Genomic DNA, 230686 nt, shown 5'->3' on the forward strand with positions numbered 1-230686 from the left:
AGCGTTTTGCTGCGATCTTCCACGAAAATAAGCAATTCTTAATTGAAAAGGCGAATGAAGAAGTTGCCTTTAACATGGTTCGACGGGGTGGTGGCGTTGTTGATTTAGAGTTGCGGCAGTTGCAACGCGAAGACGGTCATAAAATGGCGGTTATTCATTTAATGATGAATAGCTGTGATGCGATGGGTGCAAACATTATTAATCAGGTGTTGGAATACTTAAAAGGCCCCTTGGAAAATTTAACGGGTGAACAAGTCACCATGTGTATTTTATCTAACTTGAATGATCAGAAATTAACGACGGCTACAGTAACCATTCGCGATGTTGAGACGGAGTTAGGAGAGCGTTTACAAGAGGCTTCACTCTTTGCTGAAATGGATCCTTATCGTGCAGCAACTCATAACAAAGGTGTGATGAATGGAATTGATCCTGTTTTGATTGCAACAGGCAATGATTGGCGGGCAGTGGAAGCTGGTATTCATGCTTATGCAGCTCGTACAGGTCATTATCAAGCCATAACCCGTTGGCGCTACGCGGATGGGGTTCTAACCGGTCAATTAACCGCTCCAATTATTGTGGGCACAGTAGGAGGGGTCACGGCTCTTCACCCCACCGCAAAACTTTGTTTGCGTATGATGGGAATTGAGTCAGCAAACCATTTATCACGGATTATTGCCGCAGTAGGCCTGGTACAAAATCTGGGGGCTATCAAGGCATTGTGCACTGAGGGTATTATTCAGGGGCATATGAAGTTACATATTGATAATTTACTGATGGTGGCCGGCGCGACTGATAGTGAGATGCCGATATTAAAAGAGCGCTTACAAAGCTGGTTAGTCACTAACAAGCGAGTCAGTTTAAACAATGCGTGTGAGTTGTTGACCGAGATCAGGCAGGCGCAGACTGCAACATGAAATGGCGTATTCCTGCAAAAACTTTTTTACTTGGTGAGTATGCCGCTGTGGCTGGTGAATCAGCCATTGTGTTAACGACATCACCTTGTTTTGAATTGTCACTTGCCAACGAGGCAACTATACAAGGTATTCATCCTGAATCACCTGCAGGGCAATGGTGGGCTCATCATCGCATGCCCGAACAGGGACTCCTCTGGCATGATCCTTACCAAGGCAGGGGCGGACTCGGTGCTTCCAGTGCTCAGTTTCTTGCTGTCTATCTTGCCTGCTCTTATTTACTGCATGTAACGCCCAACCGTAAGGCAATGCTGGATGCTTACTATCAATCAGCCTGGCGAGGGGATGGGTTAAAACCCAGCGGTTATGATGTATTGGCTCAATCACAACATCGCTGTGTATCTATTAATCGTCAGCGAAATGTTATTAAGACCTATGATTGGGTTTTTAAAGATATTTCTTTTTTACTGTTGCATAGCGGGCAGAAATTAGCTACGCATTATCATTTGCAAAGGACAACCTTACCGAGCTCTATTAACCAATTGGCAGTGACAGTCAATTTGGCAGAGGCTGCTTTTGAAGAGATAAATAGTGAATGGTTGATACAGGCAGTGAATACCTATCAGCAGCAGCTGGCTGATCTTCACCTGGTAGCCCCGCATAGTTTGCATCATCTGAATGCCTTTCGGGCGCAGCCAGATGTCTTGGCTGCCAAAGGCTGTGGCGCCTTGGGAGCGGACGTACTCTTGCTGGTAGTGCCTAGTAATTGCTTGAAAACGAAGGTAAAAGAGTTGCGTTTGGAAGGGTGGACAATCCTGGCAACCAGCGATGATTTATATACTGGGCGCGCCTTAATGAAAAATAAACCCCATAAAACACTTGAAATTTTACCCTGATCCGGTATGATTCCAGCCTCTTTGGGGCCGTTAGCTCAGTCGGTAGAGCAGGAGGCTTTTAACCTCTGTGTCATAGGTTCGAATCCTATACGGCCCACCATTTTAGGAGTGTATTTCGCACTTCACTAAAATGAGTAGCTGAAAAATTGTTTACCCTGTAAGGGCCGTTAGCTCAGTCGGTAGAGCAGGAGGCTTTTAACCTCTGTGTCATAGGTTCGAATCCTATACGGCCCACCAATTCTGGCTTAGCTGCTGTTTAAAGCTAAAACACAGCGTAACAATCCTGATATTTACGTTTACTTCGAACAATGCGCTCGTAGCTCAGCTGGATAGAGTACTTGGCTTCGAACCAAGGTGTCGGGGGTTCGAGTCCCTCCGAGCGCGCCATTTAGAGGTTTTTCCCCAATCTGGGGCATTAATCAAGAACATAAAACCTCAGCCCTTACTCTATAATTTTCAAAGTTTCTAAAGCCATAAGCTCTTCATTCATCTTTCGATGAAACCCTTCTGTTATCCATTATGTTCTAAGGTATTTAAAGGCGCTTTGTTTGAGTGCTTTAACTATTTCTAAAAACCGGGTAATAAGCGCTTATATTTTTTCGCAGTGCAATGCTTTTTGGGGTAGGCCTTGAGGATGCTGATTTGAAAAGACCTAAAGAGGTAGACTGGGAAGTAAAAATTCTGTAGTGCCCTGCAATTAAAATTCAATTGCAAGACACTCAAGAATCAAATAGTATAAATCTGCGTTTGACATGTTTAAATGCAATAAGCGCTGACAGAGGGAACGACGAATTCCCGCCGCCAGCTAACCACAATCTATCGATGAGGATAAATTATGGCTAAACGAATCTTAGTCTATTTCAGTTTTGTATTTCAATGGCATGTCCGTAAGAAGCCGCCAAAATTTCCCATTATTTACACCGGTTGAACATTAGGAGCATGGTTTATAGCCTGCTTTGAATTCGCTATTAACCAAAAATCTTAATCATTTCAGCGACTAGAGACACAGGAATTATTTTTTTCAATAATTCCTGTGCTATGTCACACCTTTAAAAAATAAAGGAAGAATAATGGCGACAACAAAGCGAGAAACTTTAACGGAAACGAATTTAATCGATAGTCCCTTCTTTCAAGTCTTTGCAAAAAATTACCTGGACTATTTAGGGAATAGGAATCCTACCCACAAACAGCTAGCCGAAATCCAGGCCTTGCTTTCCAGTACCTGGATAAGACTGCCGATTTGTTTCGACCTGCGTTTAAGTGAGCAGGAAAAACAATGTCTTTACTTATCCGCCCAAGGCAAAGGGCTGAAAGAAATTGCAGCGTTTCTAAATGTCTCCATGCGACGAGTGACTCAATATCGGCAAGCTATCTTTAAAAAACTAGGATGCAGAAATATAACCAGTGCAATTATTGTAGGCATTCGCTATGGGGTGATTAAGAAGTGGGATGTACTGGACGATTAAATTGGTTTGGTAAGTTGCAAATTTCACTTCCTGTGTCAGCACATCCTTGTGCTGGCTCCCTTTTCACGGACATCATGTCCTGCTGATATTTGCAACTTCCAATGATGCCAGTATGACTTAATTGCTGATGCGCGTCATTAAGACAACCCAGGTAAATAATGTGAGAAATATCTTACAAACTCTCATTATGGTCTTTTGTGCAGATAGTTCGTGAAGAAGATAAAGCAATTGAGCTAGTCTATATCGGAGTGAAATTCTCATTATAATGAGAATTGGGTGATCCAAAATGGATAAGTTTGATATCAAGAGCTTGGAAGAATTAGCAGACGTGCTCAAAAATCGACGTCGGGAATTGAATATAACTCAAAAATCCTTAGCGGATTTTTGCAATCTTTCTCATAATGGCATTAGTCGTATTGAACTCGCGCAATCTGATGCTCAACTATCAACAATTTTAAAAATGTCTAAAGTTCTAGGTTTTAAAATTATACTCGAGATGGAACAATGAAAGCACTGTATGTGTTCTATAAAAATCAGAGGGTTGGTATTTTTTCGCGTGATGAAAATTTAGTTTCTTCTTTTTCTTATGATGAACAATGGCAAGTTGATAAAGATAGCTTTCCACTAAGTCTATGGTGTTAGTGTTCGCGGTTACCGGCATTTCCGAAGGGGACCTTGGGCACTAGCGCTGCCTACTACATCTCCGGGGCGCCCTTGGTGAATGTGACTTGCATGGCTGGCGCCTGCTACGGAGCCTTCGGCACCAGTGGGTCGCTCGATACCTATCTGGCACCCTGTGGGTGGGGAGGGACACTTACTAACATTTGTTCATCCCGAAATATTTCAACAAGCCAAGGAAGATATCCAATCACGGTTCTGAGGGAGCAGTATACCAACAACACCCGATGGCGGCACGCTTGCACGCAAAAGGCTATAACCTGGATAGTATTGGGAGCTCACTATCCCTGAGATCAATAAAATCAATTTTATCTAATGATAGTTCACTAACTTCATCAGATTCTTCATCACTAAACGACATCGTTGATTGGCCTGTTTCTAAATTGATTAGTAAAGATAACGTTTCATTATCGTTAGCAACAATGGGTGCATTGATTTCAAGTTTGAGCTGGGAGGTTAATTTTAATAACCTGTCTTTAGCATAGTTTATAAGTAGATCACACATGGCTTCAGAGGAGTCATTAAAAGCCCGCCCTCCTGCAATCAAACAGATTAATTCTGATTTGTTTTCTGTATTCTTTATAAATGATGTAACAAGCTTGTTTAAATCACTCGTTATCTGGGATTGTTTAAAAAAATGAATAAGAAGCGCTGATTTTTCAGTCGGATTAATTAATGCAAATGCAACGCAGGTAAGCAAGCCTGTGGTTAATACATTCTGATAGTCATCATTTGCTTGGAGTATTGCACCTTGACCGGTACCGACTTTATAGGTTTTATCGGAATAATCGAATTGTTGTATTGGAAAATCTTCGCGCGTAAAAAACTGGTACATCTTAAAAGCCTTTCTAAAAGATCGCAACTTTAACAGTGTGATCATTATTTGGCAATTAATGGGTATACGCTCGCGCCCAGCACCAGGGATTTAATGTGTCCTTGGGTTTTCTAATTTTGGTGTGCAGTGATGTAGCCAAACAGGATTGAGCAGCTTAAGTAAGGGGCTAAAAAATTGGTTAATCTTTCAATGTCAGCTCCACTAAATTCTTATAAATCAACAAGTCAAAGTATCTGGGTTCTTTATTTCTAGGCTTCAAAAAAGGCTGCAACAGAGTCTTGTATGGCCATTGTATCGTCAAAGCCCAGCTTGATTAATTCGCGGGTGAATTCTCTTTCGAATAACAGAAAGCTTAGTAAATCACCGGAGTGGCGTTTAGCACCAAGAAAATTAAGCAGTAGGCGTAATAAGAGCGGGATACTGTTGTAATGAGATTGAGCAATAGTAGCTATATCTACACTAGGCCGTAAATGTAAAATCTGAACAGTTCGCCAGGATGCTTGCTGTTTTTTCTCAGGTGGTACCAGACTGGCAATATTGTTCATATGGTTGATTAGCTCAATATCACGATCGAGGTTATCTAAAAACAAGCCATTGATCATCCCCCCTAAAACACGTGAAAAATCTATGTCACCATCCCGTATTTTTTCAGGAGTACCTTTTCTTAATTGCCGATTTCCAATTACTAATATTTTATCTGCTTGGCAATGAATTGCGCCACGTAGAGGAGCCTCTAATCCTAAATGACCATCTCCGTAATGAAAACCATCTATTTTTGAAGGCGGGAAGAACAGAGGCAGTGCTGTCGATGCCAGAAAATATTCCATTTCCAGATTGATCCGTTGACTAATATGCAGGGGATGATCCCAATCTTCAAAATCCTCAGAATGATGTTGATAGAAAGAAATGGTTTTTTGAGTTTCATAACAATTGCTGATGATTTCAAGCGTTTCGATGTGTTTATTTTTAATGGCATTGTTCACGTCCTCGAAGTCGATAACTCTTTTGAGGAAACCGCGCAAAGGTGTTGTATCAAGAATATGTCCTAAAAGGCGTTGTTTAAAAAACATGCTACTCATGTTGCGCATCGCTGTTTTACTGAGTGCATAATTGCTTGTTTTAAAAATTTCCGGACAAGTAATATCACCCCATAATTCACTTAACTTGCTGGCGCTAGCAGAAAAATCCAGCGCATTTTCAGCTAACACAGCAGTATTAATACTGCCGACGCTGGCTCCGGTGAGTATATTAAAAGGAATCTTTTTTGCATTTGTAATGGTACTAATCGCTTTGAGAGCCCCGGCCTGATAGGCTCCTCGAGCTCCACCACCTGCCAGGTAAAGTGCAATTTTAGCCATTTCTTACTGTTTTAGAGGGAGAGGTAAAAAATATAGTCCTGTTGCAAGCTGCTGGCAAGTAATAGCTTAACTTGAGGAAAATTATTTATTCCTACCCCTAATTGCTCCCCCGTTATTAAGTGGGACTAGCGCAGTCCTATTCGTTACGAGGAAATTCTTCTTTGTAAATTAACAATAATTATTTATTGATAAACAATAATTTTGCGCTATAATAGTGCCACCAATTCACTTTAAGGAAACGTTATGAAAAAAATACAACTTACAAGTCACATTCTTGCTCTTTTTTTCAGGATTCTTTGTTGGTTCATCCCTATTGCTACAGTATTCCTGAGTTTGTTCCACATGGAAGACATGCTGCATTGGGGGGCATGGGCTTCAATCATTTCATCAAACCATATCCAGGATCCTTCTAATTATTCTCTAACACACCGATTAGTGATTTTAGCAATTCAATTCTTACCATTATCAATAACAGTCATGATTTGCCACAAGTTGGCTAAACTGTTTGGTCTCTATGAAAAGGGAGATTTATTTGAAGAGGAAAATATTATATTGATTAGAAGTATCAGTATTTTCATGATAGTGGGGGAATTGGTTCAATTAATTTACCAGCCATTAATAACGGTTGCACTAAGTTTCAACAACCCGCCTGGAGAGCGTTTTGCAAGTATTACATTGGGCACAACCAATGTATCTACTTTGATTACAGCCTTTATTATTTTGGTTGCCTCCTGGATTCTCAAAGAAGCCAATCAATTGAAATCCGATTCTCAATTAACTATTTAAGGATATTGCCATGCCGATTATTGTTAATTTGGATGTCATGATGGCAAAACGAAAATGTCGATTAAAAGAGTTGGCGGAAGCCATAGGGATTACTGAGGCCAATTTATCCATTTTAAAGAATGGGAAGGCGAAAGCCGTACGGTTTTCAACGCTTGAGGCTATTTGCGCTTATTTAAACTGCCAACCAGGCGATATTATGGAATATAAAATTGATCCGGATGATTTGCTAAAAAGGGAAATGGATATACCGCTATGAGACGAATGTTTATAGAGTAATGTAGGGTTATACCCATTATTGTCGATCAATTAGGGGTATGTGGTCAGTATGTTGGACTGGTTTCGAGAGTGAGAAAATTAGCTGTTATCAGAAATAAGTACACCTAATGACTATAATAGATAAAAAAGCCCAGCTCAAAGGCAAATAATGATAGGCTCACCAAAGCAAAGTGTTTTTTCCGATTTAACTCAGGATGAGTTACAGGAACTGATTAACGCTGCAGAGTTGATTCATCTTGAAGAAAACAGCCTTTTCATTAAAGAAGGCCTGCAGGAGTCCAGTTTTTATTATCTGGATAAGGGAAAGGTGGCAATAGTAAAAAATTCTGGGATAAAAACGCATATCATCGCTGAATTAGCAGAGGGGGAGAGCATAGGGGAAATGGCTCTTATCGATAGGGAACCCCGTTCTGCTTCAGTGATTACGTTAACCCCCTGTGTCTTATATAAATTTGATTTTGATAAATTAAGCGAAAACCCTCAATTAGCGCCCTTGTTTAATAAAATGGCCAATGCGTTGAATCGTAAAATCGCTCATCGCCTGCGTTATACCAATGAAGTCACTGTAAAGGCACTGCAAAGTAAATACGTCATGAGTATTTTCTTTATTAGGGTACTCATTCTGTTATCTCTCTATGCGTTATCTTTAAATTTAATTGAAAAGAGCGAAGGGTATTTTTCAAGCACTACAATACCGAGCCTGGCAATAATTGTTATTTTTACTCTGGTTGCCTTTTCGGTGGTTAAAAAAAGTGGTAATCCCTATAGTTTTTACGGTATCACTCGAAAGAATGCAGCAAAAAATTTTTTCGAAGGGATATTATTTACTATCCCTATTCTTATGATGATTGTATTCCTTAAGTGGCTCTTGATAACTCATATACCCTCTTTGAGTCAATTTCCTTTATTTGACCATACTGCCCCATTTAAAAATAGAGCAATATTTAACTGGCATTCTTATTTTTTCTTTATGTTTCTATATATAATCTTTTGCCCCGTGCAAGAATTTATTACCAGAGGGTGTATTCAATCGTCATTACAAAATTTACTGGATGGTACGCAAACCTCAATAAAATGGAAGGCTATCATTATTTCTAATCTTCTGTTTGCCAGTGTCCACTCACATACCTCTCTGGGGTTTGCACTCTCTACGTTCATCCCGGGTATTTTTTGGGGATGGCTGTATGCCCGACAGAATTCTTTAATTGGAGTAAGTGTTTCTCACAGTTTAGTGGGTGTATGGGCGGCTTTTATTGTTGGATTTCAAAATCTAATTTAAAGTTTTGTAAATGTGCCTAATAGAACCAAAATTCGAGGGGCTTTAAACAATGCTTTTACAGGGAGTGCATGATGACAAAAGAGCAACTAAATGCTACGGGACGGGGGGATTACCACAGTCTTTATAAGGGACAATCCGTCGACGACTTAATTATCCAATATATGCAGGATAATAATGTACCCGGGATGTCTCTGGCCATTGTCCAGGCACCTTATATCACGCGTGTGGTCGGGTATGGATTGGCTGACCGAGAGACAAAACGACTTGTTGCTTCCAATACTGTGTTTAATGTAGGGCAATTAAGTAACGCCTATACCGCAGTAGCAATACTACAACTTAAAGAAGAAGGTAAGCTTAAACTCGAAGATTCAATGGCGACTTATTTTTCTGATCTGCCTAAAGCGTGGTCCGCGATAACCATTCGTCATTTAATATCGCATAGCTCCGGTTTGCCAAGTTATAGCGACGAATCGTTTGATTTCAGTAAAGACTACTCATGGAAAGATTTTATACAGTTATTAGGTAAGAAGCCTTTGCTATTTTCACCAGGTTCTAAAATGAATCCCAGTGCTACCGACCATTATTTATTAGGGAAGATTATTGAAAAAGCCAGTGGCATTTCTTATCAAGACTATGTGACTAAAAATCAAATCGAGCGCATGGGTCTAAAACATACTTTTTTTGTATCCAATGTGGCTACCCTACAAAATGAAGTTAATAATGGTTCTAAGCCATTTAAGCATCAGCAATTTTTGCAAAATCCTATCCTTGTTAATCCCACTGAACCAGCGAGAGGCTATGTTGACAAGGATGGAGCGCTTGCGCCGAGTGCACAACTAACCTGGTCCGCTACTTACGCAGACAGTGGTATTGTTGCTTCAGCAGAGGATATCAGTCTTTGGGATATAGGACTTGCTGGTGGTATTCTGTTAAAAGACCCAGAAAATAGAAGCTTCATATACAATCCTACCACTTTGGACGATGGCGAACTGATCCCAGGTAACGGCGGCTGGTTTTTCCCAGGCCATAAGGGGTTAATGGAAATTAAAGGCAATATTCCTGGGTATTCTTCTTTTTTAAGCCGATTTACAGATGCTTCTGAGTTAGTTTGTGTAACCCTGTTAGCGAATAAAGGCAATTTGCTGGATTTAGATATCTTAGGGCGAAAAATTGCAGCGGCCTTCGATCCAAAATTGGGTGCTGTACTGCAGGGGGCTGCCTGGTCTGAAACGTTGCAAAGCCCTTATTCAGTGTCTAAAATACTGGAACGGGTAAAGACGATTATTCAGGCTCAAGGCGGTACGATTTTTGCCCACATCTCTCACAGTGCAGAGGCAAAAAAAGTCGGCGAAAAGCTTCCCAACACGGAAGTGTTAATTGTAGGCAATCCTGCGAAAGGTACTTTGCTTATGCAAACGAATCCTGCTTTCGCTTTGGATTTACCGCTTCGCATCATGGCGACAGAAGATAGTTTCGGCCAAGTTTGGTTAAGCTTCACTGAGCCTGTCAGGTTGGCAGAAGAATATAATATCAGTGAAGAAGAGCTACCCAGACTACGCCAACTATCCAGTGCCCTGCGTAAGCTGTGTGAGAAAGCAATTTCGCCATTAACGATGGGATAGCCTACTAGATGCTATTGCAGAGGGAAGAGAGAATGACCGTCGATACGGGGCTCGAATTCTCGTGTACTACTCCGAGTCTCCTTGCGGCCCTCACTCTGCAGGGAGGGCCGAAAACGTCTACTGTCTATTTTAAATTGCTCCACTAAAAAAGCATGAGCGATTTTTTGTGCCCAATAGTCTAACAGCAGCGGGTTGGCGGTGATTCACATTTCATCAGGCCTGTCTCCTCAAAATGATTTTCGCGTGGGAGGCGATTTTTCAGCATAAGGTAGATATGGCGAAGGCCCCAAAAAAAGAGAAACAACACAACAACTGCAAACCCGATAGTCAAGGTAGCATCAACGTAATCATTGAATAGAATTTGGCGCATTTGTGTTAAATTTTTTGCTGGTGCAAGAACGATTTCTCTCTCTATGGCTTGTTGGTATTGGTTAGCGTGAGCCAGGAAACCAAGTTTAGGATTAATTGAAAATGCTTTTTGCCAACTGGCAGTCAGTGTGCAACTGAGTAGCCAAACTGTGGGTGCCAGGGTTACTGCGATAAAGCACTCCTGTTTTCTTTTTACCAGGACTACTGTTGCGAGAATTAATGCGATTGAAGCAAGCATTTGATTGGCTATGCCAAATAAAGGCCATAAGCTATTAATACCTCCCAGGGGATCGATAACGCCTTGATACAGAAAATATCCCCACATACCGACGCAAATTCCTGTAGCCAATACATTTGCTGGCCATGACCCGGTATGTCGCATGTTGGGGAAAAAGGTACCTAACAAATCCTGGAGCATGAAACGGCCTGCTCGTGTTCCTGCATCCACGGCAGTTAAAATAAATAAAGCTTCAAACAAGATGGCAAAATGATACCAAAATGCGAGCATGGCCTTGTTTTCAAAGAGTTGAGAGAAAATTTGTGCAATCCCAATGGCTAAGGTTGGTGCTCCTCCTGTACGAGATAAGATAGTTTGCTCACCAATTGTTTCTGCCGTCGTTGTTAACATGTCGGGAGTTAAAGTAAATCCCCATTGTGAAATGGTTTCTGCGGCTTGTTGGGCTGTTGTTCCAATTAAAGCCGGAGGGCTATTGATTGCAAAATAAACACCGGGCTCTAAACAGCATGCAGTAATCAGTGCCATGATTGCAACGAAGGATTCCATGAGCATACCACCATAGCCAATAAATCGCGCATCAGTTTCATTGGCTATCATTTTGGGCGTAGTGCCCGAGGCAATTAAAGAATGAAAGCCCGATATTGCTCCACAAGCAATAGTGATAAACAAAAAGGGAAATAAGCCTCCTGCCCATACTGGTCCTGTGCCATTGATAAAAGGAGTCCAGGCAGGCATTTTGAGCGTAGGGGCTACGAGCAGAATAGCCAAGGCTAAGGCCAACATCGTACCAATTTTCAAGAAGGTGGATAAATAATCTCTCGGTGCTAGAAGAAGCCATACCGGCAACACGGCAGCTACAAAACCATAGCCTGTTAACAACCATACCAGCTCTTCAGCGCTGGCGGTAAAACAAGGTGCCCACAGAGCACTTTCACTGACCTGGCGTCCCAACATAATTGCCAGAAAAAGTAATAAAAATCCTATGACGGAAACCTCAGTCACACGCCCCGGACGTAAATAGCGCAAATAAATTCCCATAAACAGACCAATGGGTACTGTTGCTGCTACTGTAAACAAACTCCACGGACTATTAGTGAGTGCTTTCACAACAATCAGGGCAAGAACAGCTAAAATGATTACCATGATCATAAACGTCGCACACTGTGCAACAACACCAGGTAACCAGCCCAACTCTGTACGAATTAACGTTCCTAGCGAGCGGCCGTCACGGCGCATGGAAATCACTAAAATAAAGAAGTCTTGTACCGCGCCAGCTAAGACGACACCAACTAAAATCCACAATAGGCCAGGTGCATAGCCCATTTGGGCTGCCAAGACAGGTCCAACTAAAGGGCCCGCTCCAGCAATGGCAGCAAAATGATGACCAAAGAGGACAAAGCGGTTGGTTGGAACATAATCCAGACCATCATTATGGCGTACCGCCGGGGTAGGCGCATTTGCATCAAGTAAAAGCACACTATTGGCGAGAAAGCGACTGTAGTAGCGATAACCGATAAAGAAAATCATACATGCTGCAGCAACAAGCCAGGGGGCCTGTATGGTTTCCCCATGGGATAGGGCCAATGCAGCAAAAGCGCAGGTTGCAAAAACTGTTAAAGTACAGCCAATAATCCACAACAACATGCGTTTCATCCTGATGTCCTTAAATAAATTCAGAGCTCCGCTTTTTTATCATATTTCTTGTACTTAAAAAACTGTCACCAAGCGACTATTACAAGATGCCAATGTATTTGCGAAGGTCGATTAGTAGGGTGTGCTGAAATTCTGTTAATTTCACAGCATGTTTGGAGGCTTAAAACCGCCCGGAAGGAATGAGCCGGGCCTACCAAGAATGGGAGTCACAAAAATTGTAATCTTACTTCAATAAGTGTGCCGATAATTTTATCTATTTTTTCTTTTATTTTAGTCAGTTTCATATTGCCGTCCGCCTGATCTTGTTTGATATACAATTCCGATTTTTCTATAAATAATCTATTAAATATCAAATTGTTATCTTTCTTAATAAGGACAAAATCCCTATCGCGCGGTTTTTTGTCTGGATCAAAGATTAGGATAGAATTCTCTGGGAAAAGAGGCTCCATGGTGTTGCTTTCCATCAGTAAAGCAAATGAATGCTCACCTGCTTCTTTGTCCAGAATTATTTGTTTTGCGGATGTTCTCTCAATGTGTGGCCAATGGCACACCATTGCCCAGCTAATAACTGGAATGGTTGCAATATTCAAACTTTTTTTAATTGAATCAGGTATGCTTTGATCCAAAGGCAATAAGCCAGTTAATTGAGGGATTGAGACAGAGAAAAAATTTGCGAGTCGTTCCAGTACCCCTCGCCTTGGTTTTTTAGTAGTACCATTGAGTAAATGATGTAGGGTTGGTTGTGGAATCTGTGTTTGTCTGGCCAATTCACTTAATGATAATTCCCCATGCAGTGTCAGTAAATGTCTTAAATTGCTACTTATCGTTGTACTGTCGGCCATAAAGCTCTCCATCTTCTGATAAATATATTTATTCATAAAAGATTGACAAAAGCAAAAAAAGATCATTAAATGAATAAATATGAATAATAAATTAATAAAAATATGACCATTGCGAATAAATTATTAATGGGATGAAATTATCCGTAGGTGAAACAATTCGATTGAATCCTAAGTGGTTTATCCCAAACAGGCTGGATGAACTAAGGAAACAGTGTATCAAACAAAAGGAGGAAAAATGACAGATAGCAAAGAACGCGTTTTTGCTTATACGTTGGCAAAAACAATCGATAATGATGAATTGGCAAACGTATCTGGAGGATATGCAGCAACGTTTACTCATTCAGAAACGGTGAAAGGCACAGGAGGAAGCGGGCAAGGGGTAGATGCCTGGTATGATCAAAGCATTGACTGGTAGTTAGGTTAGAGGCCCCATTTAAGGGGGCTCTATGTCAACGAGGCTCTAGGCTGCTGTGAGAAAAATAATGAAATTCCTAATTCCTACAGAACCAGATGACACGCATGCTATTCTAGTAAAACTAGCCTTAGAAAAAATGGGGCATCACGTCAGACTTTTATTTACAGCTGACCACCCAAGCAAACAAAAAAATTCCCTGTTTATTGATAGGGATGGTTATCAATGGAAAAGCACTGATAAATACAGCAGTATTTTAGATAATGATTACGATGTTCTCTGGTGGCGGCGCGCACGAAAACCCTACGTTGCAAAGAATGTAACCCATCCGGAAGATTATAAATTTATTAGTAGAGAAAACCACTTATTCTATGAATCATTAACTTTCTGTATGGCTCCGGGGGCCTGGTGGGTTAATTCAAAAGAAGCAGCGAGTAGAGCCAATTCAAAGCTTCTACAACTAAAGACTGCCAATCAATGCGAGATGATTATTCCTACCACACTTTGTTCAAATGACCCCAAGGATATCCGATATTTTCTATTAAAACATGAAGAGGAAGGGGTAGTTTATAAACCCCTTTGCGCAAATTTTTGGTTTGAAGAAAATAAAATTAAAATTGCTTACACAAGCAAAATTAGTTTTTTGGATCTGCCGCACAATAAATTATTACAACTTGTACCGGGGATATTTCAGAAAGAAGTTAAGAAAGACTATGAGTTAAGGGTTACTTGTTTTGGTGATTATATCGTTGCGGCAAAATTAAACTCTCAACTTCATCCCGAGGGGAAGATCGATTGGCGAGCAATTCCTGAAGGAAAAATGAGCATAGAACCTTATAAATTGCCTGATGAGTTAGAGAATAAAATACGTCAATTTATGCAAAAAATAGGAATAGTGTTTGGTGCATTTGACTTTATTGTTACTCCGAAAGGAGATTATGTATTTCTTGAAGTCAATGAGCAAGGCCAATTTCTATGGCTAGAAGAATATAGCTCGCATTTTCCTATGTTGGATATCTTTACTAATTTCCTTATCAATAAGTCCAGGACATTTAGATGGAATCCAAAAAAATTTAATCATGTAATTAATGATTATAGAAAGGAAATGAAAGACATAGTCACTCAAAATGTGCAGCGCCACGTCGATTTAAATTGCAAAAGTATGCATAACGAATAAGGTAAGAATAATGAAAAGGGTATTCATATTAACATTAACTCTTCTATGTTCATTTACCATTGAAGCAAACAACATAGTCGATATTTATGGACTTGACGAAAAGCAATCAGAGAAAATAATAAAGAAATATGCAAATAGAGTGGCCATTATTGAGGGCTTATTGCTGCATAGAAGGCGTGAAAAAAACAATGACAGTAACTTGGATAACCTGCTTTTCAAAAAGAGAGCATTGTTAAATGAAATCAAGAATGAAGGTCGGTTTTTGTATGTGGATTTTAATACGATTTTTTATCCTGGAAATAAAAATCAATATACTACGATAGAAGTCGTTCAAAAAGATCAACCTGAAAGGCTACGGTATATAAATACAGAGTATGCAAAAAACTATAAATTAAAAGATGATTTAATTAATGAAATGATTACTTTTAGTAATCTTGAGTTTGAATTAATGATTAACAATCAATTAAATCTAAAAGAGAGTTCCTGTCCTGTTTATCATTGTATCAGTGGATTTCACCATCCTAAATTAAAGCCTTATTTAAAAATTTTTAATACAGGCGCTATTAAAGAAAAAACATTCATTATTAAAACATTAAATGATGATCCTGATCCATCGAGACGCGCCGCAGCTGCTTTTTTGCTGGGGCATTTTAAGGATCCCCATGAGATTATTTCCCTTTTAATGCTGCATGTTAATGATAGAGATAGTGGTGTTCGAAATAATGTAATGAGGGTTATTGCAGCGACAATGTTTAGAGCAAAAATAGACCATATTGATGTTCTACCTTTTTTAGATTTATTAGCCTCTCCCGAAACGACAGATAGAAATAAGGCTCTTGGTATACTTGCTAAAGCAGCGGACTCTCAAGATGAAAAAAAAATTATTATTCAAAAGGGAGGTGAAAATCTGTTGGCCATCTTGAAACTTAAGCAGCCCAATAACCATGATATAGCTTACCTTATTCTAAAGAAAATAAGTGGAAAAGATTTTGGTGATACTAATCTAGCTGCTTGGAAAAAATGGTTGGAATCAGCTCAAATTGGATTGGCCTAAATGATTTATTTTAATTGGATTTAAAACAATGATTTTATATAACAATAAGGAATAAAAATGGAAGATATGAAAAAGCGGGTTTTAGCTTATGGATTAGCTGTTGAGATTAGCAATGAAGAGCTTGAAAGCGTATCCGGCGGTTCTAATTTTGGCAGCAGGCAAAATACGTTAGAAATATCTGGTTGTTATCCAGACCCTTGCGATATTAGCACGGATCATATTCCAGATTAGATTAACTATCATTTGTAATCTTTTTACGGAAATAAGCAATATTGAAAAGTCTACTATAGGGAAATTGAATGAATTTATTAATCGCCACAGAACCAGATGATGCGCACGCGATTATAACCAAATTAGCACTTGAGCAAAAAGGTTATGCCTGTACACTTTGGTATACAGCTGATATGCCTTCAAGACAAGCCAACAGTATTTATATTAATAATGGTGGTCTTGAGTGGATCCCAGAATCGGGAATAAGTGATGAATTATGTCATTTGGAAACTAATCCCTTTGATATAGTGTGGTGGCGTAGAGCAAGACTTCCCTATATCCCTGATTCAATCCAGGTAGAAGATCGCAAATGCGCGCGTAAAGAAAACATCGCGTTTTTCGAATCCTTATCGACGATAATTGCACCAGGTGCTTTTTGGATTAATCCTCTTGATACGCAAAGACGAGCAAACTCAAAAGCCAGTCAATTAAAAATAGCTTCACAGTGTGGATTCAAAATTCCAATCACCTTAATGTCAAATTCCCCTTCACATATAAAAGGATTCACCAAGAAATACCAAAATAGGGGAGTGATTTATAAATCTTTTCTACCTAATTACTGGAAAAACGAAAATGGTGTAAGGGCAATGTATACTGCAAGCGTTCATGAAAGCCAATTTCCTGACGATGAGTTATTGCAACTAGTACCTGGCATTTTCCAGGTAGAAATAAAAAAGAAATATGAATTAAGAGTGACTTGTTTTGGTGAAAAAGTAGTTGCAGTAAAAATAGACTCCCAAAAGCATGAAAAGGGGAGAATTGATTGGCGCAGGATTGCTAATCAGGAGTTGAAGATTAAACCCTATATTCTTGATCAAAATACTATGCATAAAATTAAAAGATTTATGAAATGCCTGGGAATAGTTTTTGGATGTTTTGATTTTATAGTATCGACAGATAATGAACTCTATTTTTTAGAAATAAATGAGCAAGGACAATTTCTCTGGATAGAAGAAGTTAATCCGGAAATAAACATGTTAGAAACATGGATTCAATTTTTGACGGAAGAGCCCCCCTTCTGTCTATATAGAAATAGGCCGGAACAACTGTCGACAAAGCAATTTATTAGTCAAGTGAATAAAATTAAAAAGGAAAAAATCCAAAGGCACATTTATTTAAATGAAATTACGTAGAAAGACTAATCCATTTATGAAGTCATATGAACACTAAATTTGATGCGTCAATCACTAATTTATCTTTGAATGATTAGCTAATGAACGATAAAACACTCTTTAGATTAGAAGTCGCCGAGAGTAAAAAAAATCAGAATTATGGGCTTGTATCAATTAACACACCTGTTTCATACCGGTTTATAGCAATTGGCTCTATGGGTATTGTATTGCTCATTGTTTTATTTTTAGTGTTCGCTGAATTTGCTGAGAAAATTATTATTTCTGGTTATCTTGATTCTACCAAGGGGATAGCGCGAGTTTATCCAAAAAGAAATGGTGTAATTATTCAAAGCTATCGGCATCAAGGAGACAAAATAAAAAGAGGGCAGAATTTATTTTTGATTGATACGTCTTATACTGGCATATACAAAAGCCATGATCATGAAATATTTAAAAATCTAAAAAAGAATCAGGAATTTATTAAAAAAGAAATTAACTATAAAAATCAATATTTAGATGCCTTAAAAAAACTATTAGAAAAGCACTATATCTCATGGGCAACATACAATGAAAAACAAGAAGAATTGATAGAAATTAAAAATAAGAAAAATCTTATTGAACTCGATATGATTAAGTATCGGCAGGGGAAATCTTATACTATTCGCTCACCCATAGATGGAGTTGTCTCAAGCATTATTTATAAAGAAGGACAGTATACCAATTTGTCTAAACCGTTGGCCAAAATAATGCCAATTGACACTGATTTGGTAGCGGAACTTTTTATTCCAGCGAAAAAAGCCGGATTCTTGAATAAAGAGAATAAAATTATTATTAGATACGATGCCTATCCCTACGAACGGTTTGGAACTTATCAAGCAACAATAAAGGAAATAAGCCAAAGCATTATCACCGATGATGAAGAAGAAAAACCCATACGAATAGGAGAGCCCTATTATAAAATTACTGCTGAATTGGATAAGCAATTTGTTGTCGTTTATGGGGCGGAAAAAAAACTACAGCAGGGAATGACCTTCTCAGCCGTTATCGTTGGTCAAAAAAGAAAAATATGGCAATGGATCTTAGATCCTTTATATAGCTATTATGGAGTGTTATTTTCATGAAGAAGAAAGTTCCTGTATTAAACAGCAGGTCAAAATTACCCATTATTATTCAAAGTGAAATGAGTGAGTGTGGGCACGCCTGTATTGCCATGATAGCTAATTTTTGGGGGCACCACCTTGATTTGTATACCCTTAGAAAAATAAGTCGACCTTCAAATCGTGGTATTAATTTATTGCAAATAAAAGATTTATTGGAAAATTTGGGATTTATGATACGAGGATTGAAAGTTTCACTGGAGGAGTTAAACAAGGTAAAAACACCGGCAATCTTGCATTGGGATATGAATCATTTTGTTGTCCTGAAAAAAGTTAGAAGAAAATCGATCACAATTCATGACCCTGCATTAGGTATTCGACAGTGTTCAATTGAAGAGGTGTCTAACTCGTTTACAGGCATAGCATTAGAGATTGCGAAAGCAAACGATTTTCAGGCTATTAAGAATAAGAGTAAGCTTTCTTTATATGATTTGGTTAAAACAGTTAAAGGGATTAACAATTATATTTTATTCCTGATTTTAATTTCTTTGGCTATTGAATTTTTTAGTTTATTAAATCCTCTCTTTATACAATACGTTACTGATAGTGTAATTATTTCCAGTAACATCAATAATTTATATGTTATTGTCCTTGCTTTTAGTGTATTGATTTTTATTCAAATTTTCACTGAATATATTCGCGGAAGAATGGTAATTTATTTAACAACGAATTTGACAGAGAATTTATCAGCAAATTTAGTTAAACATTTATTAAAACTGCCTTTGGATTTTTTTGAAAAAAGACATAAAGGAGATATTCAATCTAAATGTCAGTCTATCGATCAGATTCAAAGAAAAATTAGTACAGATTTTATTAATACGGTTTTAGATGGATTAGTCATTATAATCAACCTGTTGGTCATGATAATTTATTGTCAGTTACTTGCCAGTATTGTGATTTTTACCCTATTAGTCTATCTGGCTATACGATGTATAACGTACAATAGGGTTAAAAGGCAAACTGAAACATCCATTTATCAGCATGCAAAATCATCGTCTATCTTTCTAGAAACGTTACAAAGTATCTTTTCTATCAAGTCTTTTTTAAAAGAGTCAGTAAGATTCAATATTTGGCGAAATTCATATATTCATTCTTTAAATGCGGATTTTAAAATTGCCAAGATTAATAGTGTTTATAGTATTGTTAGCCAATTGTTGTTTAGTATGGAGCATATTTTAGTTGTGTCGGTAGGCGCGCAACTCATTTTGGTTAATAGATTTTCTATTGGCATGTTAATGGCTTTTCTCTCTTACCGCCTCCTCCTGGTTAATAAGACTTCCTCATTGATTCAAAATATATTTGATTACAAATTAATTTCCATTCAGTTAGAGAGGTTAAGCGATATCTTATTCCATGAACCAGAGGTCATTGGTACCGGGTCAGGACGTGTAGAGGAAATCAAGGGGGCACTTACTTTAAAAAACATTTCTTTTAGATATAACCAAAGTGATCGATATGTTTTGAAAGATATTAACTTAAATGTGGCAGCTGGTGAGAAAATTGCCGTTATTGGTCCTTCTGGTTGTGGTAAATCGACGCTTTTAAAGGTAATGATGGGTTTGCTCAATAAAACTGAAGGTGAAATTTTTATTGATAATCTACCAATCAAAGAGTTTGGATTAAAAAACTATAGGGATTTAATTGCCAGTGTGATGCAGGAGGATTCATTAATCAGTGGTTCAATATTGGATAACATCTCTTTTTTTGATGAAAATGTCGATCTGGAAAGAGTCTATTATGTAGCAAAAATATCCTATATCCACGAAGATATATGCCAATTGCCAATGGGTTATGAAACACTGGTTGGGGGGATAGGATTGGCTCTATCCAGTGGACAAAAACAGCGGTTACTCTTAGCCAGAGCCTTGTATAAAAAGCCTAAAATATTATTTTTGGACGAAGCAACGAGTCATTTGGACTTGGTGAATGAAAAGAGCATTAATAGCTCTTTAAAATCATTAAAAATTACTCAACTTGTCATTGCTCATCGTATAGAAACAATTCAAATGGCTGATCGGGTTATTAATTTAAAAGATATCAATCATTGTTAAGTACGGGACCATACAGTTTTCATAAGTGTATTGCTTATGTGAGTGACGAAACTTTAATTATAAGCCTTTACTGGTATGGGTTTTACTACCGAGATATAGTTCTTCTCAAAGGCAGCCAGCTTATTTTCCAGTTGCTGTTGTAGTCTTGCCTTTTCATTTTTTTCGACAAACTCGAGGCAGGCAGCGCTATTCAAGTCTTTACAAGCAGGGACTGGTTTTGCTGTTGCTGCATCAGCCCATATACTCTCACCAGGTAAAAAACTATAGGTGAGCGCGTTGCGATTAATCATTTTTAGAGTAGGGTAATCAATCCCATGATTTAATACGGCTTGCACATATTGACGGGTAAGATCCGTACGTAGTATGCCCTCATCATCAGTAGATAAAACCACGGGCACTTGGTGGGCTATATAAAACCGTAAAGGATGCTTTTTTCCAGCGATATTAAGGAGTTTTTTGTTAGAAGTGAGGTTGATTTCAACGGCTATCTGTTTGTTTGCCATTGTCTTAAGCAAGGCTTCAGCATTATTTTCAAAAGCGATATCGACACCATGGCCTATGCGTTCGGCATGACCCAAAGTCACTGCTTCATTGATATGAAAACGCAGATCCTCGGGTAAGACTGCTTCGGGAGCTAATTCACCAGCATGCAGGGCAATATGCACCTTAGGATATAACTGATGCATAAACGCAAAAATCTCCATTTGCTTATGATAATTTTGTAAAGAAATAGGTGCAGATTCAGCCTGTACCAAATTAACCCCTACAATTTCTTTAGACTGCGAAGCAGCGGTAAAAGCATTTAAGGCTTGGGAAAATACTTTTTCTGGGGCTTGCTCACGCAAAACATAGTATTGAAATCGAACAGTTAATTGACAAACATCCTGAAAGGGGGCTTTGTCGCAACCCAACTCTTTGCGTGCTTTTTGTAAAAGCTCTTGAGCCACGTCCATGGTATGTTTGACATTTGCCTGAAAGGCTTTGTCAGCAAGTAATTGTTTGCTCGTTGCAGCAAAATTGGCGGGGCTAATGCTCTGAGGAGCGAAGGTCGTTGACTGGGCATTATCAGGCAGAATCATGATTTCTAAATATTGCTCATGCTGGCTTGCTGCCCGTTGCATGATTTCAGCCAAAAGTTGTGGTCGGTAAGCAAAAACAAGCGGCATAAACTTGTAAAAACTAGCAAAAAAATGATCGTGCCCTGATTCTTCCCCCGGTATGAAATCCTTCAATGACCAGGCACGAATCACTCGATTATAGAGAGCGGGTTGCTGTAATAATTCAGCGCTTTTAACGCCGACACAGCGCTCAGTTGTCTTACTGATTCCCAAAGACATTTTATCCAGGCAATAATCTCCCTGGCTGGCCAGAGCGAGCATGGTCTCTGGATAGGCGCCACCAGCGAGGTGATAATGCAATTCACCCCCTTTGGGCATCGCTCTTAGAAAAGCATAAAGGGCATTAGGATCTGTTTTAATGGTTTCAAAGTATTGATAGATGTTTGCATGCACAAAAGCATGGTAACCAAGCAGAATCCAGAGAAAAAATTGTTTGCACAGTCGCATAAAAAACCGGACTAAATTTAGCGAACAGCGATTATCGCATAAATAAGCAGAGAAAGCTTCTTGCTGCCTTTTGTTTGAAATTTGAACTCTCTTGGGGCGCGCTGATGTCGTGCATAAAGCACAGCAGGTAAGTTCCGTGCTACCGGAGAAAGCATGATGGGTAGCCTTGATGGAGCGAAGCGTAATCAAGGTTTATTGGTTTAATAATCGTATTATTGCACATGCTCTACTCACTTGGGTATGGCTGGTTAAACCGAATTGGGTAGGCTGTTTTGGAGAGTGAATACCTTGATTACGCTCCGCTCCATCAAGGCTACGTTCTGCGTTCCGTGCTACCGGAGAAAGCATGGGTAGCCTTGATGGAGCGAAGCGTAATCAAGGTTTATTGGTTCAAGAATCGTATTATTGCACATGCTCTACTCACTTGGTTAGGGATGGTTAAACCGAATTGAGCAGGTTGTTTTGGAGAGTGAATACCTTGATTACGCTAGGCTCCATCAAGACTACTAGCTTTAACTAACATTAGTTAATTTGATCTAAATTCTGTCTTCCCTGCGTAGGCGGGAAACGAAATTCCAACCAAATCCACAAGCAATTTGGGAAATAGATTTCTGCATTCGCGGAAATGACACCCGTTTCGTTTTGCGAAGCTGTAACCGGGGGTAAACTGTTTTTCTCGGATTACAGCTTCACTTAATTTTGGCTAAGGGTTTTTCCCTGGCGATGCCAGTCCGTTATGATCAAATTTAATGGTACAGGCATAACGGCAGGCTGCCTCGCGGGGAACATTTTTTCCATGTTTCGTGATATCAGCATTCGTGTATCGACAAAGAATGCTCGTCCCTTGTCGATACAAATGACCCGCGGCGCCTTCTTCATGAACTTTGGGACCGGTCAGTGAATTATAAAGATGCTTGGCTTGTTTCCCCTGAATCTCCAGGCTGCTAGCGGCCTGGCTATTGAAAGCAAAACAAGCTCCCAGAATCAAAAAGGGGAGTGGTAGACAGGATTTCATACTTTGCTCCTTGCGTAAGTATTCACATGGAGTTATAGCATATTGATTAAAAATGAGCCAGCCATGGCTCGTTATCCCCTCTCTGGCGCACGACAGTTTGCTTAGTCCTCAGTGCTTTGCTTGTCTTGAGAGGCTTTTGCAGTGTCAGTTTTATTTATTAAAGTTTCTTTTCTGGCTAACTCGGTTTTCAATTCTTTGTAGCGGGCACTTAGATCATTGATCACTTCTTTAGGTTGGGCCTTCTCAATTTTGCTAACCAAATCATCGATTGCCTGTTTAAGATTATTAAGCCTCGTGGCCAAGGTTGGTAAAGGTTTCAGTTGATATTTTTCTGTCAGCTGTTGATAGAGCGCTTTTTTTGCTTCTAAAAAGGCAAAAATTTCATGTAATTTTTTGGTCCTTGCCTCAATGTCATGCTCCAGTTCCTCTAACGCGATGTGTGCTTTAGAAATGCGTGTTTTGCGCTCTTTAATTTTATTTTGCTGCAATAATTTTTCATAAGCATGGCTTTTTTGATTTTGCTGGTTAAAAAAGGACTTAGGCATTTTGGCCCTCCTAAAACATCCTATGCGGTTTAGAATCTTCAATCCTGTATAAAATAGGATGGTTATCTTTCTAGCAATGCATAATAATGCTAATTGGAAATTAACATTTATTCAGTATCTTGATATTACTACAAGCGTAAACAACCTCATAAATTTTTTTTGGAAGCCTGTACTTCACCTTATGAGGATTCTTAGCGGCTTGTTTATTATAGATTATAGGCCATACTGGGGATGATTGACCTAAGTCATTTATATCATTCTTTACAGCTTTGCTAGAGTTGGAAAAGAATCCCCAGCTTCTTCAACAAGCTCATAGGGTTGAGTCGTTTCAGGGTTACTCTTTAAGATTAAAGCTTCTTTTATGGCCAGCGCAGCTTTCAATTCCTCATAATGAGAACTTAAATCTGCAATAACTTTTTCTGGTTGGGATGCCTCAAGCTTGCCAAGTAAATCACTAATCGCTTGTCCTAATTTATTAATTCTTAGAGCCAGGCTTGCAGTGGGCTTTTGCTGATACTGTTCAGTTAATTGCTGATAGAGGGCTTGTTTGCTGTCCAGGAAATTAAAAACGCCTTGCAGCTTTTCGCAGCGCTTATCAATGTCTTCCTTCAGTTGCTGCAAGGCTTGATGTGCCTGACGCAGGCGTGTCATACACGTAGTAATTTCATTTTGCTGTAGCAATTTCCCGTAAACAGGAAACCCGTTGCCATTAAAAAATAAATTAGACATTGTTTAATTGACCTATTTCCATTATTAACCGTAAGTTGGCGTAGCCCCATCGGTAGGAATGACAACTCCATCTTGGGGAATTGTAACACCTAACCCTTTTTGTGGAGAAGTAACAAGTGGTTGGTCAGATAAACTTTCCACAAGGATAGCTGCCTTTGACAAGGAAGAATCACCACGCACTACCTCTGTTATATACCCTCGAACAACGTCAAATTCTTCTTCATCCGTATGATTAAATGCTTTTTCCGATTGTTCTTGGTGTTCACCTAATAGTATTTTCTGTTCTTGCTCTTGTTTTTCGCGTAAGGCTTCTTCTGCTTCTTTTTTATCCAAGGCTATAAAGGCTGCTCTAGCATTGGTTTCAAAAGTTTCTTCACTAATACTCTCTTGGTAAATTGATAATTGATGTTCATTCCGCGACAGGTTTGTTGCGCTTGCAACGCCTACAGCCACACCACCCACACCCAATGCAAGGTAGTCTTTTACACCTTCCAGGATGAAGCCTAAGGGCGCGAAAGCCCCGGTAGCAATTAATACTAAATTGACTAGAGTCATTAACGCGAGGAAACCCAAAAAAAGACTGCCAGCGTTTCTGCGTACAAAAGACTGCTGCGAGGCTCGCTCTAAAGCGGGATTAACGGCAATAACATCTTGTCTCTCTTTTTCAAGTCTCTCCAAAAGCGCCTTTCTTGTTTGAAAAGTTTTAGTTTTGCCAGCATTTATCGGAGCGACTTTGTTAGTCAATTCTTCCAGTTCTTCTAATTTTTCGAGACTGACTAACCCATCGGCCAGAAAAACCCCTTCAAACATGTCTTTAACGGCTGCAGATTTCAAAAACGCTAAAAATTCTGGGGCAGCATCGCTACTCTCGACGAATTCTCCTTTATCATCGTCAACTATTTCTTCTGAAGAGAGGAAGAAAGTCGGTCGATCTTTATCCTTTCCCGGGGTGTTACGTGTACTGCTGGCAATCCATAGGGAAGGATCTTCAGTCGAGTAAGTAATGGAAACGCCGCAAAGTATACCCTCGTCATTATAGTAGCCAAAGTCAATTCTACGCATACTTTGGAAGTACGCTTCATATCTTTGTGCTCTATCGCCTTCAGCACCATCCTTACAAAAAATTTCCTGGTTTACCATCAATAAGCTGAGCAGTAATTGATAAGAGGCCGCTGTTAAGTTGCCTTGAGCAAAATCAGTACTAGGGGCATTGACCCAATCACGAACGAAATCATCAACAGTCTTTCCATTAGAGGGAAAGAAATTTGCTCTATTTAGATCCAGAAGTGTCTGGCTAAGATTAGCGCGATAAGGTGATGATGAAATCATCTCCTTTACCACATCGCGAATTTTACCATTCGCACCCCTTGAGGGAAGCGGTTTATACCGGTTATCAAATGTAATTTTTACTACATCGTGCGAAGTTCCAGCGACTTTTTTAACTTTAGGCATTGTATTGTTCCCCTCGATCAATCTGCTTAATATAGCAAATCAACCTTAAGTCAGTATGAAGTAGGACGCACCTACAATAATGGACAGATTATATACATTTCTTTGTTAATTGTCTATTTCTAGCTCTCAAACATGGAGCTCCCTAATTCAGCTTGTAATCTTCATGTCGAAAGCAGAGCTTTGCAATAACCTCTTGAGGCGTTTTTTGAAGACAGGTTAACAATTATTAAGGGATGGTTTAAGTTCTTTAATTCTTACAGCGAGCTCAGGGTAAAGGGTTGTTGATATTGTTTTTTGAGTTGTTGATAAAGTGCTTTTTGCTATCTGGTAAAGAGAAAAAATCCCTTGTCATTTTCACGGTGCGATTCAATGCCTTTCCGGCGAGCCTTTATGCGTGATTGATATGATTAATGCGCGCATTGCGGCGCGCATTAATTGGCATCTCCACTAGAGTGTGAATGTGCTTTGGTCAGTGTTTGTTGGATTAACAACATCTTTTTTGATACCTGGGTTGATCACTACAGGGGAATCAACCGAAGATTCATCTATACCACCGATCAATCGTCTTGCTTCGTCCACTTCATCCTTAGATTTGACTACCAGGCTCAAGTCCTCTTCTACCCCTTTAAAACCAACTAGATCAAGTTCAGAGCCACTGTCGGAGCTATTGCTTAGTCGGCGTTTATCGACTTCAACGTGTTCTTGAACTACATCGCGTACAACGTGCTCTTGAACTACATCGTGTACAACCTGTTCTTGAACTACTACTGGTTTTTCGACCACTTCAACTGGTGGAAGCTTACTCAAATTCTTTTCATAAAGAGTATGAGGTTTTTCGGGATCCTGCCGCGTACCAAGTCCAAAGACACCTAAACCAACCGCTGCAGCAGTAAGGCCTGCCCCTAGAGTTACTGTTCCGGTGGCAACGCCAAGGCCTAATCCTGCTAACCAGCCACCAACCGCCTGAGATACGACCGGGATTGGAGCAAAAGCCAGCACAATACCGGCGGCAAATAAGAGGAAACCGAAAATTTTTGCAGCCATTGAGGTTTTGTTGCCCTCTTTGGTCGCTTTAGCCCAGGCTTCCATTTTCTCTTTGCGGTTTGGCTCTGCAGGTTGAGCATTATCAGGTTTTGCTTTAACCAACGCGGCATAATCTGCTCCCTGATCAGCAAGCATCATTTGACGCAACTGCTCAGAGGAAATTTTAACCGTTGCCCAGTTATATTTTTCCTTTGTGCTTAAAGGTGTCTTACCTGCTTTTATTTGCTCTTCATGCAGCTCGCGAGAATCAATTTTTTTCTGTAAGAAAGGAGATAACTCACCGGCCGCTCCTGTTTTACTGTGTGATTCACCTGTCCTCGTATTGTGTTTGCCTGGAGCACTTGCTTCAACACCAACCATAACTATGTTGGTATCCTGGTGTAAGTACATGTGGCCCCACTCACCAGATTCATCGGGATTTTTACCCAAACCGCCTGAAGCGCCTTCTCGACTGGCTATATGATTTCCACCAATCGCCAAGTTGATTCCAGCATGTTTAGAAGCGCCTACTAGCGCACGGAACGCATCCGAAATAGCGCCTAACAAACCGGATTTAGCTTCTGCTGGACTGCCATTCGCATCTGTGCCGCCAGCGCGATGGGTAGCGAAAGCACGGGTTTTAGCCTGGCTATTGGTGATGAAAGCGTAGAATTGTTGTTGTTCTTCGGCTGACAGAGCACTGACATCAAAGTTAACTCGACCGCCATGAGTTAGGTATTCACCAATCGGATAGGCATCATCTGGCGCTTGGCCATTTACTGTCAAAGTACCTGATTTGATAGCTAATAAAACTCTGCCTAATGCCTTGGAATTTTCGGTAGGATTGCGTAAGGTATCTTCCAATAAAGTGAGTCCATCGCGTGGCATTATTTCAGCCATTTTGGATTTGCCATAAGCAATCAGCTCTTCATCCTCTGCTTCTGGATGTTCTTTTAAATATTGTAAAATTAAATCACCCATCTTTAAAGTTGCATGTTTGTAACTCGCCTCGACATTTTCAAACGAAGGGCTTCCTAGGAAATAGGTCATTAAGTCAGAGTCTTTAAAATTGTCGCGATAAATTCTCTCCATTGCTTCATAAAGCGTGAGGTCGCCATTTTCTGCTTTCAGGATTTCTAAACGTTCACGCAAACGCGCCCCTCGCATTTCTCCACGGGTAGCGGGACGATTCGAAAAAGCAAGGCTTTCATCACTGTCTTTACGTTTGATGGCAAATTTTGCTCTTACCCGCTCATCTTGTTCATTTTTAGCAGGTAAAACAAACTCCATATCTTTGAGTTGTAGACCCTGCATAAACTGGATATCAGCTTCTTCTACGTTCCTATCTAGGATACTGTCTCCCTGATTTTCTAGTTTGTTGTTGAAGAATTGGCGGCTGATTACTGCCAGCATAGGGAAAAACTGCTCATCATTAAAAGGGTTATTTGTAGGCATTTTGCACCTTCACTAATTTAATTTGTTGTATTTAGTATATCGCAATAACCTTATGGGAAAATTAAGGGCTAATTTTTGCTCCAAAATGTATGCGTTATAGTTTTTATCTCATTTAGTATCATACCATTCTGATACCTGCTCTGCCCTGTTTTGCCTTCCACACGACGACCCTAAATCGCTTTTTAACTGGGTTCGCAAACCCTACTTTAAAGCGCGAAGGGTAGATGTTTTTTCTACTACCACTTTGGCTTTATTGCGTCGTGGACGTCGAGTTCACCAGCCGTTGTCAGCTCTCTTATAGTTAATAAGACTTCTTTTCTAGCCAACTCTAATTTCAATGCTTCATAATTGGCACTTAAATCGGCTATCACTTTGGCTGGTTCAGTTGCTTCCATATTAGCCAGCATATCTGTAATGGCTTTTTGAAGCTTTTCAATGCGGCCTGCCAGTGAAGTTGAAGGTTGATTTTGATATCGCGCTGTTAATTGTTCATAAAGCGCTTGTTTCTCATCCAGGAATTCATAGATACCTTGCAATTTTTGGCAACGGTTATCAATGTCTTGTTTTAGGCGCTTTAAAGCCTGATGGGCTTCATTGATACGCGCTTTGCATAGGGTAATTTCGGTTTGCAGCTGTTTACCTGTATACACCGGTCGTTGTACATTTTTTCCAAAAAAATTTGACATCTTTAATTTACCTCAATCAGAGCATGAAAGGGGTCATTCCAGCGGAATGGACAGATTATATACATTTTTTTGAAGGCTGTCCATCCAGTACTAAATGCAGTAGCCACCACAGGCATTGGCCTGTGGTGGAATTATTTAACGCTTGGCGACTGCCAGGCCTTTTAAGATAGTAAGGGCAGCGTACAATTGATAATCTTCGTGAAGCAGGGTTTGATCATCTTTTGCAGAGGCATTCGTTTTACTTTGTTCGCCTTTTTCATCCTTGTTCAGTAGATGCCCACTCAAATCGGCTTCACTGAAACCGGCAAAACCACCTGCTTTCGGGTCAGCTTTGGGTACAGCGATCTCTTCGACCACGATGTCAGGGGTAATACCTTTTGCTTGAATAGAAGTTCCAGAAGGCGTGTAATACAATGCGGTAGTCAATTTGATTCCTCGTTTGTCATCAAGAGGGAGCACTGTTTGTACCGAGCCTTTACCAAAACTTTGCGTGCCGAGAATAATAGCGCGTTTGTTATCTTTCAGTGCACCGGCAACAATTTCTGAGGCAGATGCAGAGCCATTATTAATGAGTACTACTAATGGCGCATTGTTCAAGATATCACCCGGATTAGCCAAGGCAGTAAATTTTGAGCCAGGGAGGCGGCCTTGGGTGTAAACAATGAGTTCAGGTTTGCCAGCCTTGCTTGTATCAAGGAAAGCATCGGAGACTTGGATTGCTGAGTCCAACAACCCGCCTGGGTTATTACGTAAATCCAGAATAAGGCCTTTAAGTTTACCGCCAGACTGTTGTTTTAACTGGCTAATCGCTTTTTCCATATCTTCGCCAGTCATCGCCTGGAATTGGGTGAGGCGCACATAGCCATAGCCATCGTCCAGTAATTTGCTTTTTACGCTCTTGATCAGGATTTTTTCACGTACCAGTGAAAAATTGAGTGGCTTATTCTCACCTTTACGTAAAATAGTTAAATCCAGGGTAGTACCTTCCTTGCCTCGCATTAATTCAACGGCTTCTTTTAAGCTAATTCCTTGCACCGATTGGTTCCCCAATTTAATGATATAGTCACCGGCCTTAATACCTGCTTTGAATGCGGGGGTGTCAACTAAAGGAGTGACAACCTTGACTACACCATCTTCCATCGTCACTTCAATGCCCAAGCCGCCAAATTCACCACTGGTTGAGGTTTGCAATTCTTTAAAAGCATCCTCATCCAGGTAAGTGGAGTGGGGATCCAGGCCGCTGAGCATACCCCGTATGGCATTATCAAACAGTTCCTTGTCATCGACAGGTTTAACATAATATTTCTTAATTTGACCGATGGCATTGGAAAACCGTTGCACATCTTCCATAGGAATTCGTTTAGTGGAGGTTTCTTCGGCAGTATAAGCTTGTAGTGGAAAAAGAAGGCTTGTGCTGACCCATACTGTGATCGCACCAAAATAAAGGCGTTTGTTGTACATACTGTTCTCCTTTGGTAAGTTTGGCGCTGTATGCGTCATCTTCCGGTATCACTGTACGTTGCAATATAAGTGCCAGAGGATTATCAAGACAACCACTCGAGTGGCGGAATCGCTTTTCCACGCTGCCTTACTTCAAAGTATAGACCGTTTTGTTTTAATCCACCGCTATGGCCTACAGTAGCAATTTGTTCACCTTGTAACACCGTTGCACCCTTGTGTTTAAAGAGAGATTGATTGTGAGCATAAAGGGTCATAAAGCCTTGACCATGGTCCAGAATTAATAAAAGCCCGTAACCATTGAGCCAATCACTAAACACGACTTTGCCTGGATAAACGGCAGTAACCGGGGTCCCTTCTCCGGCAAAAAATGTCACTCCCTGGTTCATTTTTTGCAAAGATTGCCTACCGACTTGAACAGGGCGTGGCAATTTTCGCCTCATCTGGGTGAATGGTCTTTTAGCTTGAGTCACACTTTGCAGAGCCAGGGTTTTAAGTAAACGGGATAAATTTTCTTTATTGTGTTCATACTCTGATAAAGTGTGTTCTTTTGTTTCAATTTCGTTGTCGAGTGATTGTATGACGGCGGTGTGGTATTGCTTATCTCGCTCTAATTGCTGTTGATGGCTATGAAGTTGGTGTTGTAATTGTTGCTGTTCAGTGAGCTCATTTTTAAGTTTGTTATGGTCTTGGGTAATCTCTTTTTTTGTCGTATCAATCTGATCGATAATGTGTTGGCGCGATTGAACCAAATATTGGTAAAAAGTTAACAACCTGCTGATTGCATAAGGATCATCCTGATTTACAAGCCATTTAAGAGGTTGATATTCACCCATTTTATATCTTGTGCGCACATGCTGGGCGAGTAATTGCTGTTGTGCTGCCAGTTGTTGATTGAGTTCATTAACATGTTGTTGCAAAAGACTAATTTTACGTTGCTTGGAATTCATATCTTGCTGGATAAGACGCAATTTGCGTATGCCATCACTGATTTGCTTTTCAGTACCGGCCAGTTCTTGATTAAGTACCCCACGCTTGTCCTGAACGGAGGCCAGAGTCTGTTTCAGGGTATGGATTTGCTGGTCTAACCGTTTTAATTTGGTTTTAGCCTGGGTGAGCGAAGCGTTTTCAGCCCAGCATACCTCTGTCAACAAAGGCAATGAAAGTATTGTTAACCAAAGGATTGAGTTCATGGAAGTCAATAAGCGGTTTTTAATTTGCAAAATCATAATTTTTTACCAAGAGTGCGTGACCAGTCATTTCATGGGGTTGAGTAATACCAAGTAAGGCCAGAATAGTGGGGGCGACATCAATTAAACTGCCTTTGGACTGATTAAACTGCCAATCTCCTCCTACATAAAGTAAAGGAACGGGTTCGCAGGTATGGGCTGTATGTGCCTGTTGTGTGGTTTCATCAAACATTGCTTCCGCATTGCCATGGTCAGCGGTGATCAATAAAGCACCTCCGGTCTCTGTTAGCGCTTGCCACACATCATGCATGCATTGATCGAGGCATTCAACCGCTTTGACAGCAGCATTAAAGTCGCCACTATGGCCTACCATATCAGCATTCGCATAATTACAGATGATGACATCATAGGCCTCACTGCGAATTGCATCTATTAAAGCCCGGGTCAGTTCCGGTGCACTCATTTCCGGCAATAAATCGTAAGTAGCGACTGACGGGGAAGGAATCAGAATTCTATCTTCATTGCGAAACACTTGTTCTGAACCCCCATTAAAAAAGAATGTGACATGGGCATATTTTTCGGTTTCAGCAATGCGTAATTGACTTAAGCCATTATTGGCGATGACTTCTCCCAAGGTGTTATTTAATGTTATTGGAGGGAAGGCTATTTCAGTCGCTAAATTTTTTGCATAGTGAGTCATGCTTACAAAATGAGCAAGTGTAGGGTGAGTTGAGCGAATAAAACCATTAAATTCCTCATCAAGAAACGCTTGGGTTAATTGACGAGCCCGATCGGCGCGAAAATTAAAAAACAGGATTGAATCACCATCTTCAATCACTTTACCTGCACCAATCAGTGTAGGAGGAATAAATTCATCGTATTTTTTTTCCTCGTAAAAGGTCGCTATAGCGGTTTCAGCCCGCTGAAATTGATAGTTACTTTTTGCTTCTGTTAATAAACGATAAACCGGCGCCACTCGTTCCCAGCGCTTATCGCGATCCATGGCAAAATACCGTCCTGAAATGGAACATATGGTAGCGACAGGGTATCGTTCTAAATGCTGGTTGAGCCTGTCCAGGCTTTGCAAGGCACTTTGTGGTGGTGTATCGCGTCCATCGAGAAATAAATGGAGGCATACATTGCTAAACCTTAATTGATGACAGAGAGCCAGAAAAGCAAAAAGGTGATTTTCATGGCTATGCACTCCGCCTGGTGAAAGAAGTCCCATGACATGCACGGTTTTATTCTTTTTTTGCATATCCTCGATAAGATTAGTAAGGACGGGGTTTTTAGCAAATTCACCACGACTGATTGCGTCGTTAATACGAGTAAAATCCTGATAAATAATTCGGCCGGCGCCAATGTGCATATGACCAACCTCAGAGTTTCCCATTTGCTCATCTGGCAGGCCAACCTGGTGACCCGAGGCATCGAGGAGAATATGTGGTCGTGTTTGCCACCATTCATCCCATTGGGGGGTCTTGGCTGCAGCAATCGCATTATGTGCCGTATTTTCTTGGTAACCCCAACCATCCAGGATCATTAAGACGAGTGGCTTAATCTGTTGCATCAAAAAATCTCAATGGAGTAAAACCCGATTATATACTGGTTTTAATTTCTAAGCAGGATGGCACTGCAAAAAGTAAAGGGCTGTTGACATTTCTACTATTATCTTGGCGCTTATGGCTTGATTTTCTGTGCTTCGCTGCGATGCTCGACTATCAAGCCGTAATCACTCAAGCTAGGAAAATATCAACAGACCCTAATTGGAGATACTTGGTTTTTAGATATTACAATACTTAATATTTTGTTATAAAGCGGGTAGACTATCCACCATTTTATGTATTGGATGAATTGGGTTGAACGAGATCTTACCTCAACACGTAGCCATTGTGATGGATGGCAATGGACGTTGGGCACAAAGCCGTGGTTTGTTGCGAGTTGAAGGACATCGTGCTGGTGTTGAGACAGTAAAAACGGTTATCCGTTGTTGTTTACAAACTCAAATTCCAATCTTGAGCCTATTCGCTTTTAGCAGTGAAAACTGGTCAAGGCCTGAAAACGAAGTTGAGTTTTTGATGCAGCTTTTTATTGAAGCGCTAGGACATGAAGTACAAGAACTCCACCAACATGGGGTTTGCCTGCGTTTTACTGGTGATAGGGAAGCCCTGTCACCAACGCTGTGTTCCCAGATGTTAGCGGCTGAAGAGCTGACTGCAAATAATAAGCGTCTGATCTTGAATGTTGTGGTGAACTATGGCGGTAAATGGGATCTTGTCCAGGCTGCCAAGAGTATCGCGAAACGTGTGTGTACAGGTGAGTTGGCTATTGAGGCGGTTAATGAATCTGCTCTGGAACAAGCGCTCAGTACCCATGGATTGCCGGATCCGGACTTGTTTATTCGTACCAGTGGCGAGCAACGGATTAGCAATTTTTTCCTTTGGCAGCTAGCTTATACCGAATTGTATTTTACGGATGTACATTGGCCTGATTTCACAGCGGAAGCATTCCAAAAAGCATTGGCCAGTTTTAGTTCGCGAGAACGGCGCTATGGTAAAACCTCACAACAACTTAATGAGGTTAACCATGTTTAAACAGCGGCTATTAACCACAGTTATACTAGTGCCCCTCGTTTTGTTTGCTATCTATTATGCACCAAACTGGGTTTTTGCCGGGTTTGTACTGCTCTTAATGCTAGCTTGCGGTTTTGAATGGTTAGGATTAATTCCTATCGCTTCCTTGCCATCAAAAATTGCTTTTCTTGTGTTGCTTCTGGCAGCGGCGTGTTTAAGTCATTACATTTTTTATTATTGGTTGGCTCTTGGCCTCTTGCTATGGGTTTTTATTTTAGCAGCGATAGTTCTGTTCCCAAGATCACAGACAGTTTGGGGTTATTCCTGGATAGTTGCCGGTGCTTGCCTGCTGCTGCTGCCTTTATTTGCCCAGAGTATGATGGCAATTTATAAACAGGAGCAAGGTAAAGATCTGATTGTGTATTTGCTTTTTCTGGTTTGGGCTACTGATATCGGCGCTTATTTGGCGGGTAAGCAGTGGGGACGTCATAAGCTTATTCCCTCTGTGAGCCCTGGCAAAACAGTAGAAGGTGCGTCAGGTGGTTTTATATTGTCAATGTTGGTGGCATGCTGCGGTTACTATTATTTTCAGCCCCGTGTAGGCCTTGTTCATTGGTTTAACATCGGAATAGCAACGACCTTAATTTCCATGGTCGGCGATTTATTTATCAGCATGCTTAAAAGAAGAGCTAAAATTAAGGATACTGGTCGGTTAATTCCTGGCCATGGGGGCGTACTCGATCGTTTAGACAGTTTGCTTGCGGCATCGCCTTTATTTTATTGGGGATTATACGTTTTAGCACCAGGAATCTAATTATGGTACTGACTTTAATTTATTTTTTCCTTGCATTGTTATTGTTAATAACAGTACATGAATATGGTCATTTTCTCGTAGCCCGCCTTTGCGGTGTGAAGGTCCTTCGTTTTTCATTCGGTTTTGGTAAGGTACTGGCACGCTGGCATGATAAACAGGGCACGGAGTATGCCTGGTCTCTTTTTCCTCTGGGCGGGTATGTGAAAATGCTGGATGAAACTGAAGGCGAAGTCCCGGAAAAAGAGCGTCATCTTGCTTTTAATAACAAATCGGTTTGGGCTCGTATCGCAATCATTGTAGCCGGTCCTTTATTTAATTTTATTTTTGCTTTCGTCGCGTTATGGATGGTCTTGGTGATTGGTATTCAATCCCTGGCACCTATGATTGAAACAGTGAAGCCTGGAAGTATTGCTGCAGAGGCTGGGTTAGGGCCGAAACAAGAAATTCTGGCTCTGGATAATAAAAAAATTACCAGTTGGCGAGATTTTCAGTTTGCTTTAATGCCTTTGCTTGGCAGTGATGAAAAAGTCTCCATTTCTGTCAAGTCGTTAGCAAATGGCGAGAAAAAAACATTCATTCTACCCTTGGAAAATTGGAATTTGGACGCCAAAAAACCTGATCCCTTAGGAAGCCTTGGGATAACCCCCTTTATACCTACCATACCTCCTATAGTCGGTGAAGTACTTGATGACTCGCCGGCGAAAGCAGCAGGATTGCAATCGGGTGATATTATTAAGACCGTGGAGGGCAAACCTTTAGAGGATTGGCTAAATTTGGTTGAGTATGTCAAGCAACATCCAGGCGCTCCTTTGCATTTGTTGATCGCCAGACAAGGGCAGATAGAGAACGTCAAATTACAAATTGGTACGAAAGTAAATGATGGCCAAAAAGAAGGTTTTCTTGGTGTTCGCTCTCAAAAAGTAGATTGGCCGCCACAATGGTTGCGCGTACAACGCCAAGGTCCCGTTGAAGCAATGGGGACTGCTTTTGCGCAAACAATTGATTTAACAGGAGCAACGTTTTCTTTAATTGGCCGTTTTATTACAGGTAAACTGGCGTTACAAAGTATTAGCGGACCGGTGGGAATAGCCCAGGGAGCAGGCGAATCCGCCCGTACCGGATTTACTTATTATTTATCTTTCTTAGCTTTAGTCAGTATTAGTTTAGGCGTGTTGAATCTATTGCCTATTCCTATGCTGGATGGAGGTCATTTACTTTACTGCCTAATGGAAATTGTTAGAAGGCGGCCACTTTCTGAAGAGGTGAGATCAGCGGGAATTTATGTTGGCTTATTGTTTATGATGGCATTAATGATTTTAGCATTGAGCAATGATATATCGCGGTTGCTGGGATAATAATGATTATTCTATGATTGTTTTCGATTGAAATAATCAATAAATCAATTGAGTATACAAATGCAAGCAGATTTTTAGTCCCAAGATAATAAATAGCTGGTAACAGTGGGGGCTCTCTGTGGTAGACTGTCGCAAAAAATCTAGCTATTGCCCGATTTAGCGCTTTTGGATGTGACCATTCTTGCGTTAGTTATTCAGCTCAAGGCTACATTTTAATCATAGACTTCTTCCAGCCTGGCTGTGGAATGGAAAGAGCGAGCAGACACGGAGCGCGGAGCCGGAGTGTACAGACAAGGACACGAGGGTTCGAGTACCGTCTCGACGAAGCAATTTCCTACCCAAGTAGAGTTTGGAAAGAGGTCATAATTTCTTGACAGGGTTAGTCACTTCCTATAAAAGGGTGCAATTTATATATTCGTGCTGGAATTATTCCAGTGACAAGACCGTGCGTAGTACTGGACGTAAAATAAGAATGAAAAAAATCAGTAAAAAAATTGTTTTGGGTATCCTTTGTTCAACGGCGTTAGCCTGGTCGACTGAAATAAATGCGGCAAATGGTTTCGTTGTGCGTGATATCAAGGTTGTTGGTTTGCAGCGAGTCAGTGTAGGTACTGTGTTAAATTACCTGCCTGTGCAAGTTGGTGAGGAAATAGGACCTGGCTCTTCTGCACAAATCATTCGAGCCCTTTATGAAACCGGTTTTTTCCAGGCAGTATCGCTTGAGCGAGAAGGCAACACACTGGTTGTTCACGTGGTTGAACGAGCCACTATCGGTTCTATTTCGGTAGTGGGGAACCAGGAGATTCCCAGTGATAAAATGAAGGAGTTACTCAAGGAGATGGGCTTGGTCAAGGGGCGTGTTTTTCAACGGTCATCCCTTGAGCGTTTAGAAAAAGAATTAAAACAGGCCTATAATGCACGTGGAAAGTATAATTCTCGCATCGAAACGAAGATTGCGTCATTGACGGAAAACCGTGTTGCTATCACCGTCACCGTTTCCGAAGGGCGTGTTTCTCGAATCAAAGAAATCAAGTTTATTGGCAATCACGATTTTACCAGTAATGAATTATTGCCGGAATTGTCTTTGTCGACTAGCAATATTTTCACCTATTTCAGTAAAAAGGATCAGTATTCCAAAGCAGCTATGGACACGTCCCTAGAGGCTCTACGGTCTTTTTACCTTGATCGGGGCTATTTGAAATTTAATATCGTTTCCTCGCAAGTCTTATTATCCCCTGATAAAAAAGATGTTTATATTAATATTCATATCGATGAGGGACCACAGTACCGTTTCGCTGGTTATGCAATTGCAGGTAAAACCATTTTACCCAAAGAAAAAATAGACTCTCTGATTGAAGTAAAAAAGGGCGATGTTTTTTCACGTAAAAAGGTTACGGAAAGTATTTCTGCGATTGGTTTGGCTTTAGGTGATGTTGGTTATGGTTTTCCTGCCATTAATGCAGAGCCTCGGATCGATGAAACCAATAAAACAGTCTTTATTACTTTTATGATCGAGCCTGGCCGTCATGTTTATGTACGCCGTATCAATTTCCATGGTAATACGAAAACGGCTGATTATGTATTACGTAATGTCATTCGCCAAAATGAAGGCGGTTTGCTGTCTTTACATAATATTAAAGAATCTGAACGGCAGTTGCGTCTTCTTAGCTATTTAAAAAATATCAATGTGAAAACAAATCCTGTACCAGGAACAAATAACCAGGTTGATTTGGACGTTGACGTAGAAGAAGCGCCTTCGGCAGAGGCAACGGCTTCGGTAGGTTATGGTACCAACGGACCGCAATTTAATGCTGCAATTAATCAGCATAACTTCATGGGAACCGGGCGTTCTATGGGGGTTGGCTTTAATGCGAGCTATTGGGGGCAGGATTATAACCTGAATTATTACAATCCTTTTTATACCCAAAATGGGGTTGGACGCGGGATGGGGCTGTATTATCAGCGAGTTGACCCAAAAAAATTGGATGTCAGTTCTTATTCCTCTAACCGTTTTGGTGGTGATGTAAGTTACAACGTATTATTAAGCGAAAATAGTAGTCTGCAATTCGGCTATGGATACCAAGACTTACGTATTAAGTCAGTCGGTACGGTTATGCAAATTCAGAATTTCGTGAATTTATATGGGCGTGACTTTCATGAGATTCGCTTAACAAGCGGTTGGAATCGTAACAGCTACGATCAAATGCCTTATCCTACGAGAGGGATGAATCAGCAAATCTCGGGTTTAGTTGCCCTGCCTGCCTCGTCCAATTCCTTGTCGTATTACAAAGCGGCTTATCAAGCCCACTGGTATCAACCAATTACTCGTGGTTTTATTTTTACCTTGTTAGGCAATGTTGGCTATGGAAACGGCTTTAATGGCAAGAGCTTACCGTTCTTCGAAAACTATTTCGCGGGAGGTATTGCCCAGCCTGGTCAGGTTCGAGGTTATGACAGTTACTCTCTAGGACCTCAGGATAGTAATGGTAATGCAATCGGTGCCAACTTCCTTGTCAATGGAAGTGCTGGTCTTATCCTGCCTTATCCCTTAAGTCGTGATAACGTCAGAACAACGGTTTTTACTGATGCCGGTAACGTTTTTGCAAAAGGCATACCGACTGCTTTAAGAGGAACGCTGGCAGGACCGATGCGTTATTCAGCCGGTTTATCTGTTGAATGGCGTTCTCCTTTTGGACCTTTGGCATTCAGCGTGGCTCAGGCATTGAACAAACAACCTTTAGATAAGGGACAATTGTTCCAATTTACCTTGTCATCCGGTTTTTAATTTCGCAGGGGTTAGTTTAGGGTTGGTTTAATGAGTAAAAGAAGCTAACTGAAGCTAACTGAAGAAATTAATAGGTGGAGACTAGCACAATATCGCAACCTGCAGTGAAGTGTGTTAGCATCAGAGACTTTTAATCAGGAGAGCAACATAATGAAGCGTGTCAGTGGGATTTTAATTGCATTAGTGTTTGGTTTAGGTGCCGCTAATGCTTTTGCAGATTGGGCAAAAATTGGTGTTGTAGATTTGCAAAAAATCATGCAAACCTCTAGCCAAATGAAAGTGATCCAGCAAAAACTAGAGAAAGATTTCAAGCCTCGTCGTGACAAGTTGGTTGCGATGGAAGAAGGGTTGAAAAAGGATATGGAAAAATTTAAGCGTGATAGCGCTATTATGAGCCAGACTCAAAAGAAAGAACTGGAGAAAAAGATCGTTGCTACCCAGCAAACTTTTGAAAGAGAAGGCCAGCAATATCAGCAGGAATTGAGTACCGCCCATAATGAAGCCATGGAAGAGCTTTACGGTAAGATACGCAAAGCGATCAACAAGGTAGCTGAAACCCAAAAATATGATCTTATTCTGCAGAAAGATGCTGCACCTTTCAGTGTTTCCAAGTTGGATATCACTGAGGAAGTGATGAAACAAATTAACTAATTGTTTCATTGCTAATTCGTGAGTAACGTGTATACCCTTGCCGAGCTAGCGGCTCGCCTGGATGGGGTTTTTCATGGTCAAGCTGAATGCCCCATTCAGGGTTTTGCATCATTGAGTCGTGCTACCCAGACCGATCTGGCTTACTTTGATAATCCTGTCTTGCTTGCATCTTTGAGTCAAACAAGGGCTGGTGTTGTCCTGCTAACTGCAGCGTATCTCCAATATTGCCCGACCAGTTCTATTGTAGTTGCCAATCCTCTAGAAAAAATGTCAGTGGTTACAGGACTATTTCAACAGACTCCAAAAACCTTGGAAGGAATTCATGCGACAGCCGTAGTCTCTCCTTCGGCAACAATAGGCCAGGGTGTGAGAGTGGGAGAAAATTCTGTTATTGGCGACGGGGTAGTGCTGGGTAATGGTGTCCAGGTTGATGCAAATTGTGTGATTGAATCGGATGTCAGGATAGGAAATCAAACGACCATTCATAACGGGGTTGTTGTTCTACAAGGTTCCGAAATAGGTCAACATGTTGCTATTGAAAGTGGGGCCATAATTGGTGCCTTACCTTTTAATAGTGTAAAAATGCAGGGTCGCTGGTTACATGGCCCGGCCGTTGGCGGGGTTATTATTGCAGATTACGTTCAGCTAGGTGCTAACACGGTAATTGCCAGAGGCGCTCTAGGCGATACTTATATTGGTGAAGGGGTGCACATCGATAATTTGGTACAGATTGCTCATGATGTTATTATTGGCGCAAATTCAGCCATTGCCGGTTGCGCCGCTATTGGTGCTTATACAAGGATTGGGGCACATTGTATAATCGGCGGTGCCAGTTGTGTTGCCGCGCACGTGCATCTTGTGGACGATATCGTGATCACCGGCATGTCAACGGTGAATAAATCCTTGTCTAAGCCAGGCATTTATTCTTCTGGCATTATGGTGAGTGAACATGGACAATGGCGTCGTAATGCGGCGCGTTTTCGGCGCCTTGATAATTATGTTACCCGCCTTACCAAATTGGAAAAGGAGAGGCAGCACGATTCAAATTGAGTTCTCAGAGATTGAGAACAGATGTGAAGCCCCAATGAATTTAATGAGAGTAAAGTGCATGAGTGAAATGATTGAAATAACTAAAATTCTCGATTTATTACCACATCGTTATCCATTTGTCCTCGTTGATCGGGTTATGGAATACGAAGTAATGAATTATTTAATTGCTACTAAAAATGTAACAATTAACGAACCTTTTTTTACGGGGCATTTCCCGGGAAATCCTATCATGCCTGGTGTGCTAATGCTTGAAGCGTTGGCTCAGGCCAGTGCGATATTATCGAATTTGTCGCGCAAGCCTAAAGAAGGCTATGAATTCCTGTATTTTTTTGCAGGAATTGATAATGCCCGCTTTAAACAAATAGTAATACCAGGTGATCAACTGCGTTTGGAGGTCAAACTAGTTGGTCAAAAACGTGATTTTTGGCGGATGCATGGCGAAGCTTTTGTTGGTGACAAGCTTGCTTGCTCAGCAGATTTAATGAGTGCAGCGAAGGAAATTGTAAAGTGATAGATGAACGCGCAATGATTCATTCCTCTGCCAAATTGGCAAAAGGCGTATCAGTAGGTCCAGGCAGCGTGATTGGTGCTGATGTGGAAATTGGTGAAGGAAGCTGGATTGGCCCCCATGTGGTAATTCAAGGACCCACTGTTATCGGTAAAAATAACAAGATTTTTCAATTTGCTTCCGTAGGTGATGAACCGCAGGATATTACCTATAAAGGCGAACCCACGCGTTTAGAGATAGGCGATAATAACATTATTCGCGAATATTGTACGATTAGCCGTGGTACGGTCAAAGGCGGAGGAGTTACCCGTATTGGCAACGGTAATTACTTTATGGCCTATTCTCATATCGGCCATGATTGTATGATAGGAAACAGCATCACGATGGTAAATCATGCAGCCTTGTCTGGCCATGTCATTGTTAATGATTTTGCTATCATCGGGCCTTATGCCGCCGTACATCAATTTTGCCATATAGGCGCCTATGCATTCATTGCCCGTGCAACTTATGTTTCCAAAGATGTTTTACCTTATGTCATGATTGCCGGCCACACAACCTCTGCATGTGGAATCAATACAGTTGGTTTAAGACGGCGAGGGTTTTCTTCTTCTGCGATTGACCATTTGCGACGTGCCTATAAAATTATTTTCCGCAGAGGACTAACAGTACAGCAAGCTGTTGCAGAATTAGAGCTAATACAAAATGATTGTCCCGAGGTTATCCCTATGATTGATGCCCTGAATCAATCAACCCGAGGCATTGTGAGATAACAGTGTTAGCTTCAGTGCTTGCAGTAGCCTGTGGAGGGACTTTAGGAGCAGTGGCTCGTTTCGCTACAGTAAGCATAATGCACCATGTTTTAGGTTCGCGTTATCCTTATGGCACCTGGGTAGTTAACAGTTTAGGGTCTTTTTTGGCAGGGTTTCTAATAATTCTGCTAACAGAACGATTTGCGGTAGGGGATTATTGGCGCTTAGTATTAGTGGTCGGTTTTCTTGGGGCTTATACCACGTTTTCCAGTTTTGCCTGGGAAACTTGGGTACTTTATCAAAATGGCCAGGTACTCGCTGCTGCATTGAATATATTATTCAATAATATTGGTTCATTAGCGATGGTCTTATTAGGAATTTACTGTGGCCGATTGTTGAGTTGAGTTTGCAGCTCCTAATCAATAGGACCCTATTATTAATCGAATCAAATAGGATAAACTTTGCGTATTGGAGTTAATCCGAATTGTCTGCGACCAGAGTTAAAGGTGAACTATGTTAGATCCTCAATTATTGCGTGATAATCCGCAATATGTTGCTGAGCAACTGAAAAAACGCGGTTTTCATTTTGATGTGCAAGCATTTGTTATTCTTGAAGATCAAAGAAAGCTGCTGCAAGTTACAACTCAAGCATTACAAAATGATCGTAATCAGCGCTCCAAGTTGATTGGACAAGCAAAAGCTCGCGGTGAAGATATTACTGTGATGCGTGAAGAGGTTAATCGCCTCGGTGAAGAATTACAGAGCAAAAAAACGGAGCTTGATGAAGTATTAAAGCACCTGGATGCGCTCCTTTTTAGTTTGCCAAATTTACCCCACCCTTCGGTACCGGAAGGTCGTGATGAACAAGATAATCAGGAAGTCCGTCGCTGGGGCGCCATTCCTACGTTTGACTTTGCGGTGAAATCGCATGATGAGTTGGGTGAAGCATTAGCCAAGATGGATTTTGCCCTAGCGGCTAAAATTACCGGTAGCCGGTTTGTGGTAATGAAAGCGGAGCTTGCCAGATTACATCGTGCTCTTATTCAATTTATGCTTGATATTCATACGCAAGAGCATGGTTACGAAGAAATTTATGTCCCTTACATAGTCAATGCCGATAGTTTAATGGGTACTGGTCAATTACCGAAATTTGAGGAAGACTTATTTAAATTGAAGGGGGATGATGGTTATTACCTTACGTCGACCGCTGAAATTCCAGTAACAAATACCGTTCGCGACACAATTTTAGCTGCAGAATCGTTGCCACTACGCCATGCTTGTCATTCCCCTTGTTTTCGCAGTGAGGCTGGCTCTTATGGTAAAGATACTAAAGGCATGATCCGGCAACATCAATTTGAAAAAGTTGAACTGGTATGGATTACGACCCCTGAAACGTCTTATGAGGCGCTTGAGAAACTAACTCATCACGCCGAAGTTATCTTACAACGTCTGGAATTACCTTATCGTGTTGTCGCTCTTTGTACGGGCGATCTGGGAGCTGGCGCGGCTAAAACCTATGATTTGGAGGTCTGGTTACCCAGCCAGGGTATGTATAGAGAAATTTCATCCTGTTCCAATACGGAAGCTTATCAAGCCCGCCGTATGAAAGCACGCTATCGGCACCCAGAAACCCGGGAGACAGAGTTAGTCCATACTCTAAATGGTTCTGGATTGGCAGTTGGCCGGACGTTAGTAGCGATTATGGAGAACTATCAAGACAAGGATGGCAATATTCGTATACCAAATGCATTGCAGCCTTATTTGGGAGGTCTGAAGCTGATTAAAGCTTAGTTTGCTGAATTTCTTAAAGCGATGGGATTTTTATAGACCATTGTTGTTTAACGAAAGGATGAGTTGATAGCAGAAAAACTATAAAGTTATTATTAAGGACCATTAGGGCAAAAATCCATTTGAAGAAGACCATTATTGGTTGCTTTTCGTAGAGGCAATAACAGAATTTTTAGCTGGCAATGCGGACGGTAGAGATTTTCTCGAGTCAGAACTCTTTAGCTGTTTTACATCCCGCCGCCTCTTTGAAGCGAATGAAAACTCTAATCTTGCTTCTGGTTTTTGTGAGGTAAGTAAAATAGCTGCCAGGGTAGGTGCTGTATTGAAGAACTGCTGGCAACTGACGGAATGGCTATTGGGTGTGGCAAGAGGGCGATTGCCTGTTAACGCCTCATTGATAGGCTAAAAAACAAAAGAATTAAGAACGAGAGCAGCGAAGCACTCCATAATAATAAAGTAAGCTGTTTTCAGCAGGGAAGGCCTTATTGTGATCCAAAAATCAAACCTGTACTTGTTTACTTTCCTCGGTATCTTTTTCAGTTTGTTTTTAGTCGGTACTCTCCTTTCACCCCTTCTCTTAAATATGATTCGCTCAACTTACCTGACTATGAGCATGGATGTGAATCGAAGGCAGGCGCAGGTTGTTGCACAGATGATTTCCCATCTCTTGACAGACGGCGAGCCTAAAAAAAATATTATTTCAGCTTTGCAGGCTTCTTTAGCGAAAACGGAAATGGATCGGGGCTATCTTTGTTTGATTGATGAAAATACAGGCGTTTTTCTAGCACACCCGATTAAAAAACTGGTCGGGCAAAATGTACATCAATTTGATACCAATTTTTTATTACTCGGGCAAGCACACCCACAAAAATGGGGAGCTGCTATCCAGAGTAAAAAGGTAGAAGCGGGTGGTACCCTGATTATGCCAGGAGGAAGAACAGAAATTGTTAATTCATTCCTTGTTCCTGACACAACTGTGAGAGTCTTCTCTCATGAAAATATGAAGAGACTCAATAGCGAAATCGCTAAATTACAGAGATTATCCCTAATTGCTTTTATCTTGCTGGGGTTTATTGTTGCTTTCCCTGCATCTTATGCTGCACTAAAAGTAAGCAGACGTTATGAAAAGAGAATTGAAGCAGAGCAGGAAAAATCGGAACGACTTTTATTGAATATTTTACCAGGCAGTATTGCCCAACGATTAAAATCGGAAGAGACAAATATTGCCAATCGTTATGACGATGTTTCGGTTTTGTTTATAGATATGGTCAATTTTACTTTACTATCTGCTGCGATGAGCCCAGAAAAATTGGTTGAGGTCCTGAATTTTATCTTTTCACGGTTTGATGAAATTTCACTAAAGTATGGTTTGGAAAAAATAAAGACAATGGGGGATTCTTATATGGTTGCTGGTGGAATTCCCGAGTTTAAACCAGACCATTTAAAATGTTGTGTTGAGGCTGGTATGGAAATGATGGCCTTTATTAATAAAGAACATCTGGATGAAAGGAAGTTCGCTATACGCGCCGGGTTACACGTCGGTCCTGTGGTTGCTGGTGTTATTGGGACCCATAAGTTTACCTATGATCTTTGGGGGGAAACGGTGAATATAGCGTCTCGCCTCGAGTCTACCTCAGTACCTGGGCATATCCAATGCTCGCAAGCGGTGTATGAGCGAATAAAAAATGATTATAGACTTTTACCCAGAGGGGATGTTTTATTGAAAGGTATGGGAAGGATTCCCACTTACTTTCTCCTACCAGAAGACGAGCCAAATTAAAATGAATGGATTTGGTTTCTATAATAAAAGTAAGGATGGTGCGATTGAATGGGCGGCATAACCGTTCATTTTATTCGATAGTACAACAGGAAGAATTATGACTTTAAAGATAACATTTCTTGGTTCTGGTTCAGCATTCACGTTGAGAGAGGATAATTATCAATCCAATGTACTTTTACAAAAAGCGAATGATACCTTGCTGATTGATGCAGGAGGCGATCTTCGTTTTTCATTAAATGAGCAACATTTAACCTATGCCGATATCAAGAACGTCTATATTAGCCATTTGCATGCTGATCATATAGGTGGTTTAGAGTGGTTGGCACTGAACACTTTTTTTGATCCTGCCTATAAAATTAAGCCCAATCTCTACTGTTCGGAAAATATTATTAAGGATTTATGGGAACACTCACTATCTGGCGGATTACGTACATTACAAACTGAAAAGGCTACACTGGAAACATTTTTTAACACTCACCCTATAAAAGAACACTTTTGTTGGAATGATATTAATTTTCAATTGGTACGAGCAATTCATATTGTCAGTAATTATGAGTTAATGCCTTGTTATGGTTTATTGATGCACTACAAGGAAAACAAAATATATTTTACGGCTGATACGCAATATGCTCCCAAACAGCTTTTGGATTATTATGAGGAAGCAACTATTATTTTTCATGATTGCGAAACAGCAGAAAAAAAATCAGGCGTTCACGCCCATTATTCCGAATTAGTTACTATCCCTGCAAGATTGAAGAAAAAAATATGGTTGTACCATCATAGCCCCGGAAAACTGCCTGATGCAAAGGCGGATGGTTTTTTGGGTTTTGTTAAAAAAGGGCAATCATTTTTATTTCGTTGAGCATTTAATTCCGCGGGGCTTATTTTAAGAATGCGTTTTAGCAACCAAGCACATTCTTATCACCCGATTTTGCGGAATCGTCCATACTGCCTGGAAGATTGGAACTGGATTTCATCACTTTGTTCGCAATGATGGCAGTATTTTATCTGGTTTCAAGAATAGCATGCTCCGTGAATGCTTACGATTTACCTGCCTTAGGGGCTGTTATTTCTTGTGAGTCAAATAATCTTCAACAACGTCTCCATAAGGGAGCGTTAAATCAGTTATAAAATGAGAAACAGAAACGATTCTCTTAATATAAAAATTTGCAATAGGTGCTAAGGCGTGGGGATGAAGCTCCAAGCTACCTGGTCCAGTCCAGGCTCCTTTTATAGTGATGTCCTGTAGATAGGTCCTGGTTAACTGATTCACTTCAGGAGTGCCATCAACACCAGGAATATTTTTAAGCAAGAATACGGGTTTCTTCATGGCTTCCAAGACTTTTTCTTTATCTGCAGGATGATGTTTATAACCCATTGTTGCTGTAGCAATTCTGATACTACCGTAATTCAGAAGGCCAATTAGCGTATCCTCTTCAATAACTAATTTGGGTTTAGCCAGTTTTTTCGGAAACCCCCATATTTCGCGGCCACCGGCAATGGGAGCATGACAGTCAAGAAACATGGAAATCGTAAATCCGCCCTCCTCACCTTTGTACCTAACCGGGATAACTTGGCCTGATTCAGTGTAATCACCAAATCCAGTTGAATCAGGCATACGAATAAATTCAAATTTAATAACCGGCTCAATTAACTCTAAAGGTGGGGGTAAAACGGCTTGTAAGAGCTCGGGATCTGTTTCGTAGGTGATAATAAAAAATTCGCGGTTTATAAATCGGTAAGGTCCTGCTGGGTAGGTGTTTATCCAACGAGGGGCAGGCATATCAAATTCATTGTTAATAAACGATTTTCCTTTGCCCAAGTGCTTTTTATCCATAATTTTTGACCTCTCTGTGCGCTGCTATACTCTCTCAGTAGAACAATAAGCAATGGCTATGATTTCTTTTTAGCAACCAGTTTAAAATCGACTTTAACATCGTCTTTTATTTCATCAGTACTAGCCCAGTCACCCTGGCCAACGCCAAATGTACTGCGTTTGAATGTAGTCGTGCCTTCGACCAGCGCCATCCCGGGTGAGGTTTCTACTGCAGTAAATGTTAAAGTAACAGGAGCAGATTTATCACGGATAGTCAGTGTCCCCATTGCCTGATAAGTTTTATCTCCAGTCTTATTAAACTCAGTTGCCTTAAATTCCGCTTTGGGAAACATCTGTACATTAAAAAAATCAGGCGTAATCAAGGTATTTTTTACATCTGCGTAATCTGCGGAAACAGAATTCATATCAACTATAATATCTATCTTACTGCTTTTATAATTATTAGGATCAACAAAAATTTTACCAGTAAATTGTTTAAATTGGCCTTTCACAGGCGCATCATTTTGAGTAGCAGTGAAGCTAAGACTGCTTTCACCCGGGATAATTTCCCATTCGGGAAGAGCCGCGTTTACAAAAACAGGCAGGAAGGTCAGTATCATGAAAACTAACCATTTGTATAAGCAATTGATCAAGCTCATGACAGCATTCTCCTCAGGACGTCATCTTTATCAATAAAATGGTGTTTTAAAGCTGCAGCAGTATGAAGCGCAATAAATGCGATTAAAGCATAACCTAGCCATTCATGAATCTCCTGGAATAAATGCCTTAATTCTTCATTAGGAGCTATCAGGTTAGGTAGAGTAAATAGACCAAAGAAGGAAGCGGGTAGCCCCGCAGCAGAGGTTATTAACCAGCCGGTAATTGGCAAAGCAAACATAAATCCGTAAAAAGCCCAATGCACTGCTCGGGCTGCAAACTGTTCCCAGGCTGGAATAGATAACTCAGGGGTGATATTGATAAGACGCCATATTATTCGAATCATGGCAAGTCCTAACACAAGAAATCCATACTCTTTATGCCAGCCATACAACTTAAGTTTTTGCAGGCTGATTGGCAGCTCAACCATATAGATACCGAGGATAAGAAGCCCAATCATTAAAATCGCTAATAGCCAGTGTAAGGAGATGGTAACAATGCCGTATTTATCGGTAGTATTTTTTATTCTCATAGCAGGCCTCATTGAGTGTCTTTATAGGCTTCGGCATTAATTTCTATTTTTACTTCATCTCCTACATCGGGTAGTAGGGCTTTTATACCAAAATCAGAACGTTTAATCGTGGTCGTGGCAGTGAAACCTGCTGTCATTTTCTCGGTAATAGGATTTTTGCCGACTTTATTCAGGGTTACATTCAACGTGACAGGTTGTGAAATGCCATGTAGATCCAGGGTGCCGTGAACTTTGGCTGTTGTTTTATCAAGGACGTCTACCTTGTTACTAACAAACGTTGCGGTGGGATACTTGGCAACATCAAAGAAAAGCTTGCCCTTTAGGTGTTTATCTAACTCGGGGATTCCGGTAACAATATCAGCCAGTTTGATTGTTGCGTTAACTTTACTATTTTCTGGCTTATCTTTATCCAGGGTTACGGTGCCATTAACGTACCATTTACCTGCTTGAGTTGAAAATCCCAAATGTTTAATTTGCCACAGAATATAGCTATGTTCAGGATCAAGCTTTAAAGTTTCTGCCGCAGCATGTAGTGTAGAAAAGGGTATTATCAGCAATCCAGCCAAAAAATAGCCTATTAATTTTTTTGTCATTATAAAACTCCCTTTCATTGACTCTCTACCTAAGTGGGATCCACTCAGGATTTAATTAAGATTTCTTATCAGCCGTTAAATGTCCACCCACCAATTTTTCGCATAGCCCCTGAGGAACGAAAACAAAAGCATCCGGTTGTGCATCTTTAGTCGAAGACCCCGCGCAGGAAGAGGTTGCTGTTGCGCAATCATTGAATCCTGCTCTAACAACACCATAACATTTTTCTGTGGCGGGAGCAGCCGATGGGTCACTTGCATTTGAGTTAGTAGTACCAATAGAGGGTGTTGCTGCCAGCACTAAAAAAGCAGTCATCGCTGATTTAATTAATTTGTTTTTATCGACCATGGCAATCCCTTGTCGTGTAGATAAGTTAGTTTTATTCTAGATGGTAATTCAATTTATATCTAATTCATTTTTATTTTACCAGTGGCAAGAATTGAATCTGCAATTCTCTGGTTTGTCTGGATGCATTAATAGTTTTGAAAGATTCTCTATACTCAGTATTCAATTCAGAATAACATCTTTAATCATTGAGCGCTGATAGATCACAACAGTGAAGGAACACTAAGATAAGGACGAATTATATGTTGTATCAGTTCAAAAAATTATTATTTTTATGTGCATTCTTTTTTTGGGTATCAGAGGTTTTCGCAGCCTTTAATTTTAATGGCTTGATTGGTGTGGATTATCAACCGAATCATTATGCAGGCAACGTCCCGTTAAATAATCATGATGTCTTTATCGTAGGTAATAATAGCCAGGGTACACCGATTACTAACGTCTACGCAGAGCTGGCTCAATTGAAAGAAGCGGGATTTAGTACAGTTCGTTCGTATCAGACGACCATTTATTCATGGGTTGATATTATCAATCAAGCCCATGCTTTAGGAATGAAAGTCATTTATGAGGCGGTTATACCCCAACAACCTGCGGATTCACCCTACAGCGGCGGTTCCTGCCCTGTTCCTCCTGCAAATCAAGACTATATTCCTTGTGCTCAGGCCACTCTCAATGCAGTTATTAGCCAGGTAACCCAACCGATTTTTAATGATACGGTCGTTCTCGTATTGGCTGGGCATGAAAATTATTGTGAGGCTGGCAATACAATTTCACCCTGCAACAACCCTGTTACCTCAAACATAGTTTATTTAACTTCAGCAGTTAATGCGCTGAAAAGTACATTGACTACGGCTGGTCTTGCTACACCAGTTAGCTCAGCGCTCGTTAGTGGCAATTTGGTGACACCCAGCGTTGCCATTTCTAATGACATGATCACCTTAGCCAACAGTTATTCAGCTGATGCGCCATTGGCTTTTGATCCTTATCCTTTTCAGTGGGGAGTGGCCGCAAATCAAGCTGTATGGGTTCCACCTTTAGCGACCACGGTTCAACCCAACAATTCATTAGCCTGGGATTATATTCATGTTGTAGGTTCAGCAAATCCACCGGCTTTACCTGCGGCTGCTCAACAGCCATTTTATACACCCGGCCGTGTTCTTTTGGCAGCAGAAACAGGTTGGGCAACTGCGGGGACGACCACCGAATATGCCTGTAATTCACCGGGCCCCTGTGTTCCCTCTGTTGCCAATGCAGCCGCCTATTATACAGCGCTTTATCAAGCCAACACGTCTAATTTTGTTGCTAACTCAGGGTATTCAATTGGTGTTCTGGCATTTGAGGCTTATGATGAGCCAAACAAGGGTAGCAGCAGTGCCGAAGGGCACTATGGTCTTTTTGATTCCAATTGTACTCAAAAGGGGGCAGGACTTGTCCCTACGAACAAATTAGTTTCAGCGACGGGATGCCAAGGATTTTCAAGAGGATCTTTGCTGACCATCGTAGGTTTTGCGCATCCCTATACGCTTATTATTAAGCAAAAGAACCCAACTACCGGTAGCGAAGTTTCCGTCACACTGAATAGTGATGGCAAACAAAGCAGTTTGCCAGGAGCGCCCTGGCCGCAATATCTTGTATTTCCAGGTGCAACAATCACAATTAGAGGGAACCCCTCTTGCACCAGTACAGTGCAATCAATTGATAGTGCCGGACATATTACCTTTGCTGGAAAATGCAATTGTCCGAATGATAAGCTGAGCAATTGTTACTACTAAGTGTTTGAACTGCAACAGTGTGTTTCACTGCTGCTTTATTAAGTGAATGACATGGAGGTTTGCTTTGAAATATACGGGATGGTGTCTATCAATCTTAAGTTTGTTTCTTTCAGTAACGTTTGCCTCGACTAACAAAATTACTGCCGTTATCCCAGACAATCAAACAGGTTTTTTCGCTGGTTTGGGTGGCAGCTATAATTTTTTCCGCGTTAATTCAGAGATGTCGGGGAGTCTTAATGCGACTAGTGGTTTTGTGCCTATAGGCTTGTTTTCGGGGGCAACGGGTTCTTACTCAAGAACAAAAGAAGTATTCGCTCCAGAAGGCCAGCTAGGTTATTTTCAACCTATTAATGGCGGTCAATGGTTGTGGGGGATTGAATTGTTATATCAATATTCAAGAGCAAAAATAACCAGTTATAACCAGTTCCAGGAGCCAGGGACTTCCATCAATTTTATAAACCCCTCTGTTAACGTTAGCGATGAAATCAGTATTCGCTCTATCCAAACCAGAGTGAATGATAAACTCATGTTACCGCTATTTATTGGTCGTTCATTAACCAATAGTTTTATCTACCTCGGAGCCGGTCCTGCTGTGTTTAGAACAAAACACACGGTCGATGTAAGCGCTGATACAGTTTCTGGGCTTTACGCAGGTAATCTCGATGGTTTTTCCAATACAAAATGGGTATGGGGCGGTGCAGTACAAGCTGGTATAGCGTTTTACGTGAATTCTACCTGGTTCCTGAAGTTCAATTACAGTTATGCGATCACCGACCATTATAAAGCAAATAACCTTCTATCCTTCTCTCCTGAGATTAACGGAGGCCTTAATGGTGGTACAGTTTCTTTCAGCACGTCACATCGCCTTATTGCTCAAGAAGTGGCTGTTTCAATCAACAAATTATTTTCCTTATGAGATGCAACCTAGGTTGAGTTCTTGTTTTCAGATTCAAAGAGTGAATGAACTAGGTTGACTAAAGCAGGAATTTTTGAAAAATTTTGAAGATGATTGGGATTAAGCAGGTCCCGCCCTCATTGGTTGTATTGCCTCTCTATGAGCAGGAGCAACTACTTTAAAGGGGAGCATTGCTTCTATCAATTTTTGTTTTAAGGCCACTGGCATTATTTTGTCTGGAAGTGCATTAATACCTAGAGTTAATTTGTTCGCATGTCCTTTTAGCAGGGGAAGGCTCGTTTCCTGACATGCTTTCTGGATAAGTTCTAAAGTTTCTTTTAATTCTCTAGGTAAATGCAATACTTTGTTATTACCGAGTGGTAACGAAATAGCATTAACATAATCACCAAAGAATCCGTATTTTTGCTTTAGGTTCCATTGCTTATGTTCTTTTAATTGTTCGAAGACGTCTAAAAATTGCTTTTGCGTTTCTTTAATACTTGCCTCATGGGAATCAAATAGTTTTTTTAAGGGTTCACGTCGCTGTCCTTCTGCCATTAAAGTCACACTAAGTCTTTTTTTGTAGGGATCTGCATCATGTGCAAGTAAAAATTGACAGCGCGCGGCATCTTGTTTGTGGATTGCAACCCACAAAGGCAATTGAGGGTTACCATTAATGTTATCAATTTCAGTATTCACCAACTGAGGGAACCTCGTTAAGATGGCAGCGGCTACCTCATAGTTATTTTCATTCATAGACGTCAGAAAGGTTCTTTTGCACCATTCTTCGCTAACGGCCTTAATGGCAAACAGCTCTTTAAATAGAATGCGATTTTTCTTCTGATAACACCAATCTAAATCATCAGTACGAGCAACAAACTGGGGATCTTCTTGTAATTTTTTAATGCATTTACTGTAAATCGCTTGGTTATTATGCAGTAATCCTAGTTTGTATATTTGGTTTAAAGCCTCCGATTTTAAACCATCTATAGGTATCGGTTTTATTATTTGATTAAAAAGATTTTCATCTTTTTCAAAAAAATCATAAGGATCGGTCCCACTCCGTGGACTTTTAAGCAAAAGAGTACTTTTATCCACAATACGGCTACTGACTTCTTTACAAAGGTCGATTTTTTTATGCTGTAAGGCGAGTAAATAATATTCAATTAAACTGTCTTGCGATAACTTGCTGATATCTACCTTTGAGGCAATGAGGTCAAATAACTCAGGTCTCTGAGTGAGTTGAGGCCATGGGTGTAAAGCAACAATAGGGCCTTTTTTAAAGAGTGCATTCTGATCAAAGGTCGGAACTTGTAATACGGAGGAAATCGTTTCCTTATGAGCATGTTTAAGGGCCAAGAGATAAATATCATGCAATGTATCTTGAGTCTGCTCTCTATAATTCATGCCGGCTAATGCTTGAAAAAAAGGAGCTGTTCGTCCAGCCTCAAATTGAGTTCTTTCGCATAGTTCGACAAAACGATTTGTTCCTATTCTTGAATCGCCCCCCTGCTTAAGCATTGTAGAAAAAGGAATATTCTCGCGACATTGTTTGATCAGGTTTTGGTTATTGTGAATTAAAGCGAGAATATAAGCTTCGTACCAATCTCCTTTTTTTATGAGTAGTGCACAAATTTGTTCACTTGCCTCCTTTCCTTCTTTATATAATCGAAAGATGGGAGATTGACCCTTTTTATCTTTAGTAAGTAATAACTCAGGCTTGCGAGTTGCAATATCGACAAAAAGTTTTGTTTGCTGAGGAGAAAGATAATGCAGGCAATTTCTTCCTGATGCATCGGTTAAGGATAAATCAACGTTTGCTTTTAAGAGCATTCTCATTACTTCAATGCTTGAATGTTTCGCAGCGATATTTAATAAGGGCATGCGCTCTTTACCCGCTGTGGCTAATTGAGCAGGATTGATTAAGGCCGCTTGCTCGGTGTGGAATTTATTGTAATACTCCATCAGTAGGTTAAAAGTATAGCCTTGATCTTTACGTGCGGATTCTGCAAGGGCATACTCAAAGGCGTTTTTCTCAAAACGATGTCCTTTTTCAAGAAGAAAATTAATTATCTGCGGGTCACCATTTGAGTAGGCTTCGACCATAACATTTTGGTCCACGTGCTCTTTTTTATAATAACGTTTTACAAACTCAAACTGCCCGTATGATACCGCCGTTGCCAATGCGTGTTTTTTACAAGCCTCTAGCTTCTCATGACCTAGAGCTTGTTCAAGATAAAGCACTAATTTTGAATCTCCATTTTGAATGGCGAAATCTAATGCACTGTCCTTTGAGTGAGCACCCTGTTGTGCAAGTGAATCTTTTCTTTTTTCATAAATTGGGGTTAATAATTCGTTCGCAGGGGGATAAACAGTAGGTAATACCGCTGGAGTTGGATTGTGTAAGCGAGAATATACATGCATACGAACACCGTGGTAAGTCCCTTGAAACTGGGCTTCATCAAAATGCAGAGCGCTACCGAGTAGCTCTACAAACATTTGATTTACTACAGCTTTAAGTGCTGCCGCTTTATCTTCAACGGTTTCCTTTTGTGGTATTTCAATAGACCAGACTTTTCCATAAGCAGGGTCAACTACTTCAATTTGATTACCAACTCGTGTTATCGATATAGCATGTTCATGGCATCCTAGTGTAAAACCAACACCTTGTTGTAAATTGGGGTTAATGGTTAAATAAGTTGACACTAAGGCTTTCAATTCTTCTTCGCTAAGAACACCAGCTAATTGATGATGATAGGTGAGGGGAAAAGCCTCTCCTTTTCGTTTAAATAATGTTTCTAAAGCGCCTTGCATATGAGATTGAGTGGAGCCTGCTTCAATGCCTAGCGTGCGATGCAGCCAAATCGTGTTTTGGATAAAAGTCTCGAACGCTTGATGTACTTCAGGACTGATGTTGTCTGCAAGAGGATCCGCTTCATAAATCAATTTTAATAGATTCTCATATTCCTTGTATTTTCCAGTTAAAGTGCAATACAGACGCCAAACACTTAAACCTAAACAAACTCCTTTATTCGTTACCTCCTCATTGAAATCGGCAGTATTGCCCCGAAAACGGCTTTGCCATTGGCTTGCTTTTGCAATTAAGATTTCTTGAGGAAGTGAAGGCATAGGGACTTGACTCAATAACACCTTGTTTAAATTATAGTCTCATTTAAATGAAACCTGGTGCTTATTGGGTTGGGGTGGGAATAATCCCTTTTAGATAATTTTGGGGCTGGGAAATGTTTTCACTCATTGAGTTATATGGTCGGAGTGACAGGAATTGAACCTGCGACCCCTGCCTCCCGAAGGCGATCCTGATTGTTTCTTAATATGTTTCTGTATATCTCCATGAACAACAACCCCTTGCTATTCATGGGTTATTGGCAATTTCATGATGTACACTGATATATTGTTATGTTACATTCCACAATGAAAATGCACCCTATGTGCACCCTGTCATCAAAAATAGGATTTTTATTACTTCGGTGTGTTATTAACTATGATAAAGTCCAGGGTATTTGAAAAGCAAGGATGAAGCAGGAGGAGAATTTTGTCGGTTCTATAAACCAAAAAACCACCGAAATAAGGTGGTTCTTGGTCAACTGCTAAAAGGGGTGTTTTCGCGGATCCCTAAAAGCTTAGGTGTAATTAAGAACCCTTTCACATGGATATGTTAAATTATTTTCACAACAATTATTTTTGAAGCAACAGGGCAATAGGAACCTAACAAAATGGACGACAATCAATCTGATATAATGGCATTGATATCTCAAGGTGAAAACCTTACTTTAGAATTTAAGAGTGATAAAAAATGTTTGCCTGATCGAGATTTGCTAGCAGCTATTGTCGCCTTAGCTAACACTGATGGTGGTTATTTATTGCTTGGAGTAGAGGATGATGGGACGGTAACTGGCTTGCATCCTTCACATAACAACCTATTAGGTCTTGAGGCTTTTATTGCAAGCCGTACTAATCCGCCTTTATCCGTAAAAATTGTTTCTGAAATTGTAGATGGAAAAAAAATAGCTAAGATTTTTGTTCCAGCGGTGAGTCATTTAACATCAACATCTGAAGGACAGTTGCTTCGCCGCCGATTAATGTTAAACGGCAGACCTGAAGCAGTTCCATTTTATCCTCATGAATTTATCCAACGTCAATCCTCTCTGGGATTAATAGATCCTTCAGCCCGGGTTATCAATGAGCTTTCTGTGGATGATTTAAATCCAATGGAGCGGCATCGCATACGAGAAATCATCCGAAAATATGGTGGGGATCAAATATTACTCTCTCTTAAAGATGCGGAATTAGACGGGGCTTTAGGATTAACGGTTACTCAAAATAATAAATCTTGTCCGACATTAGCCGGATTATTACTGCTTGGTCGTGAGGAAGACCTTCGGCGTTTATTACCCGCTCACGAGGTTGCATTTCAAGTATTGGATCATACAGAAGTAAGAGTAAATGAGTTTTTTCGTAAGCCGTTATTACACATATTTGAAGAAGTAGATCAACTGTTTCGTGCAAGAGTGACTGAACAGGAATTTGAAGTTGATCTTTTCCGTGTTCCCGTCCCAAATTATGATCGACATGCATTTCGTGAGGCATTTGTTAATGCTTTAGTTCATCGTGATTATTCACGATTGGGGGCAGTGCATGTTCGTATGGATGAAAATGGATTAATGATTTCTAGTCCAGGCGGATTTGTTGAAGGTGTTACATTGCAAAATATACTTGTGGTTTCGCCGCGTTCACGGAATCCTTTACTTGCAGATATCATTAAGCGGATTGGACTGGCTGAGCGAACAGGAAGAGGCATTGATCGTATTTACGAAGGCATGTTGCGTTACGGGCGACCTGTTCCTGATTTTAGCATGTCAGATTCAACAGTGGTTACATTATTTCTTTCAAATGCGGCTCCCGATTTTAATTTTTTAGAAATGATTATTCAACTAGAAAAACAGATCGGCTCAGCATTACCAATTGATAGTTTGATTATTTTATCCAGGTTGAGAACGGAGCGACGAGTAGATGTAGTTGATTTAGCTCGTCATACACAGAAATCTACACAGGTCACGAAAGGTGCTCTTGAAAAGCTTGTTGAGCTCGGCTTGGTGGAGGCTCATGGGGTTCGTCAGGGTAGAACTTATACTTTGAGTGCTAGTGTATATCAAAAGACTGGTCAAAAATCAGCTTACGTGCGGCAAGTTGGTTTTAATCCGATTCAACAGGAACAAATGGTTTTGAATTATATTAACCAGCACGGCAGTATTAATCGTTTGGAAGTTATGGAGCTCTGTCGTATTACCAAAGATCAAGCCTACCATTTGTTAAAAAAGCTTAAAAATAACTTATTAATTAAACAACAAGGCATAGGGAAAGCTACGACCTATGTGTCTAAAAATGGATGATAGATCGTTTGCGCGTAAATTTACGCGCATTTACGCGCATTTACGCGCAAGCGATTTTAATTAAGATCTATAAGGGTGATGGTTCGAGAAGAATGAAAGCAAAAATCAATAACACGCTGATTAAAAAATTGCTTCCTAAAGATAAAGAATACGAAGTTCATGATCTTGATCTAAAAGGATTCATGATAAGAGTCTTTCCATCAGGTACCATGCGTTACGTATGCCAGTACAAAAGAGGCAAAAAAATTAATCTTGGAACAGTCGGTGTTATGACAGCAGCCCAAGCTCGTGAAAAGGCTATTGAAGTGCTGAGTAATGCCAATAAAGGGATTGAGCCAACTGCACAAAAAGGGATAAATAAGCCTAAGACACTTCAAGAATTTATTGAGAATGATTATAAGCCATGGGTTTTATCAACGCATAGACGAGGTCAAGAGACGTTAGCGGGGCTTACTAGATGTTATAAAGCATTTTTTTCAAAGCCGTTGGGGGAAATTACGCCTGCTCTTGTAGAACAATGGCGCGTTAAACGTCTCAATGAATGCACTTCCAAGGCAACCTTGAATCGTAATATAACCATGCTGAAATCACTGATGACCAAGGCAGTTGAATGGGGCTTTTTAAAAGAAAATGCACTTGGTAAGTTAAAACCTTATAAAATCGATCGTTCACCTAAAATTCGATACCTGTCATTTGCAGAAGAAGCACGTTTACGCGAAGCATTAATCGAACGAGACAATCAACTCCGGCTGATGCGAAAAAATGGAAACCTCTGGCGAGAAAAGCGAGGTTATGATTTATTACCCGAGCTTTCGGAAGACGATGCTTGTGATTACTTAATGCCGATGGTGTTATTGTCGATTAATACAGGATTAAGACGAGGCGAATTATTTCATTTGACCTGGGATATGGTGAATTTGTCAGAAGGCTCATTGATTTTATCTGGTGAAATTACAAAAAACAAACATTCTCGTTATATTCCGCTCAATGATGAGGCTTATAAAATTTTGGATCATCTGCACAAAAAAGCAGTGAAAAAAGAAGGCTTGGTTTTTCCAAGTAAAAATAATCAACCATTTAACCATGTAAAACGCTCATGGGGATCGCTATTGAAAAAAGCGAATATTACGCAGTTTCGATGGCATGACTTACGGCATCATTTTGCGAGTAAGTTGGTGATGGCTGGTGTGGATCTTAATACGGTTCGTGAGTTATTAGGACACTCTGATATTGCGATGACGCTGAGGTATGCGCATTTGGCGCCAGAGCATAAAGTGAATGCAGTTAGAAAAATAGATTGGTCGATGCAAGAATCAGTATCATAAATGCTTGTATGCCCTAGCTTGATAAGGCATCAAATTTCCATCGATGCCAAATAACTGGGGCAATAGATAAAATTGAATCTGCTGAAATAACGGGATCACTGACTGAAGTTCTATTGTTATTACAAACCAATAAATACTTATCTTCACTTTTTATGAATCGTCGAAAAAAGGTGCCTTCGGTCGTTTCCACTATACAATTATGCCCTACGCATTGATTTTTTTTATTTTGATTTATAAATTTAATCCCGCCAACAATGTCTCCAACCTTATACTCTGGCTCCATCGCATCATCTGAGACCGTTATCACAACAGCATTTGGGTTATTCGTTTTAAAGAAGTCTATTTCTTTTTGTATGGCTTGTTCTGAGGCGAGAAGGTTACCAACTGTATCTGCAAGAAATGGATAATTTTGAAATTCATTTTCGATTACCGATGGGCCTTTTCCTTGGCCTTCTAATAACCAATCAATTGAACAACTCACGTCATATTGATTAAGTATTTCTATTAAAGAAGCAGCTTTGGCTTTATTTAATGGATTTCTACCAAGCTCCCATGATTGGAGCGTATGAATACTGATTCCATGCTTTTCTTCTAAATCTTTTCGAGATAAGCCAGCAAGCATACGCGCTCTTTTGATGCGTTGCCCCATTGCAGAACTATCTTTTTTTACTTTAGTAGCATTTTTCATCAATATGTCTTTACATTCATACGCAATGCATGTATATAATAAATAATTATACGTATTTTATGTATAAATGGTGTGGATTTATACGCTCTGTAGGTGTAAGGATGCCTTTAAAATTAATTATTTTCAACATTTTAAAGAGGATTCAGTTTTTGAAGGTCAATTTCAAATAGGAATGTAAGTAGTAAATGGACATGTTAATCCTACGTTTCGCACCAAGATAAACGATTTTTATAATTATTCTGTTCAATAGCCAGGCAGGAGAAGCCTGTGCCACGCGCAGATTCTGCGGCAAGTCCATAGATTTCAAGAGCATACTGACCAAAATAAGAAATGATTTGTTGATGTACTGGTTTTAGATTAGTTACCACACGATGTTTTTGATCGTTTGTCAGGATGGTTACAACAGCTATCACGTTCATCAGCTCAGCAATCCATTTCATTGTGGGATTTTGTACTGGCTTACCCAGCTGATTGGGAAGTGCTTCATCATGCTCCTTTAAGCATTGCCTGATGTGAGCTTGAGCAAAATTGTACACCATGAGACAAAGCGTCATTACCATCATCAAGGCTGTAATTCGCTCAGGTGTTTTAAGGAAGAAAGAGTCCAGTTCGAAGGCATTGTTTTTCATGAATTTAAAGCTTGATTCGACACAGGATTGCTCTTTATATTGTTGAAGCATGGCATGATTATTCAATAGCGAGCTATCACATTGATTACTGGCCAAAATAAAGCGTCCCAGTGTTTCTTTTTTAGCACCCACCCTCTCCAGACAGGTAGAAAGACAGGCTTGTATTTGATATCCAATCACCATTTTTTGAGCTCCAGGTTTTGGGCGACCTTTCCCTGTATGGCGTTCAACAGGTAGAATCTCATAATGAATTTGGTGGTATTTGAGTGATTTGATGAGCGGTTTTAATGCCTGCTTTGCATCGTCAGGACATTGAAAGACCTGGTGACCAAGATGCCATAAGGATTTAATGAGCTCTTGAGATTTTTTATCCAAATGCCTCTGAAAAGTCTTTAGCTCTCGCAACCTCGCCTGTTGCGACTCAATCAAAACCCAGCGTTGTGGAATACCATAAAGAACCGTTTCATGAACACTTCCACGATAGTTTGCATCAAACGGCTCCCAGGTCAGAGCATCACAAGGCTTGTTCAACAATACTTTGGCTTCATTAAGCTGTGCAGGTACTCGGGTTATCCAAAACACGTTATTGAGGCTTGCCAACTGCTCTGGAACATAAAAGGCGGCATCAACCACAAAACAAAGGCCATCAGGCATCCCATGAATACTTTGTGTAAACGCTTGCACCCTCCTAACCGTCTCTTGGAAACTTGTTTTATCACTACTATTCCCATCTAAGGCCTCCATCCATAAGGGGATATTCGCAGCTCCTCCTTGTACTAGTGACAGCATCACTTGCTTTAGATCAGAGCGATTCGCTTTGGAATATCCGTAGTCTGGTTGCGCAATCCCGGGCGCGGCCTCTTCTGTGTCATAGCGGCCGTAAAGAACAAAGCTTGTACTGTCTAAATGCAGTCTCTGGCTTAGTAAATTTTTTTCTCGGGCAATCTCAAAAGCCAATTCCGAATAAAGCCTGGTCACACCGTATTCTGCGATTTTATCCAGGCAGCGACCAAGACTGTCATCATTCAGGTGTGCCGCGTCTAGTTCTGAACCAAGCAGTTGAGCCACAGGCTTATCTTGGAAAAAATGCGGCGTCATATACAACCGGCTATTCATAAAACCCAACCCATTGATAACCATCGCCGCTACTCGACGACCATAGCTTACCACGCCTCCTTTTTTTTCATTTAACTCAAGGCGTGCATCAATTCTCTCTATTATCCCTAATTCTCTAATCGTTGCTGCAACAAGTCCTAAATGCCCCAATTGCTCTGAACTTACTGTATCTCGATTCAGCATCCTTCTCTCCAATAGGTCTTTGGGAGACAAGGGTACCTGATTCTTCTCTTGTGGGCTGTGATCTTTTTCTTATATCGGCTTGATCTTTTTCTCAATTTAACTAATGCGATAATTCCTTGGGGATAATTCTAATTTTAGCTTTTTCATGCTGCGGAATGTCCGTTAATAAACCAAGATGAACTGGCAGCAATGAGTGGCTTACCTCATATCCAGCAATTGGCTTATCTAAGAGGAATCAGACCGTATATGGATGTTAAAACAGGAATAACAGGTATCAAGCGACGAATCAGTTATCAATCAATATCTGAACAGTTATACATCGAGCCACATCAGGGAATTAAAAGTCAAAGCTTTTCTCGTGATCAAGTACGTCGTGCAGTTTCAGGTTTGGTACGTGAGGGCATGATTGAAGTTCAATCCGATGGCATGCAGCTCATTTTAAAATGTCCCTTAGCTTCAAGGCATTGTTCTGTCCAAAATAAAGCCGCCATAAACCCGCCACAGAAAGCCGCCATAAACTCGCGCGGGGAGCCACTTGTAAGCAATGAGTTTTCCGAAGATGAGGCCATAAAAGCCGACATAGCTGAACCTCAAAAAGCCGCCACACCTCTTAAAGATAATAATTATATTTATTTACTAAGCCGCTTCGAACAATTTTGGAATTTATACCCCGAGAAAAAATCCCGCGAGCGTGCTTTTGAAGCCTTCAGAGAAATCAGCCCTGACGAGCATCTGTTACGAATGATGTTGCAATCACTGGAAAACCAAATCAAAGCACGAAATGCAAAAGTAGTCCACGGTGAATGGGTGTCACCTTGGAAATATCCAAGCAACTGGTTGGTTCAAAAATGCTGGGAAGATGAAGTCAAAATCGAAGTAATGCAGGAGGAAAGAAATGCAAAGCGCCGCTCAAATACTGAATTCACAACCGTGGATCCATTCTGGAGTCCAGAAAAAGAAGACGCAGGAAGCACCAGTGAAGACAAGTACGAACAAATCAACGTCATTAACCTGCGATGTTACCGGCAGCAATAAAAAGCGGCTTGAGAGCTTGTTTACGCGCTTTGCAGTTTTTTACGGGCATTTGTGGCGTAGCCAGTTCAAAAGCGATGGGTTTTTAGAGTTTGCTAAAAAAGAATGGATGGAGGGGTTAAGCAAGTTCAGTGATGATGTTTTGAATCAAGCCATCGTTGAGTGTCGTGATTTTTGTGAAATGCCGCCAAGCTTGCCTCAACTGATTCGCATTTGTCGTGACATAAAAAAGCGAAGCAACGTTTATGTCACTCCTGAAAAAGTTGCTCCTGTGAGTGCCGAAGTAGTGGAAGCGAGTATAAAGCAATGTAAAGCATTTTTATTTTAAAAACTGATAGGAGAGTTGAATGTTGATTTTAACTAGAGGAGTAGGGGAGTCGATTCGCCTAGGAGAGGAGATTGAAATTCAAATCAGAGCGATTGAAGGCAATAAAGTAACGATGGCGATTCTTTCGGATCTTATAGAGTCACTAAAAAATCTGCATCAACCGCATGGCGCGAAAGAAGGACGTCTTTTTCGAGCTGCTAATGAGAGCCGGATTTAACAATAAATAAACAAGGAATTATGATGAAACATGACACCACAAAAGCCTTAATTCAATGGATGTTGCTAGGTTCAACTGCAGTCTTTCTAATGGGTTGTGCTGCCACTCAAACGGTACTTGAGCATGGCAAATTAACGACTGACACAAAACTCAGTAAAACCATTTTTCTAGATCCCGTAGCCCCTAATCAAAAGACGATTTTCATTGCGGTGAAGAATACTTCACAGGAGCGTTTAGACCTTGCCAAACCGCTGGCTGACTCTTTAATGGCGCAGGGTTATCAGGTAGTTAATAATCCAAAGAATGCTCATTACCTTTTACAGGCCAATATTCTTAAAGTCGGGAAGATGAGTGTGGCTGCAAGCCAGACTGCTTTGGGCGGTGGCTTTGGTTCTGCCTTGGCTGGTGCCGGAACCGGTGCCGCTTTAGGTGCTTTATCCAACCATGGTAATACCATCCTTGCCGGTGGCCTTGCAGGAGGGGTGATAGGCCTTGCTGCGGACTCATTGGTTAAAGACGTTAATTACACGCTAATCACTGATGTACAGATTTCAGAACGCGCAGGAAAGGGTGCAAAAGTTCGCGAGCAGTTTCGTTCATCCCTTGATAATGGCACTTCATCCGGTACCTATCAGACGTCTACTAAAGACAGTGACTTTTTACGCTACCGCACCCGTATTGTTTCCAATGCCGATAAAGTGAATTTGACCTTTGCTGAGGCCAAATCTGCTTTGGAGCAGGGTCTTGTAAAAACCTTAACCGGAATTTTCTAAACAGTACTTTAACAGGAGGTTATCCAATGAAACGACTTGTTTTACCCCTTGCAGGATGTTTAGCAGCTGGCAGCGTCCTTGCTTTTCCAGAGCGCCCTATAGTGGAACATGCATTAAGTGAGACAGCTGAAGCCTTGACCTCGCTTTCCCACCAAACCCTGGAATCACCATGCCAGGGTGATATCGAGATTGCAGCCGCTTATTTAAAAGCCGCTGCGATGAAAGTCCATTATCAACGCTTCGCCCTTGCGCTGACCGATTTAGGGTATAGCCAGAATGAGTTGCAAGCCATTGCAGGGAGCCGGGACTGGTGTAAAAGCATTGCGGTTAACACCATCCCCTTTATTGCTCAAGTGCATGATTTGAAAACGCAGGTTGAAATGTTAAGCCGAGTACAGGAGTGAGAATAATGCTGACAATTGGCAAAACGCACATCCATTCACCTTTTTACAAAGTTATGGAGATTAAGATGTACCAACGAGTTAAAAAAATTATCCGACATTTACGCCACCTGGCTGTCACGGCAGGACTTCTGTTTTTATCCCCGCTAGCTCATGCCGAAGGCCGCGACTTATTGGCGAATGCCTTACAGGGCGATATTGCCTCATCCTTTGGCAGTGGGGCGATGTTTTGGAAAGTCTTTGTCTTAGTCGACATTATTTTTGCGACCGCCTTGGCGGTAAAGTCTAAAAACCCGATGGTCTTTATCGGCGTGGCAGCCATTGCCTTTATACCTGCTTTTTTACTGAAAGCGTTTGTATTCTAAAAGGAGTTGTGATGAATACCGCCGCCTATCAGTTTTTAAACCATCTGGATGCACCAAAGCGCTACTTCACCTTAACCATTGATGAAGCGATATTGGCGGCCAGTGGACTTTTGGTTCTTGTGATGGCAAAGCAAACTTATTTGGCTTTGCTTCCTGTCGCCTTGCTGATGGGAGTCGTTAAGCGCCTTAAAAAAGGACAGAGCCCTCGCATTCTTTTGCTCCTGGTCTGGTGGTATCTGCCGCATGCTTTAACCCAATTCTTTGTGCCTAAGCTTCCGGCTTCCCATTATCGCGTATGGACTGCCTGGGTGAAATCATGACGCTAATGCTTAAACCTTCACGCGAGCACCAGCTTAGCACTCGCTTAAATTTAATGGTCAGTCTTGTCGTAGGACTTCTTCTTGCCAATGTCATTTTAAGTGCGTTGGTCTGGGTGGTCTTTCGGGGTCATCGTGTAGAAATTATTCCTTTTGGGGGAACGGTTGCTTATGCCAACAGCCCTCATCAGGTAGATGCCCGTTATTTAAGCTTGATGGCTGAAAATTTTATGAACGAGCGGCTTAACGTAACCCCTGAAACCGTCGATGGCAGCCATCAAAGGCTTTTGGGTTTTGTGGCAAGTAAGCATTATCCCGCTTTCCTGCTCAAACTTAAGCAGGAGGCGTCAGTCATTAAGGCGCAGAAACTCTCCTCCGTCTTTCATATCAGTCGGATTCAAACCGACCCACATGCCTTAACGGCGATGGTGACTGGGGTCTTAAAGCGCTTTGTAGGCTTAAACGCACTCACGGATGAAACCAAGACCTTTCTTCTTCGCTTTCAGTATCGCCACAATCGCTTAACGCTTACACAATTTGACCGTTTAAAGGAAGAATCCCATGTCTAAACGAGTACTATTAGCCAGTCTTAGTTTGACGTTTGTGATGTCTGTGAACGCGGCAAGTGTCACGGTTAAAGACAACACCGATGTGCAGCTCACCATAAGTGGCAGTAATTACAACCGCCTTTTAGTCCATCAAGATAAAATCGTGGATGCGGTCTTTCCTGAACAGGCTATGGCGCTTCAATCTGACGAGCAGGATGGGTCGGTCTATATTTTGCTCAATCGCCAGGAACCATTCACCTTGTTTTTAACCACCGAGGCAGGGCGTCATTTTTCGTTAACCTTAAGTGGTGAAGAATCACTCGGTAAAACCATTGAATTAAAGCCTGAGAGGTCACCAACGCCTGCTGCCTTAAAAAAGGCGGTGGTCGAAGCAAAACCTAATGGAGCATTAGACCTTCTTGAGGCCATGAAGGCGAAGGAACAAAAGCCCGGGGTGAGTGTCGGGCGAGTTTATGGCCAGGCTATCCGCTTAAGTCGCGGCTTAACGCTCTTACCTCGCGAGCAGTGGAAGGCTGGTGTATTCAGTGGCGAAGCCCTTGAAATCTACAATGGTGGGAACGAACCTCTCACACTATCCTCGTCTGATTTTATTACCGAGGATGTGAAGGCGATTTCTCTCTCACAAGCCACCATCCCGCCCAAAGGGCGCGCCATGCTTTATCGCGTCAGCGAGGTGGCTCATGGCTGATTGGCAGTTTAATCGGAAGGTATTAGGGGTTCAGGTGCGACGACTTTTCACCCTGACAGGCCTCCTCGTCGTGGTCATAGCCATCATGACAGCCTTAATGGTAAAAGGGTCGCCACGCGTGGCCAGTAAGCCTCTGAAAGCACCTGATCTAATCGGTGTTGTCGACGATTCCTTTACCGAAAAGGTGACCCAAAACGTCATGACCAATCAACAGATGGAACTGGTCGCTCTTCGTAAAGAACTGGCCAATTTAACGAAGACCTTAGCCACACTAAAAAGCGCACATGAAGAAGCCCTTGCAAGCCAGAATGAAGTCCTTCGCGGTGAGTTTAACGAACAGCTAAAGCAGGTGGCATCGATTGTGAAGGAAGAAAAAGCCAGTGCCCCAACACCTGGGATTAAAAACGCAACCCTTTGGCATGGGGCAGGCACCTCCGATGCTTATGGTTCAATGGCTCTAAGCACACCACGCATTCACATGGTGTCGTTTCGAAAACGAGCTCCTCGCTCGTCCTCACGTTTAAATCCCGCCCTCTATGTGCCGTCTAACACCTCGGTGCGGGCAGTGATTTTAGGCGGTGCTGATGCGGATGCCTCGGTCAATGGCCAGTCGAAAAACAATGGAGTCATGCTCTTTAAATTTTTAGAAGATGGTACCTTGCCCAATGGCTTGCACTCGCATTTGCGAGGCTGTCGGGTGAGTGCGAATGCCTATGGTGATATTTCTTCAGAGCGTGCTTTTGCGACCTTGTATAAGCTATCGTGCGCGCATCGCGGCCAGCCCATCATCGACAAAGAGGTCTCAGGCTGGGTCTTTTTCAATGGCAAGGTGGGCATTAAAGGGCAGCCTTTGATGCGGGATAACAAAGTCATGACCTGGGCAGGCATCAGTGGCGCGCTCTCTGGCGTTGCGCAAGCGGCCCAATACGCCCAAAGCGTGCAGCAGTTTGGCGCTTATGGTGCTTCTTCCACTGTGCCATCAAGCCACATAGCTCCCTTTGCCGCTTATGGAGGTGCTGCCAAGGCGGCTGATACCCTTTCACAATACTATGTCAAACGTGCCGAGCAGTACCACCCAGTCATTCAGGTCGGGGCAGGGAATGTGGTGACGGTGGTGTTTAAGGATGGGTTTTATTTAACGCCTGAAGGGGAGTCTCATGCCTCTCATGAAGCAAGTGTTCAACAAGCCCGTTTCAATGACGAGCCGTCCAACGATGGAAGTATCAATTTCACCGTTCCTAATGAGGTCTTAAGCCAGATTGACCGCGTGAGTACTACTCATGCACAGGGAGGGATGCAATGAGACGTTTTAAAGGTACTACTCCCCTTGTGCTAGTCATCACGTTAAGTAGTTGCGCGACGATGAATTCCGATTTCAGCTGCAACAATACAGCAAAAGACAGTTGTCTTACGATTGAGCAGGTGGATGTCCTAACTCGCTTTGCCGACGAGCCGCCTGTGACGGCTCCTAAGGCGCGCCATCGCACTCTGTATAAAGCAGACATCAATGAGCCGCTCCTATGGGTGGCACCAAGAGAGCTGGGGTAGGCTATGCAAGCGCGCATCAATCAGTTACGCGACAGGATTCGGTTGGGTCTTCACCTATTAAGCACCACCCTTGGTGAAGGCTCTGATTTAAAACCGCCTTCGTTAGTCAGTCAAGCCAATGCCGCAGCCAGTGTCGAGCTTGACCTGCCCTCCATCCAAAGCCTTTTGCCCTATGAGCGGGTTAATGAGGCGGGCTTTTTTGTCAATCGAAGCTCCTTAGGTTTTGGCCTGCAGGTAATGCCTTTGTCGGGTGCCGATGAAACCCTGATGAACACCCTTGCGTCACTCTTTAAAAACAGGCTGACTGAAGGGGTCGATTGCACGGTGCTACTCTATAAGCACCCTTGGCTTTCCGAAACGCTCTCGTCCAATTACGCCCCTTATTTTAAAGCGGGCGGTATCATGGCGGAACTTGCGGGGTTAAGCCTTCGCTATCACGACAAAGCACGCCAGGAAGGCTATCCCAACAACCTTGGCATTCCGGCGACTTTAAGTGATTACTGTTGTTTTCTTTTTGTCAGTGTCAAGTCTGACCAGGAGTCCGCTCTCACCTTATCGCGTCTTCGTGAGGATTTTGAAGCCGAGCTTAAGGTGGCCGGTCTTAATCTCGCACGTTTAAGTGAAGACGATTTTGCGACCCTTCTTCGCGCCTTACTTTCCCCTAATTTCAGTCAGGGGAGATGGCCTGCAACTGACGACGAGGGGGGCTATTTAAGCGACCGCCTCCTTGATGGGACAGCGCTCTACGAAATCGATGAGCAGGGCATTAATTTAACGCTCGCGGATAGTAAAGGGGAGCAGCAAAGCGCACGTCTGATTAATTGCGAGCTTAAGGGATTACCGAAACAGCCTTTTGCACTTTGGCAAAGCCCCGATTTATTCGCGAACCTCTTATCATTGAAGCGAGGCATTGACTGCCCTTTCCTGTTATCCCTGACAGTACGCGGCATCAATCAGGATGCGGCCAAAGCAGAAGCGAAGTCGCGTGCTAAATCACTAACCGCGAACAGCAACGCGATTCAACGCATGATGCACCCAGGAATTATTGAAGAAGCCGCTGAGTGGCGTTTTGTTCATGAACAAGCGGACAAAGGAGAGCTTCATCTCCTTCCTGTGTTTTATAACCTGACGCTTTATACAACCCGAGAGCGGGAACGTGAGCAAGTCGCGAAAGCGATAGGATGCTATGAAAGCTCAGGATTTAAACTTGTCCAAAGCCGCTTATGCCAATGGCCGCGCTTTTTAACAAGCCTTCCTTTTCTAAGCCAGGAAGGACTTTTTAAAAGCCTTGAGCAGCTAGGTCTTACCAAGCGTCTGACGCATTGGAATGTGGCTAACCTTCTGCCGGTGGTCGCTGACTCCAAGGGTTCAGCGGAGGGGCTTTTGCTGCCAACCTGCCGTAACCAGATTTTCTTCTTAAATACCTTTGATGATCGCACTCGCGCCATCTCAAATTACAATCAGCTGACTGTGGCAGGAAGCGGGGCGGGTAAAAGTTTTTTTCAGCAGGCACAGATTTTAGATGGTCTTGCGCGTGGTGAGCAGATTTTTGTGATTGATTTAGGCGACTCTTACAAGCATCTTTGTGAGCTGGTAGGGGGTACTTATCTCGATGCGGCGTCGTTAAGCCTTAACCCTTTTACGCTGTTTGATTTCGAAGGCTCCGTAGAAGTTGACGGCAATATGATAAGTAACTGCATTCAAATCAGAGACTTACTCGCTATCATGGCCTCCCCTGATGCACCGGTGAGTCCGGTACAGAAAAAATGGCTGCTGCAGGCAGTGAGAACCTGCTGGAAAGCCAAAGGTCGTGCCTCGACGATGGACGACATCCTCACGACGTTAAGAGGTATGCTGCCTGATTCAGACCATGATGTTCGTTTAAAAGACCTGTTGCTGTTACTGGACGACTACGGGGCTGAAGGTCTTTATGGAGCGCTTTTTAATGCTGAAACACCGCTTTTAACGGACTCAAGGTTTGTGGTGCTGGAAATGGGTGGTTTAAAAGACAACCCAGAACTATTAAAAATCGTTCTTTATGTGATGATAGTCATCATTCAGGGGCAGTTCTACCAGTCAGACCGCCGAAAACGCAAACGCTGCGTCATTGATGAGGCATGGCAGTTTCTCGCCAAAGGTGCAAATCCAGTCCAGGCGGATTTCATTGCTCACGGTTTTCGAACCGCACGAAAATACAATGCCGGCTTTACCGTTGTTACCCAAATTCAGGAGGATACGGATGATACCCCTCAGGCACGCGCTGTCGCTGCCTGCTCTGATACCAAAATCATTATGCGCCAGGAAAATCTGGCGGGCTTCATTGCCAGTCACCCTAAACTATTAAATCCTTTGCAACAGGAGCTTTTGCAATCTTTTGGCAAAGCGAAGCTTCAAGGTTTTTCCAATCTCATGATTTGCTCAGGCAATCACACCACCTTTCATCGCTTCTTCTGCGACCCCTTCTCACGCGTTCTTTTTTCGACCTCAGGGGATGAATTCGGTGCCATTGAAGCGCTGCTGAAAGAAGGCGTGCCATTGACTGACGCTGTAGCTCGCGTCACGCAACACTATTATCCGGAGCACGTATGACGACTATTAATGCAGTCTTTTCTGTAGCGGCGTTAGCACTGATGGCAGTTCTCTTTTGGATACGAGAGGAAAGGGTTGCTGTCTTTGATAAAAAGGCGTTAACAAAACACTTCATTACCCAGCTTGCAGAACACCGTGTGAAGGATGAAAAAATTAGCGAAACAACACTGAAATTCAAGCGAGCCTTGCGGGAAAGCCTGGATTTTTACCGCGCATCTCATCCTCATCAATTAGTGCTTAGGAAAGAGGCGGTCGCCTTTGGTGGTGCTGATATCACGGACACCATTGCGGGAAGGGTGGCTCAAACCATGAAGCGTGCATCATGAAAGAACTGGCATTAACCATGATGCTTTGCCTTTCGGCAGGCCTTCTTCAGGCGAAATCCTTTGGGATTTATGGCGCTGTCTTCCCCATTGCTGAGGAGAGTTTTTTGCACCTGATTGAATCACGCCTTAAGAAACTCGTGGCCACAGGGGAATGGGATTCCTTTAATCAACAGTGGCGGGCAGAAGTAAGCCGCCAGGTGCTTAAGCCCACCCCTTTAAACCTTCCGCGCGCACAAAAAACACGCATTCATCACTGGCGGCCTGCGCTTCGCTTAACCCAACCCATCAGGGATTTATCAGGCCGGCTTATCTATCCTGCCGGCACCACCGTGAATGCCTTAAAGGAATTACCGGCTTATCAACCCTGCTGGCTTTTTTTCAACAACGAGGATGTTGTACAGCGGCGCTGGGCACTTAAGGTCATGCCCACCTGCACTAACCCCAAACTGATATTAACCGGTGGGGCGATTGATGAGGCGGAGTCCATTTTTAAGACGGCAATTTATTTTGACCAGGCGGGACGGATTACCACAAAACTTAGCATTCAGTCAGTTCCTGCCAAAGTCACGCGAGACGGCAATGACCTTTTGATTGAAGAGTTCGCCATTCAAGGAGGCCTTTGATGCGCGCTAAACTACTCCTCATTCTGCTGTCTTTGCTGCCGCTGGTCAGTCACGGCTTAAACTGCAGCGGCCATTTCGTCAATCCCATCACCGATGTCTGTTGGCGCTGTCTCTTTCCCTTATCCATTGGGGCGGCCAAAGTCGTGCACTCCTCCCTTCCTGATACGGACAATGCTAAAAGTCCTTTAGGCAGTTGCCCGACCAAATTAGGGGTTAAAATCGGGCTTAACATCGGTTTTTGGGAACCAATGGCACTCACTGATGTGACCGACACCCCTTATTGCTTCGTCAATTTAGGCGGCCATCGGCTCAACTTAGGTTTAAAACAAGGGAGGGGAGGTCGCCAGGTTGCCTTAAGTGGTGCGCAAACCCGCGCCTTTTTCCATGTCCACTGGTATAAGTACCCGCTGATTAACTGGCTGAATCTCATCACCTCTGCCGGCTGCATGGAAGCAGGCGATTTTGACATTGCTTATCTTACCGAACTTGACCCCACCTGGCGTGATTCCGAGATGAGTTTTGTCTTAAGCCCTGAATCAGTCCTTTTTGGTAATCCGGTGGCGCAAGGTTCCTGTGCTGCAGACGCGCTATCCTCAACGCTCACCAAAAAACCGCAGGATACCCTCTTTTGGTGTGCTGGTAGCCAGGGCAGTATTTTCCCCTTAACCGGACAAGTGAATGCGCCCTTATCCCCCGTACAAACCGCCCTTTTACTGACGGAGCGGCTCAACTTTAAATTGCATCGGGAAGCACTCATCAGCGACTCAAGTCCTGAAGTAGGCTCAATCTGCACCCCAAAGCATATTCCGGTCACGCCTAAATCACGCTACCGCTACGAGATGGTCAATCAGGTTGCTGATGGCAGGCATTGCTACCCGTCAGGGTTTTCAACGCTCGCCTGGGAAGCCGGAAAAATCAAACCGCAAACGCCTGACCAGTATGGGTTTTTGGTGTGGCGCAAACGAAACTGTGTGTGGTGGTGAACATGAGAAAAGTAATCCTGCTCGCAACACTCCTTTTCACTGGGCAATTGACTTATGCCTTGGAAGTGATGGTATGCGTGAGTTTTTCGATGCCCCAAACCCTGCTTGAAGCGACACTTAAAGAGGCCGCTGATTATCAAATTCCCGTGGTTTTAAATGGGCTCATTGACAATTCTATGGCTAAAACCGCTGAGAGGCTCATGACCTTAAGTCGCGACATCCCCAATTTGACTTTGCAGATTGACCCCACCGCCTTTGAGCGCTTTGGTATCCAACAGGTACCGGCACTGGTGGTGGCCGAAGGACATCGTTTTGATGTGCTCTATGGCAATTTAAGGCTTAAAGAGGGGCTTTATCGATTAGTGGAAGGGGATGCGGGATTAACCAACGCCTTCGTGAGGAGTCTCACTCATGATTAAATCCCTGGTGATGATTGTTAATCTGTTGTGGGCAGCTGGCGTCTTTTGCGCGCCGCAAACGGGAAATGACGTACTTAATGCCATGAGCCGTTTTAATCCCGCCACGGTGATTGAGGGTTACAGCCCTAATCCTAAAGAAACCAATCTAGCCTCGCAAGACAAAGAGGGATTGCAGGCCGAAGCACTTAAGCGGGTAAAAGAGAATGAGACAGCCACCTTCATCCGCAATCAGGCTAAAGCACGCGCCAGAGTTCGCCCCAATCCTAACGCATCGGAGTTGCAATACGCTGAAACCTTGCTCGAAAAGGGAGCGGTGGAGCTTGATGGCCGCTGTTACGAAGTGCCGGCGACTTGTAGGGGAGAACAAGAAAGCAAGACCTGCCAGGAACAACGGCTCTGGCAGACTAAAGCCTGCGGCAAAACCCTTGAAATCCGTTTTAAACCGGTCACCCAAACCATTGAACGCTTGGCAACGGGCAGCAGCAACGAGCCTTATCTCCTGCACTTGACCACGTGTGACCCGTATCACCCCTGCAGCTTGAGCCAACAAATCCAGTTAAGCCTAAATTGCCACCGCTTAAGTCTTGCGGTCAGCGATAATGGCGCGCCTGTTAAAATCGTTCAGGCACCGACTTGTGCGAATCCTGTAGCAACCCTTGCGATGACTGCTAACGGCGCTTATGGCGAGTACATCAAGACCCTCAAAGTAACCCTCACCCAATGGCTGCCCGAAGACCACTGGGTTCCTGAAAACTGCTATAGCTTGCAGCAAAAACTGAGTAGCAACCAATGTATGATGGAGCCAGGGGAAGCTTGTATTGACGCGAATCAAAGCAAGGTCATTGAGGGCTATCCTCTTAAGCGTGCCTGCTGGGGCATTAAAAACACCTACCACTGTCAAGGGGAGCTCAAAAGCGGGTGCAAAACGTTGATGTCAGCAGGCTGCAGCCAGACAAATTCCCTCTGCATGCATGACACGTCAGGGTTTTGCGATGCCTGGCAGCAAACCTTTGCTTGCGCAAAGCCCTGTAGCAAGACGCGCCTCATCTGCCCTGGAAAACCTCATTGCGCCGATGGCGCGTGCGATAACACGGTTTTGGAACAATCCAATGATATTCAGGAAGGCCTTTCAAGCCTTGCAGTCCTTGCGGCAAGTGCGGGCGGTATTGCAGAAACAGCCGCCACAGGAAAGCCCAATGCCTTTGCGGGCAAGTCGTTAACCTGCAAAAAAACCATTGCAGGGGTTCGGGATTGCTGTCGCGATAGCGGCTGGGGGGATTGGGTGGTTCATTGTCCTGCATCCATGCAGGAATTAATCAAGGCACGTCATGAGAATCGCGCAATCTATTTAGGTCATTACAAAGACGGGCTTGAAAAAATCCACGTCTATTGTGTCTTTCCAAGTCTGATTGCTGCCATTGTGCAACGTGAGGGCAGGGGCGGGCAGCTGAAGCTAAGTTTTGGCACGGCCAAAACCCCGGATTGCCGCGGGATTAGTCCGGAGGAGCTAGCCGCAATCCGTTTTGACGCCCTTAACTTCTCCCCATTAACTGATGAGATTCAATCAAGAATGCGATTGCCTGATGAGAGCATCAGTAGTGAACGCTTAAAATCGGCTATTGAAGCGCAATACAGGGAGAAATCCCATGATTAAGCCCTTGATTATGATTCTGCTAGGGCTTCTAACCCTTACGGCATATGCCTCTGAACGTCCGGTCGGTTTCCTCTGGTATAGCCTGCCTAAAGAGGAAAGCCCGCAAATGGAAGCCAAACCACAGGGAAAACCTTTTAACCAACTTAGTTTCAGTGAACGCGATGCCGTGTTGCATTTCTATACCATGGAAGCGCTTCATAAAGCGCGCCAGACGAAAAAAGTGGAGGACATGCGCGCCTTTTTAAGTCTTCAGGATTACTGGCTTGCAGAGTCCTCACGTTTCAAAGCCTTGTTTCAGAAAACCCTGTTAGCCTATCCGCAATACGACTACACCGTGACCCATCCGGTGAGTCAGGCAGGTGTCCGATTAACCGACGCACGTCGTGAACGTCTTCATCTTAAGCGCCTAAAACAGCTTGCCAACACGCAGGGGTTTTTATTTTTCTATCGGGGTCAGAGTGCTTATGACTTAAAGCAAATCCCAATCCTTCTTGATTTCTGCAAGACCCATCAATTTAGCCTCATTCCCGTGAGTGTGGATGGCGTAAAAGCCGCAAGTCTTCCCGACACACGCCTTGATAGAGGGCAGGCCAATCGGCTTGGTGTGCGCTACTTTCCAGCGTTGTTGCTGGCCAATCCTAAAACCGGGAAAACCCAACCAGTAGCCTTTGGCCTTCTAACCCAGGATGTGCTCATTGCCCGGATTAACCAGGTGGCCACCCATTTTAATGGAGACGATGAATGACGCGATTGATTGCATTAATGCTGATTCTGATGAGCTTAACAGTACAAGCAACCGAGCCTTTTTTTAAAACCCATGGCCTTGTTTTTTTCTATGGCAGCGAATGCCCGCATTGTCAGCGCTTTGCACCCATTGTTCGCCGCTATGCGGATGAGAATCAAGTGGCGGTTCTTCCTTTAAGCCTGGATGACAAGGCCTTACCTGACTTTGATGATTTTCTGCCCGCAACCTCCGAGTGGCTGACAGCCGCTTTTAGAGACAAGCCAATTGAGTACCCAGCGCTTTTTGTGGTCAATCCAAAAACGAAAGCCCTTTATCCGGTGAGTATAGGGGCTATGGAGGCTTATGAGCTCAATGCCCGCATGGAGACTTTAATTTCTCGCATAAACGCCTACGAAGCGCAAGGGGAATCCTTATGAGGAGACTTCTTTTAGCAGCACTACTTATAAGCCAAACAAGTGTTTATGCCGGCATTGAAAGTGATTTAAACCATTTTTTTGATGGCGTTGGGATGGCCTCCAACGTGACCTCACCCGCTGCCTTTGAATCCCAGGCGGCCGGTTTTTTTGGGGCAGGTTCCCTCTATGCAAGAGGGGCAGTGCGCCAGTACCAGCTGGTTCAGCTTGATTTACCCTCCTATCGTTCAGGCTGTGGCGGTATTGATTTGCATTTGGGTTCCTTAAGTTTTTTAAGCGAGCAGAAACTGGTTGATTTAGGGAAAGCGGTGATGACCAATACCGGTGCTTATGCCGTTGACGTGATGCTGGCTTCCACCGTGCCTGAATTAAAGCAGGTGCGCGATTATTTACAACAACTGCAACAGATGGCTAATCAGGCGAGTATTAACTCCTGCCAGCTCTCGCAAAACTTAGTTGGCGGTGTGTATCCCAAAACCGCTGAAAGCCAGCAGAAAATCTGTAAAGACCAGGCATCACAAGGAAAAGAGGGGCTTTTCTCCGATTACGTTAAGGCACGTAATGCCTGTGCCGGTTCTGGGTTTCATCAGGTAATGGACAAGGCTGAAAAAGACCCTGAGCGTCAAAAGCAGGTGGTGATTAATAAAAACATCGTCTGGTCGATTCTTAAGGAGAAATCCTTCTTAAGCCTGGATGCGGAACTCGCTGAGATGGTGATGAGTTTAACAGGTACGCTCATTATCGACAGGGAGGGCAAGGTGACTCACGTTCCCTCCCTTGCCACAAGCCCACAGTTCATTCAAACGCTTTTAACCGGCGGGCAAGGGGCTAAGCGCTGGCAATGTGATGAGAAAACGAAGTGCCTTAAGGTCAAACTGGTCGATTTTACCCTGCCTGAAAGTGCCACATTGGTCTTTAAAGTCCGCGCCATGATTGAGCGAGTCAATGCAGCGATTGTCGCAGATACTCTCGATGATAAAGGCATTCAGGGCATTTTGGCGAATTTTACCCTGCCAGTATTGAAGTTTTTAACCGTTCTTCATACGAGTGAATACGCCTCCCTCTCGGTGGATATGGAAGAGTATGCAGGGCTAATTGCCCATGACCTTCTTACTCATTATTTAAACGGTCTTTTAAGTGAGGTGGCGGCAGCGAGTGCAGGGTCAGAAATGAATGAGAGCCTGCTCCATCTCATTGAAAAACGAATCAGGGAGGCCAAAGGGGAGGTCATGGCGTTAAACCCACGCGTAAGCCACCTCTTTGCTGAAAAAATGGCGCTGATTGAAAACATTGCCCGTATTGAAAAACAGGTGGCAGCCACCATGGCCACCAGTTGATTTAAACCCAAACCTTAAGGAGAAAAAATATGAAAAAAATAACAGGCCTTCCCGCCAATCAGCTAAAGGAGCTCGTGCTTGACCACTTGCAGGGGGAAGCGCTTGATGTCACACGCCTGCGTCTGGAATTTATCGTATCAAAGCAGGGTAGGAGTGCTCGCGACCTCTTTGAGTCGGTTGATGTGACGATGGACGACCCCTTTATCATCGCGATTATGGACAGCCAGTGTCTTTCTGAGACTAAAAAGCACTTGCTCTCCAAGGAGGCTTTAACCCTTCATGAGTTGCTGGATTGGATGGCAGACCCCTATATGGATGTGCTCTTGCAATGCATTAACGCAGTCCATCCATCTAAACGAGGCAAGGTCTTGCTCGCAGGATTAAGCTTCACAGCGCTCTTTGGAGCTGGCTTTCAGCAAGGGTTTTTTAAGGGGATGGAGGCTGCCTTAAGGCGCTTCGGGGCGCTTTTGCTTAGAGATACGCTGCCCGTGGTTAGCCGCTTTAAAAACTGGCCGTTAGTCAGTGCATTAATTGAGGGTGTGAGTTTTATCACGGCCTTAGGAAAAACAACGCGCTTAAATCTGGCGCAACGTCTCTTTAAAACGGGGCTATCCGCACTCACTATCACCGGGTTTACCCTCTGGGCAATGGCTGGCAGCTTAACCTTTTTGTCCGCCGGTTGTCTCATGACGGTGGCAGGATTAAAACTTATCCAGGCCTGCCTCTCACTCGCCTTAGAGCAGAAACCGGTTGCCACCCCAGCCAGCTGGCAGGCTAAAGCCGCAAGTTTGCGTCAATCCTGGGTGTTAGCTGATTTAAAAACAGACTTAAAGAGGCAGTTATTTCACACGTTGGTGACTGGTGCCTCCCTTGCCCTGATGCTGACAAACCCTGCCTTCACCCTTCCAGGCCTTATTCTTTTGACCTTAGGACCGCTCACTGATTGGCTGGTAGGCCAATCGCTTAAATCGGCAAGTCTTAGCACGCTGCAGACAAGCCTTCGCGCCATTGACCTTATCCCTGAGGCTCACCTTTGCCCATCGACAAAACCCCAGGCTTTAGCCCTGTTACAGGGCTTAAATGAGTTAGGCCTCAGTAAGGATAAAGTCAGCCACCGTGAGCAGGCGGTCAGTGAGCGTGAAGACATGATAGGCGCTACCCTTCATGCCTTAAGCACAGGTACTAAGCTTCCACGGGTGGCAGTCAATGAAGACATAGAGTCTCAGCTGCCGAAGAATCTTGCAGCCAACGATGAAATGATTGGACAGGACAACCTGCAGGTTATGAAGGTTTGATGATAACGGAGGACGCGCTGCTAATGCCGTCCTCCACACAACAGGAAAATCCATGAGCGAACCCATCACCATCCATGTCCTGGCAGCAGGCGATCTGTTTGAGCATGTACTAACTGCAATGGCCGCTTTTACTAATCAGCAGAGTTTTGCTAGCCTTTTGCGGTTAACGGCTTTAATTGGCATAGTTATGGCCGCCGCAGGCTTTTTAAAAAGTCGCGACCCCTTTGTTTTTGCCCGCTGGTTTTTAGGTTACATGCTGATGGTACATGGCGTGCTGTTACCGAAAACCACAGTCATGATTGATGATGTTACCGCGCAAAATCCAAAGGTTGTTGATCATGTACCGGTGGTCTTTGCCTTATCGGCCAGTCTTTTAACCACGGTGGGGCTCGGATTGGCACAGATCTATGATTCGCTGCTTTATATTCCCCCGCCGAGTGTCCCTGACGAGAAAAGCATGCCCTATCCTGAGGACCTGCTTTATACTCAGACCGGTATGCTCTTTGGCTCACGTCTGGTGCAGGCAGCAAAGGATTTTCGCATCACAGACCCAATGCTTAAAGAAGAGATGAATGCCTATTTCAGGAGCTGTGTAGTGGGTGATATCCGCATCAACCAGAAATACTCGGTGGCTGAATTAACGAACAGCCCTAATATCTGGGCATTGATTTCAGCGAAAGGCTCTCCTCTAAGACGCGTCAAAGTCAATGGCCAGCCTGTTTCCTGTCTTGAGGCTTCCAAAGCAGAAGGTGAATACAGCCTTAAACAGAAGCTTGATGCAGAAATTAAAAAAGCCTATACGTTTTTTGGCATTAATTTCTTTGGAAAACCGGCCAACACGACTTACGAATCCCTCTTTAAAACCCATCTGCAATCCGCCTTTAATTACTATCAGGGGCTAAGTAACGATGCCAGCGATATTTTTCTACAGAGCATGATGATTAATGCCATGCGCGATGGCCATGCCGGCTATCAGACTTTTACCGATTCTACCGCGGGACTTATTAACCAGCAGTACACGAAAGCACAGGTGCAACACCGCTTCAGCTGGGAAGTCTTAGGCCAGAAGGCGCTGTGGATTTTACCCATTACCCATACCTGCTTAACGTTGCTTCTTTTTGGTCTTTTTCCGCTGGTGCTTGTTCTTGCCACATTGCCTCAGGGAATGCGCATTGTTACAGGCTATCTGCAGTTTTTTCTGTCTCTGCAGTTCTGGCCGGTTCTTTTCGCAATTTTAAACGTCGGAATGACCATGTGGGGTGCGCATTCAACCTCGCAATATGGCAGCTTTACCATGGTCAACCTCGACAAAATCGATGAGTTGCATGCCGACATCAGCGGGGTCTGCGGTTATCTTATGATGATGATTCCCTTTTTATCGCATGGCTTGGTGTCTAATTTAGGCGGCGCTTTCTCAAACCTTGCCACCAGCATGATGAGCCACATGCAGGGTTCCAGCATGTCCGTGGCAGGGGAAGCCGCAAGTGCATCTTTTAGTCTTGGGCAAACGAGCTTCTACAATACCTCTGCCAATAATTTCTCGGCCAACAAGCATGATTCCAACTGGACGAATCTGCATGGCATGCGTACTTCACAAACTTCTTCAGGGGTCTTGAAAACCATCACCGGAAGTGGCGAGGCAGTCTTTGATGCGAGTCCTGCGATGTCCAGAGGGGCTTTATCCATCAATACCTCGGATGGTTTAAATGCCTCGCTTAATGAGGCCTATGAGCAATCGACACAGGCCGCACGAAGCCAGGGCGCCCAACTTCATCAGGCGCTTTCCACTGCGAGCCATCGCTTGATGCAGTTATCCAGTCTGTCAGTGCACGATTTTCGTTTAGGAGCGGGGGTTTCTGACAGTGAATCTGGCCAGTATTCCAAAGCGCTATCCACCATCAATCACATTGCCTCGGATGTGGCAGCACGGATGGGGGTTTCCAAAGAAGATGCCGTGACTCACCTCACCAATTTTGGCTTAAGCGCCCAAGCCTCCATGGATACCCGTCATAGCATTGGCGGTAAAATTGCCCACTGGGGCTTAGGCATTAGTGCCAAAGGAGATACCCACCTTAAATTTGACCGCTCAACTTCCGCCAGTGACCGTTATCACAGCGGTAGTGATGGCTCAATCTCTGCGCGCGAATCTCGTGATTTTAATGACGCGTTTAATACCGTGAAGCAGTTTACCCAAAGCCATCATTTTGATGATTCCCATTCCAAGGCGGCCTCGCTATCTAATCAGCTGGGTGCTGATTTGCGACAGGCTGATACTGCAAGCCACAACCTTGATGCAAGTCTTGCTCGCGCCTCGCGCGTCAGTGAAGCGAAAGCTTTCGTAGAGACGCATAGTACCCAAATCAATACTGATTTAAATCAGGCCTTTCCTGCTTTTGTGGCGTCACAAATTGGGGAGCAGGCACGGGATGCCCTGTTCTCTAAACCTGGTGATTTACAGGCATTAAATCGTCTGCAGCATTTAGGAGAGCAGTTTATTGTCGACAGGCGTGATGCACTGATTAATGAATTTGGTACAAAGGGTGCTCAGGAAAAAGTCAATGACTTTTATCAGCGCTCAAGCGCTGACATTGAACAAAAAGGGGCGTTCATTACAAAGGATTTTAATCGTAACAGTGAGGAGATTGCCCGCGGCGGTAAAGAAAAAGGGGTTGGCTTTGATAAGCATGAAGCCGATATACTGCAAGCCGGCATCCATAATCGGATGCACGCGGTAAATCATCAAATAAAAGACGGTGAAGCCTTGATTAAGACCGATCGCCATGATCTAATGGGGGATCATGCTAAAAACGTTGTGGAAGGGAAAGATCTGGCACAACGCAATACCGCTCTGCCCGAAAAGCTGAATCTTCCCAAACGGTTGTTTGAACTTCACAAAGATAAGGGAGAATAAAGTGAACTCTCAAGAACTAAGATCAGCGATCCAGGATGATATCCGCAACATTAAAAATATTTCGCCAGACATTATTCCAGGTCGTGTTTATTATGGTCAATTAGCTAAACTGGGATTTGGCTTTTATTGGAAAATCCTGTTGATTGTCTCATTGGCTTTGACTTACTCCTTTAATTATAATTCCGATTATCTTCGCCCACCGCTTCCAACAATACTTGATTCAGCGTTTAGCGCTCTTATTATTGGCAGTATTGCAAGCCTCATCATGACTTTTCTACTTATCAATCCCCTGAATATGCTGGTTCTCTTTCGCTTTCATTTAGAGAAAAAACTAAAAACGGGAGGATTACTGATCAAAAAATTTAAATTGATTGGAATAGTGTATTTATCGGTATTAACCTTTTTCTGTCTGCTTTTTGGTTTTTTTGCAAAACCTGAAGTCATGATTGGTATGCTCCTTTTCGCCTTTGTTTTAAGCGGACTAGCTACTTCATTCTTTATTAAGCTCGAATTAAATCGCATCGGTTTAAGCACGGTATATGACGTTATCAACGAATTTGTGAATAAAAGTAACCACCTTTGACCAGTGGGGTAATGCGTGTAAACAGTCCTTCTTGATAACGGTAACATTTGTTTACGTATAGTTAATAACGAGCAACAAAAAAGTATTTCGTAATACAGCGGACAGGGACGTTAGCTGGCAGGTTTCGCATTCAAGGAGAACTGTCATGCGCGATGAACCTAATTTCAAACACTATACCCGCGGTGGGCAAATCAGCTTCCACAATCTGCGCATGTGGGATCAAATCACCAAAACACTTACCTGGTTTTGTCTTTTTTCCTGGGTGCTTTTAACCGGCATCATTGGCTGGCTTACCATCCCCTCTGAAAAACTTTCCCAGGCATTGGTGTACTATTACGCCTCGTTTTTAGATCTGATCGGGAACAAGAAGCAGGTATTCACTCTGATGTTTCAGGGCAAGTTATACCGCCAGCCGGTGGAGATGATTGTAAACTACCCCTACTACCGGATGAATGCCGAAGCCATGCTGACCAAGGGCGCTCATGCGGCCTTAATCGGGTTTGCACTGGCCTTGGCAACAGGAGCCGCCCTTGCAGTTTACTTTATTCGCCGTGGCAAAGCCCAACGTGCCAATCAGTTCATTCGCGGATCAAAATTACAAACGGAGGCACAGGTGAAGGAGGCCATTGTCCGCAACAAGGCCAATTCAGACATCACTATTGACGGCTTCCCACTGATTGCAGGTTCAGAAGTCCAACACCTTTTGGTACATGGCACCGTGGGTACAGGTAAAAGCCAGCTCATCATGAAAATTCTTGATGCCTTGCGAGCCCGCGGGGATAGAGTGATTATCTATGATAAGGGCTGCGCTTTCATTCCGCATTACTTTGAAGAAGGTCGGGATGTCATTTTAAATCCCTTTGATTCGCGCTGCCCGAACTGGGATTTATGGCAGGAAGCACCGAAAGATTCTGATTTGGAAAACATGGCTGAGAGTTTAATTCCCATGCACGGTGATGCCGACCCATTCTGGGTATCTGCCGCACGCACGGTCTTTGCAAGTTGTGCATCTCGCATGCGAAAAGATAAAAACCGTTCACTTGAAGCCCTTTTATCACTTCTTTTAACCAGTGAGTTTGGAAAGCTTGAGACCTACCTTCAGGGGACAGCAGCAGCGACTCTTGTCTCTGATAAAATTGAGAAAACGGCCTTTTCCATCCGCGCAGTTATTACCACCTATCTTAAATCATTAAGCTCCCTGGCGGGGCTTGCCAGGGAAGGTAAAGAGGCCTTTTCTATTCGAGATTACATCTTAAACGAAGAAAAATCAGGCTGGCTTTTTATTTCGTCTAATGGCGAGCAGCACAAAACCCTAAAACCATTGATGTCGATGTGGCTTGCCATGGCCTCCTTAACACTCTTGAGTTTGACGCCATCGTCTGCGCGACGCATCTGGTTTGTCTGTGATGAGTTGCCAAGTCTTCATAAACTGCCGTTGTTGGGTGAAACCATAGCTGAGGTGCGCAAGTTTGGCGGCTGCTTTCTATTAGGCATGCAGAGTTTTGCCCAGCTCACGAAAGTCTATGGTCAATCCGGTGGGGCTAAGGAGCTTTTTGATCTTTTAAATACTCGCTTTTTCTTTCGAAGTCCGAGTAGCGAGATGGCGCGCCTTGTGGCCAGCGAATTAGGGGAGGAAGAAATTGAGGAGTCCCGTGAAAATTATTCCTATGGGGCAAACTCGATACGAGATGGGATTTCGTTAAGCACCCAGCGGGTCACAAGAGCGATTGTCTCTTACCCTCAAATCATGGAATTAAAAGATTTGCATTGCTTCCTTCGCCTGCCTGGAGAATATCCCATCACAACCCTCCATCTAACACTTGCTAAACGTGATTCTAAGGCAATGCCATTTATCGAACGGCAATTACAACCCTCCATAGCTATAACAAAAAATTCTCCCCTTAAAGAGATGAACCAAGGCAGTGGTGAAGAGTTGGTCTTTAAAAAAACCGAAACTAAACTCATAGATTACATGGACTAATACCAATGCTAAGCATACAACCACTGAAATCAGCACGAGGGGCGGCAGAATACTACACCAAGGCCTTTGATTATTATGCGAGTGATGCAGAAGCCATGGTTTGGCTTGGAAAAGGGAAAGAATTTCTTAAGTTAGGCGCAGAAGTCGATAAAGAAACGATGTTGTCCTTATTAGAAGGCCGTTTGCCTAGTGGACAAGTGCTTTGCAATCCCAATAATGGCGCTCATCGCCCAGGGTTTGACATGACGTTTTCAGCTCCCAAAAGCCTATCAATATTAGTAGGTCTTGGGATTTCGCCTGAATTAGTTCAATTTCACGATAAGGCCGTTCGTTATGCAGTCAGTCAATTGGAAGCCGAATTTGCTGAAACAAGAGTGAGGCATAAAGACGAAATACGGTTTGAGAAAACGGGTAATCTATTGGTGGCGGCATTTAGACAACCGACTTCCCGTGCGAACGACCCCTCGCTTCATACCCATTGTGTCACGATGAATCTGACGTTTTTTCAGGGTAAGGCTAAATCGTTAGCCAGTGATACAACAAGAAAGCATGGTGTAATCGAGCAAATTCAAAATAATGCTCATTACGGCGGACTTTTGTATCGCCAACATCTTGCTAATCAATTAAAAGAAGCAGGGTTTCATATACGTCTCACAGGGGATGGATTATTTGAAATTGACGGCGTACCAGAAACCGTATTGCATGAATTTTCACGACGACGTGAAGACATTGAACGATTGATGGAAGAAAAAGGGTGGCAGGGGGCTAAAAGCTCATCTACTGCAACGCTTCTTTCTCGCGAAGGAAAGGAGTTGCATGACTCCGAAAGCCTTCATAGTGACTGGCTTAAGCGGGCAGAAAATCATCATTTCAATGCAAAGACATTTTCTCAATCTCAATTGAATTACTCAAAATCGAATTCCATTTTTTCGACCATCAAAGCAAAGTTACAACAATTTTTAAATGGCGGGGAAGAGACCGAAGAGCACAAGGCGAAAGCCTGTGTGTCGGTAGCTATTGAAACACTGAGTCAGCGCCACTGTGTCTTTACGGAGCGTGCACTCCTGGCAGAGAGTATGAAACACAGTTTGGTGATGGCTGGAAGCCTATCTAAAGAGACGTTAAGTCAAATAATTGCCAAGGAAAAGCATACGCAAGGCCTTTATGAGGGCAGATGTCCTGAAACGGGTGCCAGGATGTTAACAACCCCTTGGGCTTTAACATTGGAAACCGAGACCTTAGCGCGTATTGAAGCGAATAAAGAGGTCTTGTCTTCAATGGCAACGCTTAAACAAATACAGGCTTTCCAAAAAGAACGCCAAGCTCATCTGGTTTTTCCAATGACGGAATCCCAAAAAGAAGCTATGGCAATGCTTTTAACATCGAAAGACCGCTATCTGGCTGTTCAAGGTTATGCCGGTGTTGCGAAGACCACCATGCTTTCTGAGACCCGTCTTCTAATGGAGGAGAAAGGGTATCGACTTCGCGGCATCACGGTTGCAAGTTCTGCAGCCCATGAGCTGGCAAAGAAGGGGGGCATTCAAACCGATGTATTTCCGGTTGTCCTTCAAGAATTAAAAGACGCAAAAAGGGGAGGGCGAGAAAAATGGGTCTATATTGTGGATGAAGCCTCAATGCTTTCCTCCCCTCAAGGCCATGAATTAATAAAGCAGATAGAGCGAACCAATGCACGCTTGATATTGGTTGGTGATAGGGCACAACTTCCGAGTGTTAATACAGGCCGCATCTTTAGTTTAACGCAAGATTTTGGTATTGAAACAACCATCATGGATGAGATTGTTCGTCAAAACAACCAAACATTAAAAGAAGCTGTTTACCATGCTACAAAAGGGGAGGTGAGGGATGCACTGGATAAACTTGATGTTCAGGAGCTTGCTACCCATGAAGAGCGAATTCAATGGATTGCGGATAAATGGTTGGGCTTAAGTCAAAAAGAGCGAGAAGAAACGCTTCTTTTTGCGCCAACGCATGCCAATCGAGAAGCAATTACTGAGCTTATTCGAAACGGATTAATCGAGGAAGGGAGTTTAGGCAAAGCGTGTTATCACCAAGACACACTGAAAGCAAAACCCCTGGAACCGATTCAACTTCGTTTTGCCGCTTATTATCAAAAAGGGGACGTCCTTCGATTAAATCAGGATTTTAAGTCATTAAGAATTAGGCAAGGGACTTATTTCACTATTGGCGACATGACAGCAAAACATCGAAAAGATAATGTGCTCCCTTTAGTGAATGATCAAGGAAAGCAAATTATTTTTCCTCTTAAATTACTTCCACGTTACAAAACACACACTGCCTCTTTTGAGCGAATTATTGAGGTGTATCAACCTAAAAAACTAGAGCTTCGAAAAGGTGACAAGGTGATGTGGACGCGAAATTTTAAAGCCGCAGGTCTTCGCAACGGTGAGGTTGTTACTTTACATGATGATAATGAAAAAGCGCTTCAATTTCTCACTAAAGAAGGAGAAATGATAAATCTTGATAAAGCTGAACCTGCTTTAAAACATTTGGATTACAGTTTTGTGCTCACTAACTATAAAGTCCAAGGAAAAGATGCTCCATTTGGTATTGGTCTTATGGAGTCCTATCACCAGTTTGGCGCTACACTAAAAAACTTTTATGTTCAAATTTCACGTGCTATTCAAGGTATGACGTTAGTGACAGATAATCGAGAACAATTGATTGGAGCGCTTCACAATAATAAAGATGAAAAAATAGCCTCAATCGATGTGCTCTCAAGAGAACAACTAAAATATCATGAAAATCGGTTTTTAAATCAAACGAAACTATCTATTAAACCCGTCATCGAGAAAATGAAATCGTTAGAGCAACAGAAAGAATTGAATCAGATTAGCGAGCTTAATTTTAGTAAACAAAAACACCCGAATATAAAGCCTCTACAAATAAAAGAACTCGAATTATAAGGAGAAATTATGCCAAGACTGACTATTTCATTATCAAATGCTCTTTATAGCCGTCTTTCAGCATTATCAATTCATAATAAAGAATCGATGTCGAATATTATTAATCAACTCATTCTTGCTGGAATGCATCATATTGAAGATAGCCCTCCAAAGAGGGAGCAACAAAAACCACTTGTTGATCAGCATTGCCAAAAGTTAATTATTCAGATGAATGCGCTTGTTAAAAACTTGTCAAAGGAGTTGCTTCATTTTAATCAAAATGATTTTAAGCAACTACAACAAGCTAGCGCAAAAAAATACAACGAATTGAATAGTGCTAATTCTGATGTGGCCTAATATATAAACCATCCTGATGCTATCAGATTACTATATAATCTAGAAAGGAAATAAATTTCAACTACTCAAGGAAAGAGAGTGAATATAAAAAAGAGGATAATTCCAGTTATTCTTTCGGTCTTGGCTATTATTGTTTTTATTGTGGGAATTTTTGCAGGTGGTTTTTATCTTGTTATTCTTGCTCTTTTTTTATTTTTCATTGCTTACCTTGAAGAAAAAACTTCATTGGTAATAGTCAGAACAGCCTCTATTACAATTTTATCATTAGCGGTTCTATTATCAATTTTTCTTATTTATTTGTTTTTTAAAAATTCTGTAAATACAGAAGAAAATTATGTTACAAAAAATCCGGACTATTCGTTAGAGGAGATTATTGAGTTGGATAAAAACTCAGATCCATTCGGCCGTTTTGACCGTAATTCACATGTAATTGACTATTCAAACCCTACCAATTCTTCTTCAAGAAAAGCTCAAGAACAAGAAAAGTTAATTGTAAAAACTTCAATAGAAGTTATGAGTAAAATTAACATTCCAACAAGAAGCAATGTTGAAAGCACTCCAGTAATTCTAAGAGACAGATGTTTCGTATATTACTTAAGTCAACAATACAAAGATAGCCTAATGTATTGTCAATCGTCATCCGAAGCAGGAAATCCATATGCTACCTATATATTAGGGATTCAATATTATAATGGTTTAGGAGTTAAAAAAGACAAGGAAATTGGATTAAGTAATTTTATTAAATCGGCAGGACAAGGGTATCCCTATGCTCAGTTCACTTTGGCGATAATCTATTTGGAGATGGGCAAGAATGAATTAGCTAATAAATGGAATTTAAAAGCCAAAGAGCAATTAAAATATTAAGGTTAGATGGAATACTTGGTGAACGCATGGTGAATAGGTAATAAAAAATATTTAAAAACCACTATATTTCAATTAGTTAAGTATTTTACGAGTTCACCACTTTCTTCACCACTAAATTATGGTGTTTTTTCCAAAAAAATAGATATTTTCAATATTAATCAATAAGTTAATAGGAGTGCACATTAGTGCGAAAGGTGTGTGAAAAAGGGGTACAAAACTTAGTGATTACATTCCCTGCCTCATATTCTAATAAAATCTTTATTCTTGCCTGAGCGCATTTCATTTGCGCTTTGGTGAAGGATTGATTTGAACCCATCTAAAAATTAGAAGGCTATACTCATTACTAAATCCCTAACATGATCTAATGGCAGGGGAAACAAATGAAATTACAAAATAAACCTTATATAAAATGTTTTCGTAATGCAAAATCTACATTGCAGTTATTTTTTGATTTAAAAATGAAAAAATCGATAGTTAATCATAATTGGGATAATGAGGATAAAAACAACATATTAAATATTCTTCTTTTTTTAAAGCCTGTTTCATTTAAAAAAAGGTTGGCTATTGTTAGGATTTTCTATCGGGAACCGAGTGTTAAGAGGATTATTTCTCTTGTATACCAAATACAATATATCCGAAATATGGATTTGGAGAAGCAATCAATTACTCCTGGCATGGCTCAAGAATATAATTTAATTGCTAAAAAAATGCTTAGGAAGGCTAAGCTATATCATAATAAAATTGATGAAAAACGACTTAACTATTCTAGTATTAATAGAAAATTGAATGAATATAAAGATATATTACTAGAAGTATTTTTTGAAGGAAAAACTAAAGAGTCTAAAATATTCAGTTACATAGTTAAACACAGCTTAAGTATATCAAGTTTGTTATTATTATTTTTAGTTATATCAGTAGGATTTTATGAGTGGGGTTATTTCTCTTACTTAGGAATCCCATTAAATAATATGCCAATTACTTTAGAGATATTTTTAGTGTCCGCCCTAAGTTGGATTCCAAATATTTTAATTTTTTCATTTATATCATTTATCTATTTTTTAACTTGTTTTTGGGTGCAAGACGGAATGACAATTAATGATTTCCTCGAAAATCCAAGATATGCAAAACTCAACTTTATATTATATTTGAAATACTATCTTTTATTTTGCATAGTTGTCGTAGCTCTATTTATGCAGTTACCCTCAAATAGTGATAGTAAGTATTTTTATTATTATTCTTTTTTAAAATGGTCATTTTATTGGCTGTTATTTACATTTCTTTTTTTTAAAAATCATATCATTAGATCTCTTTTTCCTAAAACTGTGAGGTACATGATTGTAGCAGTTCCTGTTTATATTATCTTTTTACTAAATTATGGTTATGGCTCTGCACAAACTGCTCTTTTAGCCAAGAGTAACACGTTAATTTTTTTAGAAGATAATAGAATTATTTTAAATACAAAAATTCTACGTAATTATTTATCCGGAATTTTAATATATAGGCAAAATAACAAGACAGTCATATTTATAAGAAACCAAGAAATTAAAAAAATTGAATATGAAATATCTTCAAAGGGGAAAGCTTGATCTGCATAATTAAGAATAAGTCTGATTGTACGAGTAATCAGACTTAATGTCACTTCAGGATCGTTGATTGAAGCTATCTTATCTCACCTCTTCTTTCTCCAACCAAAAGCAAGTTATAACTTTAGTAGATAGGAAGCTAGAAGTTATTAGGATATGCTTTTAATAGTGGGTATTTTTAAACTAGCAATTTAAAATATGGACATTGGGAGGGAATATGTCGCTTGAATCTGCGGAGTTATGGTCCGCAATAGCTAATTGGAGCCTTTTATTTTCATTAGTGTTGGGGGTCATTTCTACTGCTGGTATTGTACATTTTGGCAATATCAAAGAGCACTATTTTAAGCAAACCATCGCTATAGCAAATGCAGAAGCATCTAAGGCGAATGCACAAGCGGCCGAAGCTACTCTTAAATTAGAAGAGCTAAGAAAAAAAGTAGCTCCTCGGCACGTTCAGAGGGATTTGTTTTTAAAGGCAATAAATGGACAACCTAAAGCTGATGTAGAGATTATGTTTTTAAGAGACGACCCGGAGTGTTTTAGCGTGGCACAACAGATTTGGCAATTACTAAAAGATGCAAAATGGAATGTGTTAGCGCCTAGGCCTATTCCGCAAAATGAGGCTACCTCTGCTTCAGATCTTCCCATGACTATGACTGTGGACGCACAGCCATCTGGTATAACAGTTATTACACATTCGGTTTCGCGTAAAGAATCCGATGCAACTGTACAAATGCTTTTAGGTGAAAATTGGGAAAAGACCCCAAGAACGGTGATTATATATGCCCTATTACAATCATTAGGAAAAATAAAAACATCAGCGGGAGGTAAAAATAGCCCTCCTTCTGGAATGATTCGGATTGTTGTAGCTCCCCGTGATATAGAATGATGGTGGACACTGAAGTCCGAGATTACAATTAATCAGACTAATGAAGATAGCATAGAGCTCGCCCCATTCACCCATTGCCACCAACGCTCATAATCATGAGATGACTATATTACTCAACTTTATTAAAGGTAGATTATTCGGAGCTTTCCTATAAGAGAAAGAAAAAGTCCTATAATTTAGGTGATGTAAAAAATTTTATGCTGGAAGCTAACTACTTATTTCAAGGACGTTGGATATGGTTATTAATGTAAATCCTTTTTCAGCAGCATCTCTCTTTATTGATCTTTCTTTTGACGGAGCTCATTTAGCTTCTGCTACATCCTTTTTAGTTAAGCGTAATAATACTTTTTTCGTGTTAACTAATAGACATAATGTAACGGGAAGAGATCAAAATACAAGAGAACCACTCGATAAGAAATCCGCAGGGATCCCTAATATGCTGACCATTCATTTTAATAGTGCTGATAAACAGGGAGAGTATATTGGATGCGTTTATCCCTTATTTGAAGATTTTCCGGTTTGGTACGAACATCCTATATTACGTGAAAAAGGAGATTTCGTTGCATTAAAACCACCCATCGATGAAGCAATCTCCTTGTCTCCCTATTATGATTTAGATAAGTGGGATAATGATATATTATTTCAGCCTGGTTGTAGATTAAACATAATTGGCTTTCCCTACGGAAGAGCTTCAACTAATAATTTAGGAATCTGGATAACTGGTTTCTTAGCGAGTGACTTGGATGTCGATATAGATGGGCAACCTAAATTCTATATTGATGCTCGGACAAGGACAGGACAATCTGGTTCCCCAGTCGTTTTTTTTAGGCATAATGAAACTATTAGCCTAAAGAATGGTTCTAGGACGAGTGCCTCTTGCACCTACTTAATGGGTATATATAGTGGGCGTATTGGTAAAGACTCTGATATTGGCATTGTGTGGAAATTAAAAGCGCTGCGTGAACTTATCGATTCTATTCCTATCGACTAATTAACTAATTTCTTAGACTTAAATAAATGATGATTTATTTTGCTCAATAAATAATGCGGTCTTTGTTAGTTGGCATTTATCCCTTAAAGTTACCAAATATTGATCTAGGGTTTTTGGTGGTTTTTTTAACTTTTGATAACATTCTTTGATAGAAAGTATAAAGAGCTCTTTATTTTCTTTAGCGACCCTTAAAAATAAATCATCGGGATGACATGCCTTAATTTTAAATTGGGACAAATATTGCTTGGGAAAATCTTTAAGATTCGCTGTAATAATTAGCTGTGATTTCGAAGCAATTGCAGCAGCTAATACATGTTCATCATTTTTATCAGTCAAAGATAATTCTTCCTCAATCTGACCTTTCCCCTCAATTAGTACCAGGGTCACGATGAGAAAACCCACATTAAGCCACCTGTTGAGTAAAGACAACTGGTGGAAAATAATTTAATGCACTATGTGGCCTCACATGGTTGTAATGATGCCGCCATTTACCGATTTCATAACGCGCCTCTTCCAACGTTCTAAACCAGTTTTGGTTGAGACATTCGTTACGAAATTTTCCATTAAGGCTTTCAACGAAACCGTTTTGCGTCGGTTTACCAGGCTGCATAAAGCATAACCTTACCTTGGTGGATTTAGACCAGAAAAACATAGCCTTAGAGGTAAATTCGGTGCCATTGTCACAGACAATCTGTTCGGGATAACCGTGCTCTTCACCAAGCTGCTCTAAAAATCGTGTAACTTGTTGTCCAGAAATAGAGAGTGCAACAAGTTGCCCCAGCAGTTCACGGTTAAAATTGTCAATGACATTCAATACGCGAAAACGACGACCATTTGCTAGTTGATCAGATACAAAATCCATCGACCAACGCTTATTTTTCTGAGCTGGCACATCCATAACCAGGCGAGGACGTTGGAGTTTCTTTCGTTTTTTGGTACGAACCTGAAGACCCTCCTCAAGGTAAATCCGATAGGTGCGCTTTTTGTTCTGGACTAAACCCTCTCCTCGTAACAAGCCGTGCAGCAATAAATAACCATAACGAGGATATTGAACGGCCAACTCTTTCATACGGTCTTTCAATCCATCATCCAAGCGCCTTTTCTTTAGGTAGCGGTACGCCGTGCGACTTAGCCCAACCAGTTTGCAGGAAACTCGCTCACTGAGTTTAAAATGAGTTACCAAATGCTTTGCAACACTTTTTTTGCTGGCGGGCTTTACCACTTTTTTGAAACAACGTCCTTCAGCGCTTCATTCTCCAGTAGTTTTTCTGCAAGGAGTTTTTTCAGCTTCTGGTTCTCTGACTCAAGCTCGCGCAATCGCTTCGCTTCGTTAACTTCTAAGCCCGCATACTTACTACGCCAGTTATAGAAGCAACCGCTTGTTATCCCCATAGTACGACAAATATCTCCTACCTTTGCTCCAGCCTCGTGCTCTTTGACTGCCTTAATAATCTGCTCTTCACTGTAACGTCTTTTCATTTTGAGTTCTCCATTGTAATAATTTTAATGGATTTCTTATCTTTGTCATGGTCTTATTTTTGGGGGATAGGTCAGGTTTAACAAGCATATGTCCTGAATATGAAGAGAGCTAAAATTTCTGGGAATAATAGAAACAGCAAACAACTTTACTTTTAGAGATAATCGTCAAATTTGAGTGTTCGATTATTTTTAAAGGCACTTTTCCATATAAAACTCTTTAATTTACCCAATTTGAGTATTTCTATTAACTTTTCTGCCCAGGCTATTTTATAAACATAATCTTTATGTAGTGAATCATACAAACAATATTCTGGGTTTGTATTAGATGGATCACTAGACTTCGATCTTGGACGTATAGAAAAACAAATATATAGACATTTATGATCACAATGACTTAAATTAACACCACAACCCTTTTTAACTAATTGTAAAATTGCAGAAGGTTTTACCCCATCATCATTTATAACGTCTCTATGAATAATGCGATCTTTAGTTATTGAAGTGATTTTTGTAATTGAGCTTCTTTCTTCTTCCGTTAAAGAATCCCATTTTATAAACTCAATTGCTATATCATTCCGGTTTGTATTTGAAATTTTAGGAATATTTATTAATTTGATGCTATAACAACTCGAGCTAAAAACATCGTCTGGAAGAGCAGATCTATAACAGTCAATATAGTTTTTTATATCCTGTAAATCCGAAGATAAATTCGATTTGTTAGCTTTTTTTTGCTCTTCTTGTCTTAATTGAGAAAACTGCAAAGAAAAAACAATATTTTCGTTTAAGGCATACTTTGCTCCGAACCATTCTATCAATTGGGTTTCATAATTAAACAAAAATGCCTGGCATTCACCGAATAAAATAACATCAAATTCATGCTTATTGATGTGTCTATGCTCAATTTTATTTCTCAATGGAATGAATAAGTTCAAATTGGCGCGGACGTCTTCCCTTAATTTCCCATATTCCTTCATACAGTCAGATAAACTCCAAGCCCTTCTTTCTCCATCTATTTTTATATATCTTTTATTTTTGGGGTCTTTCAAATAAAATTTATCTCCTATACGAGAGTAAAAATAACAATGAAATAAACGTGTCCAAGCCATTATCATCAAGGCAATATAGGCTTGAGTCCTAAACGTAGCCCTTGGCTTATTGTATATCTCTACAGCCAATAAAGCTGAATCAATAGAAGATTCTAAGATTGCTTTTGCTTTCCCTTTCATAAAGACCTCGCCAAAATCTCCAAAAAGCGAGTACAGATACTAATTATAGTATTTTGTAAAATTATTTGATTATGACCAATGTGAACCTTATAGCATTATCTCAGACCATAATTCTTGTTATATGGTTTTTCCATGTACAAATTTTGCAGGTAATAAATACAACCTTTTTCATTTATAATTTACTTAGATAAGTTAACGATATTAATTAACCTTTTAGTGAAAGGAATTACTTGTCTCTTGGTGTCTAGTCCCTGTGGTAAAGACATCAGTAAATAAAACCCCCCCCATTTCCTTTGAGAAACCTAATTCGAATACAGGTGGATGAATCCGAGTTAATAGGTCGCAAAATCGGATAACATGCTTAAGCCATCTCCTTCTTGAGAAAGCCATTTTTGTTTCTCCTCTACTGGGATAATAGTGCAATAGCCTTCTTCAGCGGAGTAAATAATCACTGCATTGCCCTGCTCAAGCCGGGTAAGAAGCTGTCTTTTTTTATGAGACAAATCTATTTCTCTCTCACCGTAGTCAGTTGCCTCGCGAGTAAGTATCTCCATGATTAAATTCTCTATGGCCAGTTCCGACAACAGATGGTAATCAATTTCAATCATACTGCGAGCTCCACTTAACGATGCTGTTAGGAGTGTTATTGCAAGAAAATAATCAAATCTAAAAGATTCTTCCACGTTAATAAAAGTTGCGTAAATATCGTGAAAATAACAATGCTCATCTTATCCATGAGTACCTTAGAAAGATCTGCAATGAGGTTAAAGCAATCTATATAATCCCATTAAAATCATCAAAGAGAGTAATACAGCCATGCATTAATTTCTTTAATTCATAATTTTTTTCCAATAACAAATACCTTGCTAGATCATGATCTCTGTGTTCAGTCGCCATTACAAATATGTATTTTTTGTCATTAAATTTACTAACAATCGATACACCATTATAAAGCCCAAACGCGGAACGACCAGACATGGTTTGTTTTTCATGCTTATTAATAAAACTGGCTTGATTCCATGGGAGTATTGAAATATTTGATTTTTCTACAATTCTTTTTAATGGATCATTGTCGATTAGTTTTTCTTCATAATAGAAATCTATCCAATCCTCATGGGTACAGAATCGGTAGGATTTGTTGTTTGAAGTTTTATCTGAGACAAGATAATAGAGGTAATCACACCCCAAGGCATTTAGTGGCCGTAATTGTTTGTTGAAAAGAAGCTCGTGTTTTTCATCGAAGGGTAGGAAAATCCTTTTGCGTACATCATGTATCATAACAAATCCTTAAATACAGCATTAAATCTATTTAATGCTAAAATAATGTACGACACAATGAAGTGAATGTAAATGACAAATCTGGCTAGGATATCCGTTTTTATTAGTACCGCTATTGAAGTTTTTGATTTAAGTATCTTTGCTTTTCTTATTCCTGTTTTGTCTTCCGTATTTTTCTCATCCCATTCACAAAGTTCAGCGATTAATTTTGCCATTTTGGCTTATGTAGTAAGCTATGCAGTGAAACCCTTTTCTGGAATGGCTTTTGGGTATCTGTCTGATAGCTATGGTCGTAAGCAAGTGCTGTCGGTTACTACTTTGTTGATGACCGTTTCCACAGCGGTTATTGGTTTATTGCCTACCAGTTTACCTGGTATTTATTTATGGGTAGTGTTATTTAGTTGCCGGATTATTCAGGGGTTATCAATATCAGGGGAGTTTTCTAATGGTTTAATATTTGCTGTTGAACAAGGGAGAGATCGTCCGGCATTTTCTGGCAGTATGGCATTTATGGGCGGGATTCTGGGATTGTTGCTGGCAAATATATCGGTTTTTGTATTATTAAACCTTTTACCTTATGAGCAGATGATTCAATATGGCTGGCGCATACCATTTTTAATCAGTGCTATGATTTGGCTGGCACTGTACCAGATTAGAAGTTTTATTAATGAGCCATTTACGCAGAGGACGAATGATACTAAACATTTTTCATCTTTGGTAAAAAAATATAGAAAGGAGCTGGTTATTTGTTTTGTAGCTGCAAGTTTATCTGCCTCTGCTTTCTATATGACCTTTGTTTATATGCCAACTCTTTTATCTTCGGTTATTCAAAATCAGACTCACCATAGAGCCGTATGGGTGACATTGGTTACTCTGTTAGTTTATTTCCTCTGTTTGCCACTGTTTGGCTCTTTGGCCGATCGGGTAGGTATTACTAAGCAAATTACTGCTGGTTCAGTATTGTACCTTTTATTTTCCTATGTCTGTTTTGAATATATTAGCCATTTTAACTATGTCGTTATATTTTGTAGTTTGATATTACTGGCTTTGATTCAATCATTATATAATTCGGCTTTACCTGCATTTATGGTTTCTTTGTTTCCACCGGCTCATAGAGGTAAGGCTTTAGCAATATCTTATAATACCAGTCTATCAATTTTTGGTGGTTTAATGCCCTATGTTATATTAAGCCATAAAAATTTTATGAATCCGGGAATCGTTATTAGTATTTGTGCGATATTAACATTGATTGTATTACGTTTTGTGAGGGAGAGTGAACATGGTTGTATATGAAGTGAATCTATCTATTGATAAGGATATTTTTAAAGAATATAAGGATTGGTTAGATGAGCACATTCAAGAGATGCTTAAATTTCCCGGATTTATTAATGCTACAGTGATGTATCAATCTATGGATGGTGATAATTCGGATAACCAAAAACATCTCACGGTTCAATATCAGCTTGAAAGTGCTGAAGATTTGCAACACTACTTTAAGGAGCATGCTCCTAAAATGAGAGGGGATGGGGTGAAGCGGTTTTCGGGTCGATTTACAGCGACTCGCCGTACCTTTGAGGTGGAATCTGTTATTGAAGCAAATAAATACGTGAATCGCGTATAAATATATTGATTAATACCTTTTAATGGTATATTATGATGTTACATCAAATATACGGAGGTATTTATTGTGGAGAAGATAGTTTTTAAAGAAGCTGAGGCTGCTAACTATATATGCATGAGCCGTTCTTTTCTTTCTCAGGACAGAGTAAATGGAACTTTAGCTAACAGAACTCCAGGCCCTAAATATATTAAAATTGGGCGCTCCATACGTTATCTAAAGGATGACCTTGATTCATGGTTGGAACAGCACAGAAAGTGTGGTTAGCATCGTTAAATTATCTATTCATCGAGCTAGTGTAATAACGCTTTTGCGCTAACCCATAAAATTTATTCGATTCTTATATTTTTAAATTGCTTAGATAAAAGTCCTTTTAATAGATCTATCTTACGTGCATAAAGCTCATATACTGAAGGGCATCTTTCTATCGTTTACTCAGTGTTGGTGGGTAAGACATATAATGCTGGTAAATTACCTAGAATGTTTTAAGTTCCATATATGCTTATTGATCTGTATAGGCTTTTAATTTCGCTAAAATAGATTGTTCACCGGAAATAATTTTTTTTAAGCCTTCTGGCCGTACATTTTTGGTGTAAATCAGCTTGCTTTAATTATACGTTATCAAAATGATATTTTAATGACTTGGCCATTTTGCTTAATAAAATTACAAACACAACACCTAAATTCAAAACCATAGTTCGATAAATCTGGAGTTCCCAGGAAAGATTCCAACCGCCGACCGGCCTTTGTCCATATGACTATAAAAAAAGTTTGAGGGCTCGTTTTTGCTATGATGGTGTATTTTTATTCTCTATAACACATTCAATTTGCACCCTGCCTGCACCCTATAATTGAATTTTTTTGAGGGGAAAATGTTTACAATCCTTTATTTATATGGTCGGAGTGACAGGAATTGAACCTGCGACCCCTGCCTCCCGAAGGCAGTGCTCTACCAGGCTGAGCTACACTCCGTTTAATGGTCACGTTTAATAGCGAATTGTGCAAGTTCTATCAGTGCCTCCTTATAAACACTATCGGGTAAAACCTGTAGTGCCGACAAAGCCCGATCGACCTCAAGTGCTGCATAATTCCGCGTATATTCAATAGCATCAGTTGCTTCAATGGCTTCCAGGATAGCAGTGAGATTTCGCAAGCTACCTTCCTTTAAACTTTCTTGAATCAATTGTTGCTGTACAACTGTACCATGTTTTAAGGCATGGAGGAGGGGGAGGGTGGCTTTACCATCGGCCAAATCATCACCAATATTTTTGCCAATTGTTTTCGCGTCAGAACAATAATCTAAAGCATCATCAATGAGTTGAAAGGCATTGCCTAAATGCAAGCCATAGGCATACAGGCTTTTTTCAATTTCTTCACCGGCATTACCTAACAAAGGACCAATTGCAGCAGAAGCAGCAAATAACAAGGCTGTTTTGTCTCGAATCACTGCAAAATAATCTTCGACGGAAATCGAAAAATTATGGCGATTAGCTAATTGTCTTACTTCACCACAGCTAATTTGATGGGAAGTATCCGCTAATAGACGTTGAATTTTAGGATGGTTAACATTCACCATTAGCTGGACAGATTGGGTGAACAGGTAGTCTCCTACCAAAATACTGGCTTTGCTGCCCCATATTTCATTGGCTGTTTCACGCCCGCGTCGGAGAGTGGATTCATCAATAACATCGTCATGCAACAGGGTTGCCGTGTGAAAAAATTCTATCATGGCAGCGAGCGCGATATGATCTTGGCCGCTATAGGCACAGGCATGGCTTGCTAGCAATACTAATAAAGGTCGTAAACGTTTGCCGCCACTTTCAACAATGTGATGTGCCAACTCATCAATCAAACCGACTTGCGATTGAATTTTATCAATGATTAGAGCATTTACTGCATCAAAATCTTCACTAACCAGTGCTCTTAAACGGGCAACCGTCATTGTTTATCCTCTAACATAGAATGTATGCATGCTAAGGCTGGCTTGGTCTAATGTCAAGTTTACTTCCTTCCCCAGAACAGGGGAAAGCCATCTTATAGGGGTTATTGGGGACCTGATAGCCCTATGGATACTGTACTTTAGGCATGATAGTTTTTAAATGGAGGTAACAGAGTTTATTTGAATGCTCAGGAATAGATTCGTTTAACTCGTTTGGTGATGTGGTAATTATTACCCCCTGTCTTTTTGGCGCTATACATGGCTTCATCGGCCTTGGCGAGCAATTCATCGGCATTGAATGCGTCGAAAGGATAAACAGCCAAACCAATACTTATCTGACAAATGACGTCATGCGCCCCCAAGGTAAAAGGTTTATTAAATTGTTGCAAAATGCGTTTAGCAATGGTTTGAGGAATTTTATCCCCATTTTGATGCATGATAAGGGCGATAAATTCATCGCCCCCAAGTCTGGCGAGAAAGTCCTTTTCTCTGAAACAGCTTTGCAGGCGCTTGGCAGACTGTGACAGCAAGGAGTCACCGGCCTCGTGCCCGTAAACATCGTTGACATGTTTGAATTTATCTAAATCCATAAAAAAGAAAGTGATGCAATAGTTTTTATTAAGAGCTGCCTCAAGCATATTTTGAATGTACATTTGAAAGTAGGTACGATTTGGTAGATTAGTTAGCGCATCGTAGCGAGCCAGGTAATGGAATTTTTCTTTATCGGTCTGTAATAGGTAATTGTTTTCACTTAATAACTTTTCGTATTGCTCATTTTCACGTAAAACACCATATAAGGTGGTAGCAATTACAAATAAAGAGAAAGAGATATTGATAAAATTCATGAGTAGCACATTGGACGGTGCTAATTGATAAATCGGCGTGAGCTCCTGCATTGAAAAAAAGACTACCATAGCCAGACACAGCGCGGCATAGAGAACCAAGCCATACCAGCTTATAGTGACAGCGGCCAGGATTGGAATGACGTAATACCAGACAAAATAGGAGCTTGATAAACCACCCATCCAGTAATTCCCCAGGGTAGTAATAATCAGTGCTAAAAGAGTGAGGAAATGTCCACACAGGACTGTATTCTTGGTTTTTTTTAAAATAAACAAATTAAGTGCAGCAAATCCACAGGCAGCAATCACCAAATGCACCATCATCCACATATGCCAGACAAAATTGATATAGAGTAAAAATAAACCAAGTATAATAAGTTCAATACTGATGTTATTGATTAACCTGTATTGGCGTCCCCAATCGCTATTGGAAGTTGATAGTTCTCTTGCAAACGCTTTTAATTTACTGACCAGAGACATCTTGGTTCCTCATGGCTAATTTATCTCTTTTAACAAAGGAAATGGATTTCACTTCCAAGTAATAACTTCCTTTCGTTAAAAAAGATCACACTAAACTGCCATAATTATCTATCAATCTATTGTGCCAACCTTCACTGGTTTGCGGATTTTCAATGATTGATCGTTGTTCTCACTAGTATAGGCTATTTTTGTTTCACTTTTGATCAATTAATAACTCCTTGTTAACTTTTTAAGACAGATAATTGTTACAAGCAAGGTGACATGGAGCGTATCTATTTTGCTTGTCTTGGCTTGGATGAAGTAATCATGTCCAAGGAACACGGTATGTACACAAATGCTATTTATTTTTATTAGAAAAATTTTAATTTTATGCACAGGGAATAAAACTCGACTAAATTTAACGTAGTCGTTATGTTTCCAGGTTGAACCTATGGTGCGATTAAAGAATATTCCAACAGTTGAAAACCCACGAGGAAATTATGGCTTTTTTGCTGTAAAACACGCGCCGCAAAAAGAAGTATTTTATCCCAAGGAATTATCAATTACTCATGTTGCACAAGGAGTTCGTAGTGGTGATTGTGATTTCCTATCAGTGATCAATGCGATTCTTGCTCTCCCTGATGGAGAATCCTATATTCGAAACCTGCTTATTGAAAAAAATGGGATAGTTTATGTTCATTTTTTTAAAAATGACAAACCGCAGTGGATTGCTGTTGAAAAATCATTACCAACATCCTGGGGCGTTCTAAGTTCTGGTGCTTTATGGGTTCGCTTTCTGGAAAAGGCTTTCGTTGCTTTTAAAGGCGGTAATTATAATGAAGTACTTAATCAGAGCGATAGTCGTACTGCTTTAAGAACCGTGCTTGGGGGGTTTGAAACAAGCATAACATTGCCTGTACAGACGCGTACTCCTTTGTTTACCTTGTATCAAAAAACAACGCATGGTTGTTCAGGTAAAGATATTCATACCTTGATGTTATTGTTGCGACCGCAGGACAAAATGGCAACTAAAGCCAATTTGGTCAAGCATGTATTTGCTGGCGATGAAGATTTTCTTAATATCTGGTGGGAAATGGTAACTCAAGAGCGCCCAGGTTTGGAAAAATTCCTGGCTTCAAAACCGGTGATTTTTGAGGAGGATATGATTGCTTTTATTGAGCAACGGCAGGAATTTTATAATAAACCAGCGACTGTCACTGCATCCAACGCTGTCATAGAATGGATTAAGAAAAGCAAAATTTTACCCAGTGAAACCCATTATTCCCAAGATGAGTTGGCCCTTTATGAGGATTTAATCCGAGCTTATGATGAACAACGACCTGTGGTTGCGGATGCGAAGCAAATGCCGCCCGCTGGCATTACTGCCGAACACACCTATGCGATCATGGGGTTTCGCGAAAGTGAAATCAGTCATCGAAAATTTGTTATTTTACGCAATCCTCATCATGAAAATATGCCTTGGTTTTTGCGTTACTTTTTCTCTGGTGGAAGACAATCTTATGAAATTAGCGATAAAGAGGGCAGCGTTAAATTAATGGTTAAATCAACGAGCAGTTCAACGTTTGAAATGGAGCTACACGATTTTGCGCAAGCCTTTGCCTATATTGACTGTGGACGTTCACTCAAAGAGATCAAACTGGATAGGTTGGAGGTGGATGAATTGCCGCCAGAGGAAGTATTATCCGAAGCACTGTCGTCGGGAAGTGGTTTATAAACCAAATTTTTTAATCGCAGCCTTGTAGTTTGGGTGCAACGCTGTGATTAAACCTACTATATTAATAATTATAGGAATTTTTAAATTCCCGGGTTTGCAACTCACTGCAGAATAAAATAATATGGTTGGGCAATATCTATTTGCGTTAAAAAAGCGCTGATAGGAGGGACGGCCATCCCCCGCTTCCAGCTGACCACAATCTATCTGGAGATAAATTTGTCTGACGTCATGTTATTTCATTTGTATTCCTTTTTTCAACGTTTTCTTATTAAGAAACGGCGTTTTTTCCCCCTTTCTACCACGTGACCCTTGGTTTTGTTGGCTATTTGCGCAAGTGAATCGCTAAACGAACACTAATGTTTCCAATACTCACTGCACGGGTAGGAACAATCACGTCTCTTGCTCGTGTTCTTTTTAATGTAGGTCGGGTCTTGACCCGACGCGCTGTTGGGTAGGCACCCAACCTACGCTGGAGAGCAACATGGACAGTAACAGAATTAATGAACACGCTTTTATTCATTACCATACCGCGAAGCAGAAACAGTTTTTTAAAGCCTTTGCGCGTGATTACTTAACCTATTTAGGTAATCCTAATCCTAGCAACAAGCAGCTTGCTGAAGTGCAGACCTTGTTGTCACAGGCGTGGGTACAGCGGCCACTTTGTATCGATGGGCGCTTAACCCCGCGTGAGCAGCAGTGAGCACGCTCGGTTGAGCAAAACGCCCAAACATTCGTTGAAGAAATACAAAGAATCAATGAGTTAACTTTGCAAAGGCTTCAAATCGTGCAAAGGTGAGGCTGGTGTTTAACACCTCCTGGATAAGGCGAAATGCCTAATCCAGGAGGTGGACCTTAGACATTAAAGCGAAAATGCATCACATCGCCGTCACAGACGATATATTCTTTTCCTTCGAGACGTAATTTACCGGCTTCTTTCGCACCTTGCTCTCCGCGGTGAGCAATAAAGGCGTCATAGGCAATGACTTCAGCTCGAATGAAGCCTTTTTCAAAATCAGTGTGAATCACTGCGGCTGCCTGTGGTGCTGTAGCGCCTTTGCGTACTGTCCAGGCACGTACTTCTTTCACTCCTGCAGTAAAGTAAGTTTGTAAGCCTAGTAGCTCATAACCCGCACGAATCACACGATTTAACCCCGGTTCTTCAAGACCTAAATCAGCCATAAATTCTTTACGTTCAGCTTCATCCAGATCCATCAGTTCCGCCTCAGTAGCGGCACACAAAGCTACAACACTGGCATGCTCCTGCTCAGCGAGATTTTTTACTTTCTCAAGATGAGGGTTATTTTCATAACCATCATCGGCGACATTAGCGATATAAAGTACGGGTTTGGCGGTCAACAGGAATAGGCGACGGCTGGCTAATTCTTCTTCAGGAGTAAGCGTTAAAGTACGTACTGGGAACCCTGCATCCAAATGCGCTTTGATTTTTTCAAGCATTTGTTTTTCGAACAGAGCTTCTTTGTTACCGCTTTTACTGTTTTTACTTGCTTTATTCAGCGCTTTTTCAACAGTATCCATGTCAGCCAAGGCTAATTCTGTATTAATCACCTCGATGTCGCTTAAGGGATCAACGCGTCCTTCAACATGAATCACATCCGAACTGTCAAAGCAACGCACAACATGGGCTATGGCATCTGTTTCACGGATATTGGCGAGGAATTGGTTACCAAGACCTTCTCCACTTGCTGCCCCTCTTACCAGTCCGGCAATGTCAACAAACTGCATGGTAGTGGGTACGGCTTGTTGGGGTTTAACAATGTCACTTAGTGCATCGAGGCGTGGATCGGGTACAGTAACGATTCCCACATTAGGCTCAATAGTACAAAAGGGATAGTTTGCCGCTTCAATACCCGCTTTGGTTAATGCATTGAACAAAGTTGATTTACCCACATTAGGTAACCCAACTATTCCACATTTGAATCCCATAATATACCCTCAAAAAATTCGTAAATAGTCTATCCACCGTGCTTTATGCACAGTATAAACCTCGCGCTCAATCAGCGCACAAGCTGGATTCTGCACATAAAGCACAGAGCAATATGTTCTATGTGTTTATCCTGTAGTATACCTTATTTGCTATTTATAAAGTTGAACCTTAATTAACCATTTAAGGTATTCATGGCTGCTGCCAATTGACCAGCCAATATAGGCGGTATGACATCAAGGCCTCTTTCCAGTGCATCAACTATTAATTGCCTATCCTGTTGGGACGGTTTTCCCAGTACATAATTTAAAACCATATCCTTATGTCCGGGATGACCAATTCCCACTCGTAACCGGTGGAACTCTGCACTGCCCAGATGTGCAATCAGATCACGCAGGCCGTTATGTCCCCCATGCCCACCGCCAGTTTTAAGTTTTATACGTCCGGCTGGAAGAGCCAAATCGTCATGAACTATCAGAATTTCATCGGGTTTGATACGATAGAACTGTGACGTTTCTTTGGTTGCTAAACCACTATGATTCATAAAAGTCAAAGGCAATAAGGCCTTACAGGAAAGATGGTCAATTTCCAGATTGGCAATGTCCCCATGCAATTTTTTATCCGTTTTGAAAGATGCCTTGTAGCGCTCAGCCAGAGCCTCGACAAACCATGCACCGGCGTTGTGCCGTGTTTGTTCATAGGCAGAACCAGGATTGCGTAAGCCAACAATTAGTTTGATTGCCATAACGAAGATCTAAAAAATAATTAGCATGTTGAACCAGGAGTACCTCAGTGCGCTAGTTCGCCAGTTTGCCTCAGATGCCTTTCGAAACTCTTAGCCTCACGGTGCAGAGTTTCAAAAGACATCTAAAAACAAGGCGGGAAAATCCCGCCTTTAAAAGTGGCTATCATCACGAGTTTATTACTCGTTTTCTTCGCCTTTTTCTTCTTCAGCGGGAGCAGCAGGGGCAGCGGATACTTCCTCTTCCTGTTTTTCTTCCTCTTCAACAGCTGCAACTTTAGGTGCATGAATACTAACAACAGGCAAGTTATGGCTGCCATCAGTGATATCGATTGCTAATTGAACGCCTTTAGGCAGTTTCAAATCAGATAAGTGAATAACGTCATCCATCCCGACGTTTGCCATGTCAACTTCAATAAATTCAGGCAGATCTTTCACCTGGCATTTTACTTCAACGTGAACCATGGTGTGGCTAATAATACCGCCAGCCTTTACTCCTTTCGATGTTTCTTCATTAGTAAAATGAATAGGGATCTGTTTAACCAGAACATCCTTAGGAGAAACGCGTTGTAGATCCATGTGCAAAATTACAGGTTTGTAAGGATGGCGTTGTAAGGCCTTGAGAATAACGTGTTCAACCTTGCCATCGACTTTTAAATCAAAAACACTGGAATAAATGCTTTCGCTTTCCAATGCTTTTACCACTTTGTTATGCAATAAATGAATAGATTGTGGTTTTTTATCGCCACCGTACAGAACGGCAGGGACTTTATTTTCAAGACGACGAAGGCGGCGGCTCGCACCTTTCCCTATGTCTTTTCTTGCTTCAGCTTCTAAAACGATTGTTGACATCAGTAGTCTCCATAATAATAAGTAAAACCCTTTGATTTCGCCCGCGACCAGGACAAAGACCCGAAATAAAATCGAGTCAAGGGTGGCGCAGTATACAATAATTTAAAATCAACTTGAAGTCGTCGCTGTAATTTCATAGAATATGCCACTTTGTTGAATTTGTGAGAGCCGTGCAGGCGCGTTGGAGAATAGCTATGTATGCTGTAATCAAGACAGGCGGTAAGCAATACCGCGTAAAAGAGGGCGATGTCATTAAGTTGGAATTGCTACCCGAGGATGTTGGCAATGAAATCAGCTTCTCTGAAGTTTTAATGCTTGCAGATGGTGATAAATTCACCTGTGGCGCACCACTTGTTAAAAATGCGGTCGTTAAAGCGGAAGTTCTGGAGCACGCTCGCCACAAGAAAGTTAAAATTATCAAGTTTCGTCGTCGTAAGCACCACATGAAACAAATGGGTCATCGACAGTATTATACGCAGGTAAAAATTACTGCGATTAGCAAGTAAGAGGGGAAAGAAATGGCTCATAAAAAAGCAGGCGGTAGTACACGTAACGGCCGCGACTCGAATCCTAAGTACCTTGGTGTAAAGCGTTATGGCGGTCAAATCGTTAACGCTGGTGAAATCCTTGTGCGTCAGCGCGGTACCCGTTTCCACCCGGGCGAAGGTGTTGGTGTTGGTCGTGATCACACCTTGTATGCGTTGGTTACTGGTAAAGTTAGTTTCGTTGTCAAAGGCGCCAAGAATCGTAAATACGTTACGATCGCTGCTGTTGAAAATTAATTTTCATACTTTCCATATTCTGGGCCCCGGTATTCGGGGCTTTTTTTTAGCCTGTGAGTTGATGTAAATCATGAAATTCGTTGATGAAGCACTGATTAAAGTAGATGCCGGTAACGGTGGTCATGGTTGCTTAAGTTTTAGGCGCGAGAAATTTGTGCCCTTCGGTGGTCCAGATGGTGGAGATGGTGGCGATGGCGGAAGTGTAGTTCTTGAGGCGAATGCGAATTTAAATACGTTGGTGGATTTTCGTTACCAACGCCATTACAAAGCCGAAAATGGTCAACCGGGTATGGGAGGCAATTGCACTGGCAAGAAAGGTGATGATTGTGTTATTCAAGTTCCTGTGGGTACCATGGTTTTTGACGTCGATACCGGCGAACTTTTAGGCGATATTAAACAAGCTGGTGAGCGCTTGCTTGTTGCGCAGGGTGGTTTTCACGGCTTAGGAAATACTCGTTACAAGAGTAGTGTTAATCGGGCACCACGACAAACCAGTCCTGGCACCCCAGGCGAATCGCGGCATCTGCGCTTAGAATTACGCGTATTGGCTGATGTAGGCTTACTGGGTTTACCTAATGCAGGGAAGTCGACACTAATTCGCGCTGTTTCAAGTGCAAAGCCTAAAGTTGCCGATTATCCTTTTACGACGTTACATCCAGGATTGGGAGTAGTGAGAGTTTCTTCCCATAAAAGTTTTGTTATGGCTGATATTCCTGGTTTAATTGAAGGGGCAGCCAGTGGCGCAGGCCTTGGTCACCGCTTCCTAAAGCATTTATCCCGTACTTGTGTTTTATTGCACGTTGTGGACGTGGCTCCTGTAGATGAGAGCGATCCCGTGGAATCAGCAAAAGCAATCCTTAATGAATTGAAAGAGTATGATCCGGAGTTACTTGATAAACCACGATGGTTGGTACTCAATAAAATTGATATGTTACCCGATGAGCAAATAAGGCAAAAAACCGTGCAAGCCATTGTTGATGGCTTGCAGTGGCAAGGAAAAATATTTGCTATATCGGCTATGACCGGTGAAGGAACACAGCAACTATGTTATTCATTGATGCAGCTGATTGATGAGATGAAAGAGGCGGAAGCTTAACCATTCAGCGGCAAAATGGACAACCAGATTACTGCGGTAAGGAATCATGTGCTCTTCTTTTCCTTGTTTATTGCCATGTTGATAACGAATTAATAGATCAGTCTTGGCATTTGCCGCAGGTTTTTGCTCCCAATATTCCTTAAGCCCTTGCAAATGAAAATGAAATTTGGCATCCGGGCTGTCATAAAATTTCAACCAGGGGTAACTGCCAGGTTGTTGCAGAATTGTCTGTAAAATGCCTCCCGTTACCTCATCAATAATAGCAATAGGCATTTGCAATTGCTGAATTCGTTCAGAGAAGCACTCAGACGCTTTTTGGGTTGGTGTCGCGATAATATGGGGAGCAACAATAGGATCCATGATTTGTTTGACAGTGGCGACCAGATGTTCTTTACAGCGTACTTTACACTCTACATAAGGTGTTTCTAAGCGGTAACCAGTCTGGCAATCTATGCCTGCCAGGGCGTCATCGATTTGTTGAGCAATTTGACTTTCAGCAACGCCAAACAAGCGCCACTTGAATAAATGCTTATCACTATGTTCTGTCTGTTGTAATAAGGGAAGGATGTAATTGTTAAACATGGGTAGGCATTCGCGCGGAGGCCCAGGAAGAAGAATGAAGAGTTTGTTTTGCCAGCAATAATAACAACCCATGGCTGTACCATTAGGATTGGCCAGAATAGTTGCCTCGGCAGGAAAAAGGGCCTGCTGCCTATTCCCTGGGCTTAATTCAATATGTCCGCTTTTTAAGCGCGACTGGATATGTTCAATAGCGGCTGGAAATTCTATCAAAGGTGTCTTAACAAAATGTCCTAGAGCAAAGCGTGTTCGGTCATCTGAAGTAGGGCCGAGGCCGCCAGTAATAATAATAATGTCATGGTTTGTTGCTAAAAAACCAATACAAGCCTGGATTTCTTCTTCCTTATCACTGCAGGCTAGCTGTAAACCTAGGGAGAGTCCTTCAGAGCTTAAAGCATGAGCAATGTTGTAGCTATTGGTGTTTAGGGTATCGCCATGAATAATTTCATCACCAGTGGCAAGTAGGGCTATGGTCATTGTTTAGCTTCCAGGTAAATATAGTTTAATGCAGCATCATGGGGCTGGCGTACCAGAATCCCTCTATACGCGATGCACTGTCACTTGAGGTAGTGGCGTTTCTATCCCTTCACGATCAAATTGATGCTTAATCGTTTCCTGCAAGGTATTTCTGGTGGCAGATACATCCACAGTATTAACCCAAACCATGAATTTAAGCTCGACTGCAGCGTTAGCGAAATTATCAATGGTAACGTATGGCGCGGGATCTTTTAAAACCAGATCGCAGTTATCCGCAATAGTAAGTAGCATTGCTTTTACCTGAGTAATGTCGCAGTCGTAGGCAACACTAATAATTAAATCAATACGGCGTGTTGAGAAGTAACTTAAATTAGTAATTTCAGATTTAATCAGGGCTTCATTGGGTATCCGTACCAATTTATTGTCTGGTGTTTTCAGCTTGGTGGATAACAAATCAATTGAATCGACAATACCATTGATTCCTTTAACCTCAACGGTATCTCCTACTTTAAAAGGGCGCTCAAAAAGTAAAAAAATACCACTGACTAAGTTGGATGCAGCAGTTTGTGAAGCAAAACTAATTGCAACAGTAAAAACACCGGCAGCCCCTAACAAGACACTTAAGTGAAAACCAAGGTGTTGGAGGCTAGCCACGAAAAAAATAGTAAAAACCACATAAAAAACTGAGCGATTAATGAGCATGGTATGGTGGCGAGAAAAGCGATTCGCAAGAGCGCGTTCAGCAATAATGCCCAGTCGCTTGGCGACTATGTAGCCTACTAAAAACAAACTGATGGCATAACCAATATTTAGCAATTTTTCGGGGTCAAACAGGTTCATTTCTTTCTCCATCACTCGTCAGTAGCCATGATAAGCGCTTGCAAGGGATAGAATACCATAACTCAGTCTAAGCAAGTAGATTGGTTAATAAAGCTGGAAAGGTCATTGTAAGTTTGCATGACTGAAATAGATTACAGGATGCAGGCAAACTCTGAGGTCGAAGCAAAATGTGATTTAACGAAGAGAGGGGGGCGTCGATCCTCTATTACTGACTACGCAGATGGAGGGAATCTGTGAAGAGCAGTAAATCGTTTCCTAGTGTGCCTATAGGCGTCAGGGCGTCTTTTGCCAGTTTGAAATGATGGGCAATCAGATCAAAAAGTTCTGTTTGAGTGTAAAGGCTGGTAAATGTAAGTTTTTGGTTGGCGGCGTCTGAAGCCCGACCTTTACCAAGTAAATCGCTTTTAGCATAGTAATCAAGATAATCGTCTTGCATTTGAAAGACTAAACCCAGATGGGTTGCATAACTGCGTAAAGCATTTGCTGTACTCGCAGAAGGAGCTGAGGCCGCTAATACCATATTGAAACAGGCTAGAATCAACTTTCCAGTTTTCAGAGAATGAATTTGACGTAACTGTGATTCATTAATGGCAGGTTTGCATAATTCGGAGAGATCAAGGCTCTGGCCGCTTACCATGCCGGCTGGGCCGCTGGCATTTACCAATTCTCGCGTTATTTCAATTGATTGTGCGAGAGATAGATGTTTGGGCAAGTAAGTCAGAAGGATGTCAATGGCCAGTGCCTGCATGCCATCGCCAACTAAAATTGCTGTTGCTTCATCGAATGCTTTATGGCAGCTGGGTTTACCTCGTCTCATATCATCATCATCCATAGCAGGCAGATCATCATGGACCAGGGAATAACAATGAGTAAGTTCAACTGCTGCGGCAATAATATCCAGAATGGCTGGTGCGATAGCCATTATTTCACCGCATAAATAGACCAGGGTTGGTCGTAAACGTTTACCACCTGGAAAAAGGGCATAGAGCATCGCATTTTTGATTTGTTCGGCAGGAATTTCAGCGGCCAAGACTAATTGGCGAAGAACCGATTCATGGTTAGTTAAATAAGTGTTGATGTTTTTATTGGCCATCGAACTGTTCGCTATCTTTGATGTTAGACAGAGTGAGCGTCTCGATTTTTTGCTCAGCCTGACTTAAAACGTCCTGGCATCGGCGTGCAAGTGTGATTCCTTTTTCGAATTGTTTTAGAGAATCTTCAAGTGATAATTCCCCTTTTTCTAATTGCATGACAATTTCTTCGAGTTCAAGCATGGTTTTTTCAAAATGAATAGGTTTTGTCATCGCTGCCAGCCTAGTTTGGCAAATGATGGCAGTATACTGCCTGATCATGAAGTTTCAACAGCTTTTGTGTGAAAAAGGTCCGGGAGATGACAAAATAAATACCAAAATAGCAGGCATGAATTGCTTAAGTAGGGTACTTGAACCAGGTTGATATGACTTTGTCCAAGTAAACCATGAATTTCCACAATCCTACTTGCGATTCGATACTACCATAAGGATCCGCTTTCATTTCCGGGTAGGCGATTCCCAAACCAAACAACCCTGGTCCTATGATTCCCACATGTGGATTATGATGAGTATCTTCATAATCACCAATGACAATATTTTTGCGTTTTTCAAACCCAACTGCGTAGATGACTTTGTCACACTCAGGAAGAAAACGTGCAATATTAGGTTCACTGGTGTTGTAACGCACAAGATTGGGAGGTAAAACACCATCTATATTTTGTCTGGCCCAAGTCGCAGTTTGTCCCTTGAGTCCGGTATTATCAAATAAGATCCAATCGCCCATATCAATCGCGTAACGACAAGGAGAGCGGTAAAAATTAATAATTTTTTTCACACCCAACTCAACCAGATAGCGCACGATGATGATTGCTGAGTGGGAAGAACCAAAGACGGCGTAAGTTTCGTTCGTGTTGACTGTCGCAGCCAATCGATCTTTATCAATGGCTACATCGAAAGGGATGACATCAACGCCAGGGTAATTCAGACTTGAAGGAACTGCCCCAGTAGCTAAAATTACATTTTTCGCTCTGAAGGTGTGAGTATCGGTATTTAAGGACCAGGTACGTTCGGATAAGGCCATACTATGCACTGTTGCTTGTTGGGCAACCACTTTTTTTGTTAAGTGTTCTGAAACCCATTCTAATGGTTTAACAACCTCGAGCAGAGTGCAAGTGCTTTCCGGTTCTATGCGATTAAGCTGAAAATCAATGGGTGTGTGGTTATAGTGAAATGAATCAACGGCCTTTAAAAAATCAACAAAGCGTCTTACAGTGGTGTTACTGGAAACATGGCGCCATAATTGGCCAAGATCACCTACCTTGAAATGGGGATCAAGCCATAAAATATGCTGTGGATGAATATTGTTATCCAGTAATTTTCCTACAGCAGCGATTCCGGCTGGCCCAGCTCCAACAACTGCCCAATGAAAAGGCTTTTTGGTAAATTGATTCAAAATAGTTTTCTTCGGTTTAAATAAAATAATTTTACTGGTGGAACCTTTTTTAAACAAGAACATGATCCTGACAAAAAATATTTTTTTGCCTGTAGCAAATTTAATTGCATGATTTTTGGTATTCATGCAGGATTAGCTATTAAAAAATAGCCGCCAAGGCAGTAAGTTAATAGATGAAAACGAAGACCCGATTTGTTTGCAATCAATGTGCAGCGGTTTTTTCTCAATGGGCTGGCCAGTGTACACAATGTTCTGCCTGGAATTCAGTGAGTGAAGAAGGCATTACTGTTGCTGGACGTAATACCCGGATGGGACATTATGCGAATCAGCGTTCGGCAGTGACGTCCGTTGAGGAGGTTGTGCTTGATGCAGAAGTGCGTATGGATTGCGGTTTGTCAGAACTAAATCGGGTGTTAGGCGGTGGTTTGGTGGACGGCTCAGTGGTATTGATTGGTGGCGATCCCGGTATAGGCAAATCTACCTTATTGCTACAAACGTTAGCCAATTTATCCCAAACGCAGAAAGTTCTTTATGTCACCGGCGAAGAATCTTTACAACAAGTCGCAATGCGAGCCAAGCGTCTGCAATTACCTCTGGCGAATTTACGCTTGTTAGCAGAAACACAAGTAGAAATTATCCTCAGTCATGTCCAGCAGGAAAAACCACGCATTGTTGTGATTGATTCTGTACAAACCATTTTTACCGAAACGTTAAGTTCAGCACCGGGCGGAGTAAGTCAGGTCAGGGAATCAGCGGCGCAATTAGTACGTTTTGCTAAAATGACGCAGACTGCTGTGTTTATTGTGGGACATGTCACGAAAGAAGGCGCTTTGGCTGGTCCTAGAGTATTAGAGCATATGGTTGACAGCGTGTTGTATTTTGAAGGCCAAAGTGACAGTCGATTTCGGGTAATTCGGGCTATCAAAAACCGTTTTGGTGCGGTGAATGAATTGGGTGTTTTTGCAATGACTGATCGCGGATTAAAAGAGGTCGCTAACCCGTCAGCTATTTTTTTGTCCCGTCAGCCAGAAGCAACGCCTGGAAGTGCCGTTATGGTAACCTGGGAAGGTTCACGTCCCATGTTGGTTGAGGTACAGGCTTTAGTGGATGAGGCTCATGGTCAGCAAGCCAAGCGGGTTACGGCAGGTCTTGAGCATAATCGCCTGGCTATTTTACTGGCAGTATTGCATCGTCATGGGGGGGTTGCCACGTTCGATCAAGATGTTTTTATCAATGTTGTTGGCGGTGTGAAAGTCACGGAAACGGGCAGCGATTTAGCCTTATTGGCTGCTGTAGTTTCCAGCCTTCGTAATCGAGTTTTTGATCGCGAAACCATTATTTTTGGAGAAGTAGGTTTAGCAGGAGAAATAAGACCCGTACAAAGTGGTCAGGAGCGTTTGCGTGAGGCAGCCAAGCATGGCTTTAAACGGGCTATTGTCCCCTTTGCTAATGCGCCCAAACAAAGCAATTCGTCGTCGATGGAGGTAATTGCTGTTAAGCATTTGCAGGAGGTATTAGGGCAACTCTAGATTTTGCTGATCAACGTCCTTGTTATTCAGCAAGAGATAATTTACGCTGTGAAAAGTGCGCGGTAGTTTTCTTCACTAATTTCCGATTTTTCGATACCCTGAGTTAGCCCCAGAGAGTCACTGGTCTGCAAATATTTTTCTTTATCGTCCACTAACTTCGAGACCATCTCCATAACCGCTTCCTGACAAAACATGTCTTGCACAGACAGAGAGTGTGGGCCAAAGATTGCTTGTTCTGTGGCACTATTACAATTACTTGCTGGGATATATCGGTCGTAGAACGGATGCAGGCTGCTGTGCAAAGTATAATTGGCTTTTTCTGCTAAAAGATATTCTACGTTTTCACGGTAAGTTTTCGCATTAATACTTAAACCTGGTACTAAAGGGATAATATGGAAAAAAAGCGGATAATGAGGTAAGGATTTTGCTCTTTCAAACCATTTCTTTAGATCTTCTTCTACTGAGGTAAATTGTGGAAGAAAAACTCGTAGATCTAGCGGTAGATCTTTAAAGCGGGGATCAGGAATGCGTTTTTGTCTGCTGACTACTTGATTGGTGTCAGGCCGTTTACTCATTGAACAGGTAATGGCTCCATTTTCATTCGTTATAAATGAAAAATTATGGCCTGGGTATACACTCTTTCCGAAAGTACTCGTTAAGCTGGTGGTCGTCGGTGTTGTACCAATAAATAAACTGTTTTTATGGGGTTCTATAATGCTTTTGCTAATGGTAGAAAAAAGATTAGAGTTACCTGAAAAAAGTATTTTTACTATTTTTCCCGTTTGCTTTGGCGTACTCGCCAAACTGAATTCGCCAATACGAGTGGAAAAGTTTCTGTGTGGCAAAGTATACAAGGATGGTATGCCAATTCTTGTAGGGTTTCGAAAAAATTTAGGCATAAGTTTCTCCCGATTTTAATCTAGGCAGGTTAGTCCCTTTACCTTGCGGCTAGTTTATTTTGATGAATTAATAAATTTGCAAGAAAAGCTAAGTTCTATTGCCAGGAAATTGCCTGCTCCACTGCCCCTACTTTTTAGCGGGCCAGCAAAACAGGCGAATCACTTGATAAATCAGCTGAGGAATAGTGAGTAAAATAATAGAGATAAGAGAAAATCTTACTGTATGAGTTGCATTGGTTACTGCTAACAATAGGATAGTTGTAGTTTTCATCTCTTTACTCTTCAATGAAGTAAATTATCTAAAAATTATTTTTCATGGCCTTCTAATATACATGTTGATAATATTGTTGGCAACAAATCGGTGGTAAAAATTTTATTTTTTTGTGAATTAATTTCACATTGATTTTATGAGAGGGTTAATCATGAACGACGATTAATTGGGTTGTGGGTTAGCGGGTTGGGGCTTTAGGTTCCCGCGAGCAAGTCGCGGGAGGTTGAGAAGGGTAAACGTTCTTAGGCCTGTTATCTTTTAGGATTACCAAATCACACAGCGATTCTGGTTAATCATCGGGCTTGGTTCTGAAATGGCAAAAGCGGCCTGGAATTGCGGCATATTGGCTAAAGTTCCATTGACGCGGTAAATCATAGGTGGATGTGGATCGGTAGTCACCATATTGCGGAGTTGTTGAGGGCGTACATTAGAAGCCCAAACATGCGCTGTGCCTAAAAAGAATTGTTGATCGGGCGTAAATCCATTGATGGTTTTAGCATTTTTATAGGCTTTGGAAGCATGGAAGGCGTGATAGGCCAGAGTGAGCCCGCCGAGATCAGCAGTCGCTTCGCCCATTACCAGTTTACCTTTCACTGGTAAATCGCCATCTACCTTATATTGGGAAAATTGCTTCTTAATACAATTGGTTGCATTTTGGAATTTCTTTAAATCCTCCGCTGTCCACCAATTTTTCAAATTACCATGACCATCAAATTGAGCACCTTGATCATCAAAACCGTGGGTTATCTCATGACCAATAACAAAGCCAATTGCACCATAATTGACAGCAGCTGGCGCTTTGGGATCAAAGAAGGGTGGCTGTAAGATACCAGCTGGGATATTGATATTATTCATAGAGGGATCATAGTAAGCATTGATCGTTTGTGGTGTCATATTCCATTCACTTCTATCAATCGGCTTACCAATTTTGTTGAGATCGCGCTTGATCAAAAACTCATTAGCACGACTTACATTGAGCACATAGGGGCCACGGTCAATCTTCAAGGTGGAGTAATCCCACCATTTACTCGGGTAACCAACACGCTCTTCAATCAGGGCTAATTTTTGCAGGGCTGCCTTCCGTGTAGCAGGGGTCATCCAGCTTAGGGTGGTTAGATCGTTATGCAAAGCCTGGCGGATATTATGTAAAATTTCCAATACCTCCTTTTTGGAGTCAGGCGAGAAATATTTTTCTACATACAATTTACCAATAGCGAATCCTAGTGCCTCATTTTCTGTATGAACTACTCGTCGCCAACGCGGCAGTAATTTTTCTGTCCCCGTTAAAGCAGAAACCATACGGAAATTTTGCTCAACGAAGGGTTGCGATAAGTAAGCGGCGAAAGCATCGATTAAATGCCAACGCAAATAGATTTTCCAATCTTCGAGAGAAACACTTGGTAATAGTTCATTCACTTTAGTAAAAAATTCAGGCATTGCTAAATTAATTCGTTTTATTTCTGGTTGACCGATGGCGTTAAAATACCGTGGCCATGAAAAATTAGGGGTAATTTTATCGAGTTGTTTTATATCCATCATATGATAGATAGCATGAGGATCACGTTGTGCCGTTTGGGACATCGATGCTTTGGCCAAGGTTGTTTCAATAGTCATGATGGTCTTGGCTGCGGAAGCGGCTTGTGCGGGAGTATCGCCTAATAATTCAAACATTTTAGCGATGTGCTGCACATAGGCACTGCGAATTTGCTGAAATTTTTTATCGTCTTTTAAATAGTAATCGCGAGTAGGTAAGCCCAAGCCGCCTTGCATGGCAGCACCAATCATTTCGTTACTATTTTTGAAGTCTTGCATACTGCCAAAACCAAACAGGGCATTGACTCCAATCAGTTGCAGATGAGTAATTACCGTTTGCAAATCAGCCAAATTTTTTATGGAATCAATACGCGCAAATTCGGGGTTTAACGGTGTGGCTCCCAGTTTATTAATACGGTCCTCATTCATACCACTGAAGTAAAAATCACCGACTTTTTGTTCGATGCTGCCAGGTTTGGCTTGTTTGTCATTTGCTGCCTGAATCAGCATTTGATGAATCGTTTTTTGATTTTTCTCTTGTAGAATATAAAAAGTACCCCAACTGGCATATTCAGGAGGGATAGGATTTTGTTTTTGCCAGGTGCCGTTTGCATAGCTAAAGAAATCTTGATGAGGCGCAATACTCGTATCAAGCCAGTTTAAATGGAGTGCTTCGGCACCATCATTTGTGGTAGCAACTGGTTCTGCAGCGAAACTGGGTAAGCAGAACATCAGGGTGAAAATTCCATGCATTAATCGCATAAAAGAACTCCTTTAGAGTAGTTTTGTCAAAATCTCTATAATACAGTAATTAGAAGTATATCTATTCATTTTAGTATCATAGTAGTAAGGGGCAACGCCCTACTTGTCAATTCTATCTTTGCTATACTGATAAGGCGAATATCAGATTGTAGGGATACTTAGTTTATTATAAAGAGCGTCAAGGGAAAAACATGGATAAATTCCGCCTCTTTGTTTTCTTATTAGCCTTACCTTTTCTTTTTATCTCTCTTGCGAATGCTGATGATAGTGAGCAACGAGTCTGTACCTGGGCTGAGCAAATACTTATGAAAACCTTGTCAGCCAGTTATGCGGACACTGCCGAGGATATTGCGTCAGTTCAGCAATATTACATGCCTTCAGCCTGGTGGCCGATGAAGGAGTTTTTTTCCGATAAACGGGATTTAATCAATAACCAAAGACTGATTTTGCATCCGCAATTGCAAACAGCTGCTACAGTGATATCGCAGGGGTATTGCGGTGGTGTACTATGCTGGCGAGTCAATCTTGCTTTTTATATCCCTGAGTTACATCAGGATATTAAATTTTCTTTATTGATTTTGCCTACATCTAAAGGTAATGCGCCATTTATTGTTCAAAGTTTGGACATGATTCTGAGTTATTATTAACTGGCTTTATTGGGAAGGTTGACTAAGGGGGCGTTAGCATCTTCGCGATCGAGGGTTAGGATTTCTTCTAAATAGCGCCGTAAGACAATAGCTTCCGTTGTATACCCTAGGAGCTGTTCTTTGTTATCAAGGACAACCAATTCATTCGTAAAATTTTCTTTATTGGATTCAATATGTTGCGCTAGAGAGTCAGTGGCGTGGACACAACTTGGCTTTTCAATCAGTTTATCGAGGGGTAGTTGGGGATTTGTTGCCGCAGAGGCAAGTAAATGTTGGGCACGAATAAAACCAATAAAACGATTATGCTCTACAACCGCGAGGATTTGATTGTTTGTCTCGAGGAGAGGCAACAATTCACTCATTGAATGGTTAGGGGTTACCCGTAGTGGATTAATAAGCGCTAGATCAGCGAATTTTAAACTTCGCAAGCGGCCGATATCACGTGGGCTGGATAAATCATTCCCACGCACATGGAAGCGCCAGGTTGAGAATGAGTAACCAAACCAGTAACGAGTCAGATAATTGGCAATGACAACGGTAATGGCAGTAGTCACTACTCCAACTTGGAGACCAGCTGTTTCCAGCGTTAGCAGGACAATAGCGATAGGAGTACCAATAATCGAAGTGGCCACCCCTGCCATACCGGCAATAACGGTTAGATCAAGGGGGGCCTGAGAACCCAGGAAAGGAACAATAAGAAGACCATGAATTAGACAGCCTAGTGCCGCTCCCATAAATAGAGAGGTAGAAAATAGACCACCACGAAATCCTGAACCAACACAGGCGACTGAAGCAGCTATTTTTGCCAGTAAAAGAGCCAAGGTTGGGCCAATCAAATCGTAGCCATCAAGAATTTGTCCAATACTATGATGACCAGGACCCATCACTTGGGGGATAAGTAGAGAAATGGATGCTAAGATGAGGCCGCCAATGACAGGTTTTAAGGCTGCGGGGATCCCAACCAATTGAAGTAAATTTTCGAACGCAGTAGTTCCCCGCATGACCGCGATACCCACAATAGCAGCAGAAACACCCACCACTAAAGCCAGCGGAAAATGCCAGAGTGCTGGGATACCTAAATGAGAGGCAAGGAAAATAGGCCGGTAGCCAATCAGCGTATAAATGGCATGGCTACTCATCGCACTGGCCAAGAGGGTTGGTAACAAGGCGCGCATGCCATAACCACCAATAACCAACTCTAGAGCGTAGAAAGCGCCTGCCAGGGGGGCGCCAAAAATAGCAGCAATGCCAGCCCCTGTCCCGCAGGAAACGAGTATTCTTAAATCACTGCGTGGGAGTTTCAAGCGTTGGCCAATAGCACTCAATGTACCTGCACCCAGTTGAGTCATCGCTGCCTCAAAACCCACTGAGCCGCCAATCGTAATGGAGACGGCTGATAATCCAACAAGAGTTAAGCTGTCCATGAAGGACATTTTCCCTCCTTCAAGGGCATTAGCTTCTACTGGATCAACAATAGAAAGGCGATTAAAGCGACCTGCAAGAACGAGAAGTAAGCCAAGCAACAAACTACCGGGCAAAATGATGGCCATGAGTCGCCATGGCGCGATGCTTACTGCGTTAAGATTGACATCCGTACCAAACAAAATTGTTTGTATAAAGCCGACGCAAAAGCGGATGCCCGCTACGGTCGTACCAATTGCAGCACCACCCAAGGTAGCAAGTAAAATTATTTTGACATTGGGCACTTCTCGCCCAAGGGCAACTTTGTCAGTTGTAGTCAGTGTTGGTGTTGAAAAAGAAGTCATGGTCGATCAATGGGTGGCTGACAAAAAATATTGTTGAATAATCTGATAGAGAAAATCAATATAAACAAAGAGTAATTTCAAAATTTTCTATCCTTGGCATGGAGCTCTGTTCGTTGAAATTGAAGTGTGCTTATGGAAAAGTACCTCGCCTGATACTTACTCTTCAACCTTAAGAAGCCGTTTGGGTCATTATGATTTTTTTCCCTGTTAAAAATCTTGTTGACAGCATATCTTTTAATCTGATAAGGTAAAAAAATGAACAGGGGTATTTATATGATGTCAAAACACCAACAAAATGCACAAAGGATACAGAAAAGCTCGCTCTCTGTAATGAGTGCTTTTGTACCTGCTCATCGCATTTTAAATCTTCACTCTAACCTTCTACTTAGCCTTAGTCGCCTTTCTTAGCGGCCATGCTTTGTTTTGCAACGCTAAGTTAGGCTCTTCAGTACAGCAAAACACAAAACGTCCTTAAAGAACTCAAGGTTAAAGAGAAGAAGGTTATGACAATTCAACAAACCACTCGTTACTATAAAATTAATGATTTTATGCCTGCCTGCAAAGCTGGCTTACCTACCTCTATTTTATTCTCCGCAGTGTTTCTTCTTAGTCTACTCCTTTGCCTTGATTTGGGGCGACTTAGGTAATGGCCTATCCAAGATTGGCCTAATACCAAGGGCGCCCATAGAGGCGCCTTTTTTTTTATCTTAAGAGGTATAAATAATGGAACAGAAAAAGACTGAGAAAATTATAATTTTTGATACAAGCTTGCGAGATGGTGAACAAGCACCTGGTGCGACCATGACCTTAGCTGAAAAAATCACTATTGCTGAATCATTGGATAATATGGGAGTTGATGTCATCGAAGCGGGGTTTGCTATCGCTTCGCCAGGGGATTTCAATTGCATTGAAACTATTTGTAAACAGGTTAAAAATGCGTCTGTTTGCAGTTTGGCTCGTGCAAAAAAAACGGATATAGAGGCTGCACATGCAGCTCTGAGGACGGCCTTTAACCCTAGAATTCATACCTTTATTTCGACGAGTGCGATTCACATGCAGCATCAGTTAAAGATGACACAAGAAGAGGTGCTGCAAGCAATTTATGAGTCTGTCTATTATGCCAGAAGGCTGTGTGCCAATGTCGAGTGGTCTGCGATGGATGCTACCCGCAGTGAGATTGATTTTCTAGCGCGCGCTGTGGAGACGGCAATTAGTGCTGGAGCCACCACGATTAATATTCCTGATACAGTAGGATATACCATTCCGAGTGAATATGCGGCACTGATCCGAACAATAAGGGAAAAGGTTCCGACTAGCGACAAAGCGATTATTTCGGTTCATTGTCATAACGATCTTGGTTTGGCAGTTGCTAATTCATTGGCAGCAATTTCAGCAGGTGCCAGGCAAATAGAATGTACTGTAAATGGTATCGGTGAACGTGCTGGTAATGCGGCCTTGGAAGAGATTGTGATGGCTATCAAAACTCGTCGCGATCAATTCAATTACATGACCCAAGTTGATCCCAAGCATATTGCTGCAGTATCAAAATTGGTTTCTGCTGCAACGGGTTTTCCAATACAAAAAAATAAAGCAATTGTCGGAGCCAATGCTTTCGCTCATGAGTCTGGAATCCATCAGGATGGGATGTTGAAAGCCCGTGAAACCTATGAAATTATCAGCCCTGAATCAGTTGGTTTTGGCGAATCAGAACTGGTATTAGGCAAACACTCAGGTCGTGCAGCCTTACGGGATAAATTAAAGGCTTTGGGTATTGAATTAGACGAGACTCATTTTTCTCGTGTATTTAACTGCTTTAAGCGTTTGGGTGATGCCAAGAAACAGATCTGTGATGAAGATATTATTGCTTTAGTTAGTGACAAAGAATCCCAGATCATCGCTTTAAATGAAGCTAAACTGCAAGTTATTTGGTTGAACGGAGAGTTTGTGCCTTGGGATGAGGCTAAAACCCATGTTTTAACGCATGGTCTTCACTATGCAAGTTCTGTCTTCGAAGGGGAGCGGGCTTATGAAGGCAACGTGTTTAAATTAACTGAACATAACAAGCGTCTGCATGAGTCAGCTAATATTTTAGGATTCAAAATTCCTTATTCGGTCAGCGAATTGAATACGGTTACCCGTGAATTACTCAAAAGAAATCAATTAAAGAATGCTTACATAAGGCCAGTTGCCTGGTGTGGAACTGAAACTTTAAGTGTTGCCTCACAAACTTGTTCAGTGCAAGTGGCTATTGCTGCCTGGGAGTGGCGTTCTTATTTTGCAGCAGACGATTTATTTAACAAAGGATTAAAGCTGATGTGGGCGGATTGGGTAAGGCCATCACCCTCAATGGCACCAGTCAAAGCAAAGGCTGCTGGATTATATATGATTGGTTCTTTGAGTAAAAACAAGGCTGAGCGCGCAGGTTTTCATGATGCATTGATGTTGGATTATCGTGGCTATGTTGCTGAATGCACTGGGGCTAATTTTTTCATGGTGAAAGATGGGGTTATTTACACGCCGATCGCTGATTGTTTTTTGAATGGTATTACTCGTCAAACCATCATAAAACTGGCTCGAAAACATCATATTCCCGTTATTGAACGTCATATTTATCCGCATGAAATTGCGCAGGCGGATGAAATCTTTATTACAGGTAGTGCTGTTGAAGTAGCGCCTGTGGGGCAAATCGGTAATCACCGCTTTGCCATAGGAAATATTAGTAAAACGATCGCGGCAGCATATAGCCAATTAGTGAGAGGGGATGAGTATGAAAACATTGTACGACAAGATTCTGGCGCAGCATAAGGTCTGTGATATGACAGATGGTACCTCGCTTGTTTATATCGATAAGCATTTAATTCATGAGGTAACAAGTCCACAAGCTTTTGAGGGGATAGAGCTGGCTGGCAGGAAAATTCGTCGTCCTGATAGTATTTTAGCGGTCAGTGATCATAATGTACCTACAAGTAATCGACGTTTAGGTATTGCCGATCCAGAGTCACGAATACAAGTAGCTACCTTGCAAGCGAATTGTTTCAAACACCGTATTCCTTACATTGAACTTTTGGATAAAAGGCAGGGAATTGTTCATATTGTTGGTCCAGAACAGGGATTTACTTTGCCAGGTACAACCCTTGTTTGTGGTGATAGCCATACGGCAACCCATGGTGCTTTTGGTGCCTTGGCGTTTGGTATTGGTACCAGTGAAGTAGAGCATGTTTTTGCTACCCAAACACTTCGACTGAAAAAGGCAAAGAATTTTTGTATTGCCATAGAGGGTAATTTGCCCGCTGGGGTTACTGCAAAAGATCTCATTTTAACGATCATTGCTAAAATTGGTACAGCAGGTGCGACAGGATATGTGATTGAGTACACAGGAAACGTCATTAAATCACTATCCATGGAAGCCAGAATGACACTATGCAATATGTCTATTGAGGCAGGTGCACGGGCGGGTTTAATTGCACCCGATGAAGTCACTTTTGCGTATTTGCAAGGAAAACCTTATGCACCGAAGGGAGAACTGTGGGATAAAGCGGTCAGCTATTGGAAGTCCCTCTATTCCGATCCAGGTGCTCATTACGATAGGCAAATCAAGATACAGGCCGATGAACTTGTTCCCTATGTTACCTGGGGAACAAGTCCTGAAAATGCTTTGCCCATTGATGCTTTAGTACCTGATCCGGCAGCTGAAAATGATCCGGTTCGTCAACAGAGCATGTTACGGTCTTTGCAATATATGGGTTTGCAACCAGGTATGCGGTTGCAAGATATTCCCATCGATAAAGTATTTATTGGTTCTTGTACGAATGGCCGCATTGAAGATTTACGTGAAGCAGCCAAAATCCTGGAAGGACGTCAAATAGCCTCTCGTATTTCGGCAATGGTGGTTCCCGGTTCTGGGTTGGTCAAGGCTCAAGCAGAAGCGGAAGGGTTGGATAAAATTTTTATTGCCAGTGGTTTTGACTGGCGAGAACCGGGTTGTTCAATGTGTCTGGCGATGAATGCAGATAAATTAAATCCGGGCGAGCGCTGTGCTTCGACGTCAAATCGCAATTTTGAAGGGCGGCAGGGGCGCGGAGGGCGTAGCCATTTGATGAGTCCGGCAATGGCTGCAGCTGCAGCCATTACAGGCTATTTAACGGATGTCCGAACACTGAATAATGAGAGGTAAACATGCGGGCTTTTAAAAAAATTACTAGCATTGCGGTTCATCTGCCAATTCCTAATATTGATACCGATATGATCATCCCTAAGCAATATCTTAAAACGATAAAAAGAACCGGATTGGGTAAATGTCTCTTTGCGGAATTACGGTATGATGAAGCGAATCAATTAAAGGCTGATTTTGTTTTAAATAAACCGGCGTATCGAAATGCCGGTATTTTATTGACAGAAGAAAATTTTGGTTGCGGTTCAAGTCGTGAGCATGCTGTGTGGTCGCTGCTAGATTTTGGGATTCAAGTGATTATCGCACCCAGTTTTGCTGATATTTTTTATGATAATTGTTTTAAAAATGGCTTATTGCCAATTCAATTATCGTCGGAAGCGATTCATTCTTTGGCAAATAAAAAGGATGAATTGATGACTGTTGATTTGGAAAGCCAATGGATACAAGTTGGTTCGCTACAAATCTTATTTTCTATCGACGCCTATCGACGCGATCAAATTTTACAAGGTCTCGATGACATTGGTCGAACCTTGGTCTACGAGCAACAAATTACCGCTTTCGAACAAAACCAGAGAAGAGGACAACCTTGGTTATACGCTGGAGAAAGAAATGACTAAAACGATTTTGATTTTACCTGGTGATGGAATTGGACCTGAAGTAACAGCCGAGGCAAGCAAAATTTTCGCTTGGTTTAATCAACATACGGGACATCGCTTTGAGTTAATGCATGATTTAATTGGTGGGGCGGCCATTGAGCGAAGCGGCATCCCTCTGCAAGAAAATACAATTGCTTTGGCAAAGCAGGTCGATTCCGTCTTGTTAGGGGCTGTAGGAGGGCCACAATGGGATGCTGTAGAGGAAGCGAGCAGGCCTGAAAAAGGCTTACTGAAAATTCGCCAAGAATTAGGCTTGTTTGCCAATCTGCGTCCGGCAACTTGTTTCACCGCATTGGCCGATGCTTCCCCGCTAAAGCCTGGGTTAATAACTGATTTGGATTTAATGATTGTGCGCGAATTAACTGGCGATGTTTATTTCGGACAACCGCGCGGTATTACTAGAAAGGGAGAAGAACAGGTTGCTGTCAACACGATGTGTTATTCCACGACAGAAATTGCCCGCATTGCCAGAGTCGCCTTTGATTTGGCAAGGCAGCGCGATAAAAAAGTTTGTTCGGTGGATAAAGCAAATGTTTTGGAAACCTCTGCTTTGTGGCGCACAACGGTTCAGTCGATTCGTGACCAGGAATATCCAGATGTTCTTTTGTCGCATATGTATGTTGATAATGCTGCCATGCAATTGATCCGTAATCCTAATCAATTTGATGTCCTGTTAACTGCTAATTTGTTTGGCGATATTTTATCGGATGAAGCATCTATGTTAACGGGTTCTCTCGGGATGTTGCCATCAGCTTCATTGGGGAATAAGCATTCTCTTTATGAACCTATTCACGGGAGTGCGCCCGATATCGCGGGTCGCAATATTGCCAATCCCTTAGGAACGATGCTGAGTGTTGCCATGATGTTTCACTATTCCTTCCAGTTAAAAAAAGAGGCTGAAATGATTCGAATGGCAATAACAGAAGTACTGGATGAAGGATACCGTACCCATGATATGATGACGCCGGGCGGCAGACTACTATCCACGGGAGAGATGGGTGATAAAGTAATCGCAAAATTGAGAAAAAATGCTCCGGGTTAAAACAATTACCCCACCCTGTTCCGCGTGGGGTAATTTTACTAATGCTGGTCAAAATAATCAGAGGGTACACCATAAATCGAGCAGGCGAGTGTTTTTTGTGATTTTTTTTCCCACTCAGGGTTATCAAGTACCGCGAGCGCATTTTTGTACCCTTTTTCCATACGAAAGTTAATAGCGGAACGTATAAAGTTATAGTCTTTGAAAGAATGAGCATAAGGGGTACCGCTATAAATAATGTGCACGACACTGAACCGTTTCTCATGGCCAAGTGCCAGTATCTTTTGTACTTCAGGATCTTTTTTGGCCTCAGGGGTTAATTTGTCACTTAGAAACTGGATAGCTGCTTGTAAATTTTGGCGACTGGTATAAACATTGGTGAGGCGGCGTGAATGGCTGGCATAGCGAATATCTTTTTGCCGCTCTTCAAGTTGATCCATATTTTGTGGCAACGGTCCCTTTAAAGAGAAACAGTCCACAACAAAGCACAGCGTATCTTGTTCTGGTAGGGCATCAAGTACAGTTACTAAGGGGGTATTGGCATAAATACCTCCGTCCCAATAATAGTCTTCGCCGATTTTAACGGCTGGAAAACCAGGAGGTAAGGCTCCACTTGCCATAACGTGTTCAGGGGTTATGGTCATCATTTCATTATTGAAAAATATCATTTCACCGGAAGTAACGTTGACTGCTCCAAGACATAGAGTCACCTTTTTGTCATTGATGCGATTAAAATCAATAAGATTTTCTAAGGTATTGCGGAGTTCGCTTGTATCATAAAAACTCAATTTATCGGGGGTATCCTGGATAAAGGCCATGGGTGGAATAAGTCGTGGCTTAAAAAAGCCATCCAGACCAAAAAACAAAGAACGCAAGGCACCAAAACGATTATGTAGATGATGGGTTATCTCAAAGGTATCAAAATCCATGAATTGTTCGCCCCAATGTTTCGGGGTAATCAAGTCCCAAAATTCTAGTAGTTTTTCGATTTGTTTTTCCCGTGGATTACCGGCAATAATGGCGCTGTTGATTGCTCCAATAGATACACCGGCCAGAAAATTAGGCGCATAGCCACGTTCATGAATGGCACGGAAGGCTCCCACTTGATAAGCCCCTAAGGCGCCGCCTCCTTGAAATACGCAGGCAATGCGCTCATAAGTCTGCTTTGCCATCATAGTTGTTTTTTCTGGCTTGTTGATTAAGCCAAGTGCGCGTTTGTGAGGTTTCCGAGACGTCTTAGTTTGGGCTTCTTTTGCCGCCATGAGTATACTCCAAAAATCCCTGTATGAAAGAAGTATATACCTGCTAATAATAATTTTGTAATTGCAAGTTGAAAAACTGGCTAAAAAAGGACAATCTGATAAGTTATCATAGCTTGCATAAGCGATTGCAAGGGTAAGCCTCGAATAGTGCTGTCACTACCTTGCACATTCTTAAAGAGCCATTTTCCTCTTCCTTCGTAATGATAGGCACCACAACTTTGATAGGGTTGTTCTAATCTTAAATAAGATTCAATAGTTTTATTGTTGAGTTCCCGCATAGTCAGGGTTGCGGTTTCATAACCTTGCCAAACAATCTCACCTGCCTTAACAAGGCAACAGGCAGAAATTTGTCGATGAGCTTTCCCACTCAGTAAACGAAGGTGCGTGATTGCCGTAGAATGATTTATTGGTTTATCAAGACATTGTTCACCGATTAAGCAGAGTTGATCGGCACCAATAACAAAATAGTCCGGATAACGCTGGCTAATTTCCATTGCTTTACTACGGGCAAGCAGAGCTGCCAACTCAAGCTTGGAGCCTGTAAAGGCTCTTTTGAGGCTCTCTTCATCACAGTTGGCGGGAATGACCTCAAATTGCAAGCCTAGTGCTCTTAGTAGTTGTATCCGACTTTGCGAGGCAGATGCTAATATAATGGGTTGCTGATGGATAAAATCAGACATAAATAGCAACCGAAGCCATCAATAAAAAGCCAATAATGACAAAGCTGAAATCACGCAGATTACAGCAGCGCTCAACCATGACGCAACGCTCCAGGCCATGCAGGGTACCGAGGTAGAGAAAGGTTCCTGCTGAGGCAGCAATGAGGATTGGATCAAAGAGGGAATTTGTTTCTACCCCATGGCCAAAATACCAGCCAAAGAAAATACCGAGAGGAGTCATAAGACTAAAGCTGATGAAAAATGCGAGACTTTGTGCTCTGCTTAATGAGCTTTTAGTCAATTGAACCGCGATTGCAAAACTCTCAGCCCATTTATGAGTGATGATTGCCAGAAACAGCATGATGATCATGGAGTTGCTTTCATTCAACCCCAAGGCTGCACCAAGCATGATAGAGTGAACGGAAAGCATGCCCCAAGCCATGATAGCGAAGGCCGGATGGCTTGCATCATGATGGTGATACAATTCTTTGCCTAAATGCTCAAACCATAAAAAAATCAGGAACACTGCACCCGTGATAATGTAAGCAAAGGGATAATGGTAACCCATCTCATGAAACAAACTGCTTGATTCAGGGAGCATATGTAAGAGGCCTGCACCAAGGAAAACGCCTGTTGCCAGAGTTTCACCAATTGGAAAATCAACGTGATGTTCTTCATCTTTACCTTGTTTTCGCTTTTTAAAGGGGTACCAGCCTGCAAGTAAGATGACTATAAAAATAGCTAAAGCAAAGATTATTTTTAAAGTGGCCACAGCCATAATGTTTTATCCTCTATGAAAGCTGAACGACGTTAATAGGTTTTTGAGCAAGGAAGTGAATAATATTTTCACAAACTATATTTAGCAAGCGTTTTCTTGCAGCCACACTGGCCCAAGCAATATGAGGCGTGATAATACAGTTTTTTATACCGAGTAAAGGATTGTCCGTTGCAGGCGGTTCCTGACTCAGGACATCCAGGTAGGCCGCTGCAATACCTTTTTGTTTTAAGGATTCAGCCAAAGCCGCTTCGTCGATTAATCCTCCACGTCCTGTGTTAATCAGGATACTGTTTTTCTTCATTAGCGGAAGGGTATTGCGATTGATAATGTGTTGAGTCGCTTCTGTTAGAGGGCAGTGTAGGCTTAAGACATCGCTTTGTTCCAGGAGTGTGGTAAAGGAAACTGAGGTTACCAGATTGTCGCTAAAAGGTTTTGGTTTATGAGCAATGACCTTCATTCCCAGGACCTGCGCGATAGCAGCTACTTTTTGTGCCACTTTACCGTAACCCAGCAAACCTAAAGTCATGCCCGCCAATTCCGTAATTGGATTAAGCCAATAGGCAAAAAAAGGTTGTTTTTGCCAATCTCCCTGTTGGATGGAGTGATTGTGGGCTTCAACCTGATTGGTATGTGTTAATAGTAAGGCAATCACATGTTGGGCAACACTATTGGTGCTGTAATCAGGAATATTAGTGACGACAATACCTCGTTTTGTTGCGGCTGCGATATCAATATTGTCTACTCCAGTCGCTGTTTCACCAATATAACGAAGCTTAGGTAATTGTGAAAAGTGGGAATCATTTAATTTAATCTTATTAGTAATAATAATGTCCGCATCTCTTGCACGTTCGAGTACTTGTTCAGCTGTAGTTTGATCATAAAGACTCACTTCACCGAGTTCATATAAATTATCTAAACCTAATCCATCATTAATCAGGGGTTTAGTATCAAGGAAGACAATATTAGGCTTTTTCATGAGTGATAACTCCCTGTTGACTCAATACACGTACTTGTTTGATTTCTTGATAAGCTTGCAGATCAGAACTAATACGTCCTTTGAGTGATTCTAATCGAGTACTGTTATTCTTACAGATCAAGTCGATGGTCATTTTGCCATCGAGATAATGGATCGTCCAATCTTGCAATTCAGGATACTCTAGCTGCCAGGCCCGCAAGAGTTTTTTTTGTAGTACTTTACGGCTTGGCAGATTAAAGGAAGGACAAGTGATTTCATCATCTTCAGGATCAACATGAACGATAACATCTTTGACCCGCATAAATTGTTTAATCAGGGTTCGATGGACGTGTTGAGCAATATAATGACCTTCCGATACTGAAATATGTGGAGTGACCAAAATATGAACGTCAATCAAGATATCCCCACCCATGAAACGGCTGCGTAACTGATGAATTTTTTCTACCCCATCAACAGCTTGAATAATTTGCTCTATTTGAGTTAGCAGTTTGGGATCGACGGCAGTATCGACTAATTCCTTGACACTGTTCCAACCATAACTCCAGCCCATTTTAACGATCATGCATCCAACAATAATTGCCGCGATGGCGTCAAGATAGATAAAGCCAGCCAGAGAACCTATTAAACCCAGGGCAACCACGATGGAAGAGGCAGCATCAGAACGGTGATGCCAAGCATTAGCAAGGACCAGAGCTGATTGAATAGAGGTTCCTACATACCGAGTATAATGAAATAAAATTTCATTGGCGACAATAGATAACAAGGCAATGGGAAGTGCAATCCAACCTGGTTTATCATGATTACCATGGATGATTTCATCTAAAGAATCCCAGGCAATACCGATCCCTGCCAAGATAAGCAGCAAGGCCAGAATAAGGGTAGCTGCCGTTTCTATCCGCTGATGGCCATAGGGGTGCGAATCGTCGGCATCTTGACTGCCATATTTGGAAGCAAAGATCACCATAAAATCGGTGATGAGATCAGCAAAAGAATGCACACCATCAGCGGCCAAGGCATGTGAGTGATAGAGAAAACCACCAATTAGTTTAATAACGCCCAATACAGCGTTAGTAAGTGCACCAATAAGCGTGACTTTTTTCGCCTGCCAGTAACGATCCTGTTGTATCATTCGCTATCCTTCACTAGTTGTAAAGTAATATGGATTTCATCATCCTTGTGTATGCAGTCGATAAGTTGGTGGCCATTAATACGACACCAGCTTGGCAGATCGTGTTGGGCGCCGGGATCGGTTGCAATGATTGTTAATGTATCACCATGGTTCAGTTTTTTCGCCATGTTTTGTGTTTTTATGACTGGCATAGGGCATAACAAGCGACGAGCATCTAGTTCGAAATGGGGCATAACGATCTCACAAATACCATTCTTGGGGAATTTCTTCCGCGCGCATCGGTTTAGCCTGTAATATCTGAGTTTGGCCATCCAGATGGTGTAAATCTACTTCAATCTGCGGCTCATCACGTCCGGAGCAAAAGCGGCCAGCAATGCGGGCACAAGTAAACAAGTCATCCGCTGTGGGTTGTCCCTCAATTAAAATCATCGGACCACGATGTGCACGTATTTGCATATGGATGAATTCTTTGCGATAGCCGGTTAAAAAATTGCTTTCGGCTTCGTCGCGGGCAATGATCATTTTATAATGAGGTTGGGGACGGATATGCCTGCCTGCTTTTAAAAGAATAATATCTTCCATATCATAATCACGACTGTCACGGTGTTCCCACATATCTCGTAAGCGTCGAGTGTAATTTTCATCAGTTAATACACAACAACCGCCAGCAGGCTGGGCGAATTCTTCAATGGCCATTGTTGCTGCCAACCCTAACTGTGGTTTTCGATTACGGCCTTGAAAATCATACAGTTTTTCACGATTAATCCAACCCTCACGTTCTGGCAACGTTGGTGGCAATAACTTCGCACATAAAGGGCGTAATAAACGATCTTCTGCCCTGGATTCTTCTGCAATAAGGGGCATAGTGGCTTTTCGTTGCGATTTTGGACGTTGACCGACGACTTCACCAGTAATAATGAAGTCAAAATGATTCTCTATCATCCATTCATGTGCTTGTTGCACCATGAAAATTTTGCAATCCAGGCAAGGATTAATATTTTTGCCATAACCGTGTTTGGGATTCAATAAAACATCTTTGTAAGGCTCAACGATATCAATAATGTGTAATTTAATGCCGAGTTGCTCTGCAACCCACAGAGCATCATTGCGAAGGGGTTTTGTATTGTTTTTACGATTACGGATTGCCGACGTGTGGCCGGAATGGCAAAAACCCGTATAAAAATTGATTCCCTCAACATGAATGCCTTGTTCTTGAACAATTTTAACGGCTAACATGGAATCTAAACCACCAGAAATCAAGGCGACTGCTTTACGTTGTGACGACATGGGGTGACCTGACAATAAAATGACCAGTATTTTAACCTTTCCCTGCTAAGGGTCAAGCTCAAGTATTTCAGGGCTTACGCAAACTCCGATCTATTCGTTAAAATTTCATTTTAATTCATATAGTTAGTTTTTATTAAGGCCGTCATTAAAAGCGAATTTTGCCTTGATCTCGACGTGTTTCATGAGCCTTGTTAGTAAGCAGGAGCAGGTTGGTAAGTTCTGAGGCAGGTAAATGATACGCTTTATTTTCAAGCTTTTTCCCATCCTGTACACAGGATTATCCACAGATTTTGTGGATAAAAGGAAGCGTTAAATAACTAAAGGAAAAACAATATAAGCCAGTCCCGTCAAAGATCGATGGCAGAGAAGGGCGCATGACGCGTGTTATTGTGTTAGAAGTAATGAATAAGTTATCCACAGGAATGGCTTGAGGAGACAGCGAAGCCATTTCGACTATATTAGCTAAAGAAAAAATGAAAAAACAGTCTTGACTTGGAATATTTTAACTATTTTTACAAAATTTATTGTTGCGAGGAAAAATAGTTTTCCTGGCGTTTTAACCTTGTAAAAATTGTTCAAAATCACCTAACCAGCGCTGAGCAATCGTGCGCGCCAGCTGAGAATTCTCAAGCACTAACTGGTTGGCTATCCTTGCTACGACTGGGAAAAAATGTTGATCGCGTTGTAGATTGGCCACTTTAAATTGATGGTAGCCTGTTTGCCGTGTACCCAATATTTCACCGGATCCACGCAATTGCAGATCTTTTTCTGCAATGATAAAACCATCACAGGTTGCCCGCATGATGCGTAAACGTTCAGCACCCTGTTGTGAAAGGGGGGACTGGTAAAGAAGCAGGCAATGAGATTGCGTACTGCCACGTCCCACTCGGCCACGTAATTGATGCAATTGTGAGAGGCCCAGGCGTTCTGCATTTTCAATAATCATTAAACTGGCTTTAGGGACGTCCACCCCTACTTCAATAACGGTAGTTGCTACCAATAAATCAATTTCTCCCTGTTTAAATGCGGCCATAGTGGCTTCTTTTTCGATATTTTTCATTCGACCATGAACCAAGCCAACTCGTACATTAGGTAATTGGGCCTGGAGATTTTCGGCCGTGGCAGTTGCTGCCATACACTGTAATTTTTCCGATTCTTCTATAAGCGTGCATACCCAATAGGCTTGCCGACCATCGGCAATGGCCGACTGTAAGCGGCTGATAACTGGTTCACGTTTTTCCTGACTTAATACGGCGGTACTGATCGGCGTACGCCCCGGGGGTAACTCATCAATAATCGATAAATCAAGATGAGCAAATTGAGTCATTGCCAAGGTTCTTGGGATAGGGGTAGCAGTCATTAGCAGTTGATGAGGATTAAGTGCCGCTTGCTGTCCCTTTTGCTGTAATAATAAGCGTTGCTCGACTCCAAAGCGATGTTGTTCGTCAATGATTACCAGACCGAGTTTGGCAAAGAGAACATTCTCTTGAAAGAGGGCATGGGTTCCTATAAGTATTTGGCAGTCATTATTTGCCAGCAATGCCAATGTTTCCTTGCGTTCACTGGTTTTCATGTTACCGCTGAGCCTACGGCAGCCTATCCCTAGAGGACTAAACCAGGTTTGTAGATTAGCTGCGTGTTGTTCACTTAACAATTCCGTTGGGGCCATAAACGCCACTTGATAGCCATTCGCAATGGCTTGTAAAGCAGCCATTGCTGCTACCACCGTTTTACCAGAACCCACATCACCTTGAACCAGGCGTAACATGGGTTTTGATTGTGATAAATCTTTCGCTATTTCTTCACTGATGCGTTGTTGTGCCGCTGTTAATACAAAGGGTAACTGCTCAATAAAGCGCGTCTGTAATTCCTGATTTTGGGAAATCAGTGGTGCTGATAACTGGCTTCTATGCTGCCTGGCAAATTGCATGGCCAGGCGCTGCCCCAATAACTCATCAAATACCAGACGCTGCAGAGCAGGGTGTGTGCCTTCTTCTAAGGTTTGTAAGGAAATGTCGGGGGGTGGATTATGCAATGTTGTAAGGGCCTGTGCGAGAGGGTAAAACTGCTGTTGTTGTAGCTCTTCTGTCGTCATCCATTCCAATTCGTCGATGGTTTCTTGGCAGGTTTGCAGGGCTATTTTGACCAGTTGTCGCAGGCGGCTTTGTGTCAAACCTTGTGTTGAAGGATAAATCGGTGTCAGGGTTTCATCCACTATACAATCTTCTTCATTTGCTAATAATTGGTATTCCGGGTGAATCATTTCAAACTTATTAGCAAATTCGCGTACTTCCCCAAAGGCACGTATCAGAGTACATTCTTGCAGTGCTTTGATTTGTTGTTTATTAAAGTGAAAAAAGCGCAGCTGCAAAATACCGGTTTTATCTTCCACATGGCAATAAAGCATCATGCGCTTGCCATATTTCACCTCTGTTTTGCAGACTCTGCCAACAATCACAGCCCAGTCATTGGCGCGCAGGTCACGAATGGCTGTAATGCGAGTTCTATCCTGGTAGCGATAGGGTAGATGAAAGAGCAGATCAGCGACTGTGGTTATACCACATTTGCTAAGTTTGGCACTCAATGTCGGGCCTACCCCTGCTAAAATTTCACAAGATTGATGTAACACAGTATGATTTGTAAGAAAAAAAACTCATAATAGCAGAAAATAAGTTACTGTTGACCTTTATGACTATAAATGCTGGAACAAGGGTTCGTACCGTTACATTTGCAGCCAGTTTGATTTTAGTATCGATCATCGGCTATTTGCTTATTGCTGGTCGCAGTTTATTAATTCCTATCGTTATTGCAGTCTTTATCTGGCACCTGTTAAACACAATCCATAACGCTGTGCAGCGGACGCCTTTTGTTGGTCCCCGGTTACCTAATTGGCTTAGTATGGTATTGGCGTTATTGGTAGTAGCACTTCTGGTAAAGATTCTCATTGATATTATTAGTAATAATGTCAATGACGTGATTGCGGCTTCCTCTCGTTATCAGGAGAATTTGACTAATATTTTTAATAGGGTGGATGAGCGTTTTCATATTAAAACCCTGGCAAATGTGGATGGTTTTATACGTGGTCTTAGTTTGCAGGGTATTTTAGTCAACATTTACGGTGTTTTTACCACTATCACAGGCTCTGCCGTTTTAATCGCTCTCTATGTCATTTTTTTATTTGTAGAACAACATTTTTTCACTCAAAAGCTGGACGCTCTTTTTCCTCAGGCTGGCCATCGCCAATTGGTCAATAACATCATTACCCACATTGTAAAGGATACCCAAACCTATTTGGGTTTAAAAACCCTGTTAAGTATACTTACAGCAACGACGAGTTGGATTATTATGAAATGCGTCGGTTTGGATTTTGCAGAATTCTGGGCCTTACTTATTTTTTTCTTAAATTTTATTCCCAATATTGGTGCTATCCTCGCGACAGCTTTTCCTGCCTTATTGGCGCTAATTCAATTTCAAAGTTGGCTGCCTTTTATAATCATTACTTCAGGCCTTGTCGCCATACAGTTTATTGTTGGTAATCTTGTTGAACCACGCTTTTTAGGAAAATCATTAAATTTAAGTGCTCTGGTCATTTTATTTGCCTTGGCTTTATGGGGGGCTGTCTGGGGTGTTTTAGGCATGTTTCTTTCGGTGCCTATTACCGTCATGATGATGATTATTTTTGCTCATTTTGAGGCAACCCGGCCTTTGGCCATTATGTTGTCGCAGGATGGGCAAATACACAAGGCCTACGAAACCTTATAGCGGCTGGCTTTCTAATAATTTTATTTGGTTTATACTGATAGAAACGGCTTCATTCAAGGCGCCTACTGATGTCAGTTTTTAAGAAGCTAAAAAAATTTTATCAAGCATCTGCAGAGAATAGAACCCAGATTCATGTCTTTTTGGGCTTTCTTGTCATTCCTGTGATTGGTATGAGTCTTCTTTATGCCTATGTTTGTATTTTTTGGTTATGAATGCACAGATCCAGGTTCTGATGTAACCTACTAATGGCTCATTCCTTTTGCGGATTGAAAACCTGCCCTATAAAGAGAATAACTCCTGATTGAGTATCATAGAGAATAAATAAAAAGGGATGGTTTGCATTAAATTCCATCGGTTGCTGTACAGCACTACCAAACATCACGACAGCCGTTGCAGCCGCCGCGACAGTACCTTTTTCATCAACTTCTATAACTGCCTTTTGAATTATATCGGAAATTGCCAACGCAGACGTTGTTATGTTGGAAAAGTCAGCTTTATCACTGAAAGCATCGATAACACCCATTTGTTGTAAAGGCTGTTTTAAGGATTTAAAGGTGGATGCCAGTTTGAATTTCGGCAGACTAACAAGAACCTTGCGGTTAGTGGCGTTTTGAAGAAGCTGGGCAAATGTTACTTGAGTCAATGTTTGTCGTATTTCCTTTACTGAGTGAGTAGGTTTTGGCAATAAGACCGCCATTCTTATGGTGCTTTTTAAATAAGGTAATTGCAGCATTTGTAAACGATCATTTTCACTATAGAAAAAGTTATCCAGCTTGCCCATCATAGCTGTTTGTAGAGGGTTTCCGTCTGATAACAGGAAGGGCTTTTGCTCCGTGGCTTCCGGTTTGAAGGGGGACTCCCATACCCCATTAAAATAAATCGCATTGACCAGAATGAGTTGCGTCGCTCTGTTAATCATGCCTGGAGTAATCAGCTCTTTGATATATTGGTCTGTTTTCTCTTCGACCCAGTTATTAATACGTTGTCTGGCAGCCTCAGGTGCTTTATTAAAATTAACCCGGTAAAAATGATTTATTTGTCCCATAGCGGCCAGGAAGGGCGTCTTATAAATCAAACGTTCTTCTGCCCAAAATGAATTAGCAATTAAAAAAGTGGATGATTGGTTGAAGCCAAACCATTTACCAGCGTGTTTAAATTTGCAACTGAGCCATCCCTGGCAATCCCCATCGGGCATTAACGCGGTATTAATTTGAGCTAATTCAGCGGCATGATTGGTATTTCCTGGAGGAAAGTGAAGCGCTTGATTTAGCTGTTGTTGAGTATTGCCACTAGCACCATTAGCTAAAATAACGAGAAGGGACGATAGGCTATAGGGTGATAAAATAAGATTTTGATCGGTTGTGCCTAATTGTCGATAAAGATCAAAAGCGAACTCATTGAATGGTTGTGCTTCGGGGGCGAAATGGGTTGTTCTACTTGATACTGACAAAGCATAGCCCAGAAATAGAAACAGGAGAATAAAGAGACATCCTTGGGGTCTTATTGCTTTCAAAATAGCCTCCCTCTCTCCCTGTGCGTCCGTTACAAAAAATTCCTTAGGAATAGTTCTTTTGTTTCCATAATAATGATTGTAAACCATTCGGTCTTTTTTTATTCCAAATGTTTAATATTTTCTTAATCATTGATTGTTAAAATAGCGCTCTTTGTGTTAAAAAAACAAGCCATGATTATTCTTTACATTCCTTTTTCCAGAGATGAAGCAGGGGATCTGCCGAGTGGGGCTGCCTTATGGAAAACAAATCATAGAGTAAGCTCACAAGAGCGGTTGAAAGTTATTTATCATCAAGATGACTACTCTCCAGACTTAATAAGCCCGGAGAGTAAAGTTTATATACTTGCTCATGGTTACGAAGAGAAACCAACGGTAGTTGCTAATTGTGCGGAAGCCAGCCAAGCTATTTTCCTGGATATGGAAACTGTAACAAAGCGCTTTGAATATGATCTGCTTGTTATAGCTCCTTTTATCACAACAGTGCACACTTATTTTTGCGGCTCACAGAAAAATAATTATGAACGTGCCTCAACCTTTCAAACTCAATGGTTGCGATCAGAGCAAGCTCCCATTCATTATTATGCGGGTAATCTTGCGACACCGGATAGAAATGGTTTTTTCTGGGCACAATCTAATAGCGAGTATGTTCCTTTAACCCGTTGTTGCCACACCCTGAATCCGACTTCAATTGAGGAAGAAGGCCCTAAACGCCGTAATATTAAGATGGAAAAAATATCAGCAATGTTCGCTCATCACTATGAAAAGAAGCGAGAAAGTTTTTTTACCCAAACTAAGGAAAATAGACAGGATTTAATTGCCCTTTATAGAAATAGTGATGAATCTATACCCGTGCTACCAGAGAATTGTAGCCTGTAGATTTCTTCCGTTTTAGTAAGAGGATAAAAAAGACCGGCTTAAAACCGGTCTTTCTGTAAATAACTCTTATAGCTTGGCCGCGATACTGCTTTTATCATAGAAACGATCTTTATCTTGTGCGGCAAAGCCTTCAATTGCGGTTACCACCGGTCGAGTGACTAGGCTGATCGCTGATTTTAAGAAGCTTGCAACCGCTCCAACAAAGGCCGCAGCAGAAGCCAGTAACATTGTTCCTGCATTTTCCAAATGGGCGGATTTCTCCTTGTCTGTGCCTTCTTTAAAACCAGCGTGAATCGCTAAAGCTTGCGCTCCTTCCCATATTGCCATACCAAGTGCGGCCGTAGAGGCGATCATGCCAAGAGCTGGAATTGCAGTGGCACCTACAACTTCATCGAAATAATCATGGCCATCGCGTAATTTTTCGCAAATAGTAAGATGTTTATTGGCTTCCTTTTTGATAAACGATAACAGATCATAAAAGCTTGCTTCAGTTCCGTCTTTTTCAAGCTTTCCGTATTTTTCTTTTAATGTATCAAATTTCTGTAGTGATTTAATCAGGAGAAAATGGGCATGATCGACATAATTTTCCACAGGATTTTGTTTTGCGTCAGGCTCTTTCTTTCCAAGCGATTTGTTTACAATAGCTTGTTTAGCTCTATCAAAGAAACCAGGCATGATGCTCTCCCTTAAGGTCAAAAAATGCACATGTTTTCTTTAGTATAATATCTGTTCATTGAGAAAATAGTACAATCACCTTGCTTGACGGGCATTGGGAAATAAAAAAATAGAAATATCAAAAGGATAACCTTTCGCCTTTTCAAAAAAAAATTTTATACGTTGTGAATAATTATTGGCTTTGAAAGTGGGTTTTGACTCAGAATTAGCTAATCCAAGTAACTTCTATCCTGAAAATGGACTAATGTAATGCCCGGTAATCTGGAAAAAATGGCTCCCTTTCTTCTAACAAAAGCAGGACGGCTTTCTGAGTGGTTTCATTGTGGGGGAAAAAATCCATTGCTACTGCAAAACCAAGCTCATTTTCTTCATTAGACCAAGAGGCGAAGTGGAATAGGGGTTCTATACGTCTACTCATCAATTTTAGGGCTATTTCATCAATCGCTGTGCGATGTTGTTTGCTGTTGGTTAGCATTTCTTGCAAGGTGGTATGGATAGCATATTGTAAGATATACAAAGCATCTGCCGCGCTGTCATCAGTTGATTGAAGTTGAATGTGACTGAATTCATCATAGAGATGCGTTAAGTGATAATGACGAATAGGAAAATTTTGTTCAAGGAGTTCTACTTGATCGACGCCATCACATTCACAACGAAAAAAGAGCAAGCGTTGCTTGTGTTTATTTTTATCTGTCAGTTTAAAACAGCCTTGAAAGACAAAAGGTTTCTCCCAAACTGCGACGAGTATTAAAGTCTCTATATTAATAGAAGTAAATGGCGACATGGTTGATTTACCTGTTACTGCGCAGCACCCCGTGCATCAATATCCCAGACATCAATAACGATGTCGTTGCTGGTGATATAAAATTTATCGAATAAATTGATGGTGGGATCACAATGCGGAACGATTAATTCAAGGACTTCTTTATTAGCTGGTAGTGGAGCATTGTTTTGGGCCGTTATTTTGCCATGTTCATCACCAAAGCCACCCCAATCGTAATTTAAATGAGGATGACTGATGATTTTAGGTCGATTCACCGGATCAAAATAAAGTGCTTTTGTACCTGCATCAACAGTAACATGCTCCTGACGGTTACTACTAATGACAGTAGTCAGTAAGGTCATGGCATGTTGAAAGGTAGTGAACTGATGGGGATTTTCTTTGGAGCCAATTCTGGCGTAATCAACATCCATAACGGCATAGGATCCTGGTTGTATTTCAGTGATTTCTGCCACTGCGCTATCAATATCGTAGGTGCCTGTGCCAGTACCCGTTAAAATAGGGCAGGGCAGTCCCGCATTTTTAAGCATTTTTACTACTTCACTGGCCTGCTGCATTGCTTTTAAAGAGCTTTCTTGTCGTTGCTCATAAGAAATAATATGTTGCAAATTCCCTGCATAGCACTGGATACCAAGGAAGTTTAGCCATTTGGAATTTATAATAGCGGTTGCCAAGGGCAAAGCGAACTCAGGTTTAACCCCAGTCCTCCCTATACCTGGATCCAAATCAAGTAAAACATTTATTTTCTGGTTAATGGAAGCAGCTGCTGTGGCGAGCTCCGCCATGTTCTCCTCATTATCAACGACTAGTATCGTATCAGGTGATTTTTTTAGGCAGTTCAATAAGCGCCTTATTTTGTAGGCACTAACAAGGGGAGACGTAATTAGAAGACCCGTGATCCCCTGGTTAATGAGTACTTCTGCCTCAGAGATTTTTGCTGCGCTGATCCCAATTGCTCCATATTGGCGTTGAAGTTTTGCCAGTTGCGAGCATTTATGCGTTTTGCAGTGAGGTCTAAGATTAATACGATTTGTATCAACATGTTGCTGCATTAATTTAAGATTGTACTCCAGCTTCTCTTTATCAATCACTAGGCAGGGAGTATCCAAGGCAAATTTATTAATACCCATAAATGCGTTTGACCTGTTCATTTTAGAGCGAAGGTTCGTTAGGGGGTAGGATAGCACAAAAAAGCCAGGCCCAAGTGCTCATAGAGTAGAAATGTAAACAACCCTTTAGTAGGTTTAAACCAATACTGAGAGGAGAAATCCTCTCCAATAGTCCGTGATACAATGAGTTACTCTATCTCAGGATAAATCACTGACCCCTTGTGACTGCCGTGCCAAATTTCTTCTTCACTTAATTCTGTTTCAATGAATTCAATGGGCGCGCCACATTCTGCAATCATAGCGACCTTAAATCCCGGGAAAGGCTCATAAGGTGCAAGAATCACTTCTTTCCCTGCCAGGGCTTCATCAAGGCTAGGTACTTGAAAGGCCACATGGACTTTGGTTTTTATTAAAGGATGTAACGGAGAGTCGGGTTCAAAGCGATGGTATTGAATACGATACTCACTGTTTTGCCCGCCACTAGTGTACATTTTGAAGGTGGAACTGTATTTTTCACCTTCACGGGGACTATCCGTCGGTATACCCATGTGATGGTATTGATAGCCTGTTGTTTTTATAGTCATTTTTTTGCCTCGTTGACAACCTTATAATAAGTATAATTAAGTCAAAAAAGTTGTAAATTTACTTATAATTCATTCATTATGAACAATAAGTTCATAATCAAGGTTCAAAGCAATGTATAACCAGGGGCAGGTATCCTGTTTTTTAAAAGTGGCTGAGTTGGCTAGTTTCTCTCTTGCAGCCCAGACCTTACATTTGACTGTAACAGCTGTCAGTAAACAAATTAAAAATTTAGAGCAGGCAATTGGTGAACAATTGTTCTTACGGACTACTCGTCGTGTCTATCTTACCGAGTTTGGCCACCTATTTTATGAGCGATGTAAGGCAATTGAAGAACAAATCCAGGCTGTTAATCAATTTATCGAATCAAACCGAGAGGAGCCGCAAGGAGAATTAAGGGTCTTGGTTTCAACGATTACTGCCAAAGAATGGGTGTTACAGCATTTGCCAGCGTTTATCAAGGCTTACCCATTGCTTCATCTGGAGTTACTTTTTTCAGAACAGGATGATGAATTGGCTCGGACTGACATCGATATTATGGTAGGGTTTCCGGTTATTCCGCCGGCAACAGAAACACTGAAATACCGTAAAATGTTTAGTGTGAATAATATCCTCTGTGCTTCCAAAGAATTTGCTGCCCGTTATGGCTTGCCAAAGGATGCAGAGGAATTACCGCACTTTAGGATCATCTCACATAGCCTGCGTAAACCGGCTCACTTTTTACCACTTGCTGATGGGGGGCAATTACATTGTGCGAAACCTATTCTTTACATGGATAATTTTGAGGCATTAAATCAAGCCTGTCTGGCCGGGGTCGGTTTGTTTTTGACGGGGGATATCTTGGTGAAATCCTGGTTGGATAGTGGTGATTTAGTCCCGGTGTTAGCGCAATATGTTTTTCGTCATTATGAAATTTTCATGTTTTACCGTGCTTATGATTTTGAATTACCAAAGATTCGTGCTTTTGTCGATTTTTTTACCGCTAAACTCGCCTGATTATTTCTGTTTTAGGGTTAACAGGTTTAATTGCCATGGATTTCCTTTGATATTGCCAATAGACTTTGCAACTGGTACGAAAAAGCGCATAATAGCTGCTTTTTGACGAGTGAAAAAAGTGTTATGAAACAAACCGTCGAACAATTGCTCACCCAGGCGCTTACAACGCTCAAAGAATCAACTGTTATTCCGCAAGATGTTGAAGTAGACATCAAAGTTGAGCGCGCTAAAGAGAGTAGTCATGGTGATTTTGCGACGAATTTAGCTATGATGTTGGCCAAGCCATGTCGCCGGGCGCCCCGTCAATTAGCTGAATTAATCATCAATCATTTACCTTCCCATTCAGCTGTAGAGCGAGTTGAGATAGCGGGTCCCGGATTTATTAATTTTTTCATGCGTAATGAAGCACGCAGCCAAATTATTGCTCATATACTTAGAGAAGGCGAGCGGTTCGGTCGTAGTGATTTTGGGCAAGGAAAGAAAGTTATTCTGGAGTTTGTCTCGGCAAATCCAACTGGTCCTCTGCATGTTGGTCATGGCCGTGGTGCTGCTTTTGGTGCAACATTGGCAAATCTATTAGTGGCTGCAGGTTTTGCGGTGAGTAGTGAATATTATGTGAATGATGCTGGCCGTCAAATGAATATTCTTGCTGCAAGTGTTTGGCTGCGTTATTTGAGTCTGGCTGGTGAGGGAATCGTTTTTCCTGCTAATGGTTATCGTGGTGATTATGTCGTCACTATTGCCCAGGACGCTTTAAACCAATACGGCCATGATTTTGTACATCCCTGGTCTGTGGTGCAAGAGGGCTTGCCTGCTGATGAGCCACAAGGGGGGGATAAAGAAGTCTATATTGATGCCATGATTGTTCGAGCGCGTACTCTGCTCGGTGAAAAGGGCTTTAAATTGTTCCACAAGTTGGCTTTGGATTCGGTACTCGATGATATTAAAGATGATTTGGCAGGTTTTGGTGTTAATTATGATTACTGGTTTTCAGAACAATCATTACTGGATGGCGGAGCAATTGATAAAGGGATCCAGGCATTAAAAGACGCTGGCCATACTTACGAAAAAGAAGGCGCTTTATGGTTCCGTGCAACTGATTTTGGCGATGAGAAAGATCGTGTGTTGGTCCGTGCAAATGGGCATACCACCTATTTTGCTTCGGATGTAGCTTATCACTGGGATAAGTATGCTCGAGGTTTTGAACGCGTTATCGATATTTTTGGTGCTGATCATCACGGCTATGTAACGCGAGTCAGGGCAGCGGTAACGGCTTTGGGTCATGACCAAAATGCCTTGGATGTTTTATTGGTACAATTCGCGATTCTTTATCGTAGTAGTGAACGAGTCCAAATGTCTACTCGAAGTGGTTCTTTCGTGACTCTGCGAGAACTACGTGAAGAAGTTGGCAATGATGCTGCTCGTTTCTTCTATGTTATGCGTAAACCAGAGCAACATATGGATTTTGATTTGGATTTGGCTAAGTCTGAATCAAATGATAATCCTGTTTATTACATTCAATATGCTCATGCACGTATTAGTTCAGTGTTGCGGCAATTACAAGAGCGTGGTTTGCAATGGGATGAGGAAAAGGGGCTTGCCCATATTGAATTGCTCGTGGAACCACAGGAAGCCGCTCTAATTTCTTTAATAAATCGTTACCCGGAAGTAATTGTGGCAGCAGCCAGTGCTTGTGAACCGCATCAGCTTGCCTATTATTTACGGGAGTTAGCGAATGGATTGCATAGCTATTACAATGCCGTACAATTATTGTGCGAGCAAGAGGTCTTAAGGAATGCGCGTTTATGCCTTCTAAAAGCAGTACGTCAAATCTTGAGGAATGGCTTGCATTTAATTGGTGTATCAACTCCTGAGAGCATGTGATGGCAAAGGATTACGGAAGAAGGCCGAGTAGGCAAAGGAGTAGTGCCCCTAAGCAAGTATTTTGGGTGCTAGCTTCTTTTGTAGGTGGTTATTTGGCAGCGACAGTGTTTGATTTTACCAGCTTAACTACATGGATTAATACGCAGGTATTAGGACAGCAAAATGAGCAAAAAAATACGGCACAAGTCGTTGCAAAACCCAATGAAATGCCAAAGCCAAAATTTGAGTTTTATACCTTACTAGCTAAAGATCGCAGCGCACCTGCACAGGTAACCCATCAGGTTAATCCTGCTACGATAGCGGCGCAAACAAAAGTTGTAGTTTCACCTTCATCACCTGCAGCCTCTGTTTCGATTACTCCTACGCCACCCGCTGCAAATCAGCAAGCGCAGACCTCTGCTGTCGTTGCAGAAAGTAAACCTATAACAGTCGCTAATACCAGTAGCAAAGAGTCTTATTTGCTGCAGCTTGCTTCTTTCAAAAATAAGCAGGAGGCTGAACGTTTGAAAGCGGCTCTGACTTTGAAGGGCTTTGATGTTCACGTTGCGATGTCTTCTCAGCAGCAGGGCAATTGGTTTAGGGTAGTTCTCGGACCTTTTCATTCACGAGGAGATGCTGAAAAAGCACGGATAGCCGTAGCACGGAGAGAGCGTATTACAGGGATGATTCGGAAAATGGATGCCTAGGAGAATAAAGAAATTTCTTCAGTGGTTGCTTTAGTGAAGCTGGGGAACGAAACGATACGTCATGATAGTCGAATTTCGGAAGAAGTGAGTTCCAACACACACAGGAAGTCAAGGTAATGCTTACTTGATGCCTTTACCTCTGCCATCGTTGAAAGGAAGTTAGAATATTAGACTCAACGATAATTCTTGCAAAGGCGTGCATCACGACAGGAATTTAACTTATGCCAAAAAATATAATATTTCAGGGTTCTTTTTTAGTGTCTGGGATTATGTGTCACGGAGGGTGTGGTTTTGCAGTGCAAGATGCACTCAGTGATTTGAGTGGCACTGACTTATTACCGTCTGACGCTGCAATCGATTCTATTGATGCCCAACCGCGGTTAGGTACTCAGGAAATATTTGTAACGATTCGAAGTGGAGAAGACGGGTTTAACCAGGATGGTAAACATAATCAAGCTATTCTCGATATCCTCAAAAAAAAAATAACCTCAATTGAATTTCACGACTTTGAAATCATTGATGAAAAAAATCTGGAGTCAGAAAATCAATCAAAGTGGCCTAACCGGATCAATATTTTAATTAATTTAGTCGCCATGTTTGGTATTTTTATTTTATCACTCGCTTATCCCCCCTCATTATTTTTAACAGTTATTTTAACAGCAGTTACTACTTTAACTACCGCTTATACGGGGAGAAATTATCTATCCACCTTTTTACATAACCTGCGTAATAAAAATATTAATGATATGTCTTCGACGGTTAGTCTCGGTTGGCTATTGTCTTTGATTCATACCCTCTATCATTCGATTACCATGCCTCTGGCAAGTAGTTTTTCGATGGTATTCATGAGTTTCATTATGCCGGTAATGCTGATAGCAATGGTCAATGGTATGGATGAAATTAAACGTTTGGTTTTACAAAAATCAAAGACAATGCATTTAAAAGGTGTGAAATCATTATTTCCCCAAATGGCAGAACAATACTCTTGTTATCAACTTTCTGAAGAGGAGCAGGAAAAATTAAAGTTGTTAATGGGAACACGGTCTGCGGATATTGATGTTGAAGAGTTTTTAATTCCCACACAGGGCATGTTGGGTAATGATAGAGTAATGCAGCCCAAACAATCATTAAAAAAAGGCATGCTTATCCAAGTGAACGTTGGTGACTGTTTCCCAGTAGATTGTACCCTGATACAGGGGAGTACTCTGGTTGATGCGTCGTTATTAACAGGCGAGCCACAACAGCCTAAACAACGGATGGAGATGATTCCGGCTGGTGCAGTTAATCTTGGTCAAACAGTGACTGTGTATGTGGAGAATGATTCTTATAATAGTACCGTTAATAAATTATTATTTCGTTCGAATCGAGCGCCCAAAGCGAGTGCTACCATAGCTGACTCTTCTAAATTTACCTCGCTTTATATAAGCCTGATTATTGTAAGTATTGTTGCCTCAGCCGTTACGCCGCTTGCTTTGGGAATATTCACTGTTCCGTTAGTATTAAAAAATATTACAGGTATTTTATTTGCTGTTTGCCCTTGCACTATTGCTATTGCGCATCAGTTGCCGCAGTTGCTGAGTATCTATCAGCGCAATAATAAGAATATCTTATTGCGGAATGAAAATTTGAACACGGAGGAAATTCATACCGTTGTATTTGATAAAACAGGCACGCTTACAACAGGTAAAAGCCAGGTGGAGTCCTATGTAGGGCTTAACGACTCCACCTGGCAACGAATTCATTTATTAGAAAAAAATCATGGTGCGGGACATCCACTTGCTAATGCAATCAACCGTTTTTATGAAGACAAGATTGCTAAGAGTATTGTCTTTCAGGATATAAGTGAAGTAGTTCGCGACCCTAAAAATCGTGGTCTGTCAGCGGTTGTTCAAGGGTTAACAATCCATTTAGGTAATGCGGATTATATGCAGCAATCTGGTGTGGTGTTGTCGGATGAGCATTCGCTTTTGATTGAAAGTAAATCAGCTCAAGGTTATACGCCAGTTTATGTGGCTGAAAATAGGGATTATAAAGGAGTCATTTTCATACAACATGAGCCAAGAAATGATATTTTAGAAGCGCTGAAGCGCCTAAAGAAAGAAGGTAAAACGCTAATCATGCTTACTGGTGATAATCCCGCGTCGGCAAGGGCATTTAACCAACAATTATCGGCAAAGGCCTATCCAGATAGTGAAGAAACCATTTTTGAGCCAAAAAATATTCATGCTGAGCAACAGCCAAATATGAAGGAAGCTTTTTTGCGGGAATTAATGAAAACCTTTGAGCCTGTTCCTGCACCTAAAAAAGAAGGTTGGTCTGCTAGCAAAGACGCATTTTTAAGAAAACTAAGAAGTAGTTGGGCGGGTGTGAAGCCTGTCGAACCTAAAAAAACTCGAGGGGGTGTTTGGTTTGTCGGTGATGGTTTAAATGACGCGCCTTGCGCCCGAATTGTGACAGAGGAAAACGGGGTCAGTTGTGCGATGAACTCCACTGACAAGGCTGCTTTTTTTACCGATATTTGCTTGAATGGTTCATTAGCTTATCTATTTGAACACCATAGATTGGATCGTTTTTTTCAAAAAAATATTCGTCAAAATCAAGGACTATTAGTTTTTAGTGCCATTGCTTTTTTAGCGTTTATTATTAGTTTTTCAATAGCAGGCATGGGTGTTTCTCCTTTGATCCCGATGTTGATTATGATGTCAACGACTGGATTTACTTTGCTCAACTGTTACCGTGTAAAACTCTCAGTTGATGATGCACTTGATAAACGCCGTTCATGGCTGAGAGAATTTCTTGTTGCAGATGCTTCTGTTGGATTAGGGGCTGGTGCAAGTACACTATTAATTGTTGGTCTGCTCATCTCAACTATTATGTCAAAAGGATTGGGATTATCTGCATTGACTGCAGGAAGTTTGGCTGCGATCGGCTTTGCCTCTGCTTTATCAGGAGGTCTAATATTGACTTTGTTCATTTTGACAGCGGTTAGCTACCTAATCGTTGACCAATTTAATCCAACGACTGGAGACGGCGCTATAAGCCAAAGTGAGCCTTCAAGACTCGCAAAACAGGAGATTACTCACCAATCCACAAATCCTCCTGCGAAGAAGGACGAGGTTTTTTATAGAAGGCTTTTTTCGTTTTCTAAGCCATCTGATGAAAGGAGAGTGGCCACACCCTCCACACAACCATTCAACTCTATTTAACGAGTTACAGTCACCCGAATATCGCGAGCATTTTTTATTGCTTGCGGTTTACTAATGCTAATGGTTAGCTGTGGTAGGTTATACTCATTTTTAATTAATCGGGCAATTTGGTCAGCGACTGTTTCGATCAGATGAAAGGAGTTTGTTTCCACATAGTTGGTGACTTGTTGGCATAGTTTGGCGTAATCGATAGTATTCGCTAAATTATCTTCACAATGAGTAAAGTCGGCTGGAATAGTAATATCGATTAATAAAGGTTGGCAAATTCGCTGTTCCCAATCATAGACGCCAATGCGGGCGGCTACCGTGAGACCCTGGATATGAAGACTGTCCATAAGCAAACTTAAGCAGAAAGAAGTTTTGCTAGCATAGCAAGGGAGCGTTTTAGGGGCAATCATTTATGGATATGAATATTTTTATAAAAACAAAGCGTTAATCTGTTTGCTTGAATTAGCAAGACTGAATGAATAGACTAAATGCCATTGAAACGATGGCAATATAACGATGCCAGTAGTTAATTAACAAAAATTGATGACCTCTATTTATAGCCCTGAAATGCAGCAACAACTCAAAGATAGCCTGGAATTATTGAAAATGATTTTAGGAGCTGATCTTTTGGGCGTTTATCTGTATGGTTCCTCCCTGGTGGGCGGACTGCAAAAATATAGCGACATTGACTTATTCGTTGTCACCAAGCGCGCAACAACCTCAGAGGAAAAAGCCAGATTAATTGCTGATCTTCTTCAAATCTCTGGTATTTATATGAAAGGTTCAAAGTTACCTATTGAAATGACCCTTGTTGAGAAGACAGCGATTAACCCTTGGCGGTATCCCCCTCACTTTGATTTTCAATATGGGGATTGGTTACGCCAATCCTTTGAGAAGGGCATCATTGAACCTTGGCTGACTCATGAAATGCCTGATCTTGCGCTAATTGTTACGCAAGTGTTATTAAAGAGCCAAATTTTATTGGGGTTAGAGCCTGAGCGGCTATTGGCACCAGTGCCATACCATGATTTTATAAAAGCGATGCTTCATGATTTAAATAGACTTGCCATGGATCTTGAGCATGATACGCGAAATGTCCTACTTACTTATGCGCGAATCTGGAGTACTTTGGAAACCAATGCGATAAGATCTAAACCTGCGGCGGCGGACTGGGTAATGAATCATTTACCTGAAGTATATCAACCGGTGATGCAGCGGGCCAAATCAATTTGTATTGGTATAGAAACTGAATATTGGGACGATGTAAAAATCCTTATAAAGTCTTGCGCAGATTTTATGGCAAATAAAATCAATGAACAGGCTTCATTGATTAATTTTGATGATTCCAAGTTAATAAAACTTGTTGGGGAACCATTGTCAGGAGAGCCCTTGTAGATGACGTGCAGTTACGATCCTAAAACCATTCCATCAGAAGGTTGTTGGGTATTTAAGGCACTGGTTCCCGGCTGTGGCATAAATCTGCAAGTCTTGATATGACTGGATGAGAGAGGAGGATTCTCACGCCAAGCACCTAAAGAAGTTTGTTCCTCTGTCAGCTTAGTGGATGGGGCAACTGGATTGACTGTTGTAGTGATTAAGTGATCCATCATTGAGCGCGCTGCTTCTTCTTCCAGAGGCGATGTTACCACTGCAGTGCTTTTAGCAGTTGGCTGTTCGAGTTTTGGAGAATAGATAAAACTTAACAATCTTAATTTGGCAACCAGCCAAATGGCAGAGAAATAACCTAATTCCTTATACCCATGATTAGCAGGATCTTGACGTGTTGCTGCATATTGCCCAGCACTTAATAGGTCTACTTGGCTTATATTCGCTCGATAATAAACTTTGCCATCTACTCCGTGTATCAATAGGGGTTGAGGCTGCGATTCCTTGTAATTCACCTCAGGCAGGAACGCAAGGCCACCGTATTGGGATGGTTGCGGTTTTTTGCCGCCTAACAAGCGTCTCGTAATATCACCGAGTGAATTATCCATGCCATTAATGAGTTGGTTGCTATCTTCATCGTTTGAGCGTTCAAAATAGGTCCCATCACCGTATGCTTGATCTTCACTAGGGTTAACACCAAAAACGGTATCAGCTCCATAGTGTTTATAGCCTTTGGGTTGAAACGGATTTAAGACGTTTAATCCAAAGGTATTATCTTCATTGTGCATATTGTTGATGAGAATAGATCCCCAATTACCAAATTGTGCAGGCATAATTTGGCGCAACAAACCTATGCGGCTTAGATGTCCGCCAGCAAAGTGATCAGAATAAAAATGCATGGTAAACAGATCTTGCCCAACAGCCAGTGCATGGTAACGATAATACAATTCGTTGTAGAGCGTCTTATTGTCCAGTGAGGCTTTATAACCATAAGCAGTCGGATTTTGACCTATTGCTTCTGCAACACGTCCTGCTTCGCTAAGTATCCCGGGCTCAATTTCACTGAGATCGCCCTCAGTAGCCAAGAGTTTAAACGCGTAAGCCAGCTCAGTAGAATGGAGTGCTTCTGTGTGGCCAACCATGTAGGCTCGAGTTGACCAGGGAGCAAAATGAGCTTCGTTCAATGTTAGTTTTTTATTGTAACCATTAACGCGAAATGCATAGACCAGTTGTTGAAAAATGCTATTCAACGAGGGGAAAAAAGGAATATAGGTTCTTTCTTCAATAGCATAAATCTGTTGGATATCCGCTTTCCGGAGAGTTGGGGAAGCTAAATCACCATAGGCCTGAAGATAAACATCGTTCTCTTTGGGGCTGACAGGCAAGTTGAATAAGGCTTCATTATCTTTTTTTACATGACCTGTTAAAGGGGGAAGTTGTAAATCCAGACCCCAACCTGCTTTGGTGTAATAATCTCCAGCCAACGCAACAATATCACCGGCTTCTAATGCAAATTCTAACGGAACAGGTATGCCATTAACGAGCCGCATCATGCGGACATGCAAATTATTGTTATCGCTCTCAGATAGGCCTTCACTTCCCTTTAAATAAGGGTTGCCCAGGGTCATTATGCGAATTTTATTACCGGCATTACGGTGTTCATTGGTTTCCATGCGTGTTCCACAACAAATGTCTTGCCTAATTTTAACGTCTAAAAGTTAAGGTAACCTTAAGCTGGAAAGCTAAAACAGTGCTAAAATTGATAATTCTACTAATAAAAAAATGGTTGTTTATGACAAGCAGTAATGAATCCTTGTTTATTCGAGCGTTGCAGCGGAAATCAGTTACTCGAACCCCTGTATGGTTTATGCGTCAGGCTGGCCGTTACTTGCCGGAATATCGCAAAGTTCGTGAACAAGCGGGTGATTTTCTCAATCTATGTAAAAATCCTGAGTTAGCCTGTGAAGTTACCTTGCAGCCTCTTAGGCGTTTTTCCTTGGACGCAGCCATTTTATTTTCTGATATTCTTACTATTCCTGACGCTATGGATTTAGGTCTTTATTTTGCTGAGGGGGAAGGGCCTTGCTTTAAAAGGCCAGTACAGACTATACAGGCCATAGATGCCTTACCTATTCCCAATCCTGCTGATGAGTTAGCCTATGTGATGAACGCCGTGCGCTTGATCCGCCAGGAGATGCCGAAAGAGTTGCCTTTGATTGGTTTTGCTGGCAGTCCATGGACTCTGGCTTGCTACATGGTGGAAGGAGGGAGTAGCCGTGAATTTAAGAAAGTTTTGCATTTACTCTATTCAGAGCCACACGCAGCTCACTTGCTTTTAACCAAACTTGCGCAGGCAGTTAGCCTCTATTTAGACGAACAGGTCAAAGCAGGCGTGAATGCCTTGATGATTTTTGATACCTGGGGAGGAATTCTGACTCCTGCGAACTACCGTGATTTCTCACTTCATTACATGGCGGAAATTGTTACGCAATTAAAAGCAAGGTATCCCGACATTCCCATTATCCTTTTTACCAAGGGGGGAGGTCAGTGGTTGCAGCAGATGGCAGGTACTGGTTGTGATGCGCTTGGTCTAGACTGGACAGTTGATCTCGGCAGGGCTCGGGCCCAGGTCGGTGACCAGGTTGCTTTACAAGGTAACCTTGATCCGGCTGTGTTACTAACAAATCCGGATTGTATACGTCAACAAGTGAAACAGGTTTTGGCCTCATTTGGTCAGGGAAATGGCCATGTATTTAATCTGGGTCATGGAATTACTCCGGATGTGCCCCCTGAACATGTTGCCGCAATGATAGAGGCTGTTCATGAATACAGTCCTGCTTATCACAAGGAAGCGTTCTCATGATAATAGAAAGCACTTTCAAGCCCGCTTGGTGGTTGCCAAACTCTCATGTGCAGACGATATATCCAACCCTGACTCGCCGTATTCAGGCGCCAGTTGATTTGCGCGAGCGCATTGAACTACCTGATGGCGACTTCATTGATTTGGCTTGGGCAATTAATGGCAACAATAGTAAAACACCCCTGGTTATTTTATTGCATGGTTTAGGTGGAAATGTTCAATCTTCTTATGTAGGTGGATTAATGCAAGCATTTAATCGCTATGGCTGGCGGGCTGTATTAATGCATTTCAGAGGAGCAAGTGAGGAACCGAATCGTTTGTTACGGGCTTACCATTCTGGCGATACGGAAGATATCAATTATTTACTAAACCTCTTAAAGCAGAGGGAACCCTCCAGTAAAAAAGCGGTCGTTGGGATATCACTGGGAGGTAATGTTTTACTCAAATGGCTTGGAGAACAGGGGCAACAATCTTTAATTGATGCCGCGGTGGCTGTATCGGTGCCTTTCCAATTACGTTTGGTTGCTGATCGGATTAGCCAGGGTTTTTCTCGAGTTTATCAAGGTTACTTATTGCGTCGTTTAAGACAGGTTTTTGAACAAAAGAAAAATAACTATACAGAGGATTTACCCGAGGTTTTGCAGAATATAGATAAATGGCAATGTTTTTGGACTTTTGATGAGTTTGTAACGGCGCCTATACACGGGTTTCCTAATGTTCATGCCTACTATAGAGAGTCGAGTTCTCGCCGTTATCTGCGCCATATAGCCACCCCAACCTTGATTATTCATGCACTGGATGATCCTTTTATGACACCAGAGGTTTTGCCGCAAGCAGACGAGTTATCTTCAGATATTACCCTGGAACTGAGTTCCTCCGGGGGGCATGTTGGTTTTATTAGTGGAAAATTGCCAGGAAAGCCGCTCTATTGGCTAGAACAGCGGATTCCTGATTACTTGCAAAAAATATTTGCTATTTTACATTAAATTGTTTACTGAGCTGGATCGCCATTTCTAACGATTGCTCGTAATTCAAACGAGGATCCACCAGGCTGCGATAGGCATGTTTTAGATCTTCTGCACTTAAACCACGTGCACCGCCAATACATTCAGTAACGTTATCACCGGTTAATTCAAAGTGAACTCCACCCAGATAACTACCCATTTCACGATGAATTTTAACTGCTTGCTGTAATTCTGACAGGATGTTGTCAAAATGCCTGGTTTTAATGCCATCAGATGTTGTTTCTGTATTGCCATGCATGGGATCACAAGACCAAGTTACCGGGCTTTTGGTTGCCTTAACAGTTTCAATTAAAGGAGGCAATAATTTATCAATACCTTTTGCACCTAGACGGGTAATAAGTAATAAGCGTCCTTCCTCACGATTTGGATTAATTATTTCCATCACTTCGGTCAGCCATTCTTTCGTGGCTGAAGGGCCTACTTTAATGCCAATTGGATTTTGTACACCCCGCAAAAATTCCAAATGCGCACTATCCAATTTTGCAGTCCGCATGCCAATCCAGGGTAAATGAGTTGATAAATTATACCATAGGCCATCATGCAGATGCCGGGTTAAGGCTTGTTCATAATGAAGATGCAACGCTTCATGAGAAGTAAAAAAATCAACTTTGTTAAATAGGCTATTGTTACTGGAGCCCTCAATTGCTTCAATAAAGGCTAAGGAATCAGACAACGAGCGCACAATAGCGTGGTATTCCTCGGCTTGTGGTGAGTGCTCAACGAAACGTAAATCCCAGCGCTGCGGATGGTGCAGATCTGCAAAGCCGCCATCTAATAAAGCACGAATAAAATTAAGCGTCATGGCGGCGCAGCTATAGCCTTGCAGCATCAATTTAGGATTGGGCACACGCGAGGGGGCATCAAATTGTTGTGAATTAACCAAATCGCCACGATAACTTGGCAATGTAACGCCATCGATGGTTTCGTGATCAGATGAGCGCGGTTTCGCGTATTGGCCAGCGATACGGCCTATCCTTATGATTGGTTTGCGCATCCCGTGTAACAGGATCAGGCTCATTTGTAACAAAATCTTCAGCTTATTACTGATGATATCCGAACGGCATTCATTAAAAGATTCGGCACAATCGCCCCCTTGCAGGATAAACGCTTCGCCTCGACCAGCTTTTGCAATGGCTTGCTTTAAGTTTTTTATTTCACCACTGGTCACCAGTGGTGGCAGGTTGCTTAATTGTTCAACTACTTTTGCTAATTGATTCTGATCAGGGTAATTGGCAGCTTGCTCATAAGAATGTTGTTGCCATGACATTGGCGACCACTGGTGCATAAAAAAAATCCTTTGGTTATCTATAATACTGAGTATGCGATGAATGAACACTTCTAGCAAGATTTAGTTCTTGCTAAGGACAAGATTTTGCTTCCGCAGGAAGCAGCTGGCTGGTTCGTAAAGAATTAAGCAATTTAATGGCAAACGGACTTGAAATTTTGCTGATAGCCCCCAACTATTGCCATCAAACTTATTCGGGAGTTTTTGCATGAGCGAAGATAAAAGAAAAAATTGGCATAAAATCAAAGAAAATAGTGAATTAGAAGACGAGCTCTTTGACCATGAAGACTCTGAGGATGAAGAAGACGCAAAGTCGGAGCCTGGCGAAAATGCTTTAGAGCACCCAAGTTATTCTGCGCTTGAAGAGCAACTCACCCTTGCAGAACAAAAAGCCCATGAAAACTGGGAAAAAGCAGTGCGAGCCATGGCGGAAGTAGATAATATTCGCCGGCGTGCTGAGCGTGATGTGGCTCATGCACATCGCTATAGCCTGGAAAAAATAATTAATGCGTTATTACCGGTGGTTGATAGTCTCGAGCAGGCTCTACAGCTTTGTGAAAAAGAAGGTCAGGAAGGCATGAAGGAGGGCTTGGAGTTGACTATGAAGTTGTTCATCGATGCTTTGAAAAAACATGGTGTGACGCAGATAAATCCGGAAGGAGCTCCGTTTGATCCACAAGAGCATGAAGCGATGTCGATCCAAGAGGTTCCCGGTGTTGCAGCGAATACTGTTTTAACGGTATTCCAAAAAGGCTTCAAATTAAATGATCGACTAATTCGCCCAGCAAGAGTCATTGTTGCTAAAGCGAAATAAACCTATTAATGGTTATTAGGTTACTTTATTACGGGTATAGCTTGAAATTGGCAAATTTTATCCCCATATGACAACTATTGCAGTACTAACTTTTGAGTGGAGCAAGAACAAATGGCAAAAATTATCGGAATTGACTTAGGTACAACAAATTCCTGCGTAGCAATAATGGAAGGTGATAAACCTCGTGTAATTGAAAATAGCGAAGGTTCTCGCACTACTCCTTCAATTGTTGCTTTTACCGATGATAATGAAGTATTGGTTGGGCAGTCTGCAAAGCGTCAGGCAGTGACTAACCCTAAAAAAACCCTGTTTGCAGTAAAACGATTAATCGGTCGTCGTTTTGATGATCCTATCGTACAAAAAGACATTAAAATGGTGCCTTATGAGATTGTTAAAGCAGACAATGGTGATGCCTGGGTAAGAGTAAATAATCAAGATAAAGCGCCACCACAAATCTCTGCAGAAGTTTTACGTAAAATGAAAAAAACTGCTGAAGATTATTTAGGTGAAGAAGTGAAAGAAGCAGTTATCACGGTACCTGCCTATTTCAATGATTCGCAACGCCAGGCTACCAAAGATGCTGGTCGTATTGCTGGGCTCGAAGTCAAACGTATCATCAATGAGCCAACCGCAGCGGCGCTCGCTTATGGTATGGATAAAAAACGAGGTGATTCAGTCATTGCTGTTTATGATCTTGGTGGTGGTACTTTTGATATTTCTATTATTGAAATTGCTGAGGTAGATGGCGAGCATCAATTCGAAGTATTAGCTACTAATGGTGATACGTTCCTTGGTGGGGAAGATTTTGATTTGGCATTAATAGAATACCTTGCTGCTGAATTTAAAAAAGACAGTGGGATTGATTTACACAATGATCCCTTAGCTCTGCAGCGCTTAAAAGAAGCCGCTGAGAAAGCCAAGATTGAGCTGTCTTCTACACAACAAACTGATGTGAATTTGCCTTATATTACAGCTGATGCCTCCGGGCCAAAACATTTGAATATCAAATTGACTCGCGCCAAATTGGAGTCTTTGGTTGAGAAATTGGTCGAACGTTCTATTGAGCCTTGCCGTGTAGCCCTGAAAGATGCAGGCTTGACTGTATCGCAAATCAATGAAGTGATTCTGGTTGGTGGTCAAACACGCATGCCGCTTGTGCAAAAAACGGTACAAGATTTCTTTGGCAAAGAGCCACGTAAAGATGTGAATCCTGATGAAGCTGTGGCAGTTGGTGCTGCTATTCAAGCGGCTGTTCTATCAGGGGACGTAAAAGATATTCTCTTGCTTGATGTTACCCCACTTTCTTTGGGTATCGAAACGCTGGGTGGTGTGATGACCAAGCTAATCGAGAAAAATACCACTATTCCAACTAAAGCGAATCAAGTGTTTTCAACGGCGGATGATAATCAAACGGCAGTGACAGTTCATGTGTTACAAGGGGAGCGCGAACAGGCCTCTGCCAACAAATCGCTGGGTCGTTTTGATTTAACGGATATTCCTTCAGCACCGCGTGGGGTACCGCAGATTGAGGTAACTTTCGATATCGACGCGAATGGTATCCTTAATGTTTCTGCTAAAGATAAGGCAACTGGTAAGGCGCAATCCATCGTGATTAAGGCATCCAGTGGGTTGAGTGATGCAGAAGTTGAAGCGATGGTGAAAGACGCGCAATCGCACGCAGAAGAAGATAGAAAATTCAAAGAAATGGCTGATATACGTAACCAAGCCGATAGTCTTATTCATAACAGTGAGAAATCGTTAAAGGATTTAGCGACCGAATTGTCTGATGATGAGAAAAAAGGTATAGAAACGGCTATTGCTGAATTGAAAGAAGCTGTAAAAGGTAATGACAAGGCCCACATAGAAGATAAATTAAAAATTCTAAGTGAGGCTTCTTCCAAGATGGCCGAGCGTATTTATGCGAAAAAATCAGCGGAAGGCCAGCAACAGGAAGCACCTGGTGACGCTAAAGCTCAAGAATCAACAAAAGCAGCAGATGAAGGTGTTGTCGATGCTGAGTTTGAAGAAGTTCAGGATGATAAGAAATAAAGCGTAACAAAGCACAGGACTTACGAAAAACATCGAGCTCGGAGTTTTGCGTAAGACCTATAAGAAGGTGATCGGGGTGCTTTGTGGCACTCCGTTCTTTTATGGCTACACGATAACGGTAGTCTTTAATTTTTGATGGTATTAGAGTTATGGAACAGCAGGATTATTATGAACTTCTTGGCGTTAGTCGTAATGCTGAGGAAAGCGAAATCAAAAAAGCTTATCGCAAACTGGCGATGAAATATCATCCCGACCGTAACTCTAATGATAAAGCAGCAGAAGAAAAATTTAAAGAAATACAGAAAGCCTATGCTGTGTTATCCGATCAACAAAAACGTGCTGCCTATGATCGTTTTGGGCATGCAGGTGTTGATCCTTCTATGGGTGGGGGGCATGGCGGTTTTGGTGGCTTTGGCGATGTTTTTGAAGATATTTTTGAGAATATATTTTCTGGTGGGCGTTCTGCAGGTAGACAGTCCCGGGCACAACGCGGTGCAGATTTACAATTTAATGTGCAGCTCACCTTAGAGGAGGCTGCTCTTGGCAAACAAATTGAGATCACTGTTCCTAGACATGTAGTCTGCGAGGTTTGTACAGGTTCGGGTGCTAAAAAAGGGACCACGCCAAAAACTTGTGAAACCTGTAATGGCGTAGGCCAGGTTCGTATCCAGCAAGGGTTTTTTTCTATACAACAAACCTGTCCGACTTGTCATGGGGAAGGAAAAATCGTTACTGATCCTTGTACTAATTGTCATGGGCAAGGTCGAGTCCGAGAGAGCAAAAAATTAACTGTCAAAATTCCTGCTGGTGTTGATAATGGCGATCGTGTACGTCTAGGCGGTGAAGGAGAGGCTGGTATCCATGGTGGTCCACCGGGTGATTTATACGTACAGATAAATGTTAAAACACACGCTATTTTTGAACGGCATGAAAGTGATCTGTATTGCGAAGTACCTATTAGTTTTATTACTGCAGCACTAGGCGGATCAATTGAAGTACCTACCCTGGAGGGTCGGGTTACTTTGAAGATTCCCAGCGAAACACAAACTGGAAAAACATTCCGTTTGCGTGGCAAGGGTATGAAGTCAGTGCGAGGTCATGCGACAGGCGATTTATTATGTAGCGTTGTTGTAGAAACCCCGGTGAATTTATCAAAAGAACAAAAAGAGTTGCTTACTAAATTGCAAGATTCTTTGGATAGCAGCAAGAAAACGCATTCACCGCGCTCTACTTCCTGGTTTGATGGTGTAAAAAAGTTTTTTGAAGACATGAAATTTTAACGGCTGTGCTGTACAATTGATTATTTTTATCACAGCCTGTAGGCGTTGCGTGAAGCAAACTGAGGCTTTAGGTTGAAAGACCTAGGCAGGTTGCTTCGGTAGTAACGCCCTGATTAAAGAGTCTTAATATGTTCAATAAACCTGCAATATTAGTGCTTGCCGACGGGACGACTTTTGAAGGCGTCTCTGTTGGTGCCGATGGTGACTCCGTAGGTGAATTAGTGTTTAACACAGCAATGACTGGTTATCAGGAAATGCTGACAGATCCCTCCTATGCCAAACAAATTATTACTCTAACCACCGCCCATGTTGGAAATACAGGTTGTAATCTTGAAGATATGGAGTCATCAAAGATCTGGGCTGCTGGTTTAGTGATGCGCGATTGCTCTTTGGTGGCCTCAAATTACCGCTCTGAACAATCGTTACCAGATTGGTTAAAAAAACATGGTGTTGTGGCAATTGCTGGTATAGATACACGTGACTTAACACTGCGGTTGCGTCAACACGGTGCTGTGGCCGCCTGTATTAGTACGTCGACCAATGAAACTGAACTTGCTTTAGCGAAGGCTAAAGCGTTTGCTGGTTTGGAAGGCATGGATCTGGCCTGTGAGGTATCGCGGAAAACAGTGGAACGTTGGCATGAAGGGCGCGGGGGATGGGGAGAGGCTTCTAAACCCTCTCGATTTCATGTTGTAGCCTATGATTTTGGTGTGAAACATACTATTTTGCGTATTCTCCATGATAAAGGCTGTCATGTAACGATTGTACCGGCTAAAACTTCGGCTGAAGAGGCACTGGCACTGAATCCTGATGGCATCTTTTTATCTAATGGGCCAGGTGATCCATTGGCTTGTGATTATGCAATTGCAGCAACTAAAAAATTTCTCGATGCGAATGTACCGGTTTTTGGAATTTGTTTAGGTTTTCAAATACTGGGTTTGGCCTGTGGTGCAAAATCACTTAAAATGAAATTTGGCCATCATGGTGCTAACCATCCGGTAATCGAGACTGATGGACTTAAACGAGTTCTAATTACTAGTCAAAATCATGGTTTTGCAATTGATGAAGATTCTTTGCCGGATTGCCTAGAAGTCACACACCGTTCTTTATTTGATCAGAGCTTACAAGGAATCAGGCATAAGCATAAGCCAGCCTTTGGTTTTCAAGGTCATCCGGAAGCTAGTCCCGGGCCGCATGATATTGAAGCCATTTTTGAGCAGTTTATGGCAATGATGAGTTAAATTTAATGAGTATACAAGGGGATAAAGTGAGTGATTTTCATGTTTTTACCTCAGAATCAGTTTCTGAGGGGCATCCAGATAAGATCGCCGATCAAATATCTGATGCTATTTTGGATGCTATTTTAGCTAAAGATCCTAAAGCCCGTGTGGCTTGTGAAACCTTTGTTAAAACCGGTATGGTTTTAGTGGGTGGTGAAATTACGACTACTGCGTGGGTTGATGTTGATGAAATTACTCGTGCGGTGATTAAAGACATTGGCTACAACAGTTCAGAGATGGGATTTGATTGGGCTTCATGTGCAGTCTTATCAGCAATTGGCAAGCAATCTCCTGACATAGCCCAAGGAGTAGATAACCAACAGACTAAAATTCTTGGCGCAGGCGATCAAGGCATGATGTTTGGTTATGCCAGCAAGGAAACAGACGTATATATGCCGGCACCTATTGCCTACTCGCATCGCTTAATGAGAAAACAGGCCAGTCTTCGTAAAGAAAATAAGCTGCCCTGGTTACGCCCAGATGCGAAATGTCAATTAACTATGCGCTATGAGCAGGGACAACCTGTTGCTGTGGATACCATCGTATTTTCTACTCAGCATTCTCCCGATATTAGTCATCAGGAGTTAACTGAAGCGGTTAGAGAAGAAATTATTAAACCGATATTGCCTGCTGAGTGGTTATTGCCTAAAACGCGTTACTTTATTAATCCAACAGGACGTTTCGTCATTGGTGGCCCCCTTGGAGATTGTGGTTTAACGGGGCGTAAGATCATAGTTGATACCTATGGTGGTATGGCACGCCATGGCGGTGGTTGCTTCTCTGGTAAAGATCCTTCTAAAGTGGATCGATCTGCTGCCTATGCTGCGCGTCATGTGGCAAAAAATATTGTAGCGGCTGGTTTGGCAGACAAATGTGAAGTCCAGGTATCCTACGCTATCGGTGTTGCAGAGCCAACCTCTATCAGTGTGGATACTTTTGGTACTGGCCATCTGACTAATTCAGAAATTATTGAATTGATTAATACTCATTTTGATTTAACCCCACAGGGTATTATCGATCATCATAATTTATTACGTCCTATCTATAGGCAAACTGCTGCTTACGGACACTATGGACGCGAAGATTTACCTTGGGAGCGTTTAGATAAAGTGGCTGCTTTAAGTAAAGCCTTATGACCTTAACGCCCTAATAGTTGATTAGGGTTTGTTGACTTCTGTTGTCTTGGCCGAAAAGTATTGGTTTTCTGCGCTTCACCGCTCGCAAATCAATACTCTCGACTTAGGCTGGCGAGATCTCAACAGCCCCTGGTTGAAGGATCGATTGAGAGGACAAACTCATGACACAGATGGATACTGTTGTAACAAAAAATCACGCAACCCAAGATTATAAAGTTGCTGATCTGTCTTTAGCGGCCTGGGGGCGAAAAGAAATCGCCATTGCAGAAACAGAAATGCCGGGTTTGATGGCTTTGCGGAAGGAGTTCGCTACCGAAAAACCACTGCGAGGTGCACGTATTGCAGGTTGTTTGCATATGACAATTCAAACGGCTGTTTTGATCGAAACCTTGCTTGCTCTGGGAGCGGAAGTTCGTTGGTCATCATGCAATATCTTTTCAACGCAGAATCATGCTGCAGCCGCCATGGCGGCTGCAGGTATACCCGTATTTGCCTGGAAGGGTGAAACGGAAGATGAATATTGGTGGTGCGTAGAGCAAACGTTGCGTGGCCCCAATGACTGGTCACCCAATTTGCTACTCGATGATGGCGGTGATTTAACCCAGATTATCCATGAAAAATACCCATCCATGTTGGCGGCAATTAAGGGCGTATCTGAAGAAACGACAACTGGCGTAGCAAGACTTTACGACATGGCTAAAAAAGGCCAATTGGGAATGCCTGCTATTAATGTCAATGACTCAGTAACCAAATCTAAATTTGATAATCTTTACGGCTGTCGTGAATCACTTCTAGATGGCATTAAGCGCGCAACAGATGTGATGATAGCGGGAAAGGTAGCACTGGTTCTTGGTTATGGGGATGTAGGTAAAGGCTGTGCGCAAGCGCTGCGAGGTCAGGGTGCCTCGGTATGGATTAGTGAGATTGATCCAATTTGTGCGTTGCAAGCAGCCATGGAAGGGTATCGAGTCGTTAGACTGGATGAGGTCGCTGAGCAGGTTGATATCGTTATTACAGCGACAGGTAATTACCACGTGGTCAAACATGAGCATATGGTACGGATGCGGAATCAAGCTATTCTATGCAATATAGGCCATTTTGATTCAGAAATTGATATCCAGAGTTTACGTGGATATCAATGGGAAAATATTAAGCCTCAAGTTGATCATGTGATTTTCCCCGATGGTAAGCGGTTGATTATTCTTGCTGAAGGGCGTTTGGTCAATTTGGGTTGTGCCACCGGGCACCCCAGTTTTGTTATGTCTACCTCTTTTACAAATCAGGTTTTGGCGCAAATAGAATTATTTCAACATACTCAACACTATGACAAGCAGGTCTATGTTCTCCCCAAACATCTGGATGAAAAAGTCGCGCGTTTACATTTAGACCGTATTGGTGCAAAACTGACACAGTTAACTAAGGAGCAGGCAAATTATCTCGGTGTTCCCATTGATGGTCCTTACAAACCTGAATACTATCGCTATTAGATAAGACGAGTAGCAACCCAAGAGACACCAAAATAAATAGACATGTAAGTCAGTGGTCTTGTTGTCACAACGCTTATTCTCTTACATACTTATTTGTTGAATTAGAGCAAAAGGAGTAGGATAGATGCGTTGTCAAGGATTGATAGGATTAGTACTTTTTTCTTTTATTCATCTGGTTGCTGCTGAAGAAGCTGCTATAAGGGTTATTGTAAAATATAAACAACCTTTAGCAGTATCTTCTTTGCGAGCTTTACTAAGTCAAACTGCCCATTTGCCTATCTACTCATTAACACCTATTGCAGGTGGCGCTTATACGTTAGTCTTTAATGATAAAAACTTACCGAAAACTGCTCTCAAAAAAATGGATAGCACTGCAAGGATTCTTGACCAACTCCGTAAAAATCCAAATATAATTTATGCCGTTAAAGACAGAGTAGGTTATTTCAAACCGGTTCCTAATCCTCAATCAATGCGCTTAACGCCAATGCTTTCTCATGAATTGCAATGGGATGAGTTTTCACCCCCGGCGGGTATGATGTTGGAATCTGCACCAGGACGCCGAGATGGTGCCTGGGCTTATAGTACTGGCCTGGCAAGAAATCCAGTGATTGTTGCTGTCTTGGATACCGGTATTACCCTTAATGACAGTTTGGTTAATAACTTGGTTAAAGATACTGCAGGGAATATTTGGGGATGGAATTTTGCTGCAAATAATAACAATGTTCTTGATGAAACGGGTACTTACCATGGCACTCATGTAGCAGGGATTATTGCTGGTTATGGCGATGTCATGATGGGAGTTGGTGAGAATCTGAAAATTTTACCGGTTAAAATTCCTGACGCAACAGGGATGTTTTACGAAAGTCAGGTGATTAATGCCATATACTGGTCTGTGGGAGGACGTGTACCTGGAGCGCCGATTAACCCCTATCCCGCTAAAGTACTCAATATGAGTTTTGGTGTTGATGAACGTCCTGGCAAGGAAATTGACCATTGTGATGCGGCCTTACAGGATGCTTTGTTATTTGTACGCCAACAAGGCGCGGTTATTACTGCTGCTGCAGGTAATGATAATCGCTGGGAGCATTATAATGCACCCGCTGCGTGTAATGGGACTATGAAGATTGCGGCTACAGGACCAGAAGGTTTGCGTGCTTACTATTCCAATTATGGGCCGAGCGTCAGTTTTTCTGCTCCTGGAGGGGATCTGCGTTATGGTAGGGAAGGTGGTATTCTTTCCACGGTTAACCCCGGTGGTGGTTATCAAGGCTCGGGTTTTGATTTCTACCAGGGAAGCAGTATGGCCTCACCCCATGCAGCAGGTGTAGCGGGTTTAATTTTTGCAATTAGAGAGGGAGAAATATTACCAGAACAGGTAGAGCAAATTCTTTATGCAACGACCCATGACTTTGGGAAAAGTAACGATAGCAATAAATCTTGCGTCGGTGAAAAGCCTTGTGGGCATGGAATTTTAGATGCTGAGAAAGCTGTTAAAGCCACATTAGCCAATTTTGACAGGATTATTACTGTTCCAACAGCCAATGGATTAACTCTTTCATCTTGTGGCAGAAATACTTATCAACCTGCCGTTACCGTTCTAAATACTGGTACAAAGAAAGAGCCAACAGAATGGTTGCAAATGACGTCAGCTTGTCAGCAGAAAAAAGAATACGCCCGTATACAACTACAAACGAATGGGGACGAAATAATTGTGAACTATGGGGCGGTAAGTTACCGTTTAAATAATTCAGGATTTACCCATTGCCAGCTCATTGGTAAACAGGGTGTAGGCTGTTATCGCTAATACAAACGATAGTTATGATGGTGCAACGTTGTCTGATCCCTTTGTTTACTATTCCTGTCGTTAACTAGTTCGACAGTCTATACACATGGTTATCCACAGATTTTGTGGATAAACCATGAGATCGAAACAAAAAGGAAAAACAATTTAGTCTTTTAAATACAAGGTTTTTTTGGAAGTAAAGCGTTTTATTAACAAATAAAAATAGGGGAAGGCTAAAAATTATCCACAGGATAGGAGGCCGGTAATAAATTTTACCAAGACCGTGATCATAACAAATAAATAATAAAAAAACAGTCTTGACTTGCTCTATTATTTAGGATTCAGGGAGGTCTCAGGAATTTGAATAACAAAAGCTAATGGCACTGCTTTAGAGAGAGTTAATAGAGGGTATTCTTGTCACGGTTCTTGTTTTTAGGTGGATGCCTCGTAAGATGTTTTAGGCTTCTTAAATGAGTTAAGCATGCACACCACATCATTAACCTGGCTTCCTTCTTTTTGCCCTGTAAGCCGGACAAGAAATACGCTCTATTGATTATAAAATAACCTTAATGCCTATTAGGAGGCAATAGATCAATTGTTAAATAATAGAAAATTTTTAACTTAATAATAACTAATCAGCTATGTTCACTTTTTCGTTCGTGCTTCTGATTCTTCATTAAATGCCCCGATCTTGGATTTTAGTTGATTCCCTTTTTATGGAGCAGGAACGGATGCTTGTGCATAAAATGGATTGTCATATTCAGTTCCATTTTTGGTGATATAGCTGATTATTTGTTCGGCTGGCAACGAGATGGCAAGTGTATGGCATTTGTCTCTCAAGTCTGCTTCACTTAAGGTGCTTCCAGTTTCAGAAGTAGTGGGGAGAGTAATTTTATAGCAGCCATGAGCTTTTGTATCCGCATGTAAATCTGCACGGGATTGGTAAAAATTTCTATAGACGTTTGTCGGTTTTTCAATCCATCTCCAACTGTTGTATTCACCAAGGTCGTGGCCAGGATCAATTGCTTCGAAGATAGGTGTATAAAATACTAGTTCCCGATTGTTATTTTTTAGTCCGAAAAACGAAGGCATGGTGAGTTTCTCCTGTATCAGCATCTTGAGGTTTATTCATTTTTGTAAAGAAATCTAAAAGAAACAGCCTGTTAATATTTTATTCATGTTTTACCTGTATAGTACAGTCTTATTCTCATTAAATCATACATAGAATCATGACAACAGTACTGGATCAAATTAATCATGAACTCTTAGGGAGAGTAAAACCTAAGAAATCATTTACCTTGTTTAGTGATACAGAGTCTGATTTTTTCAGTGCTCTCCATAAGCAGCTTAATTTAAGTAATGATATGGCCATTCATGATTTACTGAAAGCAATCGCTATACTAGAGAGTATTCAAGCGTTTAAAAATTATTTAGATAAAGAGAGATATCGTACCCTGGATGATTTAAAGAGTTTGAAACTTGATATTCCTAAACAGGCTGTTTTTTCGGGTCGATCTAAGGTTTCTCCGGCTCTTTTCCCTATGTTGACAAAAATCCATGATTGTCTTTTTTCTGCCTACGAATTAGCTTATTTTCATGCTCGCGGTGAATTGCCAGTAAATCAAGTTGATTATCATCAAGTAATGATAGAGGAGTCGCAAAAATTTAATGAAATGAGTTTGACGACTAAACAGGCAGTGTTACCTGATGGGGCAACCATTGTTAAAGATGTGGCTAGGGGTAGTGTCACTATCGCTGGGCAAAAAATACTAACTGAGGATTCCTCTGATCCTTCGGCTATTATTGCTGCAATTGAATCATTGACCGGTGATAAAATCACCACGCCAGGTTCGAATGCTAACAAAATATTTAACTTCGGTGGTCAATTTTTGCAAGGAACCCTTTTACAAGAATTTTGTAGTACAGCCATGTTAGTTGGTAAGAAAATTGTAGGACTCGAGTCTGGTTATACCAAAGGCGCGATTAACTGGACTAAGGATGTAACAACGGGTGAATTTGTTGCACAAGTAAAACTTGAAGTGTTAACTTGTAGTTATGTCAATCATCAAAACAAAAAAGAAGCACCAAAACTCTATGCGATTGCTGCGGACGGCCACTCTTTATTAGACGTGGATGCTGAGGCGGTTGAAAATATTATGCAACGGGCTAAATCCGAGTTAAATGGAAGTACTGTCAATGACATGGTTCCGATTGCTGAAATAGACGCGGTGATTCGCCTGGTGCCACAGCCCTATAAATTACCACAACAACATTTTATGAAAGTCGAAACTGCTTCTATACACTACAATACTGCCGATATGGTATCGACAAAAGAAAGAGGATTGTTAGCAGAACTTGTCATAGAACACACTAGCAGCTCTGTTACTGCTACGACAGGTTTCTAATCGTTTAGTCGATGGATAATAAGCAAACCTGGTGTTTGCTTATTTTTTTTCTAAGTTCTAGGCAACATCTGATTTCAGTATGAAACCTGTTAAGATGCCGGGGCTAAATGGGTTGATTTGATTTTGAGTTTTCAACAGGTAACGCCCAGAATTGCCATTCACTTCAAATAAGATTTGTAAGCTGGCGCTATCATTGCTATCAACTAGTACATTAACTTTTTCCAGCATCTTAAAGAATGCCCAGGGGCCCGCCTCTTCCAGTTCGTAATGATTCCCTTCAATGGAATATAACGTTAATTTTGCATCCGTTTGCGGCCAGCTAAAGAGAGTATAGGAGTCACTACTTTGATTATCCGTCAATGTCGTTTTACCAATAGTTAACTGTAAATTGGATACGACAGGATCCAAATTGATTTTTTGGAGACTAAATTCAATCTTGCTTGTTTCGGTTTCTTCAGGAAAGAACATATTGGTAATGACATTGGCACGGATTAACTCATTCGTGATCTCACTTGAAATAGGTAATACATAGCCATTTAATTCTTTGGGTTGCCATTGTGGTGTAGACGTATCTAAAAAGGGTTTCAAGTAATTATTAACAAAGACATTAAGCACACCATGGGGTGCAAAGAAACGATCAAAATCACCGAGAGCCACCTCATCTTTTTTTGAAGGATCAAGGGGATAACGATTGGCTATGGTGGTTTGGTATGCTTTATAAACAGATTGCTGCCATTGTTTATTTACATAAGTTCTACTTTCGTTAATGAAAATGAACCAGGCATCGTCCGCTAACTGTTTTGCCCAGGTAGAGACAGGTTCCGGGAGTTGACGCGCTCTATTGTACAAAGTACTGAGCGGGTCGGATAAGGTACCCCCTTGAAAACGCGTTTTGGTTAAATCAAAGATTGTACGACCCTGATCATTGATTAGTGAAAGGGTGGTAAGGAATTTTTCCAATTCATTGATATTCTGTGAAAGTTCGTTAGTGGCAGAATGACTCAGCAAATTTAAATACATGAATTGGTTAGCTACTTTTTGATTAAATAAAGCGTCATCTTCAGCCAATTCGGGGCTTGTTTGCTGTTGAATCAACTCAATAAGCTTGTTTATTGAATTATTTTGATGCAACGTTTGAGTGAGTTGCCGTGCTTGTTGATAATCCTGGTAATGTTGTGGTTTTGTGCGCCGAATGAAATTTTGCCACCAGGTTACATATTCAAAGTAATAAGCCTCTTCCAGGAGTGCAGGCAAGTTATTCAGATCTTGACGTGCTAAAACCCAATTTTCATGTTGGAGCTGGGTTGCCAGTTTTGGCAACAACATAATGACTTCTTTAAAGCCAGCCTTTGTATAGTAAACAGGCAGTTCTTTACTGGCTAATTCAAAGCCATTCATTTCAAGATTTTGCTTCTCGGTAGAAAAGTTACTTTTTGCCAGTGAGTAATAAAGATAGGTTGCGGGTAAAGCATTGAGGTAATTCCGCGCGTCACTTACCAGTTGTCTATTAATAACCACAGGTTGCATGGGTTGTTTTAAAGCATCTTTAAGCAATAACAACTGTTTAGCTAAATTACTTGATTGGTTATTGGTTTGCCAATACTGAGAGAACCAATTGGTTACTTCGCTTTCTGAGTAATGCTCCGGTTCACCAAGCATCAGATAAATTTTCAGGGCTTGATACCGTGCTATTTGTGTTTGGGCAGGATCGGAAATGGTTTGCTCAACATGAGATAGTAATTCAGGTAAGAAATTATCGCGTAAACGATGTTTGGTATTACTATGCAATTGAATTTTTAATTGTTCAATGATTGGTACAGAAAGTACATTAGAGGGAATCTGTTGCAATTTGGTCGCAGCCAATGACAAATGGTAGAGCGCAGCAGTTTTATCATTGACTTGTCCAAGCATTGATTCATAGGCTAGTAATTCCTTACTCGCTTCATCTAATAGTTTGGATGTTTTGAAGTGTTGATGAACTATCCCCAAAAACGATAAACCAAGTATTCCAGCGGTTAACCCTGTTAGTAATTTCTGAATGGTACTTGTCTGCCTGATATGGCGTTTGGTTTGTTCCTGGCAAGCTTTCAAAGCACCTTCTATAAAATAAGGCCGGTAATTGTTGGATTGAGGAAATTTATCCTGAACAGTGAGCGCATATTCGTGTTGAATCTTCTTATTTAGTCGGTCAATACTGTGACCGCCTTGTTCTGCACTGGTAAAGTAGATGGCCTGTATGCGCAACAATTGAATCGGCAAATTTTGTAATAAGGATTGTACAGGTACACGCAAGCTAGCAAGTTGCAGAGGAAATTCTCTAATTAAAGTACGTTTGGCACTGGAGCGGGCAGGATGTAATTTATTGATAATTTGCTGGCTTAATACTTCCAGCATTTGATCAAATTGTTGCCTGTAATTCACAAGTACCTTACTTCTCTGTTTTGTATAATCCAGGGAAAATCCGAGTGGTTTTGCAAGTTCACTGGTGTGATCAGACTGAAAAAATTCGCAAAACCCGGCGAGAGTATCGAGCTTAGTCAACAGGATGAAGCCTTCAACACTGTAGCCTAAGGCATGCCCAAAACGCTCGAGCAGTTGTGCATGTGATTTACATTGTTCGACAAGTTGTACGGGTTCTGCGAGTAATAGCTCGTTACTATTAATGCATAAAATGATGCCACTGATTCTGACATTATTGTGGCAACGATTAAGTTGTTTCAGAGTATAGGCTAGTAAATTTTCACTTTGATTAAGCCAGGTTTCTCCAAGCTCTAAAATCACCCCATGCTGGTTATAGAAAAAGTTAGCACGACCTTCGGTATCAACGGGATAATGAGTTAGATTACTCTGACGTAGCAAAGCCGTTTTGCCTTGATTTACTTTGCCTGTAATCAAGACAAAAGAGATAGCATTATTCTGTGGCTTTAAATAACCCAGAATTTTTTTTAAGGTATCACAAAGTACGGTTAAGGATTTGTCCATTAATCATCCAGTTTAGCGGTTACAGTATGCCCAAATTGAACGATTTTGGCCTGATTTTCTAATAACGTATGGCTAATAAAATAACCGGCGACCAATATTACCAGGGCGGAGACAGCTGTAACAATGACAGGCCTGTAATTTTGGGGAAAGTTGTCAATCACTTTTTGTTCATGAAATAAACGATGTGGTTTGTTGACACGGTGCTGTTGAATTAATTGATACAAGTCTTCGATTAAATTATCCAGGACTTGTCTGCCAGTTGGACGTCCATGCTGCTCCCCTTCAAAACCTGCAATCAAGCAATAATAAGCAAGTTCGATTAAATCCAGATATTGATTGGGTTGTTGTTTAATATAATTAACAATGTCAAAAAAACGCTGCTGTGGGCCTATCTCATCATGTGACGAGGGCGTGAAGGCTTTAAATTCAGCAACCTTGCCATAAAGGCGCAGATAATTTTTTCCCAACAGCTCATCAATAGTGGCACAAAGGATATAGTGCGCAAGAGCATCTATTTCTTCAGTAGATGTTTTGCTATTGACCCTGCTATGAAAAGCACGTAATTCATGCTCGATATTTTCACGGATACTTGTTATCGGCGGCAAAGAAGGTGTAATACATAAACGCTCCAAAAGAGAGAGCAAGGGTCCTGCTGCTGCTACAAGCGGATTGGTAGTAAAAGGTGCAATAAATAATTTAGAACGATAATATCCTTGGGGCATTTGTTGCGCGTTAGATAATGACAGTCGGCTGACAAAAGAGGCCGAAAAGCGTTCGGCTGCCATGGTTTTACTCCAAATAGGATTAATTATCTGTAACTTTTCACCTTATTCACAATTCAGATGTTTTGGAGTCATCCAAGGATTGAGGGTGCAGTTACTATTGTTCTAAAAAAATGTGAAAGGTATTAACGATAATACGTTATCTATAAAGCCTTGTCGATAAGTTGTGTTAAAAGCAGTCAATCTTCATCAAGCGCATCGTTAAAGTAACGAAGAACCCAGTTTTCACCAAGATATTCAAAGCAGTCTTGAAGGAAATCGGCTAGCTCTTCTGCTGTTAAATGGTGCTCAAAACCAGCTGGTTCGACATGATGATGAAAATAATCATTGAAGTGGCGATAACAAAAATCGACATAATCTCGTGTATGCAAGATGAAGGTATGCCACATTTTATCCACAATGAGTAAAGGACCGAACAGATAAGTTGAGCGTTTGTTGGTTTGACGATAGGCATTAAGCCACATCCAAGCCAAGAGATCCTGAAATAACTGGGTACTTTTTTCATGTGAAAAATCGGGGTATAGGTGGCAGAAATAGCGAACTACCCGCTCGTTTTTATAAGTTAGTAGTTCGGTAAGGGGCGGTAATCTCATTAGCGACAGCAGGCTTTTTGCCAGTCAGGTTGCTTGGTGATATGACGAACGATACGGCATATCATTTCTTTTTTGGACATTTTCAATCTCCGGAATCGTTAAATTGATTATTTGAACAGCATAATAGCTATAAATCAATCATTATTTTGCCTTGTTTACGAACACGTTGTAATTCTAATATTTGTTATAACCAAGCGTGGGCTAAAATAATAACTAACTGCTTGAGAATGATAAATTAAAACAGCCTAATTTTAGTTAGAATTATTGGAACAAAGGTATTGTTCTGAGTTAGAATAGATTGTATCTAAAATATCCAGGTAACTAACTCAGATGTTTGCCAAATTAATCCTCGCATTAACTCCTATGGTATTGGCTCTGCCTTTGGCAATGGATATTTATGTGCCTGCTATCCCTCATCTAACACGGGATTTTCACGCTAGTGACACCCAAATGTTGATGACCTTGAATTTATTTATGCTCAGTGCAGGTTTTATGCAGCTAGTGATTGGGCCTATTTCTGACCATTATGGTCGTCGGAAAGTTTCACTCGTGGTAATTCTGTGTTTTGCTATTGGGTCAATCTGTTGTGGTTTGGCAGAGAACGTCTACGAATTGATTGGCTACCGCATTATTCAAGCATTAGGCTCCTGCGGTATGATCGTACTTGGTTTTGCAATGGTAAGAGATCATTATACGGGCGAAAAAAGCGCCAAAGCGTATAGTTTTTTAAATGGAATGATTTCCTTTTCTCCCATTTTTGCTACGTTTATAGGCAGTTATCTTGATCTTTATCTGGGATGGTCGGCAACTTTTTGGGCTCTTTTGCTGGTTGCCATACCTGCTTTGTATACAATAGGCATCTGGCTTGATGAGTCATTACCTGTCGCAAAGCGAACTCCTTTAACCGGAAAAATCTTTGTCCAATATTTCCATGTCATACGCAATCAGGATTTTGCTGTTTATACGATGGCCTCGGCTTTCGGCCATTGTTATCTCTATTTATTTTGTGCCTTGTCTCCTTATCTGATTCTTCGTGCTCTTCACATTCCACAAACTCATTATGGATTTTATTTTTGTTTTATGGGGATCTCTCTGCTGTTTGGCAGTTTTGTTGGCGGTTCGATTGTTGAGCGCCTGGGTATTTTAAAAACCTGTCTCTTGGGTTATTTGCTAACCCTTGTTGGGGGATTATGGATGCTTACCTGGTATTTGCTCCAGGGCTTAAGTATTCACAATTTTATTTATCCGATGTTACTTATCGGCACGGGTGGCACCTTCTGTATGGGAGCTGGCACAGGCGGTTCTATGGCACCCTTTGAAGAAGCAAAAGGAGCTGCTGCAGCGGCTGGAGGGGCATTACGCTTTTTATTTGCAGGACTTGTTGGTTATTTATTGATTAATAAAACCGTGACCTCTACCTTGCCTTTAGCAATCCCCGCTGTTTTATTTAGTCTTATTGGTATCAGTGTATTAGTCTTATCTAATCGCGAAACTGAGACCGAAACGGATATTGCTTATGATAGTTAAAATCTATCAAATTTATCAATATATTCGATTTTACTTATAATTGTCCTTTGCCTACAGTTACAGATGTAAACCCCACAAATTGGAGAGGACTATGATTACTGTAGGCAACAAATTTCCTGAGTTTCATCTTAAAGCGACTGTCACGAATGATATCCATAATGCTTTTAAAGTAATTACCAATGAAACTTATGAAGGTAAATGGCTGGTTTTGTTTTTTTGGCCCAAAGACTTTACCTTTGTTTGTCCCACTGAAATTGCGGAGTTTGGCAAGCTTAATAGCCAATTTAATGAACGCGATGCCCAAGTCTTAGGGGCTAGCACTGATAGTGAGTTTGTTCATTTGGCGTGGAGAAATCAACATCCTGATTTGCGCGAATTACCTTTCCCAATGCTGGCTGATATTAAACGGGAATTAACTCAGGCTCTGGGTATTCTTGATGAGCAAGAAGGTGTTGCCCAGCGTGCTACTTTTATCATTGATCCCGAAGGAACGACACGTTTTGTCATGGTCACTGATTTGAATGTTGGTCGTAATCCGCAAGAAGTACTACGCGTCCTTGATGCGTTGCAAACGGATGAATTGTGTCCCTGTAATTGGAAAAAAGGTGAACAAACTATTCATCTGGACTAATTAACTCCATTCATTGAGGATAAAACCATGTTAGACACAATAAAACAACAATTGCCTGATTTTGCCAAAGATATGCGTCTTAATTTGAGTAAAGTTTTGGATTTCACTCAGCTGGATGGCTTGACGGAACAACAAATTACTGGTGCTGCTTTGGCTGTGGCTTACCAGCTAAATAATAAAGAATTGATTGTCACTTTAAGTGAACTGGCTAATGATGAAAAAACTGTTGAAGCAGCAAAACTTGCTACAAGCTTAATGGCAATGACGAATATTTATTATCGTTTTGTTCATCTCAGTGGCCAAGCGGAATTAACCCAAATGCCAGCCGGTTTACGTATGCAAGGGATAACAAATCCTGGTGTTGATCGGGTTACTTTTGAAGTGCTGTGTTTGGCAGTATCGGCTTTAAATGGTTGTGGTACTTGTATTAGCTCTCACAGTCGGCAATTACAGGAACATGGTTTTTCAACATCAGCACTGGCACGTATTGGCCGTATTTCTGCAGTAGTGTATGCGGTACACATTAGTTTGAGTTGTAATCAGTAGATTAATTGCTGTCCCGAACAATTTTGTTGCGATTGCGAAGAGCAGTGCAGGCAATCAGGTTTGTTATTTTAGGTGGGTTCGATAGCGTCGAAACCAATAGAGGTTAATGAATCAAAAGACGGTGTCTTTTTACAGAATAACGTTCGCTAGGCGAACGTTATTTAACTATTCCACAAGCGATTCGGGCCCCGCCGCCGCCAAGAGGGGGGGCATCACTATAATTATCACCACCGGCATGTATCATGACAGCCAATCCTTTAAGATCGCTCGTTTTCAGACGGGGAGCCAGAATAGGTACATTAGCATTGCCATTTTCCATCACATACAAGACCGGTAAATCACCCAGATGCCCTTTTCCATAAGGACCCTGGTGGCTATTTGTATTTTGAGGATCATAGTGACCGCCAGCATGCATGCCAGTATCACCACAATCAGGGTGTTGGTGTAAATGGAAGCCGTGTAAACCTGGGGGCAGCGTTGTGAGACTAGGTTCTATTAGCAGGCCAAGCTCGGTGTCTGTGAAAACAATGTGCCCTAGGTCTTTTTTGTCGCCTGCAGTAGAATAAATGGTTGTTGTGATTTGTCCGGCATGACCTGTCGCAATCAGGAGTGTAGATAGAACGAAGCCAGCGATTTTTTTCATAGTGCTTCCTGCTTATTAAATAATTCAGTTCTTGATGATCAATTCTACTTTGCCTGCAAATGTTTTAATAGGTTTGTTAGTCAAATTTTAACAAATAAGATCCGGGGAATGAAGGTAGATAGTAACCAATTGGAGCTAGACCACTACGCATTTATCTTGTTAAAATATTAGTCTTTTTGTTAGCCGGTTTTTCTTGTGGGCTCTTTAAAAGTACATTGTGCATTGGTCCTTACCTTATTATTTTGGGCTTCAGCCTTTGTCGGAATTCGAGTTGGGTTGACGGCTTATTCTCCAGGCGCACTTGCTTTATTACGATTTCTGGTCGCTTCTTTTGCTATGGCAATAATTTATTTCTATCTTCCTGCTAAGAAAAAAATCTCTTGGTCGGAGCGCTTACAGTTGCTGTTGCTGGGAGTGGCGGGCATTGGTATCTATAACATTTGTCTGAATTATGGGGAACTAAGTGTTTCTGCAGGGGTGGCCAGCTTTATTATCGGATTGATTCCAGTTGTTACTATTGTTTTATCAGTTCTATTTTTGCATGAGCGTCCAGGTTCTGCTGTTTGGGTGGGTATCCTGATCAGTTTTATGGGACTTTTGTTTTTGATACTAGGGGAAGAAGAGCGTTCTGCTTCCATGATAAGTGGTGCATTGGTTATTTTAATTGCTACTTTTATGGGGGCTTTTTATACTGTGGCGCAAAAGCGTTACTTGCGAAATTATCACCCCGTAGCGGTAACCGCGTGGATAATATGGGGCGGCACTTTCATGCTGCTTATTTTTTCCCCTCAGTTATGGCAAGAAATCAAAATCGCTAGCCAAGAGGCGACTTTTGCTGCCGTCTATATGGGAGTTTTTCCTGCGGCTTTTGCCTATGTGGGATGGAGTTATGTTTTGCACCATTGGTCTGCTTACAAAGCGTCCATGTATCTTTATGCTTTACCGCTGTTATCGACATTCATGGGTTTTATTTTACTGCATGAAGAGTCATCAGTTTTATCGCTATGCGGTGGTGTTATTTCTTTAACAGGCGCTTTGCTGGCTACTCGATTACGAGTGTCTCAACCTGTCTTGGGCCAGGTTGAGACACTCCCGAAAAATGGCTGAAGTAAATTATCGAGTTTGAACGCAGAAAAAATCTTGAGTAAACCTAGCCGCTTGCTCTGATTGCGACAGGCGTGGGTGGTGTTGCATCGTCTTCCGGCAAAACTGCTGCAATAGGTGGTAATTGCAGGAGATTGGAGATCCTTAATGCATGCTCGGAAGCCAATTCAGGCGTTTTATATTGTCCATTGGATTCAAAGAACAGAGTCAGTGATGTTTGGGCAAAAGCTTCTGCTGCAGAGGCTTTAACAAAGCGATCGGGGGGCAATAAACTGTTTTTAACTGTCTGTTCAAGTTCAGGGTTGGCATCGTTGTATTCTGGTTTGCTGCGTGAATAGACGGTGCTTTTGAAGTTCCAAAAAATAAACTCGGCATTGAGTAGTAGCATTTCACCACCAAATTGAGGTTCACTTTTTTTGTATTTATTAAATTGCTCTTGTTTTTCAGGCGTTGCAAAAAAAGTATTCCGGTCTATTTTTTTTAATCCATCAAAAATTAATTTTATTCCACTATGATTACTGTTGTAGCCGAGCAATCTTTGCAAAAAAAATATTTTTTCACCGCTGGCGGTTTCATAGGCCCCGTAGGCAAAAAGGCCATTTAATTCCTCTGGTGTTGCTGGTGAGAAGTCACCATGGAAGAAATTGAACGTTCCTTCTTCGACGATAAGAAAATATTTTGCTTGCATAGACTCCCTCTTAAATGCTGCAGACAATAGGGAGGGTAATGCAAAAAATGATTGAGATGCAAATTACGGCATAAATCGGGTTAAGATCTAAGGCTGTTAGATTGCGCTAAAAGCATTATACTCTTGTTTTCTGTCCTTTTGTGAGTACTCATGGAATTGAGAATTGATAATACCCCCTTCAAGGCATTATTCGAACCGCTTGATTTAGGTTTTACCCAGTTAAAAAACCGGTTGCTTATGGGATCCATGCATACAGGTTTGGAAGAAGATAAAGAGGGCTTGCAGCGTTTAGCGGCTTTTTACCGCGAGAGGGCACAAGGTGGTGCCGGTTTGATAGTAACGGGAGGGTTTGCGCCCAATCGCTCCGGGCGTTTGGCTCCGTTTGCAGCAAAATTGACCTCTATTAAGGAGCAACAACGTCATGAGATTGTGACCCACACTGTTCATGAGGGGGGCGGCAAGATCGCTCTTCAAATCTTACACGCTGGCCGTTATGGTTATCATCCCTTTATCGTTGCTCCCAGTGCTTTAAAATCACCGATCAGTCCGTTTAAACCCTGGATGATGAGTAAGCGTCGTATCGCAAAAACCATTAACCACTTCGCCCGTTGTGCCCGCCTTGCAAAAGCAGCAGGCTATGACGGGGTAGAAATTATGGGTAGTGAAGGGTATCTCATTAATCAATTTATTGTGAGGCACACCAATCAGCGCCAAGACGAGTGGGGTGGTGATTTTACTAACCGCATGCGTTTTCCGGTAGAAGTGGTACGGAGTGTGCGTGAGGCAGTGGGCGAACATTTTATTATTATTTATCGTTTATCAATGCTCGATCTGATTGCCGATGGCAGCAGTTGGGAAGAAGTGGTTACTCTGGCGAAAGCAATCGAACAAGCCGGGGCCAGTTTGATTAATACCGGTATTGGTTGGCATGAAGCACGTATCCCTACAATTGCCACCATGGTTCCTCCGGCAGCATTTACTTCAGTGACCAAACGGCTCAAACCAGAAATTAATATTCCGGTTATCACTTCCAATCGAATCAATACACCAGAACTGGCTGACCGTTTAATTAGGGAAGGGGTTGCTGACATGGTGTCAATGGCAAGGCCGTTCTTGGCTGACGCGCAGTTCGCTGAAAAAGCCAGGATAGGGGAGAGTCAAGCAATTAATGTTTGTATTGCCTGTAATCAGGCTTGCTTGGACAGGGTATTTGTGAATAAAACAGCATCCTGTCTTGTCAATCCGCGTGCTGGCAATGAGACAGAGTTAGTTTATCAAGCGGTACATCATTCCAAAAAAATTGCTGTTGTTGGGGCCGGGCCAGCGGGTCTTGCATTTGCAACAGTGGCTGCTGAACGTGGCCATCAAGTGACCTTGTTTGAAAAAAATGACGTTTTGGGTGGGCAGTTTAATTTGGCAAAAAACATCCCGGGTAAAGAAGAATTTCAACATACTATTGATTATTTCATGCATCAATTGAAAAAATTTCAAGTTGATATTCGGTTAAACACCGCCGCCAATGTGGATTTACTGTGTGATTTTGATGAGGTCGTGCTCGCAACCGGAATTAAGCCAAGGATACCTGATATTCACGGGATAGATCATGAAAAAGTCATGAGTTATGTGGAACTGATTCAACAGCAAAAAATTCCTGGTAAGCGAGTAGCTATTATTGGTGCAGGTGGTATTGGCTTTGATGTGGCTGAATGGTTAACCCATGAACATGTTAACGAGCATCCACAACAATTTTATGATGAGTGGGGTATTGATATCGAAACTGAACATCGTGGTGGTGTAAAGCACCCGGAGATCAGTAAAAGTCCGCGACAAGTGTATTTATTACAGCGCAAAAAGGAAAAGCATGGAAAGCGGTTGGGAAAAACTACCGGCTGGATCCATCGTTTAAGCTTAAAACACAAACAGGTTAAAATGCTTGCCGGTGTAGAATATGAGCGGATAGACGATCAGGGCTTGCATATTCGAATTGATGATAAAGCACAGGTTTTAGAGGTAGATTCAATCGTGGTTTGTGCCGGACAGGAGGAATTGCGAGATCTGTTTGAACCTTTGAAACAAAGAAAGCAATCGGTGCATTTGGTTGGTGGTGCTTTTAAAGCGTTGGAATTGGATGCACGTCATGCCATTGATCAAGCTTGTCGTTTGGCAGCCTTGTTGTAAAAATCATCGGAGTTAAACGGTGAAAGGTAGATAACGCAGTCAACTAGCCGTTGAAAGAGAAAATAGATGGAAAAATGAAAATAAGATCACTGAGCTACAAGTTTCAGACGCCTATAAAAGGAAAAAATCTGTGAATCAAATAGAAATTCTTAAACGGATTTATTTTCCAATAGGCCATTAAATTTTTATTTTGGGTTTAAAAACAATAAACTATTTATAGACTTGAATCCATCTTGGTTAAGTTTATTGTTGATCTTTTATTGTTTTAGGAAGGTTGGGGAAAATAAAATTCGTGCATCAGCCTGCTTATTTTGTTATAATACTGAGCAATTTTTATATCGCTTTACCCCTTTAAGCATTACGCTTTAATCTATTGGAATTTTTATGACACAAGAATTAGCAAGCTTCGCAGCGCTCAATTTATCGGATCTTTTACTGAAAGCGCTCGAAGATATGAAATTTAAAGTCCCATCACCTATTCAGGCACAAACTATACCTGTCTTGTTGGAAGGACGGGATGTAATCGCGCAAGCACAAACAGGAACTGGAAAGACGGCTGCTTTTGCCTTACCTATTTTGCAACGATTAGTGCAGAAATCGCAGGCTACCCAAGCATTAATTTTAGCTCCAACACGCGAATTAGCCATTCAGGTTGCTGAACAATTTGAAACCTTGAGTGCCCATCAAAATATCACTGTCTCTGTGCTTTGCGGCGGACAAGAATATCGCCGTCAGTTAAAACAACTACGTGAAGGCGCGCAAGTTGTGGTAGGTACGCCAGGACGAATTCTCGATCACATCGATCGCGGTACTTTACAATTAGGCCATTTAAGCACTTTTGTTCTTGATGAGGCCGATGAAATGTTGCGAATGGGTTTTATCGAAGACGTGGAAACTATTCTTTCCAAATTGCCGGCTGAAAAGCAAATGGCTCTATTTTCGGCTACGATGCCCCACCGTATTCGCCAGATTGCCAACAGTTATTTGAATAATCCGGTTTCTGTCGAGATTCGTGCAGAAACAGCCACCGTAAAAAGTATTGAACAACGCTTTTTGTTTGCTTCACCGGCACAAAAAACAGATGCTTTACTGCGTGTATTGGCTGTAGAAGAGTCTCAAGGTGTTATTGTATTTGTGCGCACCAAAAGCAGTACAGAAGAAGTGGCAGAAGTTTTACAGCAACAGGGATATCGCGCTATGGCAATCCATGGCGATATCACCCAGGCTTTGCGTGAACGAATTATTGCGCAATTCAGACAAGGGACAATTGATATTTTAGTCGCTACTGATGTTGCAGCGCGCGGTTTAGATGTTGAACGTGTTACCCATGTAATTAATTATGATGTACCGCATGATTGTGAAACTTATGTCCATCGCATTGGCCGTACAGGTCGTGCCGGTCGCAGTGGTGTAACGATCTTATTTGTAACACCGAAAGAAGCACGTATTCTAAATACAATAGAACGTCATACTCGTCAGCGTATTGAAAAAATTGTAGTGCCGAATGATTACATGATCCAGGTGGCGAGACAGCAGCGCTTTATGGCAACTATTACAGCGCGGTTACAACATGAGAATTTACCTGCCTATCAACGTATCATTGAAGAGTTTGTCAAAGAAAATCAGGTCTCTGCGACTGATGTAGCAGCTGCACTTGCTTTATTACTAAATCAGGATAAGCCGTGGCAACGCGAACTCTCTCTTCCAAAGCCTGCGCGTTCTGTTAAAGAGGCGCGAGTTAGGGAGGGGGATTTTAAAGCAGGTCGTAATGCTGAGCGTAAGAACGATAAAGGTAAAGATAGAAAGCATTTCCGTGATGATCATCCACAGGAATTATTCCGTATCGATATTGGTCGTGTGCATGGCGTTAAACCGGGTAATATTGTTGGTGCTATTGCCAATGAAGCCGGATTACAAAGCCGTTTTATTACCGGACTCAAAATTCATGATGATCACTCCACTGTACGTCTACCCAAAGGAATGCCCAAAGAAGTATTTCAGGAGTTGAATAAAGCCTGGGTATGCGGCCGGCAATTGAAATTAACTTCCCTAGAGATGGCGTAAGCCTTGTCAGAGACGGCTGTCGCATGGCAGCCGGTTTTAAAATAAATCGTATACAATTAATTTCATTAATTGAGAAAAATCATAGGCCGTTAAAGGTAATCGGTTCAGTAATTGTTTTCAGAAAACGATATATCGCTGCTAAACGATAAATTATTTTTAATAACTCTCAATTTCAATCTAAAGAGCACCACTTTCACCCTTTAACAATAGTAAGTTTGGGCAATAGAAAAATCGTGTTTATTTAAATAATGTTAGAAATTTCCACTAATATTATTATCAAAAAGATAATTTTTTATCCAAATTCTTAATAGTTTCTTAAGTATTATTTTTTATTATATCTGCATGGTATTAAGATAGAAGCAGTATTTATGTTGATAAGATATTTGAAAAGACTTGATGCAGCTCTAAGAATGGCAGAGATAAGGTTAAATCGCGGCCGCAATCATTTGGCTCAGGCATCTCTAGATGTTGCAGAAAATTATTTAAACTTGCTGGAAAGCAGTTTTTCAGATGATCTATATATCAAAGATACAACAAATAAGATGTTTGTTAATTATCTTTCTCAGGCTAAAGCCAAATACGAATATTTGGTAGATAGTTGTGCTTCCATTGAAAGGTCAGATTCACCTGAAAAATTATTAGCCGATGCCCTTAATTTTTCGGAATCTCAACGACAATTAGGTCTGGATCGTTATTGTTTCTTTTCTTCACAGGGTACTGAAAAAGTCAAGACAGAAAAGACAGCAGAATCTCAGCACCGTTTGAGTACAGATCGTTATCGCTTCTTATCTCAAAAAGCCGAAGAAAACCCCGGTACAGCAGCTTCAGACGCTAGTAATCAGTTTTCGCTTTTTAGCTAAGGGCTGTGTTGAGGCAATCACTAAGGTTAACCTGGATTGCCTCGGCAAAATTCTTTCCTGATGAACGATTCAATTTATTCCCAATGTTAATTTTAATCCTGATTGTCCAGGAAAAAAGGCTATCTGCTGCCTCTCCCTTGCACTACACTTGGTGCAAATCGATTTCCCAGCCTAATTTCAGGCTAATAAAATGAAAAAAACCTTAATTATTATTATCATAACGATGATTTTTCTGCTTGTGAAACCTGGGAAATGGAGGGTTATCAATCAAAATAATCTTTGTAGAGCTTGACGTAAGTCCCATCGGTCTCAAGCTGAATTAAAGCCTGATTAATACGGTCAATTAACGCTTGCCTTCCGTGAGCGGTGATGATGCCATAGCCGCTTCCCAGAGAGATTTTTTCACCAACCAGTTTGAATTGAGCTTTCAATTCCTCTCCTGCACACCAAAATTTGGCTACTTGTTCATGAATTAATACGACATCGACTTCTTTTTCAGCCAGGGCTTGCAGTAATTCCGGTAGCTCCGTATATTGCTTAATTTTTGCTACATCGCGGTATTTTTTTTCAACCATGGATGTAAATAATGCGTTAGACCAGGTGCCAATTCGTTTGCCGTGTATATCAGCTTCCGAGTTAATGGGGTTTTGTAAAGTGGTCATCAATTGGCCGTCGCTAGTGAGGTAGGGTAAGCTAACCAGGAATTGATATTGAATATCAGGAGTAATTGAAATCGCACCAATACCCAAGTCGACTTTTTGCTCTTTGACCATAGTGAGTAACTGTGCGTAACCAACGGGGACATAATGACACTCGGCTTGTATTTTTTTACATACAGCATCCATCAGTTCTACATCAAAACCAAAAAAATGATTATTATCTGCGACAACACTGAATGGAGGCACATAAGATAGAATGGCAATTTTCAGTGTTTCGGCGCGTGAAAAGGTCATGCTACACAATAGAAGGATTAGTGCAACAAACCGCATAGAGATAGTCCTTTATTTAATCTAATTTAACAATAGTTTGCTTAGAGATGGTTGTCAAAGAAGGCATCGAGAAATGAAATTGGAGCGAGGCGATGGCAATAAAAATTTCCCTGGATCATCCAACCTTTACTCTACGAGAGAAAGTTCAAGAAATTAACAAAACTTTTTTAGCTGATTATGGTTTTAGTTATTTTCAATATTTGAGATGTTTTGATGATGGTTCTATAAGTTTGCTAACTAACAACACAGGTCTGATAGAGTATTTCCAGCACGTAGATAATTCGCCGGTTGTTTTTTCTTCCTTTAATAATGACTATGAAAATTCACATTCTTATTGGTTTTTGTGGGATGAGGTTTTGCCAAAATTCCCGGTGCAACTGGCACGAGAGAAATTTCATTTTCATAATGGAATTACTTTAGTAAGGCGCTCAAGAAATTATTACGATATGATTGCTGTTGCTTTATCTGCAGAACGCGCCAACGCGGGATCATTTTATTTGAATAAATTAAAAATTATTGAACACTATATCAATGATTTTGATAAACAAAATAAAGAGTTAATTACGCTTATCAATAATAATAAAATAATCCTGCCCAGTTCCTATCGCGATGTTAATTATCAAAAAATTTGTTTAACAAAAGGACGTATCACGGTTACAGGTAAAGAAGGCTTAACTTATATTACATCCCAGGAATTAGCCTGTTTACGTTTGTTATTACAAGGCGCCTCCTATAAAGAAGCCGCGAAGTTACTCCATTTATCTTCCCGTACCGTCGAGACTTATATAGATAGAATAAAACAGCGCACCGGTTTTTTTTCTCGCTCCGAGATTGAGCGCGCTCTTTTGTGTCCGTAGTAAGCACGGACAGCGTTCTTATTAACAACCTTTTATACTACCGCTTGTAGTTTTCAGGTATCGCCGTTATGGGCTGTTATTAAAGAAGGATTCATTATGAAAATTGAAGAAAGAACATGGGCAGAGGAATTATTTAAGAACTTTTGTTCTGGATACAAAGCGCGTGATTTGCCTTATTTGCTTAGTCTGTTTACTAAAAACAGCACTATGTGGGGCTCAGGTATTGATGAATACCGCGTCGGCCTAAAACAAATCGAAGAGCAATTATTGCGTGATTGGGGTCAATCAGAGGCAGGTGAAATTCAAATTCTATCTTTTGTGCCCGGTAACAAAAAAGAGGGTTTATGGTCTGCTGCTCTTTGTGAAGCAAAGGTGACTATAGCCGGTAAGGAACATCTTTTCTCCCATTTAAGAGGAACAATGGTTATAGAGAAAGAAGAGGACTCTTGGAAAATTGCTCATATGCATGCTTCTTTTCCTGATTATAGAAATTTGGAAGGCAATTCTTTTCCTGCACAGCAATAGCAAAGGATCCATTGATGGTGGAGAATTCATTGATTCTCCACGATTCTTCTTTGAATTAATGATCAATTTTCTGCATTAAATAGTTTGCCAGTTCATTTCGAGCATATATTTTATAGATAAAATCGGCTTCCCCTTCTTGAGGTTTACCTTGCAGCGAGTCAAAACGATGAGATTGATAGGTTACAATGAGGTGGTAATTTTTAAAAAAATCATGCTGTTGTAACACTTCGGTGAGGTCATTGCCACGTTGCCATTGAGGGTAATAGGTTCGGATAACCCAATCAGGCTTTATCTTTTGTTGTAAATCTTGTGCATACAAAGGGAGTGAGAGATGAATCCTGGTACTTGTCATTTCAGCATTGGTCAAACATTGACTATCGATAAATTGAAGATCTTTTCTCGCAAAGAAGGGAATGATTCCACAATCAGCCAAGAGTATTTTTGCATTGGGTGTTGCATAGCGGTTTAAAAATTCCACAACTTTCATACGTATAGCTGAACGCTGTTGATAGTGTTTAACTTCTGTATCGATGTCCACTATTTTTCCGGTGGGAATAAAAAGATGAGTAAAGAGCACGATGATTAACAGACTGGCTAAGGTGTTATTTTTGGCTGAAAAATGAAAATTAGTTAAAAATTCTTTCACCCCTAAAACAGGTAAGAGGCTGAAAACACTAAAAGCGGCTAAAAAAAGGCGGTTGTAATAAGCTATAACGGGATCAGCGCGGCATAAAAGCAGGCAATATAATAGTGATGGTAGCCAAAGTAGTAGATGCCGACAGTCTTTACGGGCCAATAAATAAGGCAGGCTTAAAATCAAGCAGGGAAATAGAAGGTATAAATAATCAATGACTAGATGAAAGCTGTGAGTACTAACAATGGCCTTACAGCGATAACTATTAGGGAGCAGATGGCCAAAGTAAATAAGACGCCAGCTAAAATAGATGCTATAGGGCAGGATAAAACCAAGGGCAAAAATAATAAACATACCGCGTAGTTGAGAGGATGAGAGTTTATAGTGAGAGTGGCAGCAGAGTAGGAAAGCAATGGGCGCAATGATCCACAACAATCCCTCAAACCGTGTTAGCGCCAGTAAAGTCAAGTTCAAGCAACCGATTAACCATGCTCTGGCGTGGTAACGATTCTTTTTGAAAGGGATTGCAGAATCCTGCCATTGACTGAAGCCTAGGGCTGATGCAGTTTGCCAACTCATGAGTAAAGCCAGAGCAACAAAAAAACTGGTTTCAAATCCACTTACAGTCCACCAACTAACCCCTTGATAATGGCTAAACAGATAAACAGGTAGCATAGCCAGCAAAGGCGACAAAAAAGTTCGCGCGAATTGGTAAAGAAAAACGAAGGCAGCCAATAAACTTACACTCGCAAAACATTTAATGGCTGGAATTAAAGGTACACCTAGCTTGATAAATAGTGAGGCAAGCAGGACCCAGAGAAAATTGGAGTAACCCTCAACCGGAGGCGTATTGGCATACCAGCGAAAACCTAAGCCATTAGCCATAGTCTGAGCGTAATGCCAGCTGATAAATGCATCATCGGTGGTAAAAGGCCACGCATGGTATAGCGCATTGACTAATTGCAGTAAAATAAGAGCAGCCAGTAAAACGGTGAGGGAAGACTCCAGCCGGATTCTATGAGCATTCAAACGATTTTAATCCTTTACTTTAATTGAAGATTCCTCTTCGGGTTCCTCATTTTACGAAGTATGCTTTTTTCGTACAAGAAAAGATTGATCGTCCAGGTATTTTACAGGCCTATTTTCAAGAGGTTATAGTAGATAAAAAAATTGATTGTTTATGAATTTGCATATTATAATTTGAACCCTTTTGACAGGCAATCAATTGATTTAAGGTGGCAGGATGAAGGTCTTATTTTCCGTGTTTGTCCTGGTGTTTTCAGGATTGGTAGCTGCGAAGACTTTGCATGAACCTTTGCATAATATCGTTGCTTTTGGTGATAGTTTGTCGGATAACGGTAATTTGTTTGAACACTTAGAACATAAAGTGCCGCCGTCACCGCCTTACCATGCTGGGCGTTTTACCGATGGTCAAGTATGGATTGAACATTTGGCGGAATCTTATTTCCCTGGCAGTGGTGCAGCACATTTACTCGATTACGCTTTTGGTGGCGCAGGCGTATCAGAAGAAGATGATGATGTTTTATTCACTCTAAACCGTGAAATCCAGATTTATCTGGATGCACATCAAGGTAAAGCAGATCCATATAGCCTTTTTGTAGTCTGGATAGGAGCTAATAATTATCTCGGTGTGCCCGATGAGGACATGGTGGAGAAAACCCTGCGTGAGGTCAATGTGGGTATTCAACATGGTTTACAACGTTTAGTTGCTGCTGGAGCGCAACATATTCTTGTGGTTAATTTGCCTGATCTGGGGCAAACACCGATGGCAAGAGAGTTTGATGCCCAAGAAAAAATGACTTATTTAAGTGAGCAGCATAACAAACAATTGGCTGAAAGAATAAAGGAATTGAAACGTACCTATCAAAATGTGCAATGGCTTTATTTTGATGTGCATGGCACTTTAAATGACCTGCTTATTACTCCTGAAGCTTATGGTTTTAACAATATAACTGATACCTGCTATAACGTAATGGTTGAAAAACCCCAGAAGTCTGTTTTACGCATGGCAGCAAGAGCAAGATTGAAAAACAAAAGAAACGTATGCGAAGGATACTTGTTTTTTGATCTGGTCCATCCTACTTTGCCGGCTCACCAGATTATGGCAGAGCGTGCCAAGGACTTTTTGGACATGGCAGGTATTCAATTTACTGATTAATCATTCTCTATAATCAAGGCTTTGCATTTGTATAAAACAAGGCCTTTTAATCTTGGCTTCCCGCGGTTGTAACTCATTTAATTGTTGATAAGGCTTAGGTATTGGTTTAACCAATTTTTTGGTCTCGGCAGGAATTTTGCTTAATTTAAAATCCAATACAGCAATGGAGTAGTGATGCAATTACTTCTAGGGCTTTGTTTATTATTGTTTTTAAATTTTTCTAGCGCTAAAGCAGCCGACCTGGAAATCCAGGTTAAAGGGCAAAAAATAATGCTGCCTTATTGGCCTGCCTCTGGTAAGCAATTGCAAGGTGGTATAGTCATGGTGCAGGGTGAATTGGCTAATGAAGGTTTTTTGCTACTTAATAACCTCGCTATTCAATTTGCCAAACTTGGATGGGCAGTGCTTTTAATAAACTCAGCGGGACAGCAAGGTTCCACCTCTTGGATTGAGCAGCTTCCTGAAGCCTTATCCGCTTTACGGCAGAAAGAAAATAAACGCCTGGTGCTGTTGCACTATGGTGACCAATTGCAACTATCTGTCGACTATTTTAGCAAACTCCAGTCAAAACAAGTAAATGGCTTGATTTTGCTTTCTGCCTTTGATCAGCCTGTAAAAAAAGAGTTACCCGAATTATTGCATAAACTAACGTTTCCTGTGGTTGATCTGACCGGTCAGTTTGATTATCAGTTGGTTTTGGAGCAAGCAGCTACCCGCCACCATTCGATGCAGAATAAATCTTATATGACTACTCAAATCCCTGGCGCAGACCATAATTATTATTTTGCACAGCAATTATTAGTCGCTTATTTACATGGATGGATGAAAAAATTGCAATTTGCATCACCGGCAAAACCCCCGATTATTCTTGATAGTCGCTTACTTAAAGCGTCAAGATAGTTAATCTTTTACCACCCTTTGCTGGTACAAATTTGTTCGTAAGCTTTGCGTATTTTTTGTGTTTTATCATTGGCAATTTTTATCATTTCTTCAGGTAAGCCCTGGGCAATCAGTTTATCCGGGTGATTGCGGCTAATTAAGCGCCGATAAGCACTTTTTACTTCTTGTTTACTGGCAGTGTGGTTGATTTCCAAAATGGCATAAGCCTGCATGAGTGTATTCTGTGGTGGCGCTTGATAGTGATCATTATGTTGACGCGAAGAAGAGTGTTGATTAGATGATTGCCTGGAACCCTGATAGCCAAAATCCTCATAAAAGCGGTATTGTTGGTTCAATGGGGCAAACCCCATCTGCCTGAAGATGACATCGAGAGCCTGTAACTTTATGTTAGATAAGCCATCTGTTTGTGCAAAGCGATATTGAATATCCATGAATAATTTTAATAGTTCAGGGTTATCCCGACATGCTTTCTGGAGAAGCGTTAAAATGCGACTTAAATCAAAATTCGCAGCTTTTCCTTCGCTAAAGAAACGCTTGGCCAGTGTTTTTTGTTCATGATTCAAACGCATTTCATCCATAACGGTCTTAGCCATTTGGATTTCTTGCTCAGAAACACGCCCATCCGCTTTAGCAAGATGCCCCATTACAGAAAAGGTCGCTTGAAAAAAAATTTTCTGTACGGCTTGCCGTTTTTCTGAATGATAATACCAATGGGGGCGGGTATAGTGGCTAACCATACCACGATCAAAAAAATTGCCAATGAGAATTCCAAAGAGTGCCCCGGCCGAGCCTCCAATCAGGTAGCCAAAAAAAGCACCGAGGATTTTCCCCCACCACTGATTATTAGTAAAAAATTGCCGAAAATTCATTTCGCCTTGGTTTCCATTCATGTTAAATGAGTTTTATAACTATAAGTTTAATTATACGCTTTGTATTATTAAAAAAGACTGAAATCGACCCACCAATCAGTTTATATATTTATCAACCTGTCTTTTAAAAAATAAAAAACAACCTTATTTTACTTTTGATTTTAATGCATCTGCTTAGTAAAGAAGCAAGATTACGAGCAAATTTTTGGTATTAGCCCCTAAGGATAAGGATGACAATCCTTGTCGTTTAGGGTTTAGGCGAGGAGTCAATTCATGAGTATGCAGTGGCAGGGAAGGACCTTAAGTTTTAATATCGAAAGCAATGGGTGATTAAGAATTTTTTGACAATTTTGATTAAAAAAAGTATATTTCGGCTTAAATTTAGCAACGTCCGTCCATTAATCGCGATCAGGAGAAAAGATGAGATCCATCGTTTTAACCAAGTTTGGGGATATAGATGTTTTTGCAGAAGCTACTTTACCAAAACCAGAGATTAAACCTGGCCATGTATTAATTAAGGTCGTTGCTACCAGCGTTAATCCACTGGATTATAAAATGCGTAAAGGTTATTTCCCTGATTTGGTAAAATCTTTTCCAATGGTTTTGCATGGCGATGTCGCAGGTATTATTGAGGAAGTGGGGGAGGGTGTTACTGACTTTTCTGTGGGCGACGAAGTATATGGCTGTGTTGGGGGGCTTCTTGATATGGGAGGCGGCTTAGCTGAATACGTACTGGCTGATGCCGATTTAATTGCGCTTAAGCCTAAAACGCTATCCTTGATTGAGGCGGCTTCCTTGCCTTTGGTTTCTCTCACGGCGTGGGAAGGTTTAGTCACCTATGCTAAGGTGAAAAAAGGACAAACAGTCCTCATTCATGGTGGTACAGGCGGTGTTGGTCACATCTCGATACAGCTAGCTAAATGGCTGGGTGCCAAAGTGTTCGCAACGGGTTCATCGGCTAAAAAATTAGAGATGGCCAAGCAATTGGGTGCTGATTTTGCAATAGATTATAAAAAGACAACGATCGAATCGTATGTTGCTGAGCATACTAATGGCGCAGGCTTTGAGATTGTTTTTGATACGGTAGGCGGAGAAAATTTTAGTGAATGTTTTCAGGCGGCCGCTCTTTTTGGTCAAGTGATTTCCATTCTTGCTGCTGGCAATTATGATTTATCCCCCGCATTTTTCAAAGGGTTATCCATTCATCTGGTATTGCAGCCTTTACCTCTTATCACCGGTATTAAGCGCGCTCATTATGGAGAAATACTAGCTAAAATAGCAACCCTAGTCGATGAAGGTTTTATTCGTCCTTTAATCGATGAGCAAAAATTTAACATTACTCAAGTAGAGGCTGCGCATGCCCATCTTGAAAATGGAAACGCTCTAGGAAAAATTGTGCTGACTAATTTTGCTTAATGAGAGCAGGGGTGTTTTAATTTTTTCGTATCAAATAACTACACACTACGAAAGTGTGTAGTTATTTTAAGAAATTTACTTCGATAATGATGTCTAGTACTTTTTCTTAAATTATTAACCCAAAAGAGTAAAATAAATATATACTTTGCTTTTTTCAATAGGGTAGTTTATGCGACACGTTTATTCATTCTTAATGTATTTGATGACACCATATATGTTATTACGGCTATGGTGGAAAGGACGTCAATTACCGGCTTATCGACAGCGGATATTAGAGCGTTTTGTTTTAAACGACAGAGAGGATATAAAGGTTGATATCTGGGTTCATGCTGTTTCTTTAGGAGAGGTGATTGCAGCTACACCTTTGATTGATGCCTTGCTTGCGAAGCAATGGACGATTTTAGTAACGACCATGACGCCTACTGGTGCGGAACGAGTACGGGCGCGTTTTGGTGAAAAAGTGATTCACCAGTATATGCCTTATGATCTCCCTGGTGTAACCAAGCGATTTTTTAAAAGAACGAAAGCTCGTGTAGGACTGATCGTTGAAACAGAGTTATGGCCCAATATAATTCATTATGCCTATAAAGCACAGATGGATCTTTTTCTGGTTAATGCCCGCTTATCAGAGCGTTCTTATCAGGGGTATCGCAAAGTTAAATTTTTATTCAAACCGGTGCTAAATCAATTTAATGCTATTTTGGCGCAAAGTGAGGATGATGCTAAACGTTTTAAAGCTCTTGGTGCAGTGGCGTCCAAGGTGATTGTTTTAGGTAATATGAAATTTGATTTGCAAACACAAAACATTAATACAGAGCTCTTTTTAGAGTTAAAAGCCAGCTGGGGCGCTGAGCGTGTTGTAGTCATGGTGGCAAGTACCCATGAAGATGAAGAAGAGTTGGTGTTATCGCGCTTAAAAAAATTGCAGGCCGGTATTGATAACATGATTCTGTTGATTGCTCCTCGCCATCCAGAACGTTTTCAGAAAGTACATCAATTAAGTGTCCAGCTTGGTTTTAACACGGGTTTGCGTAGTCAGAAAGAAACGCTAAGCAAAGAGAATGAGGTGGTTATTCTGGATTCTCTCGGCGAGTTATTAGGCTTTTATCAAATCAGTGATTATGCGTTTGTTGGTGGTAGTTTGGTGCCGGTGGGCGGGCATAACGTATTAGAGCCTATTGCTATGAAAGTCCCAGTCCTTAGTGGAACGCAGGTTCATAATTTTAAAACCATCTGTCGTGATTTGCAGGAGGCACAGGCTATCGAGTTGGTGGAAAATGCAGATATGTTGATCGAGCGAATCATTGCTTTGCATCAGGATGGAAATAGAAAAAGAAATCTGGTGACTAATGCAACGATGGTTCTCGAAGCGAACAAGGGGGCTGTGGCACGATATGTAGCCAAGGCACAATCTATTCTCAATGGTTAAGGCTGATTATAGATTACTAGCCTGTTGGGGACGTCGAAGTAAGAAACAAGCAGAGCTTAAAGCCCTGCTTGTTCACATTAACCACCCTGGTTTTGACGTTCTTTAATTTCAGATAAGGTCTTACAGTCTATGCACAAAGTTGCAGTAGGACGTGCTTCTAAGCGCCGTAAACCAATCTCGATACCACAAGCTTCACAATAGCCAAAATCTTCATCACGAAGTCTTTCAAGGGCATCTTCGATTTTCTTAATTAATTTACGTTCTCTGTCACGGGTTCTGAGCTCAAGACTGAATTCTTCTTCCTGGCTAGCTCGATCAGAGGGATCAGGGAAGTTGGCAGCTTCATCTTTCATATGAGTTACTGTTCTATCAACTTCTTCCATCAGCGATTGACGCCAAGCAAGCAATATTTTTTCAATATGTGCTAATTGCTTGTCATTCATATATTCTTCGCCTTCAGTTTCCTGATAGGGGGCTATTCCCATACTGCTAACGGCGTCATTTTTCACGTTTCGTACACTCTCGTTGGTTGAATCGGTTAATTGCTCTGGCATCTATGCCTCCTTGTTGCATCCTGTTCAACAAGCCATTATGGCATGCGATTGAAAAGCGCTAGGTATACCAAAAATCATTCTAGTCATCAACTAATAATTCGCTTGCCACCACTTACGCGGTCATTACCTTGCCAATCTTGCCAGCATTGAACCTGTACATATCCATATTCATTAAGCATAGACATTACCGCAAATTTTTGATCAAAGCCATGCTCTAATAATAATAGCCCGCCAGGCTTAAGCCTAGCAATACTATGTTTAATAATGTGTTTTATAGCAGTTAATCCGTCTTCACCACTAACCAGAGCCAAACTTGGTTCGAAGCGTACATCGCCTTCAGCAAGATGGGGATCATTGGCTGCTATATAGGGCGGATTAGATACGATAGCATCAAAGTGTTGTTGTGCTGATATCTTTTCAAACCAATCAGAATGGCAAAAACAGACATTGCCTAATCCCAAACGTGCCGCATTTTCTTCGGCAGTCTGTAAGGCTCCCTGGCTAAAATCACAGGCAGTAATTTGCCAGTCAGGGCATTCCGACGCGAAAGCGAGTGCAATAGCACCACTACCTGTTCCTAAATCAAGAATTTCTGCTTGTGGTTTATCAGCCAGCTGAGCTAAGGTCAGTTCAACGAGAAGCTCTGTCTCTGGACGCGGTATTAACGTATCCTCACAGACTTTTAGCGGTAGAGACCAGAATTCACGTGTACCGGTTAAATAGGCGACAGGAACGCCTTGCGAACGCTGATCAACGAGGCGTTGATAGGTTTGCCACTGGGCTTGAGTTAAGTTTGCATCGGGATAGGTATAAAGATAGGTGCGTGTTTTGAGCAGGACATGGGCGAGAAGAATTTCTGCATCCAGGCGCGCACTGGTGCTCTGTGTTTCAAGCTTGGTTATGGCTTGTAACAGAGCGTTTTTAATGTCAATCATGATGACCCAATTCAGCAAGTAATTCGGCGTGGTATTCGCGCTGTAAGGCTTCAATGACAGGATACAAATCACCAGCAATGACATCATTGAGCTGGTAAAGCGTCAGATTAATGCGATGATCGGTTAAGCGTCCCTGGGGAAAATTATAGGTACGAATCCGTTCAGAACGATCACCGGTTCCTACGAGCGATTTGCGTGTCTGTGCCTGCTGTTGCCGTTGCTTGCTTTGCTCTGCATCAAGTAAGCGTGTTTTTAATAAGGCCATCGCTTTGGCACGGTTTTTATGTTGCGAGCGCTCATCTTGGCATTCAACCACCACCCCTGTTGGGAGATGGGTGATGCGAATGGCTGAATCAGTTTTGTTGACGTGCTGACCGCCTGCTCCTGATGAGCGATAGGTATCAATACGCAGTTCATCACTGTTAATTTGGATGTCATCAATTTCTTCAACTTCCGGTAAAATAGCTACCGTACAGGCTGAGGTATGGACGCGTCCCTGTGATTCTGTTTCTGGTACACGTTGCACACGATGCGCGCCGGATTCAAATTTTAATTCTGAGTAAACGGCATTACCACTGACACGTGCAATGACCTCTTTGTAGCCGCCATGTTCTCCGTGACTGGCGCTGATTATTTCAACCTGCCAACCTTTTGTTTCCGCATAACGACTGTACATACGGAACAAGTCACCGGCAAAAATAGCTGCCTCATCACCGCCAGTACCGGCGCGCACTTCAAGGTAAATATTTCGTTCATCATCAGGATCTTTCGGAATCAGGTGCCACTGCAATTGCTCTTCAAGTTCATCGACTTTTTCTTTGGCGCTGGCCATTTCGTCTTCTGCCATCGCTGCGAGCTCGGCATCGTCTCCATCGAGTAATTCTTGCAATGAAACGACATTATTACGCGCCTGTATATAAGCGTCATAGCAAGTGGCAACGGGCTCTAGTTGAGCATATTCTTTTGATAAATTTTTAAATTGATTCTGATCCGCTATGACCGATGCTTCTGACAGTAAACGGCTAATTTCCTGGAAGCGTTCGAGCATTTGCTCCAATTTTAATTCAAGAGATTTCTTCATAAGGAGACTGTACTAAAGGATTAAATAAATAGTGCGCCAAATCAAAGAGTTCTTCACGCCCGTCTAATGCTGCTTGACGAAAGCCCACAGTAGGATGATGGACTAATTTATTCACCAGCCGCTCGCAAAACTCACGTAGTACACTATCCTGGCAATGGCCTGCTGACAATTTGTCCTGGGCTCTCTGTAATTCTTTCTGCGCGACTACTTGCATCTGATTGCGATAATCACAGATAACCTCTTTAGCACGTAATGAACGGTGCCAACGAATATAATTATCCAACTCACAATCAATGAGTTGTTCAGCCTGCCGGGCTGCAGAACGCCGCTCATCCATTCCTTTGGTAATCATCGATTGCAAATCATCGATGTTATACAAATGAACAGCTTCCAGCTCACCCACGTCTGCTTCAATGTCGCGGGGTACAGCCAAATCAAGAAAGAACATTGGATTTTGTGCTCGCTTGCTTAGGGCATGTTCAACCAAACTTTTATTAATAAAGGGCAGTGGACAGGCGGTTGCAGAAATCACCACATCCGCTTGAGACAGGTATTGCGGGATATCACCGATAGTTAATGCTTCACCGCCGAAATCGCTAGCAAGCTGTTGAGCATGCTCGCGGGTACGGCTGGCAATTAAAAAGCGCTTAACACCTTGTTTATGCAAGTACTTGGCAACGAGGGTCGCAGTTTCGCCAGAGCCAATAATAAAGACTTGCAAATCGTTTTGATTGGGAAATAACTGACCAATTAACTGCACTGCAGCATAGGCGACAGAAACAGGATTTTTACCAATGCCACTGCGATTTCTAATCCGTTTGCTTGCACTGAATATATATTGAAAGACAGAGCGTAAAGTTGTTTTCACCGTTCCTAACTGACAGGCATATTGATAGGCTTGTTTCATTTGGCCAAGAATTTGCGGTTCACCAAGCATCATTGAATCCAAACCACTGGCAACGCGCAACGTATGGCGAATGCCGTGATGGCCGTGGTGAATATAAAGATAAGGTGATAATAACTCGGGTGCCAATTCATGTTGATAGGCAAGCCAAGGGGCTATATTTTCTGGCTCGTCTGTGTCGCAATAAATTTCGGTACGGTTGCAGGTTGATAACATTGCCGCTTCGTTTACTGCAGGTAAACGAATTAGCTCATTAAGTAATTTATCTTGCATAGCAAGAGGCAGTGCGATTTTTTCACGCACTGTCAGTGGGGCAGTTTCATGATTTAGTCCACAGGCGACAAACACCATAGAATTCAATTTAAAGGCAGCAGATTATCAGGGAATTGTAAACTATTACCCGGGAAATTTGTAGACTTGAGAGCGATATAATAGCTATCTATCCACATGAAAAATTAAAGTGAAAGACGTGGTAACATTTCCATCTCACTCATTTCTTCTTTCGAGCCGGGGCTGTCTTCATTTTTGTTGCTCGAAGAGGTTTCAGCTACAATTTTATTGACTTCTTGTGTTGCTTGCTTGTAGAGAGTGGTCGTAACCCAAGACATTGATACGCCTGCAAGGCGAGCAAGCTCTTGTTTCAGTCCAATCAGATCAGTTAAACCAGCTTCCACTAAGGCCCTTGCAACGGATTTTCCCTGGTAGGCATTGTTTATCATGTCGTCTGCATAAGGCATTAGTTTCTCGGCTATAATCAGTTGCAACAACGCTGTTTGATAGAAGCTCTCATTGTCATCCTGCGCAGCTAGTGTATAGGTGGTAATGGCCAGTAAAAAATAACCGGGTGTCCAATATAATTCCGCGGCTTTCAAAGCGTAGTGGAGAGCGTCTTTCAGGGATTTTTTAGCCAGGGCTTGTTTACATAAGCCACTAAGAGCAGGAAAATAGCCCAGATAGGCTGCAAGTTGCAGATAGGAGGGTGCATAAGCCCTGAATTTGTCTTCTTCGGCTTTAAGGTGGCGTTTGTATTGGCCATAGACAAAAATACCTTTTAACAATTCGAAGGTGTGCAGGGTAGATTGGGGTTTGTATTCGTGAATGGGTTTGCCCGCTTGAGGAGGCTCTCCAGTTCGCGGTGGGTTAAGCCCACAAAGACGCCATTTCTCGTTCCAGATGTCATTCAAGCTTGGATGCTTACATAGGGTATTGAGTTTCGGGTTACCAAGAGCCGCTCTAATCAGAAGAGCGAAGTCGATTTTTTCAATCTCGCTGGCTAAGGCTACTTGTTCCTGAGATGATAGCCTTCCTTGCTCCAGAGCCTCACTTAGTTCAAGTAAAGGCTTCAGAGAAATTTTTTCAGCCGTCGTTAATTTTAAAAATTGTTGTAATGTCTGGTAGGGCATTAAACTGACTCAAGGTCGAGAATAGTGGACACATTATACCCCAAGTCAGCAAAATAGCACCAGATCAATTAAAAACTATCAACTATACACGGAGATCTCGGTAAGATTGGCCGTGTTTCCATCCATTTCATCCAATAGTTGAGATTTCTTACTGCTTTCTACAGGGATAATAGGTAATTGAATATTATCGTCCTCTTCATCTCTGAGCTCCTCAACCAGTGCATTGAATTCGCTTCTAGCTGGCTTGGGGGCAGGGACACTTGTACTAAAGAACCTGTCAGAGCTGTCCAAAATCTTGACTTTAGTAGACGTTGGTTTTTTAGTCGATTTTTCAGCGATTACAGTGGTGCTAACCCCATCTTCTTCGCTGATAGGCAGAATTGATTTTGGTACAGATGTTAATTGCGGCAGTTCTACTTTAACCTTTGGTTCTACTATTTCTTCAATATAGAAAGGAACATAGGCTTCTTTCAATGCCTTCAGCACTGGTGCTGGAACTTCATTTGCCAGAACATCAATATCTTCAAGCCCAGTCGGTAGTTTACTACGGATTTCAAGAATTTTATCCGCTAATATCAAACAGGCTTCCGCAGTCAACGTAGCTTTCATTGTTTCTCTAATGATTTCATAGAGTTCACTACGACTGGCGCGGTTAATGTCAGGTAGATCATAGCGATGAGAGGATTTATCTGTTGAAATAAATTTCGCTGGATAGAATGCACGCAGTAGCTCTACCATTTTTTCTATCATAATCGAACTACGGAAAATACCGACGTTTGCCCTGCTTTCTCGCGGTAAAGATTGTGCATGTTTAAGCCCAATGTCAATAAATGAACGACTGTCATCCAGACCAGTCCCAATGACACCAGCAGCCCCCCAACATACGATAGTGCCATCGCTTGAACGGGTACCAAGAGGAAGGACTTCCGTTTCGGTTAAATCGCTCAATCCTCTTTCCAACTGGCAAGGTACAAATCCTTTTAGAGAGCTGGTTAGAGGATGGGGCTCTTGGCCAATGGCAACGATTAATTGATCACAAACCAGCGTTGTGACTTCAGGAAGTACCTTTGTTTTACGCTGTTTTACTGGTTTTCCGAAGGTAAGATTAAGGCTGCCTGTATCGCCAAGTTCTATTTTGATTAAATCACCCAGGGCCATTTTAGCCTTTGGATTGTCATCCAAATCAGCAAATTGTCGGTTGAACATGTTATTGGTATCAAAATTCTGTCCGTCACGCGCTACCCAAACAAAAGAGGTAACCTCTGGTTGGCATCCATTGATGATATCGAGAACCATTGCTGCATTTCTGGCTCCACCACCATAAAAAACAACATTCCCTTTTAAGCGGGCATCACCATGATCTTGACCATAAATCATCTTGCCAGTGCTTAATAGTTGTTTTGACAGAACAGAATCAACTTGGGTTGATGTTAATTTTCTTGTAGGACCAGGACCAGTGCAAAGATCAATATGTGCAGTGTAGAGGTAAAACTGAATATCAAGGATTTTTACCGCAATACGATGAGGAAAACCATCTTCTTCCCAGGCTATATCACCGCTATAAGTTGCTTTCGTCTCGATGGCAATAGCTGTTGCATTTAATATAGTCATACCAAAATCACGTTGGGTACAAACCGTTGCATGATAAAAATCATTGGCCATCGTGTATTGATAGGGATTGCGTTTGGTAACCTCATCGCGAGCAAAATCTTCAGAACGAGTGCTATATATTTGCGGAGTTTGTACTTTTGCTGGTTGTCCCATGAGGGTATGGCCATCTTTACGCCATTGATCCCAGCTTAATGGATCATTAAGAACAATCACTGCAGGCGTACCATCTTTATTCTTTTTCGCGCGTAGTTCGGTGGGTAGTTCGCCGTACAGCATGGTACCAGCGACACCTGCACCAATAACAATGCGCTCATAGGTTATAGGCGTTGTTTGAGTTAGTATGGCTTCCTCTAAAGCAAGTGATTTCAGTTCTTGTTCTGCTCGTGCTTCTCGTCCGAGAGTTATATTGGTGAGTACTCTTAATTGCTCAAATTGTTTTACAGAAGGTTTATCGCCTATTTTTAATTTAAATCGTGCAAGCGCTTCTTTTTCTAGCTCTACTCTCTTCAGTAATTCATTTAATTCGCTGACTCGTTTTTCAATTTCAACTAATCTTTTCACAACGTTTTTACTCAACATTTTTACAACTCTCTATTCATTTTTTAACTATCCTTAATTGTTATATAAAAAATTATCTGCAATATTTTTTCGTATCTTTGAAAAATAAATGCAACTCTGATAATTGGTTCGTGCGGCATATATTACTGATTTAGTCTTAAAGAAATATTATGAAAATATTAACGAAATATTATGTGTAAAATTGATTGCAAAGGAGATGAATATATTTTCATGTTTCACTCAAGTAACGTTCACTTTCGCCGCTAATAGAGGTAAGTAGGTTTTGCACAGGAAGATTATCCTGATAGGAGTAATAGATGGATATTATTTTTCAAGGCAAACATAATAGTGAGGAAGCTGCTGAAAGCTTATTAAGTGTATTGCGCCTCTTTAAAGAGCGTTACCATATCAGTCAGTTTCGTGAAATGCATTTAACAGTGACGTTGGTCGATGATCAAGGTGATGATGTGGAGCTGGTTGATAGCGAAACTGCACAGGCCTATCGCACTTTCGAAGTATATAGAAAAGGGCATGAATTAACTGGACGCCGTGGACAGCCCATGTTGCAATTAGTAGTCGATAACACACGTTAACTGGAGGGTTTGATGATTCTGGCTTTACTTGCCATTGTATTGACTCTGGTTATGGTTGTGGGTATTCATGAAGCTGGCCATGCAATTGCGGCAAAATGGTTTGCGGTAAAAATTCAACGAATTTCCATTGGATTTGGCAAGCCCCTATTAACCTGGCGAGGAAAATCAGGTTGTGAATGGGTCTGGGCCATTTGGCCGCTGGGTGGCTATGTGCAATTACTGAATTCGCGGATTCAGCCTGTTCCCAAAAAAGAATATAACACTTGTTTTGATAAAAAACCCGTGTGGGTACGTTGTGTTATTTTACTAGCTGGTGCTGGCGCAAATCTGGTAACAGCCTGGCTTATGCTAACCATCATGTTTACTATAGGCTATCAACAGAATGCTCCAGTTATCCAAAAAGTAGTTCCACAAAGTCTGGCAGCTAAAGCGGGTTTTAAAGCAGGCGATCAGATCACCTCAATAGCCGCTCAGGAAACCTCTTCCTGGCAAGAGGTAGGTATGCGCCTTATCATGGTACTTGGTAAGGCTGAGGTCAGGATAAATGTTCTTGATAGCGAAAAAAAATCGCGTTCCCTCACGCTTGATTTACAAAAATGGACTTACAAACGTGGAGCAGGAACTCTATTAACAACCCTTGGCATTGAACCCGATTCGTTAAAACAACATCGCTATCAGGTAAAAGGACAGTCTCTTTTAAGCTCGATGTGGCATTCTATTGAAAAGATAGGGCAGTTATTGATTTTCTTTTTAGTTATATTAAAGCAGTTGCTTACGGGAATGATTCCTTTTGCCGTACTGTTGGGACCGATTGGTTTATTGGCTGCATCAGCAAATTCTTTTATGCAGGGATTTGCAGTTTTTTTGTATTTTATTGCTAGTTTAAGTCTCGTTGTCGGTCTGGTCAATTTATTTCCTGTTCCAGGACTTGATGGCGGCTCGATTATTTATGCGCTTGTGGAAAAAATTCGTGGGAAACCAGTGCCAGTTGCTTGGGAATTACTTCTTCATCGTTTAGCGGTAATTGTATTTTGTGTCTTGTTAGTACAACTTATTTTGAATGATCTTCAACGTTATTTGACCAGTTAGTGATAAGGGACTTTTTACATTTCCTTAGCTTGAGTGTTGATGGCTTGCTATTCCAGCACCGACGTGGAGCATACCCACCTGTATGTGGGCAGCGAAGCACAAAAATCAGGCCATAAGCGCCTGGATAATAGAAATACGTCCCTAACTGCTTGTGCGGGCACAGCACCAAACATCCACACGTGTTACTCCCTGCTGTTTGAAAAGCCTTGCTAATTCATTCACAGTACTGCCTGTCGTTAATAAGTCATCAATTAGCGTTATATGGCTATAGCTATTTATTTTAACTTGAAAAGCCTGATGTAAATTTTTACGACGCCGTTGACTTCCTAGATTGGCTTGGGGGATGGTGTGAATAATTTTTTTGCAAAGGTTGAGTTCGCAAGGAATTTTGAGTTGTTTTGCCAATAGCTTAGCGAGTTCAGCTGCTTGATTAAACCCCCTTTGTTGTAATCGCCTGGGATGAAGTGGAACAGGAACTATACATTGTGTTGAGACAGTTTTCTCCAGTAACGCATCTAATAGGAGTTTGGTTAAAAAAGTACGTAAATAGAAGGCATCACGATATTTGAATTCATGGATCAAAGTCCGTAGTGGTTCCTCGAAATAATAACGGGTAATGGTATGATCAAAGGCTGGTTTTTTCTGGGAACAATGACCACATACTAAAAATTTTGCATCGGCTAAGGGAAGAGCACAATAATAACAGGAATGATTGATTCGCTTGAATAAATCATTACAGTGTTGGCAAACAGCAAATGGGTTGCGATGATATTGCTGGCACAGCACACAAACCGAAGGCAAACGCAGTAACTGTGCTATACTGGTAATTTTTTGGCGCACGAGCGTTGGATTCCTTTATAAACTCTTTCCATTGTCCATGATGAATCTGAAAATAGAAATTTGCAATACCTTTAACAGGCATGCTTTTGAGTATGAGCAGGCAGCCAAAGTACAACATGAAATTGGTGAGCGTTTATTTGAGCGTTTGCACTATTTAAAGATTAATCCGCGTTATGTACTTGATTTAGGTTGCGGCACAGGTATTTTTTCCGCGTTGCTTAAAAAACAGTATCCGCAAGCACAGATTATCGGCTTGGATTTGGCTTATGAGATGCTAACCTTGGCCAATAAAAAACAAGGTTGGAGACGCAAATGGCATTTAGTCAATGCGGATATGGCCGCGCTACCTTTCCCCAGTGGCCTCTTTGATCTGGTCTTTGCTAATCAAGTGATTCATTGGATTCAACCGTTATCAACTGTCCTTCGAGAGTTAAATCGAGTCATGAATATCCAGGGCTGCTTGATGTTTTCGACCTTAGGTCCTGATACCTTTAAAGAATTAAAACAAGCTTGGCTTAAAGCGGATAATTATGCGCATACCAATGACTTCATAGATATGCACGATATAGGGGATTGCTTGTTGGGTGAACGTTTTCTTGATCCAGTTGTGGATATGGAAGTGTTGAAAGTACACTATACCAGTTTAAAACAACTGGTGCGTAGTTTGAAAGCGCAAGGTGTACGTAATATTAATCAGGCACGTAATGCAGGATTAACAGGAAAAGGTAGTTGGCAACGTTTTGAAGCGGGGTATAAAACGCTATGCACCACCGATGCTAAATATCCGCTCAGCTATGAAGTCGTTTATGGGCATGCTTGGAAAGGAGAGCAACGACGAATCAATGACGGTACGGAAACATTCATACCCGTTTCGCAAATTCGGCGTTTAGGCAAATAACCAGAGGGAGGTTAACATTTCGCTAGCCGGGGTGGTTAGGATGTGATCTATAGTAGAAATGTCAACTGACCTAAAATAATGGGTTCTAAGTGATGAAAAAAATCTATTGGCTAACACTGTTGTTTGTTTCTTTTATGTCTTGCACTGGCTTTGCAAATAAAAACGTGACGGCAGGACAATTAAGCAAGAATATCGATGAAGCGTTGAAAACGTTTGGTGAGAATATAAATATCGGTATTCTTGTTCAAGACGCGAAAACTGCGAAAGTCCTTTATAAAAGAAACGCTGATCGTTATTTTATGCCTGCCAGTAATGAAAAATTATTTACCGCCCTTGCAGCATTAGAGTCTTTCAGTCCTGATTTTAGCTATCAAACACGCCTTTTTGTCGATAAAACTAAAATTAAAAACGGCATTTTACAGGATAATATATACATCCAGTTTTCTGGAGATCCCAGGCTGACAAGTGAACAACTCGAGCAATTGCTTGGTTCCCTTGCTCAAGCTGAGATAAAAAAAATTAAGGGTGCTGTCATCATTGATGATACCGCTTTTGATAATGAAGCGATGAGCCCTGGCACGACCTGGGATGATAAGGATTTCTGTTGGGGAGCTCCAGTTAGTGCTCTGATTATTAATCAAAATTGTGCTAATGCGACCCTTGTTCCCGCTGCCAGACCAGGGCAGCCGGCGACACTTAAACTGCCTGCGTACCCTCAACCTGTTCGTTTCATTAATCAAGTGACTACTCAGGCGCCAGCAACGAAAGATTGTGCTATTAAAGTCAAACCAGAAGGGGATAAAACCTATGCAATCAGTGGTTGTATTAAAACAAACGCACAGCCTCAAAATGTAACGATGGCCATTAGCGGACCCCGTGAGAATACTCGGTTACTGGTGAATTATTTATTAAAGAAAAATCATATTAAAGTGAGTAAAAAAATAGAGTTTAGAAAAATGAGTTCCTCTCCAGTTGAGCTTTTTTCAAAGCAGGATTCACTACCCTTTAAGGCTTTAATTACAACCATGTTAAAAGAGTCTGATAATGGTATTGCAGAATCCCTATTCAAGACCATAGGTGCTCTCTATACCCATGAAGCGGGCAGTTTCAACAATGGCAATAATGCAGTGCGGGCTATTCTGGCTGAAGCAGCGCATTTGAATTTTCCACCAACAACACTCATCGATGGTTCGGGCGCTTCTCGTTATAATTTTATTACTCCAGAGCAAGTCGTTGCTTTATTACAGAAAGCATTCTACTCTGATTATGCTGCTTATTTTATTTCTTCTCTGCCTGTATCAGGAGTGGATGGAACCCTTAAAGATAGAATGAAAGACCCTTTAACACGGGGAAAAGTACATGCAAAAACGGGCTCAATGTCGGCTGTTTCTTCTTTATCGGGCTACCTTGAAACCAAGACGAAAAGAACGCTTATTTTTTCCATTATGATTAATGGTTTTGTTGATTCCCCAGAAAAATACAAAGCCTTGGAAGATAAACTTTGTGCAATATTGATAAAATCCAGTTGAAGCTTTTATGCTAATGTTTTTTACAAGTCTTGCACAATTGAGCAAAGCGCTATAATTTAAGTCATCTGAGTTTATAAGGACAGTCAACAATTCGCCAAGTTGAGTACGTAGGCCTTGATTTTCTGGAACACAGAAATCAAGGCCTACGTGCGAAGAGAGTAGAATTGTTAACAGCCCTTAGGTTTTGTTTGTGTTAGGAGTCACTATGGAATTTGTTAGCCGTTACGTTTCTCATCAGCCTGATGCCCAAGGTCTGGTATCCTATTCCCCTGAAGAGCATCGTATCTGGCAAACGCTTTATGAGCGCCAAATGAAAATCATTCCAGGAAGAGCTTGCGAGCAGTTCATCCAGGGTTTGCAAAATCTTGGTTTGACTGCTAAACAAATTCCCCAATTGCCTGATGTGAGTGGTCGTCTTCAAGAACTAACTGGTTGGCAAGTAGCCCCAGTTGCTGCGTTGATTTCAGCCCGTGAATTCTTTGAATTATTGGCTGAGAGAAAATTTCCTGCTGCCACTTTTATTCGTTGTGAAGAAGAAATCGATTACGTGCAAGAACCTGATATTTTTCATGAAATATTCGGGCATTGTCCTATGTTAACGCATCCTGTTTATGCCGATTTTGTTTGCACCTATGCGCGTAGAGTCTTGGAGTTGCCGGAAGAAGAATGGCCTCTTTTACAACGTCTATTCTGGTTTACGGTTGAGTTTGGTTTGATTAAAACACCACAAGGTATTCGTGCTTACGGTGGGGGGATATTGTCCTCTATCAGTGAAACGGCTTACAGTGTTGAGAGTGATATAGCAATGCGTGTGCTATTTGATCCTGTCGTTGCCTTTCGCATGCCTTATCGCATTGATATGTTGCAACCAGTCTATTTTGTGATCGACGATTACCAAATTTTGTATAAATTGGTAGAGTCTGATATTAATAAGTATATTCAACGTGCAAGAGAATTAGGTGAATATCCACCGCTGTTTCCAGTGGATAAAGATAATCCTAATGTTCATATTCTTGCTTGTTAAAAAATTTACAAAGCTTAAGCGTAGAATGTTGGTTTATGCTAAATGTAGAGCGATAGAGGTTTTAAAATGGCTGTGGTTGTAGTGCTATTGCAAGATAATTCAAGAATTGATGGTGAAAGAAATGATTAAAATCAGTTCCAATTGTAATGCCTGGTCAGTCTTGTTAATATCAGAGCATATCTCATGTTCATTGGCGATACAGTCAAGGAGCAACGCTTGATTAAAGTTCTAATTGTTGATGACCACGCTCTTGTACAAATGGGGATTCGACGATTACTAGAGGATTTACCCGATGTGGATGTGGTTGCTGATGCAGAAAGCGGCGAACAGGCATTAACGTTGGTTAAATCTCATAAACCTGATGTGGTTTTACTCGACATGAAAATGCCGGGAATTGACGGCTGGGAAGTAACCAGACGGCTCAAGAAATCGAATCCGCAAGTGAAAGTCATTGCTGTAACTGCTGTGTGTGCAGAGCCAATGCCTACAAGAGTTCTGCAACTTGGTGCTATGGGCTATCTGACAAAGGAATCTGGAGCCGAAGAAATGGCTGCAGCAATTCGTAAGGTAGCGAAAGGAGAAAAATATTTAAGTGCCGAAATTGCGCAGAAAATGGCAATTAACAGTTTGGAAGCAGTACAGGATTCTCCCTTTGATTTGTTGTCTGAACGAGAAATGCAAGTGATGCTGATGATCACGAGTGGTATGACTGTACAGGATATTGCTGATCGGTTGTTTTTAAGCAGTAAAACTATCAATGGTTATCGATACCGTATGTTTGATAAGTTGGGTATAAAAAATGATGTAGAACTTACCTTCCTGGCAATGAAGCATCGAGTCATTGAACAGCCTAATGATGCTTTACATGATGAATAATAATAAACTAATAACGCATCGTAAAAGGCATTTCTGCAGCAATTAGATAACCCACAAGCCTGTTTTACTGGATTGGGTACAGTGCATGAATGAAAAATTAATTCCAGCTTCTTTGAATAAATTTTTAGCCAATCTCACTAATGAGCCCGGTGTTTACCGTATGCTAAATAGCGAAGGTACGGTGTTATATGTAGGGAAGGCAAGTAGTCTAAAAAAGCGGGTTAACAGCTATTTTACTAAGCAAAATGCGGGTGCTAAAACACGCTCTTTGGTAAATCAGATTGCGTCGATTGAAGTGAGTGTGACACGTAGTGAAACCGAAGCACTTTTGCTGGAAAGTAATTTAATTAAGGCATTGCGTCCCAAATACAACGTGTTGCTGCGGGACGATAAGTCTTACCCCTATATTCACGTTACTCCTAACCACCCGTTCCCACGCATGGAATTGTATCGCAGTAAGAAAAAACCGCAAAAAGGCGAGTATTTTGGTCCGTATCCAAGTGTGGCGGCAGTACGGGAAACTTTAAATACCATTCAGAAGGTTTTTAAAATTCGTAATTGCCGGGACAGCTATTTCAGCACTCGCTCACGGCCCTGCTTGCAATACCAAATCAAACGTTGCAGTGCGCCCTGTACAAATTATATTTCCGCTAAGGATTATCAGCAGTCAGTTAATGATGCAATTCGTTTTTTGCAGGGAAAATCTCAATTAATCCTGGAGGAATTGGCTAAACGGATGGAGCAGGCTGTAGATCGTCTTGCTTTTGAAGAGGCTGCTGTTTTGCGTGATCAGATCAAGAGTCTGCGCCTTGTACAAGAACAACAAGGTGTCGTGCAATTACGTGGGGATGCGGATGTGATTGCCATTGAGGCACAGCCTGGTTTCGCTTGTATACATTGTGTCACAGTACGTGATGGGCATGTGTTAACGAGCCAAAGTTTTTTCCCTTCTGTACCCAAGCTGAGTTTTGACGAAAAAAATGATGAGCGAGCATTGTGGGAGCAAGTCTTTGAAGCATTCATCGCTTTTTATTATGTTGATGCGCCGGAGAGAATCCCTGCCTTGATCATTACGCATGAACCGATTGCTGAACTTAATCTTTTGCAATCAATGTTGAGTGAATTACGCGGAAAAAACTGCCAAATTCAAATTGCTCCACGGGGTGTTAAAGCACGCTGGTTAGATTTTGCCCGGGATAATTTACGGTTGGCTATAGCCGACTACATGGCTTCATCAGCAACGATGAAAAAACGATATCAATCCTTGAATGAGTTGTTAGAGCGAGATGTTCCTATTACACGGATGGAGTGTTTTGATATTAGTCATACGAAGGGAGAGGCTACGATTGCTTCCTGCGTAGTTTTTGATGCCCAAGGGCCATGTAAAAAAGAATATCGCCGCTTTAATATTGATGGTATTACTCCTGGTGATGATTATGCCGCTATGGAGCAAGCTATTTTCCGGCGGTTTAAGCGCCTGATACAAGAACAGCATTTGCCCGATGTCCTGATTATTGATGGTGGTAAGGGGCAGGTCGCGGTGGCAAAACGTGTTTTTGCTGCCTTGCAAATAGAGGGAGTAACCTTGGTTGGTATTGCTAAAGGACCCGAACGAAAAGCGGGATGGGAGCGGTTGATTTTAGCGACGGATGAACTGGAAAGGACTTTACCTGCTGATTCCCCTGCCTTGCATCTTTTACAACATATTCGCGATGAAGCCCATCGTTTTGCCATCAGTGCACATAGAAAAAAACGACAGAAAGCGAGGCTTGATTCATCTCTGGAAACCATTGAGGGGGTTGGGCCTAAAAGACGACAGGCGTTATTGCGTCGTTTTGGTGGTCTCCGTGAGCTAGCGAAAGCCCCTCTTGATGAAATAGCCAAGGTTAATGGCATTAACCAGGAGTTGGCAACACGAATATTTCAACATTTTCACCAATAAGTTAGCAAAATATGGACATTCTAGCCAAGTCATGAGATCTGAATTGGATGGCTCCCTGACACCTTGCCGGCGGCAATTTATAGATTTTTTTCCGTTCACAAAAAGAATAAAAAGAAATTTTTATTTTCTAAGTAGCTAATTTTTTGACATTTAGTCTTGTTGTCTTAAGCGTTGGAATTTCAATTTTATCCAATATAAACAGTTGGTTATATTATATTTGCTGGGTAACTAAACTTTTTAATTCCATGACCGAAATAGTAGCTAGAAGGTGAAATCGCATTTAAGCACACTTCTTGCATTACAAAGATTACGTTAATTAGGGGAATCACGACATGAGAAAATTTGCCGGAGTGATTACACTGATGATGGTGGCTTTTCAAGCCAAGGCAGTGAGTTATTATGGTACAGGGCTTTGTGCTTACCCGCAATACCAATGTATCAAAGTTGGGAGTGGACAAAGCTGGGAGAAATTGTTTCCTGATGAACAGCAACGCGATATCGTCCAGCGTTTAAATCGGTCTTATAATTATTTATGGGCAGGGAAGGTGATTGTTGTACCACGTAACCTGGCTCAAAAAACGCTCCTGGATTTCTCTCCATTCCCTTTAAGAATTGATGCTGAAGGTGAAAAACAAGTGATTGTAGACCAGGATAAACTGGCTTGGGGTGCCTATGATGCGCAAGGACAGTTGGTAAAATGGGGACCTATTTCTTCTGGTAGGGATAAATGTCCCGATAGCGCTCATTCCTGCAAAACAATGACAGGTATATTTCGTTTCTTCAGCAAAGAAAATGAAAAATGCCGTTCCAATGTTTACCCAATAGGACGTGGTGGAGCGAAGATGCCTTATTGCATGTATTTCCACAAAGGGTTTGCTTTACATGGTTCATTTGACATACCAGGCTATCGTGCCAGTCACGGTTGCGTGAGATTATTTACTCGTGATGCTGAATGGCTCAATCATGATTTTGTTGAGACCTCTACTGAGAAAAATAATTATCTGGGAACAAAAGTGATTGTTCGTCCAGTTATGATGAGTGAGAAACAGCAATGAAAAAAATAATTCAACTGAGTCTAACTGGTGCACTGTTCTTCTCTGTATTTTCGGCATCAGTTTTCGCTGAGGCGGAAGAAAAAGATAATAATAAACTCCCACTTGGGTGTCGGGATACTGGGTATCAGTTTGAACTGAAGACATTGCATTTATTGCCTGGAAAAAGTGGCGATCGGCAATCGATGTATTTCTTGTTTAATACCTTGGGGCAGCCCGTGAGCCTTTATCAAATGAGAGATGAAGAAAGCTCGCGTAGTATGTATTTAAATCATGCCATTAACCCTCGTCAATGGGCGGTGTTATCAACGAGTGAGAAACAGGTAAAATTTATTTGTACGGTACCTGATAAGAAATCACGCTATGGCAAAATTGTGGATTGCTCGGAAAGTATTACCGTCTGTGAGTACACGAACGTCCGCTATGGTATGAATAATCGGGGTAACTATTGGATAGTCAATTCCAATACAAGAAATGGGGCATTAAGGGAAGTAGTGCGATACGGCATTATTCCTGCGCAGTAAACCGCAATTATTGTGGTAAACAAATAAAGAGGGGAATTACCATGAAATCATTCGTACCATGGTTTTATCTGGTTGCTGCTACTGGAGGTCAAGCTGCCTTTGCGATTAATGGCTTGGATGCTTATCGTCAGGGGAATTATCCATTGGCTGCACAGACGCTAATTAATCAGGCGGGTAAAGACCCCATTGCAGATTATTATTTAGGCCGCATGCGCCTCTATGGCTATGGTCAATTAAAAAATAATGCTATGGCTCTGCGGTATTTCAATCAGGCTGCGGAGAAAGGCGTTTTGCCAGCCCAGCAATTTCTTGCCCGTTATAATCTCGTAGAGGCAAAAAATCTCGAGCAGGCTTTGTATTGGTTTAAAAAATCGGCGGCAGCAGGGGATATACAGGCACAAATGTACTGTGCAGCTGCTTATTTGTTTGGTCTTGGCACAAAAGAGAATCCTGATATAGCCAGACGTTACTATATTGATGCTGCCAAAAGTGGTAATGCGATTGCGCAATATACTTTGGGAGATCATTTCCTGGATAGTCGTCATGGCGAAAATAAAAAGCTTGGTGTGATTTGGTTAACCAAAGCGGCCGATCAAGGGAATCCTAAAGCCCAATTAGCCCTGGGTGAACTGTACCTTGCCGGTAAAGTAGTCGGTCTTGACAAGGCCAAGGCACAAGATTTAATAACAAGATCGGCAACACAAGGGTACGTGCCAGCTATGCTCATGCTCGGTGAAATGGCGGTAAAAGAAAAAAATTTCCAAGTTGCCAAAGATTGGTTTACTAAAGCAGCTATTGAAAATGATGTTCATGGAGAGCTGGCTCTGGCGCGTTTGTATTTAATACCAGAGTCTAGTTTTAATAATCCACAAACTGCTTTTATGTGGATGTTGCAAGCAGCGCAGAATGGTTCTAGTGAGGCGCAGGAAGCCTTGGCTTTAATGTATAAAGAGGGCACAGGAGTCGCTGCTGATGAGCGTTTGGCAGAGCAATGGCAGCTAAAAGCGAAAGAAACGGCTGCCAATGAAGCGAAAGTGACCGCGCTGAACGAAGCTGCCCGTTGGTTAAGTAATGATAAAACAAGCTCTTTCACTGAGGATGAAACGTATCGTTTAGGGGGTATCTATAGTGCCTGGAAAAATCCTCTTGCATTAAAAGAGAATAATTATAATCAGGCTCCACAAATGGAAGGAGTCACTCGGGCTGAACTATATAAACCCCAATTTGTTATGGTTAAGCCCAATGATATTGCTATTAATGATTATTTTGACCTCCTTGCGCCAAGCATGGGCAGTAATCAGCAAACAGCGTTAATTTTCCCCCGTTATCCTCTTGATCAACAAATAGAGGCGTTACAGCAAAATGAATCGTTAGTTTTAAAGCATAAAGCACGAGTATCCATGATTAATGAGGGCTTGCCTTATCCTGATAAAGCTGGGCCGCAACGTTTTGATTATTTTGATGAAATGACGAAAGGATGGGAGCATCAAGCCAATTACCAAGCAGTTCTTAGCCAACTGTATGGCCAGGCAATTCTTGGCGATTCTGATGCCCAATTTGAGTTAGGACAGCTTTATCAATATGGGGTTGCCGTTGCTAAAAATCCACAGCAGGCAATTGTTTACTATGAGTTAGCTGCTATACAACAAGATGTACGGGCTGAATACAATTTAGGTATTTTATATCTGGAAGGACAAACAACCCCCGTTGATTATCAAAAGGGAATAAATTGGATGACTGATGCTGCTTTTAAAGGAAATCCTTATGCTCAGTATGTGTTGGCTTCCATTTATGAAAAAGGGTTCACTGAGCCTAATGGTACTGTGGTTGTTCAGCCTGACATGCAGCAAGCAATGGCAATGTATTATCTTGCCTCAGCCAATGGCTATGGTTTGGCGGAATACCATTTGGCGGATTATCTGGTTAAGCAATCGAAGAATGGTTTAAGTGTTGCTGCGAAGAGAAATCGTACAAAACTAATTAAACGACTTTATGCAGGAGCAGTGGCAGATGGTGTCGCCGAAGCCCGGTTACCCTTGGCGTTTTATAATGCGATGGATGACAACCCAGAAAAGCAAGCGCAAGCGTTTGCTGTAGCCAAGGAAGAAGCGAATACAGGTGATAGTCGTGCTGCTTTATTATTAGGAATGATGTTTGAAAGAGGTTTATCGGTAGCGGCCAATCAAGTGGAAGCCTTATATTGGTATCAGCAAACTGCGATGAATCCAGCCATTGCTTTCATTCTTGGTACTTATTACAGCCAAGGCATTGGGCTTACCAAGGATTTGCAAAAGGGGAGGGCGCTTTTACAACAAGCAGCTGATGCGAATTTTTCCTATGCCAACCTGAATTTAGCGGTATTGAAACAACAATCAGGAGAAACCTTCCTCGCTGATTTAGATAAGGCGCGTGAGTTAGGCAATAGTAAAGCGGGTTTATTGCTTGCTGATTATTATCTCGCTCAAGCCAGTGATCCCGAAAAAATGCAACAGGCTCGTGATATTTACCAGCATTTTGCTGAAAAAGGGGATAAAGAGGGGCAACTGAAGTTAGGTTATCTTTACGATAAAGGTTTTGGTGGCCAAATCGATCGGACAACAGCTGCAAAATGGTACAGTTTGGCTGCAGAACAAGGAGAGCCTGTAGCCCAATATCTGCTTGGTCAACTTTATCAATTGGGTCGTATAGGTACTCAACCCGATTATGCTGCTGCTAAAAAATGGTACGCAGCTGCACAAACCAGTTACCCCAGAGCATCAGTAGCGCTTGGTTTTATCTATGATACGGTTGATGATAATTACTTGAAAGCATTAGAAAATTACCAATTGGCTGCGGAAAAGAATGATGCAGTGGGCCAATATAACCTCGGACTGGTGTATGAGGATGGTAAGGGCTTGCCAGTTGATTATGTCAAAGCAAAAGATTTTTATACCAAAGCAGCATCACTTGGCTATAGTAAAGCAATGACACAGCTTGCCGATCTCTATTTTTCGGGTGCCTTAGGTAGCAGAGATGAACAACAGGCCCTGCACTGGTATAAAAAATCAGCCGCTTTAGGGGATGGCGATGCACTGTATCAATTAGGATTATTATCTGAAACAGGGGTTGCTACGAAACTTGATTTTGCTGATGCGACTAGTTATTACCAGCAAGCAGCAGCAAAAGGGAATGAAAAGGCCAAGCTTGCACTGGCCAGGATGTATCAGTATGGTTTAGGCATACCTAAAGATAATGAACAAGCAGCACGTTTGTATGAGGAATTAGCTGCAAACAATAACGCCTATGCCCAATATCAACTAGCTCAAATGTATTTAGATGGTCTCTTGGGCGAACGCAAACCTGAGTTGGGCAAGAAATTATTGGAACAAGCCAGTGCAAATGGTAGTCCACAAGCAAGTAAATTGTTGCGATGGATGGATGCCCAGCAGCAAGAGCGCTTTAGTTTCATTGAACCTATCTCCATCAACAAGGTGCCGTCTTTAGCTGATAAATCAGCTGATTTAATGTATTTCGATGCCTTAAGTGAATGGAACAGTGGTGATGAGGCTTATTCACGGATGATCCTGGATCGCTTAAGGAATCAATTCCCGCAATATGTGCCAGCCAAACGTGCTTATGAACAATTGAATCAGCAGGATATTGCGTTCTCGGGCTGACTCAAATCAAAATGTAATTGAAGGAGTCGCGCTATCATTCAAGATAGCGCGATATTAAGATTCCAGTGGTAAGTATTAAACGCAAGTTCTGATCCTCGCAGATAATTTTAGGCAAGAATAATTTTTGGCAGAGAGCCTTATTTTATCTAAAAAGAGCTTTGAGAAAGGGTAGCACTGTTGTGAGAAAGAGGAACCGAACCGGGAAACCCGGTTCGGTGTTTACGTTACAGACTTAGAGCGACGGAAACACTGGGTTTAAGCTGCCATGGCTTTAACACGTGCGCTCAGGCGGCTTTTAATACGGTTAGCTTTATTTTTGTGGATCAAGCCTTTACCAGCTGCTTTATCAATAATGGGTTGTGCTTTAGCATAGGCAGCACTGGCAGCTTCTTTATCACCAGCTTCAACAGCCTTAAGAACATTTTTAACGAAGGTGCGGAACATGGAACGTGCACTAGCATTATGTTGGCGCAGTTTGACGTTTTGGCGCGCACGTTTGATCGCTGATTTAATATTTGCCACTTAAGAATCTCCACTCATTTTCAGATGTCACAAAAGATGCTGATCATGCACAATGCGCCAGAATTTGTCAATATACCCAAAGAAATAGAGCGTTGTGCGTGTAAAGATTAGCACCGAACAAATTGTCGCCCTTGAACGTGCCTATGCCGGTGTCCGATTTAATTACTGAGTACTATTCAGCTGGCAAGATTTTCCAATAGCAAAATACAAAGAAATCCAATAAAAAAGCAGGCTGTAATGACGGGTGTTTCAGTAAATTCTTGTTCATGGGCTTCGGTTAACAATTCTTCTGTGACCAGATAAAGCAAGGCTGCTACACCAAAAGCCAGGAAACCATCGGTAATAACAATGGGTAATTGCGATAATAAAGTGGCACCAACAATACTGCCAATGGGGATCAATAAAGCAAGGCAAAAACTTAGCAGTAAACGAGTTTTAATTCCCACCGAGCGGCTGCCTAAGGTTGCTGTGGTTGATAACCCTAAAAATAGAATTTCCATTGCCAAGGCGATGGCAATCAGGATGCCTCCTCTGGCTCCTGCCAAAAAGGAAACACCAATTAAGATACCGTCAATGAATAAATCAACACCCACTGCACTTACTAGACCCAGTGAAATTCCTTTTCTTTGCTCTTCATTCTCCATGAGCCTATTTGAAAATTTTTTAAGCAACAGCATCGAAATGACGCCTAAAGAAAAACCGATAATGAGCGCTATAGGTTCATTTTCAGCGCCAAGTTTGGGTAACAACTCTTTCGCAACCGCGGCAAATACGACACCTGCTGCAAAATGTTGCGTGGCAGCGGTTAATTTATCATTGGGCTGATAGACACTGGCAATTGCACCACCGAGGATCATAGCAAACGCTGGTGCCAGGGAGTATAATGCGATAGTAGGGAGTGAATTGACTATCATGAAAATCCTTTTATTTCTGCAATTCAGTTACTGTAACAGAAAGTTAACAGCCAAATTTAAAAAGATAAAAAATCTTTGCTAAAAATCAATAAAAACTGGTTTCTCGGTATATCATAGAGCACGCCTTAAAAATTAATTAAACTATGTCTGCGATTGAAACCATGGTACCAAAACGACAAAGCCTGCTGCGCTCTACCTCCCTTGTGTCGATAATGACGCTAATGTCTAGGCTTGTGGGCTTTGCACGCGATATGATACTGGCGCAACTGTTTGGTGCGCAGGCAGGGATGGATGCTTTCTATGTTGCTTTTAGAATCCCCAATTTTATGCGCCGTTTATTTGCAGAGGGTGCTTTTTCACAGGCTTTTGTGCCGGTACTTGCCGAATATCAACAAACACGGACGGTTGATGAAGTACGGACTTTTATTGCTCGTATTGCGGGGCAATTAGGAGTGATTCTTTCAATAGTCACAGTAATCGGGGTTTTGGCAGCCCCTGTGATTATTTTTATTTTTGCACCAGGTTTTGGCGAGAACAGTGTACGTTCAGTGCTTGCAACAGAAATGTTGCGCTTAACTTTTCCTTTTCTAATGCTGGTTTCCCTAACTGCCATGGCTGGCGCTATCTTAAATACCTATGGTTATTTTGGCGTTCCAGCATTTACACCCGTGTTACTCAATATCTGCATGATTCTGGCGGCGCTTTATTTATGCCCATTGCTTAGCCAGCCCGTCGTTGGCTTGGCTTGGGGGGTATTGATCGCGGGAATCGCTCAATTATTGTTTCAAATCCCTTTCCTTTACCAACGAAAATTGCTGGTTAAACCCAAATTGGTGTGGAGCGATCCGGGTGTAAAACGCGTTTTAAAATTGATGATCCCTGCTTTGTTTGGTGTGTCGATTGCGCAGATTAATTTAATGGTTGATTCTATTTTTGCATCCTTCTTGAAAGTGGGTAGTGTGACCTGGTTGTACTACACGGATCGGCTGACCGATTTTCCTTTAGGTGTGTTTGGAGTAGCGATTGCTACGGTTATTCTACCTCATTTATCCCGACGCCATGCGGAACAAAGCAACGAGAAATTTTCTCGCGCACTGGATTGGGGATTGCGCTTGTTACTGTTGATAGGGATTCCCTCCGCGTTAGGATTGTCTTTATTTGCCATGCCTTTAATTGCTGGTTGTTTTGCCTATGGTAAATTCTCAGCCTATGATTTAATTCAAACTCAAAAAAGTCTTATTGCCCTGGGTTCTGGTGTACCAGCTTTCATGATGGTTAAGGTACTTGCTTCAGGTTTTTATGCTCGCCAGGACATCAAAACACCGGTCAAAGTAGGTGCTTTGGTCATGTTAATCAATAGCTTACTGTGTCTGGTGTTCATTTGGCCTCTTGCTCACGCAGGCCTTACTTTGGCTTCGGCGTTGGCAGGTTATATTAATTGTGCGATCTTGTTGTTCCTATTAAAGCGACGAGGGATTTATCAACCAATGACAGGTTGGCTTAAGTATATTCTGCAGTTAGGCGTTGCCAATACCGCAGTGGCAGTCTATTTGCTGTTAATGACGGGTAGTGTGAGTTTTTGGTTAGCCCAATCGCCTGTATTAAGATTAACCTGGTTACTGGCCCATGTGACGGTTGCAGTATTGATTTATTTTGTAAGTTTATATGTGACTGGCATTCGTCCAGCGCAATTTCGTGGTCATATGAAGGAGTAATGATGCGCGCAGATCTGTTTTATGGTACTCATTCTGAAAAGGCCGTGCCTTTGTTTTTAGTGACTAAAGCCGAATGGGAAAAGGGTTTGGAAACTTTAAATGCCGCAGAGCGTAATGCGTTTTTTGGGCAGCAATTCAAAGGTAAAGCGGGTGATCTTTGTCTGCTCAATACGCAGGATGGTCTTCTTCACAAGGTCTATCTCGGCACGGGTGATGACGATAATCAAAGTCAAGCACTTGCTCAAGCTGCTAAATCCTTGCCGCCCGGCCATTATATTCCACAACAGGATTTAAAACAGGAAGCCTGTATCGCTTGGGCACTAGCACAATATCGTTTTGCCGATTATAAAAAACAAGACACGCTTCCTACTGTTCTCATCGTCAATAAAGCGCAATTGACGGCAATCTTGGCAGACTGTAATGCCATCTTCCTGGTGCGTGATTTAATCAACAAGCCGAGCAATGATATGGGGCCAGAGGAATTAGCCAAGGTATTGGCTGATTTGGCAAAGGAACATCACGCGCATTTTGAGCAATGGGTCGGTGATGAGTTGCTAGTTGCTAATTTTCCTGCGATTCATACCGTTGGTCGAGCATCGGCAAAAGCACCCCGTTTATTATCTTTGACCTGGGGTGATGAGAAACATCCACGTGTAACCCTGGTGGGGAAAGGGGTTTGCTTTGATAGCGGCGGCCTGGATATCAAACCATCAAGTGGTATGCGTTTGATGAAAAAAGACATGGGTGGTGCTGCGCATGTGATTGGCTTGGCGCAGTGGATCATGACCCAGCAATTGGCTATTCGTTTACAAGTTCTTGTTCCGGCTGTTGAAAATTCAGTAGGCCCTGATGCCTTTCGCCCAGGCGATGTTTTAACCATGAGGAATGGTTTAACGGTGGAAATCGATAATACGGATGCAGAAGGGCGGCTAATCTTAGCGGATGCAATCACCAAAGCGTGTGAAGAAAAACCTGAAGTGCTTTTTGATTTTGCTACCTTAACAGGCGCTGCCCGTGTTGCTGTGGGGACTGAGATAGCTGCTATGTTTTGCAATAACGATGATGTTGCACACACATTGATTGAATCATCAAGGGCTGTTGATGATCCGATTTGGCGTTTACCACTCTTTGCCGGTTATGACTCGATGCTTGACTCATCAATTGCCGATTTGGTGAATTCAAGTTCTTCCGGTTATGCCGGCGCTATCACCGCAGCGTTATTCATACAACGCTTTGTTACCTCCTCTATTCCCTGGATCCATTTTGATATTATGGCCTGGAATGTCAGCAGCAAGCCAGGAAAACCAGAAGGTGGCGAAGCGATGGCATTGCGTGCGGTAGCACATTATTTGTTAAAAACGTATGGGAAATAAAGGGCTTCATTAATACTGTTAAAGGTGGTCGTGTTATAGCCTTTGGTTTTCACCCGGGCGGGCTGGTCTTAGACTCCACCTGTTATATACCGACTGGGTGACACCTAAACGAAATGTAGCGAAAATTTGATGAAGGCCTGGGTGAGTGACCCTAGGCATTTTACCAGGCTACAATTCAATGTCATGAGTATGCAGTTCACATTGTTTTGCACGGTATTCACGGTAATGGGCGCGGCTTAATTCCTTGGCTGCCTCGTCGTTGACAACGATTTCCATAACGCGGCGAAAGCGTGCATAAAAGCTGGGAATTGGAGCAGCCAAATTTAGCAAAATATCATTGAACCCGCGTGGCTCTCCCTGATAGCCAAGCTGTATGGGGGGCGGCGGCTCTGGCCCCTCTCCTTGCAAATTATGAGGGATGAAACTATTGTCTTTGAAAGTCCACAGTAACTCATCCAGTTGTTCCGCGTCCTGTTTTGTATCGCAGTAGACGAAAACCTGATGGCCACGTAGATAGGCTTTTTCCAGCAAACGGCAAGCCAGTAACCAACGAGAAGACAGCTCATTGCTATTTAATAAGTAGAAATCAACGCGTACTGATGACATGGCGTAATAACTCAATTAATAAAGGGACAGGGCGGCCAGTCGCATTGCGTTTTTTACCTGAGATCCAGGCCGTGCCTGCTATATCCATGTGAGCCCAACGGTATTTTTTGGCAAAGCGTGAGAGAAAGCAGGCAGCGGTAATTGCACCAGCACTGCGATCAAAAGAAGCATTGATCATATCAGCCAGGGGACTATCAAGGGCCTCCTGATACGCTTCATCCAGTGGCATGCGCCAGGCCTTATCGTCACTTTCATTGGCGGCAGCAAGAATCCTATTAGCCAGCTCCTCGTCTTCCGTCATAAACCCTGTATTGACATGGCCCAGTGCTATAATCATCGCCCCGGTAAGTGTCGCAAGATCGATAACCCAATCGGGTTGAAACCGTTCTGCATAAGTTAGGGCATCAGCTAACACTAACCGCCCTTCGGCATCAGTATTTAGTATTTCAATCGTCTGACCGGACATGCTGGTAACAATATCGCCCGGTTTTATGGCCGTGCCACTGGGCATATTTTCTGCACTGGCAACAAGGCCAATCAGGTTAATCGGTAATTTTAATGTTGCACAGGCTTTGATGGTTCCAAAGACGGCTGCAGCACCAGACATATCATATTTCATTTCATCCATGGCATTACCTGGCTTTAGGGTTAAGCCGCCAGAGTCAAAGGTGATCCCTTTGCCAACCAGGACAACCGGTTGGGTATCACCACCGCCACAATATTGCATTTCAATTAAACGGGGGGGTTCTGCACTGCCCTTAGCAACCGCAAGCAATGCGCCCATGTTCATGGCTTGCATATCCTCAGGGCACATTATTTTTGCGGAGAGATTTTCGTGCTGTTGTGCCAGCTCCATAGCCTGTTCTCCCAGGTAGGTGGGAGTGCAATGGTTGGCCGGTAAGTCGGCTAGGGTGCGAGCGAGCTGTACGCCGGCGGCGATTGCTTTGCTGGTTTCGATAACAGTGCCGGATGCCCCTGGCAGATAAAAATCAATTGCTTCGAGTCGATTGGGTTTTTTATTTTTGGTTTTAAAATCAGAAAGTTGGTATAACTGTGCATCTAACTGCAGCAGCATTTGTTGGACTTGCCAATCGGCATGATGCTCATCGACCTGGGGTAAACAGATCGTGGCTGTAACGATACGTTGTTTAATCAGCGCGGCACCGACGTCACCAAGGCGTTTGCGCAAATTTTTTGCAGAAAATTTGGCTTTTTTGCCACAATGAAGAAGCATTAGACTGTGACCATCAATATCAGCCTGCCATATAGAATCGCCTTCATCATTTAATTTTTTAAATAAACGGGAAATAAGATGATTGCATTGCTTATCCAGTGTTTTGCCAAAATCACACAAGCCGCAGTCGTCAAAGAAGCCAAGAACAAGGCATTCATTGGTTTTAAGTGATGGTGTTGCAATTAACCCATACTTCATTTCTACTTCCTATCATGCGCAAAAACTGCTAGTTTACCTAGGGTCGGTTCGTAATTCTACTGCCATTTCTGGGAAGACGTTAAGCAATCCATCTTCTTATGGTATGCTGTGCTGTTAAAGAATCTACGTATAAGTATCGTGAACGATTCAGGAGAAACTAATTTTGTCCAAAATCTATCTAATACGTCCTGATCAATAGAGACAGGCCGTGCTGATTTTTCGTTATTTAGCCAAAGAAGTTTTTGTTACTTTAGCATCGTTAACAACTATCTTGTTGTTGATTTTCATGTCTAATCAATTTGTACGTTATCTTAATCGTGCTGCCAGTGGACAAATTCCTGGCATGATCATTATGAAATTAATGATGCTGGAATTGCCAAACCTTATGGGATTATTGCTCCCGCTTGGATTTTATGTGGCTTTGTTGATTGCTTATGGCCGTCTCTATGCTGAAAGTGAAATGACGGTGTTGCAAGCCTGTGGTTATGGACCTTCTCAATTACTGCGCCATAGTTTTGTGATGGCCGCGGTGGTCAGTGTATTAGTAGGGATTATCATGATATGGGCAAGTCCGGTGATTGCCACTGAGCGAGCAAAATTATTACGTACAACCGGTATTCAAACCGCCATTCAAATGATTGTGCCAGGTCGATTTAGGGCTTTATCGGAAGGCAAGCAAGTCTTTTATGTTGAATCAATGAATCGAGAACACTCAAAAGCACAGCAAGTATTTCTGGCGCGCCAGGTTGTTAAAGATAATCATTTGCAATGGGATATTCTGTTGGCAGAGCGGGCTTTTGCTGAAACTGATCCGAATACCCTGGAAAACTATATTGTTTTGCAACAGGGCAGTGAATATGAAGGGATGCCTGGAAAGGCCGATTTTCAGGTTTCAGAATTTGATCAATACAAAGCACGGTTGCCCCATCCGGTAATTGAAATAGAAAAAGACATTCGTACGACGGATACGGCCAGTTTGTTGCCCTTCAATAACCCAGATAAACGGAAAGCTGCAGAATTGCAATGGCGGTTATCGGTACCGATTATGGTGTTGACTTTAACCTTAGTGGCCGTTCCCTTAAGTCGGGTTAATCCGCGTGCAGGTAAATATGCAAAATTGTTACCTGCGATAGTTCTTTATATTGTGTATGCCAATTTTATATTTGTTTCTCGCGACTGGATCATAGCTGGCAAAGTGCCGCTGTGGTTTGGCATGTGGTGGTTACACCTTGCTGTTGCAGGAATAGGTATACTGTTGATTTGGCGTAATCAGGTGAAATTGTCATGAAATTGCTCGACCGTTACATCGCAAAAACGGTTTTGGCAGCCATTGCTTTGGTGACCTTGATGCTTGCAGGGTTACAAGTGTTTATTCTCTTTGTGAACCAGTTAGATGATTTGGGTAAGGGGGATTATGGTATCGTCCAAACAGCCCTTTATGTTTTTTTACAGATGCCTTACCAGGTTTACTTGTTTTTTCCGATGGCTAGTTTGTTGGGCTGTTTGATTGGTTTAGGTATTATGGCTAACCATCGCGAATTAGTTGTAATGCGCGCAGCCGGGATGTCTATTGGTCAAGTCACACTGGCTGTACTTAAGGCTGCTTTATTCCTTATTCTTTTTGTCACTTTGGTAGGGGAAACCATCGTGCCAAGGCTGGCTTCTTATGCCAATGATCAAAAAATACAGGCTATGAGCGGTGGCCAGACTTTACGTACAGCGCATGGTGTTTGGCTGCGCCATCTAAATGATTTTATTTCCATCGGAACTATCTTACCTAATAATACCTTGGAATTAGTGTTTCAATATCATTTCGATGAATCTCATAAAATGCGTTTTGCCCGTCACATCGACAGAATTAAGTATGTGAATGGTCAATGGGAAGCCCATGATATAGCGGAAACCATCATTAATGACGAGGGTACACAGACTCGCAAAATTAAAGCAATGCCCTGGGACGTCCCGGTGAAACCGGATATTTTAAGCGTCAGTAGTCGTGAACCGGATGAAATGACTTTGCATGAATTACGTCAATATTTGCGTGCCCAGAAACACAGCCATCAAAATGTAGGTAATTACCAATTGGCTTATTGGCAACGGCTGATACAACCATTGACAACGGTCGTGATGATGATCCTGGCTATCCCATTCATTTTCGGCCCGCTGCGCTCGTCAACCATGGGGTCAAAATTATTGGCTGGAGCTACGGTGGGTTTTGGATTCCATATTGTCAATCGTTTCTTCGGACCGGTAAGTCAGGTATTTCAATGGCCGCCGGAAATCGCTGCCTTAGGACCGACTTTTATATTTGCTTTGTTAGGACTTTATCTGATGGGTAGGGTTAGATAGTGGTTATTATTCGTCATGTACTTGAAGGAGTACTCAACCCTTTTTTCCTGTGCTGGGTATTATTGTGCGTTTTTTTGATCCTGCTATGGCTGCACGGAGACAGTATGTTGGTGCGTTGCGGCTTCCTAGTGGTCGCGCTGTTACTTTTATTATGCAGTACGGGCTGGATACCTCAAGCGGTTACCCGTCAATTGGAAGATCAGTATCCTGTTATTACCCAGGTTGATCCTGCCATTCATTGGGTGGTGGTCTTTAGCGGGGGGCAATCAGAAATGCCAGGACAAGCAGTAAACAGCTTGTTATATTCAGCCAGCATCAAGCGATTGTTAGAAGGAGTAAGGCTCTATAAACAATTACCGCAAGCAAAATTATTACTCTCAGGAGGGGGGTATGGTTTTGAGCTGCCTGAGGCAATGCGTATGGCAGAGTTAGCGTCTTGGTGCACAATTCCGGCTGGTCATATTGTTTTAGAAAAAGCCTCCATAAATACCGCTGATCAAGTTAAGGCAATTAAAAAAATCGTCCATGAAGAACCATTTTATTTAGTCACTTCTGCTATTCATATGCCACGCGCAATGGCGCTTTGCCAGGCGAGAGGCATGCATCCTATCGCAGCGCCGACTGATTTTACTTTTTATTGGAATGATGAGCGTTGGGGTAAAACCTATTTGCCTAACCCGCATAATCTTTTTTATTTAAGTATTGCCATGCACGAACTGTTAGGGCGCTTATGGGCAAAACTACATGGTGATTACAAATAAAATGATTGGAAAGACAACAGAATACAGCTTTTCCAAACGGATGTTGTAATCCCCATGATCGTTCTTTCAATCGATACAATTCATAACGTCATTGATAATGATTAACGGCTAACTGCAACTAAAAGTTATTTCAATGAGCGCGATTTCATGGCGGATTAGAGGAAAAATCGCAATGCATGGGTATAAACTTTAAGCAAAAATCGGTAAAATAAGCCACTTTAATCCATTTTGTAGTTAATATGCCAAAACGTACTGATATTCAATCCGTCCTCATTCTTGGTGCTGGTCCGATAGTCATTGGCCAAGCTTGTGAATTTGATTATTCAGGGACACAAGCCGTCAGGGCGTTGAAAGAAGAGGGATATAGAGTCATTTTGGTGAATTCTAATCCAGCAACGATCATGACCGACCCTGAACTTGCTGATGCAACCTATATTGAACCCGTGCAATGGCAGGAAGTAGCGCGAATTATTGACAAGGAACGTCCAGATGCTTTATTGCCAACCATGGGCGGGCAAACGGCTCTTAATTGTGCTTTGGATTTGGTAAGAGAAGGTGTATTAGAGAAGTATTCCGTTGAAATGATTGGGGCTACTCGTGATGCAATTGACAGAGCCGAAGACAGGGATAAGTTTCGCCAATTGATGAAGAAAATTGGTTTGGAGATGCCGCGCTCAGCAATTGCACACAGTTTGGAAGAGGCCTTTCAGGTACAGGCGCAACTGGGTTTTCCGACCATCATCAGGCCTTCTTTCACCATGGGCGGAAGTGGCGGGGGTATCGCCTATAATCGTGAAGAATTTGAAGAAATTTGTTCTCGTGGCCTCGAATTATCCCCTACCCATGAGTTATTACTTGATGAGTCCGTACTCGGTTGGAAAGAGTACGAGATGGAGGTGGTGCGCGATAAGAAGGACAATTGTATTATTGTTTGTACGATTGAAAATTTAGATCCCATGGGGGTCCATACCGGTGATTCAATTACTGTTGCACCGGCACAGACGTTGACTGACAAAGAATTCCAGCGCATGCGTGATGCAGCTATTAAAGTATTGCGTGCTGTGGGTGTCGACACTGGTGGTTCTAATGTGCAGTTTGCGGTTAATCCTGAAGATGGACGTATGCTAGTGGTAGAAATGAATCCACGGGTGTCACGCAGTTCTGCCCTGGCCTCCAAAGCAACAGGTTTTCCTATTGCTAAAATAGCCGCCAAGCTTGCCGTTGGCTACACGTTGGATGAGTTGGCCAATGAAATTACGGGGGGCAAAACACCGGCGTCCTTTGAGCCCAGTATTGACTATGTGGTTACTAAAATTCCGCGATTTAATTTTGATAAATTTCCTCAAACCCCAGCGACCTTAACTACCCAAATGAAGTCAGTAGGCGAGGTAATGGCAATTGGTTCTAATTTTCAGGAATCGTTACAGAAAGCAATTCGTGGTTTAGAAATAGGTCGCTGTGGTTTGGAACCTTTATTTACTAAAGGTGATATGGCACGTTTACGAGGCCATTTGCGTGAGCCTACGCCTGATCGATTATGGTATATCGCCGATGCCTTTCGCCAGGATTTATCGTTAGAAGAAATATACCAGGAGAGCAAAGTCGATCCCTGGTTTTTAGCACAGATTCAAGAGTTGGTGCTACTGGAACGACTTCTTCATGAAAAATCGATTCAAGACCTGGATAAAATCACGCTGCGCCATCTCAAACGGCATGGCTTTTCTGATGCTTACCTTGCTCGCCTTTTATATTGCAGTGAAGAACAGGTTAGAGCTCATCGATTAAAGCTGGGAGTAGTGCCGGTTTATAAACGCATTGATTCATGTGCGGGGGAGTTTCCCAGTGATACCGCTTATTTGTATTCCTGTTATGAAACGGTTTGTGAGGCAAGGCCTGAGACTGGCAAAAAGAAAATCATGATTCTTGGTGGAGGACCTAATCGCATAGGCCAGGGAATAGAATTTGATTATTGTTGCGTACATGCTGCTATGGCTTTAAGAGAGGCTGGCTATCAAACCATCATGGTGAATTGCAACCCTGAAACAGTATCGACTGATTTTGATACGTCTGATCGCCTTTATTTCGAGCCTGTTACTCTGGAAGATGTTTTGTCAATTGTTGCTGTTGAGAAACCAGCAGGGGTTATTGTGCACTATGGTGGACAAACACCGTTGAAATTAGCACGTGAACTGGAGGCAAACGGAGTGCCTATTATCGGTACGTCTCCAGATGCGATTGATCAAGCAGAAGATCGAGAACGCTTTCAGAAATTAGTGACTGAGTTGAACCTGCATCAGCCAGCCAACGGTACGGTACGTAGTGAAGAGGAGGCGATAGAGCTTGCTAAACGTATTGGTTACCCATTGGTGGTGAGGCCTTCCTATGTATTGGGTGGTCGAGCTATGGAAGTAGTCTATCAGGAAGACGATTTGCGTTATTATTTGGAGCATGCAGTGGCTGTTTCAAATGATTCGCCAGTATTACTGGATAAATTCTTAAACGACGCTATAGAAGTCGATATTGATGCAGTCTGCGATGGTGAAGAAGTAATGATAGGTGCCATCATGGAACACATAGAACAAGCTGGGGTGCATTCGGGTGACTCTGCCTGTACGTTACCTCCTTTTAGTTTAAGTGTAGTGGTGCAGCAGGATTTAATTGAGCAAATTCGCCAAATGGCGCTGAAGTTAGGGGTCGTTGGCTTAATCAATGCGCAATTTGCTATTCAGGCTGATGATATTTATGTGCTGGAAGTGAACCCGCGAGCATCACGAACGGTGCCTTTTGTTTCGAAAGCGACCGGATTACCTCTGGCAAAAATTGCAGCTCGTTGTAAAGTGGGTCAGAGTTTGAAGCAGCAAGGTTTAAGCCAGCACTATCCAATGCCCGCTTTTTACTCAATCAAACTTCCTGTGTTTCCTTTTATTAAATTCTCTGGTGTCGATTCAATTTTAGGGCCAGAAATGAAATCGACGGGCGAAGTCATGGGTATTGCCAGACGCTTTGGTCAAGCTTATGCTAAAGCACAGTTGGGAGCCGGTTGTAATATTGTTAAACGGCGGCGTGCTTTTGTTTCTGTGCGTGATGCGGATAAGGCACGAGTTGGCGAAATAGTTAAGCGGCTTATCCAATTGGGCTTTGAAATAATCGCAACCCGTGGTACAGCCTTGGTTTTGCAAGCGGCCGGGATTGATTGTCGACGAGTTTTTAAAGTGGCAGAAGGCAGACCGCATGTTGTCGATTTTATAAAAAATAATGAAATTGATTTTATTGTAAATACCACAGAAGGTAAGCAAGCAACAGCAGATTCCTTTGCCATTAGACGCAATGCGTTGCAGCATAAGGTCAGCTATACTACAACGCTCTCAGGTGCCGAAGCAGCATGTTTGGCAATGAAATACGAGGACCGTGAAACGGTTACCCGATTACAAGATTTACATTAAAGGTGGTGGTCTATGTCAAAACATCCTATGACAGTGCAAGGAGCAGAAGCGCTTAAAAATGAATTACAGCGTCTTAAATCAATTGAGAGACCGCGTATTATTGAAGCGATAGCAACTGCCCGCGAACATGGTGATTTGAAAGAAAATGCTGAATACCATGCTGCGCGTGAACAGCAAAGTTTTAACGAGGGACGGATTCAAGAGTTGGAGGCCAAACTTTCGAATGCTCAAATCGTTGATCTCAGTAAAGTAACGAATAATGGCAAGGTGGTATTTGGCGCAGTGGTTACCGTATGTCATTTACAAACTGATGCAGAACTCTCTTATCAAATTGTTGGTGAAGATGAAGCGGATATTAAAGTAAATAAAATTTCTTACAGTTCGCCAATTGGGCGCGCCTTAATTGGTAAACAAGTGGATGATACGGTAACAGTAGAAACACCCGGTGGCTTGGTTGAATACGAAATCATCGCTGTAGATTACCATTAGAATCGGTGGCCCGGGTGAAGGTATATCCGAAGCCCGGGATTCAAAATTAAGAGAGCAAGTGCTTTAAAATCCCGGGTTACAGTGTGCAGTCCAGGCTATAGGACTGCGTTCTTCGCAGAATCTTACGGTAAGTGATAAAAAGGGTTAGGCAGCTTGAATCCTTTTTGCATAAAACCGCCTTTCAGATCACTGTCTTGATCGCCAATCGATGCAATAACTGTATAACCTTGATTGACAATTGATTTTCGCGCCTGGGTTTTGAAAGGGGTAATCGAAGGTTGACGATAGGTATCAGGTCGTAAATAAAGGCCCGCCCAATGGTTAAAACCTGCACGTAATAAATTGGCTCTGGTTGCCTTTAATTCAGAAAGAGGGCGTCCAGTGACAAAAAAGACTTTCACACCATGTTTCAGGGCATCCTGGTAAAGAGCTAACATGGGTGCTATTGCTGGTGCATCGGCAGCTAAAATTTCTTTATGTAATTGGTCACGATTGGCAACAAAATCCCGTTTAACCATTTTATCGTAGTTACTTAAACTCGTCTCATCGATATCAAGTACGACAGCCAATTTTTTGGGATTTCTACTCTGGCTGTTTGCTAGAGCTTCTTTGACAATATAACCGCGTGCTTGGGCGATAACTTGTGCCAATTCTTTTTCATAAAGACCAGAATCATGATAAACCTGAATCTCTTTTTTAACTAAGCTAAGATTTGCAGGTTCAGCAAAACCAGGAGAGAAAAACAAAGCAGTACAACTGATTACTGCCAGAGTTTTCATGATAACTTTAAAAGATCCTTTCATCGGTCATTCCACTGAGAGTAAGTGCCGGCATTATAACGCCTAAAGAATGGATGTCAATTGCTCAGCTTGGCTATTTGTATTTCACTTGGTCGGTGTGATAAAATAAAGAACAACTCTATCTAATTGATCTTGAAGAAATTACTAACTCACGGAGTCAATTCTATTTTGATTGCCTCTGACTTCTAAAATGGAGTATCATTCGTCTTTTGCTTTAAATAGAACTGAATTAGTACTATATTAAAGAATATAATTCCTGTAAAATTAAGACTTATTTGGTACTAGATTATTTGGTGTGGGGGTGGTATGCTGCGCATCAGCAAATTGGCCGATTATGGAACAGTTGTGATGGTGTATCTCGCGAAGCGGGCACAAACGCTTTGTAATGCACGTGATATCGCGTTACACACTCATTTGACTGTACCAACAGTCAGCAAATTATTAAAACGCCTAACTGCAGCAGGATTACTGACTTCAGTACGTGGTGTGAGTGGAGGATACCGTTTGCAGCGGGCTGCAAGTGAGATATCAGTCGCCGCGATTATTTATGCTTTGGAAGAGCAGCGCGGGTTGACTGAGTGCAGTTTGCAACCGAATGAATGTTCCTTGCAGGGAGTCTGTCACATTCAAGGCAATTGGCGGTTAATAAGCCAAGCTATCGAAACAGCACTGGATAGTGTGAGTTTGGAGGCATTGGCAAAACCATCTCTCCAAGCGGTTGATATTAACCGCATCAGGCAGTTGGCAAGTGGAGTGAGTAATGGCGAAAAGCAGTGAACAAATTAATTCCCTCCTCGAGCGGGAATATCAACATGGTTTCGTTACAGACATTGAGGTTGAAACCTTCGAGCCAGGTTTGGACGAAGAGGTGATTCGTCGTCTGTCGGCAATTAAAGGTGAGCCAGAGTTCTTATTGCAATGGCGTTTGGCTGCATTCAGGCATTGGCAAACTATGCCGCATCCTGAATGGTCCAGTGTGCATTACTCGCCAATCGATTATCAGGCTATTTCTTATTATTCGGCCCCCAAAAGTAAAAAAGATGCACCTAAAAGTCTTGATGAAGTTGATCCGGAGTTATTGAGGACTTATGAGAAATTAGGTATTCCTTTAAAAGAACAGGAAATGCTTGCCGGTGTAGCCGTTGATGCAGTTTTTGATAGTGTCTCTGTGGCGACAACCTTTAAGGCGAAGTTGGCTGAGGTTGGTGTTATTTTCTGTCCTTTTTCAGAGGCTGTGCATAAATACCCTGATTTGCTACGCCAATACCTGGGCTCTGTTGTGCCTTATCGTGATAATTTTTATGCAGCACTTAATTCAGCTGTATTTAGTGATGGCTCTTTTATTTATATTCCCAAGGGCGTACGTTGTCCTATGGAATTATCTACTTATTTTCGTATTAATGCCGCTTCAACGGGTCAGTTTGAACGTACTCTAATTATTGCAGATAGTGATAGCTATGTATCTTACCTGGAAGGTTGTACCGCACCGATGCGTGATGAGAATCAATTGCATGCGGCAGTGGTTGAATTAGTAGCACTGGAAGGCGCGCAGATTAAATATTCAACCGTACAAAATTGGTATCCGGGTGATAAAGAAGGGAAAGGTGGTATTTATAATTTTGTTACAAAGCGCGGTGCTTGTCGCGGTAAACGCTCGAAAATTTCGTGGACACAAATTGAAACGGGTTCGGCAATTACCTGGAAATACCCTAGTGTCATTTTGCAAGGTGATGATTCAGTCGGTGAGTTTTATTCTGTAGCACTTACTAATAATTTTCAGCAGGCTGATACTGGAACGAAGATGATCCATTTGGGTAAAAACACACGTTCTACCATTATCTCCAAAGGAATCAGCGCTGGTCGATCACACAATGCTTACCGTGGCCTGGTGCGTATCGCTCCTACGGCCACCAATGCGCGTAATTATACGCAATGTGATTCCATGTTAATGGGTTCTGAATGTTCAGCCCATACTTTTCCTTATATTGAGGTTAAAAACCCTACGGCACAATTAGAGCATGAAGCAACCACGTCTAAAATCAGTGAAGAACAGTTGTTTTATTGTCAACAGCGCGGCATCGATACAGAAGACGCCGTCTCCATGATCGTCAATGGGTTCTGCAAACAAGTCTTGAAAGAGTTACCTATGGAGTTTGCTGTAGAGGCTACTAAGTTATTAGGCATTAGTTTGGAAGGGGCAGTCGGTTAATATGTTAGCAATCAATCAATTAAATGTCGCAATTAATGCGCAACCTATTCTAAAAGGCATTGATCTCACCGTAAAACCAGGTGAAGTTCATGCCATTATGGGACCCAATGGTTCTGGTAAAAGTACCTTATCAAAAGTTTTGGCCGGACACCCGGCCTATGAGATAACCGATGGTTCCATCACTTATTTAGGAAAGGATTTATTGCCCTTGGCACCTGAAGAACGTGCTCAAGCGGGAATTTTTATGTCTTTCCAATACCCGGTTGAAATTCCTGGTGTAACCAATATTAATTTCCTTAAAGCCGCGGTGAATGCGGTACGTAAAGGGCAGGGTAAAAACACGCTGGATGCCATTGAGTTTTTAAGTTTTATTCGCGAAAAATGTCAGTTATTAGATATGGATGAGAGTTTTTTATACCGAAGCATCAATGAAGGATTTTCTGGTGGTGAGAAAAAGCGCAATGAAATTTTACAGATGCTGGCTCTTGAACCGAAACTTGCCATTCTTGATGAAACAGATTCAGGCCTGGATATTGATGCATTGCGGATTATTTCGCAGGGAGTCAATGCCATGCGTTCGCCGGAACGCGCCATCATTCTGGTAACCCACTATCAGCGATTGTTAGATTATATTGAACCTGATTTTATTCATGTGTTAGCCAATGGTCGTATCATTAAGTCTGGTGACAAGTCATTAGCATTAGAGTTGGAGAAAAAAGGATACAGTTGGCTTGAGGAGATTGAGCAGGCATGAGTGAACTCCTTGATTTTTATAAGCAGCAAGCGAAGACAGGGATATCAACCATACCCTGGCTAGCCGAATTACAGGCAAAAGGCTTGCGTGAATTGACTCGCTACGGTTTTCCAACACGACAGGATGAGGATTGGAAATACACGCTGGTAGACTCATTTTTGCAGCAACGCTTTGCAAAACAGCAGGGTCTTTTGACGCCTGAATCGACGCCTCCTCGTTCTGATTTACCAGCAAGCATGCAATTAATTATCCAGAATGGTCAAGTATTTGGTACTGATCTACTTGCCAAACAATTGCCGGCAGGGGTTCTAGTACAATCGCTTGCCCAGGCTCTTGAGCAACAGACTGATAAGATTAAGCCCTATTTGGGGCAATTGTTACGTCACGAAAATGGGTTTCATGCGTTAAATACAGCGATGTTGGCCACCGGTGTTGTTATTTATTTGCCAGCAGGTGTTTGTGTTGAAGAACCGATTGTTTTATCGCATTGGCAAGATCAAGCCAATCAGGCTGTTTATGGCCGCCATCTCATTATTGCTGAGGAAGGGAGTCAGGCTACGATCATTGAAGAATATCGAGGTGAAGAAGCGTGTAGTTATTTTACCAACACGATTACTGAGGTATTTGCTGCCGCGCATGCCAAAGTGCTTCATTATAAAATTCAGCGTGAGAGTAAGTTGGCTTATCACATTGGCTATCTTGCAGCGAAGTTGGCAAAAAATAGTCAATTTGATAGTCATTCTTTGAGTTTGGGTGGCAAACTGGTCCGTAGTGATATGAGCCTGGATTTGCAGGAAGAAAATGCGCGTTGTTTACTTAATGGTATTTATGCTCCTGCCGAAGGCCAGCATATTGATCATCACACGACCATCCATCATAGAGTACCCAATTGCCAGAGCGAACAGGATTATAAAGGGATTTTGAGCGGGCGTTCCCGTGCTGTGTTTAATGGCAAAGTAATCGTAGCCAGGGGAGCACAGCATACCCAAGCCAAACAGCAAAATAAGAATCTGCTGTTATCTGCACAGGCCGAAATTGATAGTAAACCGCAATTAGAAATTTTTGCTGATGACGTGGTTTGTACACATGGAGCGACAGTAGGGCAATTGGATGAGGATGCTTTGTTCTATTTGGCAACTCGTGGAATAGATAGACGTGAAGCAAGTAGTTACTTAATCCATGCGTTTGCCGCTGATAATTTACGTCTTCTTCCGCATCGTACGCTTGCGGAATGGATGGGGACTTTGCTAAATCAGCAGTTGAGGTGAGAGTATGAGTGCAGCAACAGCTTTAATTGAAGATCGGGATATAGAGGCTATTCGTGCTGATTTTCCGGTACTGAATCAAACAATAAATGACTATCCCTTAACTTACTTGGATAATGCAGCAACGACGCAAAAACCCAAGTCAGTGATCGACGCGATTGCCCATTATTATTCTTATGATAATGCGAATGTACATCGCGGGGTGCATGCTTTAAGTGTACGCGCTACACAACAATATGAAGCGGTGCGTAACAAAGTGCAGCATTTTATTAATGCTCGCTCCGCTCGTGAATGTATTTTTGTGCGTGGGACGACGGAAGCGATTAATCTGGTCGCACAAAGTTTTGTTGCTCCACGAATCCTTCCTGGCGAAGAAATTTTGATCACTCATATGGAACATCATTCCAATATTGTTCCCTGGCAAATGGTTTGTAAAAAAACCGGTGCCCGCTTACGAGTCGCCCCTATTTCCATTGAGGGCGAAATCCTGTTGGACGAATTTGAAAAAATGCTGAATGAAAACACGAAATTTGTTTCTATCAGCTATGCCTCAAATGCTTTGGGTACCATTAATCCCGTTGCAAAAATGATTGAGATGGCTCATGCCCATGGTGCTTTGGTCTTGCTAGATGGTGCACAAGCCACAGCACATTTGCCTATTGATGTGCAGGCCCTGGATTGCGATTTTTATGCTTTTTCTGGTCATAAAATGTATGGGCCTACGGGCATTGG

Annotated in this window: 208 protein-coding genes, 4 tRNA genes and 1 other RNA gene (2 of these 213 cut by a window edge); 132 read left to right on the forward strand and 81 right to left on the reverse strand. The window is 41.8% G+C overall.

Annotation, left to right across the window (positions count from 1 at the left end; translation table 11 throughout):
* The 8 genes from DYC89_RS03220 to DYC89_RS03255 form a co-directional block, all read left to right on the forward strand.
* Positions 1–914, forward strand: the 3' portion of a protein-coding gene (locus tag DYC89_RS03220) for a hydroxymethylglutaryl-CoA reductase, degradative (protein WP_115220471.1). Its footprint begins 385 nt before the window's first position; only the last 914 of its 1299 coding nucleotides appear in the window; its start codon lies off the left edge, out of view; it ends in the stop codon at positions 912–914.
* The gene (locus DYC89_RS03225; protein WP_115220472.1) at positions 911–1807 is read left to right on the forward strand and encodes a hypothetical protein; all 897 of its coding nucleotides are present in this window, start codon (positions 911–913) and stop codon (positions 1805–1807) included. The genes DYC89_RS03220 and DYC89_RS03225 overlap by 4 nt, the downstream gene beginning before the upstream one ends.
* Positions 1808–1831: 24 nt before the next feature.
* Positions 1832–1907 (forward strand) — tRNA-Lys (locus DYC89_RS03230).
* Between the two features lie 61 nt (positions 1908–1968).
* Positions 1969–2044, forward strand: a tRNA-Lys gene (locus DYC89_RS03235).
* 73 nt (positions 2045–2117) lie between these two features.
* A tRNA-Arg gene (locus DYC89_RS03240) sits at positions 2118–2194 on the forward strand.
* Positions 2195–2877: 683 nt separating this feature from the next.
* Positions 2878–3273, forward strand: a complete 396-nt coding sequence (locus tag DYC89_RS03245) for a response regulator transcription factor (RefSeq protein ID WP_115220473.1) — start codon at positions 2878–2880, stop codon at positions 3271–3273.
* 286 nt (positions 3274–3559) lie between these two features.
* On the forward strand, positions 3560–3781 hold the full coding sequence (locus DYC89_RS03250; RefSeq protein WP_115220474.1) for a helix-turn-helix domain-containing protein: 222 nt from the start codon (positions 3560–3562) through the stop codon (positions 3779–3781).
* Positions 3778–3915 carry a HipA N-terminal domain-containing protein gene (locus tag DYC89_RS03255; RefSeq protein ID WP_115220475.1) on the forward strand — a complete coding sequence of 46 codons (138 nt, stop codon included), beginning with the start codon at positions 3778–3780 and terminating at the stop codon, positions 3913–3915. Before DYC89_RS03250 ends, DYC89_RS03255 begins: the two co-directional genes overlap by 4 nt.
* A gap of 289 nt (positions 3916–4204) precedes the next feature.
* Here DYC89_RS03255 and DYC89_RS03260 read toward each other — a convergent pair whose 3' ends face one another.
* Together DYC89_RS03260 and DYC89_RS03265 are read right to left on the reverse strand one after the other, a co-directional pair.
* Positions 4205–4786 (reverse strand): hypothetical protein, encoded by a 582-nt coding sequence (locus DYC89_RS03260; RefSeq protein WP_115220476.1) that lies wholly within the window; start codon positions 4784–4786, stop codon positions 4205–4207.
* Between the two features lie 248 nt (positions 4787–5034).
* Positions 5035–6144, reverse strand: coding sequence for a patatin-like phospholipase family protein (locus tag DYC89_RS03265; RefSeq protein ID WP_115220477.1), 1110 nt, complete (start codon positions 6142–6144; stop codon positions 5035–5037).
* A 243-nt stretch (positions 6145–6387) separates the two neighbouring features.
* Here DYC89_RS03265 and DYC89_RS03270 point away from each other — a divergent pair, with 243 nt between their 5' ends.
* The 4 genes from DYC89_RS03270 to DYC89_RS03285 all read left to right on the forward strand — a co-directional run bounded on the left by DYC89_RS03270 (position 6388) and on the right by DYC89_RS03285 (position 10107).
* On the forward strand, positions 6388–6930 hold the full coding sequence (locus DYC89_RS03270; protein ID WP_115220478.1) for a DUF2975 domain-containing protein: 543 nt from the start codon (positions 6388–6390) through the stop codon (positions 6928–6930).
* Between the two features lie 10 nt (positions 6931–6940).
* Entirely contained in the window at positions 6941–7186 is a 246-nt protein-coding gene (locus DYC89_RS03275; protein ID WP_115220479.1) for a helix-turn-helix domain-containing protein, read from the forward strand.
* Between the two features lie 168 nt (positions 7187–7354).
* Positions 7355–8485 (forward strand): cyclic nucleotide-binding domain-containing protein, encoded by a 1131-nt coding sequence (locus tag DYC89_RS03280; RefSeq protein WP_115220480.1) that lies wholly within the window; start codon positions 7355–7357, stop codon positions 8483–8485.
* Between the two features lie 68 nt (positions 8486–8553).
* Positions 8554–10107: a serine hydrolase gene (locus DYC89_RS03285; RefSeq protein WP_245953937.1), complete on the forward strand. Its 1554-nt coding sequence runs from the start codon at positions 8554–8556 to the stop codon at positions 10105–10107.
* 178 nt (positions 10108–10285) lie between these two features.
* Here DYC89_RS03285 and DYC89_RS03290 read toward each other — a convergent pair whose 3' ends face one another.
* Positions 10286–12367 (reverse strand): carbon starvation CstA family protein, encoded by a 2082-nt coding sequence (locus DYC89_RS03290; RefSeq protein WP_115220482.1) that lies wholly within the window; start codon positions 12365–12367, stop codon positions 10286–10288.
* A gap of 206 nt (positions 12368–12573) precedes the next feature.
* The gene (locus tag DYC89_RS03295) at positions 12574–13209 is read right to left on the reverse strand and encodes a helix-turn-helix domain-containing protein (RefSeq protein WP_115220483.1); all 636 of its coding nucleotides are present in this window, start codon (positions 13207–13209) and stop codon (positions 12574–12576) included.
* A 235-nt stretch (positions 13210–13444) separates the two neighbouring features.
* Here DYC89_RS03295 and DYC89_RS03300 point away from each other — a divergent pair, with 235 nt between their 5' ends.
* From DYC89_RS03300 to DYC89_RS03325, 7 genes are all read left to right on the forward strand, one after another.
* Positions 13445–13624 (forward strand): bacteriocin, encoded by a 180-nt coding sequence (locus DYC89_RS03300; protein ID WP_058446803.1) that lies wholly within the window; start codon positions 13445–13447, stop codon positions 13622–13624.
* 67 nt (positions 13625–13691) lie between these two features.
* A complete protein-coding gene (locus DYC89_RS03305; RefSeq protein WP_115220484.1) occupies positions 13692–14798 on the forward strand; it encodes a hypothetical protein in 1107 nt (368 codons plus the stop codon).
* 10 nt (positions 14799–14808) lie between these two features.
* Positions 14809–15852: a HEAT repeat domain-containing protein gene (locus DYC89_RS03310; protein WP_115220485.1), complete on the forward strand. Its 1044-nt coding sequence runs from the start codon at positions 14809–14811 to the stop codon at positions 15850–15852.
* Positions 15853–15909: 57 nt separating this feature from the next.
* Positions 15910–16083, forward strand: coding sequence for a hypothetical protein (locus tag DYC89_RS16440; RefSeq protein WP_181879309.1), 174 nt, complete (start codon positions 15910–15912; stop codon positions 16081–16083).
* 68 nt (positions 16084–16151) lie between these two features.
* Positions 16152–17255 carry a hypothetical protein gene (locus tag DYC89_RS03315; protein ID WP_115220486.1) on the forward strand — a complete coding sequence of 368 codons (1104 nt, stop codon included), beginning with the start codon at positions 16152–16154 and terminating at the stop codon, positions 17253–17255.
* A gap of 80 nt (positions 17256–17335) precedes the next feature.
* Entirely contained in the window at positions 17336–18355 is a 1020-nt protein-coding gene (locus DYC89_RS03320) for an HlyD family secretion protein (protein ID WP_115220487.1), read from the forward strand.
* Positions 18352–20442, forward strand: coding sequence for a peptidase domain-containing ABC transporter (locus tag DYC89_RS03325; RefSeq protein ID WP_115220488.1), 2091 nt, complete (start codon positions 18352–18354; stop codon positions 20440–20442). Before DYC89_RS03320 ends, DYC89_RS03325 begins: the two co-directional genes overlap by 4 nt.
* Positions 20443–20495: 53 nt before the next feature.
* On the opposite strand, the gene DYC89_RS03330 is transcribed toward DYC89_RS03325, so the two are convergent.
* The 10 genes from DYC89_RS03330 to gpmI all read right to left on the reverse strand — a co-directional run bounded on the left by DYC89_RS03330 (position 20496) and on the right by gpmI (position 33130).
* Positions 20496–22007, reverse strand: coding sequence for an adenosine deaminase family protein (locus tag DYC89_RS03330; protein WP_115220489.1), 1512 nt, complete (start codon positions 22005–22007; stop codon positions 20496–20498).
* Between the two features lie 703 nt (positions 22008–22710).
* A complete protein-coding gene (locus DYC89_RS03335) occupies positions 22711–23022 on the reverse strand; it encodes a hypothetical protein (protein ID WP_115220490.1) in 312 nt (103 codons plus the stop codon).
* A 101-nt stretch (positions 23023–23123) separates the two neighbouring features.
* Positions 23124–23567, reverse strand: a complete 444-nt coding sequence (locus DYC89_RS03340; RefSeq protein WP_115220491.1) for a hypothetical protein — start codon at positions 23565–23567, stop codon at positions 23124–23126.
* A gap of 261 nt (positions 23568–23828) precedes the next feature.
* Positions 23829–24296: a hypothetical protein gene (locus DYC89_RS03345; RefSeq protein WP_115220492.1), complete on the reverse strand. Its 468-nt coding sequence runs from the start codon at positions 24294–24296 to the stop codon at positions 23829–23831.
* A 24-nt stretch (positions 24297–24320) separates the two neighbouring features.
* A complete protein-coding gene (locus tag DYC89_RS03350) occupies positions 24321–25748 on the reverse strand; it encodes a hypothetical protein (protein ID WP_115220493.1) in 1428 nt (475 codons plus the stop codon).
* A 447-nt stretch (positions 25749–26195) separates the two neighbouring features.
* Positions 26196–28226, reverse strand: a complete 2031-nt coding sequence (locus DYC89_RS03355) for a hypothetical protein (protein WP_115220494.1) — start codon at positions 28224–28226, stop codon at positions 26196–26198.
* A 236-nt stretch (positions 28227–28462) separates the two neighbouring features.
* Positions 28463–28912, reverse strand: coding sequence for a hypothetical protein (locus tag DYC89_RS03360; RefSeq protein ID WP_115220495.1), 450 nt, complete (start codon positions 28910–28912; stop codon positions 28463–28465).
* Between the two features lie 135 nt (positions 28913–29047).
* Positions 29048–30373 (reverse strand): S41 family peptidase, encoded by a 1326-nt coding sequence (locus DYC89_RS03365; protein WP_115220496.1) that lies wholly within the window; start codon positions 30371–30373, stop codon positions 29048–29050.
* Positions 30374–30456: 83 nt separating this feature from the next.
* Positions 30457–31563 (reverse strand): murein hydrolase activator EnvC family protein, encoded by a 1107-nt coding sequence (locus tag DYC89_RS03370; RefSeq protein ID WP_245953938.1) that lies wholly within the window; start codon positions 31561–31563, stop codon positions 30457–30459.
* Positions 31564–31582: 19 nt separating this feature from the next.
* Positions 31583–33130 (reverse strand): 2,3-bisphosphoglycerate-independent phosphoglycerate mutase, encoded by a 1548-nt coding sequence (gpmI, locus tag DYC89_RS03375; RefSeq protein ID WP_115220498.1) that lies wholly within the window; start codon positions 33128–33130, stop codon positions 31583–31585.
* Between the two features lie 289 nt (positions 33131–33419).
* Between gpmI and uppS the strand changes: the two genes are divergently transcribed.
* The 13 genes from uppS (at position 33420) to DYC89_RS03435 (ending at position 46475) form a co-directional block, all read left to right on the forward strand.
* Positions 33420–34154 (forward strand): polyprenyl diphosphate synthase, encoded by a 735-nt coding sequence (gene uppS, locus DYC89_RS03380; protein WP_115220499.1) that lies wholly within the window; start codon positions 33420–33422, stop codon positions 34152–34154.
* Complete coding sequence (locus tag DYC89_RS03385) at positions 34147–34947, forward strand: phosphatidate cytidylyltransferase (RefSeq protein ID WP_115220500.1); 801 nt, start codon at positions 34147–34149, stop codon at positions 34945–34947. Before uppS ends, DYC89_RS03385 begins: the two co-directional genes overlap by 8 nt.
* Before the next feature lie 2 nt (positions 34948–34949).
* A complete protein-coding gene (gene rseP, locus DYC89_RS03390) occupies positions 34950–36302 on the forward strand; it encodes an RIP metalloprotease RseP (protein WP_115220501.1) in 1353 nt (450 codons plus the stop codon).
* A 472-nt stretch (positions 36303–36774) separates the two neighbouring features.
* Entirely contained in the window at positions 36775–39087 is a 2313-nt protein-coding gene (gene bamA, locus DYC89_RS03395; RefSeq protein ID WP_115220502.1) for an outer membrane protein assembly factor BamA, read from the forward strand.
* A 150-nt stretch (positions 39088–39237) separates the two neighbouring features.
* Positions 39238–39738 carry an OmpH family outer membrane protein gene (locus DYC89_RS03400; protein WP_058446765.1) on the forward strand — a complete coding sequence of 167 codons (501 nt, stop codon included), beginning with the start codon at positions 39238–39240 and terminating at the stop codon, positions 39736–39738.
* Between the two features lie 27 nt (positions 39739–39765).
* On the forward strand, positions 39766–40788 hold the full coding sequence (gene lpxD, locus DYC89_RS03405) for a UDP-3-O-(3-hydroxymyristoyl)glucosamine N-acyltransferase (RefSeq protein WP_181879441.1): 1023 nt from the start codon (positions 39766–39768) through the stop codon (positions 40786–40788).
* 58 nt (positions 40789–40846) lie between these two features.
* Positions 40847–41299, forward strand: a complete 453-nt coding sequence (gene fabZ / locus DYC89_RS03410) for a 3-hydroxyacyl-ACP dehydratase FabZ (protein ID WP_115220504.1) — start codon at positions 40847–40849, stop codon at positions 41297–41299.
* Positions 41296–42066 carry an acyl-ACP--UDP-N-acetylglucosamine O-acyltransferase gene (lpxA, locus tag DYC89_RS03415; protein WP_115220505.1) on the forward strand — a complete coding sequence of 257 codons (771 nt, stop codon included), beginning with the start codon at positions 41296–41298 and terminating at the stop codon, positions 42064–42066. Before fabZ ends, lpxA begins: the two co-directional genes overlap by 4 nt.
* A 2-nt stretch (positions 42067–42068) precedes the next feature.
* Positions 42069–42449, forward strand: coding sequence for a fluoride efflux transporter CrcB (crcB, locus tag DYC89_RS03420; RefSeq protein WP_245953939.1), 381 nt, complete (start codon positions 42069–42071; stop codon positions 42447–42449).
* A 109-nt stretch (positions 42450–42558) separates the two neighbouring features.
* Positions 42559–43836: a serine--tRNA ligase gene (gene serS / locus DYC89_RS03425; protein ID WP_115220506.1), complete on the forward strand. Its 1278-nt coding sequence runs from the start codon at positions 42559–42561 to the stop codon at positions 43834–43836.
* Between the two features lie 139 nt (positions 43837–43975).
* Entirely contained in the window at positions 43976–44239 is a 264-nt protein-coding gene (locus DYC89_RS16390; RefSeq protein WP_147285468.1) for a hypothetical protein, read from the forward strand.
* A gap of 81 nt (positions 44240–44320) precedes the next feature.
* A complete protein-coding gene (locus DYC89_RS03430; RefSeq protein WP_115220507.1) occupies positions 44321–45613 on the forward strand; it encodes an adenylate/guanylate cyclase domain-containing protein in 1293 nt (430 codons plus the stop codon).
* A 97-nt stretch (positions 45614–45710) separates the two neighbouring features.
* On the forward strand, positions 45711–46475 hold the full coding sequence (locus DYC89_RS03435) for an MBL fold metallo-hydrolase (RefSeq protein WP_115220508.1): 765 nt from the start codon (positions 45711–45713) through the stop codon (positions 46473–46475).
* A gap of 204 nt (positions 46476–46679) precedes the next feature.
* On the opposite strand, the gene DYC89_RS03440 is transcribed toward DYC89_RS03435, so the two are convergent.
* The 5 genes from DYC89_RS03440 to DYC89_RS03460 are packed head-to-tail and all read right to left on the reverse strand — an operon-like array spanning position 46680 to position 49557.
* The gene (locus DYC89_RS03440) at positions 46680–47450 is read right to left on the reverse strand and encodes an acetoacetate decarboxylase (RefSeq protein ID WP_115220509.1); all 771 of its coding nucleotides are present in this window, start codon (positions 47448–47450) and stop codon (positions 46680–46682) included.
* Between the two features lie 56 nt (positions 47451–47506).
* Positions 47507–48088: a YceI family protein gene (locus DYC89_RS03445; RefSeq protein WP_115220510.1), complete on the reverse strand. Its 582-nt coding sequence runs from the start codon at positions 48086–48088 to the stop codon at positions 47507–47509.
* Positions 48085–48618: a cytochrome b gene (locus DYC89_RS03450; protein ID WP_115220511.1), complete on the reverse strand. Its 534-nt coding sequence runs from the start codon at positions 48616–48618 to the stop codon at positions 48085–48087. The genes DYC89_RS03445 and DYC89_RS03450 overlap by 4 nt, the downstream gene beginning before the upstream one ends.
* 8 nt (positions 48619–48626) lie before the next feature.
* Positions 48627–49211: a YceI family protein gene (locus tag DYC89_RS03455; RefSeq protein WP_181879310.1), complete on the reverse strand. Its 585-nt coding sequence runs from the start codon at positions 49209–49211 to the stop codon at positions 48627–48629.
* 55 nt (positions 49212–49266) lie between these two features.
* Positions 49267–49557: a DUF2282 domain-containing protein gene (locus DYC89_RS03460; protein WP_115220513.1), complete on the reverse strand. Its 291-nt coding sequence runs from the start codon at positions 49555–49557 to the stop codon at positions 49267–49269.
* Between the two features lie 239 nt (positions 49558–49796).
* Between DYC89_RS03460 and DYC89_RS03465 the strand changes: the two genes are divergently transcribed.
* Positions 49797–51323, forward strand: a complete 1527-nt coding sequence (locus tag DYC89_RS03465) for a glycosyl hydrolase family 17 protein (protein WP_115220514.1) — start codon at positions 49797–49799, stop codon at positions 51321–51323.
* 64 nt (positions 51324–51387) lie between these two features.
* Positions 51388–52239 (forward strand): outer membrane protein, encoded by an 852-nt coding sequence (locus DYC89_RS03470; RefSeq protein WP_245953940.1) that lies wholly within the window; start codon positions 51388–51390, stop codon positions 52237–52239.
* A gap of 99 nt (positions 52240–52338) precedes the next feature.
* On the opposite strand, the gene DYC89_RS03475 is transcribed toward DYC89_RS03470, so the two are convergent.
* Positions 52339–55347, reverse strand: a complete 3009-nt coding sequence (locus DYC89_RS03475; protein WP_115220516.1) for an ankyrin repeat domain-containing protein — start codon at positions 55345–55347, stop codon at positions 52339–52341.
* 605 nt (positions 55348–55952) lie between these two features.
* Here DYC89_RS03475 and DYC89_RS03480 point away from each other — a divergent pair.
* Positions 55953–57629, forward strand: coding sequence for an ATP-binding protein (locus DYC89_RS03480; RefSeq protein WP_115220517.1), 1677 nt, complete (start codon positions 55953–55955; stop codon positions 57627–57629).
* A gap of 92 nt (positions 57630–57721) precedes the next feature.
* A complete protein-coding gene (locus DYC89_RS03485; RefSeq protein ID WP_115222640.1) occupies positions 57722–58954 on the forward strand; it encodes a site-specific integrase in 1233 nt (410 codons plus the stop codon).
* 13 nt (positions 58955–58967) lie between these two features.
* Here the strand turns inward: DYC89_RS03485 and DYC89_RS03490 are convergent, their stop codons facing one another.
* On the reverse strand, positions 58968–59642 hold the full coding sequence (locus tag DYC89_RS03490) for an XRE family transcriptional regulator (RefSeq protein ID WP_115220518.1): 675 nt from the start codon (positions 59640–59642) through the stop codon (positions 58968–58970).
* A 200-nt stretch (positions 59643–59842) separates the two neighbouring features.
* Positions 59843–61570, reverse strand: coding sequence for an IS1634 family transposase (locus tag DYC89_RS03495; RefSeq protein ID WP_115220201.1), 1728 nt, complete (start codon positions 61568–61570; stop codon positions 59843–59845).
* Positions 61571–61759: 189 nt separating this feature from the next.
* On the opposite strand from DYC89_RS03495, the gene DYC89_RS03500 reads away from it, so the two are divergent.
* The 8 genes from DYC89_RS03500 to traE all read left to right on the forward strand — a co-directional run bounded on the left by DYC89_RS03500 (position 61760) and on the right by traE (position 65572).
* Positions 61760–62605 (forward strand): hypothetical protein, encoded by an 846-nt coding sequence (locus DYC89_RS03500; protein WP_115220519.1) that lies wholly within the window; start codon positions 61760–61762, stop codon positions 62603–62605.
* 16 nt (positions 62606–62621) lie between these two features.
* Positions 62622–62930, forward strand: coding sequence for a Vir protein (locus DYC89_RS03505; RefSeq protein WP_115220520.1), 309 nt, complete (start codon positions 62622–62624; stop codon positions 62928–62930).
* A 19-nt stretch (positions 62931–62949) separates the two neighbouring features.
* The gene (locus DYC89_RS03510) at positions 62950–63147 is read left to right on the forward strand and encodes a carbon storage regulator (RefSeq protein WP_115220521.1); all 198 of its coding nucleotides are present in this window, start codon (positions 62950–62952) and stop codon (positions 63145–63147) included.
* A gap of 20 nt (positions 63148–63167) precedes the next feature.
* The gene (locus DYC89_RS03515; RefSeq protein WP_342767869.1) at positions 63168–63920 is read left to right on the forward strand and encodes a complement resistance protein TraT; all 753 of its coding nucleotides are present in this window, start codon (positions 63168–63170) and stop codon (positions 63918–63920) included.
* 26 nt (positions 63921–63946) lie between these two features.
* Positions 63947–64324, forward strand: coding sequence for a hypothetical protein (locus DYC89_RS03520; protein ID WP_115220523.1), 378 nt, complete (start codon positions 63947–63949; stop codon positions 64322–64324).
* A gap of 65 nt (positions 64325–64389) precedes the next feature.
* Entirely contained in the window at positions 64390–64686 is a 297-nt protein-coding gene (locus DYC89_RS03525; RefSeq protein ID WP_245953941.1) for a hypothetical protein, read from the forward strand.
* An 11-nt stretch (positions 64687–64697) separates the two neighbouring features.
* Positions 64698–65006, forward strand: a complete 309-nt coding sequence (traL, locus tag DYC89_RS03530; protein ID WP_115220524.1) for a type IV conjugative transfer system protein TraL — start codon at positions 64698–64700, stop codon at positions 65004–65006.
* Positions 65003–65572, forward strand: coding sequence for a type IV conjugative transfer system protein TraE (gene traE / locus DYC89_RS03535; RefSeq protein ID WP_115220525.1), 570 nt, complete (start codon positions 65003–65005; stop codon positions 65570–65572). Before traL ends, traE begins: the two co-directional genes overlap by 4 nt.
* Here the strand turns inward: traE and DYC89_RS16920 are convergent.
* Positions 65549–65635 (reverse strand): hypothetical protein, encoded by an 87-nt coding sequence (locus tag DYC89_RS16920; RefSeq protein WP_425451565.1) that lies wholly within the window; start codon positions 65633–65635, stop codon positions 65549–65551. The two genes, traE and DYC89_RS16920, sit on opposite strands and share 24 nt — an antisense overlap.
* Here DYC89_RS16920 and traK point away from each other — a divergent pair.
* The 22 genes from traK to DYC89_RS03645 all read left to right on the forward strand — a co-directional run bounded on the left by traK (position 65598) and on the right by DYC89_RS03645 (position 91275).
* Positions 65598–66260 carry a type-F conjugative transfer system secretin TraK gene (gene traK / locus DYC89_RS03540; RefSeq protein ID WP_425451537.1) on the forward strand — a complete coding sequence of 221 codons (663 nt, stop codon included), beginning with the start codon at positions 65598–65600 and terminating at the stop codon, positions 66258–66260. The genes DYC89_RS16920 and traK overlap by 38 nt on opposite strands.
* A 34-nt stretch (positions 66261–66294) precedes the next feature.
* Positions 66295–67563 carry a TrbI/VirB10 family protein gene (locus tag DYC89_RS03545; protein ID WP_245953942.1) on the forward strand — a complete coding sequence of 423 codons (1269 nt, stop codon included), beginning with the start codon at positions 66295–66297 and terminating at the stop codon, positions 67561–67563.
* Entirely contained in the window at positions 67560–67808 is a 249-nt protein-coding gene (locus DYC89_RS16670; protein WP_115220528.1) for a TraV family lipoprotein, read from the forward strand. Before DYC89_RS03545 ends, DYC89_RS16670 begins: the two co-directional genes overlap by 4 nt.
* A 42-nt stretch (positions 67809–67850) precedes the next feature.
* Entirely contained in the window at positions 67851–70397 is a 2547-nt protein-coding gene (traC, locus tag DYC89_RS03555; protein ID WP_245953943.1) for a type IV secretion system protein TraC, read from the forward strand.
* Entirely contained in the window at positions 70394–70723 is a 330-nt protein-coding gene (locus DYC89_RS03560) for a TrbI F-type domain-containing protein (RefSeq protein ID WP_115220530.1), read from the forward strand. The genes traC and DYC89_RS03560 overlap by 4 nt, the downstream gene beginning before the upstream one ends.
* The gene (gene traW / locus DYC89_RS03565) at positions 70720–71346 is read left to right on the forward strand and encodes a type-F conjugative transfer system protein TraW (protein ID WP_115220531.1); all 627 of its coding nucleotides are present in this window, start codon (positions 70720–70722) and stop codon (positions 71344–71346) included. The genes DYC89_RS03560 and traW overlap by 4 nt, the downstream gene beginning before the upstream one ends.
* Positions 71346–72329, forward strand: coding sequence for a conjugal transfer pilus assembly protein TraU (gene traU / locus DYC89_RS03570; protein WP_115220532.1), 984 nt, complete (start codon positions 71346–71348; stop codon positions 72327–72329). The genes traW and traU overlap by 1 nt, the downstream gene beginning before the upstream one ends.
* Positions 72330–72331: 2 nt before the next feature.
* Positions 72332–72748 (forward strand): type-F conjugative transfer system pilin assembly protein TrbC, encoded by a 417-nt coding sequence (gene trbC / locus DYC89_RS03575; RefSeq protein ID WP_115220533.1) that lies wholly within the window; start codon positions 72332–72334, stop codon positions 72746–72748.
* On the forward strand, positions 72741–74402 hold the full coding sequence (traN, locus tag DYC89_RS03580) for a conjugal transfer protein TraN (protein WP_115220534.1): 1662 nt from the start codon (positions 72741–72743) through the stop codon (positions 74400–74402). The genes trbC and traN overlap by 8 nt, the downstream gene beginning before the upstream one ends.
* A complete protein-coding gene (gene traF / locus DYC89_RS03585) occupies positions 74368–75147 on the forward strand; it encodes a type-F conjugative transfer system pilin assembly protein TraF (RefSeq protein WP_245953944.1) in 780 nt (259 codons plus the stop codon). Before traN ends, traF (DYC89_RS03585) begins: the two co-directional genes overlap by 35 nt.
* Positions 75144–75563 carry a conjugal transfer protein TraF gene (gene traF / locus DYC89_RS03590; protein WP_115220536.1) on the forward strand — a complete coding sequence of 140 codons (420 nt, stop codon included), beginning with the start codon at positions 75144–75146 and terminating at the stop codon, positions 75561–75563. Before traF (DYC89_RS03585) ends, traF (DYC89_RS03590) begins: the two co-directional genes overlap by 4 nt.
* Positions 75560–76897 (forward strand): conjugal transfer protein TraH, encoded by a 1338-nt coding sequence (locus DYC89_RS03595; RefSeq protein ID WP_115220537.1) that lies wholly within the window; start codon positions 75560–75562, stop codon positions 76895–76897. The genes traF (DYC89_RS03590) and DYC89_RS03595 overlap by 4 nt, the downstream gene beginning before the upstream one ends.
* Positions 76898–76926: 29 nt before the next feature.
* On the forward strand, positions 76927–78192 hold the full coding sequence (locus tag DYC89_RS03600) for a hypothetical protein (protein ID WP_115220538.1): 1266 nt from the start codon (positions 76927–76929) through the stop codon (positions 78190–78192).
* Between the two features lie 52 nt (positions 78193–78244).
* Entirely contained in the window at positions 78245–81103 is a 2859-nt protein-coding gene (gene traG, locus DYC89_RS03605) for a conjugal transfer mating-pair stabilization protein TraG (protein ID WP_115220539.1), read from the forward strand.
* Position 81104: 1 nt separating this feature from the next.
* Complete coding sequence (locus DYC89_RS03610; protein WP_115220540.1) at positions 81105–81686, forward strand: hypothetical protein; 582 nt, start codon at positions 81105–81107, stop codon at positions 81684–81686.
* Positions 81687–81831: 145 nt separating this feature from the next.
* A complete protein-coding gene (traD, locus tag DYC89_RS03615; protein ID WP_115220541.1) occupies positions 81832–83667 on the forward strand; it encodes a type IV conjugative transfer system coupling protein TraD in 1836 nt (611 codons plus the stop codon).
* Positions 83668–83672: 5 nt separating this feature from the next.
* Complete coding sequence (gene mobF / locus DYC89_RS03620) at positions 83673–86612, forward strand: MobF family relaxase (protein ID WP_115220542.1); 2940 nt, start codon at positions 83673–83675, stop codon at positions 86610–86612.
* A gap of 9 nt (positions 86613–86621) precedes the next feature.
* A complete protein-coding gene (locus DYC89_RS03625; RefSeq protein ID WP_115220543.1) occupies positions 86622–86948 on the forward strand; it encodes a hypothetical protein in 327 nt (108 codons plus the stop codon).
* A 78-nt stretch (positions 86949–87026) separates the two neighbouring features.
* Positions 87027–87812, forward strand: coding sequence for a tetratricopeptide repeat protein (locus DYC89_RS16450; RefSeq protein ID WP_181879311.1), 786 nt, complete (start codon positions 87027–87029; stop codon positions 87810–87812).
* 380 nt (positions 87813–88192) lie between these two features.
* Entirely contained in the window at positions 88193–89398 is a 1206-nt protein-coding gene (locus tag DYC89_RS03635; protein ID WP_115220545.1) for a hypothetical protein, read from the forward strand.
* 214 nt (positions 89399–89612) lie between these two features.
* On the forward strand, positions 89613–90284 hold the full coding sequence (locus DYC89_RS03640) for a hypothetical protein (protein ID WP_115220546.1): 672 nt from the start codon (positions 89613–89615) through the stop codon (positions 90282–90284).
* A 235-nt stretch (positions 90285–90519) separates the two neighbouring features.
* Positions 90520–91275, forward strand: a complete 756-nt coding sequence (locus tag DYC89_RS03645) for a serine protease (protein WP_115220547.1) — start codon at positions 90520–90522, stop codon at positions 91273–91275.
* A gap of 18 nt (positions 91276–91293) precedes the next feature.
* Here the strand turns inward: DYC89_RS03645 and DYC89_RS03650 are convergent, their stop codons facing one another.
* From DYC89_RS03650 to DYC89_RS03670, 5 genes are all read right to left on the reverse strand, one after another.
* The gene (locus DYC89_RS03650; protein ID WP_147285470.1) at positions 91294–91662 is read right to left on the reverse strand and encodes a PIN domain-containing protein; all 369 of its coding nucleotides are present in this window, start codon (positions 91660–91662) and stop codon (positions 91294–91296) included.
* A 16-nt stretch (positions 91663–91678) separates the two neighbouring features.
* Positions 91679–92754, reverse strand: a protein-coding gene (locus tag DYC89_RS03655; RefSeq protein WP_115220549.1) for an IS3 family transposase whose coding sequence is annotated in 2 segments (ribosomal slippage) — positions 91679–92505 and positions 92505–92754 — 1077 coding nt in all. Because the reading frame shifts where the segments join, the coding sequence is not laid out codon by codon here.
* A gap of 152 nt (positions 92755–92906) precedes the next feature.
* Complete coding sequence (locus tag DYC89_RS03660) at positions 92907–93980, reverse strand: DUF3644 domain-containing protein (RefSeq protein WP_115220550.1); 1074 nt, start codon at positions 93978–93980, stop codon at positions 92907–92909.
* A gap of 332 nt (positions 93981–94312) precedes the next feature.
* Positions 94313–94588: a YheU family protein gene (locus DYC89_RS03665; RefSeq protein ID WP_115220551.1), complete on the reverse strand. Its 276-nt coding sequence runs from the start codon at positions 94586–94588 to the stop codon at positions 94313–94315.
* A 166-nt stretch (positions 94589–94754) separates the two neighbouring features.
* Complete coding sequence (locus DYC89_RS03670) at positions 94755–95258, reverse strand: autoinducer binding domain-containing protein (protein WP_115220552.1); 504 nt, start codon at positions 95256–95258, stop codon at positions 94755–94757.
* A 72-nt stretch (positions 95259–95330) separates the two neighbouring features.
* Here DYC89_RS03670 and DYC89_RS03675 point away from each other — a divergent pair, with 72 nt between their 5' ends.
* Positions 95331–96551 carry an MFS transporter gene (locus DYC89_RS03675; RefSeq protein ID WP_115220553.1) on the forward strand — a complete coding sequence of 407 codons (1221 nt, stop codon included), beginning with the start codon at positions 95331–95333 and terminating at the stop codon, positions 96549–96551.
* Entirely contained in the window at positions 96538–96879 is a 342-nt protein-coding gene (locus DYC89_RS03680; RefSeq protein WP_115220554.1) for a DUF4286 family protein, read from the forward strand. Before DYC89_RS03675 ends, DYC89_RS03680 begins: the two co-directional genes overlap by 14 nt.
* An 892-nt stretch (positions 96880–97771) precedes the next feature.
* Here DYC89_RS03680 and DYC89_RS03690 read toward each other — a convergent pair.
* From DYC89_RS03690 to DYC89_RS16675, 3 genes are all read right to left on the reverse strand, one after another.
* Positions 97772–97848 (reverse strand) — tRNA-Pro (locus DYC89_RS03690).
* A gap of 1 nt (position 97849) precedes the next feature.
* Positions 97850–98818 (reverse strand): polyprenyl synthetase family protein, encoded by a 969-nt coding sequence (locus DYC89_RS03695; RefSeq protein ID WP_115220556.1) that lies wholly within the window; start codon positions 98816–98818, stop codon positions 97850–97852.
* Between the two features lie 185 nt (positions 98819–99003).
* Positions 99004–100137: a GGDEF domain-containing protein gene (locus tag DYC89_RS16675; RefSeq protein WP_245953945.1), complete on the reverse strand. Its 1134-nt coding sequence runs from the start codon at positions 100135–100137 to the stop codon at positions 99004–99006.
* A 430-nt stretch (positions 100138–100567) separates the two neighbouring features.
* On the opposite strand from DYC89_RS16675, the gene DYC89_RS03705 reads away from it, so the two are divergent.
* Positions 100568–101851, forward strand: a complete 1284-nt coding sequence (locus tag DYC89_RS03705) for a C2 family cysteine protease (RefSeq protein WP_115220557.1) — start codon at positions 100568–100570, stop codon at positions 101849–101851.
* Between the two features lie 481 nt (positions 101852–102332).
* Positions 102333–102551, forward strand: a complete 219-nt coding sequence (locus DYC89_RS03710) for a hypothetical protein (RefSeq protein ID WP_245953946.1) — start codon at positions 102333–102335, stop codon at positions 102549–102551.
* Positions 102552–102703: 152 nt separating this feature from the next.
* On the opposite strand, the gene ychF is transcribed toward DYC89_RS03710, so the two are convergent.
* From ychF to DYC89_RS03725, 3 genes are all read right to left on the reverse strand, one after another.
* Complete coding sequence (ychF, locus tag DYC89_RS03715; protein ID WP_115220558.1) at positions 102704–103795, reverse strand: redox-regulated ATPase YchF; 1092 nt, start codon at positions 103793–103795, stop codon at positions 102704–102706.
* A 173-nt stretch (positions 103796–103968) separates the two neighbouring features.
* Entirely contained in the window at positions 103969–104538 is a 570-nt protein-coding gene (gene pth / locus DYC89_RS03720; RefSeq protein ID WP_115220559.1) for an aminoacyl-tRNA hydrolase, read from the reverse strand.
* A gap of 177 nt (positions 104539–104715) precedes the next feature.
* Positions 104716–105387 (reverse strand): 50S ribosomal protein L25/general stress protein Ctc, encoded by a 672-nt coding sequence (locus DYC89_RS03725; RefSeq protein WP_115220560.1) that lies wholly within the window; start codon positions 105385–105387, stop codon positions 104716–104718.
* Between the two features lie 194 nt (positions 105388–105581).
* Here DYC89_RS03725 and rplU point away from each other — a divergent pair, with 194 nt between their 5' ends.
* From rplU to cgtA, 3 genes are all read left to right on the forward strand, one after another.
* Positions 105582–105893, forward strand: a complete 312-nt coding sequence (gene rplU, locus DYC89_RS03730) for a 50S ribosomal protein L21 (RefSeq protein WP_019218292.1) — start codon at positions 105582–105584, stop codon at positions 105891–105893.
* A 12-nt stretch (positions 105894–105905) separates the two neighbouring features.
* Positions 105906–106169, forward strand: a complete 264-nt coding sequence (gene rpmA, locus DYC89_RS03735; protein ID WP_115220561.1) for a 50S ribosomal protein L27 — start codon at positions 105906–105908, stop codon at positions 106167–106169.
* 70 nt (positions 106170–106239) lie between these two features.
* Complete coding sequence (cgtA, locus tag DYC89_RS03740) at positions 106240–107265, forward strand: Obg family GTPase CgtA (protein ID WP_115220562.1); 1026 nt, start codon at positions 106240–106242, stop codon at positions 107263–107265.
* Here the strand turns inward: cgtA and DYC89_RS03745 are convergent.
* The 5 genes from DYC89_RS03745 to DYC89_RS03765 all read right to left on the reverse strand — a co-directional run bounded on the left by DYC89_RS03745 (position 107221) and on the right by DYC89_RS03765 (position 111645).
* Positions 107221–108321: a competence/damage-inducible protein A gene (locus tag DYC89_RS03745; protein WP_115220563.1), complete on the reverse strand. Its 1101-nt coding sequence runs from the start codon at positions 108319–108321 to the stop codon at positions 107221–107223. The two genes, cgtA and DYC89_RS03745, sit on opposite strands and share 45 nt — an antisense overlap.
* Before the next feature lie 63 nt (positions 108322–108384).
* Positions 108385–109161, reverse strand: a complete 777-nt coding sequence (locus DYC89_RS03750) for a mechanosensitive ion channel family protein (RefSeq protein WP_228362956.1) — start codon at positions 109159–109161, stop codon at positions 108385–108387.
* Positions 109162–109366: 205 nt separating this feature from the next.
* A complete protein-coding gene (locus DYC89_RS03755; protein ID WP_115220565.1) occupies positions 109367–110254 on the reverse strand; it encodes a polyprenyl synthetase family protein in 888 nt (295 codons plus the stop codon).
* A complete protein-coding gene (locus tag DYC89_RS03760; protein ID WP_115222642.1) occupies positions 110244–110465 on the reverse strand; it encodes an exodeoxyribonuclease VII small subunit in 222 nt (73 codons plus the stop codon). Before DYC89_RS03760 ends, DYC89_RS03755 begins: the two co-directional genes overlap by 11 nt.
* A gap of 124 nt (positions 110466–110589) precedes the next feature.
* Positions 110590–111645 (reverse strand): FAD-dependent oxidoreductase, encoded by a 1056-nt coding sequence (locus tag DYC89_RS03765; RefSeq protein WP_245954038.1) that lies wholly within the window; start codon positions 111643–111645, stop codon positions 110590–110592.
* A 173-nt stretch (positions 111646–111818) separates the two neighbouring features.
* Between DYC89_RS03765 and radA the strand changes: the two genes are divergently transcribed.
* Positions 111819–113174: a DNA repair protein RadA gene (radA, locus tag DYC89_RS03770; RefSeq protein WP_115220566.1), complete on the forward strand. Its 1356-nt coding sequence runs from the start codon at positions 111819–111821 to the stop codon at positions 113172–113174.
* Between the two features lie 41 nt (positions 113175–113215).
* Here radA and DYC89_RS16395 read toward each other — a convergent pair whose 3' ends face one another.
* The 3 genes from DYC89_RS16395 to DYC89_RS03785 all read right to left on the reverse strand — a co-directional run bounded on the left by DYC89_RS16395 (position 113216) and on the right by DYC89_RS03785 (position 116609).
* Positions 113216–114073, reverse strand: coding sequence for a hypothetical protein (locus tag DYC89_RS16395; RefSeq protein ID WP_147285471.1), 858 nt, complete (start codon positions 114071–114073; stop codon positions 113216–113218).
* A 127-nt stretch (positions 114074–114200) separates the two neighbouring features.
* Entirely contained in the window at positions 114201–114344 is a 144-nt protein-coding gene (locus DYC89_RS16455; protein WP_181879312.1) for a hypothetical protein, read from the reverse strand.
* A gap of 264 nt (positions 114345–114608) precedes the next feature.
* The gene (locus tag DYC89_RS03785; protein ID WP_245954039.1) at positions 114609–116609 is read right to left on the reverse strand and encodes a M13 family metallopeptidase; all 2001 of its coding nucleotides are present in this window, start codon (positions 116607–116609) and stop codon (positions 114609–114611) included.
* A 221-nt stretch (positions 116610–116830) separates the two neighbouring features.
* Between DYC89_RS03785 and DYC89_RS03790 the strand changes: the two genes are divergently transcribed.
* On the forward strand, positions 116831–117286 hold the full coding sequence (locus DYC89_RS03790; RefSeq protein WP_115220570.1) for a DotI/IcmL/TraM family protein: 456 nt from the start codon (positions 116831–116833) through the stop codon (positions 117284–117286).
* Here DYC89_RS03790 and DYC89_RS03795 read toward each other — a convergent pair.
* A complete protein-coding gene (locus tag DYC89_RS03795) occupies positions 117283–119052 on the reverse strand; it encodes a chloride channel protein (protein ID WP_115220571.1) in 1770 nt (589 codons plus the stop codon). The genes DYC89_RS03790 and DYC89_RS03795 overlap by 4 nt on opposite strands.
* 723 nt (positions 119053–119775) lie before the next feature.
* On the opposite strand from DYC89_RS03795, the gene DYC89_RS03800 reads away from it, so the two are divergent.
* The 4 genes from DYC89_RS03800 to leuB are packed head-to-tail and all read left to right on the forward strand — an operon-like array spanning position 119776 to position 124921.
* Positions 119776–121857, forward strand: a complete 2082-nt coding sequence (locus DYC89_RS03800; protein ID WP_115220572.1) for a 2-isopropylmalate synthase — start codon at positions 119776–119778, stop codon at positions 121855–121857.
* A complete protein-coding gene (gene leuC / locus DYC89_RS03805) occupies positions 121820–123226 on the forward strand; it encodes a 3-isopropylmalate dehydratase large subunit (protein WP_115220573.1) in 1407 nt (468 codons plus the stop codon). Before DYC89_RS03800 ends, leuC begins: the two co-directional genes overlap by 38 nt.
* Positions 123227–123228: 2 nt before the next feature.
* The gene (leuD, locus tag DYC89_RS03810) at positions 123229–123840 is read left to right on the forward strand and encodes a 3-isopropylmalate dehydratase small subunit (protein ID WP_058446696.1); all 612 of its coding nucleotides are present in this window, start codon (positions 123229–123231) and stop codon (positions 123838–123840) included.
* A complete protein-coding gene (leuB, locus tag DYC89_RS03815; RefSeq protein ID WP_115220574.1) occupies positions 123833–124921 on the forward strand; it encodes a 3-isopropylmalate dehydrogenase in 1089 nt (362 codons plus the stop codon). The genes leuD and leuB overlap by 8 nt, the downstream gene beginning before the upstream one ends.
* 38 nt (positions 124922–124959) lie before the next feature.
* Here the strand turns inward: leuB and DYC89_RS03820 are convergent, their stop codons facing one another.
* From DYC89_RS03820 to recG, 8 genes are all read right to left on the reverse strand, one after another.
* The gene (locus DYC89_RS03820; RefSeq protein WP_115220575.1) at positions 124960–126180 is read right to left on the reverse strand and encodes a DUF3734 domain-containing protein; all 1221 of its coding nucleotides are present in this window, start codon (positions 126178–126180) and stop codon (positions 124960–124962) included.
* Between the two features lie 80 nt (positions 126181–126260).
* Positions 126261–126860, reverse strand: a complete 600-nt coding sequence (locus DYC89_RS03825) for a Maf family protein (protein WP_115220576.1) — start codon at positions 126858–126860, stop codon at positions 126261–126263.
* Positions 126853–127617 carry a ZIP family metal transporter gene (locus DYC89_RS03830; protein ID WP_255673117.1) on the reverse strand — a complete coding sequence of 255 codons (765 nt, stop codon included), beginning with the start codon at positions 127615–127617 and terminating at the stop codon, positions 126853–126855. Before DYC89_RS03830 ends, DYC89_RS03825 begins: the two co-directional genes overlap by 8 nt.
* A 13-nt stretch (positions 127618–127630) precedes the next feature.
* On the reverse strand, positions 127631–128593 hold the full coding sequence (locus tag DYC89_RS03835; protein WP_115220577.1) for a D-2-hydroxyacid dehydrogenase: 963 nt from the start codon (positions 128591–128593) through the stop codon (positions 127631–127633).
* A complete protein-coding gene (locus DYC89_RS03840) occupies positions 128580–129722 on the reverse strand; it encodes a cation diffusion facilitator family transporter (RefSeq protein WP_115220578.1) in 1143 nt (380 codons plus the stop codon). The genes DYC89_RS03835 and DYC89_RS03840 overlap by 14 nt, the downstream gene beginning before the upstream one ends.
* Positions 129719–129955, reverse strand: a complete 237-nt coding sequence (locus DYC89_RS03845; protein ID WP_115220579.1) for a sulfurtransferase TusA family protein — start codon at positions 129953–129955, stop codon at positions 129719–129721. The genes DYC89_RS03840 and DYC89_RS03845 overlap by 4 nt, the downstream gene beginning before the upstream one ends.
* Positions 129956–129962: 7 nt before the next feature.
* Positions 129963–131009 (reverse strand): tRNA (5-methylaminomethyl-2-thiouridylate)-methyltransferase, encoded by a 1047-nt coding sequence (locus tag DYC89_RS03850; protein WP_115220580.1) that lies wholly within the window; start codon positions 131007–131009, stop codon positions 129963–129965.
* 556 nt (positions 131010–131565) lie between these two features.
* A complete protein-coding gene (gene recG, locus DYC89_RS03855) occupies positions 131566–133638 on the reverse strand; it encodes an ATP-dependent DNA helicase RecG (RefSeq protein ID WP_115220581.1) in 2073 nt (690 codons plus the stop codon).
* Between the two features lie 59 nt (positions 133639–133697).
* Here recG and DYC89_RS03860 point away from each other — a divergent pair, with 59 nt between their 5' ends.
* Positions 133698–134771, forward strand: coding sequence for an AI-2E family transporter (locus DYC89_RS03860; RefSeq protein WP_115220582.1), 1074 nt, complete (start codon positions 133698–133700; stop codon positions 134769–134771).
* A gap of 68 nt (positions 134772–134839) precedes the next feature.
* On the forward strand, positions 134840–134983 hold the full coding sequence (locus DYC89_RS16460; protein ID WP_165482115.1) for a hypothetical protein: 144 nt from the start codon (positions 134840–134842) through the stop codon (positions 134981–134983).
* Between the two features lie 38 nt (positions 134984–135021).
* Here the strand turns inward: DYC89_RS16460 and DYC89_RS03865 are convergent, their stop codons facing one another.
* Positions 135022–136284 (reverse strand): serpin family protein, encoded by a 1263-nt coding sequence (locus DYC89_RS03865; RefSeq protein ID WP_220271764.1) that lies wholly within the window; start codon positions 136282–136284, stop codon positions 135022–135024.
* A gap of 153 nt (positions 136285–136437) precedes the next feature.
* On the opposite strand from DYC89_RS03865, the gene DYC89_RS03870 reads away from it, so the two are divergent.
* On the forward strand, positions 136438–137160 hold the full coding sequence (locus DYC89_RS03870) for a hypothetical protein (RefSeq protein WP_115220584.1): 723 nt from the start codon (positions 136438–136440) through the stop codon (positions 137158–137160).
* Between the two features lie 66 nt (positions 137161–137226).
* Here DYC89_RS03870 and DYC89_RS03875 read toward each other — a convergent pair whose 3' ends face one another.
* The 4 genes from DYC89_RS03875 to DYC89_RS03890 all read right to left on the reverse strand — a co-directional run bounded on the left by DYC89_RS03875 (position 137227) and on the right by DYC89_RS03890 (position 140309).
* Positions 137227–137835, reverse strand: a complete 609-nt coding sequence (locus tag DYC89_RS03875) for a hypothetical protein (protein ID WP_115220585.1) — start codon at positions 137833–137835, stop codon at positions 137227–137229.
* 241 nt (positions 137836–138076) lie between these two features.
* Positions 138077–138619, reverse strand: a complete 543-nt coding sequence (locus DYC89_RS03880) for a hypothetical protein (protein WP_115220586.1) — start codon at positions 138617–138619, stop codon at positions 138077–138079.
* 14 nt (positions 138620–138633) lie between these two features.
* Entirely contained in the window at positions 138634–139746 is a 1113-nt protein-coding gene (locus DYC89_RS03885; protein WP_115220587.1) for a DSD1 family PLP-dependent enzyme, read from the reverse strand.
* Positions 139747–139913: 167 nt separating this feature from the next.
* Positions 139914–140309: a hypothetical protein gene (locus DYC89_RS03890; protein WP_115220588.1), complete on the reverse strand. Its 396-nt coding sequence runs from the start codon at positions 140307–140309 to the stop codon at positions 139914–139916.
* A gap of 112 nt (positions 140310–140421) precedes the next feature.
* Here DYC89_RS03890 and DYC89_RS03895 point away from each other — a divergent pair, with 112 nt between their 5' ends.
* From DYC89_RS03895 to DYC89_RS03910, 4 genes are all read left to right on the forward strand, one after another.
* On the forward strand, positions 140422–141303 hold the full coding sequence (locus DYC89_RS03895) for a LysR family transcriptional regulator (RefSeq protein ID WP_115220589.1): 882 nt from the start codon (positions 140422–140424) through the stop codon (positions 141301–141303).
* 123 nt (positions 141304–141426) lie between these two features.
* On the forward strand, positions 141427–143187 hold the full coding sequence (argS, locus tag DYC89_RS03900) for an arginine--tRNA ligase (protein WP_115220590.1): 1761 nt from the start codon (positions 141427–141429) through the stop codon (positions 143185–143187).
* Positions 143187–143873, forward strand: coding sequence for an SPOR domain-containing protein (locus DYC89_RS03905; RefSeq protein ID WP_115220591.1), 687 nt, complete (start codon positions 143187–143189; stop codon positions 143871–143873). The genes argS and DYC89_RS03905 overlap by 1 nt, the downstream gene beginning before the upstream one ends.
* A 221-nt stretch (positions 143874–144094) precedes the next feature.
* On the forward strand, positions 144095–147079 hold the full coding sequence (locus tag DYC89_RS03910; protein ID WP_115220592.1) for an HAD-IC family P-type ATPase: 2985 nt from the start codon (positions 144095–144097) through the stop codon (positions 147077–147079).
* Here DYC89_RS03910 and folB read toward each other — a convergent pair.
* The gene (folB, locus tag DYC89_RS03915) at positions 147076–147414 is read right to left on the reverse strand and encodes a dihydroneopterin aldolase (protein ID WP_115222644.1); all 339 of its coding nucleotides are present in this window, start codon (positions 147412–147414) and stop codon (positions 147076–147078) included. The genes DYC89_RS03910 and folB overlap by 4 nt on opposite strands.
* 196 nt (positions 147415–147610) lie before the next feature.
* Here folB and DYC89_RS03920 point away from each other — a divergent pair, with 196 nt between their 5' ends.
* A complete protein-coding gene (locus tag DYC89_RS03920; RefSeq protein WP_115220593.1) occupies positions 147611–148462 on the forward strand; it encodes an aminoglycoside adenylyltransferase family protein in 852 nt (283 codons plus the stop codon).
* Positions 148463–148473: 11 nt separating this feature from the next.
* Here the strand turns inward: DYC89_RS03920 and DYC89_RS03925 are convergent, their stop codons facing one another.
* Complete coding sequence (locus DYC89_RS03925; protein ID WP_115220594.1) at positions 148474–150126, reverse strand: hypothetical protein; 1653 nt, start codon at positions 150124–150126, stop codon at positions 148474–148476.
* 119 nt (positions 150127–150245) lie between these two features.
* On the opposite strand from DYC89_RS03925, the gene hemE reads away from it, so the two are divergent.
* Entirely contained in the window at positions 150246–151316 is a 1071-nt protein-coding gene (gene hemE, locus DYC89_RS03930; RefSeq protein ID WP_115220595.1) for a uroporphyrinogen decarboxylase, read from the forward strand.
* Positions 151313–152299, forward strand: a complete 987-nt coding sequence (locus DYC89_RS03935; protein ID WP_115220596.1) for a hydrolase — start codon at positions 151313–151315, stop codon at positions 152297–152299. The genes hemE and DYC89_RS03935 overlap by 4 nt, the downstream gene beginning before the upstream one ends.
* Here the strand turns inward: DYC89_RS03935 and DYC89_RS03940 are convergent.
* Entirely contained in the window at positions 152286–153623 is a 1338-nt protein-coding gene (locus DYC89_RS03940; protein ID WP_115220597.1) for a 3-deoxy-7-phosphoheptulonate synthase class II, read from the reverse strand. The genes DYC89_RS03935 and DYC89_RS03940 overlap by 14 nt on opposite strands.
* 208 nt (positions 153624–153831) lie before the next feature.
* Here DYC89_RS03940 and grpE point away from each other — a divergent pair, with 208 nt between their 5' ends.
* The 7 genes from grpE (at position 153832) to DYC89_RS03975 (ending at position 163473) form a co-directional block, all read left to right on the forward strand.
* Complete coding sequence (grpE, locus tag DYC89_RS03945; RefSeq protein ID WP_115220598.1) at positions 153832–154437, forward strand: nucleotide exchange factor GrpE; 606 nt, start codon at positions 153832–153834, stop codon at positions 154435–154437.
* A gap of 111 nt (positions 154438–154548) precedes the next feature.
* Complete coding sequence (dnaK, locus tag DYC89_RS03950) at positions 154549–156486, forward strand: molecular chaperone DnaK (protein WP_115220599.1); 1938 nt, start codon at positions 154549–154551, stop codon at positions 156484–156486.
* A gap of 149 nt (positions 156487–156635) precedes the next feature.
* Positions 156636–157766 carry a molecular chaperone DnaJ gene (gene dnaJ, locus DYC89_RS03955; RefSeq protein WP_115220600.1) on the forward strand — a complete coding sequence of 377 codons (1131 nt, stop codon included), beginning with the start codon at positions 156636–156638 and terminating at the stop codon, positions 157764–157766.
* 128 nt (positions 157767–157894) lie between these two features.
* On the forward strand, positions 157895–159007 hold the full coding sequence (carA, locus tag DYC89_RS03960) for a glutamine-hydrolyzing carbamoyl-phosphate synthase small subunit (protein WP_115220601.1): 1113 nt from the start codon (positions 157895–157897) through the stop codon (positions 159005–159007).
* A gap of 26 nt (positions 159008–159033) precedes the next feature.
* Positions 159034–160182: a methionine adenosyltransferase gene (gene metK, locus DYC89_RS03965; RefSeq protein WP_115222645.1), complete on the forward strand. Its 1149-nt coding sequence runs from the start codon at positions 159034–159036 to the stop codon at positions 160180–160182.
* A 170-nt stretch (positions 160183–160352) separates the two neighbouring features.
* Positions 160353–161669, forward strand: coding sequence for an adenosylhomocysteinase (ahcY, locus tag DYC89_RS03970; RefSeq protein WP_220271785.1), 1317 nt, complete (start codon positions 160353–160355; stop codon positions 161667–161669).
* Between the two features lie 124 nt (positions 161670–161793).
* Positions 161794–163473 carry a S8 family peptidase gene (locus tag DYC89_RS03975; protein ID WP_115220603.1) on the forward strand — a complete coding sequence of 560 codons (1680 nt, stop codon included), beginning with the start codon at positions 161794–161796 and terminating at the stop codon, positions 163471–163473.
* Positions 163474–163848: 375 nt separating this feature from the next.
* Here DYC89_RS03975 and ssrS read toward each other — a convergent pair.
* Both ssrS and DYC89_RS03985 read right to left on the reverse strand, forming a co-directional pair.
* Positions 163849–164006, reverse strand: a non-coding RNA gene (gene ssrS / locus DYC89_RS16925) — 6S RNA.
* A 160-nt stretch (positions 164007–164166) separates the two neighbouring features.
* Complete coding sequence (locus DYC89_RS03985; protein WP_115220604.1) at positions 164167–164544, reverse strand: hypothetical protein; 378 nt, start codon at positions 164542–164544, stop codon at positions 164167–164169.
* Between the two features lie 137 nt (positions 164545–164681).
* Between DYC89_RS03985 and DYC89_RS03990 the strand changes: the two genes are divergently transcribed.
* Positions 164682–165857, forward strand: a complete 1176-nt coding sequence (locus DYC89_RS03990) for a hypothetical protein (RefSeq protein WP_115220605.1) — start codon at positions 164682–164684, stop codon at positions 165855–165857.
* A gap of 57 nt (positions 165858–165914) precedes the next feature.
* Here DYC89_RS03990 and icmF read toward each other — a convergent pair whose 3' ends face one another.
* The 3 genes from icmF to DYC89_RS04005 all read right to left on the reverse strand — a co-directional run bounded on the left by icmF (position 165915) and on the right by DYC89_RS04005 (position 170214).
* Positions 165915–168839 (reverse strand): type IVB secretion system protein IcmF, encoded by a 2925-nt coding sequence (gene icmF / locus DYC89_RS03995; protein WP_115220606.1) that lies wholly within the window; start codon positions 168837–168839, stop codon positions 165915–165917.
* Entirely contained in the window at positions 168839–169624 is a 786-nt protein-coding gene (icmH, locus tag DYC89_RS04000; protein WP_115220607.1) for a type IVB secretion system protein IcmH/DotU, read from the reverse strand. The genes icmF and icmH overlap by 1 nt, the downstream gene beginning before the upstream one ends.
* A 176-nt stretch (positions 169625–169800) precedes the next feature.
* A complete protein-coding gene (locus DYC89_RS04005) occupies positions 169801–170214 on the reverse strand; it encodes a hypothetical protein (protein WP_115220608.1) in 414 nt (137 codons plus the stop codon).
* Positions 170215–170544: 330 nt separating this feature from the next.
* Between DYC89_RS04005 and DYC89_RS04010 the strand changes: the two genes are divergently transcribed.
* The 3 genes from DYC89_RS04010 to DYC89_RS04020 all read left to right on the forward strand — a co-directional run bounded on the left by DYC89_RS04010 (position 170545) and on the right by DYC89_RS04020 (position 172918).
* On the forward strand, positions 170545–171741 hold the full coding sequence (locus DYC89_RS04010; RefSeq protein ID WP_115220609.1) for a multidrug effflux MFS transporter: 1197 nt from the start codon (positions 170545–170547) through the stop codon (positions 171739–171741).
* 91 nt (positions 171742–171832) lie between these two features.
* Entirely contained in the window at positions 171833–172372 is a 540-nt protein-coding gene (locus tag DYC89_RS04015) for a peroxiredoxin (protein WP_115220610.1), read from the forward strand.
* 27 nt (positions 172373–172399) lie between these two features.
* Positions 172400–172918, forward strand: a complete 519-nt coding sequence (locus tag DYC89_RS04020) for a carboxymuconolactone decarboxylase family protein (protein WP_115220611.1) — start codon at positions 172400–172402, stop codon at positions 172916–172918.
* 157 nt (positions 172919–173075) lie between these two features.
* Here the strand turns inward: DYC89_RS04020 and DYC89_RS04025 are convergent, their stop codons facing one another.
* On the reverse strand, positions 173076–173561 hold the full coding sequence (locus DYC89_RS04025; RefSeq protein WP_181879314.1) for a superoxide dismutase family protein: 486 nt from the start codon (positions 173559–173561) through the stop codon (positions 173076–173078).
* Positions 173562–173756: 195 nt separating this feature from the next.
* On the opposite strand from DYC89_RS04025, the gene DYC89_RS04030 reads away from it, so the two are divergent.
* Positions 173757–174668: a DMT family transporter gene (locus tag DYC89_RS04030; RefSeq protein WP_115220612.1), complete on the forward strand. Its 912-nt coding sequence runs from the start codon at positions 173757–173759 to the stop codon at positions 174666–174668.
* Positions 174669–174711: 43 nt separating this feature from the next.
* On the opposite strand, the gene DYC89_RS04035 is transcribed toward DYC89_RS04030, so the two are convergent.
* Complete coding sequence (locus DYC89_RS04035) at positions 174712–175353, reverse strand: hypothetical protein (protein ID WP_115220613.1); 642 nt, start codon at positions 175351–175353, stop codon at positions 174712–174714.
* Between the two features lie 150 nt (positions 175354–175503).
* Between DYC89_RS04035 and DYC89_RS04040 the strand changes: the two genes are divergently transcribed.
* The 3 genes from DYC89_RS04040 to DYC89_RS04050 all read left to right on the forward strand — a co-directional run bounded on the left by DYC89_RS04040 (position 175504) and on the right by DYC89_RS04050 (position 180455).
* Positions 175504–177531, forward strand: a complete 2028-nt coding sequence (locus DYC89_RS04040) for an NADPH-dependent 2,4-dienoyl-CoA reductase (RefSeq protein WP_115220614.1) — start codon at positions 175504–175506, stop codon at positions 177529–177531.
* Between the two features lie 384 nt (positions 177532–177915).
* Positions 177916–179595, forward strand: coding sequence for a DEAD/DEAH box helicase (locus DYC89_RS04045; RefSeq protein ID WP_115220615.1), 1680 nt, complete (start codon positions 177916–177918; stop codon positions 179593–179595).
* Positions 179596–179963: 368 nt separating this feature from the next.
* Complete coding sequence (locus DYC89_RS04050; RefSeq protein WP_115220616.1) at positions 179964–180455, forward strand: hypothetical protein; 492 nt, start codon at positions 179964–179966, stop codon at positions 180453–180455.
* A gap of 263 nt (positions 180456–180718) precedes the next feature.
* On the opposite strand, the gene DYC89_RS04055 is transcribed toward DYC89_RS04050, so the two are convergent.
* Complete coding sequence (locus DYC89_RS04055) at positions 180719–181444, reverse strand: transporter substrate-binding domain-containing protein (protein ID WP_115220617.1); 726 nt, start codon at positions 181442–181444, stop codon at positions 180719–180721.
* Positions 181445–181536: 92 nt separating this feature from the next.
* Here DYC89_RS04055 and DYC89_RS04060 point away from each other — a divergent pair, with 92 nt between their 5' ends.
* Both DYC89_RS04060 and DYC89_RS04065 read left to right on the forward strand, forming a co-directional pair.
* Positions 181537–182301, forward strand: a complete 765-nt coding sequence (locus DYC89_RS04060; RefSeq protein WP_245953948.1) for a helix-turn-helix transcriptional regulator — start codon at positions 181537–181539, stop codon at positions 182299–182301.
* A gap of 96 nt (positions 182302–182397) precedes the next feature.
* Entirely contained in the window at positions 182398–182826 is a 429-nt protein-coding gene (locus DYC89_RS04065) for a nuclear transport factor 2 family protein (RefSeq protein WP_115220618.1), read from the forward strand.
* A 55-nt stretch (positions 182827–182881) separates the two neighbouring features.
* Here DYC89_RS04065 and DYC89_RS04070 read toward each other — a convergent pair whose 3' ends face one another.
* Positions 182882–184489, reverse strand: a complete 1608-nt coding sequence (locus tag DYC89_RS04070; protein WP_115220619.1) for a protein LphB — start codon at positions 184487–184489, stop codon at positions 182882–182884.
* 214 nt (positions 184490–184703) lie between these two features.
* Between DYC89_RS04070 and plaA the strand changes: the two genes are divergently transcribed.
* Positions 184704–185639, forward strand: coding sequence for a GDSL family lysophospholipase PlaA (gene plaA, locus DYC89_RS04075; protein ID WP_115220620.1), 936 nt, complete (start codon positions 184704–184706; stop codon positions 185637–185639).
* 174 nt (positions 185640–185813) lie between these two features.
* Positions 185814–186539, forward strand: coding sequence for a DUF3530 family protein (locus tag DYC89_RS04085; RefSeq protein ID WP_115220622.1), 726 nt, complete (start codon positions 185814–185816; stop codon positions 186537–186539).
* Positions 186540–186547: 8 nt separating this feature from the next.
* Here DYC89_RS04085 and djlA read toward each other — a convergent pair whose 3' ends face one another.
* A complete protein-coding gene (gene djlA / locus DYC89_RS04090; RefSeq protein WP_115220623.1) occupies positions 186548–187408 on the reverse strand; it encodes a co-chaperone DjlA in 861 nt (286 codons plus the stop codon).
* 420 nt (positions 187409–187828) lie between these two features.
* Between djlA and DYC89_RS04095 the strand changes: the two genes are divergently transcribed.
* On the forward strand, positions 187829–188824 hold the full coding sequence (locus DYC89_RS04095; RefSeq protein WP_115220624.1) for a zinc-dependent alcohol dehydrogenase family protein: 996 nt from the start codon (positions 187829–187831) through the stop codon (positions 188822–188824).
* A gap of 169 nt (positions 188825–188993) precedes the next feature.
* Positions 188994–190253 (forward strand): lipid IV(A) 3-deoxy-D-manno-octulosonic acid transferase, encoded by a 1260-nt coding sequence (gene waaA / locus DYC89_RS04100; RefSeq protein WP_115220625.1) that lies wholly within the window; start codon positions 188994–188996, stop codon positions 190251–190253.
* Between the two features lie 77 nt (positions 190254–190330).
* Here the strand turns inward: waaA and dksA are convergent, their stop codons facing one another.
* The 6 genes from dksA to DYC89_RS04130 form a co-directional block, all read right to left on the reverse strand.
* Positions 190331–190807 carry an RNA polymerase-binding protein DksA gene (gene dksA, locus DYC89_RS04105; RefSeq protein ID WP_019218097.1) on the reverse strand — a complete coding sequence of 159 codons (477 nt, stop codon included), beginning with the start codon at positions 190805–190807 and terminating at the stop codon, positions 190331–190333.
* 86 nt (positions 190808–190893) lie between these two features.
* Positions 190894–191742, reverse strand: a complete 849-nt coding sequence (prmC, locus tag DYC89_RS04110; RefSeq protein WP_281271376.1) for a peptide chain release factor N(5)-glutamine methyltransferase — start codon at positions 191740–191742, stop codon at positions 190894–190896.
* Entirely contained in the window at positions 191735–192823 is a 1089-nt protein-coding gene (prfA, locus tag DYC89_RS04115; protein WP_115220626.1) for a peptide chain release factor 1, read from the reverse strand. The genes prmC and prfA overlap by 8 nt, the downstream gene beginning before the upstream one ends.
* Entirely contained in the window at positions 192807–194078 is a 1272-nt protein-coding gene (gene hemA / locus DYC89_RS04120; protein WP_220271765.1) for a glutamyl-tRNA reductase, read from the reverse strand. The genes prfA and hemA overlap by 17 nt, the downstream gene beginning before the upstream one ends.
* Before the next feature lie 104 nt (positions 194079–194182).
* Positions 194183–195130, reverse strand: coding sequence for a DUF5630 domain-containing protein (locus DYC89_RS04125; protein WP_115220627.1), 948 nt, complete (start codon positions 195128–195130; stop codon positions 194183–194185).
* A 78-nt stretch (positions 195131–195208) separates the two neighbouring features.
* Complete coding sequence (locus DYC89_RS04130) at positions 195209–197320, reverse strand: hypothetical protein (RefSeq protein WP_115220628.1); 2112 nt, start codon at positions 197318–197320, stop codon at positions 195209–195211.
* 296 nt (positions 197321–197616) lie between these two features.
* Here DYC89_RS04130 and DYC89_RS04135 point away from each other — a divergent pair, with 296 nt between their 5' ends.
* A complete protein-coding gene (locus DYC89_RS04135) occupies positions 197617–197892 on the forward strand; it encodes a hypothetical protein (protein WP_115220629.1) in 276 nt (91 codons plus the stop codon).
* 12 nt (positions 197893–197904) lie between these two features.
* Positions 197905–198981: a M50 family metallopeptidase gene (locus tag DYC89_RS04140; RefSeq protein ID WP_115220630.1), complete on the forward strand. Its 1077-nt coding sequence runs from the start codon at positions 197905–197907 to the stop codon at positions 198979–198981.
* 141 nt (positions 198982–199122) lie between these two features.
* Here DYC89_RS04140 and DYC89_RS04145 read toward each other — a convergent pair whose 3' ends face one another.
* On the reverse strand, positions 199123–199821 hold the full coding sequence (locus tag DYC89_RS04145; RefSeq protein ID WP_181879315.1) for a ComF family protein: 699 nt from the start codon (positions 199819–199821) through the stop codon (positions 199123–199125).
* Positions 199822–199861: 40 nt separating this feature from the next.
* Here DYC89_RS04145 and bioC point away from each other — a divergent pair, with 40 nt between their 5' ends.
* The 8 genes from bioC to DYC89_RS04185 all read left to right on the forward strand — a co-directional run bounded on the left by bioC (position 199862) and on the right by DYC89_RS04185 (position 211322).
* On the forward strand, positions 199862–200719 hold the full coding sequence (gene bioC, locus DYC89_RS04150; RefSeq protein WP_115222650.1) for a malonyl-ACP O-methyltransferase BioC: 858 nt from the start codon (positions 199862–199864) through the stop codon (positions 200717–200719).
* Positions 200720–200811: 92 nt separating this feature from the next.
* A complete protein-coding gene (dacB, locus tag DYC89_RS04155; RefSeq protein WP_115220631.1) occupies positions 200812–202248 on the forward strand; it encodes a D-alanyl-D-alanine carboxypeptidase/D-alanyl-D-alanine endopeptidase in 1437 nt (478 codons plus the stop codon).
* A 205-nt stretch (positions 202249–202453) separates the two neighbouring features.
* Entirely contained in the window at positions 202454–203272 is an 819-nt protein-coding gene (phhA, locus tag DYC89_RS04160) for a phenylalanine 4-monooxygenase (protein WP_115220632.1), read from the forward strand.
* 216 nt (positions 203273–203488) lie between these two features.
* Positions 203489–204148: a two-component system response regulator LetA gene (gene letA, locus DYC89_RS04165; RefSeq protein ID WP_181879316.1), complete on the forward strand. Its 660-nt coding sequence runs from the start codon at positions 203489–203491 to the stop codon at positions 204146–204148.
* Between the two features lie 85 nt (positions 204149–204233).
* Positions 204234–206090, forward strand: a complete 1857-nt coding sequence (gene uvrC, locus DYC89_RS04170) for an excinuclease ABC subunit UvrC (RefSeq protein WP_115220634.1) — start codon at positions 204234–204236, stop codon at positions 206088–206090.
* 332 nt (positions 206091–206422) lie between these two features.
* A complete protein-coding gene (locus tag DYC89_RS04175) occupies positions 206423–207145 on the forward strand; it encodes a L,D-transpeptidase (RefSeq protein WP_115220635.1) in 723 nt (240 codons plus the stop codon).
* Positions 207142–207666 (forward strand): endopeptidase IV, encoded by a 525-nt coding sequence (locus tag DYC89_RS04180; RefSeq protein ID WP_115220636.1) that lies wholly within the window; start codon positions 207142–207144, stop codon positions 207664–207666. Before DYC89_RS04175 ends, DYC89_RS04180 begins: the two co-directional genes overlap by 4 nt.
* Positions 207667–207707: 41 nt before the next feature.
* A complete protein-coding gene (locus tag DYC89_RS04185) occupies positions 207708–211322 on the forward strand; it encodes an SEL1-like repeat protein (RefSeq protein WP_115220637.1) in 3615 nt (1204 codons plus the stop codon).
* A gap of 255 nt (positions 211323–211577) precedes the next feature.
* Here the strand turns inward: DYC89_RS04185 and rpsT are convergent, their stop codons facing one another.
* Both rpsT and DYC89_RS04195 read right to left on the reverse strand, forming a co-directional pair.
* Positions 211578–211844, reverse strand: a complete 267-nt coding sequence (gene rpsT, locus DYC89_RS04190) for a 30S ribosomal protein S20 (RefSeq protein ID WP_115220638.1) — start codon at positions 211842–211844, stop codon at positions 211578–211580.
* A 176-nt stretch (positions 211845–212020) separates the two neighbouring features.
* The gene (locus DYC89_RS04195) at positions 212021–212758 is read right to left on the reverse strand and encodes a ZIP family metal transporter (RefSeq protein ID WP_115220639.1); all 738 of its coding nucleotides are present in this window, start codon (positions 212756–212758) and stop codon (positions 212021–212023) included.
* Between the two features lie 161 nt (positions 212759–212919).
* Here DYC89_RS04195 and murJ point away from each other — a divergent pair, with 161 nt between their 5' ends.
* Complete coding sequence (murJ, locus tag DYC89_RS04200; RefSeq protein WP_115222652.1) at positions 212920–214473, forward strand: murein biosynthesis integral membrane protein MurJ; 1554 nt, start codon at positions 212920–212922, stop codon at positions 214471–214473.
* A gap of 2 nt (positions 214474–214475) precedes the next feature.
* The gene (locus tag DYC89_RS04205; RefSeq protein WP_115220640.1) at positions 214476–215846 is read left to right on the forward strand and encodes a leucyl aminopeptidase family protein; all 1371 of its coding nucleotides are present in this window, start codon (positions 214476–214478) and stop codon (positions 215844–215846) included.
* A 168-nt stretch (positions 215847–216014) separates the two neighbouring features.
* Here DYC89_RS04205 and DYC89_RS04210 read toward each other — a convergent pair whose 3' ends face one another.
* Together DYC89_RS04210 and DYC89_RS04215 are read right to left on the reverse strand one after the other, a co-directional pair.
* A complete protein-coding gene (locus DYC89_RS04210) occupies positions 216015–216452 on the reverse strand; it encodes a DNA polymerase III subunit chi (protein ID WP_115220641.1) in 438 nt (145 codons plus the stop codon).
* Positions 216433–217884: a leucyl aminopeptidase gene (locus DYC89_RS04215; protein WP_115220642.1), complete on the reverse strand. Its 1452-nt coding sequence runs from the start codon at positions 217882–217884 to the stop codon at positions 216433–216435. Before DYC89_RS04215 ends, DYC89_RS04210 begins: the two co-directional genes overlap by 20 nt.
* Positions 217885–218092: 208 nt before the next feature.
* Here DYC89_RS04215 and lptF point away from each other — a divergent pair, with 208 nt between their 5' ends.
* The 5 genes from lptF to greA all read left to right on the forward strand — a co-directional run bounded on the left by lptF (position 218093) and on the right by greA (position 224926).
* Positions 218093–219172: an LPS export ABC transporter permease LptF gene (gene lptF, locus DYC89_RS04220; RefSeq protein WP_115220643.1), complete on the forward strand. Its 1080-nt coding sequence runs from the start codon at positions 218093–218095 to the stop codon at positions 219170–219172.
* Positions 219163–220233 carry an LPS export ABC transporter permease LptG gene (lptG, locus tag DYC89_RS04225; RefSeq protein WP_115220644.1) on the forward strand — a complete coding sequence of 357 codons (1071 nt, stop codon included), beginning with the start codon at positions 219163–219165 and terminating at the stop codon, positions 220231–220233. The genes lptF and lptG overlap by 10 nt, the downstream gene beginning before the upstream one ends.
* Positions 220233–220994: a YdcF family protein gene (locus DYC89_RS04230; protein ID WP_181879317.1), complete on the forward strand. Its 762-nt coding sequence runs from the start codon at positions 220233–220235 to the stop codon at positions 220992–220994. Before lptG ends, DYC89_RS04230 begins: the two co-directional genes overlap by 1 nt.
* Before the next feature lie 239 nt (positions 220995–221233).
* Positions 221234–224437: a carbamoyl-phosphate synthase large subunit gene (gene carB, locus DYC89_RS04235; protein WP_115220646.1), complete on the forward strand. Its 3204-nt coding sequence runs from the start codon at positions 221234–221236 to the stop codon at positions 224435–224437.
* A 12-nt stretch (positions 224438–224449) separates the two neighbouring features.
* On the forward strand, positions 224450–224926 hold the full coding sequence (gene greA, locus DYC89_RS04240) for a transcription elongation factor GreA (protein ID WP_115220647.1): 477 nt from the start codon (positions 224450–224452) through the stop codon (positions 224924–224926).
* Positions 224927–225048: 122 nt separating this feature from the next.
* On the opposite strand, the gene DYC89_RS04245 is transcribed toward greA, so the two are convergent.
* On the reverse strand, positions 225049–225729 hold the full coding sequence (locus DYC89_RS04245; RefSeq protein WP_412754764.1) for an HAD family acid phosphatase: 681 nt from the start codon (positions 225727–225729) through the stop codon (positions 225049–225051).
* 303 nt (positions 225730–226032) lie between these two features.
* Here DYC89_RS04245 and DYC89_RS04250 point away from each other — a divergent pair, with 303 nt between their 5' ends.
* The 5 genes in view from DYC89_RS04250 to DYC89_RS04270 are tightly spaced (at most 4 nt apart) and all read left to right on the forward strand, a layout consistent with a single transcriptional unit that may run on beyond the window.
* Entirely contained in the window at positions 226033–226503 is a 471-nt protein-coding gene (locus tag DYC89_RS04250; protein WP_019218120.1) for an SUF system Fe-S cluster assembly regulator, read from the forward strand.
* Positions 226487–227935: a Fe-S cluster assembly protein SufB gene (gene sufB, locus DYC89_RS04255; RefSeq protein WP_115220648.1), complete on the forward strand. Its 1449-nt coding sequence runs from the start codon at positions 226487–226489 to the stop codon at positions 227933–227935. Before DYC89_RS04250 ends, sufB begins: the two co-directional genes overlap by 17 nt.
* Position 227936: 1 nt before the next feature.
* On the forward strand, positions 227937–228689 hold the full coding sequence (gene sufC / locus DYC89_RS04260) for a Fe-S cluster assembly ATPase SufC (protein WP_115220649.1): 753 nt from the start codon (positions 227937–227939) through the stop codon (positions 228687–228689).
* Positions 228686–229957: a Fe-S cluster assembly protein SufD gene (sufD, locus tag DYC89_RS04265; protein ID WP_115220650.1), complete on the forward strand. Its 1272-nt coding sequence runs from the start codon at positions 228686–228688 to the stop codon at positions 229955–229957. The genes sufC and sufD overlap by 4 nt, the downstream gene beginning before the upstream one ends.
* A gap of 4 nt (positions 229958–229961) precedes the next feature.
* Positions 229962–230686, forward strand: the 5' portion of a protein-coding gene (locus tag DYC89_RS04270) for a cysteine desulfurase (RefSeq protein ID WP_115220651.1). 520 nt of this gene lie beyond the right edge of the window; 725 of the gene's 1245 nt are visible here — the first part of the coding sequence; its start codon is at positions 229962–229964; the stop codon falls past the right edge of the window.

The organism is Legionella donaldsonii, assembly GCF_900452385.1.
In the GTDB taxonomy this organism is placed as follows: Bacteria; Pseudomonadota; Gammaproteobacteria; order Legionellales; family Legionellaceae; genus Tatlockia; species Tatlockia donaldsonii.

Coding starts and splice junctions, on each gene's coding strand:
- DYC89_RS03225 (WP_115220472.1), top strand. CDS start 911: ATGAAATGGCGTATTCCTGCAAAAACTTTTTTACTTGGTGAGTATGCC.
- DYC89_RS03245 (WP_115220473.1), top strand. CDS start 2,878: ATGGCGACAACAAAGCGAGAAACTTTAACGGAAACGAATTTAATCGAT.
- DYC89_RS03250 (WP_115220474.1), top strand. CDS start 3,560: ATGGATAAGTTTGATATCAAGAGCTTGGAAGAATTAGCAGACGTGCTC.
- DYC89_RS03255 (WP_115220475.1), top strand. CDS start 3,778: ATGAAAGCACTGTATGTGTTCTATAAAAATCAGAGGGTTGGTATTTTT.
- DYC89_RS03260 (WP_115220476.1), bottom strand. CDS start 4,786: ATGTACCAGTTTTTTACGCGCGAAGATTTTCCAATACAACAATTCGAT.
- DYC89_RS03265 (WP_115220477.1), bottom strand. CDS start 6,144: ATGGCTAAAATTGCACTTTACCTGGCAGGTGGTGGAGCTCGAGGAGCC.
- DYC89_RS03270 (WP_115220478.1), top strand. CDS start 6,388: ATGAAAAAAATACAACTTACAAGTCACATTCTTGCTCTTTTTTTCAGG.
- DYC89_RS03275 (WP_115220479.1), top strand. CDS start 6,941: ATGCCGATTATTGTTAATTTGGATGTCATGATGGCAAAACGAAAATGT.
- DYC89_RS03280 (WP_115220480.1), top strand. CDS start 7,355: ATGATAGGCTCACCAAAGCAAAGTGTTTTTTCCGATTTAACTCAGGAT.
- DYC89_RS03285 (WP_245953937.1), top strand. CDS start 8,554: ATGATGACAAAAGAGCAACTAAATGCTACGGGACGGGGGGATTACCAC.
- DYC89_RS03290 (WP_115220482.1), bottom strand. CDS start 12,367: ATGAAACGCATGTTGTTGTGGATTATTGGCTGTACTTTAACAGTTTTT.
- DYC89_RS03295 (WP_115220483.1), bottom strand. CDS start 13,209: ATGGCCGACAGTACAACGATAAGTAGCAATTTAAGACATTTACTGACA.
- DYC89_RS03300 (WP_058446803.1), top strand. CDS start 13,445: ATGACAGATAGCAAAGAACGCGTTTTTGCTTATACGTTGGCAAAAACA.
- DYC89_RS03305 (WP_115220484.1), top strand. CDS start 13,692: ATGAAATTCCTAATTCCTACAGAACCAGATGACACGCATGCTATTCTA.
- DYC89_RS03310 (WP_115220485.1), top strand. CDS start 14,809: ATGAAAAGGGTATTCATATTAACATTAACTCTTCTATGTTCATTTACC.
- DYC89_RS16440 (WP_181879309.1), top strand. CDS start 15,910: ATGGAAGATATGAAAAAGCGGGTTTTAGCTTATGGATTAGCTGTTGAG.
- DYC89_RS03315 (WP_115220486.1), top strand. CDS start 16,152: ATGAATTTATTAATCGCCACAGAACCAGATGATGCGCACGCGATTATA.
- DYC89_RS03320 (WP_115220487.1), top strand. CDS start 17,336: ATGAACGATAAAACACTCTTTAGATTAGAAGTCGCCGAGAGTAAAAAA.
- DYC89_RS03325 (WP_115220488.1), top strand. CDS start 18,352: ATGAAGAAGAAAGTTCCTGTATTAAACAGCAGGTCAAAATTACCCATT.
- DYC89_RS03330 (WP_115220489.1), bottom strand. CDS start 22,007: ATGCGACTGTGCAAACAATTTTTTCTCTGGATTCTGCTTGGTTACCAT.
- DYC89_RS03335 (WP_115220490.1), bottom strand. CDS start 23,022: ATGAAATCCTGTCTACCACTCCCCTTTTTGATTCTGGGAGCTTGTTTT.
- DYC89_RS03340 (WP_115220491.1), bottom strand. CDS start 23,567: ATGCCTAAGTCCTTTTTTAACCAGCAAAATCAAAAAAGCCATGCTTAT.
- DYC89_RS03345 (WP_115220492.1), bottom strand. CDS start 24,296: ATGTCTAATTTATTTTTTAATGGCAACGGGTTTCCTGTTTACGGGAAA.
- DYC89_RS03350 (WP_115220493.1), bottom strand. CDS start 25,748: ATGCCTAAAGTTAAAAAAGTCGCTGGAACTTCGCACGATGTAGTAAAA.
- DYC89_RS03355 (WP_115220494.1), bottom strand. CDS start 28,226: ATGCCTACAAATAACCCTTTTAATGATGAGCAGTTTTTCCCTATGCTG.
- DYC89_RS03360 (WP_115220495.1), bottom strand. CDS start 28,912: ATGTCAAATTTTTTTGGAAAAAATGTACAACGACCGGTGTATACAGGT.
- DYC89_RS03365 (WP_115220496.1), bottom strand. CDS start 30,373: ATGTACAACAAACGCCTTTATTTTGGTGCGATCACAGTATGGGTCAGC.
- DYC89_RS03370 (WP_245953938.1), bottom strand. CDS start 31,563: ATGAACTCAATCCTTTGGTTAACAATACTTTCATTGCCTTTGTTGACA.
- gpmI (WP_115220498.1), bottom strand. CDS start 33,130: ATGCAACAGATTAAGCCACTCGTCTTAATGATCCTGGATGGTTGGGGT.
- DYC89_RS03385 (WP_115220500.1), top strand. CDS start 34,147: ATGTTTAAACAGCGGCTATTAACCACAGTTATACTAGTGCCCCTCGTT.
- rseP (WP_115220501.1), top strand. CDS start 34,950: ATGGTACTGACTTTAATTTATTTTTTCCTTGCATTGTTATTGTTAATA.
- bamA (WP_115220502.1), top strand. CDS start 36,775: ATGAAAAAAATCAGTAAAAAAATTGTTTTGGGTATCCTTTGTTCAACG.
- DYC89_RS03400 (WP_058446765.1), top strand. CDS start 39,238: ATGAAGCGTGTCAGTGGGATTTTAATTGCATTAGTGTTTGGTTTAGGT.
- fabZ (WP_115220504.1), top strand. CDS start 40,847: ATGAGTGAAATGATTGAAATAACTAAAATTCTCGATTTATTACCACAT.
- serS (WP_115220506.1), top strand. CDS start 42,559: ATGTTAGATCCTCAATTATTGCGTGATAATCCGCAATATGTTGCTGAG.
- DYC89_RS03435 (WP_115220508.1), top strand. CDS start 45,711: ATGACTTTAAAGATAACATTTCTTGGTTCTGGTTCAGCATTCACGTTG.
- DYC89_RS03440 (WP_115220509.1), bottom strand. CDS start 47,450: ATGGATAAAAAGCACTTGGGCAAAGGAAAATCGTTTATTAACAATGAA.
- DYC89_RS03445 (WP_115220510.1), bottom strand. CDS start 48,088: ATGAGCTTGATCAATTGCTTATACAAATGGTTAGTTTTCATGATACTG.
- DYC89_RS03450 (WP_115220511.1), bottom strand. CDS start 48,618: ATGAGAATAAAAAATACTACCGATAAATACGGCATTGTTACCATCTCC.
- DYC89_RS03455 (WP_181879310.1), bottom strand. CDS start 49,211: ATGACAAAAAAATTAATAGGCTATTTTTTGGCTGGATTGCTGATAATA.
- DYC89_RS03460 (WP_115220513.1), bottom strand. CDS start 49,557: ATGGTCGATAAAAACAAATTAATTAAATCAGCGATGACTGCTTTTTTA.
- DYC89_RS03465 (WP_115220514.1), top strand. CDS start 49,797: ATGTTGTATCAGTTCAAAAAATTATTATTTTTATGTGCATTCTTTTTT.
- DYC89_RS03475 (WP_115220516.1), bottom strand. CDS start 55,347: ATGCCTTCACTTCCTCAAGAAATCTTAATTGCAAAAGCAAGCCAATGG.
- DYC89_RS03480 (WP_115220517.1), top strand. CDS start 55,953: ATGGACGACAATCAATCTGATATAATGGCATTGATATCTCAAGGTGAA.
- DYC89_RS03485 (WP_115222640.1), top strand. CDS start 57,722: ATGAAAGCAAAAATCAATAACACGCTGATTAAAAAATTGCTTCCTAAA.
- DYC89_RS03490 (WP_115220518.1), bottom strand. CDS start 59,642: ATGAAAAATGCTACTAAAGTAAAAAAAGATAGTTCTGCAATGGGGCAA.
- DYC89_RS03495 (WP_115220201.1), bottom strand. CDS start 61,570: ATGCTGAATCGAGATACAGTAAGTTCAGAGCAATTGGGGCATTTAGGA.
- DYC89_RS03500 (WP_115220519.1), top strand. CDS start 61,760: ATGAGTGGCTTACCTCATATCCAGCAATTGGCTTATCTAAGAGGAATC.
- DYC89_RS03510 (WP_115220521.1), top strand. CDS start 62,950: ATGTTGATTTTAACTAGAGGAGTAGGGGAGTCGATTCGCCTAGGAGAG.
- DYC89_RS03515 (WP_342767869.1), top strand. CDS start 63,168: ATGATGAAACATGACACCACAAAAGCCTTAATTCAATGGATGTTGCTA.
- DYC89_RS03520 (WP_115220523.1), top strand. CDS start 63,947: ATGAAACGACTTGTTTTACCCCTTGCAGGATGTTTAGCAGCTGGCAGC.
- DYC89_RS03525 (WP_245953941.1), top strand. CDS start 64,390: ATGTACCAACGAGTTAAAAAAATTATCCGACATTTACGCCACCTGGCT.
- traL (WP_115220524.1), top strand. CDS start 64,698: ATGAATACCGCCGCCTATCAGTTTTTAAACCATCTGGATGCACCAAAG.
- traE (WP_115220525.1), top strand. CDS start 65,003: ATGACGCTAATGCTTAAACCTTCACGCGAGCACCAGCTTAGCACTCGC.
- DYC89_RS16670 (WP_115220528.1), top strand. CDS start 67,560: ATGAGACGTTTTAAAGGTACTACTCCCCTTGTGCTAGTCATCACGTTA.
- DYC89_RS03560 (WP_115220530.1), top strand. CDS start 70,394: ATGACGACTATTAATGCAGTCTTTTCTGTAGCGGCGTTAGCACTGATG.
- traW (WP_115220531.1), top strand. CDS start 70,720: ATGAAAGAACTGGCATTAACCATGATGCTTTGCCTTTCGGCAGGCCTT.
- traU (WP_115220532.1), top strand. CDS start 71,346: ATGCGCGCTAAACTACTCCTCATTCTGCTGTCTTTGCTGCCGCTGGTC.
- trbC (WP_115220533.1), top strand. CDS start 72,332: ATGAGAAAAGTAATCCTGCTCGCAACACTCCTTTTCACTGGGCAATTG.
- traN (WP_115220534.1), top strand. CDS start 72,741: ATGATTAAATCCCTGGTGATGATTGTTAATCTGTTGTGGGCAGCTGGC.
- traF (WP_115220536.1), top strand. CDS start 75,144: ATGACGCGATTGATTGCATTAATGCTGATTCTGATGAGCTTAACAGTA.
- DYC89_RS03595 (WP_115220537.1), top strand. CDS start 75,560: ATGAGGAGACTTCTTTTAGCAGCACTACTTATAAGCCAAACAAGTGTT.
- DYC89_RS03600 (WP_115220538.1), top strand. CDS start 76,927: ATGAAAAAAATAACAGGCCTTCCCGCCAATCAGCTAAAGGAGCTCGTG.
- traG (WP_115220539.1), top strand. CDS start 78,245: ATGAGCGAACCCATCACCATCCATGTCCTGGCAGCAGGCGATCTGTTT.
- traD (WP_115220541.1), top strand. CDS start 81,832: ATGCGCGATGAACCTAATTTCAAACACTATACCCGCGGTGGGCAAATC.
- mobF (WP_115220542.1), top strand. CDS start 83,673: ATGCTAAGCATACAACCACTGAAATCAGCACGAGGGGCGGCAGAATAC.
- DYC89_RS03625 (WP_115220543.1), top strand. CDS start 86,622: ATGCCAAGACTGACTATTTCATTATCAAATGCTCTTTATAGCCGTCTT.
- DYC89_RS03635 (WP_115220545.1), top strand. CDS start 88,193: ATGAAATTACAAAATAAACCTTATATAAAATGTTTTCGTAATGCAAAA.
- DYC89_RS03640 (WP_115220546.1), top strand. CDS start 89,613: ATGTCGCTTGAATCTGCGGAGTTATGGTCCGCAATAGCTAATTGGAGC.
- DYC89_RS03645 (WP_115220547.1), top strand. CDS start 90,520: ATGGTTATTAATGTAAATCCTTTTTCAGCAGCATCTCTCTTTATTGAT.
- DYC89_RS03660 (WP_115220550.1), bottom strand. CDS start 93,980: ATGAAAGGGAAAGCAAAAGCAATCTTAGAATCTTCTATTGATTCAGCT.
- DYC89_RS03665 (WP_115220551.1), bottom strand. CDS start 94,588: ATGATTGAAATTGATTACCATCTGTTGTCGGAACTGGCCATAGAGAAT.
- DYC89_RS03670 (WP_115220552.1), bottom strand. CDS start 95,258: ATGATACATGATGTACGCAAAAGGATTTTCCTACCCTTCGATGAAAAA.
- DYC89_RS03675 (WP_115220553.1), top strand. CDS start 95,331: ATGACAAATCTGGCTAGGATATCCGTTTTTATTAGTACCGCTATTGAA.
- DYC89_RS03680 (WP_115220554.1), top strand. CDS start 96,538: ATGGTTGTATATGAAGTGAATCTATCTATTGATAAGGATATTTTTAAA.
- DYC89_RS03695 (WP_115220556.1), bottom strand. CDS start 98,818: ATGACGGTTGCCCGTTTAAGAGCACTGGTTAGTGAAGATTTTGATGCA.
- DYC89_RS16675 (WP_245953945.1), bottom strand. CDS start 100,137: ATGTCTCTGGTCAGTAAATTAAAAGCGTTTGCAAGAGAACTATCAACT.
- DYC89_RS03705 (WP_115220557.1), top strand. CDS start 100,568: ATGGTGCGATTAAAGAATATTCCAACAGTTGAAAACCCACGAGGAAAT.
- DYC89_RS03710 (WP_245953946.1), top strand. CDS start 102,333: ATGGACAGTAACAGAATTAATGAACACGCTTTTATTCATTACCATACC.
- ychF (WP_115220558.1), bottom strand. CDS start 103,795: ATGGGATTCAAATGTGGAATAGTTGGGTTACCTAATGTGGGTAAATCA.
- pth (WP_115220559.1), bottom strand. CDS start 104,538: ATGGCAATCAAACTAATTGTTGGCTTACGCAATCCTGGTTCTGCCTAT.
- DYC89_RS03725 (WP_115220560.1), bottom strand. CDS start 105,387: ATGTCAACAATCGTTTTAGAAGCTGAAGCAAGAAAAGACATAGGGAAA.
- rplU (WP_019218292.1), top strand. CDS start 105,582: ATGTATGCTGTAATCAAGACAGGCGGTAAGCAATACCGCGTAAAAGAG.
- rpmA (WP_115220561.1), top strand. CDS start 105,906: ATGGCTCATAAAAAAGCAGGCGGTAGTACACGTAACGGCCGCGACTCG.
- cgtA (WP_115220562.1), top strand. CDS start 106,240: ATGAAATTCGTTGATGAAGCACTGATTAAAGTAGATGCCGGTAACGGT.
- DYC89_RS03745 (WP_115220563.1), bottom strand. CDS start 108,321: ATGACCATAGCCCTACTTGCCACTGGTGATGAAATTATTCATGGCGAT.
- DYC89_RS03750 (WP_228362956.1), bottom strand. CDS start 109,161: ATGAACCTGTTTGACCCCGAAAAATTGCTAAATATTGGTTATGCCATC.
- DYC89_RS03755 (WP_115220565.1), bottom strand. CDS start 110,254: ATGGCCAATAAAAACATCAACACTTATTTAACTAACCATGAATCGGTT.
- DYC89_RS03760 (WP_115222642.1), bottom strand. CDS start 110,465: ATGACAAAACCTATTCATTTTGAAAAAACCATGCTTGAACTCGAAGAA.
- radA (WP_115220566.1), top strand. CDS start 111,819: ATGAAAACGAAGACCCGATTTGTTTGCAATCAATGTGCAGCGGTTTTT.
- DYC89_RS16395 (WP_147285471.1), bottom strand. CDS start 114,073: ATGCCTAAATTTTTTCGAAACCCTACAAGAATTGGCATACCATCCTTG.
- DYC89_RS16455 (WP_181879312.1), bottom strand. CDS start 114,344: ATGAAAACTACAACTATCCTATTGTTAGCAGTAACCAATGCAACTCAT.
- DYC89_RS03785 (WP_245954039.1), bottom strand. CDS start 116,609: ATGTTCTGCTTACCCAGTTTCGCTGCAGAACCAGTTGCTACCACAAAT.
- DYC89_RS03790 (WP_115220570.1), top strand. CDS start 116,831: ATGGATAAATTCCGCCTCTTTGTTTTCTTATTAGCCTTACCTTTTCTT.
- DYC89_RS03795 (WP_115220571.1), bottom strand. CDS start 119,052: ATGACTTCTTTTTCAACACCAACACTGACTACAACTGACAAAGTTGCC.
- DYC89_RS03800 (WP_115220572.1), top strand. CDS start 119,776: ATGGAACAGAAAAAGACTGAGAAAATTATAATTTTTGATACAAGCTTG.
- leuC (WP_115220573.1), top strand. CDS start 121,820: ATGAAAACATTGTACGACAAGATTCTGGCGCAGCATAAGGTCTGTGAT.
- leuD (WP_058446696.1), top strand. CDS start 123,229: ATGCGGGCTTTTAAAAAAATTACTAGCATTGCGGTTCATCTGCCAATT.
- leuB (WP_115220574.1), top strand. CDS start 123,833: ATGACTAAAACGATTTTGATTTTACCTGGTGATGGAATTGGACCTGAA.
- DYC89_RS03820 (WP_115220575.1), bottom strand. CDS start 126,180: ATGGCGGCAAAAGAAGCCCAAACTAAGACGTCTCGGAAACCTCACAAA.
- DYC89_RS03825 (WP_115220576.1), bottom strand. CDS start 126,860: ATGTCTGATTTTATCCATCAGCAACCCATTATATTAGCATCTGCCTCG.
- DYC89_RS03830 (WP_255673117.1), bottom strand. CDS start 127,617: ATGGCTGTGGCCACTTTAAAAATAATCTTTGCTTTAGCTATTTTTATA.
- DYC89_RS03835 (WP_115220577.1), bottom strand. CDS start 128,593: ATGAAAAAGCCTAATATTGTCTTCCTTGATACTAAACCCCTGATTAAT.
- DYC89_RS03840 (WP_115220578.1), bottom strand. CDS start 129,722: ATGATACAACAGGATCGTTACTGGCAGGCGAAAAAAGTCACGCTTATT.
- DYC89_RS03845 (WP_115220579.1), bottom strand. CDS start 129,955: ATGCCCCATTTCGAACTAGATGCTCGTCGCTTGTTATGCCCTATGCCA.
- DYC89_RS03850 (WP_115220580.1), bottom strand. CDS start 131,009: ATGTCGTCACAACGTAAAGCAGTCGCCTTGATTTCTGGTGGTTTAGAT.
- DYC89_RS03860 (WP_115220582.1), top strand. CDS start 133,698: ATGACTATAAATGCTGGAACAAGGGTTCGTACCGTTACATTTGCAGCC.
- DYC89_RS16460 (WP_165482115.1), top strand. CDS start 134,840: ATGTCAGTTTTTAAGAAGCTAAAAAAATTTTATCAAGCATCTGCAGAG.
- DYC89_RS03875 (WP_115220585.1), bottom strand. CDS start 137,835: ATGCCTGGTTTCTTTGATAGAGCTAAACAAGCTATTGTAAACAAATCG.
- DYC89_RS03880 (WP_115220586.1), bottom strand. CDS start 138,619: ATGTCGCCATTTACTTCTATTAATATAGAGACTTTAATACTCGTCGCA.
- DYC89_RS03885 (WP_115220587.1), bottom strand. CDS start 139,746: ATGGGTATTAATAAATTTGCCTTGGATACTCCCTGCCTAGTGATTGAT.
- DYC89_RS03890 (WP_115220588.1), bottom strand. CDS start 140,309: ATGACTATAAAAACAACAGGCTATCAATACCATCACATGGGTATACCG.
- DYC89_RS03895 (WP_115220589.1), top strand. CDS start 140,422: ATGTATAACCAGGGGCAGGTATCCTGTTTTTTAAAAGTGGCTGAGTTG.
- argS (WP_115220590.1), top strand. CDS start 141,427: ATGAAACAAACCGTCGAACAATTGCTCACCCAGGCGCTTACAACGCTC.
- DYC89_RS03905 (WP_115220591.1), top strand. CDS start 143,187: ATGGCAAAGGATTACGGAAGAAGGCCGAGTAGGCAAAGGAGTAGTGCC.
- DYC89_RS03910 (WP_115220592.1), top strand. CDS start 144,095: ATGCCAAAAAATATAATATTTCAGGGTTCTTTTTTAGTGTCTGGGATT.
- folB (WP_115222644.1), bottom strand. CDS start 147,414: ATGGACAGTCTTCATATCCAGGGTCTCACGGTAGCCGCCCGCATTGGC.
- DYC89_RS03920 (WP_115220593.1), top strand. CDS start 147,611: ATGACCTCTATTTATAGCCCTGAAATGCAGCAACAACTCAAAGATAGC.
- DYC89_RS03925 (WP_115220594.1), bottom strand. CDS start 150,126: ATGGAAACCAATGAACACCGTAATGCCGGTAATAAAATTCGCATAATG.
- hemE (WP_115220595.1), top strand. CDS start 150,246: ATGACAAGCAGTAATGAATCCTTGTTTATTCGAGCGTTGCAGCGGAAA.
- DYC89_RS03935 (WP_115220596.1), top strand. CDS start 151,313: ATGATAATAGAAAGCACTTTCAAGCCCGCTTGGTGGTTGCCAAACTCT.
- DYC89_RS03940 (WP_115220597.1), bottom strand. CDS start 153,623: ATGCACCAGTGGTCGCCAATGTCATGGCAACAACATTCTTATGAGCAA.
- grpE (WP_115220598.1), top strand. CDS start 153,832: ATGAGCGAAGATAAAAGAAAAAATTGGCATAAAATCAAAGAAAATAGT.
- dnaK (WP_115220599.1), top strand. CDS start 154,549: ATGGCAAAAATTATCGGAATTGACTTAGGTACAACAAATTCCTGCGTA.
- dnaJ (WP_115220600.1), top strand. CDS start 156,636: ATGGAACAGCAGGATTATTATGAACTTCTTGGCGTTAGTCGTAATGCT.
- carA (WP_115220601.1), top strand. CDS start 157,895: ATGTTCAATAAACCTGCAATATTAGTGCTTGCCGACGGGACGACTTTT.
- ahcY (WP_220271785.1), top strand. CDS start 160,353: ATGGATACTGTTGTAACAAAAAATCACGCAACCCAAGATTATAAAGTT.
- DYC89_RS03975 (WP_115220603.1), top strand. CDS start 161,794: ATGCGTTGTCAAGGATTGATAGGATTAGTACTTTTTTCTTTTATTCAT.
- DYC89_RS03985 (WP_115220604.1), bottom strand. CDS start 164,544: ATGCCTTCGTTTTTCGGACTAAAAAATAACAATCGGGAACTAGTATTT.
- DYC89_RS03990 (WP_115220605.1), top strand. CDS start 164,682: ATGACAACAGTACTGGATCAAATTAATCATGAACTCTTAGGGAGAGTA.
- icmF (WP_115220606.1), bottom strand. CDS start 168,839: ATGGACAAATCCTTAACCGTACTTTGTGATACCTTAAAAAAAATTCTG.
- icmH (WP_115220607.1), bottom strand. CDS start 169,624: ATGGCAGCCGAACGCTTTTCGGCCTCTTTTGTCAGCCGACTGTCATTA.
- DYC89_RS04005 (WP_115220608.1), bottom strand. CDS start 170,214: ATGAGATTACCGCCCCTTACCGAACTACTAACTTATAAAAACGAGCGG.
- DYC89_RS04010 (WP_115220609.1), top strand. CDS start 170,545: ATGTTTGCCAAATTAATCCTCGCATTAACTCCTATGGTATTGGCTCTG.
- DYC89_RS04015 (WP_115220610.1), top strand. CDS start 171,833: ATGATTACTGTAGGCAACAAATTTCCTGAGTTTCATCTTAAAGCGACT.
- DYC89_RS04020 (WP_115220611.1), top strand. CDS start 172,400: ATGTTAGACACAATAAAACAACAATTGCCTGATTTTGCCAAAGATATG.
- DYC89_RS04025 (WP_181879314.1), bottom strand. CDS start 173,561: ATGAAAAAAATCGCTGGCTTCGTTCTATCTACACTCCTGATTGCGACA.
- DYC89_RS04035 (WP_115220613.1), bottom strand. CDS start 175,353: ATGCAAGCAAAATATTTTCTTATCGTCGAAGAAGGAACGTTCAATTTC.
- DYC89_RS04040 (WP_115220614.1), top strand. CDS start 175,504: ATGGAATTGAGAATTGATAATACCCCCTTCAAGGCATTATTCGAACCG.
- DYC89_RS04045 (WP_115220615.1), top strand. CDS start 177,916: ATGACACAAGAATTAGCAAGCTTCGCAGCGCTCAATTTATCGGATCTT.
- DYC89_RS04050 (WP_115220616.1), top strand. CDS start 179,964: ATGTTGATAAGATATTTGAAAAGACTTGATGCAGCTCTAAGAATGGCA.
- DYC89_RS04055 (WP_115220617.1), bottom strand. CDS start 181,444: ATGCGGTTTGTTGCACTAATCCTTCTATTGTGTAGCATGACCTTTTCA.
- DYC89_RS04060 (WP_245953948.1), top strand. CDS start 181,537: ATGGCAATAAAAATTTCCCTGGATCATCCAACCTTTACTCTACGAGAG.
- DYC89_RS04065 (WP_115220618.1), top strand. CDS start 182,398: ATGAAAATTGAAGAAAGAACATGGGCAGAGGAATTATTTAAGAACTTT.
- plaA (WP_115220620.1), top strand. CDS start 184,704: ATGAAGGTCTTATTTTCCGTGTTTGTCCTGGTGTTTTCAGGATTGGTA.
- DYC89_RS04085 (WP_115220622.1), top strand. CDS start 185,814: ATGCAATTACTTCTAGGGCTTTGTTTATTATTGTTTTTAAATTTTTCT.
- djlA (WP_115220623.1), bottom strand. CDS start 187,408: ATGAATTTTCGGCAATTTTTTACTAATAATCAGTGGTGGGGGAAAATC.
- DYC89_RS04095 (WP_115220624.1), top strand. CDS start 187,829: ATGAGATCCATCGTTTTAACCAAGTTTGGGGATATAGATGTTTTTGCA.
- waaA (WP_115220625.1), top strand. CDS start 188,994: ATGCGACACGTTTATTCATTCTTAATGTATTTGATGACACCATATATG.
- dksA (WP_019218097.1), bottom strand. CDS start 190,807: ATGCCAGAGCAATTAACCGATTCAACCAACGAGAGTGTACGAAACGTG.
- prmC (WP_281271376.1), bottom strand. CDS start 191,742: ATGATTGACATTAAAAACGCTCTGTTACAAGCCATAACCAAGCTTGAA.
- prfA (WP_115220626.1), bottom strand. CDS start 192,823: ATGAAGAAATCTCTTGAATTAAAATTGGAGCAAATGCTCGAACGCTTC.
- hemA (WP_220271765.1), bottom strand. CDS start 194,078: ATGGTGTTTGTCGCCTGTGGACTAAATCATGAAACTGCCCCACTGACA.
- DYC89_RS04125 (WP_115220627.1), bottom strand. CDS start 195,130: ATGCCCTACCAGACATTACAACAATTTTTAAAATTAACGACGGCTGAA.
- DYC89_RS04130 (WP_115220628.1), bottom strand. CDS start 197,320: ATGTTGAGTAAAAACGTTGTGAAAAGATTAGTTGAAATTGAAAAACGA.
- DYC89_RS04135 (WP_115220629.1), top strand. CDS start 197,617: ATGGATATTATTTTTCAAGGCAAACATAATAGTGAGGAAGCTGCTGAA.
- DYC89_RS04140 (WP_115220630.1), top strand. CDS start 197,905: ATGATTCTGGCTTTACTTGCCATTGTATTGACTCTGGTTATGGTTGTG.
- bioC (WP_115222650.1), top strand. CDS start 199,862: ATGAATCTGAAAATAGAAATTTGCAATACCTTTAACAGGCATGCTTTT.
- dacB (WP_115220631.1), top strand. CDS start 200,812: ATGAAAAAAATCTATTGGCTAACACTGTTGTTTGTTTCTTTTATGTCT.
- phhA (WP_115220632.1), top strand. CDS start 202,454: ATGGAATTTGTTAGCCGTTACGTTTCTCATCAGCCTGATGCCCAAGGT.
- uvrC (WP_115220634.1), top strand. CDS start 204,234: ATGAATGAAAAATTAATTCCAGCTTCTTTGAATAAATTTTTAGCCAAT.
- DYC89_RS04175 (WP_115220635.1), top strand. CDS start 206,423: ATGAGAAAATTTGCCGGAGTGATTACACTGATGATGGTGGCTTTTCAA.
- DYC89_RS04180 (WP_115220636.1), top strand. CDS start 207,142: ATGAAAAAAATAATTCAACTGAGTCTAACTGGTGCACTGTTCTTCTCT.
- DYC89_RS04185 (WP_115220637.1), top strand. CDS start 207,708: ATGAAATCATTCGTACCATGGTTTTATCTGGTTGCTGCTACTGGAGGT.
- DYC89_RS04195 (WP_115220639.1), bottom strand. CDS start 212,758: ATGATAGTCAATTCACTCCCTACTATCGCATTATACTCCCTGGCACCA.
- murJ (WP_115222652.1), top strand. CDS start 212,920: ATGGTACCAAAACGACAAAGCCTGCTGCGCTCTACCTCCCTTGTGTCG.
- DYC89_RS04205 (WP_115220640.1), top strand. CDS start 214,476: ATGCGCGCAGATCTGTTTTATGGTACTCATTCTGAAAAGGCCGTGCCT.
- DYC89_RS04210 (WP_115220641.1), bottom strand. CDS start 216,452: ATGTCATCAGTACGCGTTGATTTCTACTTATTAAATAGCAATGAGCTG.
- DYC89_RS04215 (WP_115220642.1), bottom strand. CDS start 217,884: ATGAAGTATGGGTTAATTGCAACACCATCACTTAAAACCAATGAATGC.
- carB (WP_115220646.1), top strand. CDS start 221,234: ATGCCAAAACGTACTGATATTCAATCCGTCCTCATTCTTGGTGCTGGT.
- greA (WP_115220647.1), top strand. CDS start 224,450: ATGTCAAAACATCCTATGACAGTGCAAGGAGCAGAAGCGCTTAAAAAT.
- DYC89_RS04245 (WP_412754764.1), bottom strand. CDS start 225,729: ATGAAAGGATCTTTTAAAGTTATCATGAAAACTCTGGCAGTAATCAGT.
- DYC89_RS04250 (WP_019218120.1), top strand. CDS start 226,033: ATGCTGCGCATCAGCAAATTGGCCGATTATGGAACAGTTGTGATGGTG.
- sufB (WP_115220648.1), top strand. CDS start 226,487: ATGGCGAAAAGCAGTGAACAAATTAATTCCCTCCTCGAGCGGGAATAT.
- sufC (WP_115220649.1), top strand. CDS start 227,937: ATGTTAGCAATCAATCAATTAAATGTCGCAATTAATGCGCAACCTATT.
- sufD (WP_115220650.1), top strand. CDS start 228,686: ATGAGTGAACTCCTTGATTTTTATAAGCAGCAAGCGAAGACAGGGATA.